Raw genomic sequence first — 226067 nt, forward strand, 5'->3', positions numbered from 1 at the left:
ACGGACGGTCCACTGCGCGTGCGGGCGGTGAACAACGGACATCGTGACAACCTCCACCGTGGAAACCGGATGTGTACTGCCCGGTCACACGGCGGCGGCCGCGGGCGTGTTCAGCGCTGCCCGCGACCCGACAGTCGGCTCAGACGGTGACGTCGACGTGGTGCCCGTCGTCGGCGGCGGAGACCGCCCGGGTGGCCTCCTCGGCCGGCTCCGCGGCGGTGCGGGAGGCGGCGAACGCCATGATGAACGACCACGGCGGCACGGCCCCGGTCGCGTTGGTCACCGCGCCGGTCGGTGACAGGTGGTAGCCGGTCGCGCCGGCGATGGCGGCGCGGTCGCCGGGGGTGAGCTTGCTCAGCACCTGCTGCGAGGCGGGCAGGCCGCCCTTCGGCGGCGGCGCGGTGGCCTCGATCGCCGGCGGCCGGGCCGGCTGCGGCGGGGGCGCCGGCGGCTGGGCGGCCGCGGTGCCGACCGACACTTGTCGAATCTCCATTTTCGAGCCTCCCGAAGCGTCCGTGCTCCAAGCTGATCCTCGCCTACATCACAGCATTCGCGCAGGTGAACCGGCAGCCAGGTGGTCGGCGCGGGAAAATCCGGCCGTTCGGAGGACCTTGATCACACCGGTCCCAGCCGCCCCGGGGCGCTCCGCCTAGACTCCACGGGTGGACGCACCCGACGTGGAGGAGACCGGGCGTGTGCTCGCGGCGCACCGGCCCGGCCTGGCCGCCGGTTTCGCCGCGGCGGTACCACGCGCCAAGGCCGCGGTCCTGACCCGCCTGTGGGGTGCGCTGTGGCGGGAGGGCATCGTCGCGCCGGCACGGCTGGGTGGCGGGCCGCCGCCGCTGTTCGGTCCCCCGCTCCCCCGGGTCGTCGCCGACGGCGTCGCCCACGACGACCCCGGCGCCCTCGCCGCCGCACTGGGGCTGCCCGGCGGGTTCCGGGTGGAGCTGGACAACAGCGTCGCCAACCTGGCCCTCGCCCTGGCCGCCCCGCCCGGCCCGGCGCAGCCGGGGCTGGTCGCCGCCGAGCAGGCGATCGCCGACGGCCATCCGCTGCACCCGTGCTGCCGCACCCGGCTCGGGATGAGCACCCTCGACGTGCTCGCCTACGCCCCGGAGCACCATCCGGTGGTGGCGCTGCGGCTGGTCGACGTCGACCCGGCCCGGTGGCGCACCGCGGGCCGGGCGGTGCCGCCGCGGCTGCCGGTGCACCCGTGGCAGCTGCCGAGGGCCCTGGCCACCGGCCTGGTCCGGGACACCGGCGTGGACGTGCCGGCCCGGCCGCTGATGTCGCTGCGGACCCTCGCCCCGGACGGCCCGGGGTGGGCGGGCCGGCACGTGAAGACGGCGGTGGAGGTGCAGATGACCAGCGCGGTGCGGACCCTCTCCCCCGCCGCCGTGCACAACGGGCCGCTCGCGTCGGCGCTGCTGGCCGGGCTTTCCCGCGGTACCCCCCAGATCAATGTGCTGGCCGAGGTCTCCTCCGGCACCGTGCTGGACGCGGCCGGCGAGCCGCAGCGGGCACTCGGCGCGGTGTGGCGGCAGGCCCCGCCCGGGGATGCGGACGTGCTGCCGGTGGCGCTGCTGCCGCACCGGCCGGACCTGCTCACCCCGGGGTTCTTCGCGGCCCTGGTGGAGCTGATGGTGCCGCCGCTGCTGCGGCTGCTCGAGCTGGGCGTGGCCCTGGAGGCGCACGGGCAGAACCTGCTGGTGGAGGTCGCCGGCGGGCGGCCGGTGCGGCTGCACTACCGGGACCTGGGCGGCATCCACGTGCACGCCGGGCGGCTGGCCCGGGCCGGGGTGGAGATGCCGCCGCTGGTGGGGGCGCTGCCTACCGGTGACGAGGACGCGCTGCGGGCGAAGCTGCTCGCGTCGGCGTTCGCGACGGTGCTGTCGGAGCTGGTCGCGGCGCTGGGCGGCGGGCCGCAGCTGTGGGACCGGGTCGCGGTGGTGGCCCGCGGGTCGGTGGCGGCGGGCGACGCGGCGGCGGTGCTGCGCGGGCCGTGGCCGCTGAAGGCGACCACGGCGATGCGGCTGGCCGCCGACCCGCTGGCCGACCGGTGGTGCCAGGTGCCGAACCCGCTCGGCTAGACCTTGCCGAAGATGGCGGTGAGCAGCACGTCGTTGATGTCGAAGGCGGTTTTCGAGGTGTACAGGGTGCCGCCGCTGACCCGGGAGATGTCCTGCAGGGCGGCGAGGTCGGCGTCGTCGCCGTAGCCGACGGTGACGATCGGGACCTTCCGGTCGCTGCCGGCGTTGCCGGCCAGTTTGGCGTGCAGCTGCTCGAGGCTGAGGCCGCCGGTGGTGTCGTCGTTCTTGCCGTCGGTCATGAGCACGACCAGGTTGGTGGCGCCGGGCTGGTAGGCGTCGGCGACGGCCTGCTGGGCGGCGGCCGCGGTGTCGTAGAGGCCGGTGTCGCCGGCCGGGGTGAGCTTGTCGATGGCGGCGAGCATCTGGTCGCGGCGGGTGCGGCCGGCGAGCTGGTCGCCGACCCGGCCGATCGGCACGAGCGGCTTGTAGTCCTGGGTGCCGGCCTGTTTCGTGGAGAAGACCCACAGGCCGGCGTCGACGCCGTCGTCGAAGAGGGCGACGGCGCCGTAGGCGGCGTCCTTGGCCAGTTGCATGCGGGTCTTGCCGGTGCCGGGGACCTGCTCGCCCATCGACCCGGACACGTCCAGGACGAGCAGCAGGTTGGTGGGGCGGGTCACGGCGGTCCAGGTGTCCATGGACTGCTTCACCGACTCGGGTATCAGCACGGCCCGCGGCACGGTCTTGATCCGGGCGGTGAAGGAGGTGCTGGCGGCCAGGGCGGTGCCGCCGACCCGGTTGGGGTCGCGGTAGCCGGCGTCGAGGAACACCTTGCGCCCGGCGGGGCCGCGGGCGTAGGCGAGGAACGCCTTGGCGACGGCCTGCTTGTCCTGCTGCGCCCAGGGCGCTTCGAGGATGAGGTAGGGGTTGTCGGCGTCGGCGCTGCCGTTGGACGGGTACACGGCGACGAGCGGGGTGTGCGGGTCGGCCTTGTTGTAGGCGAGGACGTCCTGCTCGAGCGCCGGGAACGCGGAGATGTACCGCAGGCCCTGCTCGGCGCCGGCCTGGTCGGCCTTGGCCAGGCCGGAGAGCAGTTCGGCGGTGGTGGGCGTATACACCGCCCGTTCCTGCTTGAGCTTGGCGAGGGTGGCCTGCTCGTCGGGGGTGACCTCGCCGTCGTCGTTGCCGTCGAGGATGGCCATGAGGGCGAGCAGCCCGGCGGTGGACTGCAGCGGGTCGCTCATGCCGAACCGGAACGGCCCCCACTCGGGTCTGTCGTACTTCGCCCAGCCCTGCGGGTCCGCCGCCACCTTGTTGATCATGTCTTGCCAGGAGATCTCTCCGTCGGGCCAGCCCAGCGCCTCGGCCATCGGCTGCGGCATGGCCAGCACCGAGGGGGTGCGGGCGAGGCTGGGCTGCAGGTCGGGCATCATCCGCTCGGCGATCGCGGCGGTGGAGGCGCGGCGCACCCAGGCGCTGGAGTCCGGCACCCACACGTCGGGCGGCGTGCCGGTCTTGGCGTCCCACTCGGTGCCCAGCGCCTGCGCCATGACCCCCGTGTCGCGGCTGGACACGGCCACGTGCGCACACTGCCCGGCGACCTCGGGATGGTCGCCGCCCCAGGTGACGGCCAGGCCCTCCAGCAGGGTGGCGGTGGCCGGCGACGCGACGACGCTCGCGGTGATCGAGCCGGTGCAGGTGTGCCGCAGCAGGTGCCCGGCCGCCCAGGTCCCACCGGCGACGGCCAGCGCGACGACGAGCCCGCCGATGATCCACGGGGTCAGCCGGATCCGGCGCCGGGCTGGGTCTCGGCGGTGTGACCGCACGTCGGCCCGTTCGGCCGGGTAGGCCATGGAGGTGCCTTTCGGGGTGGGCGAATCGGCACAGTGTAGGCCCTCGTCAAGACCGGTTCGCGTGGCCCTTGACGTACCCTGTGACGGGTGACGATCCGGCCGATCCGCATCCTGGGCGACCCGGTGCTGCGCACCCCCGCCGACCCGGTGACCTCGTTCGATGCCGAGCTGCGCGCGCTGGTGCGGGACCTGCTCGACACGCTGACCGGCGAGCCCGGCCGGGCCGGGGTGGCGGCGCCGCAGATCGGTGTGGGCCTGCGGGTGTTCTCCTACGGCGCGAACAACGTGCGGGGCTACCTGATCAACCCGCGGATCGTCGCCCGGTCCGGGCTGCAGGACGGCGACGAGGGCTGCCTGTCGATCCCCGGGCTGGCGTTCCCGACGCCCCGGGCGATGCAGGTCACCGCGGAGGGCGTCGACGAGCACGGCGAGCCGGTCACGGTGACCGGCAGCGGGCTGCTGGCCCGGGCACTGCAGCACGAGACCGACCACCTCGACGGGGTGCTCTACATCGACACCCTCAAGGGCGACGCCCGCCGCCAGGCGCTGCGGGCCGTGCGGGCCGGGTTCAACCCGTCGCCGCGATCCTGAACGCCGGGTGCGGCAGGCGCAGGAAGTCGTGGTGGGCGACCTCCCACCCGTAGGCGCCGGTCCGCGCGAACACGACCGTGTCCCCGGCCCGGATCCGCGGCGTCGGCTCGTCGCGGGCGAGCACGTCACGCGGGTTGCACTGCTCCCCCGCCACCGTCACCGCCGCGCCGCTGACCCCGGGCCGCTGGAACGGGTAGGGCCACCGCTCGGCCGGCAGGACCGTGAACGGGTGGCTGTACCCCCAGGACGCCGGCAGCCGGAAGTGGTGCGTGCCGCCGCGGATCACCGCGAACCAGGCGCCGTGGCTGCGTTTGACGTCGGCGACCTCGGCGGCGTACCAGCCGGCGGTCGCGGCCACGAACCGCCCGGGCTCGACGGCGAGCCGCGCCCCGTCGCCCAGCGCCACATCCCGCAGCCCGTCGCGCAGGGCGGACAGGTCGAACTCCGCCGCACCCGTGACGTCCACCCCCAGCCCACCACCGGCATTGATGATTGGGTTTGGTACCGCGTGTGCCCGGGCGGCGCGCACGCCCCACACGGCGCAGTCGCGGAGGTAGGCGGCGTGCGCGGCGGCGTCGAGGTTGTTCGACACGGCGTGCAGGTGGAAGCCGAGCAGCGTGTGCCCGTCCCGCGCGGCGACCCGCACCGCCTCGCCGAGGTCGTCCTCGCCCATCCCGAACGCCGACGGCACCCCGGTCATGCGGTGCGTGCCCGGCAGGGCGGCGTGCGCCCGGTTGACCCGCAGGCAGATCCGGGCCGGCCCGGCGACCGCGCCGAGCCGGCGCAGCTCGTGCAGGCTCTCCACGTTGAGCACCGCCCCGGCCGCGACCGCGGCCCGCAGGTCGGCGTCGCTCTTCGCCGGCCCGCTGTACAGGACGAGTCCCGCCCCGCCGTCGACCGCGGCCGCGAGCTCCCCGGCGGAGGCGACCTCAAGCCCGTCGCCGGCCTCCAGCGCGGCGGCGACGACGGCCGGGTGGCCGTTGGCCTTCATCGCGTACGCGATCAGCGACCCGGCCGGCAGCGCGGCGCGCAGCGCTCCGATCCGTTCGCGGACGGTCTCGGGGTCGTAGACGTACACCGGTTTCGGCCCGTCCTCGATCGCCCGGACGACCCGCTCGGGGATGGCTGTCACCGCACTCCGTTCTGCGCCGCCCCGGCACGCACAGTAAGCTACCGGCGATGCGCATCGTCGACGCCCGCGACCCGATCGCGTTGTGGCAGTACGCGGAACGGTATCTCGGCGTCGGGACCCGCACGTACAGCCCCTACGCCGCGGACCTGGACATCGCCGACGAGTACCACCCGCAGCGGGGTGCGGCGTCGTTCGAGCTGCCGACGTTCCGGGTCCCGCCCGGCCACGGCGTGTTCCGCACCGCCGCGGCCCGCTCCCCCCTGCCCGACGTCTACCGCGACGGCGACGGCTTCCTGCTCCCGGTGCACCCCAGCACCCTCGACGCCCCCGCCCTGCTCGGCCGGGACGAGCTGCGGTCCTGCCCGCCCGGCCCGCCGCTGACCGTGGTGCCGTCGGCGAACGCCCGCACGGTCTTCGTCACCGCCGTGGCCGGCGCCCCGGTCGAGCCGCACTTCGTGAAGCTGCACTACCCGCGCCGGCTGTCCCGGTTCACCCGCCGGCTGCGCCGCCCGGTGATCGAGCTGCAGCTGTGGGTCTCCGACGACCTGCTGCGCGCCGGCACCCCGGTCCTGCCGGAGGTCGCCGGCGGCTGGTTCGGCCCCGGCCTGGGCGACGAGGCGTGGGGCTTCCTGATCCGCGCCGCCCGCCCCCAGCTCGATGCGCCCCGGTACACGGTGCCGCTGTTCGCCCTCTACGGCCACGACCTGCACGCCCCCGCCGACCCGCCGCTGCTGCGGCAGCTGGTCGAGGCGTTCGGCGAGGACCCGCTGACGTTCGTCACGGACCGGGTCGTGGTGCCGATGGTCCGCCTGTGGTCGCACACCGTCCGGGCGACCGGCTGCCCCCTGGAGACCCACGGCCAGAACACGCTGTTCGCGTTCGACCCGGCCACCCGCCGCACCCGGATCCTGTACCGCGACTGCGCCATCTACGTCGACGCCGCACTCCGCCAGGCCGGGAACCTGCCCGGCGGCCTGCCCCCGGCCAACGTGATCCCCCGCGACGTGCCGATGCCCGCCGACGAGGTGTTCAGCCTGACGTACGACAGCTTCATGGGCCACCACGCCCTGTCCTACGTGGCCGCGCTGGCCCGCGACGCCTGGGGCGTGCCGGAACGGTCGCTGCACGAGGCCGCCCGCGCCGCCTTCACCGCGCCCGACCTGCTGCCCCCGACCGTCTTCTACTACGAGAACGCCCTGTACGACAACGGCGACTGGAAACTCGTCGACACCGGCAACCCCCCGCTCTGGCGCTGACCCGCTCCCCCGCCTCGCACCCGACAGACGGTGGCGGTGGCGGTGGCGGTGCACCTGATCACGGCGGCGGCGCAGTAGGGTCGGACCGGTGATCGTCGTGCACGGCCTGGTGACCCCGGACGGAAGACTCGCCGTCTGGGCGGAAACCACCGAAGCCCCGGCCTTCACCCCACCATCCCGTTCGGGCGCTTCGTCCCCGCTGTCCGCATCCCCACCCGCCGAGCCTCCGGCGGCGACCGCACCGAGGGCCGACCGCGCCGCGGACGCTTCCGCACCGGCCGAGCCCCCGGCGGCGACACCGCCGAACGGCCGTGCCGCGGACGCTTCCGCGGCGCCGGTTGCCCGGAAGGCCCCGGCCGCCGCCCTCAGCGGTCCCCGGCCCGGCATCGCTCCGGCCCCGCTGCCGCACCCGTTCGCCGTGCTCCCTCCGATCCCCGGCCCGATCGCGACCGCCGACCTGCTGCTCCCGTCGACGCCCACCGGCCCGGCCCCGTCACCGGAGCTGGCGGACTTCCTCCCGGCCGCTCACCGCCGCACGTCATCCCGCCGCCCCACGGCCTGGACCGTCCCGATCGTGCTCCTCCCTCCGGCCACCGACCCGGAGCCGCTCGTGGCGGCGAACCCGGACGCCCGCCCCGGCTCGTCGCTGGGCCACCTGGCCGACCTCGTCACCTTCGCCACGGCACTGGTGAACCGCGGCCGGGTCCTCCCCGCCATCACCCCCGCCTCGCCCCCGGCCCCAGTCCGCGGCCGGGTCCTCCCCGCGAGCACCGCAGGGAGTGCCAGCTCCGCCCCGGCCACGGCCCCAATCCGCCGGACCACGGCCCCAGTCCGCGGCGCCGCCCCAGCCGACCTGTCCGACCTGTCCGACCTGTCCGGCGTGGATGGCGTGGATGGCGCGGAGACCGGTGGCCCGCAGGCACGATGGCGCCCGGTGCTGTGGGGCTCCGACGCCGCGACCTTCGACTCCCTGGCCGAGGCGATGCCGGGCGTGACCGCCGCGGCCGCAGCGTGGCCGACGCGCGAAGCGACCCGTGCGGCCCTGGACGCTACGGTCGACGCCGTAGTCCGCGCCCGCCTGGCGGGCCGCCCGCTGCTCGCCGATACCCAGGTCCGCCACGACACCGTCGTCCGCGCCTGGCTCGCCGCCCTCACCACCCCCGACGCCCGCCTCCGGACCGCACCACCGCCGGCGCCCCCAGACCCGTCCAGCGGCGGCGGCTCAGCGACATCCCCAGACCCCGCCGCTAGCGGCGGCTCGGCGGCGGCGGGCGGCCCGGACGAGCTCGCGGGCCCACGGCAAGACCAGGCCACGACGCTGCGCGACGGCGGCAACCGCGGTCCGGACGGCGACGACACAGGCGGCGGTGAGCCGGACGGCGTTGGTCCGGCGTCCGGTCAGGCCCCCGGCAGCGCCGCCGCGATGGCCGTCGCCGAGCTCGATCCGCCCGGGCCGCCGGGTCCGCTCACGACCGCCGGCGGCGCGGTTGGCGCGGCACTAGCCGTGCCGCCGGCACCAGCCGGGCGGGTGGCACCAGCCGGGCCGGTGGTGCCCGAGGGGCCGGAGGTCGCCCGGCTGCGGGAGACGCTCGAGCGGTGGGCGGACAGCGGGCGGCCCGCGCCCGTGCGGACCTGCTTCCGCCTCTCCTACGTCGACGAACCGGACGACGACGGCAACGACGACCGGGACAACCGCACGGACGGCGGCGGGCGGGACAGCTCCGCGGACGGCGGCGAGCGCGGAGCCGGCGGCGGCGAGGAGGAGGGCGGCTTCTGGCTGGTCGAGTTCCTGCTGCAGCCGGCCGACGAGCCGGGACTGCTGGTGCCCGCCGAGGACGTGTGGCACGACGCGGCGTCGCCGCTGTTTCGGTGGGTGGACTATCCGCAGGAGGTGCTGCTGGGCGACCTGGGGCGGGCGAGCCGGCTGTGGCCGGACCTCGACGACGCGCTGCGCGTGCCGCGGCCGGCCGAGCTGCGGCTGGACACGGCCGGGGCCTACCGGTTCCTGACCTACGCGACGCTGCTGCACGACGCCGGTTTCGGGGTGCTGCTGCCGGCGCAGTGGCAGCGCCGGCAGGAGCTCGGGCTGACGCTGACGGTGCGGACCCGGCAGCCGGCGGCGCCGGTGCTGCGGGACACGACCGCGAACCGGGCCGCGATCGTCGCCTTCCGGTGGGGGCTGGCGATCGGCGACGAGTTTCTCAGCAAGGCCGATCTGGTGGCGCTGGCCCGGGCGAAGGTGCCGCTGGTGCGGCTGCGGGGCCGGTGGGTGCACCTGGACCCGGAGCGGCTGCGGGCGGGGCTGGCGTTTCTGCGCCGGGGCGGCACGGGCGAGATGACCGCGGGCGAGGCGATGCGCCTGACCCGGCTGATCCCGGACGGGGACCTGCCGCTGCCGGTGACCGGCGTCGACGGCACCGGGTGGCTCGCCGACCTGCTGACCGGGCGGGCCGTGGAACGCCTGGAGCTGCTCGACGAGCCGGCGTCGCTGACCGCCCGGCTGCGGCCCTACCAGCGGCGCGGCCTGTCGTGGCTGGCCTTCCTGGACTCGCTCGGCGTCGGGGCGCTGCTCGCCGACGACATGGGCCTGGGCAAGACGGTGCAGGTGCTGGCGCTGGAGGCCTACCTGCGTGAGCGCGGGCCGCGCCCGCCGACGCTGATCGTGTGCCCGCTGTCGGTGCTGGGCAACTGGCGCCGCGAGATCGAGCGGTTCACCCCGGGGCTGACCGTGCGGGTCCACCACGGCAGTGCCCGCCCGGCCGCGGGCGAGCTGGGCGGCGCGGACCTGGTGCTCACCACCTACCAGGTCGCGACCCGGGACGTGGAGACGCTCGCCGCCGTCGCCTGGGACCGGGTCGTGCTCGACGAGGCGCAGCACGTGAAGAACGCCGCCGGGGTGACCGCGCGGGCGGTGCGGCGGCTGCCGGCCCGGCACCGGGTGGCGCTGACCGGCACGCCGGTGGAGAACCGGCTCACCGAGCTGTGGTCGATCGCCGACTTCCTCAACCCGGGCCTGCTGGGCGAGGCGAGCCTCTTCCGGGCCCGCTACTCGGTGCCGGTCGAACGCTGGGGCGACGCGGACGCGGCCCGCCGGCTGCGCCGGGTGACCCGCCCGTTTCTGCTGCGGCGGGTCAAGACCGACCGGGCGGTGATCAGCGACCTGCCGGAGAAGCTCGAGCGCCGGCAGTGGTGCACGCTGACGCTCGAGCAGGCGACCCTCTACAAGGCGGTCGTCGACGAACTCTTCGTGAAGCTGCGGGAGGGGCGGGCCGGCCCGCAGCGCAAGGGCCTGGTGCTGTCGGCGATGACGAAGCTCAAGCAGGTGTGCAACCATCCGGCGCACCTGATGGGCGACGGCACGCCGCTGCCGGGCCGCTCCGGCAAGCTGACCCGGCTGGAGGAGATCCTGGCCGCGGCGCTGGCGGCCGGGGACCGGGCGCTGGTGTTCACGCAGTTCGCCCGGTTCGGCCACCTGCTCGCCCCGCACCTGTCCGGGCGGCTGGGCACGGGCGTGGAGTTTCTGCATGGGGGTACCCCCCAAGGGAACAGGGACCGGATGGTGGAGCGCTTCCAGTCGGGGGCGGGCCCGGGCGTGCTGCTGGTGTCGCTGAAGGCGGGCGGGACCGGCCTGAACCTCACCGCCGCCAGCCACGTCGTGCACGTCGACCGGTGGTGGAACCCCGCCGCGGAGGCGCAGGCCACCGACCGCGCGTTTCGCATCGGGCAGCGCCGCGACGTGCAGGTCCACACATTTGTGTGCATCGGCACGATCGAGGAGCGCATCGAGCACGTCATGGCCGGCAAGCGGGAGCTGGCCGGGGTCGCGGTCGGCTCCGGCGAGGGCTGGCTGACCGGGCTGTCCACCGACGACCTGCTCGACCTGGTCACGCTGTCGCCGGAGGCGGTGGAGGATGCCTGAACGCAGCTGGTCCCACCAGTTCATCGTCATGCTCGAATCCTTGCGGATGGGTACGACATTTTCGGCCGGGCGCCGCTACGCCCGCGCCGGACAGGTACGCTCCGTGACGATCTCGACGAGTATCGTGACGGCGCTGGTCGTGGACGACGACGGCGAGACGTATCGGGCTAGGATCGGCGTCAAGGCGTTCACCGCCGCCGACTGGGCCCGCATCGAGCGTGCCCTGGCCGGCGAGGCCATCCACGCCGCGAAGCTCCTCGCCGGGCACCTGCCCGACGACCTCGACACCATCCTGGCCGGATTCGGGCTGTCGCTGTTCCCGCAGAGCCTGTCCGAGATCGTCCTGGACTGCACCTGCCCCGGCTGGCACAAGCCCTGCCGGCACCTCACCGCCGCCTGCTACGCGCTGGCCGACGAGTTCGACGCCGACCCGTTCGCCATCCTGGCCTGGCGCGGCCGCGGCCGCGACGAGCTGCTGGAGTCGCTGCGCGACCACCGCGTCTCCGCCCTGGGGCACATCGCCCGGCACCAGTCCCCGGCAGCTTCCGCGGAAACCCCCAAAAGCCCCGGATTTGGTACGTTCTGGCAGTCCGGCCCCCGCCTCACCGCGCCCGCCCCGGCCGTCCCGGGCGCCGTGCACCGCGGCGACGCCATCCTCGAGCAGCTCGACCCGCTCCCCCTCACCGTCGGCCGGTTCGACGTCACCGACCTGCTCCGTGGCGCGTACCACACATTCACGGACGGCGACGCGGGGTTGCCAGACCGCCGCGGCCGCCGGTAACTTCGAGCACAGCGGCGCGACGACGCCGCGGTCAGGGCCGAGAGGCGCTGCGACGGACCCCGGCACGCGTGTGCATCACGCACTGCCGGCCGGATCCGCCACGCTCGGCCGTTTGCTGACCTCCCTTGACCTAAGGGCGCCTCCTGTCACCGGGAGGTGACCTCAGGTATGTCCGAAATCCGTTCCACCGACACCGCTGAGCAGCAGTCCGTTGCTGCCGTCGCAAGCGGCCACCCGTACCTGCAGCGGCGCAACGGGGTCGAGTTCGCCGTCGCGGACCTCTCCCTCGCCGCGGCCGGCCGCACCCAGATCCGCCTCGCCGAGCACGAGATGCCCGGCCTGATGGCGACCCGCCGCGAATACGCCGACGCGCAGCCGCTGCGCGGCGCCCGCGTCGCCGGCAGCCTGCACATGACCGTGCAGACCGCGGTGCTCATCGAGACCCTCGTCGCGCTCGGCGCGCAGGTCCGCTGGGTGTCGTGCAACATCTTCTCCACCCAGGACGAGGCCGCCGCCGCGGTCGTCGCCGGCCCGCACGGCACCGCCGAGGAGCCGTCCGGCACGCCGGTGTTCGCTTGGAAGGGCGAGACGCTGCACGAGTACTGGTGGTGCACCGACCAGCTGTTCCAGTTCCCCGGCCCGGACGGGCAGGTCCTCGGCCCGAACATGATCGTCGACGACGGCGGCGACGCGACCCTGCTGGTGCACAAGGGCGTCGAGTTCGAGACGCAGGGCCAGGTACCGGCCGCCGGCGAGGAGGCCGACGCGGAGTACCGCATCATCCTCGACACCCTCGCGGCGAGCCTGGCGCGGGATCCGCAGCGGTTCACCCGCATCGCCGCCGGCATCCGCGGTGTCACCGAGGAGACCACCAACGGCGTGAAGCGGCTGTACAAGCTCGCCGACGCCGAGGAACTGCTGTTCCCGGCCATCAACGTCAACGATTCCGTCACCAAGTCGAAGTTCGACAACACCTACGGCATCCGTCACTCGCTGCTCGACGGCATCAACCGCGCCACGGACGTGATGCTCGCCGGGAAGCTCGCCGTCGTCTGCGGCTACGGCGACGTGGGCAAGGGCGCCGCGGAGGCGCTGCGCGGCATGGGCGCCCGGGTCGTGGTCACCGAGATCGACCCGATCTGCGCGCTGCAGGCCTCGATGCACGGCATCCCCGTCGTCCGCCTCGACGACGTCATCGCCACCGGCGACGTGTTCGTCACGGCGACCGGCAACCGGGACATCATCAGCGCCGGCCAGCTGTCCCGCATGAAGCACAACGCGATCGTCGGCAACGTCGGCCACTTCGACAACGAGATCGACATGGCCGGCCTCGCCCGCCTGCCCGGCGTGACGAAGACGGAGATCAAGCCCCAGGTGCACGAGTGGACGTTCCCCGACGGCCATGCGGTGATCGTGCTGTCCGAAGGCCGCCTGCTCAACCTCGGCAACGCCACGGGTCACCCGAGCTTTGTCATGTCCAACTCGTTCACGAACCAGACGATCGCCCAGATCGAGCTGTTCACCAAGCCCGAGTCGTACACCCGGCAGGTCTACCGCCTGCCCAAGCACCTCGACGAGAAGGTCGCGGCGCTGCACCTGGACGCGCTCGGCGTGCGCCTGACGGAGCTGACCAAGGTCCAGGCCGAGTACATCGGCGTGGACGTCGCCGGCCCCTACAAGCCGGACCACTACCGCTACTGATCCTCGGCTCCTGCCCGCGGCCGGACCTCGTCTGCTGAACCTGGCGGGGTCCGGCCACGGCCCGGCGGCCGGCGCGGCCCAGCCCGGCCGTGATTACCGAATTACCGCAATTCCGCCCTCGGCCGCACCGTGCGTCACCTGGCGATTGAGGGCAGTGCGGCGCGGACCGACGAATTGCGCGCACCCGGCTCGTCACAATGCGGAACGATCCGCGTAGACGAAGGGTGCACGACCATGGCGACAATCCTGTATTCCGCGACGATGTCCCTGGACGGCTTCATCGCCGGCCCGGGCGGCGACATGGGCTGGCTGACCCCGCACCTCGGCCCGAATCAGTTCGTCGCCGACCTGATCCCCCGGATCGGCGCCCTGATCGTCGGCAACCGCACGTTCGGCGGCGACGACCCGCACAAGGGTACGGACAAGGCGGGCAAGCCGTTCGGCGGCGGCTGGGACGGCCCGCAGTTCGTCGTCACCCACCATCCCCGCCCGGCCGGCGACGGTATTACGTTCGTCCCCGACCTGCCGACCGCGCTGCGTGAGGCGAGGGCCGCGGCCGGTGACCGGTATGTCAACATCCTCGGCGCCGACATCGCCCGCCAATGCCTGGAGGTTGGCGAGCTCGACGAGGTCCTGGCGCTGGTCGCCCCGGTGCTGCTCGGCGCCGGCACCCGCCTGTTCGACCACCCCGGCGGCGCCGAAGTCCGCCTGGAACAACTCCACGTGAGCCACACACCGCAAGCCGTCAACATTTTGATGCGAGTTATCAAATAACCGCAATCCGATATTCGGCCGGCCACCGCAGCCCAGCCTTCGCAGCGGCCGCAGCGGCGGGCTCACCGGCCGTGCGTGCCACACGGGCGATCAAATAACCGCAATCCGATATTCGTTGCTGCGGGCCGCCGCCGGGCCGCCGCCGCGCCTTCGCGGCGGCCAAGCGGCGCGCTCACTGGCCGTGCCGTGATGCACAGGCGTATGCGGTGCAAATGGCGGGGGAATCCTGCGCTTCTCGTCGTAGTCCGATGCAGACGGGACCGGCCCCTCCCCGAGCACGCGGTGACCCTGGACGCGTTCTGGACGCGTTTCGCACGGCGACCCTCTGGACGCGGTGCGTGGGGTGCGGCGGCGCAAACCGGTGGCCTCGCGGTCGGCCGGCGCGTACAAACGGCGGAGTGTTCACGATCCTGCGCAGACCGTATGCGGTGGCGCTGGCCGCGACGAACCTCCTCGTGCGGCTCTCGGGCGGAGCGGTCGCCCTCGCGCTGGTGCTGTTCGTCGAGGCGGCGCGGGACTCGTTCGGCGCGGCGGGGCTCATCGCCGGATGTTTCGCCGCCGGTACCGGCAGTGGCGCCCCCGTCACCGGCCGGCTCGTCGACCGGCTCGGCGCAACCCGGGTCCTGCTCGGCGCCGCCACCGTCCACGCCGCGGCGCTGCTGGCGATCGCCGCCCTGCCGCACGCCCCGCTGTGGCTGGCCGCGGCGTTCGCCGTGCTCGCCGGGGCGGCCCGCCCGCCGGTCGCGGCCTGGATGCGCGGCATCTGGGCGGCGATCCTGGACACCGACGCGGAGCGGCGCGCCTCGTACCGCTTCGAGAGCGCCCTGCTCGAGCTCGGCTTCATCGCCGGGCCACTCGTCGCCGGCCTGGTCGCGGCCCTGGGGCGCCCGGGCCTCGGCCTGGTCCTGGCCGCCGCCGTCACTGCCGCCGCGACCGTCGTGTTCGCGCTGTTACCGCCCGCACGCGCCGGCGCAGCCGCCCGGCCTGCCGCAAAGCCATTACCGACGGCGGCCGCAAAGCCATTACCGACAAAGCTATTACCGACGGCGGCGGAGCTGACACCAAGCGGCGCCGCCGGAACCGAATTACCGGCAATACCGTTATCCAGGTTCGGAAATGGAGCGGGACACGCACCCAACGTGACGAAGCGGTGGCGGCTCAAGAATTCGCGCAGGCGACCACGAGACGCGACGGGCGCGACGGGCGCGACGGGCGCGACGGGCGCGACGGGCGCGACGGGCGCGACGGGCGCGACGGGCGCGACGGGCGCGACGGCACAGCGTGACGTGCTGGGTGCATTGCGAGCAAGGGAAATCCGCACACTCGTCGTGTCCAGGACGGCGCTCGGCGTCACGCTCGGCGCGCTGCAGGTCGCGGCCGCCGGGTTCGCGGCCGAGCACGGCCGGACCGGGTTCGCCGGGGTACTGCTCGGCGCGTCCGCGCTCGGCAGCCTCATCGGCAGCGGTGCGCTGCGCCTGCCGCCCATCCCCCTCGCCGCGATCATGTGCGCCGCCCTCGCACCCCTCACACTGTCGGTAGGGCTGTGGTGGCTGGCCGTACTGTTCGCGGTCGCGGGGACGCCGATCGCGCCGCTGAACACGGTGGCGTACGAGGTCACCGAGCGCGCCGCGCCGACCGGCACCGCCACCGAGGCGCGGATGTGGACGAGCACCGCGACGATGGCCGGTACCGCGCTCGGCACCGCCCTGGCCGGCACCGTCGTCGAGTGGGGATCGGCCCGCGCCGCCGTGCTGGTCGCCCTCGCCGGCGCGGCCATCGCGCTCGCCGGCGAGGGCGCCGGCCCGCGATCACGACGCCGCCGGCCCCGCGGCTCCGGACCACCGACCGGACCACGCCGCCGATCGTGGTGCAGGCGATCGCCGCGATCACCCGCGCCCGGTCCCGGGGGGCCCGGCCGGCGTGTCCCAGCCCTCCGGGGCGAGCGCGATCGGCGCTCAGGGCCGGCGGGTCGCGATGGCGCCGGCCGGGCGGCTGAAAGTCTCCGTGATCATGATGCCCGCGGTGACCGCATCACGGGTTTGCCATGATCCCGGAGACTTTCGGTACACGGGTGTACATCAGCGCTCCACGATCATGAAAAACCGCTGGTGTCGATACCCAGGTGTGCATGATCACGGAGACTTCCGGTCGCTGCGCCGTGCGCTCGCGGCGTGCGGCACCCGACGCGTGGGGCCGCACAGGTCGGAGGTTGCGCCCGGCGGGTGCGGCAGCGGAGACCGAGCGGCAGAGTCCAGAGGTCAGCGGCGGCGCCACAAGGCGGCGTCGGCGGTCCAGCGCAGCGTCGTCACCGCCTGCAGTACCAGACCGCCAGACAGTGACGGCGTCACGTACAGCTCGTCGGCCAGCGACCGAATGATGTGCAGCCCCCGCCCGTGCTCGTCCAGCACCGGATCGAACACCGCCTCCGCCCGCGGCTCGGGCACCGCCGCCGCACCGGACAGCGCCGGCAGGCCCGGCAGACCCGGCGCCACCCGGGGCGACGCCACCGAACCGGAGACCACCGAACCGGAGGTCACCGGGTCCGGCCGGGCCACCGGGACCAGCCGCGCCGGATCGACCACCCCGCCGGCGTTGATCACGTGGATCACGCACCGCTCGCCGGTCACGTCGACGCCGATCTCGTAGTCGTCGATCTGCTGCGCGTGCTCGATCACATTCGCGCACGCCTCCGTCAAAATCAGACCGACGTCGTCACAGCACGACGGGTCCACCCCCAGCGTATGCAGCGCCTGATCCAGCAACCGGCGCACCACCGGCACTGTCGCGGCGTCGCGCGGCAGGTGCAGCGCCAGCCGCACAGCGATCGACAAGACTCCAACCCCCTCACCGGCGAGCGTCCGAGCGGGCAACGCGGCCTCAACCGGACCGTACCCGCAACCGGCAATCCTCATCCCAGGTGGGTGAGGGTGGGCCGCAACCAACTGGGCAACCGACCCCCGTGCGCCGCACCGTCTGGATCCTCGCCCTCGCCGCCGGCTACGTCGACGGGCTCGCCCTGCTGTACCTCGGCGGGATCTTCGCCAGCGTCGTCACCGGCAACCTCGTCCTCGTCGGCGTCGCCGCCGCCACCGACCCCCACCACGTCACCGGCGCCGCCGTCCGGGCCGCCCTCGCCGTCGCCGCCTACACCGCCACCGTCCTGCTCGCCCGCCGCCTGCCACCCGGCCGCTGCCTGCTCGCCGAACTCCTCGCCCTGTGCACCCTCTGCGGCGGCTGGGCCGTCGCCGACCACGACCCCCACGGGCTCGTCCAGCTGCCCCTGCTCACCCTCGCCACCATCGCACTGGGGCTGCAGGCCGCCGCCGGCCGCGACAGCGACCAGCCCACCGCGTACCTCACCGGCAGCCTCACCCGCCTCGCCCAGGGCCGGGCCCGCCTCACCACCGACGGGCCCCCGCTCATCGCCGTCCCCGCCGGCGCCGCCACCGCCGCCCTCCTGCTCGACCGGGTCCCCTGGCTCGGCCCCCTGCCCGCCGTCGCGCTCGTCGCCGCCGCCAGCGTCATCCACGCCGTACCCCCGCGGCCACCCCGCCCGACCGCCCCGGCCCGGCCCAGGCAGGCCGCCTACACCCCATAACCCCGAAACCCCGTAGCATGGGACCAATGGGGATGGTGCACACCGTCGGGCTGGTCCTCCACCCGCGCCGCGACTCCAAACCGGCCATCGACGCCATCATCGACTGGGCCAAGGCCCGCGACGCCACCGTCCTCGGCCTGCCCGACGAGGTCGGCCGCATCGACTGCACCGCCGTCGCCGTCAACGCCGACGAGCTCGTCGGCCGCGCCTCCCTCGTGGTCAGCCTCGGCGGCGACGGCACCATGCTGCGCTCCATGCGCCTGCTCGCCGGCAAACCCACCCCCGTCCTCGGCGTCAACCTCGGCCGGCTCGGCTTCCTCGCCGAGGTCAGCGTCGAAGAACTCCCCGACGCCCTCACCGCCATCGACGCCCACCGGTTCACCGTCGAGCCCCGCATGGCCGTGCGCACCCAGCTGCCCGACGGCACCGCCGTCACCGCCTTCAACGACATCGCCCTCGTCCGCACGCCCGGCCGCGGCCTGGCCGCCGTCGCCATCTCGATGCAGGGCTACCCGTTCGTCCGCTACAGCGCCGACGCCCTCATCGTCGCCACCTCCACCGGCTCCACCGCCTACAGCTTCTCCGCCGGCGGACCCATCGTCTCCCCCACCGTCGAAGGCATCCTCGTCGTCCCCGCCGCCGCCCACTCCGCCTTCAACCGCGCCCTCGTGCTCTCCCCCAACGACGACCTCGACCTCGAACTGCTGCCCTCCAGCGGCCGCCTCGTCGTCGAAGTCGACGGCGAAGTCCTCGGCGAGCTCAACCCCGGCGACACCCTCACCGTCTCCGCCGCACCCTCCGCCGCGAAGGTGGTGCGCCTCGGCTACACCACCTTCTACGAACGAGCCCGCAGAAAACTCCAGGTCAACGGCAGCCTCGAGGCCGAACTGCCGTTCAGCTGAGCGCGGACGACCCTACGAGTGCGCCCGCTCCGGCAGGCCCGACACCCGCAGCAACGCCTCATCGGCGTAACACCACACCCAGTCCTCACCCGGCTCGAACGACTGCACCAGCGGATGCCCCGCACTGTGGAAATGCGCCGTCGCATGCTTCGCCGGCGACGAATCACAACACCCCACGTGCCCGCACGTCAGGCACAACCGCAAATGCACCCACCGGCCACCCACCGCCAGGCAGTCCTCACAACCATCCGCCGACGGCTCGACCTCACCGATCACATCCAGATGCGAACAAGCGCTCTGCTCCATCCGACCACCGTAGCCCCCGACACAGTCGTCGCCCGCGCAAACCCGTGGTTGGATTGACACCATGGCCAAGCCAGCGATCTTGACCGTCGACGACGACGCCGCCGTCTCCCGCGCCGTCGCCCGCGACCTGCGCCGCAACTACGGCGAGGACTACCGCATCGTCCGCGCCGACTCCGGCCAGGAAGCCCTCGACGCCCTCAAGGAACTCAAACTCCGCGGCGAACAGGTCGCCGTCCTGCTGGCCGACTACCGCATGCCCGGCATGAACGGCCTCGAATTCCTCGAGGCCGCCATGGACCTCTTCCCCCGCGCCCGCCGCGTCCTGCTCACCGCCTACGCCGACACCGACGCCGCCATCCAGGCCATCAACATCGTCGACCTCGACCACTACCTCCTCAAACCCTGGCACCCGCCGGAAGAGAAGCTCTACCCCGTCATCGACGCCATGCTCGAAGCCTGGAAAGCCGCCCCCGACCGGCCCATCGCCGACGTCAAGATCGTCGGCCACCGCTGGTCCGCGCCATCCTTCAAGATCCGCGACTTCCTCGCCCGCAACATGATCTCCTACCGCTGGTTCACCACCGACGACGCCGAAGGCCAACGCCTGCTCACCGCCGCCGGCCTCACCCCCCACGACGTCCCACTCGTCGTCACCACCGAAGGCAAAACCCTCGTCAACCCCACCGAAGCCGAACTCGCCGCCCAGGTCGGCCTCACCACCACCCCCACCACCGACTTCTACGACCTCGTCGTCGTCGGCGGCGGCCCCGCCGGCCTCGGCGCCGCCGTCTACGGCGCCTCCGAAGGCCTGCGCACCGTCCTGCTCGAACAACGCGCCACCGGCGGCCAAGCCGGCCAATCCAGCCGCATCGAGAACTACCTCGGCTTCCCCGACGGCGTCTCCGGCGCCCAGCTCACCGACCGCGCCCGCCGCCAAGCCGTCAAATTCGGCGCCGAACTGCTCACCGCCTGCCGCGTCACCAAACTCGACATCCACGGCAACACCCGCGTCCTGCACTTCGAAGACGGCACCACCATCGCCTCCCACGCCGTCATCCTCGCCACCGGCGTCTCCTACCGCCGCCTCACCGCACCCGGCCTCGCCGACCTCCACGGCCGCGGCGTCTACTACGGCTCCGCCGCCACCGAGGCCCCCAGCTGCACCGACCAGGACGTCTACATCGTCGGCGGCGCCAACTCCGCCGGCCAGGCCGCCATGTTCTTCTCCCGCTACGCCCGCAACGTCCACCTCCTCATCCGCGCCGCCACCCTCACCTCCTCCATGTCGCAATACCTCATCGACCAGATCGCCACCGTCCCCACCATCCAGATCCACCCCTGCACCGAAATCGCCGCCGCCCACGGCGACGAACACCTCGAACGCCTCGAACTGCGCCCCGTCGACGGCGGCCCCACCCGCACCGTCGACGCCTCCTGGCTGTTCATCTTCATCGGCGCCGAGCCCCGCACCGACTGGCTCGACGGCGTCGTCGCCCGCGACCCCCGCGGCTTCGTCCTCACCGGCCCCGACCTGGTCACCGGCGACGGACCACCCACCGGCTGGCTCCTCGGCCGCGACCCCTACCACCTCGAATCCTCCGTCCCCGGCGTCTTCGCCGCCGGCGACGTCCGCGCCGACTCCGTCAAACGCGTCGCCTCCGCCGTCGGCGAGGGCGCCATGGCCGTCTCACTCGTCCACCGGTACCTCCTGGAGGGCCAATGACCACCCCCGCCGCCGGACGCCGCCTGGCCCCCGCCGACCTCCGCAAGCTCTTCCTCTTCGAACAACTCGACGACACCCAGCTCGACTGGCTCGCCGAACGCGGCTGGGCCGTCACCCACCCCGCCGGCCACGCCGTCTACACCGAAGGCGAACCGGCCACCTGCTTCGTCGTCCTGCTCTCCGGCACCATCTCGCTCTCCCGCAACGTCCGCGGCGACGACGTCGAGTTCTCCCGCACCGACCAGGCCGGCGCCTACGGCGGCGCCACCCAGGCCTACCTCGGCGACCAGGTCCCCCAGCTCTACAACAACACCATGCACGCCATCACCGACGCCGAGGTCTACGAACTCCCCGCCGCCGAATTCGGCCCCACCATCCGCCAATGGTTCCCGATGGCCATGCACCTGCTCGAAGGCCTCTTCTTCGGCATGCGCAGCAGCAACGACGCCGTCGCCGAACGCGAACGCCTCCTCGCCCTCGGCTCCCTGTCCGCCGGCCTCACCCACGAGCTCAACAACCCCGCCGCCGCGGCCGTGCGCGCCACCGCCATCCTGCGCGACAAGGTCGCCGGCATGCGCCACAAGCTCGCCATGATCGCCGACGGGCGCATCGACGGGGAGAAACTCGCCGGCCTCGTCGAGCTGCAGGAACTCGCCGTCAAGAAGGCCGCCAACGCCCCCAAGCGCACCGCCCTGGAAACCAGCGACGCCGAGGACACCATCGGCGACTGGCTCGACGAGCACGACGTCGCCGGCGCCTGGGACCTCGCACCCACCCTCGTCGCCGGCGGCGTCGACGTGCCCTGGCTGCAGGACCTCGCCGACGCCACCGGCGAGGCCGACCTGGAAGCCGCCACCCGCTGGATGGCCTACACCATCGAGACCGAGCTACTCATGGGCGAGATCGACGACGCCGTCGCCCGCATCTCCGGCCTCGTCAACGCCGCCAAGCAGTACTCCCAGCTCGACCGCGGCCCGTTCCAGGTCATCGACGTCCACGACCTGCTCGACGCCACCCTCATCATGCTCAACGCCAAGATCCCGCGGGGCATCAGCGTCGTCACCAACTACGACCGCGACCTGCCGCCCATCCCCGCCTACGCCGCCGAGCTCAACCAGGTCTGGACCAACCTCATCGACAACGCCGTGTCCGCCATGCACGGCAAGGGCACCCTCACCATCACCACCGGCCTCGACAGCACCGGCGACTGCGTCAGCATCGAGATCGCCGACACCGGCCCCGGCATCCCGCCCGACGTGCGGCCCCGCATCTTCGAGCCGTTCTTCACCACCAAGCCGGTCGGCGAGGGCACCGGGCTCGGCCTGGACATCAGCTACCGCATCGTCGTCAAGAAGCACCACGGCGACATCCGGGTCAGCTCCGAGCCCGGCGACACCCGGTTCACCGTCCTGCTCCCCCTGCGCGAAGCCGCCTAGCTTTTCGGGGAAACAGGTCGGCGCGTAGCGCCGAACCATATTCGGGAAGTGTGCCGTCAGGCACACCCCGTAACGTGTCCTAGGAAGCTAGGAACTTAGGATCCGAAGTTCGGGACAGCGTGACCACGACCTTGCCGTGGACGTGGCGACCGGCCTGCAGGGTCACGGCGTCGCGGATCCGCTCGAGCGGGAACGTCGCGGCGACCGGCACGGTGAGCCGGCCGGCGAGGATCGCGCCGGTGATCCGCTCCATCTCGGCCGGATCGGCCTCGCTGCCCCCGGTCGCGCGCACGCCACCGGGCGGGTTCGGGCCCGCGGCGACCGTGGAGATCCGCTCCGCCGGCACGCCCAGCCCGAGCGCGGTCTCCGCCGTCTCGGTGCCGAACAGGTCCGTCGCGGCGGTCACGCCACCCGGGGCCAGCGCCCGCACCCGCTCCGCCAGGCCCGGGCCGTAGGCCACGGGCTCGGCGCCCAGCCCCCGCAGGAACGCGAACGTGCCCGGCGAGGCGGTCCCGAGCACCCGGGCCCCGGCCAGCCGCGCCAGCTGCACGGCGAACACGCCCACGCCGCCGGCCGCGCCGCCGACCAGGACCGTGTCGCCGGGCCCCGCGCCGATCGCGGCCAGCGCGGCGGCGGCGGTCAGGCCGCACACCGGCAGCGCGGCCGCCACCTCGTCGCCGATGCCGTCCGGCGTGCGGAACAGCGCGTCGGACGCCGCCGGCATCACCAGGAAATCGGCGGCGGCCCGCGCCATCGCGCCGCCGAAGACGCGGTCACCCACGGCGAAGCCGCCGGCGCCCTCGCCGGCCTCGTCGACGACGCCGGCGAAGTCGTAGCCGAAACCGGACGGCAACGCGACGCCGAACATCGCCGCCAGCTGGGGGTTCGCGCAGATGGCCCAGTCCATCGGGTTCAGCCCGGCGGCGGTCACCCGGACCCGCACCTCGCCCGGGCCGGCGTGCGGCTCCGGCACGTCTCGCAGCTGCAGTACCTCGGGGCCACCGAACTCGGTATAGACGACCGCTCGGCTCATAGCGGGACCTCCACATGTGATGGGACAAAGTACCGTCGCCCACCATACACCGGCGACGGGACCAAGTGCCGTAGACTGGTGCCGTGGCCCGCTGGCAACCCAACGCCCCGCAGCGGCTCGTCGCCGCCGCCCTCGAGCTGTTCGAGGAGCGCGGCTACGAACGCACGACGGTGATCGACATCGCCGAGCGCGCGGGGCTGACCAAGAGCACCTTCTTCCGGCATTTCCAGGACAAGCGGGAGGTGCTCTTCGGCGGCGACACGATGGCCGGGCTGCTCGTGCGGGCCATCGCGGCGGCGCCGGCGGACGCGACGCCGTTCGAGGCGGTGGCGCTCGCCCTGGACGCGGCCGGGCGGGAGGCCTTCACCGCCGAGCGCCGCGAGTTCGTCGCCCGCCGGCGGGCGGTCATCGACAGCAACCCGGAGCTGCGGGAACGCGAGGCGCTGAAGGGCCTCGGCCTCACCGCCTCGATGACCGACGCGCTCGGGCGGCGCGGCGTCGCCGACCTGACCGCGTGTCTCGCGGCGGAGCTGGGCGCGCTCGCCATGAAGATCGCCTACGAGCGCTGGACCGGCGCCGCCGGGGGCGACGACTTCAGTGTCGTAGCGCGCCGGACGCTCGACGACCTGCGGGCCGCCGGCGCGGGGTAAGCGTGCGGGGTCAGTCCGGCAGCAGCGGTACCGTCGGGCCCTGCCGCCGGCCCAGCAGCGACGCCCTGGTCAGCGCCGCCGACCCGAACCGGTCCCGGACCCGGTCCATCGCCGAGTCCAGCTCGTCGCCGCTGGTCACGCCGAACGGCAGCTCCAGCTGCCGGGACCCGTCGTCGTCGAGGTTCGCCACCGCGATGCCGACCAGGGTCAGGCCCCGGTTGGCGATGTCCGGCACGGAGGCGGCGTGCAGGCGCAGTACCGCATCCAGCATCGTCTGCGTGTGCGAGGTCGGCCGGGTCATCGTGTGCGACCGCGTCGCGCGGGTGAAGTCGGCGAACCGCAGCCGCAGCACCACCGTGCGGCCCGTGCGCCCGGCCGCCCGCAGCCGTCGGGACACCCGGTCGACGAGCTCGGCCAGGACCGCCTCCACGAACGGCCGCGGGTGCGGGCCCCGGCCCAGCGCCCGCTGCGCGCCCACCGACCGGCGCCGCCGGCCCACCACCACCGGCCGCGGATCCCGGTTGTGGGCCAGGGCGTGCAGGTGCCGGCCCTGCCCCTCGCCCAGCATCGACACCAGCGTCGCCTCGCCCAGCCGGGCCACCTGCCCGACCGTGGTCACCCGGTGGGCGTGCAGCTTCGCCGCGGTGACCGTGCCCACCCCCCACAGCCGCTCCACCGGCAGCCGGTGCAGGAACTGCAGCTCCTCGGCCGGCGGCACCAGCAGCAGCCCGTCCGGCTTGGCCACGCCGCTGGCCACCTTGGCCAGGAACTTCGTGCGGGCCACCCCGACCGTGATCGCCAGGCCGGCCTCGAGGCGGACCCGCTCCCGCAGCCGCGCCGCGATGCCCAGCGGTGGCCCCGCGATCCGGGCCAGGCCGCCGACGTCGAGGAACGCCTCGTCGATCGACAGGCCCTCCACCACCGGAGTGGTGTCCCGGAAGATCGCGAACACGGCCTTCGACGCCGCCGAATACGCCGACATCCGCGGCGGCACCACCACCGCCTCCGGGCACAGCGCCCGCGCCTGCCGGCCGCCCATCGCCGTGCGCACCCCGCGCCGCTTGGCCTCGTAGCTGCAGGCCAGCACGACGCCCCCGCCCACGATGACCGGCCGGCCGCGCAGGCGGGGGTCGTCCCGCTGCTCCACCGACGCGTAGAACGCGTCGAGGTCAGCGTGGAGGATGTCCGCCCGGCCCGACCCCACCGACACGAACACATGTTCGCATAGAGTCAGCCCCGCAGGGAACGGATCGTGTCCCGGTACCAGTACGCCGACCGCTTCGGGGTGCGCTCCTGCGTGTCGTAGTCGACCCGGACGATGCCGAACCGCTTGTCGTAGCCGTACGCCCACTCGAAGTTGTCCATCAGCGACCAGGCGAAGTAGCCGCGGATGTCCGCCCCCTGCTGCCGGGCCAGCGCCACCGCGCCGATGTGGCTGTCGAAGTACGCCACCCGGTCGACGTCCTCGACGTGGCCGGTCTCGTCCGGCACGTCGTCGAACGCGGCCCCGTTCTCCGTCACGTAGATCGGCAGGCCGTAGTCGGTGTGCAGGCGCACCAGCAGCTGGGTGAAGCCCTCCGGGACGATCTCCCAGCCCATCGCGGTGATCGGCCGGCCGGTCGGGATGACCCGGCTCACCGGCAGCCCGTCGGCGTCGGTGTCGTTGCCGTCCTCGTCGACCCCGGACACCGTCTCGGAGAAGTAGTAGTTCACCCCGAGCACGTCCAGCGGCGTGCGGATCACCTCGAGGTCGCCGTCCTCGACCGGCAGCGTGATCCCGCGCCGGGCCAGGTCGTCGACGAGGTCGGCCGGGTAGCGGCCGTGGACCAGCGGGTCCAGGTAGATGCGGGTGCCGAGGGCGTCGGCGCGGCGGGCCGCGTCGAGGTCGGCCGGGCTGTCCGTCTCCGGCGTCGACACCCCCATGTTGAGGGTGATGCCGAACTCGTGCCGGCCGTCGCCACCGGCCGCCGCCCGCATCCGCTCGGTGGCCAGGCCGTGACCCAGCAGCAGGTGGTGCACCGCTTGCATCGCCGCCGGGAAGTCGCGCCGGCCCGGCGCGTGCGCGCCGTAGGCGTAACCGAGCATCGCCGAGCACCACGGCTCGTTCAGCGTCGTCCAGGTCCGGATCCGGTCCTGCAGCGCGTCGAAGACCATCATGCTGTAGTCGGCGAAGCGGTAGGCGGTGTCCCGGTTCGGCCAGCCGCCGGCGTCCTCGAGCTCCTGCGGCAGGTCCCAGTGGTACAGCGTCACCCACGGCTCGATGCCGTTGGCGAGCAGCTCGTCGGTGAGCCGGTCGTAGAAGCCGATGCCCTCGGGGTTGACCGGGCCGCGGCCGCGCGGCTGCACCCGCGGCCAGGCCACCGAGAACCGGTACAGGTCGACGCCGAGGTCACGGATCAGCGCCACGTCCGCCGGCATCCGGTGGTAGTGGTCGCAGGCCACCTCGCCGGTGTCGCCCTTGTCGATCGCGTCGGGGACCTCGCAGAACGTGTCCCAGATGGACCGGGTGCGCCCGCCCTCGGCGACCGCCCCCTCGATCTGGTAGGCCGAGGTCGCCACGCCCCAGCGGAACGAGGGCGGGAGCGTGGCGATCGGGTTCGCGTGATCGAGGGGAGTGACGGTCGTGTCCATGGTTCTCCTGGGTCGGGCGAATCGGATGGTACGGCGGCTTCGGCTATCCGGCGGTGACCGGGTGCAGCCAGCAGGCCACCGTGCGGGCCGGGCCGGTGTGGTCGTCGGGCTTGCCCAGGATCGGCAGCTGGGTGTCGCACGGCTCGAACCGCTTCGGGCAGCGCGGATGGAACGAGCACCCGGACGGCATGGCCCGCAGGTCCGGCGGGGAGCCGGGGATGCCGGCCAGCTCCCGGCGGGCACCGCGCAGCGCCGGGAACGAGCGCAGCAGGCCCTCGCTGTAGGGGTGCAGCGGCTCGCGGTAGATGTCGGCGGACGGCGCCTCCTCGACGATCCGCCCCCCGTACATGATCGCGATCCGGTCGCTGAACTCGACCAGCAGCGACAGGTCGTGGGTGATGAACAGCACCGAGAAGCCGAGCCGCTCGCGCAGCTCGACGAGCTGGCCGAGGATCTGCCGCTGCATGACCACGTCGAGGGCGGTGGTCGGCTCGTCCATGATGACCAGCTGCGGCTCCAGCGCCAGGGCCATGGCGATCATGACCCGCTGGCGCATGCCGCCGGAGAGCTGGTGCGGGTACGCGTCGAGGCGGTCCTCGGCGATGCCGACCAGCCGCAGCAGCTCCTTGGCCCGCTCCACCCGCGCGTGGCGGCTGGTGCCGGGCTCGTGGGCCTTGATCGCGTCCATCATCTGCACGTCGACCTTGTGCACCGGGTTGAGCGAGTTCATCGCGCCCTGGAACACGATCGACGTCTCCGCCCAGCGGAACTTGCGCAGCTCGCCGTCGGACAGGCCGAGCACGTCGAACGGGTCGCCGGTCGGCGGGTGGTAGGTGACGGAACCGCCGGCGACGATGCCGGGCGGGGGCAGCAGCCGGGTCACGCCGTAGGCGAGGGTCGACTTGCCCGAGCCGGACTCCCCGGCCAGGCCGACGACCTCGCCGCGGTGGATGGTGAGGTTGACGTCGCGCACGGCGTGGACCGCGTCCTCGCCGAGACCGTAGTCGACGTCGAGGTTCTTGATCTCCAGCAGCGGCCGGGTGAGGACCTGCGTCATCGCGTGGCACCGTCCCTGATCTCGATGTTCGCCGGCGGCTCGGCGGGGCGCACGACGGGGGTGAAACCGACCTTCATCCGGATCCGGTCCCCGTTCGCGGTGCGGGTCCGCCGGTCGCTGCCGGAGGTGCGCAGCCGCGGGCTGACGAACTCGTCGATGCCGAAGTTCACCAGGCTCAGGGCCGTGCCGAGGATGGCGATGGCCAGGCCCGCCGGGACGAACCACCACCAGGCGCCCTGGGCGAGGGCCTGCTGGCCCTGGGCCCAGAACAGGATCGTGCCCCAGTTCCACGACGACACCGAGGAGATGCCGATGAACGCGAGCGTGATCTCCGACAGCACGGCGAAGATGACGGTACCGACGAACCCGGACGCGATGATCGCGGTCAGGTTGGGCATGACCTCGAAGAAGATGATCCGCCAGGTCTTCTCCCCGGTGGCCCGGGCCGCCTCGACGTAGTCGCGGCGTCGCAGCGACAGGGTCTGCGCCCGCAGCACCCGCGATCCCCACGCCCAGCTGGTGAGGCCGATCACCAGCGCCACGATGATGTCGTTCACGTGCGGCAGCGACGTGCAGATGATGATGATCAGCAGCAGGCCGGGGATGACCAGGAACACGTTGGACAGCACGGAGAGGATCTCGTCGGCGATCCCGCCGAGGTAGCCGGCGGTGACCCCGACGAGGATCGACAGGATCGTGGCGATGATCCCGGCGACCGCGCCGACGAGCACGACGCTGCGGCAGCCGGCCAGGATCTGGCTCAGGATGTCCTGGCCGAGGTGCGAGGTGCCGAACCAGTGCCTCGCGGACGGGGCCTGCAGCGCATCGGGGGTGATCTTGTCCGGGTCGTACGGCGCCACCCACGGCCCGATGATCGCGAACAGCACGTAGATGGCCAGGATGACCAGGCCGGTGGCGGCCTTGCCGTTGGCGATGAACCGGAACCGGCGGCGGCGGGCCCGCTTGCCGGCCGGGGCGGCGTCCGGCTGGGCCATCGCGCCCTGGCCGGGAATGACCTGTTCGATGCTGGAAGGCGTGACGGTCATGTCAGCCGGCCTTTCGGGTACGCGGGTCGAGCAGCAGGTAGGCGACGTCGGCCAGCAGGTTGGCCACCAGTACCGAGATGGTGATGACCAGGAAGATGCCCTGCATCAGCGGATAGTCGTGCGCGCCGACGGCCTGGAACAGCTGGAAGCCCACGCCCGGGTAGGAGAACACGATCTCGACCAGCAGGGTGCCGCCGACGATGAACCCCAGCGACAGCGCGAACGCGGAGATGTTGGGCAGCAGCGCGTTGCGGGCCGCGTAGGAGAACGCCACCCGCCGCTCGGACAGGCCCTTGGCGTGCGCGACGGTGATGTAGTCCTCCGCGGAGACGGTGACCATCATGTTGCGCATGCCGAGGATCCAGCCGCTCATCGACGAGATGAGGATCGTGGCGGCCGGCAGCACGCTGTGGTTGATCGCCGAGCCGATGAAGTACTGGTCCCAGGCCGGCACCAGGCCGGGGGTGAACCCGCCGGAGGACGGGAAGTAGCTGTCCGGTCCGGTGAACACGGCGATGAAGACCAGGCCCAGCCAGAAGTACGGCACCGAGGACAGGAACGTGGTGGCCGGCAGCAGGCTGTCGACCCAGGTGCCGCGCCGCCAGCCGGCGCCGATGCCCAGCCCGGTGCCGATCAGGAAGCTCAGCACGGTGGTGACGCCGACCAGCCCGATCGTCCACGGCAGGCTCTGCCCGATCACCTCCGACACGGTGGACGGGAAGAACGTGAACGACAGGCCCAGGTCGCCGTGGAACAGCTGTTTCCAGTAGTCCAGGTACTGCTCCCACAGGCTCTGGTGCTCGTCGAGCCCGAACAGCACCCGCAGCGACTGGATCGAGTCGGAGGAGACCTGGCCCTGGTTGCGGGCAAGGAACGCGCTGATCGGGTCGCCAGGGATCATCCGCGGGACGAAGAAGTTGATGGTGATCGCCGCCCACGCGGTGAACAGGTAGAAGGCGAGCCGTTGCAGCAGGAATTTCATCGTGCCTCCTCCGGCTGGTGCAGGGCCGGCGGCGTGGGGATCGACGGGTCGGCGGCGGAGCCGACGCCCTCCTTGGCGACGGTCGGCGCGTCGTAGAGCCAGCAGGCGGCCCAGTGCCCGGCCTCGCCGCCCACGTCGAGCCGCGGCGGCAGCTCGGTGGTGCAGCGGGGCATCGCGTGCGGGCAGCGGGGGTGGAACCGGCAGCCGGCCGGGGGCCGGATCAGGCTCGGCGGCTCGCCGTTGCCGCGGTCCTTCGCGGCCGCGTCGGCGATGCCGGCGATCCGGTCCGGGTCGGGGGCGGACTCGATGAGCAGCCGGGTGTAGGGGTGGGCCGGGTTCTGCGTGACCGACTCGCTGTCGCCGCCCTCGACCATCCGTCCCGCATACATCACCATCGTCTCGTCGGCGAAGTACCGCGCCGAGGCGATGTCGTGCGTGATGTAGAGGATGGCCAGGTTGAGCCGCTCCTTGAGGTCGCGCAGCAGGTTGAGGATGCCCAGCCGGATCGACACGTCGAGCATCGACACCGGCTCGTCGGCCAGCAGCGCCTCCGGGTCCGCGCCCAGCGCCCGGGCGATCGCGACCCGCTGCCGCTGCCCGCCGGACAGCTCGTGCGGGAACTTGTCGACGTAGCGCTCCGGCGGGGTGAGCGCCACCCGGGTCAGCAGGTTGGCCAGGGCCGCCTCGAGCTCCTCGGAGCTCTTCCCGGCGTTGCCGTGGATCTTCAGCGCCCGGGTCAGGTGGTAGCGGACCGTGTGCACCGGGTTGAGCGAGCCGAACGGGTCCTGGAAGATCAGCTGCACCCGGCTGACGTAGTCGCGGAACCGCCGCCCGCCGCCGACCTTCGTGGTCTCGCCGTGCAGCCGCAGGTCGCCGCCGGTGCGGGAATACAGCTGGGCGAGCAGCCGGGCGACGGTGGACTTGCCCGAGCCGGACTCGCCGACCAGGGCGGTGACCCGGCCGCGGCGCAGCGTGAAGGACACGTCGTCCACGGCGTGCACGACGGCCCGTTTGCCGGTGAAGATGTCGCTCAGCGTCCGCCGCACGGGGAAGTGCTTGGTCAGGCCCTCGGCCTCCAGCACCACCTCGCCGACCGGCACCGCCGGGCTGTCGCTCAACGTCATGGGGATGGTCCTGTCTCGGGGATGTCGTGACGGTACCGCTCCCCGGGCGACGGCGGGCCGCCCGGGGAGCGGGGTCGGATCGATCCGGTCGTCAGGCGGCCGGCTTGAGGTGCAGGATCACGTCCAGCGAGTTGGGCTGGGTCGGCTGGCCCGCGCTGTACGGGTTGGCGTCGTCCGGCCACCCGGTCCAGTGCTTGGTGCTGTAGGCGCCGCCGATGTTGTCCGCGCCGACCGGGATCATCGGGGCCTGCTCGACGAAGATCTTCTGCAGGGTCGCCAGCGCGGTCTTGCGGGTCGCGTCGTCGGTCGCGTTCTGGTACGCGCGCAGCGCCGCCGTGGCGTCCTTGTTGTCGAACCGGCCGAAGTTACCGGCGGGCGACGCGGTGCCGATCGGCTTGAGCAGGTCGCCGTCCATGATCGTGCGGTAGATGTCGTACGGCGTCGAGCCGCCGTCGGTCCAGCGGAACCCGGCGTCGAACTGACCGGCCTCGACGTTCTTGAACCACGCGTCCTGGTTGGCCTTGTCGACCGTGGCCGCGATGCCGATGGTGGCCAGGTTGGCCTTCACGATCTCCAGCGAGGTCTGGTAGTCCGACCAACCGGCGGGGTCGGTCAGGGTCAGCGTCACCGGCTTGCCCGACGGGTCCTTCAGCGTGGTGCCGTCCAGCTTGTACCCGGCCGAGGTGAGCAGCGACTTGGCGCCCTCGACGTCGACCTTGTAGTCCTTGCCCTTGTAGTCGTCGGAGATGAACGAGTCACCGGCCGGCGAGGGCAGGCCGGTCACGCTCTTGACCAGCGGGTGGAAGTAGCCGGCCTCGGCGGTGTTGAAGATGTCGTCGCGGTTGATGACCATGCCCATCGCGACGCGCAGCTTCGGGTCGTTGAACGGGGCCTTCGTGGTGTTGATGTACAGGCCGTGGATGCCCAGCACCGGCGGCGCCCAGATCTTGTGGTTGGCCGCATCCTTGTCGATGAAGACCGTCTTCACATTGGGGATGAAGACGAAGCTCCACTCGCTCTCGCCGTTGGACAGCGCCGTGGTCTGCGCGTTGTTGTCGTTGTAGGACGTGTACCGCAGCTCCTTGACCTGCGGCAGGTCCTGCCAGTAGCCCTTGTCGCGGACCGTCAGCGTCGTGGTCTGCGGGGTGAAGGACTTCAGGGTGTACGGCCCGGACCCGATCGGGTTCTTGTTGGCCTCGGTCTTCGGGTCGGAGATCTTCTCCCAGATGTGCTTGGGCACGATCGGGACCTTCGCGATCGCCTTCTGCTGGGCGACGAACTGCGAGCCCTTGAACGTGATGGTCACGTCCGAGCCGCTCACCGTGGCGTCGGTGATCGGCAGGCCCTGCTCGTTGAGCGCCTCGTTGTCACGGATGAGCTTGTAGGTGTACGCGACGTCGTCGGCGGTGACCTTCTCGCCGTCGGACCAGGTCGCGTTGTCGCGGATGGTGACCGTGACCGAGGTGTAGTCCGTGTTCCACTTCGCGGCGGTGGCCAGCCACGGCTTCATCGGGTCGGCCGGCTTGACCGGGTTCCACATCATCAGCGGCTCGTAGATCACCCACCGGTAGCCGTCCTTGGCACCGGCCGAGGTGGTGAGGAACGGGTTCTCGTTCTCGGTAAGCGGGCCGTTCGGCATACCGACGTTGAGCACGGTCGTCTGCTGGCTCTTGTTCGGGTCGTTCGGCGAGTCGCCGCACGCCGCCAGTGTGGTCGACGTGGCCAGCAATCCGGCCATGCCGAGCAGTACGGAGCGTCTGGTCAACACGGGGGTGTCTCCTTAGATACCTGGATCGACAGGTGGGGCGGACAATGGTTCGTTCGGTGCGGTATGGCGACGGGACCCTTGCGGCGCGGCCCCGCCCGATGGTGCGGCGTGGTATTCCCTCAGGTGGTGCGCCCGGGCTGCGCCGGCACGGTCGAGCCGCGCACGACGAGCGTGGTGGACAGGATGTTCGGCTCGGCCGTCAACGGCGTGCCGTCGAAATGTGCGATGAGCCGGCGGGCCGCCGTCTCGCCCATCTGTCGCATGGGCTGGCGGACGGTCGTCAGCGGCGGTTCGGTGTGCGCCGCGTGCAGGATGTCGTCGAAGCCGACCAGCGCGACGTCCGCCGGCACCGACCGGCCGGCCTGCCGCAGCGCCGCGAGGGCACCGGCGGCGGACAGGTCGTTGTGCGCGAACACCGCGTCGAACTGCAGGCCCTCGGCGAGGGCCCGGTGGATCGACCGCGCGCCGCAGTCGAAGGTGAAGTCACCCTCGAACACCAGGCGCGGGTCGACCGGCGCCCCGGCCGCGGCGAACACGTCGGCGAACCCGCCGAGCCGGTCCTGGGTGCAGCCGAACTTCTCCGACCCGGTGATCACCAGCGGCCGGCGCCGGCCGAGCTCGACCAGGTGCCGGGCGGCGAGGGCTCCGCCGGCCCGGTTGGTGGTCGCCACCGACGGCATCAGCGGCTTGTCGCCCCGATCGTCGATGAGCACCACCGGCAGGCCGCCGGCATACAGGTCGGCGAGGTAGTCCAGGGTGCCCTCCGGCTCGATCGCCAGGAGCCCGTCGAACGCCTTGCCGGAGACCTGCGCGGAGAACTGGCGCATGGACTCGGCGCCGCGGTTGCAGGTGAACAGCAGCAACCCGTATCCCTCCGACTCCACCACGTCGACCGCGCCCTGCACGACCTCACCCATCCACGGCCAGATCAGCGACGGGACGAGCATCCCGATGACCCGGGTGTGCCCCCGGGCCAGGTTGACCGCCCGCGCACTGGGCACGTAGCCCAGCTCGTCGATGACCCGGCGCACCCGTGCCGCGGTCGCGTCGTCGACCTCCCCTTTGCCGTTGAGCACCCGCGAGACGGTGGTCTTGCTGACCCCCGCCCGCGCCGCCACATCGGCGATGGTGATCGGCACGTCGCGATCCTTCCGGTGAGAGCGCTTTCTGGCAAGAGAGCGTGTTCTGGAACCGGTTCCGCAACCGGTTCCGGCACACTAAATCGGATCGCGGACAGTGGTGTCAATAACACGGATGTAACGAAACTTAACCGCGCCGCAAACCTTGCCAACCGGCTGCGCATGGTGTTTGCTCGGGATCACCGTCGATGCGTGTGCGGCCGCACCGGCGATTTCGCGCCGACCTTGACGGAAACGCTCCCATGGAGCGCTCTCACGGCCGGCCAGGGCCGCCTGCCACTTACGCCGCTGAATGACTCCGGTCCGCGCGACACACGACCGCGGCTCCCGTCAGCCACCGCTCAGGCCCGGCGATCCGATAAGTCGGGCGCTCCGCGCCACGACTTATCGGATTTTTCGCCTGACGGGGTATATGTCCAACTCGCCGACCGTAAGTCTCCGCGATCATGCACCCAACCACGGCGACACCCGCGGTTTCCCATGATCGCGGAGACAAACGGTACCCAGGCGTACATTTTGGCTCCACGATCCCGAAAAACCCGTGGTGCACGCACCCGGTTGAGCATGATCACGGAGACATAGCGCGGCGCGGGACAGTGGCGGCGGCACCGCCGGCCCTCCGCCGCGCTTCGCGCGAACCCGGACAGGCACGACCTGACGTTTGGATCGTCGACCGTGGACCGCAGGCACCGTCGGTCCGGGGCGAGCAGGGCCCCAGCGCCGCCGTGGCCGTGGCCCAGTCGCACGCCGCGGTGAGCCTGAGCGGGGCGCCAGCGCCACCGGGGCGCGCTCGGCGGCGGGGCGCTGCGGGGGGGCCGAGCCGGGTCAGCGGCGCCGTGGCCGTGTCCCGGTCGCACGGCGCCGCGGTGGGGCTGAGCGGCGGGGCGCGCTTGCCGGCGGGGCTTGCCGGCGGGGCGCTGCGGAGGCGAGCGCTGCGGAGGACGAGCTGGGTCAGCGGAGCCGGATCGTGCTGCCGTCCCCGCCGACGATCCCCGACTTCACGCGCAGCTCGGTGAAGGTCAGCCCGGTCGGCACGTCGAAGACGAGGGTCCCGGTCGCCGTCTCCCCCGGCCCGATGTCGTTGACCAGCGGCCGCGTCTTCGAGTAGTACAGCCAGGACCACTGGTCCGCCGCGTACTGCGTCCCGCCGCTGTCCCGCAGCTGCTGGTTGCCCGGCCACAGCCGGCCCGCGCTGCCCCCGGTGTTCTCCACCCGCAGGTCCGCCAGGCAGAACTGCCCGGCCGGGCGGCGGACCAGCGGCCAGTCCCCGACCTCCTTCACCCCGCACGAGAACCCCGCCAGGGTGAACTTCAGCTTCCCGTCCGTCGCCACCGGGCTCGGCTTCGGCGAAGGCGAGGGCGAACGCGAGGGCGACCGGGTCGGCGACGGCCCCGCCGCCGGCGCGCCCGCGTGTCCCCGGCCCGCCGACTCGGCCAGCTTCAACCCGCCCAGCAGGCATGCCAGCAGCGCCACCAGCGCCACCGCCGTCGCGATGCCCCGGCCGATCCGCCGCGGCCGCCGGCGGGGCGGCGGAGGCGGCACCAGCGGCACCGACCACCCGCCCCCGGCCGGATCGGCCCGCGTCCCACCCCGGGCGCCGCCGCCGTACCCCGCCGCGAAGCCGCCCGTCCCGGACCCGCCCGCCGTGGCCCGGCCGGTCCCAAAAGTCCCAGAAGTGGCGAACCGCTCCGTCGCCGGCGCGTGGGCCCGCACCGGTGCCGAACCGGGCGCGAACCCGGCCGGGCCGCCACGGCGGCGTACCCCCGGCACCGGATGCGACACCCGGGCCCGGCCCGAGTCCCGGACCGACGCGGCGACCTGAGCCGCCGCCGGATCCCGCTGCCCGACGAGGGCCAGCAGCACCTGCTCCGCGGTCGGGCGCGCCGCCGGGTCGGCCCGCAGCGCCCGGTGTACCACCGCGGCGAGAGACTCGTCGAGACCCGCCAGGTCCGCCGGGTCACCGGCCCGGGACGGCATCCGCCCCGTGCCCGCCCAGGCCACCAGCAGACCCCACCCGTAGACGTCGCTGGCCTGGCTCGGCGCGGCACCGGCCAGCTGCTCCGGCGCCAGCCAGCCCGGCGTGCCGAAGTTCGGCCCCGACGCCGCCGCGTGCCCGTGCCGGCGGGCCACCCCGAAGTCGATCACCTTCGGCCCGAACGGCGACAGCAGCACGTTGCGCGGGCTCAGGTCGGCGTGCACCAGCCCGACCGCGTGGATCGCGGCCAGCGCGGCCGCCACCCCCACCGCGACCGCCGCCACATGGCCGTCGAGCGGGCCGTGCACGGTCACGTAGTCGTGCAGCGACGGGCCGGGCACGTACTCGGTCACCAGGTGCGGCACCGGGCCGTCCAGGTCGACGTCGAGCACCCGCGCGGTGCAGAACCCGGCCACCCGCGACGCCGCGGCCGCCTCCGCGGCGAACCGCTCCCGGAACACCGGGTCGCCGCCCAGCTCCGGATTGATCACCTTCAGCGCGACCTCGCGCCCGTCCGGGCGCACCGCCAGGTAGACCGTGCCCATCCCGCCGACGCCGAGCACGCCGCGCAGCCGGTACGACCCGACCACCGCCGGGTCACCGGCGCGCAGCGGCGCGGGCGAGTCCCCCATGGAAGCCATGGTGCCTCACCCGCGCACACCGGACGACCGACATCGCCGCCCAGCCCCCGCCGGAGCTACGCGGCGCCGGCCCGGCGGGCGGCCAGCAGCGCCGCCCCGGCGATCCCCGCGTTGTTCTGCAACGCCGCCGGCACCACCTTCGTCGGCACGTCGACCAGGTGCAGGAAGCGGTCCGCCTTCTTGCTGACCCCGCCGCCGACAATGATCAGATCCGGCCACAGCAGGGCGTGCAGATGGCGCAGGTACGTCTGCACCCGCTCCGCCCACTCGGTCCACCCCAGATTCTCGCTCTCCCGCACCCGGTCCGACGCGTAGTCCTCCGCGTCGCCGCCATGCAGGTGCAGCCCGTGCAGGTGCAGATGCCCGAACTCGGTGTTGGGCACCAGCCGCCCGTCGATGAACAGCGCGCTGCCGATCCCGGTGCCGAACGTCACCATGACGACCAGCCCGCCGACGCCCTTGCCCGCGCCGTACTCCATTTCCGCGACCCCGGCCGCGTCGGCGTCGTTGAGCACCGTCACCGGCCGGCCCAGCGCCTCCGCGAACAGCCGCTCCGCCGGCGCGTCCACCCACGACGCGTCCACGTTCGCCGCCGTCTTCGTCACCCCGTGCTGCACCACCGCCGGGAACGTGATCCCCACGCTCGCCGCCGGGCCGAACGCCCCGGCCACCGACTCCACCGTCTTCACCACGCTGGCGACGTCGGCCGGCTGCGGCGTCTCGATCCGCACCCGCTCCGCGGTGAACATACCGGTGGCCGGATCGACCGGCGCCCCCTTGATCCCCGAACCGCCGATGTCGATTCCCAGGACGACCACAGCTGCTCCTCCACGCCCGTACCTTGGCTAAACCTGCTTGCCGTAGCACCCAATCATGGCCGGAACCCGCAATGATCACCGGGGAAGCCCCAGACGCTCAGCCCGGATAGGCGCCCACCGCGTCGCGGATCTCCGCCCCCGCCGCCGCGTCCGCCGAGCGGGCACAGTGCGCACAGCAGTAGAACCGGCCCGCCACCTCCGAACCGTGCCCCACGATCCGGGTACCGCAGTGCTCACAAACCGGCGCCAGCTTCTGGATCGCACACTCGAACGAGTCGAACGTGTACGTGCCACCGCCCACCGTGTGCACCTCGAACGCCAGGTAGTAGTCGTTGCCGCAGGTCTCACAGACCGCCATCACAGAACCCCCCGTGGTTGCCTGCGCGCCAGCCTCACCCGCCCACGCCCGCACCGCAACCGGTTCAGGCCGGCCTCCCCCGCCGGATCACCAACAGGGCGACGTCGTCGTCCTGGGTACCGTCACCCAGATCGTCCAGCAACGCGTCGCAGAACTCCTCCAGATCCCCCGTCCCACCGCCCACCAGCGCCGCGCACAGCCGGTCCAGCCCCTCGTTGAACGTGTGCCCCCGCCGCTCGATCAGCCCGTCCGTCACCAGCACCAGCAACTCCCCGGGCCCCAGCGTGAACACCGTCTCCGCGTCATGCGGCGTCGGCACCCCCAGCAGCGCCACCCGACCCTCCACCAGCGCCGCCCGCCCACCCGCCACCCGCAGCGGCGGCGGATGCCCGGCGTTGGCCAGCCGCACCTGCCCGCTGCCCAGCTCCAGCCGCAACAGGCACATCGTCGCGATCTCCTCCGGCAGGAACCGCAGCATCATCCGGTTCAGCCGCTCCAGCGTCAGACCCGGCGCGTGGTCCTCCGCCAGGTACGCCCGCAGCGCGTGCCGCACCTCCGCCATGATCGTCGCCGCCCGCAGCGAATGCCCCGCCACATCGCCGATCGCCGCAACCAGATGCCCCTCCACCGCCACGACCTCGTAGAAATCCCCGCCCACCGACGCGTGCTCGCTCGCCGGCCGGTACCGCACCGCGATCTCATAGCCCGGCACCGACGGCAGCGATGCCGGCAGCATGCTGCGCTGCAACGTCAGCGCCGTGCGCCGCTCCTCGTCATAGGAGCGCAACGCCTCCACCGCCAGCGCCATCGCCTGCCCCAGCTGCCGCAGCACATCCGCGTCGTCGTCACCGAACCCGGCCGCCGGCACCGCGATGTGCAGCGGCTCCCGGCCCGCCTTGGCCCGCGCCACCACCCGCCACACCGGCCCGCCCCACCACGGCCCGTCCTCCTGCCGGAACAACACCGTCCCCGCCCGCCCCGACAGCGGATCCCGCTCGTACTGCTCCCGCAACGCCGCCCGCACCCGCGGCGCCCCCTCCGGCCCCGCCACCTGCACCGCCAGCGCCCCCGTCTCCGGCGACGACGCCGCCACCGCGGCCGCCGACTCGAACACCGACGCCGCACCCACCGCCCCCAGCGCCAGCAGCTCCGGCAGCCGCGCCGCCGCGTTGATCGCCGCCGTCGTCTCCACCAGCCGGGTCAGCCGCCCGGCCAGCCGCTCCGCCCGCTGCCGCGCCCGCGAATACCGCAGCACCGCCCCCACCGTCGCCAGCAGCTCGTCCGGGTCGATCGGCTCGGCCAGATACGCATCCGCGCCCCGGGTCAGCCCCTGCGTGCGATCCACCGCGTGCACCGCCGACGCCGAAATGTGAATCACCGGTACCGCCGCCGTCCGCGGATCCTCCTTGATCCGCTCCGCCACCTCGAACCCGTCGATGTCCGGCAGCCGCACGTCCAGCACCACCAGCTCGGCGCCGCCCGCACCGCCCCGCAGCAGCTCGAGCGCCTCCGCCCCGGTCGCCGCCTCGATGACCCGATGCCCCGCCCGCCGCAGCCAGCTCGTGATCACATACCGCTTCGACGGGCTGTCGTCGACCACCAGGATGTCCGCCGGCGAGTTCACGGCCCCTCCAGCCCGGCCACCAGGTCCGCCACCACCCGCCGGGACAGCCCCTCCTTCGCCACCACGGCCCGCGCGTGCCCCAACACCCCGGCCGGGAACTCCGCCACGTCCGCCGCCGTCACCACGAACACCGGGATCGCCGCGAGCTCGCCGGAGCCCGCCAGGGACCGCAGCAGCTGCGTACCGTCCCCGCCCGGCATCCGCAGGTCCAGGAAGATCACCGACGGGCGCTCCCGCGCCGCGATCGCCAGCCCCGCCCGCACGTCCGCCGCCTCGCTCACCCGCTCCGCGATCCCGTCCAGCAGCTGCCGCAACAGGTGCCGCGCCGCCGGGTCGTCGTCCACCACCAGCGCCCGCTCCACCCGCGGCACCGGCCCCTCCACCGCCTCCGGCACTGCCGGGCGCAGCGGCAGCTCCAGCGTGAACGTGCTGCCCTCCCCCGGCTCGCTGACCATCGTCAACACCCCGCCCAGCAACGCCGCCAGCCGCCGCGCATACGGCAACCCCAGCCCCGTCCCGCCCGCCTGCCGCGCCCCCCGCACCTGATGGAACTCCTCGAACACCCGCCCCTGCTCCTCGTGCGGGATGCCGATCCCGGTGTCGGCCACCGCGATCGACAGCCGCCCGCCGTCCACCCACGCACCCATCCCGACCGTGCCCCGATCGGTGAACTTCAACGCATTGGTCAACAGGTTGCGCAGAATTTGCGTCAGCAGTACCTCATCCGAGACCAGCCCCACGACCGGCGGATCCGCCACCTCGAGCTCGACCCCCGCCCTCGCCAAGGGCCGCAGCGTGCCCCGCAACTGCCCGAACACCGCCGCCAGGTCCACCGGCGCGAGGCTCGGCTCGATCCGCCCCGACTCCGCCTTCGCCAGATCCAGCAGATCGTTCACCCGCGCCAGCAGGTCCGCCGCCGAACCCTGCACCAGATCCAGCTGATGCCGCTGCTCATTCGACAACGGCTCCGACCGCGGATCCAGCAGCAACCGGCTCAACCCGATGACCGCCGTCACCGGCGCCCGCAGCTCGTGCGACACGTTCGCCAGGAACCGGCTCTTCGCCTCGTTCGCCTCCCGCAGCTGCGCCGAACGCTCATCCAGCTCCGCATACAGCGCCACCACACCCTGGTTGGTCTGCTCCAGCTCCTCCGACAGCTGCGTGTACAACGCCATGACGCCCCGGTTCGTCTCCTCCAGCTCGGCGTTGAGCTGCAACAGCTCGTCCCGGTGCGCCTGCACCTGCTCCAGCGCCACCATCAGCTGCCGGTTCTGCACGCTCAGCTCGTCCAGCGCCGTCGTCGGCGCGCTGCGCTCCAGCTCCTCGCGCACCCGCTCCAACCGCTGCGGCCCCACCTGCGCCGGCAGCCGCCGCGCCAGCACGATCCGCTCGTCCTCCACGCGCACCTCATCCATCAGCCGGCCGGCCGCCGCGACCCCCTCCGCGCTGTGCATACCCAACGCCGCCGCCGCGGACACCACGATCACCAGCGCCGGCCGCGGCCCCGCCACCGCCGAGAACGTCACCTCCGCCCCCAGCACCTCCCGCCCGATCTCGCTCAGCGCCGTCGCCACCCGCACCTGGTCCTGATGCTCCATCCCCAGCGCCGCCGCCACCTCCCGCCCCCGCTGCCGCAGCACGAACACGTCGTGCTCCTCCCGCAGCACCATCCGCAGCACCGGCACCCCGGAGCCGGTCACGGCAGCTCACCGCCGCGCGCCACCGCCACGCACGCGTCGTCACGGCGCACCCCGGCGTCGCGCAGCAACACCGCCGCCGCCACCACCGGCTCCTGCCGCGCCAGCCCCGGCGCGTCCCGCAGGCTCCACCGGTCCGACACCCCGTCGGAGTGCAGCACCACGATCGCCTCCGCCGGCAGCTCGTAGCCGAACTCGCGCACCACGCGCGACTGATGCCCGACGATCCCGGGCATGCTCACCATGCCCCGCCGCTCCCCATCCGGAAACGCGATCGTCCCCGCCACGTTCCCCAGCCCCGCGAACACCACCGAACCCGCCGCCACCCGCGCCACCGACACCGCCGCCCCCCGCGTATGCGACACCGCCCGGTGCAGCTGCTCCAGCACCGCCCCCGGCGCCTCCAGCGACGAGCCCAGGAACGTGTCCACCACCGCCGCCGACGCCGCCGCCGCGAGCGACCCGTGCCCCAGCCCATCCGCGACCAGCACCAGCAGCGAACCGTCCCCGGCCAGCCGCGCCGCGAACCGGTCCCCGCACACCTTCTCCCCCGTGATCGGCCGCGACAGCCCACCCACCCGCCCCCGCTGCGCGGGAGCCCCGGCCGCCGGCCACAGCTGCGCCACGAACACCGTCCCCCGCCCCGGCTGCGACCAGCCCCACGCCCGATCCGACAGCCGCCGCACCGCACCCAGCCCGATACCCAGGGTCCCCGCCGTCGAATGCCCGTCCGCCACACTGAACGGCAGATCCGCCATCCCCGGCCCGCCGTCCACCGCCACCAGCTCGACCCCGCCCACCTCCCCCCGCCGAAGGCAGCGCACCGACAGCGCACCGGAATCCGCGTGCCGGTACAGGTTCGACGCCAGCTCCGCCGCCACGATCGCCACCTCACCGGCCCGCTGGTCCGAAAACCCCAGCCGACGCGCGCAATCCACCGCCACCCGCCGCGCGATCCCCGCCGCCCCCGCGTCGTCGACCGCCACCCAGCCCAGCTCCTCCACCGTCGGCGGCGCCGGCGCGGCGCTCACCGGGCCCACTTCGTCACCGCGACACGGGTACCGCTACCGGCCGCGGTGTCGATCTCGAACTCGTCCACCAGCCGCCGCGAACCGCTCAACCCCAGCCCCAACCCGCTCCCCGTGGTATAGCCGTCGGTGAACGCCAACGCCAGATCCGCGATCCCCGGCCCCGAGTCCACGAACTCGGCCCGCACCCCGGCCCGCCGCCCGTTGTGCACCCCCACCACCAGCGCAAACCCGCCCCCGCCGTGGATCAGCGTGTTCCGCGCCAGCTCGCTCGCCGCCGTGACCAGCTTCGTCTGATCCACCAGCGGCAGCCGCGCGGCCACCGCGGCGACCCGCACCGCCTGCCGGACCCGCACGACATCCTTGTCGTCGGCGATCTCCAGCCGCTGCGGCTCCCCCAACACGTCAGACAACGTCGTCCTCGGCCACCACGATCACCCCGACGCCGTGGATCTGCTTCGTCTCGGCCAGGATCTCCAGCGCCTTGTCCACGTTGAGCGCCGTGCGCACCCCGTTCAGCGACAACCCCAGCTCCACCAGCGTGATCGCCACCGCCGGCCGCATACCCACGACCACCGTCTCCGCGTCGAGCACCCGCGACACCGCCGCGATCGTCGAGAGCATCCGCCCGATGAACGAGTCCACGATCTCCAGCGCCGAGATGTCGATCACCACACCGTGCGCACCGGTCTCCACGATCCGCTCCGACAGGTCCTCCTGCAGCTGCAGCGCCGTCTGGTCGTCCAGATCGATCTGGATCGACACCAGCAGGATGTCGCCGATCTTCAGGACGGGCACCCGGTCCATCAGGCCGCCTTGCGCTTGACGAAGTCCACGCCGCTGGCCCGCAGCGCGTGCACCAGCGCATCGGCCAGCGTCGCCTTCGTCACGATGTCACCGAACTCGATGCCCAGCGCCACCACCGTCTGCGCGATCTGCGGCCGGATGCCGGAGATGATGCACTCGGCGCCCATCAGCCGCGCCGCCACCACCGTCTTGAGAATGTGCTGCGCCACCTGCGTGTCCACCGCCGGTACCCCGGTGATGTCCACGATCGCGAACCCCGACCCGGTGTCCACCAGCGTCTGCAGCAGCTTCTCCATCACCACCTGCGCCCGGGCCGAGTCCAGCGTGCCGACCAGCGGCACCGCCACCACCCCGTCCCACAGCTTCACCACCGGCGTCGACAGCTCGAGCAGCTGCTCGGTCTGGTCGGCGATGATCGCCTCGCGGGCCTTGGCATAGGTGTCGAAGGTGAACAGGCCCATCTCGTCGACCAGCAGCGACAGCACCAGGAAGTCGGCCGACACCTGCCCGGCGTCCTCGGCCCCGGCCAGGGCCAGCACCACCTGCTTGACCGCGAACACCAGGTTTGCCGTCTCGGTCGGCGTGAACCCCTGCCGCGCCCACGACCGGGACAGCTCGGCCAGCGTCGCCCGCGACTCGCCGCCGTGCGTGCCGGCCAGCTCCCCGTCGCCGCCGTCGCCGAGCATGCCCAGCAGCGCCGTATACACCTCGCGGACCTGGTAGGCCAGCTCGGCGTCGGTGAGCCGGCCCCGCAGCGTCCGCGCGGCGGTCTCGGCCCAGCGCTTCAGGATCTCGTCCTCGTGCGATCGCAGGAGCGCGCTGAGCCGCTGCCTTGCCTCGGCGTCCACCTTCACCCGTCCATTCCCCCTCCGAATTGCGCGGATTCGCAGTGGACGCTACCGCCCGCCGCCCGGACAGGCGAACGCAGACACCTATTTGTCGTCCAGCACACTTCACGTGCACTTCGCGTGTGCGCGATTACGTCGCGTAATGCATCCTAGGAACCTAGGTCCTCAAGTTTGCTCCGGTTATGGCTCAAACCTCGATCGGCAGCTCGTACACCTCGGTCGTGGGGTGGCCGGCCCGCTCGTGCACCCGCATCACGGCCTCCTTGCTCGGCCCCGTCGACAGGCAGAACACCTTGCCCGACTCCGGGTCCAGCCACGCCCGCTCGAAGTGCACACCTTCCTCGCCCTCGATGGCGAGGTCGGCCTCGTGCGCCTCCGCCAGCTGCTCCGCGGTCACGCCGACGAACCCGTCGTGCACGTCCATGAACCTGGCCATCGCGGCCCCCAATCGGTCCTCCGGAGTGCCCTGCGCGCCCCGGCCGGCCTCCAGGTTTCCGGCCACCCGGCCATCCGCGCATCGGTACGTCGACCTACCGAGCCCGCCGCAGCCGGTTTCCGGGGCTTTCCTCATACGATCCCTGACATGCGCGGTGCGTACCCGGCAGGCGGCCGGCAAGTGAGCCCGGCCCTGGTGGGCCGCGACGACCTGCTCGCCCTCGCCGCCCGCCGCCTGGCCGAGGCCACCGAGGGGCGCGGCCACCTGCTCCTGCTGGCCGGTGAGGCGGGCATCGGCAAGACCCGCCTGCTGCACGAGCTGCTGGCCCGCACCACCGCCGCGGCCTACGTGGCCGGCGCCTTCCCCGGCGACGGCGAGGTCGCCGGCGGCCTGCTCACCGACCTCGCCGTCGAACTCCGCGCCCACGCCGCTCGCTCAACGCCCGGAGCACGCTCCAACCACGCCGCTCGCTCAAGGCCCGAAGCGCCAGCGGAGCTCGCCGGCCACGCGGCGCCCGGAATGCTCTCGGATTCCGCCGCCCGCGCAGTATCCGACAAAATGATGATAAGTCCGATAAGTCCGGCGCCTCCGGCGCCGGACTTATCGGAAATTTCGGGTTTGCCCCACAGAGGAGCCCTTGCTCCGCCACCCGCCGAAGACCAGCCTCCGGGGGCCGGCCACCCGGGCGAGCCGGACACCGCGGCCAAGGCGGCCGGCGAACGGCTGCTCGAGCGGCTGCGCCACCGCGACGAGGACGGCGACGCGCACCGCCGCCGCCGTACCCTCGCCGCCGAGCTGGCCGAGGCCCTCCTCGCCATCGCCGGGCCGCCCGGCGGCGGGCCCGTGATCGTCGCGCTCGAAGACCTGCATTGGGCCGACGACCTCACCCTCGACGTGCTCGAACGCGCCGCCCGCCGCCTGCTGGCGGTGCCGATGCTGCTCGTGTGCACGTACCGCAGCGACGAACTCTTCCCCGGCGCGCCGCTGCGGCGGGTGCGCGCGCGCCTGCTCAACCAGCGCCTCGCCGAGGAGGCGCGGCTCGCCCGGCTCGACGCCGGCGGCACCGCCGCCATGCTCGCCGCGATCACCGGGGCGGCGCCGCGGCCCGCCGTGGTCGAGGCGGTGTTCGCGCGCAGCGACGGCATCCCGCTGCACGTGGAGGAGTTCGCGGCGGCGGTGGGAGCCATCGGCGCGGTACCACCGCCGCAACCACAGGCGCTCCCGGAAACCCTGGCGGACGCGGTGCGGGCCCGGGCCGAGACGCTGCCGCCCGGGGCCCGGCGGGTGGCGGGCGCGGCCGCGGTGATCGGGCGGCAGTTCGGCCTCAGCCTGCTCAACACGGTCGCCGGGGAGACCGCCGAGGACCTCGACGAGGCGCTGCGCGAGCTGCAGGACCGGTTCTTCGTGGAGCCCCGCGGCGACGGCGACACGTTCGACTTCCGCCACGCGCTGATCCGCGACGCGCTGTACGCCGACCTGCCCCCGCTGCACCGCCGCCGGCTGCACCGGCGGGCGGCCGAGGCGGGGCCGGCGCACGGGCTCGGCGACGCGCACGTCAGCGACCACTACGAGCGCGCGCACCTGCCCGGCGCGGCGTACCGGCATGCGCTGGCCGCGGCGCGCGACGCGACGGCGGTCTCCGCGCACCGGGAGGCGGTGGAGGCGTACCGGCGGGCCCAGCGCACCACCCCCGGCGACACGCCGCCGCCGGAGCGGGCCGCGCTGCTGGCCGGGCTCGCCGCCGCGCTCGCCGCGATCGACGACAACCGGGCCGCGGAGGCGGCGTACACGCAGGCGGTCGCGCTGCTGCGCCGCTCGGCCCGGCCCGGCGCGGCGGCGCGGCTGGTGCCCGCCCTGATCGCGGTCCGCCACCTGCTCGGCGCCGCGCTGCCGGAGCGCGCCGGGCAGCTGCGGGCCGCGCTGGGCGAGGCCGAGGACCGGGCCGGCCGGGAGGCGATCGAGGAGGCGCTCGCCGCCGCGTACATGCTGGACCGCCGCCTCGACGAGGCGATGCGACACCGGCCGGGCGGCGCCACCCTCGGCGTGGTGCTCGTCTTCTCCGGGCGGATGGCGGAGGGCTGGCAGGCCCTCGACGCGGCGATCCGGGCCGCCGACGGCGCGGGCGAGGAGGCGGCGGCCGCCCGCGGGTACCGGATGCTCGGCACCTCGGCGTCGGTCCTGGTGGAGTACGACCTGGCCGCCCGCCGGCTGCGGGAGGGCATCGCCTACGCGGAGCGGACCGAGCGGTACAACGACCGCAACTACATGACCGCCCACCTGGCCCACGTGCGCTGGGCGACCGGCGACCCGGACGGCGCCGAGGCGCTCGCCCGCGAGTCCCTGGCGCACGGCGAGGGCGGGGTGACGACGCTGATCACCGCCGAGTACGTGCTCGGGTACTGCGCACTGACCCGCGCCGACCTCCCAGCCGCCCGCGCGCACCTGACCGAGGCGCTGCGGCACGCCGAGCCGATGGCCGAGCTGCAGCGGGTCTCCCCCGCCCTGTGGGGCCTGGCCGAACTGGCGCTGCGCGAGCCGGGCGAGCCGCCGCGGACCGCCGTGGACCTGGTCGAGCGCGGGTACGCATTCTCCGCCGAGGTCCGCGACGCCGCCTACCTGTTCCCGCACGTGGTGACCGGGGTGCGGGCGTACCTGGCGGCGGGCGATCCGGCCGGCGCCCGGGACTGGGCGGCGCGCACGGAGCGGCTGCTGCGGGAGCGCGGCATCCCCGGCACCCTGCCGGCGATCGACCACGCCGCCGGATTGCTGCGGTTGTACTCCGGGCAGACCGGCCGGGCCCGCGAGTCCCTCGAACGGGCCCGGGCCGGCTGGCAGGAGCGGCGGCGCGCCTGGGAGGGCGGGCAGGTGCTGCTCGACCTGGCCCGCTGCGCGACCCGCTCGCGCCGCCCGGCCGACGCCGCGGCGCTGGCCCGGCAGGCCGCCGGCGCACCGGCGGCCGACCCAGCGGGCGGTCCCGGCCCGCTGTCGCCGCGGGAACTGGAGGTCGCCCGGCTCATCGCCGGCGGGCTCACCAACCGCGAGATCGGCGCCGCGCTGCACATCGCGCCGAAGACCGTGGCCGCGCACGTCGAGCACATCCTGACCAAGCTCGGCGTCAAGGGCCGCGCCCAGGTGGCGGCCTGGGTCGCGCGTTTGTAGCGTCGCGTTTATAGAGTTGCCAGTCGCGTCTCGCGCTGGGCAGACTCGATCGCCTCGCCCCGGGTGTCGGCCAGCCACACCGCCGGGCCGGCCGGGCCGCCGACCCGCTGCAGCAGGCCGGTCTCGTCGGTCCAGGCGACCAGCGGCACCGGCTGACCCTGTCCGGTCTGCCAGCCGATCACCCGGCCGGCGTGGATGTCGGTGCCGTCCGAGGTGGCCAGCCACAGCGGCGTGCCCTGCGAAACGATCGTCATGCCCCGGGTGATGCCCCGGCGACGGAGGGTACAACCATGGATGATGACCTCGAGGCGCTGCTGCGCGAGGGGGCGAGCGTGCCCGTGGCGGGCTGGGACTTCTCCTGGTTCGCCGGTCGGGCCACCGAGGAGCGGCCGCCCTGGGGGTACGCCCGCCTCCTGGGCGAACGCCTCGGAACCGCTCGGGCCGCCCTGGACGTGCAGACCGGCGGCGGCGAGGTGTTCCGCGAGGCCCTGTCGGCGGCGGCCGCGGCCGGCGGCGGGCCCGCCCGGGTGGCGGCCACCGAGTCCTGGCCGCCCAACGCGGCCCTGGCCCGCGCCGCCCTCACCCCGTTCGCCGCGGAGGTGGCGCAGGTCGCCGACGACGCCCCGCTGCCGTTCGGCGACGGCGCGTTCGACCTCGTCAGCTGCCGGCACCCGACGGTGGTCGGCTGGGCGGAGATCGGCCGGGTGCTCGCGCCCGGCGGCACCTACCTGGCCCAGCACGTCGGGGTCGGCACCGCCGCCGCGGTCACCGACTTCATGATGGGCCCGCAGCCGATCGGCGACGGCCGCAGCGTGGCCCGCGCGGTCGCCGGCGCCACCGCGGCCGGCCTCGAGGTCGCCGACGTGCGCACGGCGACGCTGCGGATGGAGTTCTTCGACGTCGCGGCGGTCGCGGTGTATCTGCGCAAGGTCATCTGGATCGTCCCGGAGTTCTCCATCGAGGGGTACCGCGACCGCCTGGCCGCCATGCACGCACTCATCCGCGAGGAGGGTTCGTTCGTCGCGACGACCGCGCGGTACCTGATCGAGTGCCGTAAGCCACACGGAGTGGACGGATGGTGAACGCTCGTTGGGCCGCCGGGGATAGTTTGTTGGCGAAGAGCACACCCGCCGCTGCTGCAGGAGAAGTCTCATGAGCGACTCGTCCGTCAACGTCACCGTGACCGGCGCGGCCGGCCAGATCGGCTACGCGCTGCTGTTCAGAATTGCTTCCGGGCAACTGCTCGGCGCGAATACCCGGGTCAAGCTGCGCCTGCTGGAGATCCCCCAGGCCGTCCGCGCCGCCGAGGGCACGGCCCTGGAGCTGGAGGACGGCGCGTTCCCGCTGCTGGCCGGCGTGGACGTGTTCGACGACCCGAAGCAGGCCTTCTCCGGCGCCAACGTGGCCCTGCTCGTCGGCGCCCGCCCCCGCACCAAGGGCATGGAGCGCGGCGACCTGCTCGAGGCCAACGGCGGCATCTTCAAGCCGCAGGGCGAGGCGATCAACTCCGGCGCCGCCGACGACATCAAGGTCCTCGTCGTGGGCAACCCGGCCAACACCAACGCCCTCATCGCCCAGCGCCACGCGCCGGACGTGCCGGCCGAGCGGTTCACCGCCATGACCCGCCTGGACCACAACCGGGCGATCGCCCAGCTGGCCAACAAGCTCGGCGTGCCGGTCTCCGAGATCACCAAGGTCACGATCTGGGGCAACCACTCCGCCACGCAGTACCCGGACCTCTTCCACGCCGAGGTCTCCGGCAAGAACGCCGCCGAGGTGGTCAACGACCAGCAGTGGCTCACCGACGAGTTCATCCCCCGCGTGGCCAAGCGCGGCGCCGAGATCATCGACGTCCGCGGCGCCTCCTCGGCCGCCTCGGCCGCGTCGGCCGCCATCGACCACGTCTACGACTGGGTGAACGGCACCCCGGAGGGCAACTGGACCTCGGCCGCCATCGTCTCCGACGGTTCGTACGGCGTCCCCACCGGCCTGATCTCGTCGTTCCCGGTCACCGCCCGCAACGGCCACTGGGAGATCGTCCAGGGCCTCGACATCGACGAGTTCTCCCGCGCCCGCATCGACGCCTCGGTCGCGGAACTGGAGGAGGAGCGGGCCGCCGTCGAGCGCCTCGGCCTGATCTGAGCTCCTCCACTGCTCTCACCCTCACCGGGCGGGCGGTCCTTCACCGGACCCCCGCCCGTTTGCTTCAGTAGCTCGCGCTCTCGTGGGGGGGGCGCTCTGCTGGGGGGGTGTCGTGGCTCAACTGCTGGCTGTGTGGCGCTCTCCTGGGGGCGCTCTAGTGGGCGCGCTCTGCTGGAGGCCGGCGGTGGCTCGGCTGCTGGCTGGCTTGGGGCTCTCTCGGGGCGGGCGCTCGGCCGGGGGCCGCGAGGCGGCGGCATTCCGACGTAGGCTCGTCGGGTGCCGTCGCGCCGCTCCACCACAGCCACCTCGCCAGCCGCCAGCTCCCCGGCCGCCGACGCGACCTCCGCGGCCCAGGCCGACACCGCGCCGCCCACGGGCGGCAACGAGCCGGGCATCGCCGAGGTCCGCCGCGCCCGCCGGATCCTGCGGCTGCTGACCGCCCGCTACCCGGACGTCCGCCTGGAGCTGGACTTCGCCTCCCCGCTGCAGCTGCTCGTCGCGGCGCAGCTGGCCGCACAGACCCTCGACGAACGCGTCAACGCGGTGACGCCGATCCTGTTCGAGCGCTACCCGACCGCCGCCGCCCTGTCCGAGGCCGACCCGGCCGACATGGAGCAGCTGCTGGTCCCCGTCGGCTGGTACCGCCAGAAGACCCGCAACCTGATCAAGCTCGCCGCCACCCTGGTCGAACGCCACGACGGCGAGGTCCCCGCCACCCTCGACGAGCTGGTCGCCCTGCCGTGGATCGGCCGCAAGACCGCCAACATGGTCCTCGGCAACGCCCTCGGCACCCCCGCCATCTCCGTCGACACGCATACGGCCCGCGTAGCCCACCGCCTGGGCTGGGCCCCGGCCAAGGACCCGGAGGCAACGGAGGCCGCCATCGCCGCCCGCTTCGACAAGAAGGACTGGGTGACGCTCAACCTCCTGCTCATCCTGCACGGCCGCCGCACCTGCCACTCCCAGAAACCGGCCTGCGGCGCATGCCCGCTCGCCGCGGAGTGCCCCTCCGCCGGCATCGGCGAAACCGACCCGGAAAAGGCCCGCGCCCTCCTGAAGTAGCCCGCAGCCGGCCGAGCCCGATCGCCACGACGCGTCAGCTGCGGAAGACCGCCCACGAGTCGCCACGCCCGTAACCGGCAGGACGCTCCGCGCCCGCCGCCAGCATCGCCGGCCGCCCGGTGACCGGCCACGGCGGCCGCGGCACCCGCCGGCCGACGCGGTCCGCGTCGACTCGCCCGGAGCCCCACCCGCCCCGGAGTTCGCTCATCACCGGCCCGATGGCGGCAGGCTGGCCGCCAAGTCACTCCAAGCCGTCGGCCGCCCGGTCGTAAGGTAACTATTCAGGTGGTTGGCGGCAGGGACTTGATCGTCTGGGTGGTTTAGGGCACGGTGTCCGTTGTGAGTGCCGGTCCGCGTCCCAGCTATGACGAGTTGGCGGCGTTGGTGGTGGTCCAGGCTGAGCAGATCGCGGTGTTGCGGGCGCGGGTGGCGGAGTTGGAGCGGCGGTTGGGGCTGGACTCGCACAACTCGTCGAAGCCGCCGTCCTCGGATGGGCTGGGGAAGCCGGCGCCGCGGTCGCAGCGGCGGGCGGCGGGCCGCCGGGCGGGCAAGCAGCCCGGCGCGCCGGGTGCGGCGTTGACACAGGTGGATGAGCCGGATGCGGTGGTGGATCACCGGCCGGTGGCGTGCGCCGGGTGCGGTGAGGTCCTGGCCGGTGTCGCGCCGGTCGGGTTCGAGGCGCGGCAGGTGTTCGACCTGCCGCCGATGCGCTTGGCGGTGACCGAGCACCGGCTGTGGCGGTGCGCCTGCGCGTGCGGGACGCACACCACAGCCGCGGCGCCGGTGGGGGTGGACGCGCCGGCGCAGTACGGGCCGTCGATCGCGGCCCTGACGGTCTATCTGCTGGTCGGCCATCACACGCCGGTGGACCGTACCGCGCAGATCCTGGCTGATCTGTTCGGTGCGGCGCCGTCGGCGGGGTGGATCGCCGGGCTGACCGGGCGCGCCGCGACCCGGCTGACCGGCTTCACGCAACGGCTGCGGCAGGTCCTGCGCACCGCGGCGGTGGTGCATTTCGACGAGACCGGGCTGCGGGTGGCCGGCCGGCTGCGGTGGCTGCACGTGGCCTGCACCCCGCTGGGCACCTTCTACCACCTGGACGACAAACGCGGCCGGGACGCCATCGACGTCATCGGTGTGCTCACCGCGCTGGGCGCGGGCCAGACCGCGGTCCACGACGGCTTCAAGTCGTACCTGCACCCCGCCTACGACACCGCCGGGCATGCCTTGTGCAACGCTCACCACCTGCGGGAACTGGACGGCTGGGCCGAACACGACCCGGCCCACACCTGGGCCGGGACCCTGGCCGGGCTGCTCCGCGAGGGCAAACACCAGGTCAACCAGGCCGTCGCCGCCGGCCGGGACCGTCTCGACCAGACCGTCCTGACCGATCTGCTGCACCGCTGGGACCAGGCCGTCCAGGCCGGCTACGCCGCCAACCCACCCCCACCAGCGGCGGCCGCGGCAAGATCCTCGCGCTGATCGACCGGATGCACGGATTCCGGCGCGAGATCTGGCGCTTCGCCCACACCTTCACCGTCCCGTTCGACAACAACCAAGCCGAACGCGACATCCGCATGGTCAAAATCCAGCAGAAGATCTCCGGCGGCTGGCGCACCCCCACGGCGCCCAGCACTGGCTGACCGTGCGCAGCTACGTCTCCACCGTGCGCAAAAACGGCCTGCACGTCCTCACCGCCCTGCGCGACGCCCTCACCGGCAACGCCTGGCTCCCACCCCAACCTGAATAGTTACGTCGTAAGTCTCCGTGATCATGCAGTCTCGCCGTCGACACCAAGGCTTTTTCATGATCGTGGAGACTTTTGGTACACATAGGTACGGTTTGTCTCCGCGATCATGAAAAAGTCGGCGAACGGCGGCGAGACGCGCATGATCACGGAGAGTTGTGGTCGGGGCCCGTCGGTGCGGCAGCGCTCGGCGGGGCTTGCGGTGCTGCGGGCGCAGTGGGTCTCGCGGGGTGCGAACGCAATGGGTCCGCGGGGTGCGGGCGCGGAGGTCTTGGCACCGCGGGCCTGGCAGGGAGGGCCGCCAGGCCCGACCGGTGTCTGGCGGGAGCAACGGTCTGGAAGTGACGCGGCCCGAGTCAGCCAAAAGCTACTAACTGCGACATATACGAAATGTCGAATAAGTCAGGACACGGAGTGTTCGGAGGTATTCGGAATCGCCGCTTCGATCGGCAACGAGGCGGCGGGCGTCGGCGGCGAGGCGGCCGGCCGCCGGCCGCCGGCCGAGGGTTGTCGGCCGATCGCAAGCGCACACCTGCGAACGGCGTCACATGCGCCGCCACCGCCACGCTCGAGGCTGCGGCCAAGCCGCGGCCCGAACGCGCCAGGCCGCTCCACTGGAGCGCGCAGGCCCGGGTGAACGCTCGCTACACCGGGCTGAACCCGGCCCTAAATGTGCTGGACCCCGCCACCATCGCTGGCCCGGTGACGGTAACCAGCCCGCACCGGGGCCGGGACCGGGACCGTCGCCGACCCGAACGGCCCGTGCCGGTGGCCAACGCCGGCCCGGGCCGGCGTTGGTCACCGGCACGGGCCGGGTGGCTTGCTAGAGGCCAGCCGGGATCAGGTCGGGCACGGCCGGGCCGTCGGCGGCGGGGCTGTCCGGGTCGGCCGGGTCCGCCGCCGGGCGGAGTGCCAGGGCCAGGACGTCGGCGACGTCGGACAGGGCGTGCACGGTCAGCTGGGCGCGGACCTCCTCGGGCAGGTCGTCCAGGTCGGGCTCGTTGCGCTTCGGGATGATCACCTCGGTGAGGCCGGCGCGGTGGGCGGCGAGCAGCTTCTGCTTGACGCCGCCGATCGGCAGGACGCGGCCGGCCAGGGTGACCTCGCCGGTCATGCCGAACTCCGGGCGGACCGGGCGGCCGGTGGCCAGCGACGCCAGGGCCGTGACCATGGTGATGCCGGCGCTCGGGCCGTCCTTCGGGACCGCGCCCGCCGGGACGTGCAGGTGGATGCGGCGGCCGGCCAGCTCGTTGGGGTCGATACCGAGGCGCCGGCCGTTGGAGCGCAGATACGACAGGGCGATGTGCGCCGACTCCTTCATGACGTCGCCGAGCTGGCCGGTCAGGGTCAGGCCCGGCTCGCCCTCCATCGAGGTCGCCTCGATGAACAGCACGTCGCCGCCGGCGCCGGTCACCGCCAGGCCGGTCGCCACGCCGGGAACGGCGGTGCGCTCGGCCGACTCGGGCGTGAACCGCGCCCGGCCCAGGTACTTCGCGACGTCGTCGACGCCCACGTGCACCGGCGCCGGGTCGCTCGCCAGCGCGACCGCGACCTTGCGCAGGATCTTCGCCAGGGCCCGCTCCAGCTGCCGGACGCCCGCCTCGCGGGTGTGCTCGCCGGCGATCTGGGCGAGTGCCTCGTCGGCGATCGAGAAGTCGGCCGGCTCCAGGCCGGCCCGCTGCAGCTGCCGGGGCAGCAGGTGATCGCGGGCGATGGCGACCTTCTCCTGCTCGGTGTATCCGTCCAGGGCGACCAGCTCCATGCGGTCCAGCAGCGGGCCGGGGATGGTCTCCACCACGTTGGCGGTGGCCAGGAACAGCACGTCGGACAGGTCGAGGTCGACCTCGAGGTAGTGGTCGCGGAAGGTGTGGTTCTGCGCCGGGTCGAGGACCTCCAGCAGGGCCGCGGCCGGGTCGCCGGCGTAGCCGGCGGCCAGCTTGTCGACCTCGTCGAGCAGCACGACCGGGTTCATCGAGCCGGCCTCGCGCAGGGCGCGCACGATGCGGCCGGGCAGGGCGCCGACATAGGTGCGCCGGTGCCCGCGGATCTCGGCCTCGTCGCGGATGCCGCCGAGCGAGACGCGGACGAACTTGCGGCCCAGCGCCCGGGCGACGGACTCGCCGAGGCTGGTCTTGCCGACCCCGGGAGGACCGGCCAGCGCGAGCACCGCGCCGGAGCCGCGGCCGCCGACGACCTGCAGGTTCTTCTCGGCGCGCCGGTTGCGCACGGCGAGATACTCCAGGATGCGGTCCTTCACGTCGGCCAGGCCCGCGTGGTCGGCGTCGAGCACGGCGCGGGCGGCGGCGAGGTCGGTGTTGTCCTCGGTGCGCACGCTCCACGGCATCTCGAGCACCGTGTCGAGCCAGGTGCGGATCCACCCGGCCTCGGGTGACTGGTCGCTGGCCCGCTCGAGCCGGCCGACCTCGCGCAGCGCCGCCTCCTTGACCTTGTCGGGCAGGTCGGCGGCCTCGACGCGGGCCCGGTAGTCGGCCGAGCCGTCGGGCTCGTCCTCGCCGAGCTCCTTGCGGATCGCGGCCAGCTGCTGGCGGAGCAGGAACTCGCGCTGGGTCTTCTCCAGGCCCTCGCGCACGTCGTGGTTGATCTTCTCGTTGACCTGCTGCTCAGCGGCGTGGGCGCGGGCCCACTCGACGAGCAGCTCCAGCCGGGCGGTGACGTCGGGCGCCTCGAGCAGCTTGATCTTCTGCGTCAGGGTCAGCCACGGTGCGTATCCGGCGGAGTCCGCCAGCTCGGACAGGTCGGTGATCTTCTCGACGGTGTCGATGACCTGCCACGCGCCGCGCTCCTGGAGCACGCCGATGACCAGCGCCTTGTACTCGCGGGCCAGCTCCCGGGCCCGGCCGGCCGGGACGGGCTCGTCGAGCGGGGTCGCCTCGACCCACAGCGCCGCGCCGGGGCCGGGCACGCCGGCGCCGATGCGGGCGCGGTCCAGGCCGCGGATGACCGCCGCCGGCTCGCCGCTGGGCAGCCGGCCGACCTTCTCGAGCACGGCGATGACGCCGAACGAGCCGTATTCGCCGTCGACCCGCGGGACCGCCAGGACCCGCTTGTCACCGGCGGCGCGTGCCGCGTCGACGGCCGCCTGCGTGGAGGCGTCGAGCGTCACGGGAATGACCATGCCAGGAAGCAGGACGTCGTCGTTGAGTGGGAGAACCGGGAGCGTTGCCATCAGGACACACCTGCCATCAGTAGGTTGAGCGTGTCAGGCTTAAGTTACAAACGGTGCCCCATGTTCCCGTCGGTGCCCGTCGTGTGACTCAGGCCACTCGGAGCACCGCGGGCGCCGGGTAGTCCGGCAGGTCGAACGCCGTCGCCGTCCGCGTCGCCAGGTGCCGGAACAGGTGGCGCGCCGGCGGAAGATACCGAATCGTCTTGAAGAAACGATTCCGCTGGGCGATCTTCTTCCGGGTCGACGGCACCAGGAAGTCGGGGCTGCCGTCCGCTTGTTGCTGGCAGGTCGCCACGTAGGGCCGCATCAGCTGCTCATAGCGGCGGAACGCCACCTCGTGATCACCGCGGGCGGCGTCCAGCTCGGCGGCCAGCACGTGCGCGCCGACGACCGCGAGCCCGGTGCCGTTGCCGCCGGGACCCCCCGCGTATCCGGCGTCGCCGAGCAGCACGACCCGCCCCCGCGACCAGCGGTCGAGGTGGATCTGCGTGGTGGAGTCGAACCAGAAGTCGGCGGCCTGCCCCATCGCCTCGAGCAGCTCCGGCGTGCGCCACCCGACGCCGGCGAACCGCTCGGCCACGATCCGCCGCTGCTGCTCGACGTCGCGGTAGTCGAACTCGAGGCCGGGCTCGGCGAACGTCATCGACACGATCTGGTCCCCGCCGTGCGGCGACATGACCGACACCGAGCGGTTGGGCTCGCTATACATGACCCCGCAGCGGTGCAGACCCAGCGTGCCCGGCATCGTGAACACACCGCCGTAGACCCCGAGCGGCCTCCGGTGCGCCGCGTGGTCGCCGAACATCAGCCGCCGCACCCCGGAGTGCACCCCGTCGGCGCCGACAACCAGGTCGAACCGGTGCGGTGGCGCGTGGGTGAAGGTCACGTCGACCCCGCCGCCGTCCTGCTCGATCGCCGCGATCGTGTCGCCGAATTGGTACTCCACGTGCTCCCCCGTCGCCGCGTAGAGCACCTCGGCGAGATCCCCCCGGAGGACCTCGAGGTCACCGCTGAAGATCGCCGCCGGAATCGCCGAGACCCGCTCGCCCGCGGCGTCGACGATCGCGATGTCGCCCATGTGGGTCGCCCGCGCCTCGAGCGCGTCGCGCAGGCCCATGCGGGCCAGCGTCTCGAGGTGCACGCGGCCGCGGAAATCCACGGCATAGCCGCCGCCCCGCAGGGCCGGCGCCTTCTCGACGACGGTGACCTGGTGCCCGTATCGCTGCAGCCACAACGCCAGCGAAGGCCCGGCGACGCTGGCTCCGGAGATGAGGATGTCCATGCCGAGGACCATACACGCGTTCTAAACGTTTGTATAGTACGGATGTATGGCACGGGTGTATAGTAAGATCATGCGCTATGGGACATCGCGAGGACCTGCTCGAAGGCGCGGTGCGCTGCCTCTACGAGAAGGGCTACGCCCGCACGACGGCACGCGACGTCGTCGAGGCGTCGGGCACGAATCTGGGCTCGATCGGCTACCACTACGGCGGCATGGCCAACCTGCTCAACGCCGCCCTGGAGCGGGCGCTGGAGGACTGGGGGCTGTCGCTGGCCGAAGCCCTGATGTCCACCGAGACCGAGGGGCTGACCGGCCAGGCGCGCTTCGAGGCCTACTGGCAGCACGTCCTGGACACCGTCGCCGCCCACCGCCCGGTGCTCATGGCGACCTTCGACGCGTTCGTGCAGATGGAGCACTCGCCCGACGTGCGCAAGATGCTGGTCAACGGCATGCGCGACGCGCGCAAGCTGTGGGCGGAGATGCTGCACGGCATCGACCCGGAGGCCGAGCCGACCCGGGCCGACCAGATCGGCTCCTTCTACCAGGCGCTGCTCAGCGGCGTGCTGGCCCAGGTGCTGATCGACCCGGACGACGCACCGACGGCCGAGGACCTCAGCGCCGCGCTGAGCGCGATCGCCGCCACCTTCTGACCCGACGGGCGCCCCGTTGCGTGACCTCGGCCTCGGCACCGTCGCCGCGCGTCCTGACCGGAGCGGGGCGAGATCGAGCCAGGCCGGACGGAGGCTGGGCCGGGTGGGTCAGGCGACCTTGACGATGACCGTTGTGGCGTTGTCGCGGCCGCCGGCCTCCAGGGAGGCGGCGGTCAAGGCGGCGGCGATCGTGGCAGCGGGGCCGCCGGAGGCCAGGGTGCGCTCCATGCGCTGATACGGGACCTGTTCGGCGATGCCGTCGGTGCACAGGCAATAGACGTCGCCGGGAAACATGGTCACGCTCAGGACGTCGGGCTCCGGGAGGGAGGGGTGGCCGATGAAGCGGTGCAGCTGGTAGCGAGCGGCGGCCGCCTGCGGAGAGTCGGCCGGATACCAGCCGTGAACGGCCCCCAGCCAGGCCGCGGTGTGGTCGACGGTGAGCAGCTCCAGCAGGCCGCCGCGGAGGCGGTAGACCCTTGAGTCGCCGATCTGGGTCACCCAGGCGCCGGTGGCGTCGGCGACCAGTGCCGTCAGCGTGCAGCCGGTGAGCTCGCGCAGCTCCTGGCCGGCGGCCCGGACCTGGCGCTGGGCTTCGGCGATCGCGGCGAACAGGGGTGTGGGCTCCAGCGGGCCGCGGTGTTGCTGGACGGCGGCGGTGAACACCTCCACGGCGAGCCGGCCCGCGGTGCGGCTGCCCTCGCCGGCGCCCATGCCGTCGGCCACCACGGCGCACAGGCCGGGGCGGCGCGCCAGCTCGGCGGCGCGCACCACGTCGAAGTTGGCCGGATAGCGGCGGCCGACCTCCGTGGCGGTCCCGACGCTGAGCTGCCGGCCGGCGCCAGAGACCTCGATCATCGTGGTCATCGCCGCACAGCGTAACGGGTCCCGCGCTGTCCGGGTGGCCCCGTGTTCATCCTCCGTTCAGCGCAAATCAGTGACGTTCGTCGCTTGGTTCCGGCTATTGGATGAGGTCGCGCCGTCCGGCGGCCGCGGATGACGTTCCGGTGGGCCGGCCACCCGAGCGGGGCCGACGGTCAGCAGTCGCGCAGCAGCCGGGTCAGGACCCGCTCGCCGAACTCCAGACCGTCGAGCGGGACCCGCTCGTCGACGCCGTGGAAGAGGGCGGTGAAGTCCAGGTCGGGGGGCAGGCGCAGCGGGGCGAAGCCGAAGTGGCGGATGCCCAGGCGCTGGAAGGACTTGGCGTCGGTGCCGGCCGAGAGCATGTACGGCAGGATGCGCGCGCCCGGGTCCTCCGCCTCGATCGCGGCGGCCATCGCGTCGACCAGCCGGCCGCTGAAGTCCGTCTGCACCGGCGGGAGCGAGTCCCACTCCAGGTCGACGCCGGGACCGAGCACCTCGGCCAGCTCCTTCTCGAACGCGGCCTCGCGGCCCGGCAGCATGCGGCCGTCGACGGTGGCCTCGGCGACGGACGGGACGACGTTCGCCTTGTAGCCGGCGGAGAGCATCGTCGTATTCGCCGTGTCGCGCAGGGTGGCGCCGATCATCCGGGCGAGCGAACCCAGCCGGGCGACCGCGGCCTGCGGGTCGTCCGGGTCGAACGGCACGCCGGTCAGCTCGGCGACGCCGGCGAGGAAGTCGCGGACCGGGGCGCTGAGCACGAGCGGGAACTCGTGCTCCTCCAGGCGGGTCAGCGCCGCGGCGAGCTTGGCGACCGCGTTGTCGGTGTGGACCATTGATCCGTGGCCGGCGGTACCGCGGACCTTCAGCCGCAGCCACATCACGCCCTTCTCCGCGGTCTCCACCAGGTAGGCGCGCACGCCGTCGCGGACCGTGTAGGAGAAGCCGCCGACCTCGCTGATCGCCTCGGTGACGCCCTCGAACAGCTCGGGCCGATGATCCACGAGCCAGCCCGCGCCCTGGTGGCCGCCGTTCTCCTCATCGGCGAGGAAGGCGAACACGACGTCGCGGGGCGGCACGATCCCCTCTCGCTTGAACCGGCGCGCGACGGCCAGGCTCATGGCGACCATGTGTTTCATGTCGATCGCGCCGCGCCCCCAGAGGTACCCCCCGGAAATCTCGCCCTCGAACGGCGGGAATGTCCACGGCGACGTGCCCTCCGGCACCACGTCGAGGTGGCCGTGCACGAGCAGGGCGCCGCGCGACGGGTCGGCCCCCGGCAGGCGGGCGATGACGTTGCCGCGGCCCGGGGCCGGCTCGGCATAGACCGTCTCGAACCCGGCGTCCTCCAGGCGCTCGGCGACGAACTCGGCGGCGGCGCGCTCACCGACGGTGGTCGACGGGTCGCCGGTGTTGGTGGTGTCGAACCGGATCAGCTCGCGCGCCAGGGAGACGACCTCGCTCATCGCTGTACCGTATCCGCGGCTCGTTGCGGTTCCGCGTCAGGAGATTTACCGGTACCGCGGCCAAACTCACAGTCACTTGGCAGCTCCACGGCATTGCCGGCCCAGCTGCGACGTGCACGGTCGATCCGGAAGGTCCGATTCTGGAGGAGTACGCGCGATGAGCCCTGCTCATGAGGACGCACCGAACGCCGAACCGTCCCCGCCCCCGGGCGGCGGCGCGCCCGACGCCCACCGTGGCGCCGCAGACACGCCGGGTGGCCACCCGGTCGGTTCGCCACCGGCACCGGCCGCGGCGGACTCGGCGGCCACACCGGTCGAGGCCGGCTCACCGTCGGCACCGGCCGGGGACGGTTTGGCAGCGGCCGACGGCGACCAGCTCGGGTCCGCCGGAGCATCGCCATGGGCGGGACCGCCGACGCCCGGGGCCGACCCTGTTCCGCCCGCGGCCGGACCCGCGCCGGCCGGCGCCGAGCCGGGGGTCCCCGCGGGCGGACCCGCACCGGACGGACCCGCACGGGGCAGACCCGCGGCACCCACGGCCCAGCCGGGCTTCCCCGCAGCGGGCGGACCCGCGCCGGCCGGGCTGCCCATGCCCGGCGCACCCGCGGGCGGACCCGCAGCGGGTGGAGGCGCGTGGGCCGGGCATGCGGTGCCCGGGGCCGAGCCGGCGCCGATCTGGGCCGCCGGCGCGCCCGCCGGACCGCCGCCCGGTGTGCCGGCCGGCGCCGGGCCGGCGCCCGCGCGCCGGTCGTCGCGGCTGAAGCTGGGCATCGTGGCCGGCGTGTCCGCGGTGATCGTCATCGCCGGCGGCGTGGCGGTCGCGCAGGCGGCGACCGGCAACAACACCAACGCCACGCAGGACGGCCGCGGCCCGGGCGGCGGCGGGCGCGGCGGGTATGGCTTCCCCGGCGGCGGGCCGGGCGGCACCGCCCAAGGCGGCCCGGGCGGTCAGGGCGGTCAGGGTAACGGGCAGGACAACCAGGGCGGCCGGGCCAACGGCTTCCCGGGCGGCGGCTTCGGCCGCGGTGGCACGGCGATCGGCATCGGCGGCGCGCTGCACGGCGACTTCGTGATCAAGGACGGCAACGGCCAGTACGTCACGGAGCGCCTCCAGACCGGCACCGTCACCGCAGTCAGCGCCACCTCGATCACGGCCAAGAGCGAGGACGGCCACGCCACCACGTTCACGGTCGGCGCCAGCACCAAGGTCAACAACGGGGAGGCGAACGTGTCGGACGTGAAGTCCGGCGACACGGTCACGATCGTCGGCACGGTCTCGGGCGACACGGCGACCGCCACCGAGATCACCGACATCGCCCTGCTCCGCCAGGGCACCGGCGGCAACCGCACCCGTCCCAGCGCCAGGCCGACCCGCACAACCTGACGCGGCACGGGCCGAGCCGAACATAAGCGAAATATCGGATATGTCCGTCACGAAGTGGCGGACATATCCGTTCCGACAGCCGACGTAGCGCTCCTTCACCGGCAAATACAGCCGCCGCAGGCGAACGGGACCTCGCAGGCCGGTTGGCGATGTCCGCCGACCAGCTCGACGCCGACCCGGCGCGTTGCCGCTTGGCGAGCGGGCCGGCGGGCCCGGCGGGACACTGGTGCCCGTGCCGCCGTCCAGGGACGGCGCGGAACGGAGCATGAGCGCGATGGCCCTGAAGTTCGGCCGGGAGTGGTCCGCGCGGCGGACCGTGGTGACGGCGATCGCGGCCGGCGTCGTGGCCGCGGTGGTGGCGATCTTCGTGGTACCGGCCGAATTCACTCCGCTGATCGCCTGGGACGTGGCCGCCGCCGTGTACCTCATCGTCACCTGGCACCGGATCCTCGGCCTCGACGCCGGGCAGACCGCGAAGGACGCCCGGCTCGAGGACCCCACCCGGGCCGGCGCGGACCTCATGGTGCTCGTCGCCGCGGTGGCGAGCCTGGTCGCGGTCGGCTACGTCATCGTCGGGGCCGGCGCGCACAGCCTGCTGCGGACGGCGATCGAGGCCGGGCTCGGGGTGGTCAGCGTGGTGGTGTCGTGGGCCGTGGTCCACACGGTCTTCACGCTGCGGTACGCCCGGCTGTACTACTCCGACACCCCGGGCGGCGTCGACTTCCACGACGAGCACCGGCCGCGCTTCTCCGACTTCGCCTACCTCGCCTTTACCGTCGGCATGACGTTCCAGGTCTCCGACACCGAGCTCAACTCCTCGGCGATCCGGCGGTCGGTGCTGCAGCACGCGCTGCTGTCGTACCTCTTCGGCACCGTCATCGTGGCCCTCACCATCAACCTCGTGGCAGGGCTGACCCACTGAGCCGGAGCCGGTACATCGTGATCGCGCGGGCGCCCAGGTCGCGGGTCGCGTTGCCGTTGGTGACGCCGCCGAGGATGATCGCCGCGCCCGGAATGACCTTGGCGGCCATCTTCTTCACCGCGCGGACGCCGGCCATCTGGGCGAGCTTCAAGGTCAGCCGCAGCACGACCTTGCGCACCTCCGGGCGCTCGGCCGGCAGCAGCGCGTCGACGCGTTCCCGGCCGCGGGCCACCGCCAGTGCCGTCCGCGCCGTCTGGGTGTACTTGTGGATGCCCTGCAGCACGAGCAGCTCCACGGCCCGGTCGGGATGGGCCGGGTCGGCGCCGTAGTTGGCGGCGAGCATCAGCACCATCCGGGCCTGGGTCCAGGCCAGCACACCGACGTCGAGCACGGCGCCGGCCAGCGGGACCGCACCGGAGACCGCGCCGGAGAGGCGGGACTGGTTGACGTACCGATAAATGATCATGTCGGCGAGGGCGTCGGGCGGGGCGCCCGGGTTCTGGCCCTGGAGTTTTACCAGCTCGGCGGCCATGCGCGGGCCGAGCCGGGTCACCGCCTCCAGCGCCAGGTGCTCCGGCGCGTACTCCGGGTCGGCCCGCATCCGCTCCCACAGCCCGGCGGGCGGCCCATCCTCGCGAAGGTCGGTGTCGGTCACCCGGCCCACGGTACAAAAACGACGCCAACCGGTGGTGGAGGGGCGACGGTACGCTGATCCGCGTGACTCTGCCGGACTGGGCGCCAATGGGCGTCGACGTGAGCAAGCCCAACGCTGCCCGCGTGTACGACTACGGCCTGGGTGGTTACCACAACTTCGCGGTCGACCGCGAGTTCGCCGAGCAGCTCATCGCCGCCTGGCCCGGCATTTTGCAGGTCGCCCACACCAACCGCAGCTACCTCGGCCGGGTCGTGCGCTGGCTGGCCGGGCAGGGCGTGCGCCAGTTCCTCGACATCGGCTCCGGGATTCCCACCCGCGGCAACGTCCACGAGGTGGCCCAGGCCGCCGACCCGGAGGCGACGGTGGTGTACGTCGACATCGACGACGTCGCCGTCAGCCACGGCCAGGCGATCCTGGCCGGCAATCAGCACGCCGCCGCGCTGCACGGCGACCTGCGCCACCCGGCCGACATCCTCGCCGACGAGCGGGTCCGCGCGCTCATCGACTTCGACCGGCCGGTCGCGGTGCTGCTGGTGGCCGTCCTGCACTTCCTGTCCGACGAGGACGACCCGGCCGGGATCGTGCGCGGCCTCGCCGGCGCCCTCGCCCCCGGCAGCTTCGTCGCGGTGTCACACTTCACGGCAGCCGAGGAGGTCGCCGGCGCGCAGGCCGAGGTGACGAAGCTCTACGACCGCACCCCGACCTCGGTCCGCACCCGCACCCGCGCCCAGGTGGAGGCGATCCTCGGCGACCTGCGCATCGTCGAGCCCGGCATCGTCCCGGTCACCGCCTGGCACCCCGACCCGGACGAGCCCGCCGAGCCCGAGCAGCTTTCCGTCCTGGGCGCGGTCGCCTCCAAACCCGCCTGACCCACGCAAATCCGACTCACCCCCACCGAACCGACACTTCCCGACCGGCCGACCGCCCAGCTCCAACCGGACCGGGCCTGGCGGCGGGCCGGTCGGCGCGCCACCGGGCTTGACCAATGTCGTGACATAGCGGGCCGAGCCGTGCGCCCACCAGCTAAATCGTGATATATCCGATATGTCGGGCGCGCCAGCGCCCGACATATCGCTTCAGCGAGCAAAAGCGTTCAGGAGCAAAAGCACGAGCATCAGATGCATGACTCGGGCCGCGTCACATACAGACCGTCGCTCCCGCCAGACACCGGTCGGCGCTGGCGCGCCTCCCTGCCAGGCCCGCGGCGCCAAGGGCAACCGATAAGTCGGGCGCTCCGCGCCACGACTGACCGGAAAATGACCTCAACCACTGCGGGCCTGGGCGTGTGGGATCGGCCCGGGATCCTCTCGGGGGTCCGGGCGGTGGGTGTTCGGTTTCGAGCTAGGCGGCGGGTTGCAGGGTGACGGTGTGGCCGAGGGCTTCGAGTTGGCGGATGAGGTTGCGGATCTTGCGGTCGGTGTTGACGCGGGTGGTGTGGTAGTCGGGGCCGAGGTCGTGGTAGCGGGCGGTGGGGTCGGCCAGGAGGTGCCAGACGATGACGAGGATGGAGCGGGCGACGGCGACGAGGGCTCGGCGTTTGCCGCGGCGTTTGACGATGCGGCGGTAGCGTTCGCCGAGGAAGGTGTGGGTTTTGGCGGCTGCGGCGGCGGCTTCGCCGAGGAGTCCTTTGAGGTAGGGGTTGCCTTTGCCGGTCCGGCCTGTGGTGTGGGTGGCCCCGGACTGGATGGTGCGGGGACACAGTTTGCTCCACGAGGCCAGGTGGCCGGGGGTGGGGAAGCGGGTCATGTCCAGGCCGATCTCGGCCAGGATGATCTGCGCCCCGCGGGGGCCGATGCCGGGGATCTCGACCAGCCGGTCCAGGGCACCCAGCCCGGCAGGGGCGGCCTGGCCGGGGCTGCCCGCGGGACTGTCGTGGCTGTCGTGGCTGTCGGGGCTGGCCGGGGTCGGGATCGCGGCGATCAGTTCCTCGATCCGGGTGGTGAGGGTTTCGATCTGCCGGTCGAGTGCGTCGATCTGGTCGAGCAGGATCCGGGCCAGCTCGCCGTGGTGGTCGTCGAACCGGCCGGTCAGCGCCTCGATCAGGGCGGCGTGCCGGGCCTTCATCTTGCCCCGGGCCAGCCCGGCCAAGGTCTGCGGGTCGCGTTCACCGGCGATCAGCGCCTCGAACATGTCCCGGGTCGACAGCGTGTCCAGTCTGCTGGCCACCGACGACACCTTGATCAGCGCGTCTTCGAGGAGCTTTTCCAGGCGCTGCCAGTGCCGGGTCCGTTCCTGGGTCAGGTCGATCCGCATCCGGGTGTAGTCCCGCAACACCCGGATCTCGCCGGGCGGCACGAACGAGGGCCGCAACAGCCCCTTCTCGGTCAGCTTGGCCAGCCACACCGCATCCAGCTTGTCGGTCTTGGGCCGGCCCGGCACGTTCTTCACGTCCCGGGCGTTGACCAGCTGCACGTCCAGCCCGGCCGCTTCCAGCAGATAGCACCAGATCCGCCAGTAGTCCGACGTCGACTCGACGGTCACCTTCTCAATCCCCGACCCCACCAGCTGGCCGGCGAGCTCGGCGACCGCCCGGGTGGTGGCCGGCACGTCCCACACCCGGCTGACCCGCCGGCCCGCTACGCCCGGGCCCGGCAGCCGGGTACACACCTTCCCGAACTCTTTGGCCACATCGATCGCGCAGACCCGCTCCACGAGCTGCTCGTACTCCTGATCGGCAATCTCTTCGGGCTCGTCGATCACCGCGGCCAGTCCTCCATCACCAGTACCGAGGGCAACAATGGCGGGCCGCCCGGGGGCCACGGTCGGGAACCGAAATGCTGACCGGCGTGCTCAAGGCAACAGTGCGTGACCCTTCAGGGTCGGGCCCCGACGTCAAACTTATCGACGGGCTCCTACGTCCCAGGTAACGGACCGACGTCAGCGGGCAACCCGGCACCATCCTCCCGCGGGCCGACCTACCAGACCGGCGACGGCGCGCAACCCGCCCCCGTTTTCACGCCTGCGCGGCGTCACCCGAAGGGACAGGAAAACTTATCGGATTTTTCGCCCGGCGCACCATATGTCGGATTCGTTGACCGAATGTCTCCGTGATCATGCCGTAGTCGCCGCCGCACCACGAGTTTTTCATGATCGCGGAAGAATTCTGTACACCTGAGTACATGGACCTTCCACGATCATGAGAAACGCCGCCGCACGCCGCGGGAGCCGCATGATCACGGAGAGATTCGTTCGCTGTCGCGGAGCGCAAGGCGGCTCAGGGGCGCCAGATCACGGCCTCCATCTCGCGGGTGCGCTCGTTGAACCGGCCGTCCGGCGCGGCGTCAGCGAGGAGCTTGCGCAGGTCGGCCTCGAACGCCGGGCGCCGCTCGCCGAACAGGTGCGGCGTCGCGTACGACAACGAGAACACCGAAGCGACCAGCTCATCCGTGCCACGCTCCACCACCGCGCCGGGCACGACGATCCGCTGCGGGCCGCGGTAGCCGACGGCCCGCATGACGTCCTCCTCCCCGCCCGGGGTCCCGGCGGGCAGCGTGCCGCGCCCGGCCCGGCGCACCGGCCCGAGGTAGGCCCGGACCAGATCCTCGACCTCGTCCCACGGCGGCCGGGGCAGCGGCAGCGGGTCATCGCCCGGCTCCCCGCGGTGCGTGGTAGCGCCCACGTGCACCCAGGCGCCGCCCGGCTCGATCATGTTGCGGACGTTCCGCGCCACCAGCGGCTGATCCATCCAGTGGAACGACTGGGCGAAGGCGACGACCCGGAACGTGCCCAGCCCGGCCGGCAGCTCCTCGGCCCGCAGCACCTGCCACTCGAGCTCCGGCGCCCGGCGGGCCGCCTCGGCGATCATGCCGCGGTCGGCGTCGACCCCCACGGCGGCGGCGAAGTGCGGGGCGAGCAGCCGGGTCAGCGACCCCGGGCCGCAGCCCACGTCGAGCAGCCGGCCGGTGCCGTCCAGGCCCAGCGCGTCGCGCAGCTGCGCACCGAGCCGCGCCGGGTACGGCAGCCGGCCGGCGTCGTAATGCTCGGCGCTGCCCAGGAACAGCGTCTCGTCCCACTCCCAGCCGAGCTTCTTGGTGAGCGTCTCGAACGCGAGGTCCGGCCGGAGGGGCAGGCCGAAGCGCTCGTCGCCGTAGGGGAACGCCGACAGCTCGCCGGTGCGCACGTAGCCGCGCCGCTCGTACCAGGCGATCAGCTCCGCGCGCTGCACGATGACGGTCATCCGCAGCTCCGCGGCGCCCCACTCGTCGCGGGCGTAGCGCTCGGCCTCGGCGAGCACGGCCCGGCCGGCGCCACCCGCCTGCCGGGCCGGGTCGACGGCGAACATGCCGAAGTAGGCGTACCCGTCGCGGCGCTCCAGCTGGCAGCAGGCGACCGGGACGCCGCCGTCCTCGGCCACCAGCACCACGCCGTCCGGGCCGGCGATCGCGGCGGCGACCATCCCGGGGTCGGTCCGCTGCCCGTCGAGCAGGTCGGCCTCGGTGGTCCAGCCGGCCCGGCTGCGCTCGCCGCGGTACGCCGACTGGACCAGGTCGACCAGCGCGTCGACGTCGCCGGCCCGGGCGGTGCGAAAACTCAGCTGCATCGCCCCATCATGCCGGGCGGGGCCGGCCCGGCGGCCGGGCCCCGCCGCCGGCCGGGCGACGACATCAGCGGACGTCAGCGGCCGAGGCGCGCGTACCGCCCGCCCGGCTCCACGGCCCGGATCTGCAGGTGCGGGCTCTTCGGCTTGTCCTCGCGCTCCCACCGGTCGAGACCGGCCCATAACACTCCGTAGCTCATGCCGAACCAGAGCGCTCCGGCGGCGGCGCTGATACGTCGGTCACCGCGTAGTGGGCGGCGACCTCGAGGGCCGCGGCCCGCAGCGCGGCGCGAACCGGGGCGGGCGCCAGCACCTCGATCCGGGTGCCGAGGCCGAGCAGGCTGCCGACCGCGTGCTCGACCCCGTTGAACGTCAACTCCAGGTCGGTGCCGGCCGGCGGCGCGGCGTCGGGCCGCGTCCGCGCCGCGTCCGGGCTCGGTCGTCGGGGGTCGGGCTCCCCGATCGGGCCCGGGCTGAAGGTGGGAGGCCAGGCCTGCGCGGCCGGGTCGCGCAGGTGGCGGGCCAGCACGCGGCGGGCCATGGGGGCCGTGTCCGGGCGGGCCCGCACCAGCACGGCCAGGCCGCGGGGGCGCCGCTCGACCCCGGCGCGCAGCCGCGACCAGGCGGCGGCGAGGTCGAACCCGGCCGGGCGGGCGGCCGGCTCCGGGCACACGGCGCAGGCCTCGACCCGGGCGACCCGCAGCAGGGCCGGCTCGGCGGTCACCAAATACCACACCCCCGCCTTGGCGACCAGGCCCGCCGGGTCCACCAGGCGGTCGTGCGGCTCGCCCTCGCTGTCGCGGTACCGCAGCCGCAACCGCCGGCCCCGCAGGAGCCCCTCGTGGATGGCCGGCAGGTGCGGGACCGGCTCGCCGGAACGCATCCACGGATCGACGTCGACGAGCACGTGGCTGCGCCCCTCGGCCAGCCCGCCGCGCAGCGCCCGGCCGCCCGCGCCGGTGAGCTTCTCCAGGGCCGTGTCCAGGGCGTCGCCGAGGCCGAGGTCCCCGGCCAGCCGGGACTGGCCGACCGCGAGGCCGGCGCCCTCGGCCCGGCTCAGGTGGGCCAGGCCCGCCCGGTAGCCGTCCAGCAGCCGGATCCCGCCGCCCCGGCCGCGCTCGGTGTAGACCGGGACGCCGGCCGCGCTGAGCGCCTCGACGTCGCGCAGCACCGTGCGGGTCGACACGCCGAGCCGCTCGGCGAGCTCGGGCGCGGCCGCCGCGGGCCGGGCCTGCAGGAGCAGCACGAGGGACAGGAGGCGGTCGCCGCGCATGATCCGACGGTACCGCCGAAAACACGACAACGGATGTCGTGTTCTGTCCGCGACGCTGTCCGGCATGCACACGACACCCATCGCGGGGCCTTACGACATGGCCCGGCAGAACGAGTACTTCGGCGGCTGGGTCCGGCCGTTCGGCGATCCGCGGGCGATCCTCATGGCGTTCCCGGTCGAGGGCTGGGCGCACTCGGCCGCGGTGCTGGTCCGCCAGGACGGCGCCACGGTGACCGGGCAGGTGCACGGCCCGGCCGGCGCGGCGGCGTAGCGGCAGGCGCTCGCGGTGCTGTCGCTGGACGAGGACGGCACCGGCTACCCGGCGGTCGGTGACCGCGACCCGGTCATCGGCGCGCTGCAGCGCGAGCACGCCTACCTGCGCCCGGTGCTGTTCCACTCGCCGTACGAGGCGGCCTGCGCCTTCGTCATCGGCCACCGGATCCGCATCGAGCAGGGCCGGGCCATCCGGGCCCGGATCGCCCGCGCGCACGGCGAGACGTTCGAGGTGGCCGGCACGACCGTGCACGCGTTCCCGGCCCCGCAGGTGCTGCGCCGGCTGGACGCGCTGCCCGGCGTCGACGCGGAGAAGACGGCCCGGCTGCACGGCATCGCCGACGCCGCCCTCGACGGCCGCCTCGACCGGGCCCGGCTGCGGGCCCTGCCGGCCGCCGAGGCTCGGGCCGAGGTGAAGCGGCTGCGCGGGGTCGGCGACTTCTTCGCCGCCGGGATCGTGCTGCGCGGCGCCGGGCGGGCCGACGCGCTGCCCGGCGACGAGGTCACCCGGGCCGGGATCCGGCGCGTCTACGGGCTGCCCCGCGACCCCACCGACGCCGAGGTGGCCCGGCTGGCCGAGCCGTGGGCGCCCTACCGGATGTGGTGCTCGGTGCTGGTCCACGCCACCGAGCGCCGGGCCCGGTGACGCCGCGGCGGGGAGCGGACCGCGCTGTCCGCTCCCCGCGCGCCCACCCGCCGGGTCAGCGCAGGAGCGACAGCACGTTCTGCGGCGCCTGGTTGGCCTGGGCCAGCATCGACGTGCCGGCCTGGGTGAGAATCTGTGAGCGGGTGTACTCCACCATCTCCTGCGCCATGTCCGTGTCCCGGATCCGCGACTCCGACGCGGACAGGTTCTCCACGGCGACGTTGAGGTTGTTGATGGTGTGCTCGAACCGGTTCTGGTAGGCACCGAGCGTCGCCCGGGCCGTCGACACGCCCTTGATGGCGGTGTCGATGGCATCGATCGCGGCGGTACCGGACGTGCTCAGGTCGATGCTGCCCAGGCCCAGCCCGGCCGCGTCGAAGCCGGAGACCGTCGAGCCGCTGCCGAACACGCCCGAGCCGAGGCTGATCGTGATCTGATCGGCCGCGGCGGTGTTCGCGCCCACCTGGAAGGTGCCCAGGTAGCTGTTGGAGGTGTCGAGCAGCTTCTGCCCGCCGAAGCTGGTCGTCGTGGCGATCCGGTCCAGCTCGGAGCTCAGCTGGGAGAACTCGGTCTGCGCCGCGGCCCGGGCGTCGGAGTCCTGCGAACCGGTCGAGGCCGCCTGCACCGACAGGTCGCGCATGCGCTGCAGGATCGAGTGGGTCTCGGTGAGCGCGCCTTCTGCCGTCTGTACCACCGAAATGCCGTCCTGGGCATTGCGCACGGCGACCTTCAGCCCACCGATCTGCGAGCGCAGCCCCTCGCTGATGGACAGCCCGGCCGCGTCGTCCGCGGCCCGGTTGATCCGGTAGCCCGACGACAGCTTCTCCAGCGACTTGCTCATCTGCGTGTCGGTGATCGACAGGTTCCGGTAGGCGTTCTGCGCGGCGATGTTGTTGTTGATGCGAAGACCCACGGTGTCCTCCTTGGAATCGGGCCGGACGACGGCCGTCCCTGGCCGCCGCGTGCCCCCGACATCGCCCCGCCGACCCGCCGCCTGAGCGGTTCGCCGGCGGGCCGCGGCTTTCTGACCGGTCGGTGTCCACCGGCCGGGCATCCGCCGGTGCGGTAAGGGAGCCGTAAGGATCGGGGCCGTTGCGGACCGGTCCGCGGACCGGAAGGCTGAGGGCCATGCGATGGGTTTACGTCATCGTCGGCGTCCTGCTGCTCCTGGCCGGCGCCGTCTGGACGCTGCAGGGCCTCAACGTGCTCGGCGGCAGCGCGATGAGCGGCGTGACGCTGTGGGCGATCGTCGGCCCGGTTGTCGTCGTGGTCGGGCTGATCCTGCTGATCAACGGCGTGCGCAAGTTCCGCACCTGACCGCGGTCGGCCGGGCTGGGCCGGCTACTCCGGGCGCTGCTCGACCAGGACGACGAGGTTGCCCTCGCTGTCCTCCACGGCCGCCTGCCACTCCGCCGTGCCGGCCGGGCCGAGGGTGTCGTCGGTGTGGCGGAAGATGACGTGCGGCTCGGAGCGCACCGGCAGCCCGGCCGCGCGCAGCCGCTCCAGCTCGGCGGCGACGTCGGCGACGGACAGGTAGAGCAGCGCGGGCGGCGCACCCCGCTCCAGCATCAGCCGGACCCCGTCGAGGTCGAAGAAGACCAGGCCGGGCGGGTCGTAGGTGGCCCGCGGCTCGGCGCCCAGCAGCAGGGCGTAACACCGGGTGGCGCGCTCGAGGTCCTCGGCCCGCTGCGCGATCTGCACCAGCCTCATCCGCGCAGTATGTCAGCCGCGCGCCGGTCCAGGGCGGCGATGATGTCGCGGCTGACCGCCTCGACCGGGCGCATCGCGTCGACGGTGAGCAGGATGCGCCGCCGGGCGTAGAACGTCAGCACCGGCTGGGTGACCTCCCGGTAGAGCTTCAGCCGCTGGCGGATCACCGACTCGGTGTCGTCGGCGCGGTGCTCGATCTCGGCCCGCTTGAGCAGCCGGTGGACCAATTCGTCGTCGTCGGCGCGCAGGTGCAGCGCCACGTCGGCGGTCATCGAGATCTCCCGGGCGATACGGTACGCGGCCAGGGCCTGCGCCATGGTGCGCGGGATACCGTCGAGCACGTAGCCGCCGCCGGCCGCCTTGGCCGCGAGCAGTCCCTGCCGCATCAGCTCCAGCACGATCCGGTCGGGGACCAGGTCGCCGCGGTCCAGCGCGGCCCGGACCTGCCGCCCGAGCTCCGTGCCCTCGGCGACGTTGCGGCGCAGCAGGTCGCCGATGGCCACGTGGGGCACGCGGAAGTGTTCGGCGATGACCGCACCCTGCGTCCCCTTGCCGGCGCCCGGTGGCGCAACCATCAGCACTCGCACGCGCCCCACGCTACATGTGGCCGCCTCCACCCACGGCGCCCGCATGTGGCAGCCCCGTATGGCAGCCGCGGCATCACGGCCGCCCTGGTTCGCCGGCGACGCAGGGGCGCCGACAGGCCGCCGGGCTGCGCGCGGCCCACGTGCTCGTGCCGCGCGGGCCGGGCAGCGAACCACCACGATCACGGGCCGGCAACGCGTCGGGCCAACATGGGCAGTGATGCCCATGCGGGGCGGCGGAGCGGCGGAATAGCGTCGGCGCATGTCGTATCTGGAGCCGCCGGACGAGTCCGACCCGGACGTCGCCCGCCTGTACGAAGCCGACCGCGACAAGCTCGGCTACGTCGCCAACTACACCCGCGCCCTGGCGCTGCGCCCGGCGGCGATCGACGCCTGGGCGGCGCTGAACGGGGCCGTGAAGTCGGCCATGGACCTGCGCCGCTACGAGCTGGCCACGCTCGCCGCCGCGCGCCGCCTGGAGTCGGAGTACTGCACGCTCGCCCACGCCGCGGTCCTGCGGGAGCGCTTCTACGACGCCGAGACCACCGCGCGCCTCGCCGCCGACCACCACGGCGCCGGGCTGAGCGCGGCCGACGCGGCGGTGATGGACTTCGCGGGCAAGGTCGCCGCGGCGCCCAACGCCGTCGCCGCCGCCGACGTGGCGGCGCTGCGCGGGCACGGGCTGAGCGACACCGAGATCCTCGACGTGGCGCTCACCGCCGCCGCCCGCTGCTTCTTCAGCACCCTCGTCGCGGCCGTCGGCGCCGAGCCGGACGGGGCGCTGCGGGCGGCTCGGACCTCGTCGTAATCGGGCGGGCGGCGCTACCAGGGCACCGGCGTGCCGTCCCAGGAGTGGAACCCGCCGGTCGGCCCGTCCTCGCCGAGCAGGGCCAGGCGCACCGCGCCGGCCGCGCCCTCGGCCGGGTCGCCGTCGCTGGCCGCGGCCCGCGGGTGCAGGCCGGTGTGGCGCAGGCCGGGCGCGAGGGCGTTGACCTTGAACCCGTCGGCGGCCAGCGTGGCGGCGTAGTACACCGTCAGGGCATTGAGGGCGGCCTTCGACGAGCGGTAGGCGGCGCCGCTGCCCGGGCGGCCCGCGGCCTGGGCCAGCGAGGCGGTACCGCTGGAGATGTTGACGATCCGCGGGTGCGCCGAGCGGCGCAGCGCGGGCAGGAACGCGTTGGTGACGGCGAGCACGGCGAACACGTTGGTCTCGTAGGTGGCGCGGAACGCCTCGACCGACGAATCGGGCGGCGCGGCGTCGTCGGGCATGATCCCGGCGTTGTTCACCAGCACGTCGAGCTCCGGCACGGCGGCCGCGGCGGCGGCGATGCCGGCCGGGTCGGTGACGTCGAGCACCAGCGGGCGGGCGCCGGCGCCGATCCGCCGCGCCGCTTCCGCGCCCCGGCCGGGATCGCGGGAGCCGACGTAGACGGTCAGGCCCGCGTCGGCGAGCTGCTTGGCGATGTGCCAGCCGATGCCCTTGTTGGCACCGGTCACCAAGGCCGTGGAAAGGTTCATGGGGACAGCCTCGCCGCGGCCGGCGGGGCGGATCCAGGCACAACGGATGCCTGGCTGAGCACGGACGGGGTGACGCGGATGGCCCGGGCGGAGCTGGGACGCTTCCTGCGCGACCGCCGGGAGGCGCTGCGCCCGGCCGACGTCGGCCTGCCGGCCGGGCCGCGGCGGCGCACCCCGGGGCTGCGCCGGGAGGAGGTGGCGGGGCTGGCGAGCATGTCGGTGGAGTACTACGCCCGCCTCGAGCAGGCCCGCGCCCCGCAGCCGTCCCGGCGCATCCTCGACGCGATCACCGCGGCGCTGCGGCTCGGCCCGGCCGAGCGCGACCACCTGTTCCGGCTGGCCGGCGCGGCCCCGGCGGCGCCGCCCGGCCCGCCCCGGCGGGTCCGGCCGCACGTGGCCGACCTGCTGGGCCGGCTGCCGGAGGCGGCGGCGGTCGTGACCGCGGCGACCTACGACGTGATCGCCTGGAACCCGCTCGCCGGGGCGCTGCTGGGCGACCTGCGCGCCGAGCCGAACCTGGCCCGCCGCCGTTTCCTGGGCGCCGGGCCGCACCTCGGCGCCGGTGCCGGGGAGTTCGCCGAGGTGGCGGTGGCCCGGCTGCGCGCCGCCGCCGACCGCTACCCGGACGACCCGCGGCTCTCCTCGCTGCTCGCCGAGCTGCACGCGGGCAGCGAGGAGTTCCGGGCGGTGTGGCGCGGCAACCCGATCCGCACGCCCGGCCGGCGCACCAAGACCATCGAGCACCCCCGGCTGGGCCCGCTGCGGGTGGAGTGCGACGTGCTCGCCGTGCCCGGCGACGACCAGCAGGTCGTGTTCGTCACCGCCGCGCCGGGCTCGGCGGCGGCCCGGGCCTTGCGGGAGCTGGCCCGGGAGGGCGCCGCGCGCCCGTAAGGTCGACCAGTGGACCCTGAGACGTTGCTGCTGCTGGGGCTGTCCGCCGTGTTCGCCGTGGCGGTGGCCCGGTGGTTCGGGGACCGCACCGGTCTGCCCACGGCCGCGGTCCTGCCCCTGATCGGCATCGGCTACGCGTTCGCCCCGGGGCCCAACATCGGGCTCGACCCGCACGTCGTGCTCACATTCGTGCTGCCCCCGCTGCTGTACAGCGCCGCCCTGGACTCCTCGCTGCTGGCCATCCGGGCCAACCTGCGCATCGTCATCGGCCTGTCGGTGCTGCTCGTGTTCGCCACCGCGCTGCTGGTCGGGCTGGGGTTCGGGCTGTTCGTGGCGGGCGCGACGTTCGCCGCCGGGGTGGCCGTCGGGGCCGCGGTGGCCCCGCCGGACCCGGTCGCGGCGCTGGCCGTGGGGCGCAAGGTGCGGCTGCCGCAGCGGCTGGTCACGATCATCCAGGGCGAGGGGCTGCTCAACGACGCCACCGCGCTGACCCTGCTCAACGTGGCCGTCGCCGCGGCCGTCGGCGGCAGCTTCTCGGCGCCGGTCGCGATCGGGCTGTTCCTGCTGGCCGCGGCGGGCGGCACCGCGGTCGGGGTCGCCGTGGCCTATGGGGTACGCCTGCTGCGCCCGCTCGGCCGCGACCCGCTGCTGGCCAACGCGCTCTCGCTGGCCACGCCGTTCGTCGCCTACCTGGCCGGCGAGCAGCTGCACGTCTCCGGGGTGCTCGCGGTGGTCGTGGCCGGGCTGATCATCGGGCACGACACGCCCCGCTCGGGCACCGGCGCCGGGCGGCTGCAGACCGGCGCCGTGTGGCGCCTGGTGGACTTCCTGCTCGAGGGCTTTGTCTTCCTGCTCATCGGCCAGCAGCTGCCGGCGGTGCTGCGCGGGCTCCGGCAGTACCACATCTCGACCCTCGTGATCGCCGTGGCCGTCTCGGTGGGCGTGACCCTGCTGCTGCGGCCGGTGTGGCTGGGCCTCACGCAGGCGGCGCACCTGCTGCTGCGGCGCGAGGACGAGGGCCTCGCCGCGCGCGAGATCGCGGCGCTGAGCTGGGCCGGGACGCGGGGCGTGATCAGCCTCGCGGCGGTGTTCACGCTGCCGCTGACCACGTCCGCCGGTGCGCCGTTCCCGGACCGCGACCTGCTGCTGTTCTGCACGTTCACGGTGGTGCTGGTCACCCTGGTCGGGCAGGGGCTGACGTTCGGGCCGCTGGTGCGGGCGCTCGGGCTGCGCGCCGACGAGGTCGACGAGGCGCGGCTGCGCAACGAGACCCGGGCGGCGGCCGTGCACGCCGCGCTGGACCGCCTCGACGACCTGGAGCAGGACGAGCCGGGCTCCGCCGCCCTCGTCGAGGCCGAGCGCGAGCGGCTGCAGGCCCGGCTGCGCCGCTACCGGGGCCGCCTGGAGGTGCTGCAGAGCTCGGACTCCGACGAGGTGCCGGTGTCCGAGCAGTACGAGGCCGCGGCCCGGATCCGGCGGGCGTCGATCGAGGCGCAGCGCGAGGAGCTGCTGCGCCGCCGCGACGCCGGGGCGCTGCCCGACGAGGGGCTGCGCCGGCTGGAGCGCGAGCTGGATCACGAGGAGCGGCTCCTGCCGGAGCGCCCGGCCTAACCCGCAAGGTGACGAATCCTACGCGCTGAATGGGATTGACTACTCACACCACTCTTCACTACATTACCTACTCACTAAGTAGGCAACCTAGACTTTGACACGAGGATGGCTCCGTGAAGCTGCGTACCCGCGTGTTCGCCGTCAGTGCGGCGTTACTCGTCACCGGGACCGCCCTGACCGCTTGCGCCGGCACCGCCGACAACTCATCCAACTCCGACGACAGCGGCGCGGTCACCCTCGCCCTCGTCGCATACTCCACGCCGCAGGCCGCATACGAGCAGCTCATCGCCGCGTTCCAGAAGACCGACGCGGGCAAGAAGGTCAAGTTCACCCAGTCCTACGGCGCCTCGGGCGACCAGAGCCGGTCGGTGGCCAACGGCCTCAAGGCCGACGTCGTCGCCTTCTCGCTGGAGCCGGACATCACCCGCCTGGTGACCGCCAAGCTGGTCGACCCGAGCTGGAACTCGGACCAGTACAAGGGCATGATCACCGACTCCGTCGCGGTCATCGGCACCCGTAAGGGCAACCCGAAGAACCTCAAGACGTGGGACGACCTGACCAAGCCGGGCGTGCAGGTGCTCACGCCGAACCCGTTCACCTCGGGCGGCGCGAAGTGGAACATCCTGGCCGGCTACGGCGCGAAGTCCAACAAGGGCGCCGACGCGGCGGCCGGCGCGGCCTACCTCGACGCCCTGTTCAAGAACGTGCCGGTGCAGGACAACAGCGGCCGCGCCTCGCTGCAGACCTTCACCAGCGGCAAGGGCGACGCGTTCATCTCCTACGAGAACGAGGCCCTCTTCGCGCAGAAGAACGGCCAGGCCGTCGACTACACCGTGCCCGACGACACGATCCTCATCGAGAACCCGATCGCGGTGACCACCAACAGCGCCCACCCGGCGGAGGCCAAGGCGTTCGTGGACTTCCTGCACACGCCGGAGGCGCAGAAGATCTGGGCCGAGAACGGCTACCGGCCGGTGGTCAAGGACGCCGGCGGCCGCACCTTCCCCACCCCGTCCGGCCTGTTCACCATCGGTGACCTGGGCGGCTGGTCGAAGGTGAACAAGGACCTGTTCGACCCGGGCAAGAGCGTGATGGCCACCATCGAGCAGAAGCTCGGCATCTCCACCTCGGCCGCCCCGAGCCCGGCGGCATCCAAGTAATGACCGCAACCGCCGTCAAGTCGACCGGGTCCGGCACCGCGCCGGGCCCGGTCCGGCCCGTCGCGCGCCGCCGGCCGCCGGTCGGCACGGCGCTCGGGCTGGGCACCGCCGTGCTCTACCTGAGCCTCATCGTGCTCATCCCGCTCGCCGCGGTGGTGTGGCGCTCCGCGGAGGGCGGCTGGGACACCTTCTGGGCGGCGGTGCGCACCCCGGACGCGTGGGCCGCGCTCGAGCTGACCGTCGGCGCGTCGCTGATCGTCGCGGTCGTCAACGTGGTGATGGGTACGGTCATCGCCTGGGTCCTGGTCCGGGACAACTTCCCGGGCAAGGGCATCGTCGACACGCTCATCGACCTGCCCTTCGCGCTGCCGACGATCGTGGCCGGCCTGGTGCTGCTGGCGCTCTACGGCACCAGCAGCCCGCTGCACATCAACTTCGCCTACACCCGGTTCAGCGTCGTCGTCGCCCTGCTGTTCGTGACCCTGCCGTTCGTGGTGCGCACGGTGCAGCCGGTGCTCAAGGAGCTCGACCGCGACATGGAGCAGGCCGCCTACTCGCTGGGCGCCTCGCCGTCGACCACATTCCGCCGGATCATCCTGCCCAACCTGGCCCCGGCCATGATCTCCGGCGCGGGGCTGGCGTTCACCCGGGCGATCGCCGAGTACGGCTCGATCAACCTGATCACCGGCAGCATCCCGTTCGAGACCCAGGTGTCGTCGGTGAACATCTTCGGCCGCATCGAGAGCGACGACACCACCTCGGCCGCGGCCATCTCGACCGCGCTGCTCGTCGTCGCCTTCGTCGTGCTCATCGTGCTCGACCTGTTCCAGCGCTGGAGCTCCCGCCGTGGCTAAGTACCCGCTGCGCATTCTCGCCCTGGTGTACCTGCTGTTCCTGCTCGTGCTGCCGGTGGGCCTGGTGGTCTGGCGCACCTTCGCCAAGGGCCTGCAGCCGGTCGTCGACGTGATCACGTCCGACAACTTCACCCACGCCTTCGCGGTGACCCTGTCCGTGACGGTGTGGGCGGTGCTGGCCAACACCCTGTTCGGCATCGGCGCCGCGCTGCTGCTGGTCCGCCACCGCTTCCCCGGCAAGCGCCTGCTCGGCGCGCTCATCGACCTGCCGGTGGCGGTCTCGCCGGTCGTCGTCGGCCTCGCCCTGATCCTGGTGTACGGCAAGTACGCCCCCCTCGGCGGCTGGCTCGAGCGCAACGGCCTGCAGGTCATCTTCTCGCTGCCCGGCATGGTGCTGGCCACCATCTTCGTGTCGCTGCCGCTGGTCGTGCGGGCCATCGTGCCGGTGCTGGAGGAGATGGGCGACGAGCAGGAGCAGGCCGCACACACCCTGGGCGCGAACCGCTGGCAGGCGTTCCTGCGCATCACCGTCCCCGGCATCCGCGCCGCGCTCGGCTACGGCCTGGTGCTGTGCCTGGCCCGGGCCCTGGGCGAGTACGGCGCCGTGGCCGTGGTCTCCGGCCGGTTCGTCGGGCAGACGCAGACGGCCACGCTGTTCGTCGAGGAGCGGTACCAGAACTACGACCAGACCGCGGCGTTCACCACCGCGTGCGCACTCGCCCTGATCGCGATCATCATCCTGCTCATCACCAAGCTGCTGCGGCCGAAGGAAGACGACTGATGGCCATCGAAGTCCGCGACGTCAACAAGGCTTTCGGCAAGACACCCGTCCTGCGCGACATCTCCATCGACATCGCCTCCGGCTCGCTGACCGCGCTGCTCGGCCCCAGCGGCGGCGGCAAGTCCACGCTGCTGCGGGTGATCGCCGGGCTCGAGCGGCCGGACACCGGCACCGTGCGGATCAACGAGGTCGACGCCACCCGGCTCACCCCGCAGCGGCGCAACGTGGGCTTCGTGTTCCAGCACTACGCCGCGTTCAAGCACATGACGGTGTACCGCAACGTCGCCTTCGGCCTCGAGGTCCGCCACCGCCCGAAGGCCGACATCCGCAAGCGGGTCACGGAGCTGCTCGAACTGGTCCACCTCGACCAGTTCGCCGACCGCTACCCGGCCCAGCTGTCCGGCGGCCAGCGCCAGCGCATGGCCCTGGCCCGCGCCCTCGCCCCGGAGCCGCAGGTGCTGCTGCTCGACGAGCCGTTCGGCGCCCTGGACGCCCAGGTCCGCAAGGAGCTGCGCACCTGGCTGCGCCGCCTGCACGACGAGGTCCACGTGACCACCGTCTTCGTCACCCACGACCAGGAGGAGGCGATGGACGTCGCCGACGAGATCGTGGTTCTCGCCGACAGCATCGTGCAGCAGGTCGGCAGCCCGCACACCATCTACGAGCACCCGGCCAACCCGTTCGTCATGAGCTTCCTGGGCCCGGTCACCCGGCTCGACGGCAAGCTGGTCCGCCCGCACGACGTGGCGCTGTCCCGCGACCCCGCCTCGGGCGGCACCCCGGCGACCGTCACCCGGGTGGTGCCGCTGGGCTTCGAGGTACGCATCGAGGCGAAGGCCGACGACATCGAGGTGTGGGCGCAGCTGACCCGCGCGGGCGCCAAGGCCATCGACGTCAAGCCGGGTGACGTCGTGTACTTCAGCCCGGAGACCGACGCCAGGACCCTCGCGGCCGCCTGAGCGCCACGTATGCTGCCCAAGCGCATCGAGTACTCGGTCCGGGCCCTGGTCGTGCTGGCCGGCGCCGCACCGCAGACCATCAAGGCCCAGGACGTCGCCGACGCCCAGGACATCCCGCCCGGCTACCTCTACGACCTGCTGGCCGACCTGCGCCGCGCCGAGCTGGTCCAGGTCCAGCGCGGCACCGGCGGTGGCTACCTGCTCGCCTACCCGCCCGCCGAGCTGACCCTGGGCGAGATCGTCCGCCGCCTCGACGGCCCGGGCACCGATCCCCCGCCGGGCGGCCGCACCGACGACCGCTCGATCGAGCGCCTCCGCCAGCTGTGGGAGCGCGCCAACCGGGTCCGCCTGGACTACCTCGACGCGGTGACCCTGGCCGACCTCATGAACCACGGCGCCGCCTAAGGCCTCACTCTAGGCCCTCGGCAGCGGCGGCGTGGCCGAACGCCCGACACAGCGGCGCAGCAGAAGCTTCAGCCCGGCCACCAGGCGGTCGTCGCCGCCCCGGGCGGCGCGGCTCTTGCGGATGTGGCACCCACGGGGCGGAATGTCTCCGTGATCATGGTCCCGCCGCGACCGCACCACGGGTTTGCCATGATCCCGGAGACTTCTGGTACACGGGTGTACCTGGACACTCCGTGATCATGAAAAACCGTTGGTGTCGCTGCCCCGGTGCGCATGATCACGGAGACTTCCGGTCGCCGCGCCGTGCCCAGTGGTATGCACGGAGTGTGCGATGTGATCGCCGATCACGCCCGCCCCGGGGGGCCGGGACGCGCAGGCCGGGCACCACGTGGTCGCCGGCGGACATGACCACCCTGAGCTCTACCCGATTGATGCCGTCAAATCGGATATTTCCGGTTCTGCACGAGGGGCAGGAAGAGCTCGTCGACGATCGAGGCGATCCGTTCGGGCTTCAGGGGCTTGAGATCCATGAGCATGTCGTGGCGCACCAGGTCGAACGGCATGGCGAGCACCGCGGCGGGGATGCGCTCCAGGTCGATCTCGCCGCGGTCGTGGGCGCGCTGGTAGACGATCCGGCCGAGCGGGAACGGCTGCTCGCCCAGGACCTTGTCGCGGGCCTGCCCGGGGGTCAGGCCGGCGTCGGCCAGCAGTCCCGAGAAGGCGGCGGCCGCGGCGACGGCGAAGAACGCGGCGCGGGTTTCGCTCATGCCGGTCAGCAGGGCGAGCAGGTCGCCGCGCAGGGTGCCGGTGTCCGGGAGGGCGACCGGGTGGGTGGTGCGGTGGTGCCCGATCGCGGCGAGCACGAGCTGGTCTTTGTTGGGCCAGCGGCGGTAGAGCACGGCGATCCCGGTGCGGGCGCGGGCGGCGACCGATTCCATCGTCAGCTTCGCGAAGCCGGCCTCGACCAGCTCGTCCCAGGCCGCGTCGAGCAGCGCGGACTCGAGCTCGGGACCGCGCCGGCGCTGGCGGGCAGGCTCGGGGCCGGATGCGGTCACCGCCCCAGCATAAGAGAGGCTTGCATTCCTTAGCAAGGCGACCTACCGTGCCTAAGAGAGGAATTCAACTCTTATTGGGGATGGACGATGACCGAGACGAGTGAGACGAAGCTGCCGCCGCAGGTGCGGAACGCGCTGCTCGCGCTGATCGTGGGCGGGATCGCGGCGATCCTCGACTCGACGCTGGTGACGCTGGCGATCCACACGCTGGTGGTCAAGCTGCACTCGACCGCCGGCACGCTCCAGTGGGTCACCACCGCCTACCTGCTGGCGATGGCGGTCGCGATCCCGGTCACCGGGTGGGCGGAGAGTCGCTGGGGCGGCAAACGGGTCTGGATGGCCGCGCTGGTGCTGTTCGTCGTCGGCTCGGTCCTGTGCGCGCTGTCGTGGAACGACGCCAGCCTGATCGCCTTCCGGGTGCTGCAGGGCCTCGGCGCCGGGCTGATCTTCCCGCTGATGCAGACGCTCGCGGTACGGGCCGCGGGCGGGCAGGTCAGCAGCCAGCTGATGGCGGCCGTCACCCTGCCGATCGCGCTCGGCCCGATCCTCGGCCCGGTGATCGGCGGCGTGATCCTCAACTGGCTGAGCTGGCGCTGGCTGTTCCTGGTCAACGTGCCGCTGATCGCCGTCGGGCTGCTGCTGGCGTGGCGGTTCCTGCCCGCCGACCGCCCCGGCCGCCCGGCCGGGCGCGCGCGCCTGGACTGGATCGGCCTGGTGCTGCTCGTGCCGGCGCTGGCGGGGATCCTGCTCGGCCTCTCGCAGCTGTCCGAGCAGGGCGGGATCGGCCACGCCGGGGTGCTGGTGCCGCTGCTGGCCGGGGTCGCGTTGCTGGCCGCGTTCATCGCGTGGGCCTCGCGGCCGGGCGAGAGCCGGGCGATCGTGGACATCCGGCTGCTGCGCCTGCGGTCCCTCGGCAGCGCCTCCGCGGTCCTGTTCGCGGCCGGCGCGGCGATGTACGCTGCCATGTTCCTGCTGCCGCTGTACTACCAGCAGCTGCGCGGCCAGAGCGTGCTGGACGCCGGCCTGCTGATGATCCCGCAGGGCATCGGCGCGCTCGCCTCCCGCTTCGTGGTCGGCAAGCTGGTCGAGCGGTTCGGAGCGCGTGCCGTGACCATCGCGAGCTTCCTGCTCGCCGCCGCCGCGACCATCCCGTTCGCGCTCGCCGGGCCGGGCACGAGCCTATGGTGGCTGGGCGCCGTGCTGCTGGTCCGCGGCCTGGGGATCGGGGCGGTCCTGATCCCGCCGATGTCAGTCGCCTATCAGGACATCCAGCCGGCCGGCATCCAGCACGCCAGCATGAACACCCGCATCGTGCAGCAGGTGGGCGCGTCGTTCGGCACCGCGATCGTCGCCGTCGTCCTGCAGTCGCTGCTCGACCACGGTGCCACCGGTGCTTTCCGGGGCGCGTTCTGGTGGGCGATCGGCATCACGGTCGTGGCCCTCGTCCCCGCCATCACGCTCCCGGGCCGGCCGGCCCACCAGGCACCGCCGGCCACCACCGGCCCCGCGGAGCGCACGGCGGACACCGTGCCGGCAGCGTCCTGACCTCATACACCCACACGCGTCGGCGCCGTCCCCCGGGGACGGCGCCGACGCTGAACCCGTCACTCCGTGGGCGGGTCGGCCAGGGGCCAGCCGCCGGCGGCCAGGTGCGCCGAGACCCGCACGACGTCCTCCGGGGAGGCGTCCTGCAGTACCGCACCGTTGATCATCCCTTCGATGTCCTCGGTGGTGATCGGGTCGGCGGTGCGCTGGGAGACCCCGGCCAGGTCCCGGGCGATCTTGCGCACCTCGTCCTCGGTCAGCTTGCGGCGCAGCAGGCCCAGCAGCGCGACGTAGTCCTGCCGCGGCACGCCGGCGGGGTAGCCGGCCCGCAGCCACTCCACGGCGCGGGTCAGGAAGTTGGAACGGGTTTCTCCCACGTGACCACCTACTTCTTGGTGACGATCGTCGGGTAGATGTGCTCGAAGCTCAGCGCCTTGCCGAAGCCGCTCGCAACGATGTACGTGATGCCCAGCGCCACGCCCAGCAACACGACGACGAAGCAGAGCCAGCCCAGCACGGTACCGATCGGCTGGGCCCTGGGGCCGGTCGCGCCGGCCTCGTGGACCTCGGCGTCGCCGCCCGCGCCCCAGGCGAGCGAGCGCACGCCGAGGGCGAACAGCGTCGGCAGGCCGGCGCCGAGCAGCAGGCCCACGAGCAGGACCCGCCACGCGGCCTGCAGAGAGAATTCCAGGTTGTGCAGCATCAGCGCACCGCCTCGGCCGGCTCGCGAGCGGGCTCCCACTCGTCGTTGACGTTGTGGTGGTCGACCGGCGTCTTGCGCGAGTGCCAGTACATGTAGGCGGCCAGGGCGAGCAGGATCACGAACACCACCAGCGCGCCGCCGAGGCCGCCGACGAGGTGGCCGATCCACCACATGATCGCCCCGACGATCGCGGCGGCGGGGAGCGTGGTGAGCCAGGCGACCACCATGCGGCCGGCGACCGCCCAGCGCACGATCGCGCCGGGCTTGCCGACGCCGGTGCCGAGGATCGAGCCGGTCGCCACGTGGGTCGTGGACAGCGCGAAGCCGAGATGGCTGGAGACGAGGATGACCGCGGCCGAGGCGGACTCGGCGGCCAGGCCCTGCGGGGGCGCGATCTCCACGAGGCCCTTGCCGAGGGTCCGGATGATCCGCCAGCCGCCGAGATAGGTGCCCAGCGCGATGGCGAGGGCGCAGGCCGCCTTGACCCAGAAGGGAATGTTCTTCGTGTCGGTCCAGTCGCCGGTGGCGATCAGGGCGAGGGTGATGACGCCCATCGTCTTCTGGGCGTCATTGGTACCGTGCGCCAGCGACACCAGCGACGCGGAGCCGATCTGCCCCCAGCGGAAGCCGTTGTCGGTGAACCGCTGCGCCACGCCCAGGGTCACCTTGTAGATCAGCCAGGTGCCCACCGCGGCGACGACGCCGGCGATGACCGGGGACATGACCGCGGGCAGCAGGACCTTGCCGACGAGCCCGTCGAGCTTGGTGCCGTTGCCGTTCCAGTTCACCCCGGACCAGCCCAGCCCGGCGATCGTCGCGCCGACCAGGCCGCCGAACAGCGCGTGCGAGGAGCTCGAGGGCAGGCCCAGCAGCCAGGTGAGCAGGTTCCACACGATCCCGCCGACCAGGCCGGCGAGCACGATGAGGAGCAGGGCGAAACCGCCGCCTTCGAGCAGTTCCGCCTTTGGTGCGCCGTTCGAGTTCTGAATCTTCACGACGGCGTTGGTCACCGTGAGCGCGACCTCGACGGAGAGGAACGCGCCGATCAGATTCAGTACGCCGGACAGCAACACGGCGACCTTCGGCCGCAGCGCGTTCGTCGCGATGGAGGTGGCCATCGCGTTGGCAGTGTCGTGGAACCCGTTGGTGAAGTCGAACCCGAGGGCGGTCACGATCACCAGGACGAGCACCACGGTGGTTTCTGTCACATCTTTGATCGTCGCGCGAGTTCCCAGCTCCCTCCACCGCTGCGGGGCGAACCCGGGAAGAGTTCGACCGCCGTCAACCTGCCGTCCGCCTGCGCGTCAGCGGCCGCGCGGGCCGCTCACATCCGCCGCCGTGACGGTGTTGGCGCCACGTAATGCGGGCGGCGGGTTCGGCGTGACGGGCGCGTAACTGCTCGTTTGTACGGTCGGCCGTGTGATGCGGACCCGCTCGGTCTGTTCCTACTGCGGGGTCGGCTGCGGCGTGATCCTGGACGTGGCGACGGACCCCGACGGCCGGCGCCGGGTGGTCAAGGTGCACGGCGACAAGGACCACCCGGCCAACCGCGGGCGGCTGTGCACCAAGGGCGCCACCAGCGCGGAGATGCTGGCCGCGCCGGGTCGGCTGGCCCGGGCCCGGGTGCGGGCGCGCCGCGGCGGCGAGGCGGTGGAGACCGGGCTGGACGCGGCGATCGCGCACGCCGGGGCCCGGCTGCGGGCGATCGTCGACGAGCACGGGCCGGACGCGGTCGCCTTCTACGTCTCCGGCCAGCTGACGCTCGAGGCGCAGTACCTGGCCAACAAGCTGGCCAAGGGCTTCGTGCGGACGAGCCAGATCGAGTCGAACTCGCGGCTGTGCATGGCCAGCGCCGGCAGCGGCTACAAGCTGTCCCTGGGCGCGGACGGGCCGCCGGGGTCGTACGACGACTTCGACCACGCCGACCTGTTCCTCGTCATCGGCTCGAACATGGCCGACTGCCACCCGATCCTGTTCCTGCGCCTGCTGGACCGCGTCCGCGCGGGCGCGAAGCTCATCGTCGTCGACCCGCGGCGCACCGCGACCGCGGCGAAGGCCGACCTGTTCCTGCAGGTCCGGCCGGGCACCGACCTGGCGCTGCTCAACGGGCTGCTGCACCTGCTGGTCGAGGGCGGGCACGTCGACGAGGCGTTCATCGCCGCGCACACCGAGGGCTGGGAGGCGATGCCCGCGTTCCTGGCCGACTACACCCCGGCCCGGGTGTCCCGGATCACCGGCATACCGGTACCCGACCTCGAAGCGGCGGCGGGGCTGATCGCCGCCGCCGGGGAGTGGATGAGCTGCTGGACGATGGGGCTCAACCAGAGCACCCACGGCACCTGGAACACCAACGCCCTGGTCAACCTCCACCTGGCCACCGGCGCGATCGGCCGGCCGGGCAGCGGCCCGTTCTCGCTGACCGGCCAGCCCAACGCGATGGGCGGCCGGGAGATGGGCTACATGGGCCCCGGCCTGCCCGGTCAGCGCTCGGCGCTCGACCCGGCCGACCGCGCCTTCGTCGAGCGGGCCTGGAGCCTGCCCGCGGGCGCGCTGCGCGCCGAGGCCGGCCACGGCACCATCGAGCTGTTCGAGCGCATGGCGGCCGGCGCGGTGAAGGCCTGCTGGATCATCTGCACCAACCCGGTCGCCTCCGTCGCCAACCGGCGCACGGTGATCGAGGGGCTGGAACGGGCCGAGCTCGTCATCACCCAGGACACGTACGCCGAGACCGAGACCAACGCCTACGCCGACGTCATGCTGCCGGCCGCCATGTGGACCGAGGCCGACGGCGTGATGATCAACTCGGAGCGGAACCTCACCCTCTCCCCCGCCGCCGCCGACCCGCCCGGCGAGGCCCTGCCCGACTGGCAGCTCATCGCCAGGGTCGCGGCCGCCATGGGCTACGGCGACGCGTTCCGCTACGACTCCGCCGAGGACGTCTACGCCGAGATCCGCGGCTTCCACAACCCGCACACCGGCTACGACCTGCGCGGGGCCGGCTACGACCGGCTGCGCGAGGGGCCGGTGCAGTGGCCCGCCCCGCCCGGGGCGCCGCGGCGCAACCCCATCCGGTACCGCACCGGCGGCAGCGGCCCGCGGCTGGCCTTCCCGACCCCGAGCGGCCGGGCGGTGTTCTTCGCCCGCCCGCACCTGGACCCGGCCGAGCTGCCCGACGACGACTACCCGTTCCTGCTCAACACCGGCCGGGTGGCGCACCAGTGGCACACGCTGACCAAGACCGGCAAGGTGGCCAAGCTGAACAAGCTCAACCCGGGCCCGTTCGTCGAGCTCCACCCGGCCGACGCGGCCCGGCTGGGGATCGCCGCCGGCGACCGGGTCGAGCTCGCCTCCCGGCGGGGCCGGGCGGTGCTGCCGGCCGCCGTCACCGACCGGGTGCGCCCCGGCGACTGCTTCGCGCCGTTCCACTGGAACGACCTGTTCGGCGAGCAGCTCAGCGTCAACGCGGTCACCTCCGGCGCGGTCGACCCGATCTCGCTGCAGCCGGAGCTCAAGGCGTGCGCGGTGCGCCTGACCCGGGTCGGCGGCCCGGCCGGCGGACGCCCCGCCGAGCGGCCCGGGGCCCGGGTGGCGGGCACCGCCGGTACCGTCGACGTCCTCTGGGCATCGCAGACCGGCAACGCCGAGGAACTCGCCGCGCACGCCGGCCGCCGGCTGGCCGAGGCGGGCCGGCTGGCGGGCGTGCGGGCCATGACGGCCGGCGCCGGGGAACTGCTCGCCGGCCGCACCGACCTGCTGGTCATCACCAGCACCTTCGGCGACGGTGACGCGCCCGACAACGGCACCGCCTTCTGGGAGTCGCTGCAGCGCGACGCGCCCCGGCTGGACGGGCGCCGCTACGCCGTGCTCGCCCTCGGCGACTCCTCCTACGCCGATTTCTGCGGCCACGGCCGCCGCCTCGACGCCCGGCTGGCCGAGCTCGGCGGGGTGCGGCTGGCCCCGCGGGTCGACTGCGAGCCGGACTTCGAGGCCGCCGCCCACGGCTGGCTGGACGGCGTCCTGGCAGCGCTCGGCGCCCCCGCCGCCGGAGTCACCGCGCCCGCGCCGCGCCGGGCGGCCCGGGCCGAGCCGGTGACCGCGACCCTGCGCGGCAACCGGCGGCTCACCGGGACCGGCTCGGCGAAGGAGGTCCGCCGGTTCACCCTGGCCGTCGGCGCGGACTTCGGCTACGCGGCCGGCGACTCGCTGGGCGTGTGGCCGCAGAACCGGCCGGAGCTGGTCGCGGAGTGGCTGGCGGCGACCGGCCTCGACCCGCACGCCACCGTCGACGCGGGCGGCGAGGTGGAGCTGGGCGAGGCGCTGCGGCACCGCCTCGACATCACCCGGATCACCCCGGCCCTGCTGCGCTTCCTCGCCGAGCGGCGGCCCGGATCGCCGCTGCGCGCGCTGCTGCGCGCGGACAACGAGGTGGAGCTGGCGAAGTACGCCTGGGGTCGGCAGGCCGTCGACGTCATCGCCGAGCACCCCGTCGCGGCCGGCGCCGGCGAGTGGGCCGCGCTCCTGCAGCGGCTGCGCCCCCGGCAGTACTCGATCTCGTCCACGCCGCTGCTGTCGCCGGGCGAGGTCGCGCTGACCGTGTCGGTGGTCCGGTTCGGCAACGACGCCGGCCGGGCCCGCGCGGGCGTCTGCTCGGCGTTCCTCGCCGACGCCGCCGACGGCGCGCCCGTCCCCGTGTTCCTGCAGCGCTCCCCGAACTTCCGCCCGCCCGCCGACGACGGCGCACCGATGATCATGGTTGGCCCGGGCACCGGCATCGCCCCGTTCCTGGCCTTCCTGCAGGAGCGTCACGCCCGGGCCGCCCGCGGCCGCAACTGGCTGTTCTTCGGCGAGCAACGCCGGGCCACCGACTTCTACTACGCGCAGGAGCTCGGGGCGCTGTCCCGCGCGGGCACGCTGACCCGCCTCGACCTCGCGTTCTCCCGGGACCAGCGGCAGAAGGTGTACGTCCAGGACCGCATGCGCGAGCACGGCGCCGAGCTGTGGGCGTGGCTGCGGGACGGCGCGCACCTCTACGTCTGCGGCGACGCGGCCCGGATGGCCAAGGACGTGGACCGGGCGCTGCGCGAGATCGTCGCCGCACACGGCCACCTCGACGCCGACGGCGCGGCCGCCTACGTCCGGCAGCTCACCGCCGACCGGCGCTACGTCCGCGACGTGTACTGACCCGCGGCTACCGCAGCGTGGCGAGGTCGAGCAGGTGCCAGGTCATCGTCTCGTTGTCGCCGGTGGCCCACCACAGCCAGGCGCCGGACAGCCCCTCGGCGGTGGACACGGCGAGCGGCACCCGCCGGCCGGCGGTCAGGTCGTAGAGGGTGAGGCGCTCGCTCGCGGTGGCGGCCTGGGTGGAGATCGGCGCGGCCAGGAACTCGAAGCGGTCCAGCGCGGCGACGTCGGCGAACAGCGCGACCTCGCCGTCGGCGTTGATCCGGCCGGTCTGGCCGGTGCCGTCGGTGCGGCGCAGCGTGATGACCGCGCTCTGCTGGGTGCTCACGACGGTGCGGCACCAGGCGGCGCCGCAGAAGACGTCCTGGCCGGGCGGGGCGGCGAAGGTGCGCCGCGCCCCGGTGGTGAGGTCGAGCTGGATGACGGGCTGCCCGGCGATGCCGTCGTCGCCGGCCCACGGCCAGCCGGTGAGGTGGTAGGTGCCGTCCAGGGGCCGGACGGTGGCGTGGCCGGCGCCGGTGACGGGCACGGAGCGCAGGTCGGTGGTCGGCACGGTGGTGCCGCGGGTGGCGGTCCACCAGACCCGGCCGCCGGCGATCTCGAGGTCGTGCATGCTGCCGGTGAACGTGGCGTGGCCGGTGTCGGTGGTGAGCACGGCGGTGTGCCCGGCCGGGTCGGCGCGGTGCAGGGTGGTGCTGGTCTCGCCCTGGTCGTCGGCGATGCTCGACATCCAGTACACGAAGCCGGCCGCCACGGTGACGGCGTCGAACGAGCCGCCGCCCCCGATCGGGATCCGCTCCAGCGGCCGCGGGTGGGCCGGGTCGGCGGGGTCGAGCAGGGCGATGGTCGCGGTATTGGGGTCGGCGTCGGCGATCTGCACCACGACGGTGTGCGCGTCCAGCGCCGCGGCCGGGGTGAACGTGGTCCCGTCCGGCAGGGTCGCGGGCAGGTCGATGGTGTGCGCGCCCGGCCAGATCCCGGCGAGGGTGGCCGGGGCGCTCGCGGACGGGACGGCGCCGGCCGCGCCGGGGCCCGGGTCCGGGGCGGGCAGGAGCAGCAGGCCGCCGGCGGCCGCGACGGCGGCCCCGCCGGCCACCCGGATCCGCCAGCGGCTCATGACTCGTAGGGCTGCTTCGGCGCCGGGATCCGGTGCGCGGCGGTGACGGACAGGAACGGGATGGGCTGATCGTCGACCGGGTCCTGGTCGGTCTGCGCGGTGTACACGCCGGTGACCTCCAGCCACGCGTCCGCACCGGCATCGGGCGGGACGGCGCCGGCCAGGCCGACCTTGACCGGGCGGGCGTCGGCGGCGCAGCAGGTGATGACCATCCGGGTGAGGTACTTCCGCTCGCCCGCGACCACGATGAACCCCGACAGCGTCACCGGCCGGTCCTTGAGCGTGCGGCCCTGGTCGAACACGGCCCGGCTCGCGTAGTCCAGCAGGGAGACGCGCACCGGGTCGCCGTCGGGCAGCGGCGGGAAGTCCGACGCGGCGGCCGGGTTGAGCGCGGTGCCGCCGTGCGCGGCGGCGTAGGAGCCCAGGGCCGGCGGGGCGACCAGCAGCAGCGCCAGCGCGGGCGCGACGAGCAGCCACGACGGCTCGAACCGGCCGTGGTCGTGGTGCTCGTCGTGGTCGTGGTCGTGACGGCCGCGCAGGACCCGGGCGAGGTTGACCGCGGCGACGGCGATCAGCACCGCGCCGGCCGCCACGAGGTACCACTGCAATCCGGGCTTGACGTAGCGCACGTAGGTGCCGCTCCAGGCGATACGCAGCAGCGTGCCGCCGATGAGCAGCAGCACCACCGACTGCACCGCGGCGCGGCTAGTCACAGCAGCACGCCCCCGACCGCGACGGCGAGCCCGACACCGACGACGAACGTGGCCGGGGCGAAGCGGACCGCGAACCGGCGCCCGAACGTCCCGGCCTGCATCGCGAACAGCTTCAGGTCGACCATCGGCCCGACGACGAGGAACGCGAGCCGGGCGGTGAGCGAGAACTGCGACAGCGACGCCGCGACGAACGCGTCGGCCTCCGAGCAGATCGACAGCAGCACCGCGAGCCCGGCCAGGGCCACCACCGCGACGACGTGGTGCGCGGCCACGACGTGCAGCCAGCGCTGCGGGACCAGGACGTTGAGGCAGGCGGCGGTGGCGGCGCCGATGACCAGGAACCCGGCGGCCTCGGCGGCGTCCTGGCGGACCGCCGCGAAATAGGCCATCGCCCGGCTACCGGCCTGCGGGGCGCGCCGCGGCACCCGCAGCCAGTCGTCGCGGCCCAGGCGCAGCCACAGCCAGCCCATCGCCACGCTGGTGGCCAGGCTCGCCACCAGCCGGCCCACCACCATCAGCGGCTGCCCGGGGAAGGCGACCGCGGTCGCCGCCAGCACCACCGGGTTGATCGCGGGCGCGGCCAGCAGGAACGCCAGGGCCGCGGCCGGCGTCACGCCACGGCGCACGAGCGCGCCCGCCACCGGCACCGACGCGCACTCGCAGCCGGGCAGCGCCAGCCCGGCCAGCCCCGCGACCGGCACGGCGAGGGCCGGGCGCGACGGCAGCGCCCGGGCGAAGAACCGCTCCGGCACCAGGGTCGCGATCGCCGCCGACAGCAGCGTGCCGAGCACCACGAACGGCATCGCCTGCACGACGATCGCGACGAAGACGGTGACCCACTCCTGCGCCCGCGGCGAGGCGAACGCGCGACCGATCGGGCCGCGGGCGAGGATCGCGGCCAGCAGCCCGACGGCGAGGATCTCCACCCCGAACGGCCGCCGCCGGGCCGGCGCGGGACGGGGTCGCGTGTCCAGCATCGGGCACAGGCTACGACACTGATGCTCACAGCAAAGCATTGCTATATCAGCATTTCTTCGACGGTACCCCCGAAATCCGGTGGACAGCCGGACCGCTCTCGGCCAATGTCAGGCCCATGCGACAGGACGAGATCTGGGACGCCGACACCGCCGCGCGCTACGACACCCCGGGCACCGGCATGTTCGCCCCCGAGGTCCTCGGCCCGACCGTCGACCGGCTCGCCGAGCTCGCCGCCGGGGGCCCGGCCCTGGAGTTCGCGATCGGCACCGGCCGGGTCGCGGTCCCCCTGGCCGGGCGGGGCGTGCCGGTGACCGGGATCGAGCTGTCCCGGCCGATGGTGGCCCGGCTGCGCGAGAAGAGCGACCTCCCGGTGGTGGTGGGCGACATGACGACCGCGGAGGCGCCGGGGAAGTACACCCTCGTCTATCTGGTCTACAACACGATCTCGAATCTGCTCACCCAGGCCGAGCAGGTCGCGTGCTTCCGCAATGCCGCCCGCCACCTCGTGCCGGGCGGCCGCTTCGTGGTCGAGCTGTGGGTGCCGGAGCTGCGCAAGCTGCCGCCCGGCCAGGACGCGGTGGTGTGGCAGAGCGAGCCCGGGTATATCGGCCTGGACACCTACGACGTGCTCAACCAGCACGTGGTGTCGCACCATGTCACCTTCGGCGAGGGCCGCGACGCCCGGGTCTCCCGCAGCCCGCACCGCTACGTCTGGCCCGCCGAGCTCGACCTGATGGCCCAGCTGGGCGGCTTCGCCCTCGAGTCGCGCCACGCCGGCTGGTCCGCGGAGCCGTTCACCGCCGACGACCGCAGCCACGTCTCGGTCTACCGCCTCGGCGCCGTGGCCTGACCCGGCTCAGCCGCCCGCGGTGGTGAGCGCGATCCGGCCGAACACCTCGCCCGCCGCCATCTTCCGGTGCGCCGCCACCGCCTCCCGCAGCGGCAGCACCTCCTGCACCACCGCCCGCAGTTCGCCCCGGCCCGCGCCCTCGAACATCTCGGCGGTCGCCGCGCTCCGGTCGGCCTGGGTCACCGTATTCGCGCTGAAGGTGGCGAACGACAGCGACCGCTGGAACGCCGCGAACAGCCGCATGCCGAAGTCCGCCGGCGGATCGCCCGCGACCGCGCCCACGGCGACCAGGCGGCCGTTGGGGTTGAGCCGGTCGAAGAACGACGGCAGGTGCGGGCCACCCACGATGTCGATGATGATGTCGTACCCCGCGGGCGCCTCCCCCGCCGCCGCACCGGCCCGGTCGAGCACGTGGGTCGCGCCGAGCCCGCGCAGCCGCTCGCCGCGCTCCCCCGACGACGCGGTGACCGCGACCGCGCCGGCGCCGCCCCGGGCGGCGAGCTGGACCGCCATCACCCCGATGCCGCCGGACGCGCCCCGCACCAGCACCGACTCGCCCAGGGCGAACCGGGCGTGGCGCAGGGCGAACCGGGCCACCATGCCGGAGCCGCCGAGCGTCACCGCGTCCACCGCCGACATGCCCGCCGGCAGCGGCACCAGCGTCGCGGCCGGGGCGACCGCCCGCTCGGCGTAGCCGCCGCCCACGCCGGTGAACGCCCACACCCGCCGCCCGGCCCAGGACGGGTCGACGCCCTCGCCGGTCGCCGCCACGGTCCCCGCGATCTCGCCGCCGAGGACATGCCCCTCGGTGAAACCGTAGGCGGCGAGCGCGCCGCTGCGGATCACCGCGTCGACCCCGCCGACCCCGATCGCCTCGGTCTCGACCAGCACCTGCCCCTCGGCCGGGCTCGGGTCGGGCAGGTCGATGACCGAAAGCCCCTCCGGGCCGCCGAACGCTTGAATCACAACTGCTTTCACACGCCCGACCGTATCGGAACGCCCCGTCCGTTTGGCTAAATTGAGAGCGGTGACGGCCCAAGTGGGAACGACCCTGCGCTCCGACGCCCGCGACAACCGCGACCGCATCCTGGCCGCCGCCCGGGCGGTGTTCGCCACCGAGGGCCTGGACGTGCCGATCCGGGAGATCGCCCGCCGCGCCCAGGTCGGCGTCGCGACCGTCTACCGGCGGTTCCCGACCAAGGAGGCCCTGTTCGCGGAGGCCTTCGCCGACCAGATGGCCACCTGCTCGGCGATCGTCGAGGAGGGCCTGGCCGCGCCCGACCCGTGGCAGGGGTTCCGCCGGGTGGTCGAGCGGATCATGGAGATGCACGCCCTCGATCGCGGCTTCTCCCGGGCGTTCACCTCGCGGCTGCCCGAGGTGGTCGCCTACTTCACCGCCGACCGTGACCGCACCCTGCGCCTGCTGCGCGAGCTCGTCCGGCGCGCGAAGGCGTCGGGCGAGCTCCGCCCCGACTTCGTCCTGGAGGACTTCATCCTGGCCCTCATGGCCAACGAGGGCATCCGCGCCGAGTCGCCCCGGCTGCGGGTCGCCGCGTCCCGCCGCTTCGCGGCCCTGATGCTCCAGTCCTTCCAGGCCAACCCGGTCCCGGCACCGCTGCCCCCGGCCGTCCGCCTCCCGATCTCCCGCCGTTAGCTCGCCGCCTTCATCGAGCGGCCGGGTCGCGCATCGCGGCCACGAGCGCGCAAGTCGCGGCGACCGCGATGCCTGACCAGCGCAGGTGGGCGGGCATCCACTCCCGGCCGGGACCGACCAGCATCGGGGCCTGTGGGATCGACGCGGCGAGCAGCAGCGACGCCAGCAGCACGGGCGTGGTGATGATGCCGGGCTGGTCGAATCCCTGGCGACGGGCCCACGCGGCCACGGCCCACAGCACGGTGACCGTGGCCGCCAGCTCGGCCGTGAGGCCGAGGCCGAGGCTCCACCGACCGCCCGCCGGAGCCGGGGGGAGATAGACCGCGAGCACCGCCGCCCACACCGGCACGACGACCGCCCCGGCACAAGCGATCCGCAGCCACAGCCGGCGCGCCAGGCTGTACGGGCTGGCCTGCAGCGTGATCGCGGCGCTGTCGTCGAGCGCGTAGCCGCTGCCCAGGGCCAGTAGCAGACCCAGGACGCGCAGGTCGCCGATGGCCTCGTGCGTGTCGCCGAGGCGGGCCACCAGGTACACGGCGACGGCGCCCGCGCTCGTCGCGAACGGGGCCAGGCGCAGGCTGCGTACCAGGTGGCCGCTGCGGACCAGTTCCCACGCCACGGAGGGTGTCATGGCAGCTGGAGCCCGCCGAGGACGAGGGTGGCGGCCAGCACCGGCCCGCCGACGAGGACCAGCCGGCGGCCCTGGGAGCGGTACACGGCGGCGATGGCGGCGCAGGCGCAGAGCCCGGTCAGGTACGCGACGTGCAGCCACGGCCGGCCCGGCGGCGGCGTCCAGCCCTCGAACGTCATCCCGGTCGTCCACCACATCCACCAGGTGCCGCCGTCGATGTGGCGGAACGCGACGAGACCGCCCAGCGTCGCGACCACGAAGATGATCAGCACGCCGCCGGCGAAGGGCAGCCAGCGGGCGGCGAGGACGCCGAGCAGCCCGGCGCCCGCGATGACGAGCGGAAGCTGGGCCAGTTCGCCGGCGTTCATCAGGTCCTTGGCCGGGATGTCGTTGAGGCTGCTGATGACGGCCATGGCTGCCGCCGCGACGGCGCCGATGCCGGCCAGCGGCAGCGCGATGCCCAGGCTCATCGCCCAGGTCCGGCGGGTGTCCGAGGTCGGGGTGACACTCAGCGTCTCCTCGGCCCGGCCGCGGCGGGCGCCGCTGGCGACCAGGTTCGCCGCGAAGAGGACGATGATCGGGCCGAAGAACGCGACGGCGATGAAGACGGTGCCGTACCAGTAGTCGGCGTTCCGGCCGTCGCTGGCCCCGTCGGCGGCGGCGGTCACGGCCACGACGACCGGTACCAGCCACAGCACGGGGTGCCGGACGAGGCGGCGGGCCTCCCGGCCGATCAGGATGGCGGTGCTCATGAGTGGGTGACCTCCAGCTCGGGTTCGCCCATGAGCAGCAGGTACGCGTCCTCCAGCGTGGGTGCGATCAGCTCGGCGCCGGCCGGCGGGTCGCCAACGTTGCGGAAGGTGCCGTCGCCGGTGCGCCACGCGGCGAGGGCGGCGGCCGAGCGCTGCGTGTCGGCCCACACGCGGCCCGCGGCCTGCGCGGTCAGCTCGTGAGGGGTACCGGTGAATCGGACCCGGCCCTGATGAAACACGGCGATCCGGGTGCACAGGGCGGCGATGTCCTCGGTCTGGTGGCTGGACAGGACCACCGTGCGCCCCTCACCGGCGTGCGAGATCATCTCCCGGAACCGCAGCCGCTGCTCGGGATCGAGGCCGACCGTCGGCTCGTCGAGGACGAGCAGCTCGGGATCGCCCAGCAGGGCCTGGGCCAACCCGACCCGCCGGCGCATGCCGCCGGAGAGGGCCCGGATCCGCTTGGCGCTGACCGACTCCAGCCCGGTCAGCGTGATGACCCGGCGGACCTCGTCGTGCCGGGACCGCCGGTCCGTCATCTGCTTCAGGATCGCCACGTAGTCGATGAACTCGAAGACCGTGAACCCCCGGTGGAAGCCGGCATCCTGCGGCAGGTAGCCCAGGCGTTCCCGGATCCGGGTCCGGTCGTCGGGGCGCGACGGATCACGGCCCAGCAGGGTCACCGTGCCCCGGTCCGGCGCCAGGACGGTGGCGATGATCCGCAGCAGGGTCGTCTTGCCGGCGCCGTTCGGTCCCAGCAGGCCGGTCACCCCTTGGCCGGCATCGAGGTCGACGCTGTCCAGCGCCGTCGTACGGCCGAAGGATTTCGTCGCGCTCCGCACGCGTACAGTCATGCGCTTCTCCCGAGTTTGATCGTGACGGTGTGACGGGTGACGGCGAGCCACACGCCGCCGCCGACGGCCACGGCGAGCCAGCAGACCTGGGCGCCGATACCGAACGCGAGGTCGAGGTGACCGGCGATGGCCGCCGGGACGGTCACCAGCACCCATGCCGTGGCCACGACGCCGACCGCGACGACGGGCGTCATCCGGGCGGTCAGCGCCAGCGCGGCGCAGGTGAGCCCGGCGGTGGGCAGGAGCCAGGCGACGGCCGGCCAATGGGAGCCGGGGAGCGCGAGCCCGGCCGCGGCCACGATCGGCGCGGTGACCGCCAAGACCGCGGCGGTACGGATCAGCAGCAAGCGCAGCCCCGAGTACGGCGCGGCGAGCCCGATCTCCCGGGTCGGGTCGAGACCGCCCGCGAAGGCCACCGCGACACCCGCCAGCGGCCCGAGCGGCGCGACCACGAGAAACATCCGCAGGAAGCGCTCATCGACCTGAGCCGCCCACACCGCGAACGCGAGCACACCCGCGACGGCCAGCAACCACGGCCCCCGCAGCGTGGGCGTCGCGGCCACGAGGCGCGCCGTCGCCTCGCCGACGCCGAGCCGGGCCAGCATCCGTTCGGGCCCGCTCCGCCGGGGTGCGTCGACCCGGTCGGCCACCTCATGCCAGATCGTCTCCGCCCGCCGGGCATCCACATACGACGAGATCACGCCCCGGCAGGCCGCGCATTTCATCAGGTGCGCCTCGGCGGACGCGGCCAGCTCCGGCGGGGCAACTCCCCGCGCGTACCGCCGGATCGCCTCCGGGTCCAGGTGCCAGACGTTCATCCCAGCCTCCCCGTCATGCCAATCGCTCCCGCAACGCGGCGCGGGCGCGCATCATCCGTGTCTTGACCGTGCCGGGCGGGATGCCCAGCAACCGGGCGGCCTCCCGCGTCGTCAGTCCATCCAGGACGGTCGCCTGCACCACGGCCCGCAGCTCCGGTGACAGGCTCGCCAGTGCCGCCCCCACGTCGCCGTACTGGACGGCGAGCAGCACGTGCTCCTCGGCCGACGTCTCGACGCCGGCGAACTCCGTCAGCTCATCGGCCGGGGGCCGGCTGCGCCGCAGCGCGTCGACCAGACGGCGGATGCCGATCCCCCAGATCCACGCGGCCACCTCGCCCCGGCGGTCCCACCGCCCGGCCGACCGCCAGACGGCCACGAACGTGTCCTGCACGACCTCATCGACGAGCTCCGGCGACGAGCACCGCCGCCCGAGGCGCACCAGCAGCCACGGCAGGTGCCGCCGATACAGCTCGGCGAACGCCTCCCGGTCACCGTCCGTGATCGCCGCGAGGAGCTGGGAGTCCTCCCGCGGATCCGGTGGTCGCGTCAGCATGCGTGACCGTTCCCATCCACGCCTTGTTCGTCGTACCGAGCGGGCCGAACGGTTCACCCAGCCGGCCAGTGTCCACCATCTGGGCCTAGGCCCGCAGGAACGTCAGGACGGCCAGCACGCGGCGGTGTTCCCGTTCGTGCTGGACCAGTCCGAGCTTTGTGAATATGGACGTGACGTGCGCCTCGACGGTCTTGATCGCCAGGTGCAGGTCGGCGGCCACGGCGGCGTTGGATAGGCCCTGGGCCATGAGGGCGAGCACGGCGCGCTCCCGGTCGGTGAGCTCGTCGAGGGGATCCTGCTCGCGTCGCCGGGCTACCAGCCGGGCAACGAGTTCGGGGTCGACGACGGTTTCGCCGCGCGCCACCTTCCGCACGTCGGTCCCGAATGCGGCGAGATCGGAGACGCGGTCCTTGAGCAGGTAGCCCACGCCGCCGTCGAACTCGGTCATCAGCCGCAGCGCGTGGTGCACCTCGACGTACTGCGACAGCAGCATCGAGCCCATGCCCGGCGCCGTCGCGCGGATCGCGGCCGCGGTGTCGATGCCCTCGGTCGAGAAGCCGGGTGGCATGCGCAGGTCGATCACGGCGACGTCGGGCGGGTCGGCGCGCACCAGGTCCAGCAGCGTCGCGCCGTCGCCGGTCTGCCCGGTCACGGTGAATCCGATGTCGGTGAGGATCCGGGCCATGCCTTCGCGGAACAGCACGGCGTCGTCGGCGAGCATCACGCGCACGGGATCACCGTCTTCAGCCGGGTGCCGGCCGGGCCGCTGTCGGCCGTCAGGCGGGCGTCGAGCGTCGCGAGCCGGTCGGCGAGCCCCTCCAGCCCGCCGCCCGCCCGCACCGCGGCGCCGCCGCAGCCGTCGTCGGACACCTCGACGACCAGGCCGGCCCCGACCAGGGCAATCCGGACCGTGACGACGTCCGCGCCGGAGTGCTTGGCGGCGTTCGTCAGCCCCTCGCTGACCACGAAGTACGCCGTGGACTCGACCTCGGCCGACAACCGCCGGGCCACCGACACGTTCAGCCGCACCGGCAGCGGCGACCGGTCGGCGAGAACACCGATCGCGGCAACGAGCCCGTCCTGGGTCAGCACGGCCGGGTGCAGCCCTCGCGCCATCTCGCGCAGCTCCGCGGTGGCATCGAGGAGCAGCCGGCGTACGTCGTCGGCCCGAGCCGCGACCTCGGCAGCGCCGGCCGTCGTGGCGAGCCGCACCACCCCGCCGAGTTCCATCGCGACGGTCACCAACCGCTGCTGTGCGCCGTCGTGCAGGTCGCGCTCCAGCCGCCGGCGTGCGGCGTCACCGGCCGCGACCAGGCGCTGGGCGGTCGCCCGCAGCTCCAGGACGAGCCCGGCCTGGGCGGCCAGGTCGCCGACCAGGCGCTGCTCGCCGATCGACAGGGTTTCGCCCGGCGCTTTCCGCACGGTGAGCGCGCCGCGGAACCGGCCGTCGTGCCGCACCGGCACGGCCGCCAGATCGGCCAGCGTGTGGGGGCCGGGCGGGATGGGGATCGTGGCCGGCCAGACGGACACCGCCCGCAGTTCGTCGGCCGGGCCGGTCCAGAGCATCACCTCATGCGCTCCGACGGCGTCCGCCACGGTGGTGCAGATGCCGTCCAGCAACCCGCCCGCAGGGTCGGTGAAGTGCGCGGACAGCCGGGCCAGCGCCTCGTAGGGAGTGGCCCGCCGTCCGTAGACGACCCGGTCGGCCAGCCGCTGCACGCGCCGGCGCAGCGGTTCGAAGGCGACCGCCACGAGACCGGTGGCCAGCACCGACAGCAGGGTGCCGTACCCGTCGACGAGGCGACCGACGCCGATCACGATGACGGCGTAGCCCGCGGTCACCAGCGCCGCCATCGCACCGAAGACCAGTGACTTGTTGATCACAGGGTCGATGTCATAGAGGTGGTACCGGAGGATCGCGGCGCCGGCCGCCACGGCGAGCAGCGGCGCCGTCAGCGTGCCGGGAACCGGCGACCCCCGCACCGCCAGGCCGGCCACCATCACCGCGGCGGACAGCGTCGCCGCGGAGAGGAACCAGCGCAGCTGACGGGCCTCGTCGCCGCGGGCCCGCCGCACCCGTGCCACCACGCATGCCACCCAGGTCAGCTGGAACAGCAGGTAGCCGACCGGGCGGGCGACGCCGTAGAAGGCGTCCGCGGCCGGCAACCCGGGCAGGTCGAGCGGATGACCGGCGACCAGCCCGGTGCGGGCGTACTCGACCGGCCACAGCGCCGAGACCACGGACAGGACCAGCCCCACCGCCGCGAGGACACCGACGATCGGCGCCCATCCCCGGCACCGGAGACGGCCGGTCGGGAAGCACATCACCGCGACGCCGACCAGTACCAGCACCAGCGGGAGCGGCCAGACCCCGAACCAGCCGATCCAGGAGGCACCCGGCAGCGGGCCCGCGTGCAGGCCGTACTGCCGCCCGGCGAACATCAGCGCGTGGCTGGCGCCGACCGCGACGAACAGCCAGCCCTCCCGGCTGCCGGGACGGCGGCCGACCACATACAGCCCGACCGCGGCGAACGACGCGGCGATGAGGCCGTTGTGCAGGTTGGCGAGGTGCAGGCCGAGCGCGAAGCCGCCGGCGACCAGCACGGCGGTCGCCGCGCCCGCCGCCCAGCCCACCACTCCCGCCCGGCTCATGCCCGTTATCGTGCCAGCGCCGAAGCGCGGTGTGACCAGGGTTAACCCGGCAAATGTCGAGGGCCGGCCCCGATGTCCGCCCGGGCCGGCGCGACGACGATGGCCGCCATGACTTCCACGCCTTTGCAGCGCCTGCTCACCGGGTCACTTGTCGTCGTGCCTGCCGTCTATCTGATCGCCGATCTCCTGTACGCGACCCGCGGCTGGGACGACCCCACCGCCGCCGTGGTCCACGTCCTCGCCGCGATCGGCTACACCATCGTCCTGGTCCGCCTCGTGACCCTGGGTACCGGCATTCTCGCTGCGCTGCTGCTCATGGTCGGCGCGATCGGCGCCGCCGGCGACGTTGCCTACGGGTTCAACACCATCCACGTCTCCCTGGGCGACACCGACCTGGTCGACGCCACCGGCGCGGCCGTGCTGATCAAGCCGCTCGGCCTGTGCTTCCCGCTCACGCTCCTGCTCGGCGCCGTTGTCCTGCGGAGGATCGCGCCGGCCTGGACCGTCGCGCTCCTCGCGGTGGGCGCGCTCGCCTGGCCGGTAGCCCACATCGCCAACATCGGCTGGCTCGCCGTGGTCGTCAACGCCGCCCTCGTCGCCGCGTTCGCCGGCGCCGCCACCGTCCTCTACCGCACCCCCGACCCGGCCCCGGCATCGGCCGGCTAGCGTCCGGCCCGCGAGGCTGCCGCGTGCCTCGCTAATCCGCCTCGCGGGAAGCGGCACAACCCACACGGCCAAGGGTGCGGCGATTACCCAGGAAAGCCGCCACCGATCCGTTCGCCGCTCGACGAGCGCCCAGACCGCGATCCCCCCGGCCACCGCGACGCCGACCACGACCATCGGTCCGTACCAGAGAAACACCACAATGCCGCCAAGCCCGTCCATGGCGGAAACATCCGCCGTGAACGCCCAGACCGCCCAAACGATCGGCAGTCCCGCACCGATGCCGAGCAAGCCCGACCGCCACCACCCGACCGCCACCACCCGACCGGCGCCGCCGCCCCGTCATCCACGGCGCCAGCCTGCCAGCCGACGCCCAACCGCGCGACAGCCAGCCCGGTACCTTCACAACATCACCACCGCCCCGACCCGGCCAGACCACGTATCCTCCGCTGGCCGGCCGAACATGAGCACCGGAGGTACGCAAGACGTGGGCACCAGCTATGAGAATCTGATGGTGGTCGGTGATCTCGCCGACGTGGTGTCCGCCTTGGGCGCCCTCGGAGCCGACGCGTGGGTGGTGCCCGCTGCGGCGGGTCGGGTGGCGGTGCTCCCGCGCGAGCATGAGTACAACACCGCCGACGTCGACCGGCTGGCCAGGTCGGTCAGCGCAACGCTGCGGACGTCCGTGTTGAGCAATATCGTCTTCGACTCGGACGTGGTGTTCATCAACGTCTACCGCAACGGCGACCGCATCCACGAATACGTTTCCGAGCGGGCAGCACTCGTCGACTGGTTCATCGACGACAACGGCGAGGCCAAGTTCCGCCTCGGTGACGTCGAGTATTCGGCCGACGCGGAGTATCCGAAAGGTCCCGGTGGTGCCGATCCTGACGTGTTCGCGCCGTTCGGCGTGGGCTCGGTGGACCTGGACAGGCTCGGCGTCACGCTGCGCGGCGAGTTCGGTGCCGATGAGCGGATATTCGCCGAGTTTCTGCATCGGCTGATCATGAAGGCGATGAACCTCGACCCGGCCGGGCTCACCACGTCCTTCCGGTGGGCCCGGCAGGACGACCTTCCAGGAGCGGTACGGGTCAAGCCCGCCGATCGTGCGCCGGGAGTCGCCGACGGCTGGACGTTGGTCAAGGTGGTACTGGTGACCGGACTACCGCTGGACGCGGACCTGGTCGCGGCCGGGCAGATCCTCGCCGACACGGTGGCCCGCGGTTCGTTGCCTCTGCGTGCGATTGTCGGCTGCGCCGGCGTGCTGCACGGTGCGGCCGGTGGCGCGGACATCTTCATGGCCCAGACGCGCATGCGGCCCCGCGGGGCGACGTACTACATCGAGCTTCAAGGCTCCGGCGACGACCGGCGGCAGATCCTGGACGCCGCCCGGCAGGTATGGACCCAGGCCTTGCGCGACCGGTACCGGCTGGCCGCCGGCCAGCAACCACAGCTGATCAACGTGACGGACGAGCAGTTCGACCTAGGCTTCGGACGCGCCACCGACTACTGCTCAACGACCTGACGACGAGGCTCCAGCGGAAATCACCCCGCACTGCGGTACCGGCCCGCACCGCCCGGGAGCCGGTGCCGCTGGTCGCGCGATGCCCGCCGACGACCCAGTGGTGCTCCGCCCGCCCCAACGCCACGGCGCGATCACGTCCCAGACGGCTGGGCGCTGCACCCCGCGCAGCGCGGTGCAGGGACCGGAAGTCTCCGTGATCATGCACAACCGGCGTCGACACCACCGGTTTTTCATGATCACGGAGCGCTGATGTACTCCCGTGTACCGAAAGTCTCCGGGATCATGGCAAACCCGGTGTGCGGTCACCGCGAGCATCATGATCACGGAGACATAGACCACCAGCGCGAACTGACGATCTTGGTTTCCCGATCTGCCGCGACGGATCCGTCACCGATAGCGACGTCGGTGCGAGTCGGCCACATTCGGGAGTGCCGGGGGCTCGACTTGGCACCAGTCTGGGCATCGGCCGACGGCGAGCAACTCGGCAAGGAGTTAGTCCAGTGACAGCATCACCTTGCGTAGCAGTCCGTTGAGCTGCACCAAGTCGTCGTGCGAGAGTGCACCGAGCAGTTGCTGGTCGCGCGCCATGGCCTCGAAGATGTATTTGCTCCAGGCCGCGCGGCCGTCTGTGGTCGGCCGGATGATCACTCGCCGCCGGTCGGTCGCGTCCACCTCGCGATGCACGAGCCCAGCGGCCACCAGTCTGTCGAGTCGGCTGGTCATCGCGGCCCGGGTCACGTGGGTCGCCTCGGCCAGTTGCGCCGGGCTCGCCTCGGTCGGGTACGGCTGGACCATCAGCGCGTGCAGCGTCCTGTAGTCCTCCATCGTGAAGTCCTCAGCATCGGCGAACGCTGCTGCGTCCGCCTGCCGCAGGTACCGCAAAATCTGACTCATCCGGACCAACACGCCCTCGACCTCCGGCACGAACGCGGGGTCGTCCTTCCAGAACGCCGCCCAGCGTGCCACATGGTGGTCGACGTCGTCCCTTGCCTCCGTCATACCGCCATTCTGCCACCGTCTGATTATTAGATTGTGAATAGTTAGACAGTGAACTACCGTACCGATCCATGACACGGATCTCCGACTTCCGCCTGCTCGCCACCGGCCAGACGCTCTCCTGGGTCGGCAACGGCTTCCAGACCGTGGCGCTCGCCGTCGCCGTCGTCCAGGCGGGAGGCGGCGCCCGCGATCTCGGCCTGGTCATGGCCTGCTCAGTCACCGCCATGCTGGCCTGCACGCTGTTCGGCGGCGTCTGGGCCGACCGGTTGCAACCCCAGCGCGTCATGATCGTGTCCGACCTGGTCCGCCTGCTCGGCGCGGCGGCGATGGCAGTCATGTTCGCCGTGGGTGACTACCACCTGCTCCTGCTCTGCGCGCTCGCCACGATCTCGGCGGGCGCCGGCAGCTTCTTCAGCCCGGCGATGATCGCACTCAAGCCGCTCCTCGTCCCGGCCGGCAAGCGGCAAGCGGCGAACGCGACGCTCAGCATGCTCCAGACCGGCAGTTCGGTGGCGGGCCCCGCACTCGGCGGTCTTACCGTCGCCGCCCTCGGCGCACCGGCCGGCTTCGCCGTCAACGCCCTCAGCTTCCTCGCCTCGATGGCCGCGGCGCTGCTGCTCCGCGTGCGCACCGAGCGCGGCCCGCGCGCGTCGATGCTCCGCGAGCTCGCCGACGGATGGCGCGAGGTCAGCAGCCGCGACTGGCTGGTCGGCGGCCTGTTCGGCGCCACGGTGTACCACATCGCCAACGGGGTCATCCTCGTCCTGGTCCAGGTGGTCGCCATCGAACGCCTCGGCGGCGCCGCGGCCGCCGGCTTCATCGCCTCGGCCGAAGGTCTCGGCGGGGTGATCGGCGCGGCCGTCGCGATGCGCCTCAGACCCAAGCGCCTGCTGCGCGCCGGCTGGCTCACCCTGATGCTCATGCCGCTGTGGGCGCTGGCGTATGTCTGGCCCGCCCAGCTCACCGCCGTGCTGGCCGGCGCGATCATCGGCTACGCCGGCCTGATCTACTTCGATGTCGCCTGGGAGACCGCCATCCAGGACAACGTGCCGCACCGCGCCCTCGGACGCGTGGGCTCGTGGGACACCCTCACCTCGTTCATCGCCATGCCTGTCGGCAACGTGCTGGCGGGGCCGCTTTCACAAGCGTATGGCATTGACCGGGTTCTCACGGTATGCGCGGGAGTCCTCTTCACCGCGGCCTTGTCCCAGCTATGCGTCCCCGGCTCCCGCCGGCTCACCCGGGCGACACCCGAGCAGGCCGAACCGCCGACTCCCCTACCGGCCGGAATAGCCGCACCAGCAGAAGCCTGACGGAACAAGGCGACCCGCCCGCCGAGCAGCAGTCCTCCGGCTGACGCAGAAGATTTTGTCGTACCCCGGGTGCATGATGCTGGCATGGTGAAGGGCGACGAGATCGTGGAGCTGGGGCGCACCGGGCTGCGGGTGAGCCGACTGGGCCTCGGGCTGGCGTCGCTGGGCGGGCTGTTCGAACCGGTGAGCGACGAGCAGGCAGCGGCCACCGTCGACCGAGCGTGGCAACTCGGCGTCCGGCTGTTCGACACGGCGCCCGTCTACGGCTACGGCCGCTCGGAGACCCGCGCCGGCCGGGCGCTGCGTCCGCGGCCCCGCGACGACTACGTGCTGTGCACGAAGATCGGCCGGCTGATCGAGCCGGGTGGGCCCGCCACCCAGCCGATCTGGGCCGATCCACCGCCGGGTGTCGGCCCGCGCCTCGACTTCTCCCGCGCGGCGGTGCTGCGCTCGGTCGAGGACAGCCTGGCCCGGCTCGGCCTGGACCGGATCGACGTGCTGCACGTCCACGACCCCGACGAGGACTACCCGGCGGCCCTCGGGGAGGCGTACCGGGCACTGGACGACCTGCGGCGGGCCGGAGTCGTCCGGGCGGTGTCGCTCGGTGTCAACCACGCCGACGCGGCCGCCCGGTTCCTGCGCGAGGCGCCACCGCCGGGTCCCGACTGCGTGCTGCTCGCCGGACGATACACGCTGCTGGACCAGTCCGGACTCGCCGACTTCCTGCCGCTGTGCGTGACGAGGGGCGTCGCGGTGATCGCCGCGGGCGTGTTCCAGGGCGGGCTCCTCACGCAGCCCCGCACCCGAAACGCGCCGCCCGCGATGCGCGAGCGGATCGCGGCGCTCCGCGCGATCTGCGCCGAGGCCGACGTGCCGCCGCTCGCGGCCGCGATCCAATTCCCGTTCGGGCACCCCGCCGTCGCCACCGTGCTGGCCGGTGCGCGATCGCCGGCCGAGATCGAGACGAGCGCCGCCCTGCTCGCGCACCCGATACCAGCCCGGCTGTGGGAGCGGCTACACGCCAGCGGCCTGCTGCCCGCCGACACACCGCTGCCAGCGACGTGTGGTTAGGACCCTGACCGGGTCTCGCCAGTGAGGCAGGCCCTCAGCGTCGAGTGGATCGGGTCAAGCGCCAGCTCGTCGATCTCGACGCCGCCCAGATAAGGAAGTAGCTGTCCGACGGCATCGCGCACTCGGGCCACGTTGCATCGTCCGACATCCATCACGCAGTTCGCGCCAGAGCCTCGAACTCGCTTCCAAACTCAGTCCGTCGGCATACTGCAGCGGTCTGCGGATCACCACGTCGCGTACCCGATCGACGGTGCCCGCGGCGGTGCTCGTTCACCGATCGAAGGTGTGGAGGTTTATGCGGTATCCGCCGGCGGCGCCGTCCTCTGGGTTGATCAGCAGGGTGAAGTCGGGCAGTGCGGTCGGCGCCGGCGCTCCGGCGTCGTCCCGCTGCCCGGGTTCGGCCTCCCACTCGATCAGCGAGATCGTCACGCTCCAGCGACCCGCCGGTAGCGGAACCGCCAGTCCGACGTCGGCCTCGGCGCGGACGTGCTCGATCCCGCTGAGCATCGCGTCACCGGTCGTCATGAGCAGGTAGGGCTCCGACGCCACGAGAACGTAGCGGCGTTCCCGCTCGGTCAGGCGGGCCGGACCCGAGGCGGATCCGACCCGCACGCCAAATCCGAACGCACCGTCACCCTCGATATTCACTGGAACGAAGGCGCCGCCGACGATGTGCCGGACGATGTCTTCGTTCTCCAGCAGCTCCGCCTCCCAGGTCGAGTAGTCCACGACGTTGTCGAACGAGGCAGGTACCCACAATCCGAACATGCCGGCGTCGGTGGCAACGACCCCAGTGACGTCCACCGGCCACACTCCCATCGACGAGCACTCCGGACCGCGGCAGTGCGGCCGCAACCGGTGGCAGTGGAGCGGCGCGGGGCGTTTCATCCGGATCTTACCTATCCGCCCGGAGGCTCCGACGGACAATTGGCTACACCAACTCGAAGTCCCTGCACCCGGCTGGACCGCCACGCACACAAACAGGCGCGAAGACACCCGGTCACGTTGATCATGGCGTACGCACCTGCGACCGTCGGTGCGCGGTGAACCGCCGAAAGCGGCGGGTGGAGCGGGCTGGCAAGTTGGCTGGTAGCCCGACCCGTTGTTCGGCTCGAAGCTCAGCCGAGCCGACGCACTTGCCCAGCACCACTACGGTCACCGGCCGGCGCCGGACCGCGGCTGACGCCTGCCGTGCCCAGCCGGACTCGCCCCGCCACGTCGAAGGCGTGAGGGCCAGCGCCCGGCCCGGCCCCGCGCCGCGTCCGCGGCACCCGAGAGTCCTCGACGGCAGATCGGTGCACCTTTGTACCGGCACTCGCAGCAGTCGCGACTGTCAGCGCGCGGCAGGATCTGTGCGCGGACCGGTTCGCGCCCTACCTGGGAAGCCGGGCGAGTTGGGCGGCCGCTGCCTGTCGCACGGTTGCCTCGGGGTCGTCGGCAAGGCGATGCAGGATGTCGCTGAGGTCTTCGGGTGCGAGGTGCCGGGCCACGAGCGCGACCCGTTGGCGGACCGTCGGGTCGGGGTCGTTCGTGAGTGCGGTGACCAGGCGGGCCCAGCGTGACGAGTTGTCGCCGACGGTGGCGAGCCCGCTGAGGGTCGCGGCGCGTACCGCAGGGCCGGGGTCTCGGGCCAGCAGCATGAGTTGCGGTGCGGCTCGTGGATCGGCAGCCCGGCGATCTCGGCCTGCAAGCCGTCCTGGTCGTCACCGAGATCACGGTCCGCGGCCAGCAGCAGCGCGGGCAGCGCCGCCACACCGGCGATACCGGCCAGCACCCCGGCAATGAGGTCCCGGCCGTAGAAGTTCTCTTCGTCGAGGAAGCGTTCGAGTGCCTCCCGCAGCCGCGGTACCAGGCTGATATCCCCAGAACCCGCGAGTGCGTTCACGGTCGGCGCGATCGCCTCATAGTCGGCCGCGCCCTCCTGCAACCCATGCGCGACCACGGACTCAAGCGCTGCACCGTTGTCGACCACCACGCCACCCTGCCACACCGTCCGAGCCGACAGGTGCGCGAAGGCAAACGGTACAACCCCTCCAGAGCGAGGCCGGCTGCGTCGCGTGTTGTCAGTCTGCGGGTGCCGGCTCGGTGGGCCGCGGCGTGAAGAAGCGGATGATGTCGTCGGCGGCGGTTGGGGACAGCATCATGGCCTGGACTCGTGCGGACATCTCGGCGATCGGGTCGATTCTGATGTACATCGCCTCCTCGTACCTCCGGATCGCCGAGTCCGGGTCGGCGGGGTTGGTGACGAGTTCGCCGGCGAGTTCGGCGGCGTCGAGCATGGCTTGGTTGGCGCCCTCGCCGACCGGCGGCATGAGGTGCGCGGCGTCGCCGATGAGCGTGATGCCCGGCTGGTGGGACCAGCGTGTACCGGTGGGCATCGCCTCGATCCTGCGTGGGGTCGGCGGGCCGTCGCCGGCTTCGATGAGCGCGGTGAGGCTGGGGTTCCAGCCGTCGAACATGTCCAGCAGAGCGCGCTTGCTGCGGTAGGTGTCCAGGTGGCCACCGTCCGCGGGTAGGGAGATCCCGACTCGGATGCTGCCGTCGCCTTGGCGCTGTGCTGCCAGGATCTGGTTCACGCCGATGCACCAGAGGTTTCCGGGGCCGACCAGCTCGGCGAGATCCGGGTGGCGCCGGTTGGCATCGCTGATGCTCAGCTCTACCAAGGTGGCCACGGAGTACAGTCGGGCGTCGGTCAGCAGCGACCGGACGACCGAGCGTGCGCCGTCAGCGCCGATGAGGACGTCGCAGTCGGCGCTGCGGCCGCCATCGAACGTCAGCCCGAAGCCTCCGCCGGGTCGTGGCGCCGCCGCGACGAGCCGGTGCTGCCAGGCCACCGCGTCGGCGGGGAGCGAATCGAGCAGCAGATCACGCAGCGCGCTGCGGTCGATCTCGGGGCGTCCGGAGAACGAGCCGGGTTGTGGCTTGTGGTGCACGAGGGTACGTCCGGCCGGGTCGAGGATGCGATGCTCCTCCCCCTCCGGCCGGGCCTCGGACCGGAATCGGCCGGTGAGGCCCGCATCGGCCAGGGCCTGTTGCCCGGACTCCGGGTGCAGGTCGAGCATTCCGCCCTGCGCTCGGGCGGATCGGCTTGCCTCGCGTTCGTACACCACCGCGCCGATGCCGTGCCGGTGCAGGATTCGGGCCAGCGTCAGGCCGCCGAGACCACCGCCGGCGATCGCGATTCGCATCATCATCTCCGCTACCGTACGCTGTATCTTATGGATACGACGTACGGTAGCGCACCGCTGCCCGTCTGGGAACGGCCCGAGCCTCAGCCGCGGGCGGCGCCGGTGCCGCTGAGCCGCGCGAAGATCGCCACCACGGCGATCCGGCTCGCCGACGCACACGGCCTCGACGGGCTATCGGTCCGCAAGATCGCCAAAGAGCTGGGCGTCGGCCCCATGCGGCTCTACGACTACGTGATCAACAGATCCGAGCTGCTCGATCTGATGGTCGACGCCGTCTATGCCCAGATCGCCGAGGCCGGCCAGCAGGCCGAGTGGCGCGCCACGGTACTGGCCATCGTTCACCGGACCCGCGTTGCCGCCCTTGATCATGAGTGGTTCGCCGACCTGCTCGGCGCAAGGCCACACTTAGGACCTCACGCGCTCGCCGTGGGCGAATCGACCGCGGCGGCGCTCAGCCAGGCCCCCGGCGTGCGCGGTATCGACGACCTCCAGCGGGCCTTGGGCGCCCTCAACGCGTTCATCGTCGGAGCGCTCCGCAGGGAGATCACCGAGCGCCGCACCGCCCGTTCCACCGGCACCGACGTGTCCGCCTGGCAGGCCGCCCTCGGACCCTACCTGACACGCATGCTCGAAACCGGCCGCTACCCCACCGTCGCCCGGCTCGTCATCGACGGCGCTCACCTCAACGCCGAGGAAACCTTCCACCACAACCTGATCACCATCCTGGACGGCATCAGCCGATGATGACTGCGGTGTCCCGGACTCGGCCCACGCCGGGACACCAACGGCGGCGGGTGGATCCGCATTGCAGTTGGAGCGTTCCGTTAGCGCAGCGTCGCCAGAATGTGGTCGGCCGCTTGTGTGACGGCCTGCCGCGAGGCGTCGGTGTCATCGAGGGTGTCGAAGGCGTGCCGCCCGGCTGGTACGTCGACGATGGTCAGATTCGCCTCGGCGATCCGCGCCGCGGCCACGAACTCCGCGACGGTGGCGGCGATGTCCGGACGCTCCAGCCCCACCCGGGTGAGCACGATCGGCAGCTCGTTGGCCCGCATAGCGCCGGCCACCCCGGCCGCGGCCGCCGCACCGACGGCCCCGACCGCGTCGATCGGCCGGAAGCTCGGCTCGACGGAGCCGCCCAGCCGCGGGTAGGTCAGGGCGACGCAGCGCAGCCACGACGGCGGACTACGGAGCCAGCCGGCGCACAGTGGCCCGCCACCGGAGAAGAACCACAGTGCGATGCGGTCGCCGTCGACGCGCGGGTCCTCGCGAACCCGGTCGACCACTTCGCGAACCCGCGCGGCGGACCGCGAGTAGGCGTCGAGACTGTGCAGCGGATGGTCGAAGGCCACGGCGACGACGCCGCGGCCGGCCAGCAGCGAGCCGTAACCGCGATAGACCGGCCAGTCCCGCGGCGTGGGTGTACGGTCCGCCGGCACCGGACCACCGTGGACAAGCACCACTGCGGGCCGGGAGCGTCCGGCGCTCACATCGGGCAGGTAGAGGTCCGCCGTATCGCGACGCTCCGGCTCAACCGGGTCGACCGGAACCACGAACGGTTCCAGGTAATCGGGACGCTGCACACCGGCCAGCGTATGCAATCGCGCCGTCGACACCTATGGCGACGAGCGCCGGCCGGCTCGATGCCCGCTAACGCGCTCGGACATGCGCAGGTCCTCGACGATGACGACTTTGTCGAGTACGGCATGAGCGGCCCAGAAGACGTCCAGCCGTGCCGGGACCGCGCGAACTCAGCCGCCAGCTCGGACCACGCGCCAGAGCCCATGCCCCGCACCGCGGAAACGACTTCCACCCAACAGTCGACGACGCTGCCCGGTCGGCGCTGGCGTTCCGGCGACCCCGTCGATGTACTCAACCGGCCGACGCGGATGGGCGCAACCGGCAGTGGGGTGAGGGGCCTTGGCAATCTGGATTGTGACCGTCGGTCTGATGGCCGAGTTCGTGGTCTTCGGCATGGTGTTCGCCGCCGTCGGCGCCATCGCGGCCGCGGTGCTCGGCCTCGTCATCGTCGTCGTGTACGTGTGGCAGGCCGGCAAGGTACTCAAGCAGCGCGAACTGACTCACTTCGCCCACATCGTGCTCGCCCCGCTGATCGGCCTGCCCGTCGGGTACTTCTTCGCGCACACCGACCCCGGCACGTTCACGAGGATCGACGAGCCGGGCACCCCGACGCCGGTCAAGGTCGCGGTCATCCTTGCCGGCCTCTACGGCATCTGGGTAGCGCCGCTGCACGCCCCGTCCATGCTGCTGGACCACTCCGCCGAGGACGGTGCGTCAGCGCGGTTCTACTGGGCGCTGTCCTACCTCGCGTTCGCCGTCGCCGGATGGGCGTACGGGACGCTCAACATCGCCTTCCAACACGGCTAACGCCGACCCACGGAACCACCAATCATGCCGCCGTTTGTGCGCGGCTCCGGGAGACCCGCCCCGGACCGAGACCTGCGCACTTCGTCTCGGCAAGGCCTCTGAGCTGCTGATTTGCCTCTGCCCCACGGTGCGCTTGGGGGCGCGTTTCGGGTGCAGAAGATGGATCGCACCTGCGCCAAGCAGAGTGCCGTCCAGCCGCGATCGCCGGCGTGTCAGCTCGTTGCCCTTGAAGCAACGACGATCACCCGCACCCCAATCAGCCCAAACCCTCGCACAGCAGCCGGAACCACAACCGGCACCACGTATAACGCCAGAACTTCCCCGAACCCGGCCACCGTCGGGACAACCGAGGCAGAACCGTAAGCACCGAACTGGCATGGCGCCTGCGGATCTCGCGCACCCGGCTGCCGCTGCGAAGCCGGCACGCCCCTTGATCAGGTGTGCGGATTTGCCGATGAGCGTGCGTGCAGCGTCGTTGTGAAAACGTTCGCAAGAATGGCGCCGGCGGCTCGTTCGGATAATGGCTGGAGCGTTTCGCGCCTGACATTTCGCAGCGACGGCGTTGACGCGTCGGCGGGTGCGATGTGCCGCTGCCTACAGGTCCGCTCGTTGCCGCGGTGGCGGGCCAGCGCGGCGGGCCGGGTGTGCACCGGGGCTGGCGGACCGGGCTGGGTCGATCGGCGCCAGGCGTCTGGTCCGGCACGGTGGTGTGGTGGTCCGGACTGGTGTCACGCGCGCGAGGTCCGGCCTGTTCAGTAGTTGTTTCCGGGGTCGGAACGGGCGCCGTCTCGGGCGCCGTGTCGTCCCGCCGATCCTCGACGGTGGTCGCCGGTGGGGTGGTGCCGTGGATGCGGCGGAGCTTGTCGGCGTGACGTCTGGCCAGCCCCCAGGCCCGGTGTCGTTCGTGTTCCCGGCGGAATTGTTCTTTTGCCGGGCAATAACGGCGCGACCTGGTCCGGTCGCGCATGGCAGCCAATTCGCTCCTGGTAAAAAGGCTGTAGCTGCGCCATTCATTGATTCTCCCAGAACCCCGCCGCAACCACCGCCCCGACCATCGACGAAGAATGTCAAATGGCGCACGCTCATGCCGCGGTCTGTGCGCGGGGAGGTGGCTGATTCGGGGGGTGGCCCTGGCGCGGGCTTGACGACCTGGAGATGGCCACCGTCGAGTACATCGACTGGTACAACAACCGGCGCCTGCACGGCGAGCTCGGGCACGTCCCGCCCGCCGAACACGAAGCGCTACACGCGATGACCCACCCACTCACCGCAACCCTGGAAACCAAATAACTTCGTCTCCATCAAACCCGGGGCTTGACACTGGTGCCTCCGTCGGCTTCCGGATAGGACGTTACCGATGCTGGTGCCACACTGTGCGCCGTCTCGCAATCGACCCGGGAGGTCGGATTGAAAGTCAGCGTGCGGGAAGTCCTGAGCCTGGTGATCGGCCTCGGCGGCGTCGCCCTGCTGGCGAACGGCATCTACCACCTTCTCGACGTCGGCACCTGCGGGACGGGCGGTCCCCATGCGATCGCGCACGAGTGCCCGCAGGGCTCCGGGATCTGGGGCTCGCTCCTCCCCGTCGGCCTGATCCTGTGGTTCATCGGCCTGTTCGTGAGCAAGGAGGGTCTGGTCAAGCCGGGCGCCGGGCAGATCGTGTGGAGCGCCCTGTTCGCCGGCGGCGGCTTTATCCTGCTGTGCCTGGTCCTCACGCAGCCCGCCCTCGGCCCCGGCTCGCAGCTCGCCGCCTACATCATGGCCGCGGTCTTCCTCCCGCTCGGCCTCGGCATCTGGATCCCCACCCTACTCAAGCTCCGGCGCAAGCAGCACGACAGCGCGGAACCGCAGACGACCACCGCCGCGATGGCCGACGACCGCACAGCCCGGACGAAGCAACTGCACCAACTGCGCAGCGACAAGGCGCTGACGCGGGCTGAGTTCGATCAGCTCAAGCGCGACCCCGCCGGGTTCGGCGACCGGCTCGATCTGATCCAGCAGCTGGCCGGCCTGAAGGCAGCGGGCCTGCTGTCCGTGGAGGAGTTCGCCGCCAAGAAGCACACCGTCATGCTCGGCGGCTCGTAGGACAGCTGTCGGACGCCGAGTTTCCGCAGGCTCCGCCGGGTGAACAGCGCCCGCAGTCCGGTGGCGGTCGCGACGATGAACCCTTCGTCGCCGTTACTGATCCGGCCGGGATGCTTTACGCACGTGCCGCGATACGCTCGCCGCCTTGCGGTATTGCCGCAGCGAGGCGACGACGTTGCCGTGCCGGACCTTGTCATAGGACATCATCGGCAGCGCGAGCTCGCGTCGGTCACCGGCGACGGGCAGCACGGGCGCGGCACCACGACCGCACGGCTTCCGGCGCGACGAAGTCGCCATCCAGATGCTCGACGGTAGCGTCGCTGCTTCCGGCCAAGCCTAAAAAAATCGTTGTACCGCAACAGCTTCGGCGGCGATCATTGATTCGTGCGCACTCCACGGCAGTTCCCGCTGCGGCTCGGCGCCCCGGGTACCGCGCCGGAGGCGCTGCTGCCCATCGTCGTCACGGTCGACGACGCGCACTGGCCGTTCCGGCGTCATGATGTGAGCGCGGCGACCTCCGCTCCGGCCATGAGGAATGCGCCCACCCCGAAGTCGGCGGTCCGGCCAGGGTCGACCGCGGCCGGCGCGGCCCCGACGTCCTGGCAGTAGCCCAGAAAGCCGTCGGCCCGCACCGCCGTCGCGACCATGCCGTTCCAGGCCCGGGCCAGGACCGGTAGGTAGGTCGCCCGGTCGAGGAGGCCCGCGCCGATGCCGTAGGCGATGCCGAAGGCGAAGAACGCGGTGCCGCTCGTCTCCGGGCCGCCGAAGTGGTCGGGGTCGGCGAGGTTCACGTTCCAGAAGCCGTCGGAGCGCTGCAGCGGGGCCAGCGTCGCGGCCATGGAGCGCAGGGTGTTCGCGTACTCCGGGCCGCGCTTGTTGCTCAGCGGGACCACCTTCAGGACCTTCGCGTGCGCGGCGATGGCCCAGCCGTTGCCGCGCGACCAGAGGACCGGCTTGCCCGACGGGCTCGCCTGGGCGGAGCCGTCGATGGTGTAGGCGCTGTCGCGGTACCACAGCGCCGTCGATTCGGCCGCCAGGCCGGTGACCCGGCCCTGCTGGTCGGGCTGGAGCCGCTTGGTGGAGTGGTACAGCTGGTACATCGTCAGCCAGAAGCTGGTGTCGTTGCGCAGTGCGCCGAGGCGGGCGAACGGCGGCATGGCCATGTGCAGGGCGTCGACCCACCACCAGTCGTCGCGGGCGGTCGAGTTCACCATCCGGCGCAGGCTGTCCTCGATCGCGGCGATCTTGTTCGCGCCGCCGAGGAGCTCGTACAGGTCGAGGTAGGTCTGGCCGGCGCAGTGGTTGTCGGCGATCCGGGTCGTGTTGCCACCGTTGAGGCCGTACGCGCTCTGCTCGGCCCAGGCCACCGCATAGTCGAGGTATTTGCGCGTCCCGGAGGCCCGGTAGTGGGCCATGTTGCCGCAGAAGTACGTGGCCCGGGCCCACTGGTTGTTGCCGGGGTTGGCGTTGGCGGCGATCCAGTAGTCGTTCACCCGCTGCATGACCGCGAGCACCTGGGCCCGGGTCGGCAGCTGGCTGGACGGGGCGGCGAGTGCCACGCCCGGGACGGCCGCGAGCCCGAGCGCGGACCCGGCCGCCAGCAGTGCCCTGCGGTTCATCCCAGCCTCCAGGTGACGGTGTCGGTCTGTACGGTGCCATTGACGGTGGCGGTGACGGTGACGGTGTTGTCGCCCGCGCGCAGGGTCACGCCGGTCCACTTGAAGATCCGGTCGGTGCTGGACCGGCTGCCCAGGGAGGTGCCGTTCAGCGTGGCGGTGACCGTCGGCGCGTTGGAGTACACCTTGATCTCGGTTGATGCATCGGTGCGCTGCGTCCACCGCCGGCTCGTGATGTAGAGCGTCGGGGTGCTCGCCCAGTTGGCCTTATACCAGTAGTAGGAGTCCTTGCGGACCAGGCGGTCGCGGGTGACCAGTCCCTTGTCGTTGATCCCGGGCTGGGCACCTTCGGCGCGCCCGTCGGAGGCGAAGTCGAACATGTTCCATACGAATGTGCCCCAGATGTACTGTCGCGTCGCGAGCTGCTTCCAGGAGGCCTCGTGCAGCAGTGACTGGTACTCCTCCGGATGCCACTGGCCGTCGGTCTGCGGCTTGGCCGGGTTGAGCGCGTGCTGGGTGACGTTGGCCCCGGCGCCGTATTCCGACAGTGCGATCTTCTGGGCCGGGTTCGCGGTGTGGCGGGCGTCGGCCCAGCCGCCGAGGTCGTTCGTCGTGCCGTCGTACCACCCGTAGTACTTGTTGTAGCCGGTGGTCTCGGTGTGCGCGGCGACCGCGCTGCCGTCCGCGACGCAGCAGCTCGCGTAGGTGGAGATCCGGTCGGGGTCCTCGGTGTCGGCCAGGGCGGCGAGCCCGTCGAGCAGCGAGTTGGTCGCGGCGTTGTCGGTGCGCTGCTCGTTGCCGATGCCCCAGAACACGATCGACGGGTGGTTGTAGTTCTGCCGGATCAGCTCGCGCAGCTGCTGCTCGGCGTTGGCGACGAACGCGGCCGAGGCGGTGTTGAGGTCCACGACCGGGATCTCGGCCCAGACCACGAGGCCCATCTGGTCGGCGAGGTCGTAGTCCTTCTGGTCGTGCTGGTAGTGCGCCATGCGTACCGCGTTGGCGCCCATGTCCCGGATCAGGGTCAGGTCCTCGGTGTGGTCGGCGTCGTTGATCGCCCAGCCCTTGCCGGCCCGGTCCTGGTGCAGGTTGACGCCGTGCAGCGCGAGGTGCTGGCCGTTGAGCGAGAACCCGGTCGCGGCGTCGACGGCGTACGTGCGCAGGCCGAGCGGCTCGGTCACCACGTCGGCGACCCGGCCCGTGGCGGCGTCGATGAGCTCGACGTTCACCCGGTACAGATAGGGATCGGCGGTGCCGTTCCACCGGTGCGGAGAGGGGATCGTGACGCCTTGCACGGTGCTGCCGCCCGTGGCCGCCGCGAAGTTCTGGGCCGCGGCGCTCTGGTCGGCGACCACGACACCACCCGCGTCGGTGATGACGGTGCGGACCCTGATCGAGCGGGACGCGGTGAAGTTGTTCCAGAACTTCACCGTCACTTCAACAGCCGCAGTTGTACCGCTGATGCTCCTTTGGCGCACGTAGACGCCCGGGCCCGCGTTGTCGAGCATCCGGATGTTCAGCGGATCGACGGCCCACAGGCTCACGTTGCGGTAGATGCCGCCGTCGAAGCTGTAGTCCGCCTGCAGCGGGGGGATGTCGGGGTTCGCGGCATTGCTGACCCGCACGGCGATGACGCTGTCGCGACCGACGCCGAGCGCGGCGGTGGCGTCGAACCGGAAGCGGGAGTAGCCGCCCCGGTGCACGCCGAGGTACGTGCCGTTGACCCACACGTCGGCGACCTGGTCGGCCCCGGCGAACTGCAGGAAGAGCATCTTGCCGGCGAGCGCGGCGGGCACCGTGTAGTGACGGCGGTACCACCCGGTGCCGCGGTAGTAGTCGCCGCCCCCGTCACCGGCGTCGCCGGCGTTCCAGGTGTGCGGGACGGTGATCGACGACCAGGCGGAGTCGTCGAAGCCGGGCGCCTCGGCCCCGGCGACGTCGCGTTTGACGAACTTCCAGCCCGCGTTGAGGTCGACGCGCTGGCGGGCCGCCGGCGGGGTGTAGGAGGCGACCAAGGCCGGCGCGGCCGCGGCCAGCACTCCGCCGGCCAGGGCGGTGATGACGAGGGTCGTGGCGGCGACCCACCGTCTGACGGCGATTCGCATGAGGTGCGCTCCCGATGCTCCGTATCGAAGGTCTCCGATGGTGGCGTGGATGCAAGGGTGGGCGAAGGACTGGCAGGTTAGCTATCTGTTGCCATAAGTTGCCGCGGCGGTCGAGCCGCGGACCACCAGCCGGCACGGCAGGCTGACCGGATCGAAGACCGGCGGGTGGGCGCCCCGCACGATCGCCAGGATGTGCTGCACGGCCGTGGCCCCCATCGCCCGCAGCGGCGCCGCCACGGTGGTCAGGCCCGGGGCGACCAGGTCGGCGGCGAAGATGTTGTCGAAGCCCACGATGCTGAGCTCGGCCGGGAGGCGGGCACCGGCGCCGGTGAGAGCCCGGATGATCCCGATCGCGATGAGGTCGTTGTACGCCACGACGGCACCGGCCGGGCGGCGACCCAGCTCGACCGCCGCGGCGGCGCCACCGGCGACGGTCGGCGGGAACGGCCCGATCCGCCGGGTGTGCACGCCGAGCCCGGCGGCCACCTCGCGCAGGGACCGCCAGCGGATGCCGTCGACCCACGACGCCTCGGGCCCGGCCACGTACGTGACGCGCCGGTGTCCCAGCCCGGCCAGGTGCTCCACCGCCTGCCGGATCCCGTGCCGGTTGTCCGTGATCACGGACGGCACGTCGGCGACGGCGCGGTTCAGCACGACAACGGGCCGCTGCTTGGCCATCACCCGGATCGCCGGATCCGGCATGCGGGTCGTGGCCAGCACGATTCCCGCGAGGCTCGGCAGTGCCCGCTCCAGCGCCTGCCGTTCCACAGCGCCGGACTCCTGGGCATCGGCGATCAGCACCGTGTAGCCCGCGTCCGCCGCCGCTGCCTGCGCGCCCAGGATGATCTCGTTGTAGAACGGGTTGCTGATGTCGGAGACCATCACGGCGATCATCAGCGACGGCCCGATCGGCGCGACGCCGGCCAGCGAGCTGCTGCGGTAGCCGAGCGCGGCCGCGGCCCGCCGGACACGTTCGGCCGTCGCCGCGTTGACCCGGCCCGGACGGGAAAACGTCCGGGACACGGTCGAGGAGGCGACACCGGCCGCCTTCGCCACGTCGTAGATCGTCGGCGGCCGCATGGGCCGACTCTATGCCCGGGCCGCCGAGCCGAAGTACTCGCGCAGCTCGTCGAGTTCCTGGACTGCGCTACACGCTCGGCCGGGACGTCATCTTTCCGGGCCGAGGAATACCGCACCGGCATGGACGATGGGGCCTGCTCCGTAGCCCGTCAGGCACCGACCGATGCTCCGACCGACCGTGATCGGGTGCCCGCATCTGCCGCTGGTCGGGTTGCCCCGACCGCAGCGCGTTGTCGGGGTGGTCAGGCCGGGATTCGCTCGGCGAACCCTGCGCGGGACTGCGGCGCCGGGAAGGGAGCCGCGAAGTACTGGGTCTCGTGCGCGACCCGGCCGTCGGTGAACTCCATGATGCTCACCGAGTAGGTGGGCGCGCCGTCGTAGGTGATGACGCATTCGCTCACCCACAGGTCGCCACTGCCGCTGATACGCAGCACGGTGAAGTGACGGTCAGCGGGATGGGCGGCGATCGTGGTGCGGCTGCGGAACCGTTCGTCCGACTGGGGGTAGTCCAGGATCGCGTCCTCGGCGTACAGGGCGTGCTCCGCCGCGAGGTCGCCCGCCTCTGACGCCCGCCAGTGCTCCTCGATCGCAGCGCGGGTCCGCTGGTCGGCAATCACGGTTTCGGCCCTCCTCCTGGTGCTGTTCGCCGCGGCACTCTTCCCACAGCCGCGACGCTCAAGCCGTTTCTGCTGATCACGTTTCCGCTCATGCCGCAGATCTCGCGCGGTGGCCAGTCAGTTGGCAGTGAGCGTGACCAGTTCCTTGAGGATGGTCCAACTCTCGTTGTCGTCTGCGGTGGTGCCGTGGGGTCTGCGGAAGCGGGCCAGGCAGGCGGCGATTTCGGTGAGGTCCCAGCGGAGCCGGTATAGGTCGAGGAGGTTGGGGCGCAGGGCGGTGCGGTGGTTGCGGTGTAGGCGGCATGCAGGGTGCCGTCGCCCGGGTCGAGGTCTCACAGGTCGCGTTCCGGCGCGGCCAGCAGCGCGGTGTCCCAGTCGATGAGGAGCCAGCCGCCGCCGGTGCGCATGGTGTTGCCGGGGTGGGGCTCGCCGTGGGTGAGTACCAGGCCGGGCGGGTCGGCCGGGACCGACCGCGGGCCTGCACCGGATACGGTCTCTGCCGATGACGGTTCCGATCTCAGCGGCGGGGTCGAGCCCGGCGCTACGACTGAGCGACCCTCGAAGCATGCCCATGCTGGGTGGCGGCGAAGGCCCGCACGGCCTGCGCCGTTTGCGGGCCGGTCATCGGGATGCCGTGCCCGCCAGCCAGGACTGCGGGGTCCAGGTCCGCCACAGTGCGGATCGACGCTGCGGCCATGTGACGATCCCAGCTCGTGTACCAGGGCGGGCCGCTGAGACCCGGTCGCTGCAGGAGGAGACCGGTTGGGGAGTTCAGCCGCAGCGTCACAAGAGCGTCTCCGGTGATCAGGACACGATCGTCGGAACGGAAGAATGACACGTGTCCGGGGGTATGGCCGGGGGTGGGCACGCATCGCCATCCGGGCAGTCCGGGAACCTCGCCCTCGGGGTCCAGCGCACGGACGACGTCGCCGAGCGTGGATCGAGCCAGGACTGCCTCACGCCGGGCCCGGCTCATCGCGCGGAGCAGTGGCAGCACGACCCAACGGTCGAGTGGGCCCGCAAGCGCCGTCATGGCCGCGAAGTCGCCGCGGGCGATGGGAACTTCCCGCGGATGCAGATATGCCGGACACTGCCAGGCCAACGCCAGTTCGCGGGCGGCTCCCGCATGGTCGGGATGGCAATGCGTCAACAGGATCGCGGACGGGCGCTCGGCGCACCCGGTCAGCGACGCCGCGGCATCCTTGATGCGGGCCGCGTCGCTGGCCCATCCGGTGTCGACCAGAACCCACGACGAACCGGACCTGACGAAATAGACGACAGTCTGGGTGCGTCCCCACGGTCCGAGGCAGAAGACATCCGCCGCGATCTCATAGGCCCGACCGGCCGCCGACCGATCCTCGGTGCCTGTCACCTGATGCCCCCTCCGACCAGTGGAACGCCGACCGGGCCACCGGTATCGGTCGGTGATCACAAGGATCGCCGTCAGCCTATCCAGGTCACTTCCGGTACAGCCAGGGCAAACGGCCCGACCCGGTGGTACCTCTTGGCCAAGCCGTGGAGCACGCTCAGAAGTCTCCGGACCTTGGTTTCCCTCGTTCACCGCAATGCTGCAGGAGCAGGGCCAACTGATAGCGACGACATTGCCGCTTCACAACGCGCGAACCGCCGCGTGCGAACTCCAGCGCGGGACCTTGGGATTCTGCCCTCGGGTGCACGACGCCGGCTGCGGACCGGGAGCCTGGCCGTTCTTCGGGCCGGCACCGGCCGCACGGTCGTGGGTCGTGCTCGTCGTCTGCCGTACTCGATTCTGCTGCTCGCCCGGTGATGGCAGAATCGTGGTGTGCCGCAGATTGTCGTGGTGGATGACTTCCTGGCTGACCCGGACGCGATTCGGGCTCTCGCGCTGAGCCAGCCGTTCGTCAAGATGCACTCAGCCGGGATACGGACGCCGGCCGCCTTCCTGCACGTCGCCGCCTACCGGGACGAATTCGAGCGGCTGCTGGGCTGTCAGCTGTCGAACTGGGACGACAATGATGCCAATGGGCGTTTCCAGTGCTGCTTCGAATCGGACGCCGTGCCGTATCACACGGACAGCCAGAGCTGGGCAGGAGTGCTGTTCCTCACGCCAGACGCGCCCGTCGACGCGGGGTTGTCGTTCTTCCGCGGCCGCTTGAGCGGTCTGCGCAGGCGGTCGCCCGACCCGGCCCTGATGGAGGCGACGTACGGCGGCGGTGCCGAGTTCGACCGGAGCCGCTGGGAAGAGATCGACCGGGTGGGCAACCTCTACAACCGGCTCGTGTTGTTCGACGCCCAGCTCGCCCACGGCGCCAGCCGGTACTTCGGGTCAAGCCTGGAAACCGGGCGGCTGTTCCAGAACTTCTTCTTCGACCGGGCCTAGCCCCAGGACACGTCGGCGGCCCGCTCGAACTCCCAGGCCAGCAACCAGGATGCGAGCGCGTAGGCGCCGAGTACTTCGCGGTCGGATACGTCCTTCCAGGCTGCGAGCTGCTCGACCCGGCGGATGAGCCAGCCGGGTGACATGCCGGCCTGGCTGAGCAGCCCCGCGGTCCGCTCGATGGTGGCGCCGATGTGGTCCGCGTGCCGCGCGTAGGCTCGCAGCCAGACGCCGTCATAGGCGACCTTGCCTCGGCGCCCGGTTACCTCGACGGGCAGCCAGCCACGGAGGGCGGCGGCGAGGATCGTCTTGTCTGGTGCGCCGCCGCGGGCGGTGTTCCATGCGGTCCACCGTAGGGCGGCGCGCCACACGGCCAGGTCGGTAAACGGGGTGCGGATGGCGAGCCCCCAGTGCTCCTTCATCACAATGTCCTGGCGGGCGTCGTACACGAAGCACGCGGTCGTTCTGCGTCGCCATGCATCGCTGTGGCCGCGTTCCACCGCTCGCCGGACCTGCGGCCAGGCGTGCCGCGAGTACGCGCTCCGGGAGGGCGGCGTGGTGGTGGCCTCCAGCTCGGCCAGGTTCGTGCTGAACAGCTGGTCGCCTCCGTGGCCCATGTAGATCCGGGAGGCGTGCAGCCCCACCGCGACCGAGGCGACCGTCTCCGCGTGGCGCATCCCGGTAACAAACACCGTGGGCTCGTCGAAGCGGGCCGGGTGCGCCAGCGGCGAGTAGGGGAACATGGTGGTGCCGTCCAGTACGGTCCGGCCGATGCCAAGGTGGCTGGCGGTGGCCTGTTGCACGCCGGGTTCGAACCGGAACTCGTAGTACGGGAACTCTACGGATACTCCATGTAGGCTGCTCCCGGCGCGGGCCGCGGCGGCTCCGGCCAGCGTGCTGTCGAATCCACCGGAAAGCTCGAGCACCGCCGTTGTGGCCGGCTGGACCCGGCTGAAGGCCTCGAACGCACCCTGGACGGCCTCGCTCACCGCCTGGCGGTCGGCCTCGGTGCCCGGCGATGCGGGGAGCGGGAACTCGACCGGGTCCTGGTGAACCGACCCGTCGGCGAACGTGGTCCGCATCCCTCGCCGCAGCCGCATCCAGCCGACCAGCGGCGTGCCCAGCCACGCGTTCGGCTCATAGGAGCCAGACCCGCAGGTCACTGTGGCGGTCACCAGGCCCGCCCGGGACAGGGCCGCGCCGTCCCGGACGGGAAGCGCCGTCGTTATGTGCAGGACGTCGGCGTTCCTGGACCAGTAGCAGGGCACGGTGCAAGCGCCGCCGCGGATGACGGTCAGCCGACCTGACCGGCAGCTGATGATGACAGCATCGGTCAGCTCCACGCAGGTCGGGTCCAGTTCGTCCGGCGGCGCGCCGCCAAGCCCGGCGATCAGACGCGCGGCCCGCTGATCGATCTCGTCATCGAGCAAGGACAGGTAGAACAGCACCGCCGACCCCACGGGGAACTCGCGGACGCTCACACCGGGGCGGACTGACAACCGAAGCCGGCCGCAGACCAACCTCTGCAGCTGCGGATCTGTGCCGGCCTGCGTCATTGGGGCAACAGCGACAGCGCGAACAGCGGTGTGTAGAGATAGTGCTCAGCTTTGGGCTCGTACGGAAGGACCGCATCGACCGTGCACCACAGGTGCATCTTCCGCGTGGGCGACAGGACCCCGAGCGTGAGCTGGCACGGCAACCGGGCCTGTGCCGCTAGCCAGGCGCTGACCAGGGCGCGGGGATAGCAATCGGACAGGCTGACGGCTCGCTCAATCGCGCAGAGCATCTCGCCGATGGACTGCGGCCCAGTCACCTGCCCGCTGCCGGGACGACCAAGGCCACCGCCGAGTACCCGGGCCATACGGGCCAACGGGATAAAGCCTCGGGACCAGTGCAGGAACCGATAGGCGCGCACCGCAGCCGATGCGGGCGGCGGGAGAGAGCGCCCGTGGAGGGATACTTCGGTACAGCTGATCTCCCGGACCGGATCGGCCACACAGTCCGAACGCTCGTATCGGCCCAGGCCCAGCGCAGACTGCAGGCCCCGCTCCTCGATCCGTTCCAGCGGAAGCAGGTACAGCCGGCCCAGTCGCGGCCCGTAGACCAGGCCGCGACCGTCCCCGACGGGAACCGCCACCCAGGAACCCACCGTGTTCAGTCCGTCAGCTCAGTTGTAGGTCTGCGGATGGCACTGCTCGTTGTAATGCCCGCTGCCGCCGCGCACCGATCCGGCATGGCCATAATGCCCGAATACAATGACGAACAAAGTCCGTAGGAAACGCATTGGTCCCACCTCCCGGGTCGGACGCTACGGATCAACGAACCCCGTGTCAACAGGCCAAACAGATTCTCGCCCGGGCATGCTGGGCGAGTCCCCGCTACGAGAGCCACGGCCCAAATAGCACGCCCGGAATCATTCGGCCAGCAATAGCACAGACATCCATAACCGCAGCAGAACGACCCGTTCTGTACGCCGGCCTAAATACATGCCAATACACTCAGAGCCATACATAGGCGCAACGCCGCGTAGCTCTACGTATCCTCCGGAAACCCCGCAGCGATCTCGTGCGCCCGGCTGCCGCTGCGAAGCCAGCACACCCCTTGATCAGGTGCACGGATTTGTTTCACATGTAGGTGATCATGGGTGGGGTCCGTGCTGCAGGCCGCCGCGATCTGCATGACGGTCTGCTCGCTGGTCCTCCAGCCGTGCGAGGTCACCGCCGGGGCCGTTCAGCTGACCATGAAGACCCATCCCGTGGCCGGCGGCGAATCGAAGACCCGCCGGTCGCACGCAGCGGCACACGCCCTCGTCCAGTCGACCAATCGGCTGCCCGTCAGGCCGACGGCGCCGTTTCCCATGCTCCGGGAGACTCGCCCCGCACTGCATCTCCGGCGACACCTCTGACCTAGTGATTTGCCTCCGCCACAACGTGCACTCAGGGGAGCGTTTCGGCTACCGAACATGGATCGCACCTGCGTCAAGCAGAGTGCCGTCCACCGGCGATCGCCGGTGGGACAGCTCGTTGCCCTTGCAGCGACGACGATCACCGCACCCCCCTCAGCCCAAGCCCTCGCACAGCACCCGGAACCACCACCGGCACGAGGTATGACGCCAGAACTTTCCGGAACCCCGGCCAGCATCGGGACAACCGACGTAGAACGGCAAACACCGAACTGACGTGCCGCCCGCAGATCTCGTACGCCCGGCCGCCGTTGCGAGCCGGCGCACCCCTTGATCAGGTGCGCGGATTTGCCGATGAGCGCGCGTGCAGCGTCGTTGTGAAAACGTTCGCAAGAATGGCGCCGGCGGCTCGTTCGGATAATGGCTGGAGCGTTTCGCGCCTGACATTTCGCAGCGACGGCGTTGACGCGTCGGCGGGTGCGATGTGCCACTGCCTACAGGTCCGCTCGTTGCCGCCGTGGCGGGCCAGCGCGGCGGGCCGGGTGTGCACCGGGGCTGGCGGACCGGGCTGGGTCGATCGGCGCCAGGCGTCTGGTCCGGCACGGTGGTGTGGCGGTCCGGACTGGTGTCACGCGCGCGAGGTCCGGCCTGTTCAGTAGTTGTTTCCGGGGCCGGAACGGGCGCCGTCTCGGGCGCCGTGTCGTCCCGCCGATCCTCGACGGTGGTCGCCGGTGGAGTGGTGCCGTGGATGCGGCGGAGCTTGTCGGCGTGACGTCTGGCCAGCCCCCAGGCCCGGTGTCGTTCGTGTTCCCGGCGGAATTGTTCTTTTGCCGGGCAATAACGGCGCGACCTGGTCCGGTCGCGCATGGCAGCCAATTCGCTCCTGGTAAAAAGGCTGTAGCTGCGCCATTCATTGATTCTCCCAGAACCCCGCCGCAACCACCGCCCCGACCATCGACGAAGAATGTCAAATGGCGCACGCTCATGCCGCGATCGGCGCACCGAGTACCCGTAGGTGCCTCGACGATGTTTGACGCGTCCCGGGACTCGCAAACAGTTAGATGATCTTGCCTGCAGCGGCGCTTCACGATCACAATGTTCGGCGTGCACACCGATGCCGCCTGGCGGTTGATCGACGAGGCGCGAGCCGGGCTGCCCGAGCATGCAGGGGCGAACGACGTCGCCGCACGGATGGGGGCCTTGCTCACGCCACGCTGGCCGGCCGACATCCTCGGGTTCGCCCAGCCGCTGCGGGACCTGTTCGTCAACTCGTGCCAGGTCGATCTGTGGGTCGCCGCATACCTCATCAACCGCGGTGCCTCCGACGACGGCTTCGACGCCTTCCGCGGCTGGCTGATCGCCCAAGGGCGTACCACATACGAGCGGGCACTCGCATCACCGGACAGCCTCGCCGGCCATCCCGCGGTGATTGAGGTCGCGACCACCGGCGAAGACCTCTGGGGCGAAGACATGATCAACGTCGTATGGCGCGCCTACGAGACGGTCACCGGTAACCCACTACCCGACAATGCCACGACCGGCGCCTATCCGGACCTCGACCCGCTCTGGAAATTCGATTTCGACGACGACACCGAGATCCGCCGCCGCCTGCCCAGACTCGCCGATCTCTTCCTCCCCGACGGAGCCTGAACGGCCGCTGGTAACGCACCGCCGGTCCCGGCGATCCCGGTTTCCGGACATGCCGCAATCCGCGCTTGCGATGTTCGGGTGGGCCACTCTCGGTCGCGTGGTGCGCCGACCGGGCCACAGGCGGACCGGCATCCTCAACACGCCGAGATCCTCGAGGACCTCCACGGCCTGGCTGATCGCCACCGCGATGGCCGATAGGGTACGCCGGTGGGTAGCAGGGTCAACTACGTCGTCGTCCGCGACGGCGGGTCCACCGTGTATGCGCAAGGTGGCGGCGCGGGCGAGTCGATCGACTACAGCTTCGCGGCCGGTCCGGAAGTGGTGCTGCGCTGGCTGGCCCACCTGGGCGACTTCGCGGGCGGTCGCTGGTTCAACGACGTCATGTGCGAGGGCGGTGTGCTGATCGACGCCGACCGCCGGGTGCTGCTGCTGTTCAACACGCTGTACAACTCGGTGCCCTATCGGGCGGCGATGCTGCAGGCCTACGCGGCGACGTGGCCGGGCTGGGCGATCCGGTGGGCCTACGACGGCATCGCCGACCTGATGGCGTACGTCGGGATCGACCCGGCCGGCGCTCGCGACGATCGCCGGCCGGAGCGGACCGGGCGCAACGAGTTCGGGCCGGATGACCGGGTCGCGGCCGTCGTCAGCATCCGGGGCGCCGGCGGCCGGGTGCGCCTGTACGGCTTGAACCCCGACGCAGCGTGGCAGCGTTGGTGTATGGGCCCCGACCTCGTCGAGTGGGTCGCCGCCGGGCCCGAGCTTCCCGCGTCCACTGCTACCGTGCCGACTGCCGGCATGGACCTCGACCCGGCCACCCGGCGGGCCGGGCTGTGGACCGTGGAGCCGTTGCACGGGCTGCGGCAGCGGTGGGCCGAGCTGTGGCCCGGGTGGACGCTCGAGTTCTGGGGCGCCGACATGTCCCGTCAAGCGGTCCACGACCCGGACCGGCTCTACGACTCGGTCGCGCCCCACGTCATCGCCCACTGCCGCGGGATGCTCGCCGAGCGGCTGCAAACCAACTGGCCCGTCCGCTCGACGATCCTGGCGAACGGGACCACCGCCGAGGAGTTGCAGAAGATGTACGACTCGAACTTCGGCGGGATCCGCAACCACCTGGGCGCGAACGTTACCGTGGAGGAGATCGAGCGAATCGCGACGCTGCTCCGCGGACCGCAGACGACCCCTTAGCGCCGTCGGAACGGGGCCAGGGTGGCACGGATCTGGTCGCCCGCGCCCCAGTCGTCGTCGAACTGGGCCAGCACGGCGAGGTGTTGTCGCAGCTGGATGATCGGCATCCGGGCTCGCCAGTCGCCGTCAGGTGCGGTCAGCTCCGCATAGACATCGAAGAACCGTTGCGCCTCGGGCGGGGGCGAGGTGGACCACACATGGGCGAGGTCGACCTCGGCCCACATGTAGGAGGTGCTGAGCGAAGGCGAACCGGATGGCAGCGTTCCGCCGCCGATCGACACGCTCGCGCGTCAGGCGCCGCGAATCCGGCTGGTCGGGCAGGTCACATTCACCGCAGCCGGCGACGCGACCGCCATCCGGGAAACGCTGGCCATCCACGCGCCGTGGCCGCTGCGGCGGTTCGTGGCCGCCGAAGCCGAACGCGCACACACCCGGATGTTCGCCGCCATGGCGACGCTGTTCACCACCGGAGCGGAACTCTAGACCCTGGATGCGTCACCGCCGATCACCGCGCCTCCGGCAACCGCGGTCACCCCGATCGCTGCTGGGCGGGGGTCGTGGTGCTGAGCAGGCGGCGCGGCGGCTCCGGCGCGCCGGCCAGCCGTTGTTGCTCCTGCGCCACGATCATTCGGGCCAGTTGTACCTCGGAGATGTCCACGGCGCCGGGCGCGGCCTGCGCGATGGTGCTGTGCCGGAGGTACGCGTCGAAGAGCTGCGCTTTCGAGCCGAGGATCTCGATCATGCGCTCGTCGACCGAGTCGGCGATGAGCAGGCGGTGCACCTGGACGGTGCGGACCTGGCCCATCCGGTGGGCCCGGGCGATCGCCTGGGCCTCGATCGACGGCTTGACCTGCGGCTCGCACAGGATGACCACCGAGGCCGCCTGGATGTTCACGCCGACCCCGGCGGCTTCGATCTGGCACACCAGCACGGCCGGCTTCGGTGCGGCGGTGAACTCGTCCACGATGCGCTGGCGGTCGGCGACCGGCGTCGAGCCGGTGATCGGCCCGCGGGCGTCGGTGCCGAGCGCGGCGCCCACCACGGCCAGCACGTCGCGGAAGTACGAGAAGACCACGACGTTGCGATCGTTGGCCATCGCCTCCCGGGCCAGCTCGAGCAGGCGGGTCAGCTTCGCCGAGTCGTGCGGCCGGCGCACGGCGAACGCGGCCCGGCGCATGGCCATGAAGTTGCCCTCGCGCACCGCGGCCCGGTAGGCGGACCCGTCCTCGGCGCCGAACTCCTCCCACTCGTCGACCTGGACCAGTTCCGGCAGTTCGGTGAGCACGTCGGGCTGGTTGCGGCGCAGGTAGACCGGCGCCGCCGCGCGACGGAACGCCTCGACGCTGATCGCCGCGTGCTCGGGGCCCATGCCGGCGGCGACCTCCGGGCGCAGGTGTTCGATCAGGGCCCGGAACTCGTCGATCCGGTTCTCCATCGGGGTACCGGTGAGAAACAGCACCCGGTCGGACTCCGCCGCGACCCGGTTGACCGCCTGCGACCGCTTCGCGCCGGGGTTCTTCACGTAGTGCGCCTCGTCGACGACCAGCAGCGCGGGCCTGGGCGGCGGGAGCCCGAGCGCGCCCAGCGAGCCGAACGTGACCACGGCGGCGCCGCCCTCGGCCCGCCACCGGGCCGCCGCCCGCGCCCGGCCGTGGCCGTGCAGGCTGATGACCGGGATCGTGGAGTGCCGGGCGATCTCGCGAGTCCAGTTGATCAGTACGCTGGCCGGGCAGACGACGAGGAAGTGGGTGGCGCCGCGGGCGGCCAGATGCGCCATCGTGGCGATGGCCTGGACCGTCTTGCCCAGCCCCATCTCGTCGCCCAGCACGACCCGCCGCTGGACCAGGGCGAACCGGGCACCGAACGACTGGTAGCCGCGCAGCCGGAGGCCGTCGTTGAGCCGGGAGGTGTCCAGCTGCTGCGCCCCGACCCGCTCGACGATGTCGGCGGGCAGGTAGCCCTCGCTTGCGGCGACGTCGCCGCCGAGGCCGACGACCTGGCTGAGCAGGCCGTAGTAGTCCGCCGAGCGCTGCTCGAAGTCGCGCCAGACGTGCTGGTCGTCCGGCGTGCGGACCGCGCGCACGTCCCGGGCGGCCCGGGGCAGGCCGCTGGACTCGGCGGTGTCCACCAGCGCCCGCACCCGCCGCGCCGCGTCCTCGGCGACGGCCTTGTCCCCGGCCCGCATGAACAGCCGGCGGATGCGTCCCGTCGCGGCCGGTTCGGCGACCGGCCGCTGCGTGGCCAGCTCCGCGGCGAGCCGCCCGGCGTCGGCCTCGTGTGCCCCGGCCGCGTGCCACACCGCGCCCCACCTGGCCAGCGCCCGCAGCAAGCGGGTCATGTCCGGGTTCTTCGGGTCGAACTCGATCCGGAACTGCAGCGAGTCCCGCGCCGCCCGCTTGAGCTGCTCGGCGGCGTGAATGGTCTTGCGGGCCGTGCCTTCGCCGATGCCGGGTACGGCGATCAGCCGCTCCGGACCGGCCCGCAGCACGTCGGCGACCGAGTAGATGCCGTGCGCCGGCAGCTCGTCCAGCCGGGCCCGGCCGTCCACGGTGTCCTTGACCGTCTCGATCGACATCTTCCCGATCGCGGTCCACACCTGGGGCTCGCTGGCGATCGCATACGCCTCGACGACCTCCGCCCGGGCCGCGGCGACAATCCCGGCGATCGCCTCGGCTTCGGCCTGCGCCTCGGCCGCCCGGGCCAGCAGCGCACGCGTCTCCCGCCGGCCCGGGGAGTACCGCAGCGACATGCCTCAAACTTAGCGGCAGACCGGCCGCGGTGCCCGGCACGCCGCCCGGGCACCGCGGCGATCCACGCGTCGTCAGGCGCAGGCGGCGTCCGCGCCGGCGACGTTCACCGCGGTCCAGGCCCGCTGGACGGCCTTGTACTCGGTGCCGCACCGGCCGTACAGATCGGCGGCGGCCGACAGGGTGTAGGCGCGGGCGGTGTTGCCCGGGTTGTCGGGGTTCACGTAGGACGTGCTCGAGGTGAAGTACACGTCGAGGGCGCGGTACCAGATCTGCTGCGCCTTATCCCGGCCGATGCCGGTGACGGCGGAGGCGTTGCCGCAGACCGGGGAGGTGCCGTACGGGGTCTTGCCGGTGCCCTCGGCGAGGTCGAAGTAGAAGTGGTTGGCCACGCCGGACGAGTAGTGCACGTCGACGTCCTTCGTGGCCGGCGACCAGCAGCCGTGCGAGACGCCGTCGCGGGCCGGGTCGTACATGTACCGCAGCGGGGTGCCGTTGCCGTTGAGGTCGAGCCGCTCGCCGATGACGTAGTCGCCCGGGTCGGCCGGGTTGTTCACCCAGAACTCGACCATGGTGCCGAAGATGTCGCTGGTGGCCTCGTTGAGCCCGCCGGACTCGCCGGCGTAGGTGAGGTCGTTCGGCACGCTGTACTGGGTGATCCCGTGCGTCATCTCGTGCGCGGCCACGTCGAGCTCGACGAGCGGGTGCGCGTTGTCGCGGCCGTCGCCGTAGTTCATCTGCCGGCCGTCCCAGAAGGCGTTCTCCAGGCCGTCGCCGACGTGCACCCGGGACACCACGCCCCGGCCGTTGCCGGCCACACCCTTGCGCTTGAAGAACTGCAGGTAGTAGTCGTAGGTCGCCTGCGCGCCGTAGGCGGCGTCGACCGCGGCCGTCTGCGGGTCGGCGGCGCTGCCCGTGCCCCACGTGTTGTCCGGGTCGGTGAGCTGGGCGCAGTTGCCGTCGTCGCGGTGGCCCAGGTCGCAGACCGAGGCGCGCCCGCGGGTGGTGTCGATCAGGCGGTACTGGTTGCCGAACCGCTGCGTCTCGACGGTGACCTTGCCGCTGTAGAGGCTGTTGCCGGTGCCGGCCACGGTCTCGATCTCGTCCCACTGCCGGATGACGGCGCCGGAGTGCGCGTCGGTGAGCACGTGCAGCCGGGAGGGCGTCCGGCCGTCCCTGGCCACGCCGACGATGACGTCCTCCCAGGCCAGCCGGCCGGTGCCGGTGGAGGCCTCGACGAGGAGCCGCTGCCCCTGTACCGCGGTGATCCGCCCGCCGAAGCGCTCCTTGGCCTTCGCGGCGGCGTCCTGCGCGGAGACGCTCGGCACCGTGTCCACGGTCAGCGGCTGGACCAGGCCGTTGGAGCTGCCCCGGTAGTCGCCGGACGGTCCGACGTGGACGATCACGTCCCCGCCGTACACCGGCAGGCCGTGATAGGTGCGGGTGTACCGCACGTGCCGCGACCCGTCGGCGTCGGGCCGCAACGCCCAGTAGGCGAACGTGTCGCCGGGCGCGGCCTTGACGTCGCCCGGGTGCGCGCCGAGCGCCGTGCGCGCCGGCGCCGCGGCCGGCGGCTCCGCCTCGGGGCTGGCCGACGCGGCCGGCTCGACGGTGTCCGGCTCGGCGCTGCCGCTCGCCGCCGCGGCCGGCGCGGAGGCGGGCACGGCGGTCTTCGGGGCGTTGTCACAGCCCGCCACGGCGAGGGCCGTGACCGAGATCGCGATGAGGAAACGTCGAACCGATGACATGGCCCATGCCTACGCGCCACCTGCCCGCCCCGGTTCGGGCCGCCCGCATCGTGGCACGAAGCCGGTAGATGGCCGGGCCCGGCGGGGACCTGACATCATGAGCGCATGACCTGGGGGGCGTTGCTCAGTGCCATGGTGGGCGCGATCATCGCACTGGGCGGCACGCTGCTGGCCGACACCCGCCGCGACTCCCAGCAGCGCGGCCGCGACCTGCGGCAGGACCGCCGCAAGCAGTGCGTCGACTTCGTGATCGCGTTGGGCGAGGCCCTGGGCGGCCTGCGCGGCGCGGCCCTCGTCCGCGACGACGGCGAGCGCCGGGCGGCCGCGGCCGAGGCCATGACCCCGGTCTACCCGGCCCGTGAGCAGCTGCTCGTGACCGCCACCGCCGCCGAGCTGCTCGCCGGCGAGACGGCGTTCCACCGCCTGGTCGCCGTGCGCGACGCGGTCCGGGCCGGCGCGACGCTTGCCTCAGCGGAGTACCACGACGCCTATCACCCGCTGGCCGAGGCGCTCTGGGGCTTCCGGCTGACCATCCGCGCCGACCTCGGCCAGCCGAAGCTCGCCCCGGACCTGCTCGGCCGCCCCGACTGGACCGACCGCGACCGCTGCGACGTGTGCCAGGCCCGCGCGGCGTGAGCCGAACGGGCGAAGGCCGGCCACCGTGATGGTGGCCGGCCTGTGCCAGGGGCTGATGGGCAACCCGCGTGCGACCGCGTCAGCTGGACGCGACACCCAGCTCGGCGGGGCCGCCGTGGAACTCGGTGCCCTCGGCGAACGCGGCGTCGAAGCGGTGCTGCAGAGCGTCGAGCTCCGAGAAGTCCGACTGGTGCGCGTGCTCGCTGCCCTCGGCGGCGAAGACGTGGTCGTCGACCTCCGCGTTGTGGCTGTAGTTGGTGTAGTCGTCGGCCTCGTAGTGCACCGACGCCGGGGCGTCGTACTCCACGTGGTGGCCCTGCGAGAAGTCGGTGCTCTCGGCCGCGTGGTGGTCGGCCTCGTACACGCCGTACTGGTTGTCGTAGTCGGCCTCGTGACCCTGGGCCTGGTGCAGCTGGTCGAGAGCGTCGTGCTCCTGACCCTGCTCGTAGTGGCCGTAGTCCACGTCGTGGCCGGTGTCGCCGTAGCCGCCGGTGTCGATGTCGCTCATTTTGGTGTATCTCCCCTGGTGAGGTCGCTGTTGAGGACTACGTTACGGTCCCTCGCGCGGGGTTGAATCCCAAGAACGTGCCACGCGTCAGTCGAACGACGGGACCGCCTCGCGTGACGTCGCCTCGTGAAAACCCTCCACAGGTACGTCCAACACGAACCGGCGATTTCGACACGCGACCCGAAAAAATCTTCGCCGCGGCGTACAACGGGTGGATGACCGATCGCCCGCGCCGCGACACCGCGACGTATCACCTGCTGCACGCCGGGTATGTCGGCGGTACCGTCGCCTCGACCGTGGCCCTGGTCCGCGACGGCGACGTCGTGCTGGTCACCGACCCCGGCATGGTCCGCGACCGCGAACTCATCCTCGGGCCGTTGCGCGAGCTCGGGGTGGCACCGGAGGCGGTGACCGACGTGGTGTTCAGCCACCACCATCCCGACCACACGCTGAACGCGGCGCTGTTCCCGGCCGCGCGCTTTCACGACCACTGGGCGATCTACCACGGCGACGTGTGGGAGGACCGCGACGCCGAAGGCTGGGAGCTGTCGGAGTCCATCCGGCTCATCCGTACCCCGGGCCACACCCCCGAGGACATCACCACCCTGGTCGGCACGGCCGAGGGCGTGGTCGCGTTCACCCACCTCTGGTGGACCTCGACGTCGGCGGAGGACCCGTTCGCGACCGACGTCGACGCCCTGCGCCGGGGGCGGGAGCGGGTCCTCGCCGTCGCCGACGTCGTGGTGCCCGGCCACGGGCCGGCGTTCCGGCCGGACGCCGGCACGCCGCGGTAGCCGCCGGCCGCGGGCGCGGCTACGCGGCGGGGACGCCGGTCGGGGCGTCCGGGTCGAGGGCGGCCTCGACGGCCACCGCCTCCAGGCCGCGCAGCAGGGCCTCGGCGTCGCCGGGGGCGATGACGTGGGTGTCCATGAACACGATCGCCTGGGTGGCGCCGGGCACCTCGTCGACGTGCACGATCAGCGGCTCGAACGGCACGTCCTGGCGGGTCGTCCAGCGGAACTCCCCCGTGCCGGCGGCCGCGGTGAGCTCGGCCGCGGACGGGACCGGGGTGCCGGCCGTCGCGCCCTCGTCGCGGCGGTCGTTGAAGTAGCACGGCAGCTGCAGGCCGGGGCGGTCGGCGGCGGCGCGGGCCAGCAGGTCGTCGAGGGCGGCCGGGTCGTAGTAGGCGTGCTTGTAGGTGGTCAGCGCCGAGCGGCGGGCCCGGTCGAACGCCTCGGCGAAGGAGACGCCGGCGACGTCGAGGCGGCACAGGCCGTACTGCGCGAGCATGCACACCACCCGGTCGAGGCCGGGGCGGAAGCGGTTGTTCACCATCGGGCGGACGACGACCGGGTTCAGGCCGGTGACCCGGGCCTGCGCGATGGCGAACACCGCGAGGAGCACCGGCGCGGACGGGATCGCGGTGCGGCTGGTGATCGAGTGCAGCGCCAGGCTCAGCGCCGGGGAGCGGAACTCGCCGCGCCAGTGCCGGGGCACGCGTTTGCCGGTCGATTCGGGGTACCGCCGCAGCGGCATCTCGCGCAGGATGGTCTCCCAGTGCCGCATCGCCATGCCGTGCTGCCGCGCGCCGGCCGCCGAGGTCTGCCAGCGGGCCTGCTCCAGCGGCTGCGGCTCGGGCAGCGGGGTGTCCGGGCGCTTGTCCAGCTCCTCCAGCAGCACCTGGCTGCCGAAGGCGTCGGTGACCAGGTGGCACATGACGACGACGGAGTGGGTGAGCTCGCCGCCGCTGCGCACCGCGGCCATCCGGAAGGGCCAGTCCTGTTCGAAGTCGTAGGGCGCGTTCTGGTACTGCAGCCGCAGTTCCTCGGCGACCTCCGCCGGGTCCGCCGAGCCGGCGTCGACGATCTCGAGGACGGTCTCGCCCGCGGCGGAGACCACCTGTGCGGGCCGCCGGCGCTCGTCGAAGCGCAGCCGGGTGCGGGCGGTCGGGAAGCGGCTCATGACGTACCGCAGCTGATCGGCGACATCGTCGACCGTCGTGCCCGGCGGCAGCGGGCCCCAGGCCCCGTTGGGCAGCCACGACTCCTGCCGCACCATGGCCCGCCAGATGTCCTGCTGTCCCCACGACAGCGGCCCCTCGCCGGCGCCCTCCCCGGCGAACGACACCACGACCCGATCGGAGATCTCGATCATTCCGGCCCGCCCCCAGCTTCGGCTCCATCGGAAAGCCTGAATGCTACCGGTTTGCCGATCTTGGCCCAATCGGGCCGCCGACCGATGTGCAACCTGTGCATGCGCCGGGGTGTGCGCCCGGCGCATGCACAGCGGGTTGGGACAATCAGGTACCGGAGGCGTACAGCTGACGGATCTCGTCGGCGCTCAGCGCCCGGTCGTAGAGGTGGACCTGGTCGACGGTGCCGTCCAGGTAGTCCACCGGGTTGCCGCCGAACTTGCCGCGCCCGATGACGGTGTGGCCGGTCGGAGCGGACTGGGGCAGGCAGGCGCTCGCCGTGCCGGCCAGTTCGCCGTCGACGTAGAGCCGCAGCTCGCCCTTGACCGTGTCCCGCACGCCGACCAGGTGGTACCACTGGCCCGGGTTCGGCTTGGTCGGGCCGAGCGCCCGCACCCCGGCGAAGCTCATCGCGAAGCGCTGGTCCGCGCCGGAGTACTGCAGGTAGAAGTCGCTGTTCGTCGGCCCGTCCTGGCTCACGATCGTCTGGAAGGCGCCGTCGGCGCGGTCCAGCTTCACCCAGGCCGCGGCCGTGTAGTCCGAGGCGGTGTTCAGCAGCGGTTTGCCCGCGTCGAGGTACTGCGTCGAGCCGTCCAGCGACACGCCGTTGCCGTTGTGCGCGGGGACGAACGCGGCGCCGCCGACCAGCGTGGCGTCGTTGCCGCCCGCCGTGTCGTGCGCCACCGTGCCGGAGGTCTCGTCGAGCGGGTAGAAGTCGACGCCGGTCAGCCCGGGCGTGCCCGGCGGCGGCTGCGGCAGGTTGGCCGCCGAGCCGTCGGCCTGCGCGATGATCTTCTGGTTGATCGCCTTGACCTGCTTGAGGTCCATCTTGGCGACCTGCCGGTCGTAGGTGTAGAAGCCGTTGAGCTCGGCCTCGACGTCGGTGATCTGGGTGTACACCGATGCGCTGATGCCGCACGTCTTCGCCGACGTGATGACCGCTTCCTGGTTCTCCACGTACTTGCGGGTCAGCGTCGCCGAGTCCGGCTCCATCTCGTAGGCCTGGCCGTCGCCGAACCACATGTGGTTGGAGGTGCGCAGGCCGTAGCCGCCGTGCTCGCCGTCGATCGCCACCCGGTTGCCGCTGGGCGCGGGTGAGGCCGGCCCGAGGTACTGGTGGAAGTCGATGACGTCGCCGCGGCCGGAGTCGCCGTGGCTGTTGCAGCAGTTCACCCCGCTGTGCGCGTTGACCAGGCGGGTCGGGTCCTGCGCCTTGACGTCGTCGGCGATGCGGCCGGTCGCCGCCCGGTCCCACTCGCCCCAGCCCTCGTTGAACGGGATCCAGGCCACGATCGAGGTGAAGCTCTGGTGCTCGCGCACCATCTCGTGCAGCTCGGACTCGAACTCGCCGCGCCACTGGTCCGGGATCGGCCCGGTGTTGGCGGCGGGCATGTCCTGCCAGACCATCAGGCCGAGCTTGTCCGCCCAGTAGTACCAGCGGTCCGGCTCCACCTTGATGTGCTTGCGCACCGCGTTGAAGCCCATCGCCTTGTCCTGCTCGAGGTCGAAGCGCAGGGCGTCGTCGGTCGGCGCGGTGTAGAGCCCGTCGGGCCAGAAGCCCTGGTCGAGGTTGGCCAGGTTGAACAGGATCTGCCCGTTGAGGGCGATGCGCAGCTTGCCGTCGGCGCCGGGCACGGTGCTGATCTGGCGCATCCCGAAATACGACCCGACGTCGTCGACGTCCTTGCGGTCGGCGTTGAGCAGGGTGACCTTGAGGTCGTACAGGAACGGCTTGTCGGGCGTCCACAGCTTGGCCCGCGGCACCGGCACGCTCAGCTCGGCGCCGACCGGGCCGGTCGCCTGGCCGATCACCCGGCCGTCGTCCTTGACGACGGCCTTGACCTGCAGCCCGGCGGTGGCGCCGCTGACGGACGCGGTCACCTTGACCACGCCGCCCGGCACGTCGGGGGTGGTCAGCAGCCCGGAGATGGAGGCGGTGGGGACCGGTTCCATCCACACGGTACGCCAGATGCCGGAGCTGCCCTGGTAGAAGATCCCGTGGTCGGAGGTGCGCCGCTGCTTGCCGATCGGCTGGCCGGTCGCGTCGGTGAGGTCCTCCGCCCACACGATCAGTTCCTGCGGGCCGGTGCCGGACAGCGCGTCGGTCACGTCGGCGTCGAAGCCGTCGTACCCGCCGCGGTGCGTAGCCACGAGGGTGCCGTTGACGTACACCTTCGCGTCGTAGTCGACCGCCCCGAAGTGCAGCTGCAGCCGCTGCCCGGCGCCGACGTTCCAGTCCTTGGGGACGGTGAAGGTGCGCCGGTACCACATCCGGTCCTCGTGCCGCTGGATGCCCGAGAGCGCGGACTCGATCGGATACGGCACGAGCACCCGCTCGCCCAGGCTCTGCCCGGTGGGCACGGCCTGGCCGGTGTTGGCGCGGGAGAACTCCCACACGCCGTTGAGGTTCTGCCACTTGCCGCGGGTCAGCTGCGGGCGGGGGTACTCCGGCAGCGCGTTGGTGGGGCCAACCTGATCGGTCCACTTGGTGGCCAGCGACGGGATGCCCACGTGCCAGCCGGTGTCGCTCCCGGTCGTCCCGGGCGGCGGGGGCGCCCCGGTGGCCGCGGAGGGCACGGCGGCGAGCAGTGCCGCCGCCCCGACGATCAGTAATTGGCCAAGTCGTCTGTCCAGTCTTCGCATACGAAAATGTCCCTTTCGGCAACGGCGGACCGTGAAGAGTGCACTCATCTCAACAAATGCGCTCAGCAAGCGTCAAGAGATGGCGGCAAGTCGCTCGATGCCGAACACATTCGAACACCGCCGGGAAACCCGTTATCCGCCCCCGCGGTCCGCGTCTCCATGGCATGCGACTTCCCCGGCGCGCCCTCGTCGGCGCCGCTGCGCTGCTCGTCCTGGTGGCGGCGGCCCTGGTAACGGCCGTAGTGACCCGCTCGGACGGCGCGGCACCGCCCGCCGCCCCGCCCTCCCCCGGCCCGATCGCGGCCACGGGATCCTCCGCGCCGCCGGCCGCGTCCGGGGCGGCGGCCGGCACCGGGCACCTCGGCGCCGCGTCCCCCGCGGCATCGGCCTCGGCCGGCAAGCCGCCGAGCGTGCCGGCCGGGGCACGGGCCGTGACCCTGGTCAACGCGCTCGACCAGCGGGTGTGGGCGGCGGCGACGCCGGACCGGGCGCACCCCCTGCCCGCCACCGGCTGGCTGCTGGAGCCGGGCCAGAGCGTGACGGTGGCGGTGCCGAGCGGCTGGGGCGGGCGGTTCTGGGGCCGCACCGGCTGCTCGTTCGACGGCTCCGGCGCCGGGCGCTGCCAGACCGGCGACTGCGGCGGGAAGTACCAGTGCACCGGCAGCGGCGCCACGCCGGCCACCCTCGCCGAGTTCGCCCTCGCCGCCTGGGGCGGCATGGACTTCTACGACGTGAGCATGGTCGACGGGTCCAACCTGCCGATGTGGATCAACGTCAGCCACAACACCGGCAAGGACCCGGTGTCGGCGACCGGCTGTGCGGCCGCCGGCTGCACCAGGCCGGTCGACTGCCCCGAGCCGATGCGCGCCGCCGGCGGCGCGTGCAAGAACCCGTGCGCCGCGTTCGGCGGCGACACGTACTGCTGCCGCGGCGCCTGGTCGGGCCGCGAGCACTGCCTCCCGGCGAAGTGGCCGGTCGACTACACGCAGGTGTTCAAGCGCGCCGAGCCGTACGCCTACTCGTACGCCTTCGACGACGCCGCCACCATGGCCTGCAAGGGCAACTGCGACTACCGCGTCACCTTCGGCCTGACCCCGTGAGCGCCGCCGGTCAGGCCGGCCGGGCGAGGGACTGCCGCTGCTCCTTCGCCCAGGCGGTGGCCGTCGCCGCCGCCGGAAGGTCGGGAGTGATCAGCCACGCGAGCTCGAGCCCGCTGACGAAGGCGAGGATCTCGATGGCCTTGCGCCGCGGATCCACGTCGGCGCGCATGTCGCCGCGGGCCTGCGCGGCCTCGAGGGTGGCGCCGATCCGGTCGACGGTCAGCTGGTAGTTGCCCTGGAGCCGGGACCGCAGCGGCCCGTCGCCGCCGACGTTCTCGGCGAGGAGTACCGCGAGCAGCCCCACGATCTCCGGGTGGGAATTCCAGCTGCGCACGATGCCGGCGATGATGTCGAAGATCTCCAGCCCCGGGTCGGGGCCGGCTCGCCACAGCTGCGCGTCCTCGAACCGGTCGCGGTTGTCCAGGACCGCGTTGAGCAGCTCGTCCTTGGTCCCGAAATGGTAGACCACCGCGGCCTGTGAGACGCCCGCCTCGGCGGCGATGTCGGACAGGGTGGTGCCCCGGGCCCCGTTGCGGGCGAGCATCCGCGTGGCGACCTCGATGATCTGCCGCTTGCGCGTCTGTCCCTTCGACTCGCGCTTGTCCGGATTCAACGCCTCGGCCGGCACCTCTGTCAGGTTCATGAACCGAGATTCTAGACAACTACCTGGTTAACCAGTAGGTTCTCAAAAAACTGACTGGTCGACCAGACTGTTAACGCGGCCGGGCGGGTGACGGAGGTGCAGATTGGAAGGGCACGCGGGACTGGCGCTGCACGACGAGGTCCGCCGGTACTTCGAGGACGCCGGCTCGGACTCGGCGTGGCCCACCGCGGACATCGCGGCGCTGCGGGCGTGGACGCGCGCGGAGGCGCTCTCGGTTCGCGGCCCGCTCGAGCCGGTGGCCGCGGTGGACGCGTTCGTCGTGGCCGGGGCGCACTGCCGCCTGTACCGGCCCGTCCCGCAGGGGCCGCATCCGCCCGGCGTGGTCGTGTGGGTCCACGGCGGCGGCTGGATCCACGGGGACCTGGACTGCTACGAGGGCGTGACCCGGGCGATGGCGGCGTCGTCCGGGGCCGCGGTGCTGGCGGTGGAGTACCGCCTCGCACCGGAGCTGCCGTTTCCCGCCGCCCTCGACGACGTGTGGGCCGCCCTGCGATGGGCGACGAGCCGGTTCGACCGCGTCGCGATGGCGGGCGACAGCTCCGGCGGCAACCTGGTCGCCGCCGCCGCGATCCGGGCGCGCGACGCCGGCGTCCCGCTGGACCTGCAGGTGCTCGTCTATCCGGTGCTGGACAGCGTGGCCGAGACGCCCTACAAGCTGCGCTTCCGCGATCGGTACGCCGGCTTCGCCGGCCAGCCGGACTTCGGGTCCACCGCGTTCGACCGGATCAAGTACATCTGGGAGCAGTACGTCCCCGACCCCGTCATGCGCACCCACCCCTACACCTCGCCGATGCGCGCCGCTTCGCTGCGCGGCGTCGCCCCCGCGGTCGTGGTCACGGCCGAGCACGACATCCTGCGCGGCGAGGCCGAGCACTACGTCCAGCGCCTGCAGGCCGACGGCGTACCGGCCTCACTCCACGGGTTTCCCGGCCAGATCCACGGCTTCTTTCAGATGCGCGGCCCGCTGACCGATGCGCACCGCGCCATGGAACTCGTCGCCGCCGCGATCCGCGACGCGTTGCGACACCCCCGCACCCCGGCCCACACTGACGCAAAGGAGTGATCATGTCAGCCCGCTTGGCACGACCCGCCACGGTCAGGCGATCCGTAGCCGTGCTCGCCGCCGCGCTGGCCCTGTCCGCCTGCGCACCCGGCTCGACCACCACGACGGCCGATCCGGCGGCGAGCGCGGCCACCGGCGTCGGCACCGACCCCGTCACGCTGACGATCCTGGTGTCCACGCCGGACGTCACCCTGTTCGACGCCCTCGGTTCGGCGTTCCACGGCAAGTACCCCAACGTGACCGTCAAGATCACCAGCCAGGACTACAACTCGCTGGTCACCAACACACCCCGCATCCTGGCCGGCACCGGCGCGCCCGACCTCGTGCGGATCGCCTCGTTCGGCAACCTGGTCACCGACCACCTGCTCACCAACCTCGACGGATACGCGGCGGCCTACGGATGGACGTCGTGGCCGCAGTCCCAGTTCGCGTCCACGCGCGTCGCCGCCAACGGGACCGAGCGCGGCTCCGGTTCCCTCTACGGCGTCGGCCCGGGCTTCGGCCTCACCGGCGTCTACTACAACACCGAGCTGGCCGCCCGCATCGGCATGACGAAGCCGCCGGCGACGCTGGCCGAGTTCGAGCAGCTCCTGGCCAAGGCGAAGGACGCGGGCCTGCTGCCCATCCTGATCAACGGCAAGGACGGCGGCACCGTCTTCCCGCTGCAGAACCTGCAGATGGACTACGCGGGCGGCCCGCAGCAGGTCCAGGCCTGGAACTACGACAGCCCCGGCGCCGACATCAACACCCCGGCCACCGTGCGGGCCGCGGCGACGCTGCAGCAGTGGGCCGCCAGCGGCCACTTCGCGCCCGACGTCGACAGCGTCGACCAGACCGAGGCGCCGGCGAGGTTCGCCGCCGGTACCGGCGTGTTCTTCCCCAGCGGCAACTGGCAGGCGCCCGGCCTCGACAAGGCCGGCCCGGGCAAGTTCGGGTTCTTCCTGTTCCCGCCGCTGAAGGAGGGCGACCACTACACCGCGATGACCGCGGCCGACACCCTGGCGATCCCCACCAGGGCGGCGCACGCGACGGTCGCCGCCGCGTTCCTGAACTTCATCCAGACCGACCCCGGCGCCCGCACGGACACCGTCACCCTCGGCGGCGTGGTACCGGCCGGCCCCGCGAACGCGCCGGCCCCGTCCGCCCCGGACGGCTCGGTCGTCGCCGCCACCGTCACGGCCTTCCGGCAACTGCTGGACAGCGACGGCCTGGTGGACTTCATGGCCAACGCCACCGCCTCGATCCAGGTCAACACGTTGCTGCCGCAGACCCAGCTGCTGATGGCCGGCAAAACCACGCCGGAGGCGTTCGCCGGCAAGGTCCAGTCCGACTACGACAACGCCCTTGAGCACTGACGGCTCGCGCGTGCGCGACGACGCCGGCCGCGTCGTCGCGGCGCGCCGCGCCGCGGGCCCGCCCGGACCGCGCCCGCGGCCACGCCGGTCCGCCACCGCACTGGTCTGGATCGCCCCCGCGTTCGCGTTCTACGCGGCGTTCGTGCTCTACCCGCTCGGTCAGTCGGTCCAGTACTCGTTCTACGACTGGGACGGCATCGGCGCGGCGACACCGGCCGGGCTCGGCAACTGGCGGTCGATCTTCACCCGGCCCGAGCTGCTGGACTCGATCGGTCACGCACTCGTGCTGATCGTCTTCTACTCGGTGATCCCGGTCGGGTTCGGGCTGCTCGCCGCGAGCCTGATCCGGGAGCTGCGGCCCGGCCCGTTCACCACCGTCGCCCGCACGCTGCTGTTCATCCCCCAGGTGCTGCCCCTGGTCGCGGCCGGCGTCGCCTGGGGGTGGATGTACTCGGCCGACGGCGTGGTCAACCAGGTCCTGCGGCTGCTCGGCCTGGGCCGCTGGACCCGGGCGTGGCTGGGCGACTTCACCTTCGCGCTGCCCGCCGTCGGCGTCGTCGGGATCTGGGTGATGCTGGGATTCTGCACGGTGCTCCTGCTCGCCGGCATCGGCCGGATCGACCCGGCGCTGTTCGAGGCCGCCCGCCTGGACGGCGCCGGGCGCTGGCACCAGTTCCGCGCGGTCACCCTGCCGGGGCTGCGGCAGGAGCTCGTCGTCTGCACCACGTTCACCACCATCGCGGCGCTCGCCAGCTTCGACGTCATCCAGGTGTCGACCAACGGCGGCCCCGGCTACCAGACCATGGTCCCGGGAGTCGCGATCTACCGGCTCACCTTCCTCGACCAGCACGTCGGCCAGGCCTCCGCGCTCGCCGTGTTCCTCACCGTGCTGATCGTCGCGGTGATCGCGCCGATCCAGCGCCTCGGGCGGTCCCGATGAGCACCGCACAGGCCGGCTCGGGCGAGCGGCTCACCCGGACCGCGCTGCTCGCGGCGATGGCGGCGTTCGCGGTCCTGCCGCTGCTGAGCATGCTCACCGCGGCGCTGGCGCCCCAGGGCACCCGGCCGCCGGGCCTCGCCTGGCCGCACGACCCGCAGTGGCACAACTTCATCGACGCCTGGAACACCGCCAACCTGGCCGCACTGTTCGGATCCAGCACCCTGATCGTCGTCGGCGTCGTGCCGGCCGCCGTCGCGTTCTCCGCCCTGGCCGGATACAGCCTGGCCCAGCTGCGCCCGGTCGCCGGGCGGCCCGTCGCCGCGCTGTTCCTGCTCGGGCTCACCCTCCCGTTCGAGGCTCTCATCACACCGCTGTACTACGACATCCAGCGGCTCGGGCTGTCCGGGTCGAGGCTCGCGGTCGTCCTCCCGCTGATCGGCCTGCTCATGCCCTTCGGCATCTTCTGGATGCGTGCCCACTTCCTGCTGGCCGAGGCCGCGCTCACCGAGGCGGCCCGGGTCGACGGCGCCGGCACCTGGCAGATCTTCCGGGTCATCCACCTACCGCTGGCCCGGCCCGCCCTGTCGGCCCTCACCATCCTGTTCTTCCTCGCCACCTGGAACCAGTACCTCCTGCCCCTGGTCCTGGTCGACGACCCGGCGAAGCGGACGGTCGCGGGCGGCCTCGGTGCGTTCCAGGGCCAGTACGGCACGAACACCGCGCTGCTGTGCGCCGGCTCGCTGATCATCATCGTGCCGTCGCTGGTCGTCTACGTCGTCTTCCAGCGCAGCTTCGTCACCGCCCTGCTCCACGGCGCGGTGAAGTGAACCGCGCCGATGTGCGGCAGGTGACGGCCGCGCGGCGGACCGGGGACGTCCCCGGTCCGCCGCGCGGCGCGCGGCGCAGCTCTAGGCGTAGGCCTCCAGTTCGTAGATGCGGGCGGCCGTGTCGCCGTTCTGGGTCGGGGTGATGACGTTGAGCCGCACGTAGCGGCCGGTCACGTTGACCGCGTGGGTGGTCACGTCGGCGGTGTTGCCGCGCGGCGAGGCCACCGTGGTCCAGGTCGAGCCGTCCGAGGACACCTGCAGGTCGAAGTCGCGGGTGTCCCAGGACGCGGACTCGCCGCCAGCGCCGGCGTGCTTGACCACGATCGAGCTCAGGTGCAGCGACGAGCCCATGTCGACCTGCATCCACCGGCTGGTGCCCTTCGAGCACCACTTGTCGCTGTTGCCGCCGGAGACGCTGCCGTTGACCGCCTTCTCCGGGCCCTCGCTGGCCGCGCAGGTCGAGTCGGCGGTCGCCGGCTTGTTCAGCAGCAGGTTGCTGGCCGGGCCGGCCGAGTACACCTCCAGCTCGTAGATCCGGGCGGCCGTGTTGCCGTCGTTGGCCGGCGTGGAGATGTCCAGCCGCACGTAGCGGGCGGTGCGCGGGGTGAACTGGTGCAGCGTCCGGCTGGCCCGGTTGCCCGACACCGCGGCCGCCTGGGTCCAGGTGCTGCCGTCGGTGCTGGTGGAGATGGTGAACGCGCCGGTGTTCCAGCCCGTGTTCTCCGCGCCGAGGCCGGCGTGCTTGATCACGACCGAGCCGACGGTCTGGTTCGAGCCGAGGTCGACCTGCAGGAACACCGGCGCCGTGCCCGAGCAGAACTTGCTGTTGTTGGCGAGGGCGCCGTCCACGGCCTTCGGCGCCGACTCGGCGGTGGCGCAGACGGCCGAGCCGGTCGCGGTCTTGCCCAGGGCCAGGTTGGTGCCCAGGGCCGGCGGGGCCGCGGGCTGGGACGCGCCGTCGGTGAACGACGGCGGGACGTCACCGGCGCCGGTGCCCCACGACGAAGGGCTGGTGCCCATCGTGTACTGCAGGGTGCCGCCGGCGGCGAGGTCCGGGTAGCGCAGGTAGTTGTGCGAGACGGCGGTGCCGTTGAGCGTCAGGCTCTGCACGTACTGCGACGCGGAGCTGCCGCCGTTGATCTGCACGTTGCCGCCGGCCCGCTGGACGAGGATCGACGGGAACGACGGGCCGTGGATGGCCAGGGTGTCCGCGCCCGGCGTGGCCGGATACATGCCCATCGCCGACCAGACGTACCACGCCGACGTGGCGCCGAGGTCGTCGTTGCCGGGCAGGCCGCCGGCGCCGGTGGTGAACTGCTCGGTCATCACGCGCCGCACCGCCGAGGAGGCGCCGGCCGGGTACTGCGCGAAGTTGTACGCCCACGGCACGCCGTGCTCGGGCTCGTTGCCGAGGTAGAAGTACGGGCGGGACAGGCCGGCGTTGAGCTCGGTGAAGTGGTGGTCGAGCCGCTGCCGGGCGGTCTGCGGGCCGCCCATCAGGTTGATGAGCCCGTCGAAGTTATAGTTGACCATCCACGTGTACTGCGCGGCGTTGCCCTCGGTGTAGGGGCTCTCCTGGGCCGGGTTGAGCGGCCAGGGCCACGTGCCGTCGCTGTTGCGCGGGTGGATGTAGCCCGAGTCGGTGTTGAACGTGTTGCGCCAGTACTGGGCGCGGGTCATGGCCGAGTTGTACGTCGCCGTGTCGCCGAGGGCCTTGGCGAACTGGGCCACGGCGAAGTCCGACGCCGAGTACTCCAGCGAGTCCGACGGCGCACCGGGGATGTACCGCAGCGACTCGTACTCCGACTCGCGCCCGCGGATCGGCGAGCCCTGCGCGCCCTGGCCGGCGATCGCGTTCTTCATCAGCTGCAGCGCCGCCGCCGTGTCGAAGTTGCGGGCGCCGAACTGGTAGGCGCTGTCGACGATGATCGGCCCGGGGTCGCCGGTCATGACGAAGTCCTCGTTGGTCTGCTGCGACCACTTGGGCAGCAGGCCGCCCTGCTGGCCGTCCAGCACCATCGACTTCATGATGTCGCTGGTCACGTCCGGGGCGATGAACGCGATCAGCGCCGCCCACGAGCGGTAGATGTCCCAGCCCGAGTAGTTCTGGTAGACGGTGTGGGTGGCCGTGTGGATGGCGTTGTCGAAGCCGCGGTACTGCCCGTTGACGTCGCTGGACACGTTCGGGTTCTGCATGACGTGGTACAGCGCCGTGTAGAACTTCTGCTGCTCGGTGGCGCTGCCGCCGGTGGCCTGGATCCGGTTGAGCGCGCTGTTCCAGGCGTTGTTCGCGTTGGTCCGGGCGGTGTCGAAGCCGGCCGTCTCCGATGTCAGGTTGGCGGTGGCGTTGGCGACACTGACGAACGAGACGCCGATCTGGGCGTTGACGACCGCGCTGGAGGTCGTGTCCCAGGTGACGAAGCCGCCGGTGTTGGTGCCGCTGGTGCTCGCCGAGCCGTTGCTGATCGTCGAGCCGCTCCAGGTGCCGAACGAGGCCGGGGCGCGGTCGAAGTGGATCGAGAAGTAGATCGGGTACGTCTTGGAGGAGCCGCAGAACCCGCCGGCCGTCACGTTGCCGGTGACGTTGCTGCCGGAGATGCTGATCGACCCGCTGCGGTTGCCGGTGGCGCTCTTGCTGGTGTTGATCAGCAGCCGGGCCTGGTTGGTCGACGGGAACGTCAGGCGCAGCACGCCGGTGCGGGTGGTCGAGCTGACCTCGACGTCCGTCGAGTACTTGTCCAGCCGGTTCTTGTAGTAGCCGGCCTGGGCCACCTCGTTGGACTTGGTGTACGCCGAGGAGTAGCTGCCCCAGTTGCTGCCCGGCGACGAGCCGAGCGCCCCGGTCACCGGCAGGATGCCGATGTCCTCGTTGTTCGGGCAGCCCGCGCCGTTGAAGTGGGTGAGGCTGAACTCCTCGATGGTGCGGTCGCTGTCGCGGTAGCCCGACGGGGAGGCGGTCGGCGTGTCCGGGCTGAACTGGAGCATGCCGAAGGGCACGGTCGCGCCGGGGAACGTGGAGCCGCCGGCGCCACCGCCGACCGGGTTGGGCGAGTTGCTGTCGTCCGTGCCGATGAGGGGGTTCACGTATTGGGTCAGGTTGAGGTCGGCGGCCTGGGCGGGGGCCGCGAACTGCACGACGGCGAGCGTGCCGCCCAGGAGGGCGGCCCCCGCGCCGGCGAGCAGCCGGTCGACCCGTCGGGATCGGGACATGGTGTCTCCCGTTCGGTGGCGGTGAGGACGGGAGAGCGCTCTCGTTGCATATTCATAGCCGCAGATCCACGTTTGGTCAACATTTATCAATACGGCCGCAGGTCAGGCCCTTCACCTGGCGCACCGCCACAGCACCGGCCGCACGCAGATGCGAGGCGTCCGGGGGTCCGCCGGGTTGAGGCGTTCGCAAATCTGTCAATGGTTGACAGAAGCACCGCGTGGGATTCGCGGATCAAACAACTTCGCACAGGTACCGATGAAAATCCATGGGTATCATTGACAGTTCTCGTCGGAAAATGTTTGCTACGTCACGTGAACCCGCCGCTGCACCCCAGCCGCCGGGACCTGCTCCGCCTGGCCGCCCTGGGCGGGCTCGCGGGTTCCGTGCTCGGCCTCGAAGCCGCCGCCAGCTCTCCGGCCCAGGCGCTCGCCGCCTCGACGTTCACCCCGATCCGGCCGCCGGCCACGCCGCTGGCGGTGCGCTCGCCCTACCTGTCGACCTGGCTGCGGGCGGACAACCTGCCCGGCAACTGGCCGACGTTCTGGGCCGGCGCGGTCACCGCGATCACCGGGATCGTGCGCGTCGACGGCCAGCCCTACGTGTTCATGGGCGCGCCGTCCGGCGGCTGGCCCCTGGCCACGCAGACCGCGCTGGTGGTCACCGCGACCCGCTCGACGTTCACCATCACCGCCGGCCCGGTGCGCCTCGAGGTGGAGTTCCTCTCCCCCGTCGACCCGGCCAGCCTGCGGCGGCAGTCGGTGCCGATGTCGTACCTCGCCGTCACCGTCTTCTCCGCGGACGCGAACACGCACCAGGTGAGCCTGTATGCCGACGTGTCCGGCGAGTGGGCGCACGGCGACCGCACGAAGCAGATCGGCTGGTCCACGCAGGTGACCGGCACCCAGCGGGCGCACACGTTCCAGCCCACCGCGCCGTCGGTGCTGGCCGAGGTCAATGACCAGGCGTCCTGGGGTACCGTCGTCTTCGCGACCGACGAGGTCGCGGGCCTGACCTGGCAGACCGGCGCCGACACCACCGTGCGCGCCCAGGCGGCGAACTCCGGATCGCTGCCGAACACCGCCGACGGCAACCAGCCGCGGGCGATCAACGCCAGCTGGCCGGTGTTCGCGTTCAACCGGGCGCTGGGCGCGGTCGGGCCGGCCGGCAGCGGGCCGGTCGTCTTCGTCATCGGCCACGTCCGCACCCCGGCCGTGTCGTATCTGGGCGCCAACCTCGACCCGTGGTGGCGCACCCAGTGGGCGACCTGGCAGGACATGCTCGCCTGGTTCCGCGCCGACCGGGACCCGGCCCGGGCCGTCTCGGCCGCCCTGGACGCCCAGGTCGACGCGTGGGCGCGGCAGGCGGTGGGCGGCGCCGCGTCCGCCGGCCAGCTGGCCGCGCTCTGCGCGCTCGTGGTGCGCCAGGCGTTCGGCGGCACCGAGCTGGTCAACCGCGGCGGCGCGCCGTGGGTGATGCTCAAGGAGATCTCCTCCAACGGCGACTTCAGCACCGTCGACGTCATCTACCCGGCCTTCCCCGCGTATCTGCAGCTCGCCCCGCGCTGGCTGGAGCTGCTGCTGGCGCCGCTGTTCGACTACACCGAGGTGCAGGGCTTCAACAAGCCGTTCGCGCCGCACGACCTGGGCGTCTACCCCAACGCGTTCGGCCGCATCGGCCAGGACGAGGAGGACATGCCGGTCGAGGAGTCGGCGAACATGCTCGTCATGGTCGCGGCGCTGCTGCGGCGCATGCCGGCCGACCGGGCGAGCGCCTACGCGTCGGCGCACTACGCCAAGCTCAAGCAGTGGGCCGACTACCTGGTCGCCAACCTGCCCGACCCGGGCAACCAGAACCAGACCGACGACTTCACCGGGTTCATCGCGCACAGCGTGAACCTCGCGCTGAAGGGCATCGTCGGCATCGGGGCGATGGACGCGATCGCCCGGCGGGCCGGGCAGGGCACGAGCTACGCGGCGACCGCCCGCTCGTACATCGCGCAGTGGGCCTCGATGGCGCAGAACAGCGGCAACGGGCACCTGAAGCTCACCTACGACGGCGCGGACAGCACGTGGAGCCTCAAGTACAACGGCTTCGCGGACCGCCTCACCGCGACCAACCTCGTGCCGGCCGCGATCGCCGCCGAGGAGGCGGCGTGGTACCTGCAGAACGTGCACGCCTACGGCGTCCCGCTCGACCCGCGGCACACCTACACCAAGGTCGACTGGGAGCTGTGGACGGCCGCGTTCCTCACCGGCCAGGCCGCGGCCCGCGACACGCTCATCGGCAAGGCGTACACCTATGCCAACACGACGGCCTCGCGGGTGCCGTTCAGCGACTGGCACGACACCGACAGCGGCAACCAGACCGGCTTCGCCGCCCGCCCGGTGATGGGCGGGGCCCTCGCGCTGCTCACCCTGCGCCATACGCCGAACGGGCTGACCGGCTCCTGGCCGCTGCGCGGCAACCAGCTCGACGCCAGCGGCAACGGCGCCGACGCCGCCGGCACCCCGGCGACGACCGCGCGGCCGGTGGTGCGCACCGACGGCTCGTTCACGGTCATGGCCCGGGTCAACCCGGCCGACCTCGGCGGCTTCCGCACCGCGCTCAGCCAGGACGGCGCCCGGCTCAGCGGGTTCTACCTGCAGTACAGCGCCGCCGACGGCCGCTGGGCGTTCGCCATGACCGCCGCCGACGCCGACAACGCCGCCTCGACCCGGGCGCTGTCCACCGCGGCGCCGGCGCTCAACACGTGGGTCCACCTGGCCGGGGTGTACGACGCCGACGCCGGGCAGATCCGCCTCTACGTCGGCGGCGCCCTGCAGGGCCAGGTCGCCTACGCGGCCGGCTGGCCGGCCGGCGGTCCCCTGGCGATCGGCCGGGCCCGGTGGAACGGCGCCGACGCCGACGCGTTCGCGGGCGCCATCGAGGACGTGCGCACCTACGACCACGCCCTGCCGGCCGCCGCCATCGCCGCCGCCGCAGGCCTGGCCACCGGCCAGGTCGCCGCGTTCCACTTCGACGCGGCCGACCCGGCGCTCACCCTCACCGCCGGCGCGGCGCTCGGCGCCGGCTACAGCGGCGGCGGCCTCGAGCTCAACGGCAGCACCGGCCACGCCACCGCGGCCCGGCTCGTCGACACGTCGGCGAGCTTCACCGTCGCGGCCTGGGCGTACCTCGGCGCGACCGGGAACTTCGCCACCGTGGCCGGGCAGGACGGCGCGCAGGCGAGCGGCTTCTACCTGCAGTACTCGGCGGCGGACCACGCGTGGGCGTTCGCGATGGTCGCCGCCGATCAGGCGAACGCGGCGGCGACCCGGGCGGTGTCGCCGTTCCCGCCGCGGGTCGACGGCTGGACGCACCTGGTGGGGGTTCGGGATGCGGCGGCCGGTCGGCTTCGGCTCTACGTCGACGGCGTGCTCGTGGCCGATGTGGCCGCGGGAACGGCGTGGGCCGCGGGCGGGGCGTTCACGATCGGCCGGGGCAAGTGGAACGGCGGCGACGCCGACCACTTCCCCGGCCGAATCGATCAGCTGAAGGTGTGGACCAGAGCACTCTCCGACGCCGACGTGCGCGCGATGGGCTGACCGGCACATCTGGCAAGGACACTGCCTGTTGACCGAGGCCTGGCATCGACGTACAACGTTGTGAGAGCGCTTTCTGTAAAGGAAGTTTCCCGTGGCCGCCATCCACCGCATGCTCCCCGCCCTCCTCCTACTGGCGGGTTCCGCCGTCGCGGCGGTCCCGGCCGCGGCGGCGAACCCGCCGGTGTGCGCCCAGTACTGCGACACCCGCGACCCCTCGCTCGCCCGCCAGGAGACGTTCCCGGTCGGCACGCTGCTGGTGAACAACCGCCGCCTGGTGCTGCACCTGTCCGACGTGGACGGCATGGCCTGGGGCAGCATCGACGCCGGCACCGAGAACGAGTCCGTCTGGCTGGACCGCTCCTTCGACGGCGGCGCCACCTGGGAGGGGCTGCTGGGCAAGGCCTCGATCCCGGCCACCTGGACCGGCACCCGCACCCTGATGTACAACCTCTCCGACCCCTCCCACCATCGGCGCGGCATGATCCGGGCGTGCGCCGACGCGCACGCCGTGGCCTGCACCGGCTGGGTCCACGCCGCCGTGTGCAACGCCACCTGCGACAACGCCAGCGGCGGGACCGACGCCCAGCCGGTGAGCACGGTGACGCTGAGCGGCCGGCAGATCTCGCTGCACTTCGACGCCGCCGGCATGGCCTGGGGCACCATCACCAACAACCGGGCCGGCGACGAGGTGTGGCTGGACCGCTCCTTCGACGGCGGCGCCTCCTGGCCCGGCGGGTCCTCACTGGGCCGCACGACCAGCGGCCGCACCACCCGGTTCAACGCCGCCGACCCCACCTCGCTGCTCTACGGCGGGGCGGTGCGCGCCTGCGGCCGGGCCGTCGAGGGGCAGAACGGCGCCTGCACCCCGTGGAGCCGCCCGGCCGCCGACCGGCTGCGCGCCGCCGCCGACGCGCTCATGTACTCCTACGACCCCTACCCGGCGTGGTGGCCGTCGAGCTGGTGGAACTCCGCCGTCGCACTCTCCGCGGTCGTCTCCTGGACGCGGCGCACCGGCGACCAGACGTACACCCCCCTGATCCGGCGGACCTTCGACGTCAACCGGGTCGCCTTCCCGGCCGGCGGCCGCTCCTCCGACCCGGTCGAGGGCCACTTCATCAGCCGCTCCATCGACGACACCGCCTGGTGGGGCCTCACCTGGATCGACGCCTACGACCTCACCCACGACCGGGTGTACCTCGACGAGGCGGTCACCATCGCCAACTACGTCGCCGGCTACTGGGACCCGTCCACGTGCGGCGGCGGCGTGTGGTGGGACCGCGAGCGCACCTACAAGAACGCCGTCACGATCGGGCTGTACCTGCGGCTCACCGCCGCCCTGCACAACCGCATCGCCGGCGACACGGCGTGGCTCAACCGGGCCGTCACCGGCTGGACCTGGTTCGCGAACAGCGGCCTGATCAGCGGCGCCGGCCTGGTCAACGACGGGCTCACCAGCGGCTGCCAGAACAACGGCCAGACCGTCTGGACCTACAACCAGGGCCTCGCCATCGGCGCCGCGATGGAGCTCTACCGGGCCACCGGCTCGGCCACCTACCAGGACGCGGCCCGCCGGCTCGGCACCGCCGCGCTCGCCTCGCCCCTGGTCCAGGGCGGCGTGCTCACCGAGTCGTGCGACCCGGCCGGGACCTGCGACGACAACCAGAAACAGTTCAAGGGCATATTCATGCGGTACCTCGCGGAGGCCGGCCCGCAGTTCCAGTCCTTCGCCGACACGCAGGCCGCGACGCTGTGGAACGGCCGCGATTCGCTGAACCGGGTCAGCTCCCGGTGGGCGCAGTCCGCCTCGGCCCCGCCGGACTGGCGCACCCAGGCCGCCGCCCTGCAGGCCCTGCTGGTGGCGTCGTGAGCGCCCGGCACGCCCGGCACGTCGGGATCCTGCTGCAGCTGCGGTCCCGGCCGTGGGTCTCCGCCGCCGACCTGTCCTGCCGCTTCGGCGTCGACGTGCGGACCATCTACCTCGACATGGACCTGCTGACCTCGGCCGGCCTGCCGATCGAGGCGGTGCCCGGCCGGGCCGGCGCCTACCGCCTCGCCGCGCTCCCCCCGTTCGACGAGGCGGCCTCGCTGGGAGAGCCGGGCGAGTCGCTGGAGCACTACCTGCGCGGCGCCCGCAGCCGGGAGCAGCTGCGGGCCCTGGGCCAGCGCGCCTACGCCCGCCAGCAGCGGCTCGTGCTGCACCGCCTCGACCGTTCCCGGGCCGTCTCGCCGCCCGGCTGAGGCCCGGGTCCGCCTTCCGGCCGACCCGGCACGGGTGGTCCCCACCGCATTCCGCCGCGCCGGATGCGGCCGATCGGGCAGCATCGCGGCATGTCGAGCGAGCAGTGGGAGTACGGCTTCGTCTATTTCGTCTCCACGCAGTCGGAGGAGCAGCGCCGGCTGCGCAACCACCCGGACCACGCGCAGCGGGCGATCGAGTACGGCCTGGCCGCGGTCGTCGTCGACGGCAGCAGCGTGCGTTCCCAGCCCGTCCCGGGCAAGGTCGACCTCCTCAACACCCTGGGCCAGGACGGCTGGCAGGTCGACAACGGCATGAACCTGCCCGGCTCGCTGCCGAACTGGCTGCGCGAGGCGGTCGAGTCGGCGGTCGACGACGCGCACCCGGGCGGCGCCGTCGAGCACTACATGCGCCGCCGCGTGACCGTCTCCTGACCGGGCTCCGCGGCGCGGCCGCCGCCGGACCGGGTTCCGCTCGGGTGCCGCGGCCTCCGGTAGGGTGTGCCGGGTGGAGTCGACCGCCGTTGAGCCGCTGTCCTGGGGCGTGCAGATCGCCCTTCGGCTGCCACTGCTGATCATCGGCCTCGCCGGGGTGCTCATCGCCCTGCTCTCCATCCGCCGCCTCGGCGTCGCCGCCGGCCTGCTGACCGCCGCCGGCAGCCTGATGGTGGCCGCGGACATGGCGGTCAACGTGCTGTGGGTGCTGCACCTGCGCACGATGTCGTCCGACGGCGACTTCGACCTCGACTCGCTCAACGCGGTCAACAACGCGTACCTCCTCGGCGACGCGGTGCTCATCACCGTCGGCGTCGCGCTGCTCGTCGCCGGGCTGCTGGCCCGCAAGCGGCCCGAGGCCGACGCGCCCGTGCCCGCGCCCGGCGCCGTGCCCTGGCCCGCCCCGCCGATGCCACCGATGCCACCGGTGCCGCCCGGCCTGCCGCCCTCCGCCCCCTAGGTCGTCGCGGTTAGCACCGCCCTCCCGCCGGCGCCGTCCTCCCTCCCGCCAGCCCCGCTCCCGCCAGCGCCGCTCCCGCCAGCGCCGCTCCCGCCGGCGCCGGCGCCGGGCCAGGCGACATTTCGGAAATGTCCGGATTAATTGCCGCCACGCGGCCGGGGCGGACGCAATGTTTCCGTGATCATGATGCTCGCGGCAGCCGCGGCATGGGTTTTTCATGATCCCGGAGACTTGTGGTACACGGGGGTACATCGACACTCCATGATCATGAAAAACCGTTGGTGTCTACGCCGGACGCGCATGATCACGGAGACTTCCTGCCGCTGCGGCGTGCAGTGTTCAACATCCGGGACGTCGTGCCCGCCCCCGGGGCGTGAAGACGCGCAGGCCGGGCATCGCGGCCGGCGGCGGGCATGGCGGCCGGCGGTGCTGGTGCCCGGGTGGTGCCCGGCCGGCACGGGTGCGGGCGTAGCACGGTGGCGGCGACGCTAATGGGTCCGCCGCGCGGGGGATCGCGGGGGTCGATCGCGGGCCGGATTCGCGGGAGCTGCCGGCCGCCTGGCGCGACCGCGAGCTGCGCCGCGTGTGAACCGGGGCGCCGGCCCGGCGGACCGATAGAGTCGCGACCGTGACGGACCTGGTGTTCACCGGCGGACCGATCTGGACCGGCCGGCCGGGGCCGCGGCCCGAGGCCCTGGCCGTGCGCGCCGGCCGGATCCTCGCGACCGGCCGGCGCGGCGACGTGCTCGACGCGCTCGGCGGCGGCCGGTTCGACGTCGTCGACCTCGACGGCCGGCTGCTCGTGCCGGGCCTGCACGACGCGCACGTGCACCCGGTCAGCGGCGCGCTGGAACGGCTGCGCTGCGACCTGTCCGACGTGTACGACCGCCCCGGGTACCTGCGGGTCATCGGCGCCTACGCGGCGGCGAACCCGGCCGCGGCCTGGATCACCGGCGGCGGCTGGTCGATGTCGGCCTTCCCCGGCGGCCTGCCGCGCCGCGAGGACCTCGACGCCGTCGCCGGGGACCGGCCGGTGTTCCTGCCCAACCGCGACCACCACTCGGCGTGGGTGAGCTCGGCCGCGCTGCGCCGCGCCGGGATCGACGCGGCCAGCGCCGACCCGCCCGGCGGCCGGATCGAGCGCGACCCGGACGGCACCCCGACCGGCGTCCTGCACGAGGCGGCGATGGACCTGGTCACGCCGCTGCTCCCGGCCGACACCGACGAGGACTACGACCGCGCCCTCATGGAGGCCCAGCGGTACCTCTGCTCGCTCGGCATCACCGGCTGGCAGGACGCCATCGTCGGCGCCTACGCCGGCTCCCGCGACCAGTTCGGCGTCTACCTGCGGGCCGACCGGGAGCGACGGCTGCGGGCCCGGGTCGCCGGCGCGCTGTGGTGGGAGCGCGACCGCGGCCCCGAGCAGATCGCCGGGCTGCTGCGACGGCGGGCGGACGCGGCGGCCGACCCCGGGGGACGGTTCCGCGCCGGCATCGTGAAGATCATGCAGGACGGCGTGGCGGAGAACTTCACCGCCGCGATGCTCGAACCATATGCCGGTCTTGATGCCAGGGGTACCTCCAATGTGCACCCGGAACGGTTGCGCGCCTGCGTCGCCGAGCTGGACCGGGCGGGCTTCGCCGTGCATTTCCACGCCATCGGCGACCGGGCGGTCCGCGAATGCCTCGACGCGGTGGCCGGCAGCGGCAACACGCGGCGCCATCACGTCGCGCACCTGCACGTGGTACACCCGGATGACGTGCCGCGCTTCGCCGCCCTCGGCGTCACGGCGAACATCCAGGCCCTGTGGGCCACCCACCACGAGCAGAACGACACCCTGTGTGTGCCGTACTTCGGCCCGGCCCGCGCCGCGCACCAGTACCCGTTCGGCGCCATCGCCCGCGCCGGCGGCCGGCTCGCCGCGGGCAGCGACTGGCCGGTGACCACCCCCGATCCGTGGCGGGCGATCCATGTGGCGGTCAACCGCACCGAGCCGCCCGACTCGCCCGAGGCGACGTGGCCGGCGGCGCGGACCCCGATGCTGCCCGAGCAGGCCCTGACGCTGGAGCAGGCGCTGACCGCGTACACGGCCGGTTCGGCGTACGTCAGCGGCCTGGACGCCGAGATCGGCGACCTCGCGGCGGGAAAGGCCGCCGACCTGGTCGTGCTGGACCGCGATCCGTTCGAACCGGGCACGCCCCTCTACGACGTCCATGCCGAAATGGTCTTCATCGACGGCGAACCGGTAGGGTGAGCGATGAGCATCGATTCGTTTCTCGACGCGGCGGAGCGGACCATTGACGCGCTGCACGGCCTGGTCCTCGTGCGGGGCGGCGCGGTGGTCGCCGAGGGATACTGGCACCCGTATCGGGCCGACGTCCCGCACCGCCTGTTCTCGCTCAGCAAGAGCTTCACGTCCACGGCCGTCGGCTTCGCGGTCGCCGAGGGCCTGGTCGACCTCGACGCGCCGGTAGCGGAGTATTTCGGCGGCCGCGGCGATCCGCGCATGCTGGTCCGGCACCTGCTCACCATGACCACCGGCCACACGGAGGACACCGCCCCGGCCATCGTCACCGGCGAAGACTGGGCGGACGCCTTCCTGCGTCTGCCGGTCGGCCGCGAGCCGGGCAGCTACTTCGTCTACAACACCGGCGCCACCTACCTGGCCGGCGCCATCGTGCAGCGCCGCACCGGCCAGCGCCTGGTCGACTACCTGCGGCCGCGGCTGTTCGACCCGCTCGCCTTCGAGTCCGTGACGTGGGAACGGTGCCCGCTCGGCCTCGACACCGCCGGCTGGGGCATGACCGCCCGGACCGCGGAGATCGCCCGCTTCGGCCAGCTGTACCTGCGCGACGACCGCGGCATCCTCCCCGCCGGCTGGGCCGGCGAGGCGACCCGCCGCCAGGTGGAGAACCCCCACTGGGGCGACCTCAGCACCGTGGACTGGCGGCAGGGCTACGGCTTCCAGTTCTGGCGCTGCCGGCACGACGCCTTCCGCGGTGACGGCGCGTTCGGCCAGCTCTGCGTGGTGATGCCGGCCCAGGATTCGGTGCTGGCCGTCAACTCCGGCACCGAGAACATGCAGGCGATCCTCGATCTGGTCTGGGAGCATCTCCTGGACGACCGCACACCCCCGGCCCCGGCCACCGCGGCCCGCCTGGCCACCCTGGCGCTGCCCGCACTCCACGGTGGACAGTCCACAGCAGACGGAACCTTCACCGTCGCGAACCCCAGGCGCGTGCGCCCGGAGGACTGGCGCCCGAGCCACGAGCAGCCTCCGACGATCCGGTCGATCACCTTCTCCCCCGGCCTGGTGACGCTCGAGGACGCGACCGGCACCCACGCGTACCCCTGCCGCCCCGGCGAGTGGCACACCAACGGCACCCAGGCGAGCACCGGCGCCTGGACCACCCCGACCGAATGCACGCTGCGCGTCGCATACATCGACGGCCCGTTCGTGCGCACCTACCGCTGCGCCTTCGCCGGCGACACGGTGACGATCACGGCCAGTGACAACGTGTCGTTCGGCCCGACCGGCTACGCGCCGATCCACGCCGTCCGGACACCCCTCACCGACGGTAACGGTGCTTAACGCCGGGCGGGAAGTAGTCAGGATCGCCCGGGTCGCGGACCTCGACGAGCGGGGTCTGGTAGGCCGCCGGCACGTAGTTGGTGTACTCGCTGTTGAGCCGCAGCAGAGCGGCCCGCACGGCCACGGCGACGGCCACCCGGTCGGGGGCGGGACGGTCCGGGGCGCGCTCGACGACGACGCAGAACCGGCGCTCCTCGTCGGCCTCCGTGCGCACCTCCATCACGAACTTGCCGGTGACGTCGTCCGCGATGGCCGGATCTTCCAGGGCGACGGTGACGTTCTCCGGGTAGACGTTGGCGCCGAAGTACGACACCGTGAACAGCGACCGGCCGAAGACGTAGGCGAACGGGCGCTCGTCGCCCTCGCCCGGGTCGAAGCCGTGGCGCCGGCAGAAGGCGGTCAGCTCGGCGTGGGTGAGCAGGCCGCCCTCGTCCGCGATGTGGTAGCGGACCAGCGGCACACCGCCGTCGCCGGTGAACAGCAGCGTGCCGTCGACGGTTTCGAAGTAGCGGACCATCGGGTCGTACTGCACGAGCGTCGGCAGGCGGGGGTCGCCGAACAGTTCGCGGGCGACGGCCGGGTCGGCGGCCAGGAAGCGGCGGATCCGCACGCTCAGCGGCGTCTCGTTGCCCAGCACGCCGGCGTCGGCGGTGCCGTAGAGCGATACCGAGTCGCGGTCGGGCCGGGTCATGCCCGCGCGGCGGCCCATCAGGTCGCGCCACGCCTCGCTGAACACCTCGCCGGCGAGCAGCATCCGGATTCGGTACGCCGGCCAGTCCACTCCCCGCCGCACGCCCTCGTCGACGACATTCTTGACGAACGGCGGGTATCCGGCGAGCACCGTTTGGCGGTACTGCGGCGCGAGCTGCCCGACCACCCGCAGGATCTCGTCCACGCTGTTGCCCGGCGTCGCGACCGTGACCGGGTAGCCCTTGGCGGCCAGGTGCCGGCAGGCGTCGGCGGTGTACATGCCGCCGACCCAGCTGCCGAGCGCGAAGCACACGACCACGAGCGTGCTGTCCACATCGGTCAGACCGAAACCGTTGACGAGCGCGTCCTCGAACCGCCGCGCGACCGCCAGTTCGTCGGCGACGGACCGCGGCCAGACCGTTGGCTGCCCCGACGAACCGGACGACACGGCCACGGTGTCGTTCGCGTCCAGACGTCCGCCGCGGCACCGCTGCGGCAGCGGGTATCGCCGCAGGTACGACTCCTTGGTGACCAGCGGCAGCTTCGCGAAGTCGGCGGGGGTGCCGACGGCCGCCGGGTCCACGCCGTGTTCGCTCAGGAAGGTTCGGTACGCCGGGACGGCCGCCGCCACCTCGTGGAACAGCTCGAGGGCTCGTTCCGCCGGGTCGCCGGGAATCGGTACGGCCGGCGCCGCGTAGAAGTCGGCCAGCCGCTCCAGGGTCCGCTCGGCGCGCGCATGCATGCGGCGAACGTAACATCCTCCGCGTGGACATTCGGTATGCGATCGGCCTGCCCGTGGTCGGCCAGTTCGGTGACGTCCGGGCGCTGCTCGACTTGGCGGTCGCCGCGGAGCGGCACGGCTGGGACGGCGTGCACCTGTGGGACCACCTGCTGTTCGACGAGCCCGGCTGGCCGGTGACCAGCCCGGTCGCGGCGGCGTCGGCGATCGCGGCGGCGACCGCCCGGGTGCGGATCATCCTGACCGTCGCGGTGCCGCGCCGCCAGGTGCAGGAGGTGGCCCAGGACGCGGCCGCGATCGCGGCGCTGTCCGGCGGCCGGCTGACGCTGGTCGCCACGCTCGGTTCGCTCGACCGGGAGTACACCGAGTTCGGTCTGGACCCGGACCTGCGCGCCCGCGGCCGGGCGCTGGACGAGCGGCTGGACCGTTTGGGCGCGCTGTGGCGGGAGTGGGGCGTGCCGCCGGTGCCGATCTGGTGCGCGGCACGCTGGCCGCGCAAGGTCGGCCTGCGCCGGGCGGCCCGGTTCGCCGGCGCGATGCCCATCTTCGACGACCAGCGGGTCGCCCCCGTGCCACCGGCCGACTTCGCCGCGGCCGCGGCCTACGTCCCCGGGCTCGACATCGCCCTGGAGGGCTTCACCGCCGGCCCGGCCGGCGCACCGGCCCTGGAGCCCTACGCCGCAGCCGGCATGACCTGGTGGATCGAGGCGCTCGGCTGGTGGCGCGGCGACCTGGCCGCGGCCGCCGCCCGGGTCGCCGCCGGACCGCCCCGGCCGGGCTTATAGCATCTCGGACTTATGGCGAGGGTACTGGTCACCGGCTCGACCGACGGCATCGGCCTGGCGACGGCGCGGACGTTGGCGGAGCTCGGCCACGAGGTCGTGTATCACGCGCGCAGCAAGGAGCGGGCCGCCGCCCTGGCCGACGCCGGCGTGAGCGCCGGTGAGGTCGTCGTGGGTGACCTGGCGTCGCTGGAACAGACCCGGCAGCTGGCCGCCGACGCCGGCCGGTGCGACGTGGTCATCCACAACGCCGGCATCGGCGGGCAGGACGAGCGCCGCGAGACCGCCGACGGCATCGAGCGGACCTTTCAGGTGAACGTCCTCGCGCCGTACGTGCTGACCGCCCTCATGCCGCGCCCGCACCGGCTGATCTACCTGACCTCGGGCCTGGAGTCGGTGGGCATCGCGGACCTCGACGATCTGCAGTACCGCGCCAAGCCCTGGCACGGCATGCAGGCGTACAGCGACTCGAAGCTGCACGACGTGGCGCTCGCCCTCGCGGTGGCCCGGCTGTGGCCGGAGGTCGTGAGCAACGCGGTGGATCCGGGTTGGATCCGCACGAAGCTCGGCGGCCCGAACGCGACCGACGACCTGCCGATCGGCTCCGCGACGCAGGTGTGGCTCGCCTCCGGCGACGGCGACGCGCTGGTCACCGGGCGGTACTTCAAGTGGCGCCAGGTCCTGCGCCCGAACCGGGCCGCCGTCGACATGCGCTACCAGGAGGGCCTGCTGTCCGCCTGCGCGGCGCTGTCCGGCGTCACCCTGCCGCGCTGACCGCCCCGGTGCTCGGCACCCGGCATTTCCGGAAATTTCCCCTGATCGGCGGCTGAAACCGAAATTCCGGACACAGCGCCGCCCATCGCTCCGTAGCGTCGGCACCGAGACCACGCTGCGGAGAGGGGACGTGCGGTGATGCGCAGGAACGGGACGGTACTGCTGCTCCTCGGCGCCCTGGCCCTGACGGGCTGTTCGGCCCGGGCCGGCACCGCCTCGGTGCCGGCCCGGGCCGGCACCGAGGCGGTCGCACGCTGGCACCCGGTGGCCGACCTGGCGTTCACCACCCCCGACGCCGTGCCCGTGACGCCCGGTTCGCCCGTCACCGCCGGTCCGAGCCCGGCCGGCGCGGGTAGCGGCACGCCGAGCCGGTCCGCCGCGGGCCGGTCCCCGGCGCCGTCCGGCGGGACCGGCGAGGACCTCCGCGACGGGCTGCTCGGCGACGCGGACGTGCCGGCGGGCTTCGTCCCGGTGGCGATCGCGACCAGCCACAACGGCAAGGTGAGCATCGGCGGCGGCAGCTTCCCCGGCTGCCCGGCCCTCGAACCGATGACCACCAACGAGACCACGTCGGCCGCGGTCACCTACGCGCAGGGCGCCATCGGACCGTACTTCACCGACGCCATCGTCCGCTTCCCCGCCGGCAAGGCGCCCGAGGCGATGGCCCGGCTGCGCAGCACCGCCGGCTCGTGCCAGACCTTCGACCAGCAACTCGCCGGTATTTCGGTACGGTTCCGGCTGGCCGCGATCCAGCCCCCGGCCGGCCTCGGCGACGACACGATCGGGCTGCGGATGACCGGCTCGACCGACGTGGGCCTGTCGGTGGCCGCGGACATCATCGCGATCCGCCGCGGCGACTACGTGCTCTGGCTCAACGACACCACCGTGGGCAGCACCCCGCCCGGCCTGGCCGCCGGTCTCGCCCCGGCCGCCGCCGGCCGCTGCGCCAGGACCCTCACGTCCTGCTGACCGCCCCGCCCGGGCGGCGGCCGTCACGAGGCCGAGCGGCGGGCGCGGTATGAGGCCGCCTTCACCCGGTTGCCGCACTCCTCCATCCCGCACCAGGTCCGGTTGCCCGCCCGGGAGCGGTCCACGAAGAGCCGCGTGCAGGCGTCGCCGGCGCACTCGCGGACCGTTGGACGGCTCTCCAGCAGACCGATTGCCGCCGTCGCCACGGCCGTGGCCAGCGCCGCGGCGTCGCCCGTGCGCCGGACGCCGTCGGCGGTGAGCTGGACGCGCGGGCCGGGCCGGGCCGCGGCCCGATTGACCAGCCGGACGTCGGCCGGGCGCCGCGCGGATGCCGTCGCCGAACCGATGAAGTCGCCGCGCAGCAGGCGGTAGACGGCCTCGCGCAGGGCGAGCAGGTCGCGCAGCTCGGTCTCGCCGACCCGCGGGGGGCGCGAGAGCACGCCGGCCTCCACCGCCCAGCGGGCCACGTCGTCCGATGTGGACAGCAGCTCCTCCGGCGTCCCGCTGCGCCGCCACTTCAGCGTGGCGGCGAAGTCCAGCGCCAGGTCGCCGCTCACGAACACGAACGTCACGTCACCACCTTGACAGGTGACGGGGTGTTGACGCAAGGTGGCCGCGTCACCCCCTGAACCGGTGACGACGGAGGCGACTGTGATCACTGCCGAGGAGTACCTGGACGCGACCGGGCGGGCGCTGGCCGGCATGGCCGGCATCGTCGGCGGGCTGGGCGACGAGCTGGCCAACCGGCGGCCGCCGCTGCAAAGGGCCAATTCGCCGTATGCGCTGCTGACGCACTGTCTGGGCGTGGTCGACTACTGGGTGGGCGGGCTCGTGGCCGGGCGGACGGTCGAGCGCGACCGGGACGCGGAGTTCACCAGCTCCGGGCCGGTCGCGCCGCTGCTCGAGCGGGTCGCCGCGGCCCGGCGGCGGCTCGCGGCCGACGTGCGCGGGGCCGACTTCGCCGGGCCGCTGCGGGCCACGCCGAACCCGGACTTCCAGGGCCCGCCGGGCGTGGCGACGCAGGGCGCGGCGCTGCTGCACGTGTACGAGGAGCTCGCCCAGCACCACGGCCAGATGGAGATCCTGCGCGACCTGCTCCGCCCGAAGTCCACGGTGGACACCGCGCGGCTGCGGGCCGGCAACGGGGTGAAGTGGGGAGCGCTCGGGCCGGGCACGCTCGGGGCGTGGGTGGCCGACATGGACCTCGGCGTCGCGCCCGCGATCCGCCACGCGCTGCTCGACAGCGTCGACCGGGAGGACTTCGGCTATCCGCACTGGCCGGGCGGCGACCCGGTCCCGGCGGCGTTCGAGTCGTGGATGGCGCGCCGCCACGGCTGGACGCCGAGCGCCGGTCACACCCGGGTCTTCACCGACGTCCTGCAGATCCTGCAGCTGGTCGTCGAGCACACCACCCGCCCCGGCGACGGCGTGGCGATCCACGTGCCGGCCTATCCCCCGTTCCTGGCCAGCATCCTGCGTGCCGGGCGCCGCATCGTGCCGCTGCCGATCCCCGCCGGGTCCGCCCCCGGCGGACCCGAGGAGACCGCCGGGCCGGACCTGACCGGCGTGCGGCTCATGGTCCTGGTCAACCCGCAGAACCCGACCGGGCGCGTGTTCCGGCGGGCCGAGCTGGAGGCGTTGCTGGAGCTCGCCGAGCGGTACGACCTGACGGTCCTCGCCGACGAGATCCACGCCGACCTCACCTATGCGCCCCACCGGCACCTGCCGTTCGCGGCGCTGGGCGAGCGGGCGGCGCGCCGTACCATCACGGCGACCTCGGCGACGAAGGCCTTCAACCTCGCCGGGCTGCGCTGCGCGGTGGCCCACGTCGGCCCGCCCGCCCTCCGCGCGTCGTTCGACGCGGCACCGCTGGACGCATTCGGCACGCCCAGCACCCTGAGCCGGCTGGCCACGGTCGCCGCGTGGCGGGACAGCGACACATGGCTCGCCGAGCTGCGGGCGACCCTTTCGGCGAATCGGTCGGCCATTGGCGCGTGGGCGGCCGGCCTGCCGCTGTCCTACATGCCGCCGGAGGCGACCTACCTCGCCTGGCTCGGCGGCCTGCGGCACCCGCGGCCGGCCGAGTGGCTGGAGCGGACGGCCGGCGTGCGGCTGAGCGAGGGAGCGGACTTCTCCGCCGGTACCCCCGTCGAAACCACCGCATTTGTGCGGCTCAACTTCGCCACCAGCCCGGCCGTCCTGGCCGCCGTGCTCGACCGGCTGACGCCCGCGGTGCGCGGATGAGGCGGGAGCGCCCCGGCCGGTGCCGTGGCGAGGGCGCTCCCTTACGCGCCACTGTACGATCCGCCGGGCTCCGCGTGGAGCCCCGCTCCGGCGGCTGTCGGCCGGCTCATCCAGACCGAATCCTCCGCCTCGAAGCCGTGACGGGCATAAAAGGTCCGCACCCGGTCGTTGTGCGCCTCGGTCTCGAGGAACATCGCCGCCGCGCCGGCCTCCGTCGCGGCGGAAATGGTACGGCGCAGCAGCGCGCCGCCCAGACCGTTGCCCCGGTCGCGGACGTAGATCTCATCGAGCAGCGCCTCCCGGCCGCCGGACTCCAGGCTCCAGCCCCAGGTGACGACCGCGTAGCCGACCGGCCCGGAGGCCGCGCCGCCGACCAGCCAGACCTGGCCGTGGGCGTCACCGGCCAGCAGCGGGCGCAGGGCGCGGGTCACCCGCTCCTCGTCGAACTCGTGCCGGTCCACCGCGCAGAACTCGCGCACCAGCGGCAGCAACGCGGCGAGGTCGCCGGCCGTGGCACGGTACACCCGGGTCTGGTCCACGGCGGACCAATTTACCGGTGCGACAGACGGTCAGGCCGCGGCGAGGGTGTGCTGCACCCAGCCGCGCAACGTGGCGGCCGGGGCGGCGCCGGCCTGGCGGGCCACCACCTTGCCGTCCTTGAGGATCATCAGCGTCGGCACGGCCCGGACGTCGAAGCGCCGCTGCAGGCCGGGCGCGTCGTCCACGTTGACCTTGACGAGCTTGATCGTACCCGCCAAATCACCAGCCACCTGCTCCAGAGCCGGACCGACCGTGCGGCACGGTCCGCACCACGGCGCCCAAAGGTCGACCAGAACCGGCGTCGAGGACCGCTCGGCCACGTCCCCGAACGTCGTGTCGTCGGCGTCGACGATCCACGGCACCGCCTCCCGGCACTTGCCGCACACCGGCTTTCCGGTGGCGGAGGCGGGCACCCGGTTGCGCTGGCCGCACCGGACACAGGACACGATCCGCGAAGTCATGCCCGATATGACGCTTCCGGCGCGCGCCGCATTCCCGCCGGACCCAGGGAGCGGCCCTCCCACGATCGACGCTCCGCTCCCGCTCGCCGGTCCGCGGGCGCAGGGTCGAACCCATGCAGACACGAACATTGGGACGCACCGGGCCGACCGTTTCCGCGCTGGGCCTGGGGGCGATGGGCATGTCGGGCGACGTCTACGGGCCCTCGGACCGCGCCGAAAGCATCGCCACCGTGCACGCCGCGCTCGAGGCCGGCGTCACGCTGATCGACACCGGCGACTTCTACGGCATGGGGCACAACGAGCTGCTGCTCGCCGAGGCGCTGCGTGGCCGGGCGCGGGACGGCTACCTGCTCAGCGTCAAGTTCGGCCAGCTGCGGGGCCCGGGCCCGACATTGGGCGGGCAGGACAACCGGCCCGCGGCGGTGAAGAACTTCCTGGCCCACTCGCTGACCCGGCTGGGTACCGATCACGTCGACATCTACCGGCCGGCCCGGCTCGACCCGGCCGTGCCGATCGAGGACACCGTCGGCGCGATCAAGGAGATGATCGACGCCGGGTACGTCCGCCACATCGGACTCTCGGAGGTCGACGCCGAGACCATCCGGCGGGCGCACGCCGTGCATCCGATCGCCGACCTGCAGATCGAATACTCGCTGGTGTCGCGGGCCGTCGAGGCGGAGGTACTACCCACGCTGCGCGAACTGGGCATCGGACTGACCGCCTACGGGGTCCTCAGCCGCGGCCTCATCTCCGGGCACTGGAACGCCGGGCCGGCCGCACCCGGCGACTTCCTCCGCGGTTTCAGCCCGCGGTTCGCGAGCGGCAACGTGGAGCACAACCTCGCGCTGGTGGAGGCGCTGCGCCGGGTCGCCGGGGCGAAGGGCTGCACGGTCGCCCAACTGGCCATCGCGTGGGTGGCCGCGCAGGGAGCGGACATCGTGCCACTGATCGGTGCCCGCACCCGCGCCCGGCTGTCCGAGGCGCTGCCGGCGACGGACATCACGCTGAGCACGGACGACATTGCCGGGATCGAGGCGGCGGTACCGAAGGGTGCGGCCCGCGGCGACCGCTACCCGGCCGCCTTCATGGCCGACCTCGGCGTCGGCAGCTGACCCCGTCACCTTGCGCAACCCCTCAGGTGACAGATCGTAAAATCCTCCAAAGATTCGTACACCTGATCGAACTCCTCCAGTATCGTGATCCCATGACAAGCCCACGCCAGCAGAGCATCCTGACGGTCATCCGCGAGTCGATCGAGCGGCGGGGATATCCGCCGACGGTCCGGGAGATCGGGGCGGCGGTCGGGCTCGGTTCGCCGTCGTCGGTGGCACACCACCTCAAGGCGATGGAGCGGCAGGGGCTGCTGCGCCGCGACCGGCACGGCCCGCGGGCGGTCGACATCCGCGGGCCCAACGACGCGATGGCACAGGGGGCCGACCCGGGCGTGCCGGTGCCACTGCTGGGCACGATCGCCGCCGGTGGGCCGATCCTGGCCGAGCAGCTGCCCGACGACGAGCTGACCCTGCCGACCACGCTCGTCGGGCACGGCACCCTGTTCGCGCTGCACGTCAAGGGCGACTCGATGATCGAGGCGGCAATCTGCGACGGCGACATCGTCGTGGTGCGCCAGCAGGCCGTGGCCGACAACGGCGACATCGTCGCGGCGATGCTCGACGGCGAGGCGACCGTGAAGGCCTACCGCGTCCGCGACGGCCACGTCGAGCTGGTCCCCCGCAACCCGCATTATCAGGTGATCCCCGGCGACGACGCGGTGATCCTGGGAAAGATGGTCTGCGTGCTGCGGCGCATGTAGACCGTCGCCTAGCCGACGTAAACCGCCGGGCGTGATCCCGCGTCAGCTGTGCACCTCTTCGACTTCGACGAGAAGGAGCACAGCGATGTATCGATTGCTGCTTGCCGCGGCCGCCCGCGCCGGCCAGGCGCTGGGGGCGCCCGGCCCGGCCCGGACCACGGCCGTCCATCGATCGGCACCCGCCACGGCCGCCAGCGGCGGCCGGGCATTGGGGACACTCGACACGGCCCGGACCACGGCCGTGCGTCGATCGCTGCTCTACGCGACGGTCTGTGGCGGGCTGGTGCTAGGGCTGTCCGGTGTGGCGCTGGCCGCGGACCAGCCGGGGGTGGCGGCGCAGGCTGCGGATCTGCCCGCCCCGACGGGCACCGCGCCGGTGACCGGCGAGGCGTCCGGCGCCGGCCGGCCGGTGCTGACCGGGATACGCACCGGGCGGCACGACGCATACGACCGCACCGTGTTCGACTTCACCGGTGGCACGCCGGGCTACCGGGTCGAGTACGGCCCGCTGGTCGAGCAGGGACGCGGCGACACCGTGCCGGTCGCCGGCCAGGCCACCCTCGTGGTGGTGTTCACCGGCCTGGACAACCCGGCGCTCGACCTGAGCCGGGTGTACGACCCGGCGTTGCCGACCCTGCGCCAGATCAGGTCGGGTGGCTACTTCGAGGGCCACGCGAACTTCGGGCTGGGCCTCAACGACCGGGTCGGGTTCCGGGTCCTGGTCCTGCACGGGCCGGACCGGATCGCGGTCGACGTCGCGCACCAGCCCGACCAGGCCTTCCAGTCCGGGGCGTACCAGCACACCGGCACCGCACCGGACGCGCTGGTGACCGCGGTCCGGTCGGGCCGCCACCCCGGCTACGACCGGCTCGTGTTCGACATGGCCGGCGACCAGGCGCCGTCGCTCGACGTGCGCTACCCCGACGGCGGGCCACACCTGCGGGTCACCTTCACCGGCGCGGGCTCGCCGACCACGGCGCCGCACGCGTCGCACAGCGGCCCAGGCGAGTACACCTTCGGCCTGCCCACGCTGCGCGGACTGCGGTTCACCGTGGTCGGCGCGGGCATCATGACGGCCGACGTGACCACGGCCGCGCGGCACGGCTTCCGGGTCATGCTCCTGCCCAACCCCAACCGCGTCGTCGTGGACATCGCCACCTGATCCACCCACGGCCGCCGACAGACCGCCGGGCGGCGCCGACCAGAAGGTCGTCGTGAACACGGCTTCCGGGTGCGGAGCCCGGCCCGGCCCAACGCCTGGCGCGCCGACCGGAAGTCTCCGCGATCATGCGGATCCGACGTTGGCACCAACGGTTTTTCATGATCGCGGAGTGTTGATGTACCCCCGTGTACCACAAGTCTCCGTGATCATGAGAAACCCGGGTGCAGTCACCGCGAACTTCATGATCACGGAGACATCCGTCCGCCCGAGCCACGCGGAACGGATGCCGCGACCAAATGGTGAGACATCCGCATCGCCCACCAAACCGCAGTGTCCACGGAGCGGGCGGCGAGGACCGCCGCGGCCCCCGTCGGTGGGCGTCGGCGTCCAGCCCGCGGCGGCCGAGACCGTCCGGGCGCCGGCAATCACGAGCGATTAGGCGCCGGCCTCGTCCATCGCGCCGGCCGAGGTGGGCGGGGTGGCTCGGGGCTACGGGCGTTCGGCGAGCCAGGCTACGCGTTCGGCGTGGACGGTCAGGTCGGGGCGGCGCAGCACCGAGTGCGGGCCGTGCGGGTCGAGCAAGGCGTCCAGCGTGGCCAGGTCCTCGGCGGGCAGGAGGTCGGCCAGGCCGTCGCGGGAGCGGCGCAGGGACAGGTAGGCGTAGCGGGCGGTTGCCTCGGACGGCGGGGCCGGCCGGTCGGCCGTGAAGCGGCGTTCGGCGCGCAGCTTGAAACCGGCGCCGGTCAGGGTCGTGGACCAGTCGGAGCCCAGGTGGGGCATGTCCTCGGCGCGGCGGTGGGACATCGCGGTGGCGAGGCGGGCCTCCAGGCCGGGGCGGCCGACGCCGATGTCGTCGGGGAGGAAGGTCGGGAACGACTCCAGCTCCACCACCGCCAGCCGGGCGCCGGGGCGGAGGGCGGCGTGGATCTCGCGCAGCGTGCGGAGCGGGTCGGTCAGGTGGTGCATCGAGTTGGCCGCCCACACCAGGTCGGGGCTGCCCAGGTCGGCGGGCCAGCCGGCGTCGAGGTCGGCGGCCAGCGGGCGGACCCGAGCCGCCAGGCCGCGCTCGGCGGCCTTGGTGGTCAGGCGGTCCAGCATCTCCGGGGAGGCGTCGACGGCGACGACCGTCGCCGCGGGGAGCTGGGCGAGCAGCTCGAACGTGCCGGCGCCGGTGCCCGCGCCCAGGTCGGCGACGGTGGCCGGGGAGCCCGCGTGGTCGCGGACCCAGGCGACGATGCCCGCGTGGTACTCGTGCAGCACCTCGGCATCGAGGTCGAGCATGGCCGCCAGGTCGCCGTCGCCATGGTGATGGTCGTGGTCGTGCGTGTGCATGCGGCCACTCTAGCCACGCCTTGCTCAGGCAGCATAGGATCTTGCCAATAACGCAAGACCAAACGACGCAAGACCAAACGACGCAAGACCAAACGACGCAAGACCAAACGACGCAAGACCAAACGACGCAAGACCATGTCGACGCCGCGGCCGAACGGACGCAGGACCAAACCGACGCACGACCAACGACGCGAGGCCAAACCGACGCGAGGCCAAACCGGCGCTAGACCGGACAGCGCAAGGCCAAACCGGCGTAAGACCAAACGGCGCCAGACCGGACAGCGCAAGACCAACCAGCGCGAGGCCGGACAAGGCGAGGCAAAGGAGGAGGGAAGCATGACGCAGGACGGGGAGCTTGATGCGCTCGTGCGCAAGCGGATCCGGGGGCTGCGGGCGGCGCTCGGCATGTCGCTGGACGACCTCGCGGCCGCCTGCTACCTCAGTCCGTCCACGCTCAGCCGGATCGAGACCGGGCACCGGCGGATCAGCCTCGACCAGCTCACCGCCATCGCCCGGGCGCTGGGCACCACGCTCGACCAGCTGGTCGAGGCCAACGACGCCGACGTGGTCATCCGGCCGCAGCACGACGCCGAGCGTGGGGTGACCCGGTGGATGCTGCGCCACGCCGACGGGCCCGGCGGGTCGACCGTGGTGAAGATGCGGGTGACCAAGCCGGTGCCGGGGCCGGACGAGCTGCGGGCGCACCCCGGCAACGACTGGCTGACCGTGCTGTCCGGCACCCTCGCGCTGCGGCTGGGCGAGCGCACGATCCTGGTCCAGGCCGGCGAGGCCGCGGAGTTCTCCACGATGGTGCCGCACGCGTTCGGCGCGCACGGCGGGGCGGCGGAGATCCTGTGCATCCTCGACCACGACGGGCGGCGGACGCACCTGCACCGGCTGGCCTAGATGGTCGATTCCAAGGGGTCAGTGATCGTAGGCGACCAAGGACCGCATGATCGGTTGACCGGTGTGCCAGTTGTGCCAGATCGCGGCGGTCAGGGCGAGGATGCGTTGCAGGACCCGGACGGCGACGCCGGTGATGGTCCGGCCGCCGTGGTGTTCGAGGTCGAGTTGGCCTTTGAGGGTCTGGTTGACCGATTCGATGCTCTGTCGTACGGCGCGGAGCAGGCCCTGGCCGGGCCGGGCCGGTTCGTTGCGGTACGCGGGTCGTACGACGGTGATACCGCTGTCGTTGAGCCAGGTTTCGGTGGCGCGGTCGCGGTAGCCCTTGTCCACGATCAGGATCAGCCCGTCCGGGTGATGAAACATGTTGGGCTGCATGCTGACCAGGTCGATGAGGACCTCGCGTTCGTCGGTCTTGGCGTTGGTCAGGGCGAACGCGACCGGGAGGCCGTGCACGGTGGTGACCAGGTGCAGGCGCAGGCCCCAGAACAGCCGGGAGTGCGAGGCGCAGTAGCCGTAGCCGGCCCAGCCGTTCAGGTCGGAGCGCAGGGCGGTCTCGCGGGACATGCCGCACGGCACCGGGGTGGAGTCGGCGATGCGGATCGGGTGCTGCCACAGGTCGGTGTCGGTGGCCAGCACCGCGATGCAGTGGGCCAGTTGGGTGGTCAGGCCTCGCAGCCGTTTGTTGTAGCCCGGTTGTTTGGGCAGGCGGGGAAACAGATGAATGATCGATTTCCGGGCATAGCGGATCCAGTGGCTCTCGTTGTGGTAGCGCAGCAGGACCTGCATGACCGATACGGTGATCAGTTCGGCGTCGGTGATCTTCGGGGCGATCCCGACCTTCGGTCGCCAGCGGTTGAGCTGCGGGGATGCTTTCAGCTCGTCGTCGATCCTGCAGTACAGTGCGGTCGCGAGGGTGTCCAGATCGACGTGCACGGGGCCTCCATGGTCTCGTTGCCTAGGCAACGTCGATCATGGATGCCCTCGCGTCTGCTCACTACCCCGCACCCCTTGGAATCGACCATCTAGGCGGCGATCGGGTCCCAGGGTACGGCCGCCTCGGCGGCGGCGACCAGTCGCATGAGTGCCGGGTCGACGCCGTAGGTGACGTCATCGATCCGGCTGACCGGGGCGGTGCCGATGGAGTTGGTGAGGAACGCGCCGCGGTACGACGGCAGGTCGGCCAAGGTGACCAGCGCGGTGCGCGACGGCAGGCGCGGGGCGAGCAGCTGCATCGCGATGCCCGCCAGGTGCGGGGCGGAGGGCCAGCTCACCTCGGTACCGTCGAAAAACGCGACATTGGCGACCGTCGACTCCTCGATCGCGCCGGTGTGATCCACCAGGAGGGCGTCGTCGAAGCCCTCGGCGCGGGCGCGCGCGCCGTGGTAGGCCTGGCCGAAGCCGCCCACGTGCTTGAGGTGCGCGGCGGGGCGTTCGTAGCGGACCGACCGCAGCGCGACGGGTGCGGCCGGCGGCGGGGTCGGCGGGCGGACCGCGACGACGACCATCAGCTCCGCCGGGCGGTAGACGTTGATCCGCACCGCCGCGTCCGGGATGTCGCGCACGGCGTGGGCGAGGCGGGCGCGAACCAGGTCCCGGTCGAGCTCGGTGCCGAACAGCTCGCGGGTGGCGGCGGCCAGGCGGTCCAGGTGCAGTCCCAGACCACGGACCCGGCCGCCGCGCACCTGCATGGCGGTGAAGTGGCCGTAGTTGACCAGGATCGGGTGGTACAGCTCCTCGATCGTGGGCTCGCGCCCGTCAATCTCCACCCGGATCGGTGACGTGCTCACAGGAGCACACCATAGATCACACCGTGGCGACGATGTTGTTGAAGGTGGCGGTACCGCTGAAGCCGTTCAGGCCCAGGTAGCCGCTGCTGTAGGTGCTGTCGGTCGCATCGATGACCTTTGTGCCGTTGAGGTAGACCGAGATGCTCGCGCCCTGGGCGACCACCTTGAGGTGGTACCAGCGGCCCTCCAGGATGGTGGTCGGGTAGACGGCGATGTCCCGGCCCGGCCGCCACAGCTTCACCAGGCCGCCGGTGTCGACGTTGGCCGTGTAGTGCTGCGTGCCGTCCGCGCTGGCCCGGAACGTCAGGGCCGCGGCCACGCCGTTGACCACCCGGACGTCGCCCTCGTAGGTGAGGTTGGCGGCGGTCGTACCGCTGAGGTAGAACGCGTCGCCGGGGGTGTGCACGGCCAGGCCGGTGCACGGCGCGACCCAGGTGCCGCCGACCGGCTTCCACGGGCCGGGCAGGCTGGTCGAGAAGCCGGCGGTGTTGACGTTGACGTTGCCGAAGACCGCGGTGCCGTTGAAGACGTTCACCCCGAACCGGCCCGACGCATACGCGGTGTCGGTCGCGTCGATGACCGGGGTGGCGCCCTGATCGAGATAGACCCGGATGCGCGAGCCGTTGGTCACGACCTTCAAATGGTACGTCCGGCCGACCGTGATCGGCGTGTTGTAGACGGCGATGTCCCGGCCCGGCCGCCACAGCTTGACCAGACCGTTCGCGTCGACGTTGGCCGTGTAGTGCTGGGTGCCGTCGGCGCTGGCCCGGAACGTCAGCGCCGCGGCCACGCCGCTGGTGATGCGCACGTCGCCCTGGTAGGTGAAGTCGCCGCCGGTGCTGCTGCTGAGGTAGAACGCGTCGCCGGGCGCCTGGCCCTGCTTGCCGCCGGAGACGTCGGTCCAGGTGCCGCCCGCGGCGGTCCACGGGCCGGACAGGTTGCTGTCCAATGTGGACTCGCCGGTGCCCCAGGCCTTGCCGAGGCGGTAGAACTGCAGCGAGACCAGGTTGACCGAGCCACCGGTGGCGAACACCTGGATGCCCTGGCTGCCGGCCGCGGAGTTGAAGTTCACGTTGTCGCTGACCGACAGGCGGCCGTCGTTGCCGAAGACCTCGAGCTGGCCGCGGTCGACCAGCACGCGCACCTTGACCCGGCCGTTGACCGGGGACAGCGGCTTGCCGTAGAGGGTCTGCGCGGCGCGGTCGTACGTCACCGCCCGGTCGTAACTGCCGTCCGCGCGGGTGTGCAGCTTCAGGCCGAACGAGCTCGCCGAGGCGCCGGCCGCGTCGAACTCGGCGGTGATCTCGTAGGTGTCGGCGTTGGTGCCCGCGAGCGGGTTGCTCGAGGCGCTGGTGGTGATGGTCCGGTTGGTCGCCGACACGCCGCCGCTGCGCAACGAGGAGATCTCCCGGACCGGGTTGCGGGTGATCCGCACGCCGTCGGGGAAGGTCTTCAGCTGCAGCTCCGCCGGGAAGGTCTGGTCGCCGGTCCAGGTGCTGCCGTGGTTGCCGGGCTGCCAGGCCATCTGGACCACCCGGCCGTCGGGCACGCCGGTGAACGTCTGCCCGGCGTAGAAGGTGCCGTCGGCGGCGTTGGCGCCCTGGTCCATGCGCTGCGGCGAGGACCAGTCGGGGTGGAACGTCATGCCGTCGAAGGAGCCGATGACGTACTCCCCGCTGGCGTCGGTCAGCACCCACTTCACATTGCCCGAGTTGCCGTCCACGGGCAGGGCGAACATGTCCGGGCACTCGAAGAACCAGTCGGCGGCGAACCGGCTGGCGTAGGTCCAGCTGAGCAGGTTGGTGGAGGTGTAGAAGGTGGCGCCGTTGCCGCCGCCGTCGTTCCACACCACCATCACCCAGCGGCCGGAGGCGGCGTGCCAGAACACGTGCGGGTCGCGGCTGGTGCCGCTGGGCACGGCGACCTTGCGGCCGCGGTCGTAGGTCTGGAAGGTCTTCGCGCCGTCGGTGCTGTAGTGGATGGTCACCCCGTTGGTGCCGGAGAAGACCAGGATCGGGTCGTCGCTGCCGGTCTTGAGGCCGGTGACGTTGGCGGTGTCGACGACGCCGTTGCCCGACCAGAGGTCGCCGGGGTGGACGCCGGGCTCCAGCGCGATCGGCCGCTGCACCCAGTGCACCATGTCGGTGCTCGTGGCGTGGCCCCAGTGCATGGTGTCCCAGGCCAGGCCGTGCGGGTTGTGCTGGAAGAACAGGTGGTACGTGCCGCGGTAGTACACCATGCCGTTGGGGTCGTTCATCCAGCCGGCGCGCGGGCTGAAGTGGTACTGGCCGCGGAACGCCTCGTCGTAGGCGGTGGCCGGGTAGGGGAACTCCGGATAGTCGGCGACCGTGCCGGCCGCGGCCGGTGCCGGCGGCGGCACGGCCACGGCCGCGGCGGTGAGCAGCAGCGCGGCGGCCAGGACGGTGAGCAGGCGTCTCATGATGCCCTCCCGATGGCGGACGGGAACGGGAAAACCCGCCTGACAACGATGTCGCAAGCCACAGAAGATCGCAGGTCGCAGCTATGTCAACGTTGTCAGAATCGTGCCCACCAGTGTTGTCCAGACCATCAGTGGGGTCAATATGTACTTCCTCAGATGTCGAGCGGCTCGACCACGTTGGCCCGGGAGTGCTGGTACACCACCGAGCTGCGGAAGCCGACGATCTCCCGGCGCTGGCTGAACTTGTCCATGAGGAACGCGTGCAGCCCGTCGACGCTGGGCACCGCGACGTGCACGAGGAAGTCGTCGCCGCCGGCCAGCACGAAGAACGACAGCACCTCGGGCAGCGTCGCGAGGTACCCCTTGAACGCCTCGATGACCGGCCGGCTCAACGGCCGGATCTGCACGTGCAGCAGCGCCTGGACGTGCCGGTTGAGCGCCGGGAGGCTGATCTCGGCGTGGTAGCCGGTGATCACGCCCCGCTCGCGCAGCGACCGCACGCGCTCCAGGCACGTCGAGGGTGCGATGCCGACCGCGGCGGCCAGGTCGCGATTGGTCTGCCGGGCATCGCGCTGCAGTTGCTCGACGATCGCCGCATCAAGTTCGTCCACGGCCGTGACTTTACGGATTTCTCCGAACGAAGTTCGGTTCCAAGCGAGACGGGCCGGGCAACGCAATAGCGTTCGGGCATGAATCACGAACATGTGGTGGTACGCCGGGGAGCCCGCAGCGGCCTGCCGGTGATCGTCGCCGTGCACTCGACCACGCTCGGCCCGGCGCTGGGCGGCCTGCGGCTGAAGCCCTACGCCGGCTGGCGCGACGGCCTGGACGATGCGCTGCGGCTCTCCGCCGCGATGACCGCCAAGTGCGCGGTCGCCGGCCTGGCCCACGGCGGCGGCAAGACGGTCGTCCCCCTGCCCCGCGGGGCGGATCCGGGTGCCGAGGTCCGTTCGGCGGTACTGCGGGACGCCGGCGACGTCATCGAGTCCCTCGGCGGGGCGTACGCGACCGGCCCGGACGTCGGCACCGGCCCGGACGACATGGCGGTGGTCGGCGAGCGGACCCGGCAGGTGTTCTGCCGCCCGGAGCGGGCCGGCGGCAGCGGCGACTCCTCCCCGGCCACCGCGACCGGCGTGATGGCCGCCCTGCGCGTGCTCGGCGGCGAGAGCTTCGCCGTCGTGGGCCTGGGCCACGTCGGCGCCGACGTCGCCGGCCGGCTGCTCGCCGCCGGCCACCGGGTGCTCGTCTCGGACGTGGACGACGGCAAGCGCGCGCTGTTCCCGGCCGCGGAGTGGGTGGCGCCGGAGGCGATCCTCGGCGCCGAGGTCGACGTGCTCGTCCCGGCCGCCCTGGGCGGCCTGCTGACCCCGGACACGGTGCCGCGGCTGCGCTGCCGCGCGGTCGCCGGGCCGGCCAACAACCAGCTCGACGCGCCCGCCACGGCCCGCCTCCTGCACGCCCGCGGCATCGTGTGGGCGCCCGACCACGTGGTGAGCGCGGGCGGCGTGGTCTACGCGACCGAGGTGGAGCTGCACGGCGCCACCCCGGCCGCGGCCACCGCCCGGGTCGAGACGATCGGCGACACGCTGCGGCGGCTCCTGGCCGCGGCCCAGGCGAACGGCACCACCCCGGCCGCCGAGGCCGACGCCCTCGCCCGCGCGCGCCTCGGCGCCCCCCGGTAGCCGGCCCGGCCACGGCGGCCGGGCGGTGCGCGCGGGCCGGTGCGGGCGGGGCTCAGCGCACGCGGGTGAGAACCAGGGCGGCGGTCGTGGGGCTGGTCAGGATCTCGGTGCCGGCGAAGCCCGCCGCGCCGAGCCACGACTCGCGGACCTCGTCGCGGGGCAGGCCGGCCCGCTCGGGCGGCGGTGCATGGCTACAGTGGTACCACGATGAAGGCCAATGCCGCGTATTGGACCCGATACAACAACCCGCCGCGCGCACGCCTGCGCGGCCTCGCCCGCAACCCCACCCTCACCGGTCCGGCGCTGCTGCGGATGTACACACACCCCGAGCGAATGCATCACACCGTGCTGTCCCGGCGCGAGTGGACCCGGGAGGCGTTCGACACCCTCGCCGGGCATCCCGACGCCGAGGTGCGCGCCGCGCTCGCCCAGTCCGAGCACCTGACGCCGGAGCTGCGCGCCCGGCTCGTCGACGATCCCTCGCGCAAGGTCCGGGCGGCGCTGGCCGAGGGGCCGCAGTGGCGCGCCTACTGGGAGCGGCGGGAGCCGTTGCTGCCGCACTGGGCCTACGCCCGGCTCGCCGCCGACGAGCACCCGGCCGTGCGGGATACGGTCCGCTCCGCCTACCACGCGCCGGCCGAGTTCCGGGAGCCGGACCGCCCGGCCGGCCCGGCGGACCCAGCGGACCCGGACGTCCTGGCCCGGTCCGCCGACCAGTACGAGCGGGCGAACGCGGCCCGCGACCCGGCGCTGCCCGCCGAGCTCGTCGCCGCGCTGGCCGCCGACCCGGAGCCCGATGTACGGCTGGCCGTGTCGATGCGGCGGGAGCTGACCGAGGCCGAGCGGGCCGCGATCGACTACCGGGTCGCGCCGGGCGACCGGATCCGGCCGGCCGGCTGGGCGACGACCACGACCGACCCCGACGAGATCGAGCGCTGCGTCCGCTCCGCGCACCTCGGGCTGCGGCGCAGTGTGGCGTACAACCCCCGGTTGCAACCGGAGCAGATCGCGGTGCTGGCCGCCGACGGCGACTTCGCGGTGCGGCTGCTGCTGTGCGAGAACCACCGGGTAGTGCCCGGCGAGACGGTGCTGGCCACCTACCTGGAGTCCCGGGTGATCACGGCCGCGGCGATGCTGCACCACCCGAGCTTCCCGCGCCGCGGCCTGGCGGCCGGGGCGGACTCGCCGGACCCGCGGCTGCGGGCCCTGGCCCACCTCGACCCGGACGCGCCGGCGGGGCTCGTCGACCGGCTCAGCCGCGACGAGGACCCGCGGGTGCGCGGATGGACCGCGCAGGACCGCCGGCTGACCGCGGCGCGCGTGCTGGAGCTGCTCGAAGACCCGGCCACGGCCGAACCCGCCGCAGCCAACCCCAACCTGCCCGTGAACGCCTGGGACCGCATCTTCGCCGAGGCCGAGCACATCGTCGACCCCGACGTCGGCGAGCAGATCATCTATCTCGGCCGGTCGGACGACTGAAGCGAAGGCCGGGGGCGCGGGGACGATCGAGGCGGCGCGAGACCGTCCGGCAGATCAGCGGGCGGCGAGCCAGTCGGTGTAGCGGACCTGGCCCACGTGCGCGTCCGGGCCGGTGACCAGCATGGTGTCGTCGATCCTGGCGCCGAAGTAGGGCGCGGACGGGTCGGTGACCACGATGCGGGCGTCGCCGGTCGCCGACAGGTAGCGGCGCACGAACTCGTCCAGCGGGATCCGCTCCGGGCCGCCCAGCTCGACGATGCCCTTGGCGGCCTGGTCCGGCGCCAGCAGCGCCAGGGTCGCGGCGACGTCGTCCGCGGCCACCGGCTGGATCAGGGCCGAGGGCAGGCGGATCGCGTCGCCGTCGGCCGAGGAGGCCGCGATGCCCGGGGCGAACTCGAAGAACTGGGTGGCGCGCAGCACCGTCCACGGCAGGGGGCCGGCGGCGATGAGCTGCTCCTGGGCCACCTTCGCGCGCAGGTAGCCGCTGCCGGGGGCCCGGTCCGAGCCGACCACCGACAGGGCCACGTAGTGCCCGACGCCGGCCCGGGAGGCGGCGGCCAGCAGGTTGGTGGTCGAGGTCCGGAAGAACGCCAGCACGTCGTCGTCGGCGAACGACGGCGAGTTGGACACGTCGACCACGACGTCGGCGCCGGACAGGGCGGCGTCGAGGCCGGCCCCGGTCAGCGTGTCGACGCCCGAGCTGGGTGAGGCCGGCACCGCCTCGTGGCCGGCCTCCGCGAGCAGCGTGACGAGCCGGCGGCCGATCAGGCCGGTGCCGCCGATGACAACGATCTTCATGGTGTACCTCCAAACTCGGACAACTTCTATCCGGGATGCTACTCGGACATCACGTGTCCGAGTCAAGTAGGATGTGCGCATGAAGATGTCCGGCGGGGTGGAGTGGGCGCTGCACTGCTGCGTCGTGCTGACCGCGGCCCGGCAGCCGGTGCCCGCCGCGCGCCTCGCCGAGCTGCACGACGTCTCCGGCAGCTACCTCGCCAAGCAGCTGCAAAACCTGGCCCGGGCCGGAATCATCCACGCGGTGCAGGGCCACGCCGGCGGCTACGCGCTCACCCGCGACCCGGCCGAGATCACCGTGCTCGACGTGGTGGAGGCGGTCGACGGGCCCCGGCCGGCGTTCCAGTGCACCGAGATCCGCCAGCGGGGGCCCCTGGCGACGCCGCCCGAGCAGTGCATCCGGCCGTGCGCGATCCACCGGGCGATGACCGCCGCGGACGAGGCGTGGCGGGCGTCGCTGCGCGCGGTGACGATCGCCGGCCTGGCCCAGACGGTCACCGACGACAACGGGCCCCAGGTCTTCGCCGGCATGCGGGAGTGGCTGCTACCCCTCCGCGAGGCCGAGCCCGGCGAGGGCGATGTCGGCCAGCCGGCGTGACCGGGCCAGCCGCTGCGCGGCCGGGCCGGCCATGAGCCCGCCGTGCGCGGCGAGGACGAGCAGCAGGTCCGACGCCGTCACGCCGGGCCCCACCGCGCCCGCGTCCCGGGCCCGGGCGACGAGCCCGGCCAGCTCGCCGGCGAAGCGCTCCCGGCCCTCGGCCCGGTCCGGCGCCGCGGCCGAGAACCGGTGGAAGGCGGCCACGAACCCGGGCTCGGCGGCCTGCACCGCGAACGCGTGCCGCACGAAACCGCGGATGCCGCGCGCCGGGTCGGGGTCGGTGACCGCCCGCGCCAGCGCGTCCCCGCAGGCGGCGGCCTGCTCGGCGTACACCTCGGAAAACAGCTGCCGCAGCGTCGGGAAGTGCCGGTAGAGGGTCGCCGCGGACACCCCGGCCTCGCGGGCCACCTCCCGCGCGCCGGCGGCGGGCCCCAGGCGGCGCGCGGAGGCCAGCATCCGGGCCCGGTTGTGCGCGGCGTCGCGGCGCACGTTCCGGGACACCTGCGGCCCCGCCGGTCTCACTTCGCCGCGATCCGTGGCCATGCCGCCCCCTGCGTCCCTACGCTGCCGAAACTGTGCGAGCTTTGATGTTTCACGAGTACGGTGACCCGAACGTCCTGAAGGTGGAGGATGTTCCGGAACCACATCCCGGCCCCGGCCAGATCCGCATCGCGGTCCGCGCGGCCGGCGTCTCCCCCGGCGACGCCGCCCTGCGCTCCGGCGTCTGGCGCGACCGCGTGCCGCTGCGGCTGCCCTACATCGTCGGCCTCGACGCGGCCGGCGTCGTGGACGAGGTCGGCCCTGGCGTCACCGGCGTGCACCCCGGCGACGAGGTGTTCGGCCTGCGCCCGGTGGGCGCCACCACGGCCGGGCACGCGCTGCTGGACGCCTGGGCGCCCAAGCCGGCCGGCATGAGCTGGGCCGAGGCCGGCGGCGCGGCCGGCAGCATCGAGACCGCGGTACGGACCCTCGACGCCCTCGCCGTCGGGCCCGGCACCACCCTGCTGCTCGACGGCGCGGCCGGCGGCGTCGGCGCGATCGCCGTGCAGCTCGCCGTCGCCCGCGGCGCCCGGGTCATCGGCACCGCGAGCCCCGCCAACCACGAGTTCCTCGCCTCGCTCGGCGCCGAGCCGGTGACCTACGGCCCAGGCCTGGCCGAGCGGATCGGCGGTGGCGTCGACGCGGCGGTGGACGTGGCCGGGCGCGGCGGCGCGCTCGAGCTCGTGCGGGCCACCGGCCACGCGGACCGGGTCGTGACGCTGGTGGACGCGGCGGCGGAGCGGCAGGGGATCCGGCTGCTGCGCTTCGACCCGGCCGGCGACCACGCCGCCGCCCTGCGCCAGGGCGCGGCGGTCGTCACCGTCCACGTGGCCGCCGTCTTCGGCATGGACGAGGGCGCCGCCGCCCACGCCAGGGTCGAGGCCGGCCACGCCCGCGGCAAGACCGTGATCGCCGTGGCCTGACCGGGTCGGTCAGGCCCGGCCCGGCGCGCGCGGCAACCATCGCGCTCGCCGGGCCCGGTCAGCCGCCGACCCGGGGAAGATCCAGCCGGGCGCTCACGCCGAGCCGGTGGGCGACGGCGTCGCGGACGGCCGCCTCGCTCGGGGTCGGCCGGCCGGCGGCGTCGGCGAGGCGGCGCAGGGACGTCATCGTCACGCCGGGCATGCGGCAGGCGACGAACCGGTCGTACACCCCCAGATCCGGATCGATGTTGAGGGCGAAACCGTGGCTGGTCACGCCGCGGCGGATGCGCATGCCGATCGAGACCAGCTTGTGGTGCTCCGGCGTCCACACCCCGACCAGGCTGTCGGCGCCCTTCGGGGTGTCCCGGCGGACCGCGGGGAAGCCCAGGTCGGCGAGGGCGTCGATCAGGGCGAGCTCCAGCCAGCGGACCACGTCGCCGGGGCCCCGTTCGCGCAGGTTCACCACCAGGTAGCCGACCAGCTGGCCGGGGCCGTGGTAGGTGGCGTGGCCGCCGCGGTCGACCGGGACCGTCGGGATCGAGCCGTCCCGGGGCAGGTCGGCGGGCGGGGTGTGCGCCCCGTAGGTGATCACCGGCGGATGGCTGAGCAGGAACAGCCGGTCGGGGGCGGTGCCGGCCTGGCGCTCGGCGACCCACCCGCGCATCGCCTCGATCGCGTCCGCATAGCCGACCTCGCCGAGATCGACCCGATGCATGTCTGCCACAACAACCGAACCTACTCTTACCGATCTCCCAGCTGACACGGTTATCTTTGGCCCATGCGCCCAGCCGGGAAGCCCGTGCCGTCGCCCGCCCAGTGGGCCGGTCCCAAGGTGACCGTGATCGCGGAGACCCCGGCCGGCGAGCCGGAGCCCGAGCCCGCCGGGGCCCGCCCGGCCGTCGCGGTCGGCCGCCGGGAGCTCGGCGTCGGCGTCGCCGTGGTGGTGCTGGCCATCATCGTGACCGCAGTGCTCGCGTTCCGGGCCGGCGGCGGGAGCGCGGCGCCGGCGGCGGCCCGGCCGGCCGCGTCGCCGTCGCCGAGCGCGTCCGCGCCGACCCTCGCGCAGGTCTACCAGGCCGTGGCGCCGTCCATCGTGTCGATCGAGTCGACAGAGCCGGACGGGGTGGCCACCGGCACCGGGGTGATCGCCAACGCCGCCGGGAACATCATCACCGCGTTCCACGTGGTCAAGGGCGCCACGGCGGTCAAGGTCCGGTTCGCCGACGGTACCGAATCCACGGCCGAGGTCGCCGCGTCCGCCCCCGCGACCGACATCGCCGTGCTGACCCCGGCGACCCTGCCCGACCTCGTCGTGCCGGCGGTCATGGGCAACTCCGGGCGGCTCGCGGTCGGCAACACCGTCGTGGCCGTCGGCAACCAGCTCGGCCTGACCAGCAGCGCGACCGCCGGCGTCGTGTCCGGGCTGGACCGCAGCGCGGTCAACCCGGACGGCACCCGGCTCACCGGGCTCATCCAGTTCGACGCGGCCGTCAACCCGGGTAGCTCCGGCGGGCCGCTGGTCAACGCCAGGGGCGAGACGATCGGCATCGTCGTGGCCCTGGCCAACCCGACGCCGGCCGGCACGTTCGTCGGCATCGGCTTCGCCGTGCCGATCGGCGCCGCCCTGGGCGCCGGCGGCCCCGGAGAACCCGCGCCTGAGCAGTAGACGAAAGGGTTACAGCATGGACGTACCAGACAACCGGCCCGCCGCGACCGCCGTCGAGCAGGTGCTCTACGAGGTCCGCAAGACCATCGTCGGCCAGGACGCGCTGCTGGAGCGGCTGATGGTCGCCCTGCTCTCCCGCGGGCACATCCTGGTCGAGGGCGTGCCGGGGCTGGCCAAGACCCTCGCGGTGAAGGCGCTCGCGGCGGCCATCGGCGGGCAGTTCCACCGGGTCCAGTTCACTCCCGACCTGGTGCCGGCCGACATCGTCGGCACCCGGGTGTACCACCAACCGAGCGGCGAGTTCCAGGTCTCGCTCGGCCCGGTGTTCACCAACCTCCTGCTCGCCGACGAGATCAACCGCGCCCCCGCCAAGGTGCAGAGCGCGCTGCTGGAGGTCATGCAGGAGCGCCAGGTGACGATCGGGCGCGAGACGCACCGGATCCCGCGGCCGTTCCTGGTGATGGCCACCCAGAACCCGATCGAGTCCGAGGGCGTCTACGCGCTGCCCGAGGCCCAGGTCGACCGGTTCATGATGAAGGTCCTGGTCGGCTACCCCAGCCCGACCGAGGAGTTCGTCATCGTCGAGCGGGCCATCGCGCCCGAGCCGGTCACCCAGGCGGTCGTCGACCCGGAGCGCCTGGTCGCGATGCAGGCCCAGGTCGACGAGGTGTACGTCGACCCGTCGCTGATCGAGTACTCGGTCCGCCTGGCCGCCGCCACCCGCAACCCGGCCGACGTCGGGCTGGGCGACCTCACGCGGTACCTCACCTTCGGCGCCAGCCCCCGCGCCTCGATCAACCTGGTGCTCGCCGCCCGGGCGCTCGCGTTCATCCGCGGCCGCGACTACGTGGTGCCGGAGGACCTCGAGGAGCTCGCCGCCGACGTGCTGCGCCATCGGCTGGTGCTGTCGTACGAGGCACTGTCCGACGACGTCACCCCGGACATGATCGTCGCGCGGGTGCTGGCCGCGGTGGCCGTGCCCGCCCCGACGCCGTCGCGCAGCGGAAGCCGCTGAGGCGATGGCCAGCGCACCCGACCGGCTGCTGCGGCGCCTGGAGTGGCAGGTCGTCCGCCGCCTCGACGGGCAGTTGCAGGGGTCGTACCGCACCGTGTTCCGCGGCACCGGCATCGACTTCGCCGACCTGCGCGAGTACACGCCCGAGGACGACGTCCGGCACATCGACTGGAACGTCACCGCCCGGCTGGACGAGCCGTACGTGCGCCAGTACACCGAGGACCGCGAGCTCACCGCCTGGCTGGTGCTGGACCTGTCCGCGTCGATGCGCTTCGGCGGCACCGGCGAAGGCGGCGCTGGCCGGGGCAAGGACACCACCCTCACCGAGCTGGCGGTGAGCCTGGCCCGGCTGCTCACCCACGGCGGGAACCGGGTCGGCGCGATCCTCTACGACAACCGGCAGCAGCGGATCCTGCCGCCGCGCACCGGCCGGCTGCACGTGCTGCGCATCGCCCACGAGATCGAGCGGGCCGTCGCCCGCACCGCCGAGGCCGGCGCCACCGACCTCGCCGGCATGCTGCACCTCGCGGCGGCCACCGCCCGCCGGCGCGGCCTGGTCTTCGTCGTGTCCGACTTCATCGGCGAGGGCTGGGAGGAGCCGCTGACCCGGCTCACCTTCCGCAACGAGGTGGTCGCCATCCGGGTCGTCGACCCGATCGAGCTGGACCTGCCCGACCTGGGGCTGGTCGTGGTGGAGGACGCCGAGACCGGCGAGCAGATGCTCGTCGACACCGGCGACCCGCAGTTCCAGCAGCGGCTGCGGGCCGAGGTCGACGCGCGGGAGGCCGCCGTCGACGCCGCGCTGCGCCGCTCCCACGCCACCGCCCACCTCGTCGGCACCGACGAGGATCCGCTCGAGGCGCTGGTCGCGATGGTCCGGGCCGCGAAGCGCAGGCGCCGATGAGCGTCCAGCACCCGGGGATCCTCGCCGTCGCTGTCGTCGCCATCCTGGCCTTGATCGGGGGGTACGTCTGGTTGCAGCGCCGGCGCGCCCGCACCCTCGCCGGCACCGGCCTGACCACGGGCCGGCCCCGCCGCGACGCGCTGCGCCGGCACCTGCCCCAGGCGATGTTCCTGACCGCGGCCGGGCTGCTGCTGATCTCCGTCGCCCAGCCGCAGGCGACCCTGCCGGTGGCTCACGCGGCCGGCACCGTCGTGCTCGCCTTCGACGTGTCGAACAGCATGAAGGCCACCGACGTCGCGCCGAGCCGGCTGGCCGCCGCGAAGGCCGCCGCCACCGAGTTCGTCGCGTCCCAGCCCGGCAGCGTGAGCTTCGGCGTGGTCGCCTTCGACCAGGGGGCGCTCACCACCCAGCAGGTCTCCGAGGACCACGACGCGACCACCGCCGCGATCAAGCGGCTGCAGGTCAACGGCGGTACCTCGCTCGGCCAGGCGATCCTGGCCTCGCTCACGGTCATCGCCGGCAAGCCGGTCACCCTGCCCAACCAGGACTCCGGGCAGCCCGAGCCCGACCTGGGGTACTTCGGCAACGCCACGATCGTGCTGCTCAGCGACGGCGAGGACACCGGCGGCCCGGACGCGGTCGCCGCCGCCGGGCTGGCCGCGAAGGCGGGCGTGCGGATCGAGACGGTCGGCGTCGGCACCGTGGAGGGCGCCACCGTCGAGGTCGGCGGCTACCAGGTCGCGACGTCGCTCAACGAGGACCTGCTCACCCAGATCGCGCAGGCGACCGCCGGGTCGTACCACCGGGCCGACAACGCCCAGACGCTGCACGACGTGTATCAGTCGCTGGACCTGCGGCTGACCACCGAGCGCAAGCCGGTCGAGCTGACCGGGGCCGCGGCCGGCATCGCGGTGCTGCTGCTCACGATCGGGGGCATACTGATGACGACCTGGTTCGGACGGATCCTCTGATGTCGCTGACCTGGCCCTGGGCCCTGTGCGCGCTGCTGGCGTTCCCGCTGCTGCTGGCCTACCGGTGGTGGAGCCGCCGGCGGCGCCGGCGGGTCGCGGTGCGCTTGTCCAGCGTCGCTCTCGTGCGGGCCGCGCTGCCCGGCCGCAGCTCCTGGAAGCGGCGGGTGCCGCTGGCCCTGCTCGCCGCCGGCCTGGTGCTGGCCGCGACCGCGGCGGCCCGGCCGCAGGCGTCGGTGGTGGTGCCCGACGACGCGGCCACGATCCTGCTCGCCGTCGACGTGTCCGGCTCGATGTGCTCCACCGACGTCGACCCGAACCGGCTCACCGCCGCCCAGAAGGCGGCCAAGGACTTCATCGACGACCACGACGGCGGGTCGAAGATCGGGCTGGTCGCGTTCTCCGGCACGGCGGGCCTGCTGGTGCCGCCGACCACCGAGAAGGACAAGCTGCTCAAGGCCATCGACGGGCTGCGCACGTCCCGGGGTACGGCCATCGGCCTGGCGATCCTCGCGTCGATCGACGCGATCGCCGAGATCAACCCGGACGTGCCGCCGACCGGCGTCGAGGTCCCCGACAACGGCGGCGCGAGCGGCGCGAACGTCGACTACGAGCCGGACACCATTGTGGTGCTCACCGATGGGCGCAACACTGACGGCGTCGACCCGGTGACCGCCGCCGAGCAGGCCGCGGCCCGGCGGCTGCGGGTCTACACCATCGGCTTCGGCACCGACCAGCCGTCCCCGATGGTCTGCAGCAGCAGCCAGATCAGCGGCGACACGTTCCGCGGCGGGGGCGGCTACGGCGGGTTCCGCGGCTTCGACGGCGCCCGCGGCCGGTTCCAGGACATGGACGAGGAGACGCTGACCAAGATCGCGGAGATGACCGGCGCCAAGTACTTCAAGGCCGAGAACGCCAAGGCCCTCGGCGACGTGCTGCGCGACCTGCCCACCGAGATCACCCTGCAGCACAAGAAGATGGAGATCAGCGTCTACTTCGCCCTCGGCGGCGCGCTGCTCGTGCTGCTGGCGGTGGCCCTGGCCCAGTGGTGGACCCGGGCCCGGCCGCCCGCCCCGCGTCAGTCGTCGTAGTTGTCCGACCGGAAGGCCCTGGCCAGCAGCGACACGATCGCCACGCCGACGACGGCGATGCCGACCTGCACGCCGACGACGAGCCAGTCGTACTGGTTGCCGGCGACGACGAAGTGCCTGTCGCTGTGCAGGTCCCAGCGGTCGGCCGCCCACGTGCCGGCCACCGCCGCGCCCATGCCGATGAGGATCGTGAGAATGATGCCGATCGGCTGCCGGCCCGGCAGCACGATCCGCGCGATGATCCCGATGATCGCGCCGAACACGATCGCCGCAACGTAGTCGTGGAGTTGCACCGGGCTGCCTCCTGCAGACGGGGGTCGACACCTGCATTGTTCCGCTCCCGCGCAACCGGCGCACGCTCACGCGTACGGTGAGGCAATGCAGATGCGGGAACACAGCTTCGACGTGGTGGTGGTCGGCGCCGGGCCCGGCGGCGAGGTCGCGGCGGGCCGGCTCGCCGAGGCCGGCCTGCGGGTGGCGATCGTGGAGGACCGCAAGGTGGGGGGCGAGTGTTCCTACTGGGCGTGCATCCCGTCGAAGGCGCTGCTGCGCCCCGGTGAGCTGCTGGCCGAGGCGCGCCGGGTGCCCGGGGCGGCCGAGGCGGTGACCGGGCCGCTGGACACCGCCGCGGTGCTGCGCCGCCGCGACGAGCTCATCGGCCACCTCGACGACGCCGGGCAGCTGCCGTGGCTGCAGGAGCGCGGGATCGCGCTGTTCCGCGGCCGGGGCCGGCTGGACGGGGAGCGGCGGGTCGTGGTCGGCGACGACGTCCTCGAGGCGCGCCGGGCGGTGATCCTGGCCGGCGGCACCGCCCCGGCGATGCCGCCGATCGAGGGCCTCGCCGACGCGAAGCCGTGGACGAACCGGGAGGCGACCACCTCCGACACGCTGCCGGAGCGGCTGGTCGTGCTCGGCGGCGGCGCGGTCGGGGTGGAGCTCACCCAGGCATACAGCTCGCTGGGCAGCCGGGTCACGCTCATCGAGGGCGAGCGGCGGCTGCTGCCGCGCGAGGAGGAGTTCGCCTGCGTGCAGGTGACGGAGGCGCTCACCGGGCGGGGCGTGGAAATCCGGACGGCGCAGACGGCGGCTTCGGTACGCCGGGACGGCGACGCGGTCGCGGTGACCTTGAGCGACGGCAGCGTGGCTACCGGCGACCAGCTGCTGGTGGCCACCGGCCGGGTGCCGGAGACCGGCGGACTGGGGCTGGACACGGTCGGGCTGCACTCCGGCGGGTACATCACCGTCGACGAGCACACGCGCGTCCCCGGCCACGACTGGCTGTACGTGATCGGCGACCTCAACGGCCGGGCGCTGTTCACGCACATGGCGAAGTACCAGGCGGCGCTGGCCTCGGGGCACATCCTGGGCCGGCCGATGGCGGCGTCGCACCTGGCCGACGGCACCGGCGCCCCGCGGGTGATCTTCACCGATCCGCAGGTGGCGGCGGTCGGGCACACCACGGCGACGGCCGCGGCGGCCGGGCTGGCGGTGCGCGTGGTCGACCTGCCGACGTCGGGCAACGCGGGCGGGTCGTACTACGGCAGCGGCGCGCCGGGCACGAGCCGGTTCCTCGTCGACGAGGAGCGGCAGGTGCTGGTCGGTGCGACGATCACCGGTTCGGAGGTGGCCGACTTCCTGCAGGCGGCGACGATCGCGGTGGTCGGCGAGGTGCCGCTGGGCCGGCTGCGCCACGCCGTGCCGCCGTTCCCGACCCGCAGCGAGATCTGGCTGTACCTGTTCAACGCGCTCGGTCTCTGACGCACGCATCGGTGTCTGTGACAATCGTCGGGTGACCGTTGTCGTGGTGGGTGCCGTGAACGTCGACCTGGTGGTGCGGGTCCCGCGCATCGCGGCGCCGGGCGAGACGGTGATCGCGGCCGGCTCGGGCACCGGGGCCGGCGGCAAGGGCGGCAACCAGGCGGCGGCCGTGGCCCGGCTGGGCGGCGACTGCGCGCTGGTCGCCCGGGTCGGCCCGGACTTCGACCCGGGGTCGCTGGCCGGCGTGGACCTGTCCCGGGTCCGCCGCGACGCCGAGCCGACCGGCCTGGCCGTGGTCCTCGTCGACGACGGCGGCGAGAACGCGATCACGGTGGTGCCGGGCGCCAACGCCCGGCTCTCCCCCGCGGACGTCGACCTGCCCGCCGGCCGCGGGGTGGTGCTGGCCAGCCTGGAGGTGCCGCTGCCGGCGGTGCTGGAGGCGGCCCGCCGGGCGCGCGCGGCCGGCTGGGTGTTCGTGCTGAATCCGGCGCCGGCCCGGCCGCTACCGGCGGAGCTGCTCGCCCTCACCGACGTGCTGGTGCCGAATGAGCACGAGCTGGCCGCGCTGGGCTCCCCGGCCGCGCTGCTGGCGGCGGGGGCGGGCGCGGTGGTGGTGACGCTGGGCGCGGCCGGTTGCCGCGTGCACCGGGCCGGGGAGGTCGTGGACGTGCCGGCCGTGCGGGTAGCGGCGGTGGACACGACGGGCGCGGGCGACGCCTTCTGCGGCACCCTGGCCTGGGCCCTGGATGCGGACCGCCCCCTCGCGGAGGCGGTCCGGCTGGCGTGCGTGGCGGGCGCCCTGGCGACCCGGGCGGTCGGCGCCCGGGCGGCGCTGCCGACCGCGGCGGAGCTGCTGGCCCGGGCCGGGGTGGCCGCGTAGGGCGGTCAGGTGGCGATGTCGGGGTAGGGCAGGCTGTAGCCGGCCAGGCGTTCGGCGTAAAGCTTCTGGAAGGCGAGGGGCTCGGTGTAGTCGCGTTCGAACATGGCGATGAACAGCGTCAAGGTCAGGAACGGGTGCGCGCCGAGTTCGAACAGTTTCGGGTAGTCGTGCGAGGCCAGGGCCTGCCGCTCGGTGTCGTCCAGCCGCAGCCAGGTGGTCGCCTCACCGGTGTGGCAGTTGAGCACCGCCCCACCCAGGTTGGCCTCCCACCACGCCACCGTCCCTACCGGGTCCTCCCGATACCGCTCCACCAACGCCGGATCCCGGTCCACCGTATACAGGAACTTGTCCAACAAATATTTGCTCATGCCGGCGCTCCGTTGGGATACCAGGTGAAGTACGCCTCCATCGTGTGGAACAGGTCGTAGGTGTCGACGTAGTCCGCCTTCGCCCCCGCCCCGGCCACCCCCATCATCAGCATGAAATCCATGAACCCGTGCGTGGCATTCCCCGGCGCGTGCAAACTGTCCAGGGTCACCTCGGCCAGACACCCATCCAGATCCCCACCCGCGATCCACTCCACCGCCCTGGCATCGAACTGCGGGTCCGGGCCGTGCGGCCCGAACTGCCGCGGCCCACCCAACTCCAGGGACAGATGCCCCGTCCCGATCACCGCCACCCGCAGATCACTCGGCCACGACTCGATCATCGACCGCAGCGCCTGACCCAACTGGACGAACCGTTTCGGCTGCGGCAACGGCGGCGCGAAAATATTCGTATACACCGGCACGATCGGCAGATCCGCCTCCGGCCGCAACGTGATGATCGGACACGTCACCGAATGATCAATCCGCAACTCGTTGCTAAACGCCAGATCAAACCCGGCGTCCAACCCGGCCCGCAACAGATACCCCGACAGATCCTCCTGACCCGCCAGGAGCATCCGCGGCAGCCCGAACTCCCGCTCCTCGTTGTACCAGTTCGCGTCATACATCGGCGCCTTACCGATCAGAAACTGCGGCATATTGTCCAGCCACAACTGGTGAAAATGATCCGACCCCACCATGACCAGCACATCCGGGTTCGCCCGCGTCAACGTCTCCCGGAACCGCACAATCTTGCGCACCCACTCATCAGCAAACGGCGGACGATCCTCCCCCACCGCCGTACTCGCCTTGTAATAGAACGGATGATGCGTCGAGGCGATCACCGCGACCAGCTCAGCCACGATGCCCTCCTTCCTCAGCTGGGGTGTACACCGCGTTGCGATCCACCGTGCGGTAAATCTCCAAACCCAACCCGGTCCGCTGCTCCTCCGCCAAATGCCCCAACAACCCCGCCGCCCGCGCCAGCAACGCAAACCCCCGCAACATCCCCACCGGCAACCCCAGATCCGCCAGCGCCGCACCACACACCCCGGCGCCGTTGAGCGGCAACGCCCGGCCCAGAATCGCCGGGTGGACCCGCCCGACCGCCTCGAACAACCGCAGATGCGGCCCCCGCAACCCCTCCTCCTCCGCAATCCCGATCAGCACCGGGGTCCGCGGGTCCCGCACCTTGTGCACCGGATGCCCCAACCCCGGCACGAACCGCCTCGCCGCGCGGGCCTCGGTCACCGCAGTCGTCGCGAGGGCGTCCCAGCCCGCGTCGTCGGCGGGCAGCGCGTCGACCCCGGCGAGGACGTCGGCGAGGAACCGGCCGCAGTCCTCCGTGACACCGAGGAACCGGGAGCCGCCGCCGAGCAGGCCCGCGGCGAGGGCGCCCTGCAACGCTTCGGGGGCTGAGGCGTAGGTGACCCGGGCGGCGATCGCGGTCGGGGTGAACCCGTGATCCGCCAACGCCACCAGCACCGTCTCGAACACCCGGCACTGCCCCCGGGTCGGACGCCGCCCGGCCACCAGCCAGAACGCCAGCTCACCGAACCCGACCTTCCCCATCAGATCGGCGGCCAGATCCTGCCCCAGCACCCGGATCTCATCCGCCTCCGACGTGCCGATCCCGGTCGGGAACCTCAACCCTTCAACCACTGCCGGATCTCCTCCCCATGCTCATCCAACCCCGGCGGCGGCAACTCATACCGCGCCGCACTCCCCGAAAACCGGATCGGATGCCGAATCCCCGGCACCCCACCCGTCACCACCACCGGCGCCAACCCCAACTCCTCCGCCAACGCCACCCCACCATCAATCGTGTTGATCGGCGCACACGCCACCCCCGCCGCCGTCAACACCCGAAACCACTCCTCCTTCGACCGCGTGGCGAGGCGCTCCACCAGGATCGGGCGCAGCGCCTCCCGGTTCGCGGTCCGGTCCTGATTCCGGCCGAACCGCGGATCCGACAGCAGTTCCTCCAGGCCCAGGACCTGGCACAGTTTCGCGAACTGCCCGTCATTCCCGGCGATCACGATCAGCTCCCCGTCCGCGGTGGGGAGCGGTTCGTAGGGGAACAGGCTCGGGTGGGCGTTACCCATCCGGAACGGCACCGTCCCACCCGCCACATACCCACTGGCATGATTCACCAGGCCGGACAGGGCTGAGGACAACAGATTCACCTCGACATGCTGCCCCACACCCGCCGACTCCCGATGCCGCAACGCCGCCAAAATCCCGATCGTCGCATGCAACCCCGCCATCACATCGAACACCGAAATCCCCGCCCGGAACGGCGGCCCATCCGCATCCCCGGTCAAACTCATCAACCCCGAGACCGCCTGCACCATCAGGTCATAACCCGGCAGCGACGCCCCCGCACCCGACCCGAAACCACTGATCGACGCGTACACCAGGCCGGGGTTCGTCTCCGCGAGCGTGTCGAAGTCCAAACCGAAGCGACGCAGACCGCCCGGCTTGAAATTCTCGATCAACACATCCGCGCGGGCCGCCAACTCACGCGCCGCGGCCAGATCCTCCGCCACCCGAAAATCCAACACGATCGACCGCTTGTTCCGATTGATCCCCAGGTAGTACGTCGACACCCCATCCCGCACCGGCGGCATCCACGTCCGCGTGTCATCACCACCCGGACCCTCCACCTTGATCACATCGGCGCCCAGGTCGGCCAGCAGCATCGTGGCGTAGGGGCCCGCGAGGATCCGCGAGAAGTCGGCCACCAGCAGCCCGTCGAGAGGACCCACGTAACCTCCTGACCGCCCAGCGGACGAGTGTCCGCAAGTCGTTGACACCATACAACACCGGGATGAGAATGCCAGCACCCGACCAATCTGACCGCCAGGCGGACCAACGTCCGAGATTGGAGCCTCTCGATGACTGCCGTGCTCTTCCGCAACGGCCTGGTCCTCACCATGGACGACGCGCATACCATCCTCACCGGCGCCGACGTGCTGATCGTCGACGACCGCATCGCCGAGATCGGGGTCGGCCTCACCGCACCCGAGGGCGCCCAGGAGATCGACGCCACCGGCGGGATCATCATGCCCGGGATGGTGGACACCCACCGGCACATGTGGCAGACCGCCATGCGTGGCTACGGCGCCGACTGGACCCTCACCCAATATTTCGTCTGGTACTACCTCGAGTCCGGCAAGCACTTCCGGCCCGAGGACATCCACGCCGGCAACGTGCTGGCCGCCTGGGAGGCGCTCGACGCCGGCGTGACCACGACCGTCGACTGGTCGCACGGCCTGCAGACCACGCAGCACGCCGACGCCGCCGTCGACGCGCTGCAGTCGGTGCCCGGCCGGTTCGTCCTGGCCTACGGCAACATCCAGCAGGGGCCGTGGCAGTGGTCGGCCGCGCCCGAGTTCCGCGACTTCGTCAACCGCCGCATCACCGGCAGCGACATGCTGGGCTTCCAGATGGCCTTCGACGTCACCGGCGACCCGACGTTCCCGGAGAAGGCGGCCTTCGAGGTGGCGCGCGACCTGGGCGTGCCGGTGACCACGCACGCCGGCGTCTGGGGCGCCACCAACGACGACGGCATCCGGCTCATGCACGAGCACGGCTTCATGACCCCGCAGACCATCTACGTGCACGCGGCGACGCTCACGCACGACTCGTACCACCGCATCGCCGCCACCGGCGGCTCGGTCTCGGTGTCGACCGAGAGCGAGCAGAGCGCCGGCCAGGGGTACCCGCCCACCTGGACGCTGCGCGACCACGAGATCCCGGTGTCGCTGTCGATGGACACCAGCGTGTGGTGGAGCGGCGACCTGTTCTCCGCCATGCGGACCACGCTCGGCGCCGACCGGTCCCGCGAGCACCTGCAGGCGCACGAGCGCGCGGAGACCGTCACCCACGTGCACCTGCGGGCCGAGCAGGTGGTGGACTGGGCGACCCGCGGCGGCGGCCGGGCGCTCGGCCTCGACGACAAGATCGGCAGCCTGGAGCCGGGCAAGAAGGCCGATGTCGTACTGCTGAAGAACGACGCCTCGCCGGTGATGTTCCCGATTCTCAATCCCTACGGCCACGTCGCCTTCCAGGCGCAGCGCGGCGACGTGCACACCGTCGTCGTCGACGGCCGGGTGGTCAAGCACGAGCACCGGCTGGTCGGCGCCGACCTGGCGAAGGTCCGCGCCGACGTGGAGCAGACCGTCGAGTACCTCGTCGACACCATGGGCCGGGAGGCCTGGGCGAAGGGCATGAACCCCGACGTCCCGGAAACCAAGGTCATGGACAATCCCTACACCTACACCGAATGGGACGCCGGCTCCGCGCAGTGGAAGCATGGGACGGCGGACTGAGAGGAGCTTCATGGCGCGCGACGCGGGACCGGACTTCATCGAGGCCCTCGCCCGCGGGCTCGACGTGCTGCGATGCTTCCGGGCGGGCCGCCCATTGATGACGCTGAGCGAGATCGCGGCCGAAACCGGGCTGGCCCGCCCCACCGTCCGGCGCATCCTCATCACGCTGGAGCAGCTCGGCTACGTCCGCTCGGCCGAGCGGGACTTCGCGCTCACCCCGCGGGTGCTCGAGCTGGGCATGGCCTACGTCAACGCGCTGAGCATCTGGGAGGTCGCCCGCCCGCACATGCTGCGGCTCGTCGAGCAGACCGGCGAGTCGACCTCCATGGCCCAGCTCGACGGCAGCGACATCGTCTACGTCGCCCGGGTGGCGGTACCGAAGATCGTCACCCTGGCCGTCACCATCGGCACCCGCTTCCCGGCGCCCGCCACGTCGATGGGCAAGGTCCTGCTCGCCGCGCTCACGCCCGACGAGCTGACCGCGGTCCTCGCCGAGCCGGGCCGCTCCGGCATCGACCCGCGCTGGCATCCGGACCGGGCCGAGCTCGACGCGGCCCTGCGCGAGGTGCGGGCCAAGGGCTGGGCGATGGCCGACCAGGCCCTGGCCCCCGGCATCCGGTCGGTGGCCACCGGGGTCCGCGACGGGGACGGCCGCGCGGTGGCCGCGCTGAACGTCACCGTGCACGCCGCCGAGACGTCGACGGAGCGGCTGACCGAGCACCACCTGCCGCTGCTGCTGCGCGCCGCCGCGGACATCAGCCACGACTGGGCCCGCCGGGGCTCGGTCCCGCTGACCGTGGGCGGGGTCACTCCGGGTGGCGGGCCGCCTCGACCGTGAGGGTCACCGGGCCGACGCCGATGGTGTCGCCCGGTGACAGCGGGACGGCGCCGCGCAGCGGGCGGTCGTTCACCGTCGTGCCGTTGGTGGAGCCGAGGTCGCGCACGGTCAGCGCCGTGCCGTCGTACTGCAGGCAGGCGTGCCGGCGGGACACGCCCTCGTCGCGCAGCCGCAGGTCGGCCTGGCGGCCCCGGCCGATGACCGTGGCGCCGGACTGCACCGTGTAGCGCCGGCCGTCGTTCATGCGCAGGCCCACGCCGCGGCCGGCCTCGTCGGCGGGGCTGGTGCGGCCCTTGCGGACCTCGGCCTCGACCCGGACCGAGCCGGGCTCGACCGTGTCGTCGGCGAAGACCTCGACGACGACCTCGTCGCAGACGCTCCAGCCCTGCTCGGCGAGGTAGGCCGCCTGCGCGCCGGCCAGCGCCGCGGCCCGGTCGCGCACGTCGGCGTGGTCGGCCGGGGCGACGAGGAGCAGGTAGCGGTTCGGGGCCAGGGTCTGCTCACCGACGTCGGCCTCGCGCCGCATCGCCTGCCGGATCGCCTCCTCGCTCATCACCCCGCGAGTCTAGAACCCTCGTAGGCGGCCCTGGTCAGCCCGACCAGGTCGGCCAGGTGCGCGGGCGGGTCGTCGCGCCACCAGGCCAGCCAGACGTCGATCGGCGGGGCGTCGCGGACCCGGCGGTAGGCCACGCCGGGGCGCGGGTTCTGGTTCGCGGTCGCCTCGGACGTGATGCCGACCGCCTGCCCGGCCGCGATGAGGGTGAGCCACTCGTCGACGCCGTGCGTGCGGCGCACGGCGGCCGGCCCCGCGCCGGGGCCCCACAGATCGGGCGTGGTGGTGCCGGTGCGATCGTCGATGGCGACGGTGTACCGCACGAGGTCGTCCAGCCGCACCGTGCGCCGCCGGGCCAGGGCGCTGTCGGTGGAGACCGCCGCGTAGCGGGTCTCGGTGCCGACGAGGGCCGTGTCGAAGCGCCCGTCGGCGAGGGCCCGGCGGATCACGGCCACGTCGGCGCCGCCGTCGCTGAGCCCGGCGGTGGGCGTGTTGGAGTAGGCGAACACGAGCGGTACCGACGGATGCCGCTGCGCCCAGGCCCGCTGCAGGCGCCGGGTGTGCTTGCCCATCGCCGCCCAGGCGTAGCCGACCCGCAGCTCGGTGCGCGAGCGCTCCACCACCCGGCGCAGGTGCGCCACCTCGTCGAGCACGGCCCGGGCCCGGGCCAGCACCTGCGTGCCGGCGGCGGTGAGGCGCACCTGGCGGGTGGTGCGGGCGAGCAGCCGGGCGCCGAGGGTCGCCTCGAGCGCCGCGACCGCGCGCGACACCGCCGCCTGCGACACGCCCAGCGCGCCCGCCGCGTCGGTGAACGTGCCGGCGTCGACCACCGCCACGAAGGCGCGCAGCTGCCGCAGCTCGAGATCCATGCGCCCAGCGTATAGACGGCGCGCCGGGCGCATTTCTCCCCGGCCGGGTACGGGGCCCAGACTGGCCCTCGTGAGCAGGCTGAACCTCGACACCCGCGGCGCCCTGGCGACCATGGCGGCCAGCGCCGCCAGCAACCAGGCGGGCGCCGCCCTCGGCGCGCGCGCCTTCGGCACCCTCGGCCCGGCCGGGGTGGTCGCCGTGCGCCAGTTCGTCGCCGCCGCCGTGCTGCTGCCGGTGGCCCGGCCGAACCTGCGCCGCTTCACCTGGGCCCAGTGGTGGCCGACGCTGCTGCTCGGCGTCGTCTTCGCGATCATGAACCTGAGCCTGTACACCGCCATCGACCGGGTCGGCCTCGGCCTCGCGGTGACCCTGGAGTTCCTCGGCCCGCTCGCCGTGGCGCTGGCCGGCTCGCGCACCGGCCCCGACCTGGCCTGCGCCCTCGTCGCCGGCGCCGGCGTCTACGTGCTGGTGCTGCCCGGGCCGAGCAGCGACTACCTCGGCGTGGGCATGGGCCTGCTCGCCGCGGCGTGCTGGGCCGGGTACATCCTCCTCAACCGCCTGCTCGGCGCCCGCCTCCCGGGCCTGCAGGCGCCCGCCGCGGCCACGGCCGTGTCCGCCACGCTCTACCTGCCGGTGGCGGTCGTGCTGTTCCTGCAGGGCCGCTTCGGCCTGGCCGGGCTCGGCTTCGCGATCGGCACCGGCGTGCTGTGCTCCGTCGTCCCATACGCCGCCGATCTGGTCGCCCTGCGCCGCGTGCCGCCGCGCTTCTTCGGCCTGCTGCAGAGCATCCACCCGGTCTTCGCGGCGGCGGCCGGCGCGGTGATCCTCGGCCAGGTCCCGGCGCCGCACGTGTGGGTCGGCATCGCCGTCGTCGTGGCCACCAACGCCACCGCGGCCGGCCTCGCGGCCGCCCGCGCCGCCCGGCTCCCGGCCCCCGTCCCGGCGACGTGACCGCCGAGGCGGGCGCTGCGACACGCCATGTGTATGTTTGCCTACGCGGGGTAAGGCACCTCTGCCCGCCTCGGCTCTGCCGGGGTTTCACGGCGGGTGAGGGTGGGCAGGCGGCGCGAGGTTCGTCGCCGCCGACCACGCCCGACGCGCCTGGGTCCGCCCCGGGCCCGCCGGGGTTTCGCGGCGGGTGAGGGTGGGTAGGCGGCGCGCCGTGAAGGACGAGCGGACCCCGGGCGGGGCGGTGAGCGGGATCGACCTGGGGGCCATCGCCGCGTTCCGGGCCGGGCGCCTCGACCGCGCCGCCCAGGCCACGCTCGCCGACCAGGTCGCGATACTCATCGGGCAGCCGGAGCCGCCGGCCACGCCGATCGCCTCCGCGCTGCGTCGCATCCTCGAGGGGATCGGCGGCGACGAGGCGCTGCTGGCCTGGCTGGACGGGTTTCCCGGGCGGCCGCGGCTCGTCGCGCGCATCCTCGGGCTGGTCGCGCTGCTCGACCGGTTCGGCGACCGGTGGCCGGTCGTCGAGGCGCTGCGGGAGCTGCGGGAGCGCACGCCGTACCCGCCCGGGCTCGCCGGCCACCTGCCGGCGCTGACCGACGCGGACAACCTGCCCGGGCTCGGCGGGGAGATCAAGATGCTGCTCGGCGAGGAGGAGACGGCCGCCGCCGGCCGGGTGGCGCGCGCCGCCGCCGGGCTGCTGTGCGACCTGGCGCCGCGGGTCGCGCGGGCACCGGGGCTCGAGGACCTCGGTTCGCTCGCCGAGCGAGCCGAGCGAGGGATCTCCGAGGCGCTGCGCGCCTACCGATAGCGCGGTGCGGCGGTGGTGGGATGCTGTAAGGAGCGGCGCGGAGAACGTACCGAGGGGAGTACGGCCATGAGCGCGACCAAGCACTGGACCGTGGACATCGCCATCGGCGAGCACGACGGGCGGACCCACGCGGAGGCCCGCCTGAACGGCGAAGACGACACGCTACTCACCGGCACCGGGGACGCCCGGTGCAACCCGGCCGACGACGACATCCCGGAGATCGGCGACGAGCTCGCCGTGGCCCGGGCGCTGTCGGATCTGGGGCATCAGCTGCTGCTGACCGCGGCGGCGGACATTCAGGCCATCACCGACGAACCGGTGCGCATCGCCGGTTGAGCTGGAGGTTATGCCATGACCAATGCCACGAACGACGCCAGGATCACCGACCTCGGTCCCGTGGGGGTGTGGCTCGGCCCGTTGCGCGCCGCGCCGGTCGACACCCAGCGCCAGGCCGTCACCCGGTTCGAGGAGCTGGGCTACGGGTCGGTGTGGGAGGGCGAGGGCGTGGGCAGCAACGACGTCTTCGTGCAGGAGGCGGTGTGGCTGTCCGCGACCCGGCGGATCGTGGCCGGGTCCGGCATCGCGAATATCTGGGCGCGGCACCCGGGGACGGCCCGGGCCGCCGCGGCCACGCTCGGCGAGGCGTGGCCGGGCCGGTTCATCCTCGGCCTGGGCGTGAGCCACGCGCCGATGGTCAACCGGTCGGGGCAGAAGTACGAGCGGCCGCTGGACCGGATGCGGGAGTACCTCGACGGCTTCGGCGACCGCCCGTTTCCGGTGCCGGTGGTCCTCGCCGCGCTGCGCCCGCGGATGCTGGAGCTGGCCGCGGAGCGCACCGACGGCGCGCACACCTATTTCGTGCCGCCGGAGCACACCGCCCAGGCCCGCGAGGTGCTCGGCCCGGACCGGCTGCTCCTGCCCGAGCAGGCCGTCGTCCTGGAGACCGACCCGGCCACGGCCCGCGCGACCGCCCGCCGCCACACGGCGTTCTACCTGCAGATGCCGAACTACGTGAACAACCTCAAGCGGCTCGGCTTCACCGACGACGACCTGGCCGACAACGGCAGCGACCGGCTCGTCGACACGATCGTCGCCTGGGGCGACCCGGAGACGGTCGCGGCCCGGATCCGCGCCCACCTCGAGGCCGGCGCGGACCACGTGCTGATCCAGCCCCTCGCCGCCGACATCAAGGATGCGGTACACCAGCTGGAGGAGCTCAAGCCCGTCCTCGACCGCTAGGCGCCGGCCGGGCGGCCGTATGTCTCCGTGATCATGATGCCCGTGGTGACCACATCACGGGTTTGTCATGATCCCGGAGACTTGCGGTACACGGGTGTACATCACCGCTCCGTGATCATCAAAAACCGTTGGTGTCGCAGCCGGTGCGGCATGATCGCGGAGACTTCCGGTCGCTACGGCGTGCAGCGCCCGGAATGTGGGACCTGATCGCGGACCGCGCTCGCGTGGGCGCCTGGACGCGCAGGCCGGGCAACGAGGCCGCCGACGGGCATGGCGGCACCGGTGGTGCGGGTTCGCGAGTGGCGTGGGGTTGCGGGAGGGGTGCCGAGGTAGCACGGTGGCCGCAGGCGGAGCACCACGGCCGTGGCGGCGCTGGTGGTGCCGGTTCGCGGGTGGCGCGGGGTTCCGGGGGCGGAGCACCACGGCCGTAGCGGCACCGGTGGTGCCGGTTCGCGAGTGGCGCGGGGTTCCGGGGCGGAGCACCGCGGCCGGGCCGCTACTCGTAGTCCTGGCCGCAGCGCGCCAGGTCGGCCAGGTCGCCCCACTCGACGACGTCGACCGGCCAGCCGCCCGGCTCCGGCGCGAGCCGGACGAGGTCCACCACCGGGGCGGGCACCGGCACCCGGATGCCGTCCTCCTCGGACCAGCCGCCGAGCGTCCCGGCCATCCCGCACTCCAGGTACGACATCGGATCGAAGTTGTACCACCGGCCGCCGGTCGCCCGGCGGCACCCGTCCGCCCGCGGCGCGTCGACGCCGAACACGGCCTGGTCGTCCACCGGCGCCCGCTCGGCGAAGTCGGCCAGGTCGGCGATCTGCGACAGCACCACGGCCTCCCAGTCCCGAAACGTCTCCGGCTCGTCGGCGTCGGCCTCGGCGGGCCGCAGGTCCGCGGTGCGCCAGGCCGGGTCCGGCGGTGGGGCCTCGATCGCCGCGGCCGCCGCGACCATCGCCGCGATGTCGTCCAGGTCGAGCCGCTCCCGGCCGGCCAGCTCCCGCCCGACCCGCCACCACGCGCGCAGGAACTCCTCCAGGCCGCGCCCCGCGGCCCGCATCCGCTCACCGTCGCCGACGAGCCGGTTGTACAGGTCGCGGTTGGTGCGGCACGCCGGCTCGCCGGGCCCGTCGACCCGCACCTCGCCGGCGCCGGCCACCCGCAGCGTCAACGCGTGCGCCAGCGCGGCGACCCGGTCGTCGAACGCCCCGGCCGACGCCCCGTCGCGCCACACCTGCCACACCGCCACGCCGGTCACGCTACCGCTCCGCGGCGCGGACGCCAGGCAGGATCGGGCCATGATCTCCGACCCGGATCTCGCGAAGATCGGCACGCTGAAGACCGTGGTGTTCGACGCACCGGACATCGGCCGCCTGGCCGCGTTCTACCAGGAGTTCGCCGGCTGGCACCCGCGGGCCGGTGACGAGGACGACTGGATCACGCTGACCACCGGCGACGGCTGGCGGATCGGGTTGCAGCGGGCCACCGACCACGTCCCGCCGCGCTGGCCGGACCCCGCCGCGCCGCAGCAGGCCCACCTCGATCTGCGGGTGCCCGACCTGGCCGCGGCCACGGCCCGGGCCGAGGGGCTCGGCGCCACCGTGCTGCGCCGCACCGAACGGTGGCACACCCTGGCCGATCCGGCCGGTCACCCATTCGACCTGTGCCTGAACCCGGACGACCCGCGGACCATCCTGGCGGGCGTGATGCTCGACTGCCCGGACGCCAAGGCGCTGAGCCACTTCTACGCCCGGCTGCTCGGCAAACCGGTCACCTACGAGGCCGGCGGGATGGCGATGATCGGCGAGGACAGCGCTCAGCCGGTGATGTTCCAGCAGGTCGACGGCTACATCGCGCCGCGCTGGGGCGACCCGGCCTACCCGCAGCAGGTGCACCTCGACGTGACCGTCACCGACGTCGGCGCCGCCGAGCGGGCCGCGCTGGGGCTCGGCGCGGTGCGGCTGGACGGTGCCGGGCCGACCTGGCGGGTCTACGCGGATCCCGCCGGAAAGCCGTTCTGCCTGGTGTGGAGCGTCTAGGCAGGTCGGAGCCGATCCCGGACCGCGGCCACCGCGGCGACCACCCGGTCCAGCTCGCCGCGCAGCTCCGCGAGGGCGGCCGGGGCGTCGTCGGGCAGGCCGGTGCGGGCGCGGGTCTCCAGGGTGCCGCTGAGCCGGGCCAGCGCCGACGCGCCGACGTTGCCGGCGGCGCCGGTCAGGGTGTGCGCGGCGCCGACGATGGCGGGCGCGTCGCCCCGGTCGACGGCGTCGGTGAGGCGGGCCATGGTGTCCGGGGCCTTCTCGCAGAAGCCGCCGAGCACCCGGTCGACCAGCGCCCGCTCCTGCGGCGACGGCGGATCGTCGACCAGGTCCCGCACCCGGGCCAGGATCGCGTCCTCGATGGCACCCGCCGAGACAGCCAAAGAAACCGACGCAGCCGAGACAGCCGAAGAAACCGACGCAGCGGAGGCAGCCGAAGAAACCGACGCAGCGGAGGCAGCCGAAGCAGCCGAGACAGCCGGTGGAACCGGTGGTGCCGGCGGGGAAACCGGGACCAGCGTAAGGGAGCGCAGGGCCTGCGCCAGGTCGGCGGGGCGGACCGGCTTGGTCAGGTAGTCGTCCATGCCGGCCGCGTGCCCGGCGGCGCGGTCCTCGACCAGCGCGTTCGCGCTCAGGGCGACGATGTACGGCTGCCGGTCCGCGGGCAGCTCCGCCCGGATGCGGCGGGTCGCGTCGAGGCCGTCGAGGACCGGCATCTGCACGTCCATGAGCACCGCGTCGTACCGCACCCGCCACACCGCCTCGAGCGCCTCCGCGCCGTTGGCCACCACGTCGGCCCGGTGCCCCAGCCGGGCCAGCATCATGGTGGCGACGGTCTGGTTCACCTGGTTGTCCTCGGCCACCAGGATCCGCAGCGGGCGCGCCGGCGGTACCCCCGCGGCGGCATCGGCGGCGGCCGGCGCCTTCGCCCCCGGGCGCCCGTTCAGCACCCGGCCCAGGGCGGCGTGCAGGGCGGTGGCCCGGGCCGGCTTGGTCAGCACCGCCGCGAAGTGCTCCAGGCGCTCGCGGTCGCCGTGCCAGTTGACGGAGCTGAGCAGGATGAGCGGTAGGTCGGCCGTCCGGGGCACCGCATGCAGCCGCTCCGCCAGCGTCGCCCCGTCGACGTCCGGCATGTGCATGTCCAGCAACGCCACGTCGTAGTGCTCGCCCGACGCGACCAGGTCCAGCGCCGCCGCCGCGGACCCGACGGCGGTGCACGTCATGCCCCACCCGGCCAGCTGCGCGCGCAGGACCCGCCGGTTGGCGGCGTTGTCGTCGACGACGAGCGCGTTGCGCCTGGACAGGCCGGGCGGCGCGGCGGACGCGGCCGGCGGCTCCGGGGAGACCCGCAGGACGGCGGTGACGGTGAAGGTCGAGCCGGTGCCGGGCCGGCTGGTGACGGTGACGTCGCCGCCCATCGCGCGGGCGAGCCGCCGGCTGATCGCCAGGCCCAGGCCGGTGCCGCCGTGCGTGCGGGTGGTCGACGCGTCGACCTGGCTGAACGAGCGGAACAGCCGGTCCATCCGCTCGGCCGGAATGCCGATGCCGGTGTCGGTGACGTCGAGGCGCACGCCGATCCGCCCGGGCCCGCCCGAGCCCGGGGCGTCCGCGGCGGGGGCGAAGGTGTGGCCGGACACGACGACCTCGCCGGTGCTGGTGAACTTCACCGCGTTGGACAGCAGGTTGACCAGGACCTGCCGCAGCCGGGTGATGTCGCCGCGCAGCGGCGGGCACTCCCCGACGTCGGCGACGAGCTCCAGGCCCTTGGCTGCGGCGGGCACCGCGACCAGGGCGAGGGCGCTGTCGACGCACTCGCGCAGGTCGAACACGGCGTCCTCGAGCTCCAGCTGGCCCGCCTCGATCTTGGAGAAGTCCAGGATGTCGTTGATGATGGTGAGCAGCGCCTCGCCGCTGTCGCGCACGGTGTTGGCCAGCTCCCGCTGCTCGTCGCTGAGCTCGGTGTCCAGCAGCAGCCCGCTCATGCCGATGACGGCGTTCATCGGGGTACGGATCTCGTGGCTCATGGTGGCCAGGAACGCCGACTTGGCCTGGGCCGCCGCCATCGCCTCGTCGCGGGCCCCCAGCACCACCCGGGTGGCCCGCCCGACCGCGTCGGCCATCTCGGCGACCTCGGCCGGGCCGCGCACGACCGGCACGCCGACCGGTTCGCCGGTGGCCACCCGCCGGGCGGCCGCGGTCACCGCGGCGAGCGGCCGGGACACCTTGCGGGTCGCCCACCACGCGCCGGCGGCGGTGACCAGCGCGGTGCCGAGCGTGAGACCGATGATCCACTGCCGGGTGGCGGCCGCCGCCGCCTCGGTGTGGCGCTGGTCGGCGGCCAGCTCGGTCGCCTGGTCCTCGCTCATGTCGTCGAGGACGTCCTCGATCAGGGCCATGTCGGTGGCGCCGCGGTCGGTGTCCACCAGCTGCTGGGCGGCGGCGAACCCCTGGCTGCGGCGCAGCTCGACGGTCTCGGCCAGCTCGGCGAGCTTGTCGTCCAGCGGCCCGCGCAGGCGCCGCAGCGTCTCCTGCTGGGCGGCGTCGCCGCGGGTGCCGCTCTCCAGCCGGCCCAGCGTGTCGTCGATGCCGGTCACGGCGGTGGTGTACGGCGCGAGGTACTGCTCGTCGCCGGTGATGACATAGCCGCGCTGGCCGCGCTCGGCGTCCTGCAACTGCCCGCGCAGCAGCTCGACGTCGGCGGCCACCGCGTGGTTGGCCTCGACCTGGGTGCGCGCGTCGAGCAGGATGCCGATGCGCGCGTACGCCGTGGCGCCGACGAGCAGCAGCCCGGTGATGGCCAGCAGGTATCCGGCGGCGAGCAGTCGCGCCACCGTCCACCCGCGCCGCGCGGGCCTGTCCACGTCCGAAGTACCTCCGCCCCCCGTAGCGTCACCGGTCCTATCGCCCGGCGGCGGGCACAGTTGAGTACCGTTGGAGCGTGACCGAGCGGCGGCCGTGGGGTTCCCTGGAATCCGGCACGATGGCCGTGCTGTGGGCCGCGCCCGGTCCGCTCACGCCCGCGCAGGTGCAGGAGGCGCTCGGCGGCGAGCCGGCGTACAACACCGTGCAGACGATCCTGACCCGGCTGCTGGAAAAGGGCCTGGTGCGGCGCGGCCCCAGCCCGGAGGCCGGGCGCGGCCGCCGCGGCTTCGTCTACTGGCCCACGCACGACGCCGCCATCGCCGCGGCCCGGCGGATGCGCGCGGTGCTCGACGGCCCCGGCGACCGCCGCGCGGTGCTGCGCCAGTTCACCGCCGGCCTCGACCCGGCCGACGCCGAGCTGCTGCGCGCGCTGCTGCGCGACGGCGACCCGGACCCGTCGTGACCTGGCTCGTCTACGTCCCGCTGCTGATCCCGGCCCTGCTGGCCCCGCTGGCCCGGCGGGCCGCCCGCGCCCTGGCCGCCGGCGCCGGCCTCGCCGCCGCCTCCGCCACCGGGTGCCTGATCCTGCTGACCGCCACGCTGCTCGACGACCTGCCGGCGCTGGAGCGCTACAACGAGCACCTGTCGGCGCCCGGCCGGGCCCTGCCGGAGCCGGTCCCCGACGGTGTCGGGGCGGCCGCGGCGGCGCTGCTGGCCTGGGTGGCCTGGCGCGTGGCCGCCGAGGTCGCCGCACCATGGCCGCCCTGCACGCCGCCGGTGACCCGCACGACGGCCTGCTGGTCGCGGACTGGGCGGACCCGCACGCGGTGGCCGTGCCGCCGGCCCGCGGCCGGGCCGGCCACGTGCTGGTGACCAGCGGGCTGCTCCGGCTGCTCGACCCGGCCGAGCGCGGTGCCGTGCTCGCCCACGAGCGGGCCCACCTGGCCCACGGCCACCACCGCACGGCCGCGGCCGGCACCGTGGCCGCCGCCGCCCATCCCCTGCTGCGCGGCGTGGCCGCGACCATCGACCTGCTGGTGGAGCGCAGCGCCGACGAGACGGCGGCGGCCGCGGTGGGCTCCCGCCCGCTGGTGGCCCGGACCATCGCCCGGGTGGCCCTGGCCGCCCACGCCGCGCCGGGCCCGGCCTTCGGCGGCTCCGACGTGCGCCACCGGGTCGAGGCGCTGACCGCGCCCGCCGGCCGCCGCGGCGCGCCGACGCTCGCCGCCACGGTCACCCTCGCCCTGCTGTCGATGGCCGCGACGACGGGCGCGGCGGCGGCCTTCGTGCGCGTGGCCCAGGTCTGGATCGCCGGCCGGTAACCCGCCGGCCGCCGCTATGTCCATCCGGCGCCCTGGACCCGGTCGCCGCCGACCCGCCGGTATCGTCTGCGGCCATGACGTTCGCCGGGACGCCCAGGCCGCCGCTGCGGTGGTACCACGCCGAGACCGAGCTCGACGATTTCGCCATCGTCACGTTCCGGGCCGGGACCGCGGCGGTCGCGGCGCACCTGCCGGACGGGTTCGCGCCGCGGGAGCTCACGTTCGACGACGGGAGCACCGGCACGCTGGTGTCGGCCGTGGCGTTCGCCGACCGGGACTTCCACTTCCGGTTCTGCCCGCCGGTGGCGATCTCCTGCGGGCAGATCAACTACCGGGCGTATGTCACCGCGCACGGCCGGCCCGGCGTCTGGTTCTTCCACACCAGCCTCGACCATCCCGTCGTGGCCGTGCCGCGGGTGCTGTGGGGCATGCCGTGGCGGCGCAGCGCGATCCGGATCGACGCCGGCTGGGGCGAGCGCGCCGGGCGCTGGCGGCTCACCGCGACCGACCCCGCGGGCACCGCCGCCTGCGAGGCGACCGAGACCGGTGAGGTACCCGAGCGCCTGGACGGATTCGCGGGGCGCGATGAGTGGCTGGAGTTCCTGACCCACCCCACCTCCGGCTGGTACGCCCGCCGCGACGGGCGGATCGGCGAGTACAGCATCTGGCACCCGCCGATGGCGCCGCGCCTGCTGCTCGCCGGCGGGGCCCGCTTCCCCCGCTTCGAGGCGCTCGGCCTGACCGGGCCGGGCGGCGCGCCGCATTCCGTGCTCGCCCAGGCCGGCCTGCACTTCGACATCCACACGCCGCCGCGGCGGTACCGGACGCGCCACCCCTGACGGCGCGGGCGTGCCCAGGGCGCCCGGGCACCCTGGGCACGGCTCGGGGCCGGCGCCGCGTCAGGCGTTGATCGCGTCGAGCGCCTTCTTGAGCGCCGCCGGCTCGCTGGGCTTGCGCGGCGCGCCGGGGCGCAGCTCCAGCATCCGGGCGCCGATCTCCTGCAGCTGGTGACGCCCGAGGCCCTCGCGGACCTTCGGGAACCACTCCTGCTCCTCCTCGTCGATGTGGTGCGTGACGTTCTCGATGAGGACGGTGACCTTGGCGTTGTAGTGCTCGTCCCCGGGCTCCATCGTGGACAGCTCCAGGCACAGCACGTCGGCGACGTGGTGCTCCTCGTAGGACTCGAGCACGTCCTCGTCGAGGTCGGGCAGCAGCCGGCGCACCTCCGGGTACATGACCTCGTTCTCGAGGTACGTGTGCACGGTCAGCTCGGCGAGGATCTGCTCGACGATCTTGGCCTTCTTGGCGGCCGGGCCGTCCTCGTTCGCCTGGAACTCCTTGAAGAGACGCTTGACGGTCTTGTGATCGTCCTTGAGCATCACGATCGCATCGGTGGACATCGGCTCTCCTTCAGTGCCTCGCGCAGCCTTGGCTCCCGCAATACCCTCCGCCGGAGCAGCACAAACGGCGCCGGCGAGGCGGAACACGCCGAGCCGCTGAGTGGCCCGGGTCAGCGCCACGTAGAGGTCGCTCGCCCCGCGCGGCGACTCCGCCACGATCCCGTCCGGGTCCACGACCACCACCCCGTCGAACTCCAGCCCCTTGGCCTCGGCGACGGTCAGCAGCACCACGGGCCGCTCCAGGTCGAGGCGGTCCGCGGCCAGGCCGGGCACGGCCGCGGCGAGCTGCGGGAGGCGGCCGGCCGGGGCGATGACCGCGAGCCGCCCGGCGCCGGCCGCATCCGCCTCGGCCGCGACCAGCTCGGCCAGGCGGGCGGCGTCCCCGGTCTCGTCCCACGGCTCGACGCCGCTGTGCCGCACCGGCCGGGGCGGCACGATCGCCGGGTCGATCCCGGCCAGGACCCGCGCCGCCACCGCCATGACCTCGGCCGGGGTGCGGTAGCTGACGGTCAGCTCCGCCCGCGTCCACCGGTCGCCCACGTACGGCGCGAGCACCTCGTCCCACGACGACGGCCCGGCCAGCGCCCCGGTCTGCGCGAGGTCCCCGGCGAGCGTCATCGACCGGCTCGGGCAGCGGCGCATCAGCAGCCGCCACGCCATCGGCGACAGCTCCTGTGCCTCGTCGACGATGACGTGCCCGAACGCCCAGCGGCGGTCGGCGGCGGCCCGCTCCGCCGCGCCGAGCCGCTCGCCGGTCGAGTGCCGGGCGGCCAGCGCCGCCGCGTCCAGCACGTCGGCGACGTTGGGGATCTCCGCCTCCGGGTCGTCCTCGAGCTCGAGGGACATCGAGCCGGCGGTGATGTCGAGGACCCCCTGGGCGTACTCCAGGGCGGCCCGGTGCAGCGCCGCCGCCCGGGCCCGCGCCGCCCCGTCGTCGTCGCCGAGCAGCTCGGCGGCCTCGTCCAGCAGCGGCACGTCCGACGGCGCCCAGCCGCCCTCCGGGTCGCGGCACAGCAGCGCGCGCTCGGCCGCGGACAGCCCCGGCGCGGCCGAGGCGAGAGCGTCGGGCGCGCCGAACAGGTCGGCCAGCAGCCGCTGCGGGGTCAGCACCGGCCACAGCTCGCGCAGCACGGCCCGCACCGCCGGCTCGGCGGCCAGGTCGCGGCGGATTTCGGCCCGGTCGGCGCCGTCGAGCAGGTCCGGGCTGTCCAGCGCGTCGTCCTCGCCGAGCGGGTCGGCCCAGAACGGGTCGATGCCGACCCGCTCGGCCACCTGCTCGGTCAGCGCGTCGAGCACGGCGTCGACGAAGATCGGCCGGGCCAGGTTGTGCGGCCGGCCGGAGCGGCGGGCCCGCAGCCGGGCCGCCGCGCAGGCCGGCCCGTCCAGCCACAGCGCCTCCCGGTCCACCTCGATCCGGATCGGCTCGGCGGGCACGCGCTGGCGGTCCCGCACCGCCGCGGCCAGGATCTCGGCCATCTCCGGCCGGCCCTTGACCTCGGCCGCCGCGGCCGGCTCGGCGCGGCGCGCGGTGACGCCCGGATACAGCTCGCCGAGCGTGGCCAGCAGCACGCCGGACTCCGCCAGCGAGGGCAGCACCTGGGAGATGTACCGCAGGAACGCCGCATTCGGCCCGACGATCAGCACGCCCCGCGCGCTCAACTGCTCGCGGTACGTGTAGAGCAGGTACGCGGCGCGGTGCAGCGCGACCGCCGTCTTGCCCGTGCCCGGGCCGCCCTGCACGACCAGGACCCCGCCGAGGCCGGCCCGGATCACCCGGTCCTGCTCGGCCTGGATCGTCTCCACGATGTCGCGCATCCGGCCGGTACGCCGCGCGGTCAGCGCCGCCAGCAGCGCCGCCTCCCCGGTCAGCGCCCCGGTCCCGGCGCCCTCCCGGGCCGCCCGGTCGAGGTCGAGCACCTCGTCGTCCAGCCCGACCACGCTCCGCCCGCGGGTGCGGATGTGCCGCCGGAGGGCGACGCCCTCCGGTGCGGCCGCGGTGGCCACGTAGAAGGGCCGGGCCGCCGGCGCCCGCCAGTCGACCAGCAGCGGCGCGAAGTCGCCGCCCTCGTCGAAGATGCCGATCCGGCCGATGTGCCGGTGCCCGCCGTCGCGCAGGTCCAGCCGGCCGAAGCACAGGCCCGCCTCGACCGCGTCGTAGCCGGCGACCCGGTCCGCATACAGGTCGGACGCCGCGTCCCGGTGCGACCGGGCCTCCGGCGTGCCGCCGGACAGGCGCAGCAGGCCGGCCAGCCGGTCGGCGGCCTGCGCCCGCAGCCCGTCCAGGCGGCCGTACAGCATCGACACGTACTGCTGCTCCGCGGCGAGATCTCTTGACAGATTTGACAACGTGCCTCCCGCTGATATGATGGGACGTGAGGGGTTGGCGTTAGCCTGCGCGTTTTACGCAGACGGGGAGCGCCACGGTACCACATTCAGGGCGTCTGACATCACCCTGGGAACGGCCCGATCCGCGCCCCACGGCGGGTAGACAGGGTGCATGGACTTCGGAGTCGGATACTTCCCCACCCACAACGCGATGGCGCCCGGGCCGCTCGCCCGCCTGATCGAGGAGCGGGGACAGTCCGCCTTGTTCTTCGCCGAGCACACCCACATCCCGGCCAGCCGCGACACGCCCTACGACCACGGCGGGGAGCTCCCCCAGCGGTACTGGCACACCTACGACCTCTTCGTCGCCCTGACCGCGGCCGCCGCGGCCACCTCCCGGCTGCGCGTCGGCAGCGGCATCTGCCTGCTCATCGAGCGCGACCCGATCATCACCGCCAAGGAGGTCGCCTCCATCGACCAGCTCTCCGGCGGCCGGTTCGAGTTCGGCGTCGGCGCCGGGTGGAACCGCGAGGAGATGCGCAACCACGGCACCGATCCGCGGGTGCGCATGGCGGTCCTGCGCGAACGGGTCGAGGCCATGAAGGCCATCTGGGCCGACCACGAGGCCACGTACCACGGCAAGTACGTCAACTTCGACCGGATCTGGTCCTACCCCAAGCCCGCCCAGCAGCCGCACCCGCCGGTCCTGATCGGCGGCACCGGCCCCGGCGTGCTCGACCGGGTGCTCGCCTTCGGCGACGCCTGGTTCCCCAACTACGAGGAGGCCATCTTCGACCGCATCCGCGAGCTGCGCGCCCGCGCCGACCGGCCGATCGGCGTGCAGGTGCTCAGCGCCCCCGCCGACCCGGCGGTCCTGCAGCGCCTCCACGAGGCCGGCGTGCAACGCGCCAGCCGGTGGCTGCCGTCCGGGCCGCGCTGGGCGGTCGAGCAGGGCCTGGAGCGCTGGGAGCGGGCCATCACCGAGTTCGCCGGCGAGCGGGCGTGACCGAGGCCGAGGCGCGCCGCCGGTTCGCCGCGTCGCCGGTGGCGCGCCTGGCCACGGCCACCCCCGAGGGGGTGCCCCACGTGGTCCCGATCGTGTTCGGCATCGAGGGCGACACGGTGTACCACGGCGTCGACGCGAAGCCGAAGCGCGACACCGCCCTGCGGCGGCTGGCCAACCTCGCCGCCAACCCGCGCGCCGCCCTGCTCGTCGACCACTACGAGGACGACTGGGCGGCGCTGTGGTGGGTCCGCGCCGACGGTCTCGCCCGCGAGGTCGACCCCGCCGGGGCCGAGGGACGCCGGGCGCTGGAGCTGCTCGCGGCGCGATACCCGCGGTACAGCCTCCGGGGCAGCCTGATCGGCATCGACGTGACCCGGTGGACCGGGTGGGCCGCCGCGGATGGCGTAGGGTTCGCCGCATGACGAACTTGTCAGACAATCACCAGCGGCTGCTCGACGGCGTGCCGCTGCCCGCCGGGGCCGACATCGCCGAGGCGACGGTGGCGTACGAGCACGACGGCCAGCCCCTGGAGGGCTACGCCGCGCACGACGCCGCCGTCGGCGGGCCCAAGCCGGCCGTCGTGGTCGTCCACGACTGGACCGGGCTGCGGGAATACCCGAAGGCCCGCGCCCAGATGCTCGCCCGCCTCGGCTACTACGCCTTCGCCGCCGATCTCTACGGCACCGGCCGGCGCTTCGACAACCCCGGCGACGCCGCGGCCGAGGCCGGTAAGTACTACGGCGACCTCCCGCTGCTGCGCGCCCGGGTGCGGGCCGCCTACGACCAGGTCGCCCAGAACCCGGCCGTCGACCCGGACCGGATCGCCGTCATCGGCTACTGCTTCGGCGGCGCCGCCGCGCTCGAGTTCGCCCGCACCGGCGCCCCGCTGGCCGGCACCGCCACCTTCCACGGCGGCCTCATCCCGCACGACCCGCCGGAGGTCGGCGCCATCACCGGCTCCGTGCTCGTGCTGCACGGCGGCGCGGACCCCTACGTCACCGACGAGACCGTCGTGGCCGTCGAGAACGAGCTGCGCACCCGGCCCGAGCTGGACTGGCAGGTCACCGTCTACTCCGGCGCGGTGCACGGCTTCACCCTGCCCGGCGAGGCCTACCACCCGGCCGCGGACCGGCGCAGCTGGCGGGAGCTGGTCGCCTTCCTCGGCGAGGCGTTCAGCCGCTGACCGCGACCCCCAGGATCCGCTCCAGGTGCTCCAGCGGATCCTGCGGGGCGTCACGGAAATAGTCCTCGTACCACACCCGGAACCCGGCCACGGCGCAGCCGACGAGCAGCCGCAGGCGCCAGCCGCGGCCCTCGTCGGGGGCACCCCGGCGGGCGGCCAGCCGCACCGCCAGGTGCGCCTCGTGGTCGGGGCGCACGCCCGGATACGACGAGCGCAGCTGATGCGACTGCAGCGCCACCGCGCGCAGCCCGGTGAGCAGCTCCCGGTGCTCCACCACGAACCGCCCGACCGCCAGCAGCGCCTCCCGCAGCGCCTCCGCGTCGCTCACGCTCGCCGGGGCCGCGGCGACCCGCTCCTCGGCGATGCTCGTCATCCGGCGCACCGGCTCGGCGACCACGTCCTCCTTGCCGGCGAAGTACCGGTGGAACGTCCGCGGCGCGATCTCCGCCGCCACGCAGATGTCCTGGACCGTCACCTGGTCGTAGCCGCGGTCGATGAACAGCCGCCACGCCGCCTCGACGGTGGCCGCGCGGCTCCGCTCCCGCTTGCGCTCCCGCAGGCTGCCCGGGGTTTCCTGTGACCGCTGTCTCATCTCCCCGCCAGGCTACGGCACCGCAACATTGCCATGGCAGGCTCCGTCTCGTGGCAGATTGTGCCACATTCGCTCTCGCCGATGGAGTCCGCGCATGTCCCAGACGGCCGCCGACCTGGCCGCGTCCGTGCAGTCACCGCCGGCCGCGCCCCACGCCGCCCGGTGGACCGGCCGCCAGCTCGTCGTCGTGCTGGTCATCGGCACGGCCGCGCTCATGGTGTCGCTCACCCAGTCGCTGCTCGTCCCGGTCCTGTCGGAGCTCGCCGTCGACCTGCACGCCGGCGGCGACGGCATCGCCTGGGTGCTGACCTCCACGCTGCTCGTCGGCGCGGTGGCGGTGCCCACCTTCGGCCGGCTCGGCGACCTCTACGGCACCCGGCGGATGCTGCTGGTCACGCTCGGCGCCCTGGTCGCCGGGTCGCTCATCTGCGCCCTGGCCGACAACCTGACCACGATGATCGTCGGGCGGGCCGTGGTGGGATTGTCCGTGGCGGCGGTACCGCTCAGCATCAGCCTCATCGGCGTCACCCTGCCCAGGGAGCACGCGCCCGCGGGCATCGCGCTGATCAGCGCCATGCTCGGCGTCGGCGGCGCGCTGGGCCTGCCGCTGGCCGGCCTCATCGCGCAGTATGCGGACTACCACTGGCTGTTCTGGATCTGCGTCGCCGGCGGCATCCTGGCCGTCCCCGGCATCGTGCTGCTGGTGCGCGAGCCGGTCCGGATCGCGAAGGGCCGCCTGGACCTGCTCGGCGCCGCGCTGCTCGGCGGGGCGATGCTCGCCCTGCTGCTGCCCCTGGCCCAGGGCGAGTCCTGGGGCTGGACCGACCCGCTGACGATCGGGCTGTTGATTGCCGCGGTGGTACTCCTCGTGGTCTTCGTCCTGGTCGAGCTCCGGCTGGCCTCGCCGCTGGTGGACGTGCGCACCACCGCCCGCCCCGCCCTGCTGCTGACCAACGCGGCGTCGCTGTGCGTCGGCTTCGCGCTGTTCGCGACCCTGATCGGCACGGCGTCCTACGTGCAGGCGCCGGCCGCGACGGGCTACGGTTTCGGCCAGTCCATCCTGGCCGGCGGCCTGTGCATGCTGCCGGGCGGCGTCGCGATGCTGCTGCTGTCGCCGGTCTCGGCCCGCCTGCGCCCGCGCACCGCGCTGATGGTCGGTTCGCTCATCATCGCCGGCGGCTTCGCCGTGCGCATCGCGCTCACCGACAGCCTGTGGGAGGTCGTCCTCGGCGCCACCATCGCCGGGGCCGGCACCGGCATCGCCTACGCGGCCATGCCGGGCCTGATCATCCACGCCGCGCCCCGCGGGGAGCTGGCCGCCGCCAACGGCCTCAACGCCCTGTTCCGCAGCGTCGGCAGCTCCCTGGCCAGCGCCATCGGCGGCGCCATCCTGGCCGCCCAGACGATCACCCTGGCCGGCCACGCCCTGCCCTCCCTGGCCGGCTACCGCACCCTGTTCGTTATCTGCGCCGCCGCCGCGGTGGCGGCCGCCGCCCTCGCCCTGTTCATCCCCCGCCACGCCGCCACCTCGGACGCCGCCCTGCCCGAATAGCCTGCCACCGACGCCCTGGCACTCCAGCCGCTGGCCACTACCGGTGCCCGGCACGCGCTTGCCGACGACCCTGGGTGTCCACGATCCGCGATGCAGTTCCCACACGGCCGGCGCTGCCCGCCGCAGCACACTGCGCAGCGACCGGAAGTCTCCGCGATCATGCCGCACCCGCCGCCGACACCAGCGGTTTTTCATGATCACGGAGTGCTGATGTACGCCCGTGTACCACAAGTCTCCGGGATCATGGCAAACCCGGTGTGCGGTCACCGCGGGCATCATGATCACGGAGATTTTCAGCCCCCGCGCGGGCGGTGGTCCGGCCTCAGGCGGTGCGGCGGCGGGCGCGGTAGGCGGCCACGTTGGCGCGGTTGCCGCAGCCGCCCTCGCAGAAGCGGCGGGAGCGGTTCTTCGACAGGTCGACCAGGACGTCGTCGCAGTCGTCGGCGGCGCAGACGCGCAGGCGGTCCAGCTCCTTCATACGGATCACGTCGACCATCGCCATCGCCATCTCCACCTGGATGCGCACCGCCAGGGCCGCGTCGCGCGGGGTGGCGTGCAGGTGGTAGTCCCAGTCGTCGTGCTTGGCCAGCTGCGGCAGCGCGGCGGACTCGCGCAGCATCGCGTTGGTCAGCTCCACCGCCTCGTCCTCGCCGATCTCCCAGAAGCGGCGCAGCTGCGGGCGGAGGGCCCGGACGCCGACCAGCTCCGGCCCGTCGTGGGTGCGCACGCCGGTCCACGTCCAGCGGGACAGGAACGCGTCCAGGGTCACCGGGTCGGTGAGCTGCTCGGGCGGGCCCTGAGTGTTGATCAGCGCGGCCGCGAACGTCAGGGCGACCTCGGTATCATGAGCAAAAGTCATCTTGACTCCTTACCGGTGGTACCCGTAGCGTCGCGTCATGAGCATAACGCGGTTTACTCGTGACGGTAGGGCGCGGGGTGCGGCCGGGCTGGCGCTGGCCGTGCTGTCGGCGGCGATGTTCGGCACGTCCGGGCCGTTCGCCGGTTCGCTGATGGCGGCCGGCTGGTCGCCCGGTGCGGTGGTCACGCTGCGGATCGGGGTCGCGGCGCTGCTGCTCACCGGGCCGGGGCTGGTCGCGCTGCGGGGGCGGTTCGGGCTGCTGCGCGCCGCGGCTGGCGAGATCCTCGCGTTCGGGCTGGTCGCCGTCGCCGGCTGCCAGCTGTTCTTCTTCAACGCCGTGCAGCGGCTGGACGTGGGCGTGGCGCTGCTGCTGGAGTACGGCGGCATCCTCCTCGTCGTCGTGTGGGTCTGGGTGCGCCACGGCCAGCGGCCCCGGCGGCTCACCGTGGCCGGCGGCGTCGCCGCGCTCGTGGGGCTGGTCCTGGTGCTCGACCCGGCCGGCGGCGGGCTGGACCCGGCCGGCGTGTTCTGGGGGCTGCTCGCCGGGACGGGCCTGGCCGTGTACTTCGTGATCGCCGCCCGCGGCGACAGCGTCCTGCCGCCGATCGCGCTCGCCTGGGCCGCGATGGTGCTCGGGGCGGTGACCCTGGCCGTGTTCGACGCGACCGGACTGCTGCCGTTCCGCACCAGCGCCGCGCCCGTCGGGCTGCTCGGGCGGCAGGTGAGCTGGATCGTGCCGATCATCGGGCTGGCGCTGGTCGCCGCGGCGCTCGCCTACGCGGCCGGGATCGCCGCGTCGCGGCTGCTCGGGGCGAAGGTGGCCTCGTTCGTCGGGCTGACCGAGGTGCTGTTCGCCGTCCTGTTCGCCTGGGCCCTGCTGGGCCAGGCCCCCGGCGCGTGGCAGCTCGCGGGCGGCCTGGTCGTGCTGGCCGGCATCGCCCTGGTGCGCCTGGACTCCGCCGCCGACACGGCAGGGAACGGCTCACGAGGTCTGGATGCGGACCACGACCTCGGCGTCGGTGACCTTCTGGACGCTGATGTCGAAGCCCTGGGCCTGGGTGCTGCCGTCGACGGGCACGCTGACCGTGGTGCCGCCGACGTCGAGCCGGACGACGCCGTTGTCAACGCCGAGGAGCTTCACGTCGACACCCAGCACCGACGACTCCGCCTCGACGCCGCGGTCGAAGGTGACCGTGCAGGCGTCGGTCGTGCAGTCGACGTTCTCTGAACTGCAGGCGGACAGGCCGCCCACGGCGAGGACGAGCGCGGCGGCGGCCGTGGCGAGACGGCGGGTCAGGGTCGTCATGCGGACCGAGTTTAACCATTACGCGCAACTGTACGGTCGGCGCCGCCTACCAGGCCGCCTCCAGCAGCGCGGTCAGCTCGGCGGGGTCGAGGGGCCGCGGGTTCGGATACGGCGCGGCGACCACCCGCTCGGCGATCCCCGGCAGCCCGTCCCGGGGGACGCCGAGCGCGCCGAGCGTCGTCGGCCCCTCGTAGCCCCGGGCCAGCGCCGCGACCGCCGCGACCGGGTCGCCGCCGGTCACCTTGGAGAGCCGGTCGGCGGCGGCCGGGGCGAAGGGCAGGTTGAACGCCATCACGTGCGCCAGCAGCATCGCGTGCAGCTCGGCGTGCGGCAGCCCGTAGGCGCCGCCGAGCACGTGGGTCAGCTGGTGGTGCAGCCCGGTGCGGGTCTGGGCCAGGCACAGCCCGGCCAGCCAGGCCGCCTGCTGCAGCCGCGACCGGGCGGGCAGGCCGGCCGGGTCGGCGAGCACGTGCGGCAGCGCGTCGAGCACGACCGTGGCCGCCTCGGTCGCGAGGGCGTCGGTGGCGGCCGTCGCGTCCGGGGCCCACAGCGCCTCGACCGCGTGGGCCAGGGCGTTGAGCGCGCTGGTGCGGGTCAGGCCGGGCGGCATCGACAGGGTCAGCTCCGGGTCGTAGACCACGGTGCCGGGCGCGAGCGCCGGATCGCGGCGGGTGGTCTTGACGCCGTTGTCGGTCTCGCCGAGCACCGGCGTCACCTCGGAGCCCGCGTAGGTCGTCGGCACCACCACCTGCGGCATCCCGGTGCGCGCGGCGAGGGCCTTGGACAGCCCGACCGCGGAGCCGCCGCCGATGGCCACGACCACGTCGGCACCCGCCCCGCGGGCCACCTCGAGCGCCTCCGCCGTGACGTGCACCGGCGTGTGGACCGCGGGCCGGTCGAACCGCGCCGCCAGCCGCCCGCCGAGCGCGCCGGCGAGCTCGTCCGCGGCGGCCCGGGCCGAGCCGGTGGCGACCACCAGCACCCGCCGCGCGCCGAGCCGCTCGAGCTCGCCGGGCACATCGTGGCGGGCGCCGGGGCCGGACAGCACCCGGCAGGGCAGCGTCTCGTGAACGGTGGCCATGCCGTCACCCGGCCGCGGCGGGCTGCACGACGATGGGGAAGTCGACCGCCCGGAACGGGTTGGGCAGGCCCAGCCCGGCCGCCCGCGCCGGGTCGTCCACCGGCGCGAACTCGCGGATCAGGCTCTCCTTGACGCCGAACACGGCGTCGGAGTCCAGATATGGCGAGCCGTCGACGAACAGGTGCGTGGTCAGCGTGCGGATGCCGGGCGCGGAGACCTCGAGGTGGATGTGGGCGGCCCGGTTGGGGTGGCGGCGGGTCGCGCCGAGCAGCCGGCCGACCGGGCCGTCGGTCGGGATCGGGTAGAAGCGCGGCACGACGGTGCGGAAGTGGAAGCGCCCGTCGGCGTCGGCGGTGAACCGGCCGCGGAGGTTCTGCCGGGGTACCTCGTCCGGCCGTTGCACGTCGTAGAACCCGTCGGCGTCGGCCTGCCACACGTCGACGCTCGCCCCGCCGACCGGCCGCCCGGCGGTGTCCACCACCCGCCCGGTGACCAGGCACGGCTCGCCGTTGCCGACCAGGTCGATGCTGTCGCCGAGGGCCCGCGGCGGCGAGGCGACCATGTGGAAGGGCCCCTCGACGGTCGACTCGGTGCCGCCGTCCTCGGCCCGGTTATTGATGGTCTCGACCAGCATCGACACCCCGAGCACGTCGGAGAGCAGGATGAACTCCTGCCGGGTGGCGTCGCACTTCTGCCCGGTTTCGGTCAGGAACCGGATGCCCGCGGTCCACTCCTCGGTGGTCAGCCCCACGTCCTTGACGAAGGCGTGGGCGTGGCGGACCAGCGACGTGAGGATCTCCTTGAGCCGCTCGTCCGGGGTGGCACCGAAACTGGCGGCGACGACGTCGGCCGAATGTTCCTCATCGAACATCAGCGCAGCGTACATCGCCGGGCGCGGGCGTCAGGGCCGCCGGAGGAACAGCGTGGTCGCGTCGGCGATGAGGCGGTCGATCTCGCCGGCCGGGAAGCGGCCCGTGGCCACCAGCGTGGCGATGCCGTGCAGGGTCGACACCAGGAGCATCTGCAGGCGCTCCGGGTCGTCCAGCGTCAGGCGGCCCTCGCGGGCGCCCTGGCCGATCAGCTCGGTGACCGCGGTGAAGAAGCTCTCGGCGGCCTCGGTCACGCCGGGCGACGCGGCGGAGCTCTTCGTCGCGAACATCAGGTCCATGAGGGCGGCGTCGTGCAGCGCGAACTCGACGTACGCCCGGGCGAGGGCCTGGAACCGCTCCTCGTAGCCGCCGGCGCCCTCGGCGCCGGCCTTGAGCACGGCGTCGGCCAGCCGCCGGAAGCCCTGCTCGGCGAGCGCGTTCAGCAACGCCTGGCGATCGGCGAAGTGCCGGCGCGGCGCGGCATGGCTGACCCCGGCCTCGCGGGCCAGCTGACGCAGCGACAACGCCTCGACGCCCTCGGCGCGCAGGGTCTTCTCCGCCGCGTACAGCAGCGTCGCCCGCAGGTTGCCGTGGTGGAAGGGCCGCTGGGTCATAAGGGCAGGTTAGCGCGCAGTAGTCGTTGACAACATTGTTGCTGACGCCTACTTTGTTGTCACCGACTACTTCAGCGCTCGTGAAGGAAGACCGATGAACCGTGCCGCCTGGATCGACCGGCCCCGCGCCCAGCTGTCCGTGCGGGACGCACCCCGCACCGAGCCGGGCGCCGGCCAGGTCGAGGTGCGCGTCCGCGCCATTGCGATCAACCCCGTCGACTGGATCGTTCAGCTGGCCGGCAGCCTGGCGTACCGCTGGCTGAAATACCCGGCCGTCATCGGCTGCGACATCGCCGGCGAGGTCGTCACGGCCGGCCCCGGCGTGACCCGATTCCGGCCCGGGGACCGGGTGCTGGCCCACGTCGTCGGTACCGACCGGGACAGCAACACCCCGGCCGAGGGCGCGTTCCAGCTCTACAGCGTCGCCCTCGAACGGATGACCGCGCCGATACCCGACGACCTGCCGTTCGAGGACGCGGCGGTGCTGCCGCTGGCGGTCTCGACCGCCTCGTGCGGCCTGTTCCAGACCGACTACCTCGGCCTGCGTCACCCCGCCGCTCACCCCGCGCCGACCGGCGAGACGCTGCTGGTGTGGGGCGGCGCGACCAGCGTCGGCAGCCAGGCGATCCAGCTCGCCGTCGCCGCCGGCTACGAGGTCGTCACCACCGCCTCGCCGCACAACCACGGCTACGTCAGGGGTCTCGGCGCCAAGGAGGTGTTCGACTACACCAGCGCCACGGTCGTCGACGACATCGTCGCCGCCTTCGCCGGCCGCCGGTTCGCCGGTGCCATCGCCTTCGGCCAGAGCTCCGGCGACGCGTGCGTGCGCATCGCCGCGCGGTGCGAGGGCCGCAGATTCGTCGCGCTGGGCAGCCCCGCCGTCTCGTTCGCGCCGCTCGGCGAGCCCGGCCACGGCCGCTTCGCCGTCTACGGCATCGCGCGGCGGCTCGTCGCCGCCGGCATCGGCCTGCGCCGGCGGGCGCGCCGGCTCGGCGTCCGGGTCAAGGACATCTACGGCACCACGCTCAAGAGCAACGAGGTCAGCACCGCCGTCTACCGCGACTTCCTGCCCGCGGCGCTGGCCGCCGGCAGCTACAGCGCCGTCCCCGCGCCGCGGGTGGCCGGCACCGGCCTGGAGCACATCCAGGAGGCGATGGAGCTGCAGCGCCGGGGCGTCTCGGCCGCCAAGATCGTGGTGCGGCTCTGACCGCCGGCTCAGGCGCAGCCGACGCAGGTGCGGGCGGCCGGCCGGGCGGCGAGGCGCTCGGCCGGGATCGGGCGGCCGCAGCGCTCGCACCCGCCGTAGGTGCCGGCCGCCAGCCGGGCGAGGGCGTCGTCGAGGTCGGCCAGGCGCCGCCGGGCCGCGTCGAGCACCGCGGTGAGCTGGGCCCGCTCGTAGGCGATGGTGCTGCCCTCGGGGTCGTGCTCGTCGTCGGCGTTGGAGTCCACCGAGGCCGCGAACACCCCGCGCAGGTCGGCCGCCAGCGCCGCCACCTCCGCGGCCGCGGCCTCCCGCCGCCGCAGCAGGCCGGCGCGCGTGGCGGAGCCGTCGCCGGTCATGACAGCGCCAGCCCCGACGCCACCGGCCTCATCGCCGGCTCGGTGCTGCGCCGGGCCCTGAATGCGCCGGCAGCCGGATGGTGACCACCGTGCCGCGCGGCTCGTTCGGGGCGGCGGCGACCGCGCCGCCGTGCTGGGCCGCGGTCTGCGCGACGATGGCCAGGCCCAGGCCGGAGCCGGGCATCGAGCGGGCCGCCGGGGCCCGGTAGAAGCGGTCGAAGACGTGCGGCCGGTCGGCCTCGTCGATCCCGGGCCCGGTGTCGGCGACGGTCAGCTCGGCGGCGCCGCCGGCGGTGCGCAGCCCGGTGCGGACCGTGCCGCCGGGCGGGCTCCACTTGGCCGCGTTGTCCAGCACGTTGACGACCATCCGCTCCAGCTCGCCCGGCCGCCCGTGCACGGTGACCGGGGTCAGGTCGGCGGCGAACGTCAGCCCCGGCGCGCGCTTGCGCACCCGCTCGATCGCCGCGGTCACCACGTCGGCGAGCTCGACCGGCTCGGGCTCCTCCCGGGCGGTCTCCTCGCGGGCCAGCTCGACCAGCTCGGTGGTCAGCGTGGCCAGCTCGCCCACCTGCGCCTCCAGGTCGGCCAGCAGCTTCGCGCGCTCCTCGGGCGGCAGCCGGTGGGCCAGCTCCGGGCGCCGCTCGACCGCCAGCAGCAGCTCCACGTTGGTGCGGATGCTGGTCAGCGGCGTTCGCAGCTCGTGCCCGGCGTCCTCGACCAGGGTCCGCTGGGCGCGGCGGGAGGCGTCGATCGCGCCGAGCATCGTGTTCACCGACCGGCCCAGCCGGGCGATCTCGTCGGCGCCGTGCACCGGCACCGGATGGGTCAGGTCCATCGTGACCGCCACGCCCTCGACCGCCTCGGCGAGCCGCTGCACCGGCACCAGCCCGGCCCGCGCCACCGCCCGCCCGAGCACGGCCGCCCCGGCGATGCCGATCGCGCACCCGGCCAGCAGCAGCCCGCCCAGCGCGGTGAGCGTGTGCCGGGCCGGCGCCTGGTCGATCGCGACCTGCACGGCGCCGCCGCCGTCGGCCGGCACGGTCAGCATCAGGTACTGCCCGCCGCCGATACTGACCTGCTCCTGCACCGAACCGCGCCCCGTGGCGGCCACCTGCCGCGCGCCCTTCGTCACCGGCAGCGGCGGCGGATCGCCCGTCGGGTTGCCGCCCGCGTCGACGAGCTGCCACCGGGTGCCGAGGTCGCGCTTCCCGCGGTGCGGGCCCGGCCCGGGCGGCCCGCCGGGCCCGCGATCGGGCCCGAAGTCGACGGTCGGCAGCTGCGCGGCGCCGGCCCGCCACCGCTCGGGCTGGGCGGCGATGGCCTGCGCGTCGGCTTCCAGCTGGACCTGCAGCTGCCGGCGCTGGATCGCCGCCACGGCACCGAACGCGACCGCCGCGACCGCCAGCACGGCGACCGCGACCGCGCCGGTGACCAGCAGCGACAGCCGGGCGTGCAGGGTGCGCCGGTGCCACCAGTCGCTCACAGCGGCTCCTCCCGCAGCACGAACCCGACCCCGCGCACCGTGTGCAGGAGCCGGTCCTCGCCGCCGGCCTCCAGCTTGCGGCGCAGATAGCCGAGATAGACGTGGATGCTGTTCGAGGTCTCGCCGAAGTCGTACCCCCACACGTGCTCGAACAGCACCTCGCGGGTGAGCACCTGGCGGGGGTGGCGCAGGAACACCTCGAGGATCGCGAACTCGGTCCGGGTCAGCCGCAGCGCCCGCCGCCCGCGCCACACCTCGCGCGTCTGCGGGTCCAGCCGCAGGTCGCCGAAGCGCAGCTCGCCGCCCGCCTCGCCCCGGGCCGCGCCGGCCCCGCCCGCGGCCCCGGCGGTGAGCATCGACCGGCGCAGCAGCGCCCGGAGCCGGGCCATGAGCTCCTGCAGCGCGAACGGCTTGACGAGGTAGTCGTCGGCGCCCGCGTCCAGCCCCGCGACCCGGTCCCCGACGCTGTCCCGGGCGGTGAGCATGAGCACCGGCACCAGCCGCCCTTCCGCGCGCAGCTCCCGGCACGCCTCCAGCCCGTCGAGCACGGGCATGCTGACGTCGAGGATCACCGCGTCGGGCTCCCCGTCCTCGATGACGCCGAGCGCCTGCCGCCCGTCGGCCGCGGTCTGCACCTGGTAGCCCTCGAACCGCAGCGTACGGGCGAGCGAGTCGCGCACCGCCGCGTCGTCGTCGACCACCAGAATCCGCACCTTCGCCTCCCTGTCACGCCACCCTCGCGGGCCGGTGTGAGAACAGCGGCGGCCGGCTCCTAAGAGTTCACTAAGAGCCCGGCCGGCTCTCACGCAATTCTTAGGCTCGCTTGCCAACTCCGCTTAACCGAGGCTTCCATCATGGACATCGTTGCGGCGACGCCCCCTGCTCGCCGCCTCCTGCCACCTTGGAGCCCACGATGAGCGATCCCGTCGCCCCCGACGAACCTTCGCACAACCCGCCTTCCACCCCACCCCCCGCACCCGCGGCCCCGGCCTCGGCACCCGCGGCCCCGGCCGCCTCGGCCGCGGAGGCTCCACCGGCCGCGCCGCCGCCCCCGCCTCCGGCCGCCTTCGCCGCACCGGCACCCGCGGGCACCCCGGGCGCCCCCGGCGGCCCGCCCGGCCCCGGCTGGCGGCGTCCACTGCGCGGCCCCGGCGGCCCGCTGCTGCTCGTCCTGGCCCTGCTGCTGGGCTGCCTGCTCGGCGCGGGCGTGACCGCCGTCGGCGCCGCCGTGGTCGGCGGCTTCCACCACCGCGGCGCCCCCGCCAAGTTCGACGACCGCGGCCGCTACGGCCCCGGCCCTTACGGCCCCGGCGGCTACGGGCGGGACGGCTACGGCCCCGGCCGCGACGGCTACGGGCGTGACGGCTACGGCCGCGGTGACCGTCCGCCGCGGATCCAGCCCCCGGCCCCGGGCGCGACGCAGCCACCGCCGGCCACGCCGTCCGCATCCGCCTCCTGACCGGGCCGCGCGGGCTGCCGGAACCGTCGCCGCTCAGCCCGCGTCGAGGCTCAGCAGGACGGCGCCGATGTTGCGGCGCTGCTCCAAGTCCTCGTGGGCGGCGGCGGCCGCTTCCAGCGGGTGGACGGCGTGCACCCGCGGCACGAGCCCGGCGGTGAGCGCCCGCCGCACGGCGGCGCGCTGCCGCGCCACCGGGCGGCGGACCGCCAGCCCCATCGCGCCGACGACCGTCAGCCCGCGGCGGTTCACGTCGCGGGCGTCGAGGGCGACGTACTCGCCGGAGGTGAACCCGTAGATGCCGAAGCGCCCGCCGGCGCGGGTGGCGCGCAGGGCCTCGGCCCCCACCGCGCCGCCGACCGCGTCGAGGGCGACGTCGACCGGCGGCAGGGCGCCGGCCCAGCCCGGCGCCAGGTAGTCCACGTCCGCGCCGGTCGCCGCGCGCTTGGCCGGCCCGCCCACCGCGGCGACGACCCGGGCGCCGGCGGCGGCCGCGAGCTGGGCCAGCACCGAGCCGATCCGCCCCGCGGCGGCGGTGACGAGGACGGTCTCGCCGGGCCGCACCCCGGTCGCGATGTTCACCGAGACGGTCGCCTGGTGGCTCGCCCACGACCGCCCGGGCACCCCGGAGGAGATCGCCGGCCGCTCCGCCCGCATGGCCGCCGCCATCATCACCGAGGCCACCGGCTGGCCGGCCGCCCCGGAGACGGTCAACCGCCGGTAGCCGGCGACCCGGTCGCGGCCGGGGCCGGCGTCGTCGAGCCTTTCACCGACGAGCAGGGCGCGCTCCAGCAGGGCAAGTGCCTCGTCGGCGGGGCTGGCCGCCCTGGGCCGGCTCGCCTTGGCCGGCTGACAGGGCGGCGCAGCCCGCGGGTCAGGGCAGGGTCCAGTTCTGGTTGGTCTGGCCGTTGCAGGTCCAGATCTGGATCTGGGTACCGTCGGTGCTGTTCTGCCCGGTGACGTCGAGGCATTTGCCGGTCTCGGGATTGACCAGGGTCTGCCCGGAGCGGGACCACTGCTGGTGGCCGTTGCCGTTGCAGTCCCACAGCTGCACCTTGGTGCCGTTGGCGTTGACGCCGCCGGTCACGTCGAGGCATTTGCCCAGCGCGCGGAGGGTACCGTCGGTGCCGGCCGTCCACGACTGCGCGCCGGTGCCGTTGCAGGTGTACAGCTGGATCTTCGTGCCGTTGGCGGTGCCGGAAGCGGCCACGTCCAGGCACTTGCCGGCCAGGCCGGTGACCGGTCCGACGCCGGTCGAGGCGCCGAAGTGGATCTCGCCCCGGTTGAGCACGCGGGAGTCGTAGTAGGTGCGCTTGATCTCGTTGTTGCTGTTCCAGGCCGGGTCGGTGAGCCAGCTGATCCAGACGCTGAAGAACGTCCACCGGGGCTGGGCGCTGATGGTCTCCGGGGTCGGCACGGTGCCGACCTCGGACAGGCCGATCGGCTTGCCGCCGGCGATGCCGAGCATGGCGTTGTACCAGGCCTGCGTCGGCTGCCGGTTCACCCACGCGTCCATCGTGGCCAGGTCCACATAGGACGCACCCGGCCAGTAGTCGCCGACGTGGCTCTCGCCGCCGGCGATGTCCTTGAGGTTCCAGACCCAGACGAGGTTGCTCAGGCCCTTGGTGCCCGCCAGATAGTCATGGGTGATCTGGTACAGCTTGCGGCTGCCGTTCGGCCCCGGCCGCCCGCCCCACCAGGACCAGCCCTCGTTCATCTCGTGCTGCGGCCGGAACAGCACCGGGATCCCGCTGTTCTTGAGATCCTGCAGGTACGGCACGGCCTCGTCGAGCCGGCGCTTGAAGGCGGTGTTGAGCGCGGACCCGTCGGTGACCAGCTCGTTCCACTGGGGATCGGACAGCTTGCTCTCGATGGCGCCGTCGCCGTAGTCCCAGTGGCAGGACGAGCCGACGGTCGGCGGGCACATGTGCCACACCAGCGCCGGGATGGAGCCGGCCGCCCACACGCTCTTGGCCTGGGCGATGACCGTCGGGCGGGCGTTGATGTCGGCCTGCTCGAAGGCGAAGTCGCCGGCCCACTCCCCCGGGTACTCGCCGGTGATGTCGTGCACCTTCTGCTGCCAGGTGTTGGGCGCGGAGCTGGGCCCGTCCTGCTGGCCGGAGATGATGCTGTGCCCGGAGATGCTCTGCAGGTAGCTGACGACGTCGGCGGCGGTGGCGGTACCGCCGGGCGTGGGCGCCGCGGCGGCCGGGCGGCCCGCCGTCAGCGCCACCGTCACCGCGACGGCGGCCAGGGCTATGGCTGCTCGCATTGGCTGCCTCCTTCCGGTTGCGGGGATTACTGAACCGAGTAAGGCAGCTAAACGCAGTTAAGTCAACCGATGTCCGGCCGACCGCCGCGGCCGACGACCCCGATAAATGGTGCAAAACGCTCCTTCACCACGGCGAGGCAAAGTTGTGACCTGAACCGAGTAAGCGCTCCTCCGCCGGCCGGCGCGCGTGGTCGCGACAGATCGACGGCGGAGGGCTAGCATCAGCTGAACCGAGAAACCGAGCAGCAAGGCGGAGGCGAAGCGTGAAGCGCCCGACCATCGCCGACATCGCCCGCGAGGCCGGGGTGTCCAAGGGTGCGGTGTCGTATGCGCTGAACGGCCGCCCCGGCGTCTCCCCCGCCACGCGGGAGCGGATCCTCGAGGTGGCCGGCCGGCTCAACTTCCACGCCGACAGCAACGCCCGCGCCCTGGCCGGCGCGCAGGCCCGGGTCGTGGGGCTCACGCTGCGCCGCCCGCCGAGCACGCTGGGCGTGGAGCCGTTCTTCATGGAGCTGATCAGCGGCCTGGAGCTGGAGCTGTCCCGCCAGTCGTATGCGCTGCTGCTGCAGATGGCCGCCGGGCCCGACGAGGAGCTCGCGTTCTACCGCCGCTGGTTCAGCGAGGCCCGCGTCGACGGCGTGCTCGTGTGCGACGTGCGCGACGACGACCCGCGGGTCGCGCAGCTGCAGGAGCTCGGCGTGCCGGCGATCGTGATCGGGCCGCCCGACGCCGGCGGGACGCTGCCCACCGTGTGGTCCGACGACGCGCGGTCGATGCGCGAAGCGGTCGAATACCTCGCGGCGCTGGGGCACCGGCGCATCGCCCGGGTCGGCGGCATCGCCGAGTTCGCGCACACCGCGATCCGCACCGCCGCGTTCACCGAGGCCTGCGCCCGGCTCGGGCTGGGCGAGGCGGTGACCGTGCCGGCCGACTACAGCGGCGAGTCCGGCGCCCGGGCCACCCGCGGCCTGCTCACCGCCGCCGACCGGCCGACCGCGATCGTCTACGACAACGACATCATGGCCGTGGCCGGGCTGACGGTCGCGCACGAGCTGGGCATCGCCGTGCCGGCCGAGCTGTCGATCATCGCCTGGGACGACTCCCCCGTCTGCCGCCTCCTCCATCCGCCGCTGACCGCCCTGACCCGCGACATCGGCGAATACGGCGTCGTCGCGGCCCGGCTGCTGCTGGCGGCCGTCGGCGGCGAGCCGGTCGTCAGCACCCACGTCGCGCCGGCCCACCTGAGCCCTCGCGGCAGCACCGCCCGCCCGGCCACGTAGCGCAACCCCGGCCCGCCCGCCCTGAGGTTCGGGCGTGTCGAGATCCGCAATGAGCGAGGTCGTTGGTCAACGGCCAAGGAAGATAAGGCCCCCCGGCGGCGCTTTCTTTCCGTGATCATGCCGAGGAGCGTCCCGAATGGCGGGATCCCCATGATCGTGGAGCGATGATGTACCAGGAGCGGCACTATCACTCCGCGATCATGAGGATCCCAGCAAATGGACGCCTCCGGCGCAGATCACGGAAGCGAAACGCCGCACCGATCTGGCGGCGCGGGAGGGCACACGCCGGGGCCCCTTGACGGCGAAGGCCGGAGGTCGGCGGCGCCGGGATCGACGGACGTAACGGATCGGTAAAGACGAATACACCGGGCTTTACCAGGGCCCGGGGCGGTGGGACAGTACGGTCGCTTCACTAAAGCGCTTTAGCAAACCCGAAGCGACACCCCCGAATGGAGCACTCCCATGTTCAGACGAGCGTTCGTCGCCGTGCTGGCCGCCACCGCCCTCGCGGCGGCCGGCTGCGGCGGCTCCGGCACGTCGGGTTCGTCGGACGAGGCCCTGTCCCCCACCGACGCCGGCGCCGTCTCCGGCGACATCACCGTGCTGACCAACCGCACCGACCTGGTCACCGACGGCACGATGAAGCGGTACGCGGCGCAGTTCAACCAGCTGTACCCCAAGGTGAACGTCAAGTTCGAGGGCGTCACCGACTACGAGGGCGAAGTCCGGATCCGGATGAACACCGCGAACTACGGCGACGTCCTGCTCATCCCCAACACGGTCCCGACCGACGACTACCCGAAGTACTTCGCCTCGCTGGGCAGCGCCCAGGACCTCGCCGCGAAGTACAGCTTCACCGACAAGGCGAAGGTCGGCGACAAGGTGTACGGCGTCGCGGGCTTCGCCTACGTCAACGGCTTCGTCTACAACAAGGACGTCTGGGCCCAGGCCGGCGTCACGCAGTGGCCGACCACGCCGGATGAGTTCATCGCCGACCTCCAGGCGATCAAGGCCAAGACCGCCGCCACGCCGTACTACACCAACTATCACGACGGCTGGCCGCTGAGCTCCTGGTCCTCGGTGGTCGGCTCGGTCAGCTGCGACCCGCTGGCCAACGACAAGCTGGCCACCACCGACCCGTGGGCCGCCGGCGCCGACCTCGGCACCGGCGACACGCTGCTCTACGACATCGTGAAGAACAAGCTGTCCGAGGCCGACCCGACCACGACCAACTGGGAGGACTCGAAGGGCGCGATCGCCACCGGCAAGATCGCCACGATGTGGCTCGGGTCGTGGGCCATCGTGCAGATGCAGGACGCCGCGAAGCAGGCCGGCAAGGACCCGGGCGTCATCGGGTACATGCCGTTCCCGAAGCAGGTCGGCGGCAAGTTCTGCTCGGTGGTGGCGCCCGACTACCAGTACGCGATCAACGCCCACTCGAAGAACAAGGCGGCCGCCCGCGCCTGGTTCGACTGGTTCATCGACAAGTCCGACTCGGCCGCGGTCAACCAGGCCGTCTCCGCGGTCAAGGGCGCGCCGATGCCGCCCGCGCTGCAGCCGTTCACCGCGGCCGGCGTGACGTTCATCGAGCTGTCCCAGGCCGGGTCGGCGAAGCTCACGAAGATCGACAACGCCTCCGAGGTCGGCATCAGCAAGCCCGACTACCGGCAGAAGCTCGTCGACACCGCCCGTGGCGCCGCGCCGGGCGATCTCAAGAGCGTCTTCGCCGACCTGTCGAAGCGCTGGACCGAGGCCGCGAAGAGCGCCGGCTGACCTGACGACACCCGGCGGGCCGGCGGCCGCGGCCCCGGCCCGCCCCAACGGAGGGTTGGCTCACTTGAGACGACTGATGCCGTGGCTGTACCTGCTGCCCGCGCTCGCGCTGCTGGTCGCCTTCACCTACATCCCGGTGGCGGGCATGGTGGGGTACAGCTTCAC

At 72.9% G+C, this 226067-nt stretch carries 214 protein-coding genes and 3 pseudogenes (2 of these 217 only partly in view); 107 read left to right on the forward strand and 110 right to left on the reverse strand.

The window, feature by feature from the left end; all coding sequences use genetic code 11:
• A protein-coding gene (locus ACQPXD_RS28355) for a hypothetical protein (RefSeq protein ID WP_432824353.1) crosses the window boundary here: on the reverse strand, nt 1-42 show its 5' portion. It extends 99 nt beyond the left edge of the window; 42 of the gene's 141 nt are visible here — the first part of the coding sequence; its start codon is at nt 40-42; the stop codon falls past the left edge of the window.
• Nucleotides 43-139: 97 nt separating this feature from the next.
• Entirely contained in the window at nt 140-493 is a 354-nt protein-coding gene (locus ACQPXD_RS28360) for a hypothetical protein (RefSeq protein ID WP_432824354.1), read from the reverse strand.
• Between the two features lie 169 nt (nt 494-662).
• Here ACQPXD_RS28360 and ACQPXD_RS28365 point away from each other — a divergent pair, with 169 nt between their 5' ends.
• Entirely contained in the window at nt 663-2090 is a 1428-nt protein-coding gene (locus tag ACQPXD_RS28365) for an IucA/IucC family protein (RefSeq protein ID WP_432824355.1), read from the forward strand.
• Here the strand turns inward: ACQPXD_RS28365 and ACQPXD_RS28370 are convergent.
• The gene (locus tag ACQPXD_RS28370; protein WP_432824356.1) at nt 2087-3880 is read right to left on the reverse strand and encodes a substrate-binding and VWA domain-containing protein; all 1794 of its coding nucleotides are present in this window, start codon (nt 3878-3880) and stop codon (nt 2087-2089) included. The genes ACQPXD_RS28365 and ACQPXD_RS28370 overlap by 4 nt on opposite strands.
• A gap of 87 nt (nt 3881-3967) precedes the next feature.
• Here ACQPXD_RS28370 and def point away from each other — a divergent pair, with 87 nt between their 5' ends.
• Nucleotides 3968-4471 (forward strand): peptide deformylase, encoded by a 504-nt coding sequence (gene def / locus ACQPXD_RS28375; RefSeq protein ID WP_432824357.1) that lies wholly within the window; start codon nt 3968-3970, stop codon nt 4469-4471.
• On the opposite strand, the gene ACQPXD_RS28380 is transcribed toward def, so the two are convergent.
• Nucleotides 4449-5603: a type III PLP-dependent enzyme gene (locus tag ACQPXD_RS28380; protein ID WP_432824358.1), complete on the reverse strand. Its 1155-nt coding sequence runs from the start codon at nt 5601-5603 to the stop codon at nt 4449-4451. The genes def and ACQPXD_RS28380 overlap by 23 nt on opposite strands.
• 47 nt (nt 5604-5650) lie before the next feature.
• Between ACQPXD_RS28380 and ACQPXD_RS28385 the strand changes: the two genes are divergently transcribed.
• The 6 genes from ACQPXD_RS28385 to ACQPXD_RS28410 all read left to right on the forward strand — a co-directional run bounded on the left by ACQPXD_RS28385 (nt 5651) and on the right by ACQPXD_RS28410 (nt 16082).
• The gene (locus ACQPXD_RS28385) at nt 5651-6859 is read left to right on the forward strand and encodes a ferric iron reductase (RefSeq protein ID WP_432824359.1); all 1209 of its coding nucleotides are present in this window, start codon (nt 5651-5653) and stop codon (nt 6857-6859) included.
• Between the two features lie 88 nt (nt 6860-6947).
• Complete coding sequence (locus ACQPXD_RS28390) at nt 6948-10778, forward strand: SNF2-related protein (protein WP_432824360.1); 3831 nt, start codon at nt 6948-6950, stop codon at nt 10776-10778.
• Nucleotides 10771-11559, forward strand: coding sequence for a hypothetical protein (locus ACQPXD_RS28395; RefSeq protein WP_432824361.1), 789 nt, complete (start codon nt 10771-10773; stop codon nt 11557-11559). Before ACQPXD_RS28390 ends, ACQPXD_RS28395 begins: the two co-directional genes overlap by 8 nt.
• Nucleotides 11560-11727: 168 nt before the next feature.
• Complete coding sequence (gene ahcY / locus ACQPXD_RS28400; RefSeq protein ID WP_432824362.1) at nt 11728-13260, forward strand: adenosylhomocysteinase; 1533 nt, start codon at nt 11728-11730, stop codon at nt 13258-13260.
• A 234-nt stretch (nt 13261-13494) separates the two neighbouring features.
• Complete coding sequence (locus ACQPXD_RS28405) at nt 13495-14034, forward strand: dihydrofolate reductase family protein (protein ID WP_432824363.1); 540 nt, start codon at nt 13495-13497, stop codon at nt 14032-14034.
• 398 nt (nt 14035-14432) lie between these two features.
• Entirely contained in the window at nt 14433-16082 is a 1650-nt protein-coding gene (locus tag ACQPXD_RS28410; protein WP_432824364.1) for an MFS transporter, read from the forward strand.
• 210 nt (nt 16083-16292) lie between these two features.
• On the opposite strand, the gene ACQPXD_RS28415 is transcribed toward ACQPXD_RS28410, so the two are convergent.
• Nucleotides 16293-16865, reverse strand: a complete 573-nt coding sequence (locus tag ACQPXD_RS28415; RefSeq protein WP_432824365.1) for an ATP-binding protein — start codon at nt 16863-16865, stop codon at nt 16293-16295.
• Between the two features lie 128 nt (nt 16866-16993).
• On the opposite strand from ACQPXD_RS28415, the gene ACQPXD_RS28420 reads away from it, so the two are divergent.
• Nucleotides 16994-17632 carry a DUF1275 family protein gene (locus ACQPXD_RS28420; protein ID WP_432824366.1) on the forward strand — a complete coding sequence of 213 codons (639 nt, stop codon included), beginning with the start codon at nt 16994-16996 and terminating at the stop codon, nt 17630-17632.
• Nucleotides 17633-17658: 26 nt separating this feature from the next.
• Nucleotides 17659-18534: an NAD(+)/NADH kinase gene (locus ACQPXD_RS28425; protein ID WP_432824367.1), complete on the forward strand. Its 876-nt coding sequence runs from the start codon at nt 17659-17661 to the stop codon at nt 18532-18534.
• 12 nt (nt 18535-18546) lie between these two features.
• Here ACQPXD_RS28425 and ACQPXD_RS28430 read toward each other — a convergent pair whose 3' ends face one another.
• Nucleotides 18547-18840 carry a UBP-type zinc finger domain-containing protein gene (locus tag ACQPXD_RS28430; RefSeq protein WP_432824368.1) on the reverse strand — a complete coding sequence of 98 codons (294 nt, stop codon included), beginning with the start codon at nt 18838-18840 and terminating at the stop codon, nt 18547-18549.
• Between the two features lie 61 nt (nt 18841-18901).
• Here ACQPXD_RS28430 and ACQPXD_RS28435 point away from each other — a divergent pair, with 61 nt between their 5' ends.
• Both ACQPXD_RS28435 and ACQPXD_RS28440 read left to right on the forward strand, forming a co-directional pair.
• On the forward strand, nt 18902-20563 hold the full coding sequence (locus tag ACQPXD_RS28435) for an FAD-dependent oxidoreductase (RefSeq protein ID WP_432824369.1): 1662 nt from the start codon (nt 18902-18904) through the stop codon (nt 20561-20563).
• Nucleotides 20560-21999 (forward strand): ATP-binding protein, encoded by a 1440-nt coding sequence (locus ACQPXD_RS28440; protein WP_432824370.1) that lies wholly within the window; start codon nt 20560-20562, stop codon nt 21997-21999. The genes ACQPXD_RS28435 and ACQPXD_RS28440 overlap by 4 nt, the downstream gene beginning before the upstream one ends.
• A 79-nt stretch (nt 22000-22078) precedes the next feature.
• Here the strand turns inward: ACQPXD_RS28440 and ACQPXD_RS28445 are convergent, their stop codons facing one another.
• Nucleotides 22079-23032 carry an NADP-dependent oxidoreductase gene (locus ACQPXD_RS28445; protein WP_432824371.1) on the reverse strand — a complete coding sequence of 318 codons (954 nt, stop codon included), beginning with the start codon at nt 23030-23032 and terminating at the stop codon, nt 22079-22081.
• 83 nt (nt 23033-23115) lie between these two features.
• Between ACQPXD_RS28445 and ACQPXD_RS28450 the strand changes: the two genes are divergently transcribed.
• Complete coding sequence (locus ACQPXD_RS28450; protein ID WP_432824372.1) at nt 23116-23682, forward strand: helix-turn-helix domain-containing protein; 567 nt, start codon at nt 23116-23118, stop codon at nt 23680-23682.
• A gap of 10 nt (nt 23683-23692) precedes the next feature.
• Here the strand turns inward: ACQPXD_RS28450 and dinB are convergent, their stop codons facing one another.
• The 18 genes from dinB to ACQPXD_RS28540 form a co-directional block, all read right to left on the reverse strand.
• Nucleotides 23693-24898, reverse strand: a complete 1206-nt coding sequence (gene dinB / locus ACQPXD_RS28455) for a DNA polymerase IV (protein ID WP_432824373.1) — start codon at nt 24896-24898, stop codon at nt 23693-23695.
• Nucleotides 24899-24912: 14 nt separating this feature from the next.
• The gene (locus ACQPXD_RS28460; RefSeq protein WP_432824374.1) at nt 24913-26313 is read right to left on the reverse strand and encodes a GH1 family beta-glucosidase; all 1401 of its coding nucleotides are present in this window, start codon (nt 26311-26313) and stop codon (nt 24913-24915) included.
• A 43-nt stretch (nt 26314-26356) separates the two neighbouring features.
• Nucleotides 26357-27370: an ABC transporter ATP-binding protein gene (locus ACQPXD_RS28465; protein ID WP_432824375.1), complete on the reverse strand. Its 1014-nt coding sequence runs from the start codon at nt 27368-27370 to the stop codon at nt 26357-26359.
• A complete protein-coding gene (locus ACQPXD_RS28470; protein ID WP_432824376.1) occupies nt 27367-28416 on the reverse strand; it encodes an ABC transporter permease in 1050 nt (349 codons plus the stop codon). The genes ACQPXD_RS28465 and ACQPXD_RS28470 overlap by 4 nt, the downstream gene beginning before the upstream one ends.
• Nucleotide 28417: 1 nt before the next feature.
• On the reverse strand, nt 28418-29398 hold the full coding sequence (locus ACQPXD_RS28475) for an ABC transporter permease (RefSeq protein WP_432824377.1): 981 nt from the start codon (nt 29396-29398) through the stop codon (nt 28418-28420).
• Nucleotides 29395-30522, reverse strand: a complete 1128-nt coding sequence (locus tag ACQPXD_RS28480; RefSeq protein WP_432824378.1) for an ABC transporter ATP-binding protein — start codon at nt 30520-30522, stop codon at nt 29395-29397. Before ACQPXD_RS28480 ends, ACQPXD_RS28475 begins: the two co-directional genes overlap by 4 nt.
• Nucleotides 30523-30613: 91 nt before the next feature.
• Nucleotides 30614-32260, reverse strand: coding sequence for an ABC transporter substrate-binding protein (locus ACQPXD_RS28485; RefSeq protein WP_432843990.1), 1647 nt, complete (start codon nt 32258-32260; stop codon nt 30614-30616).
• 149 nt (nt 32261-32409) lie between these two features.
• Nucleotides 32410-33429, reverse strand: coding sequence for a LacI family DNA-binding transcriptional regulator (locus ACQPXD_RS28490; protein ID WP_432824379.1), 1020 nt, complete (start codon nt 33427-33429; stop codon nt 32410-32412).
• A 951-nt stretch (nt 33430-34380) separates the two neighbouring features.
• Nucleotides 34381-36036: a serine/threonine-protein kinase gene (locus ACQPXD_RS28495; RefSeq protein WP_432824380.1), complete on the reverse strand. Its 1656-nt coding sequence runs from the start codon at nt 36034-36036 to the stop codon at nt 34381-34383.
• Between the two features lie 65 nt (nt 36037-36101).
• A complete protein-coding gene (ppgK, locus tag ACQPXD_RS28500) occupies nt 36102-36863 on the reverse strand; it encodes a polyphosphate--glucose phosphotransferase (protein WP_432824381.1) in 762 nt (253 codons plus the stop codon).
• Nucleotides 36864-36960: 97 nt separating this feature from the next.
• A complete protein-coding gene (locus ACQPXD_RS28505) occupies nt 36961-37221 on the reverse strand; it encodes a Prokaryotic metallothionein (RefSeq protein ID WP_432824382.1) in 261 nt (86 codons plus the stop codon).
• A 64-nt stretch (nt 37222-37285) separates the two neighbouring features.
• Nucleotides 37286-38845: a SpoIIE family protein phosphatase gene (locus ACQPXD_RS28510; protein ID WP_432824383.1), complete on the reverse strand. Its 1560-nt coding sequence runs from the start codon at nt 38843-38845 to the stop codon at nt 37286-37288.
• Entirely contained in the window at nt 38842-40545 is a 1704-nt protein-coding gene (locus ACQPXD_RS28515) for an ATP-binding response regulator (protein WP_432824384.1), read from the reverse strand. The genes ACQPXD_RS28510 and ACQPXD_RS28515 overlap by 4 nt, the downstream gene beginning before the upstream one ends.
• Nucleotides 40542-41573 (reverse strand): ATP-binding protein, encoded by a 1032-nt coding sequence (locus ACQPXD_RS28520; RefSeq protein ID WP_432824385.1) that lies wholly within the window; start codon nt 41571-41573, stop codon nt 40542-40544. Before ACQPXD_RS28520 ends, ACQPXD_RS28515 begins: the two co-directional genes overlap by 4 nt.
• Nucleotides 41570-41974, reverse strand: coding sequence for an ATP-binding protein (locus ACQPXD_RS28525; protein ID WP_432843992.1), 405 nt, complete (start codon nt 41972-41974; stop codon nt 41570-41572). Before ACQPXD_RS28525 ends, ACQPXD_RS28520 begins: the two co-directional genes overlap by 4 nt.
• 1 nt (nt 41975) lies before the next feature.
• Nucleotides 41976-42377, reverse strand: a complete 402-nt coding sequence (locus ACQPXD_RS28530) for an STAS domain-containing protein (RefSeq protein ID WP_432824386.1) — start codon at nt 42375-42377, stop codon at nt 41976-41978.
• Nucleotides 42377-43231, reverse strand: coding sequence for an STAS domain-containing protein (locus ACQPXD_RS28535; protein WP_432824387.1), 855 nt, complete (start codon nt 43229-43231; stop codon nt 42377-42379). The genes ACQPXD_RS28530 and ACQPXD_RS28535 overlap by 1 nt, the downstream gene beginning before the upstream one ends.
• Nucleotides 43232-43412: 181 nt before the next feature.
• Nucleotides 43413-43727: an SCO4226 family nickel-binding protein gene (locus ACQPXD_RS28540; protein WP_432824388.1), complete on the reverse strand. Its 315-nt coding sequence runs from the start codon at nt 43725-43727 to the stop codon at nt 43413-43415.
• A gap of 81 nt (nt 43728-43808) precedes the next feature.
• Here ACQPXD_RS28540 and ACQPXD_RS28545 point away from each other — a divergent pair, with 81 nt between their 5' ends.
• Nucleotides 43809-46820 (forward strand): ATP-binding protein, encoded by a 3012-nt coding sequence (locus ACQPXD_RS28545; protein ID WP_432824389.1) that lies wholly within the window; start codon nt 43809-43811, stop codon nt 46818-46820.
• Between the two features lie 8 nt (nt 46821-46828).
• Here ACQPXD_RS28545 and ACQPXD_RS28550 read toward each other — a convergent pair whose 3' ends face one another.
• Nucleotides 46829-47074: a hypothetical protein gene (locus ACQPXD_RS28550; protein WP_432824390.1), complete on the reverse strand. Its 246-nt coding sequence runs from the start codon at nt 47072-47074 to the stop codon at nt 46829-46831.
• Nucleotides 47075-47110: 36 nt separating this feature from the next.
• Here ACQPXD_RS28550 and ACQPXD_RS28555 point away from each other — a divergent pair, with 36 nt between their 5' ends.
• From ACQPXD_RS28555 to ACQPXD_RS28575, 5 genes are all read left to right on the forward strand, one after another.
• Entirely contained in the window at nt 47111-47902 is a 792-nt protein-coding gene (locus ACQPXD_RS28555; RefSeq protein ID WP_432824391.1) for a methyltransferase domain-containing protein, read from the forward strand.
• Between the two features lie 70 nt (nt 47903-47972).
• Nucleotides 47973-48962: a malate dehydrogenase gene (locus ACQPXD_RS28560; RefSeq protein WP_432824392.1), complete on the forward strand. Its 990-nt coding sequence runs from the start codon at nt 47973-47975 to the stop codon at nt 48960-48962.
• A 276-nt stretch (nt 48963-49238) separates the two neighbouring features.
• On the forward strand, nt 49239-50024 hold the full coding sequence (gene nth, locus ACQPXD_RS28565; RefSeq protein ID WP_432824393.1) for an endonuclease III: 786 nt from the start codon (nt 49239-49241) through the stop codon (nt 50022-50024).
• A 339-nt stretch (nt 50025-50363) separates the two neighbouring features.
• Nucleotides 50364-51506 carry an IS66 family transposase gene (gene tnpC / locus ACQPXD_RS28570; RefSeq protein WP_432824394.1) on the forward strand — a complete coding sequence of 381 codons (1143 nt, stop codon included), beginning with the start codon at nt 50364-50366 and terminating at the stop codon, nt 51504-51506.
• 8 nt (nt 51507-51514) lie between these two features.
• Nucleotides 51515-51667 carry an IS66 family transposase gene (locus ACQPXD_RS28575; RefSeq protein WP_432824395.1) on the forward strand — a complete coding sequence of 51 codons (153 nt, stop codon included), beginning with the start codon at nt 51515-51517 and terminating at the stop codon, nt 51665-51667.
• Nucleotides 51668-52594: 927 nt separating this feature from the next.
• On the opposite strand, the gene lon is transcribed toward ACQPXD_RS28575, so the two are convergent.
• The gene (lon, locus tag ACQPXD_RS28580; protein WP_432824396.1) at nt 52595-54958 is read right to left on the reverse strand and encodes an endopeptidase La; all 2364 of its coding nucleotides are present in this window, start codon (nt 54956-54958) and stop codon (nt 52595-52597) included.
• Between the two features lie 88 nt (nt 54959-55046).
• Complete coding sequence (locus ACQPXD_RS28585; protein ID WP_432824397.1) at nt 55047-56240, reverse strand: FAD-dependent monooxygenase; 1194 nt, start codon at nt 56238-56240, stop codon at nt 55047-55049.
• Between the two features lie 77 nt (nt 56241-56317).
• On the opposite strand from ACQPXD_RS28585, the gene ACQPXD_RS28590 reads away from it, so the two are divergent.
• Nucleotides 56318-56890 (forward strand): TetR/AcrR family transcriptional regulator, encoded by a 573-nt coding sequence (locus tag ACQPXD_RS28590; protein WP_432824398.1) that lies wholly within the window; start codon nt 56318-56320, stop codon nt 56888-56890.
• Nucleotides 56891-56998: 108 nt separating this feature from the next.
• Here ACQPXD_RS28590 and ACQPXD_RS28595 read toward each other — a convergent pair whose 3' ends face one another.
• Together ACQPXD_RS28595 and ACQPXD_RS28600 are read right to left on the reverse strand one after the other, a co-directional pair.
• Nucleotides 56999-57754 (reverse strand): PP2C family protein-serine/threonine phosphatase, encoded by a 756-nt coding sequence (locus ACQPXD_RS28595; protein ID WP_432824399.1) that lies wholly within the window; start codon nt 57752-57754, stop codon nt 56999-57001.
• A gap of 170 nt (nt 57755-57924) precedes the next feature.
• Nucleotides 57925-59214 (reverse strand): M20/M25/M40 family metallo-hydrolase, encoded by a 1290-nt coding sequence (locus ACQPXD_RS28600; protein ID WP_432824400.1) that lies wholly within the window; start codon nt 59212-59214, stop codon nt 57925-57927.
• A 649-nt stretch (nt 59215-59863) separates the two neighbouring features.
• On the opposite strand from ACQPXD_RS28600, the gene ACQPXD_RS28605 reads away from it, so the two are divergent.
• Nucleotides 59864-60598 carry a hypothetical protein gene (locus ACQPXD_RS28605; protein WP_432824401.1) on the forward strand — a complete coding sequence of 245 codons (735 nt, stop codon included), beginning with the start codon at nt 59864-59866 and terminating at the stop codon, nt 60596-60598.
• A 265-nt stretch (nt 60599-60863) separates the two neighbouring features.
• On the forward strand, nt 60864-61520 hold the full coding sequence (locus ACQPXD_RS28610) for a DUF1345 domain-containing protein (RefSeq protein ID WP_432824402.1): 657 nt from the start codon (nt 60864-60866) through the stop codon (nt 61518-61520).
• Here the strand turns inward: ACQPXD_RS28610 and ACQPXD_RS28615 are convergent.
• The gene (locus ACQPXD_RS28615; RefSeq protein ID WP_432824403.1) at nt 61492-62175 is read right to left on the reverse strand and encodes an EcsC family protein; all 684 of its coding nucleotides are present in this window, start codon (nt 62173-62175) and stop codon (nt 61492-61494) included. The genes ACQPXD_RS28610 and ACQPXD_RS28615 overlap by 29 nt on opposite strands.
• A 62-nt stretch (nt 62176-62237) precedes the next feature.
• On the opposite strand from ACQPXD_RS28615, the gene ACQPXD_RS28620 reads away from it, so the two are divergent.
• Complete coding sequence (locus ACQPXD_RS28620) at nt 62238-63044, forward strand: SAM-dependent methyltransferase (RefSeq protein WP_432824404.1); 807 nt, start codon at nt 62238-62240, stop codon at nt 63042-63044.
• A gap of 472 nt (nt 63045-63516) precedes the next feature.
• On the opposite strand, the gene ACQPXD_RS28625 is transcribed toward ACQPXD_RS28620, so the two are convergent.
• The 4 genes from ACQPXD_RS28625 to ACQPXD_RS28640 all read right to left on the reverse strand — a co-directional run bounded on the left by ACQPXD_RS28625 (nt 63517) and on the right by ACQPXD_RS28640 (nt 67985).
• Entirely contained in the window at nt 63517-64875 is a 1359-nt protein-coding gene (locus ACQPXD_RS28625) for an IS110 family transposase (RefSeq protein WP_432824405.1), read from the reverse strand.
• 514 nt (nt 64876-65389) lie between these two features.
• The gene (locus ACQPXD_RS28630; RefSeq protein WP_432824406.1) at nt 65390-66715 is read right to left on the reverse strand and encodes a GNAT family N-acetyltransferase; all 1326 of its coding nucleotides are present in this window, start codon (nt 66713-66715) and stop codon (nt 65390-65392) included.
• Between the two features lie 74 nt (nt 66716-66789).
• Entirely contained in the window at nt 66790-66912 is a 123-nt protein-coding gene (locus ACQPXD_RS28635) for a hypothetical protein (protein WP_432824407.1), read from the reverse strand.
• Nucleotides 66909-67985: a helix-turn-helix transcriptional regulator gene (locus ACQPXD_RS28640; RefSeq protein WP_432824408.1), complete on the reverse strand. Its 1077-nt coding sequence runs from the start codon at nt 67983-67985 to the stop codon at nt 66909-66911. The genes ACQPXD_RS28635 and ACQPXD_RS28640 overlap by 4 nt, the downstream gene beginning before the upstream one ends.
• 64 nt (nt 67986-68049) lie before the next feature.
• Here ACQPXD_RS28640 and ACQPXD_RS28645 point away from each other — a divergent pair, with 64 nt between their 5' ends.
• Nucleotides 68050-68256 (forward strand): hypothetical protein, encoded by a 207-nt coding sequence (locus tag ACQPXD_RS28645; protein ID WP_432824409.1) that lies wholly within the window; start codon nt 68050-68052, stop codon nt 68254-68256.
• A 15-nt stretch (nt 68257-68271) separates the two neighbouring features.
• On the forward strand, nt 68272-68904 hold the full coding sequence (locus ACQPXD_RS28650; protein WP_432824410.1) for a DNA-3-methyladenine glycosylase family protein: 633 nt from the start codon (nt 68272-68274) through the stop codon (nt 68902-68904).
• 55 nt (nt 68905-68959) lie between these two features.
• On the opposite strand, the gene ACQPXD_RS28655 is transcribed toward ACQPXD_RS28650, so the two are convergent.
• Nucleotides 68960-69817, reverse strand: a complete 858-nt coding sequence (locus tag ACQPXD_RS28655) for a flagellin (protein ID WP_432824411.1) — start codon at nt 69815-69817, stop codon at nt 68960-68962.
• A 215-nt stretch (nt 69818-70032) separates the two neighbouring features.
• Between ACQPXD_RS28655 and ACQPXD_RS28660 the strand changes: the two genes are divergently transcribed.
• Complete coding sequence (locus ACQPXD_RS28660; protein WP_432824412.1) at nt 70033-70221, forward strand: hypothetical protein; 189 nt, start codon at nt 70033-70035, stop codon at nt 70219-70221.
• A 24-nt stretch (nt 70222-70245) separates the two neighbouring features.
• Here ACQPXD_RS28660 and ACQPXD_RS28665 read toward each other — a convergent pair whose 3' ends face one another.
• Both ACQPXD_RS28665 and ACQPXD_RS28670 read right to left on the reverse strand, forming a co-directional pair.
• The gene (locus ACQPXD_RS28665; protein ID WP_432824413.1) at nt 70246-70614 is read right to left on the reverse strand and encodes a VOC family protein; all 369 of its coding nucleotides are present in this window, start codon (nt 70612-70614) and stop codon (nt 70246-70248) included.
• Nucleotides 70611-71201 (reverse strand): adenylate kinase, encoded by a 591-nt coding sequence (locus ACQPXD_RS28670; RefSeq protein WP_432824414.1) that lies wholly within the window; start codon nt 71199-71201, stop codon nt 70611-70613. The genes ACQPXD_RS28665 and ACQPXD_RS28670 overlap by 4 nt, the downstream gene beginning before the upstream one ends.
• A gap of 259 nt (nt 71202-71460) precedes the next feature.
• On the opposite strand from ACQPXD_RS28670, the gene ACQPXD_RS28675 reads away from it, so the two are divergent.
• Nucleotides 71461-72006, forward strand: coding sequence for a peroxidase-related enzyme (locus ACQPXD_RS28675; protein ID WP_432824415.1), 546 nt, complete (start codon nt 71461-71463; stop codon nt 72004-72006).
• Nucleotides 72007-72020: 14 nt separating this feature from the next.
• On the opposite strand, the gene ACQPXD_RS28680 is transcribed toward ACQPXD_RS28675, so the two are convergent.
• Nucleotides 72021-72716 carry an SDR family NAD(P)-dependent oxidoreductase gene (locus ACQPXD_RS28680; RefSeq protein ID WP_432824416.1) on the reverse strand — a complete coding sequence of 232 codons (696 nt, stop codon included), beginning with the start codon at nt 72714-72716 and terminating at the stop codon, nt 72021-72023.
• Nucleotides 72717-72794: 78 nt separating this feature from the next.
• On the opposite strand from ACQPXD_RS28680, the gene ACQPXD_RS28685 reads away from it, so the two are divergent.
• From ACQPXD_RS28685 to ACQPXD_RS28715, 7 genes are all read left to right on the forward strand, one after another.
• Entirely contained in the window at nt 72795-73607 is an 813-nt protein-coding gene (locus ACQPXD_RS28685; protein WP_432824417.1) for a helix-turn-helix transcriptional regulator, read from the forward strand.
• 9 nt (nt 73608-73616) lie between these two features.
• Entirely contained in the window at nt 73617-75218 is a 1602-nt protein-coding gene (locus ACQPXD_RS28690) for a Na+/H+ antiporter (protein WP_432824418.1), read from the forward strand.
• 113 nt (nt 75219-75331) lie between these two features.
• The gene (locus ACQPXD_RS28695; RefSeq protein WP_432824419.1) at nt 75332-76378 is read left to right on the forward strand and encodes a sulfate ABC transporter substrate-binding protein; all 1047 of its coding nucleotides are present in this window, start codon (nt 75332-75334) and stop codon (nt 76376-76378) included.
• Nucleotides 76378-77232 (forward strand): sulfate ABC transporter permease subunit CysT, encoded by an 855-nt coding sequence (gene cysT, locus ACQPXD_RS28700; protein WP_432824420.1) that lies wholly within the window; start codon nt 76378-76380, stop codon nt 77230-77232. The genes ACQPXD_RS28695 and cysT overlap by 1 nt, the downstream gene beginning before the upstream one ends.
• Nucleotides 77225-78013: a sulfate ABC transporter permease subunit gene (locus ACQPXD_RS28705; protein WP_432824421.1), complete on the forward strand. Its 789-nt coding sequence runs from the start codon at nt 77225-77227 to the stop codon at nt 78011-78013. Before cysT ends, ACQPXD_RS28705 begins: the two co-directional genes overlap by 8 nt.
• Nucleotides 78013-78972 carry a sulfate/molybdate ABC transporter ATP-binding protein gene (locus ACQPXD_RS28710; protein ID WP_432824422.1) on the forward strand — a complete coding sequence of 320 codons (960 nt, stop codon included), beginning with the start codon at nt 78013-78015 and terminating at the stop codon, nt 78970-78972. Before ACQPXD_RS28705 ends, ACQPXD_RS28710 begins: the two co-directional genes overlap by 1 nt.
• 9 nt (nt 78973-78981) lie before the next feature.
• Nucleotides 78982-79377: an RrF2 family transcriptional regulator gene (locus ACQPXD_RS28715; protein ID WP_432824423.1), complete on the forward strand. Its 396-nt coding sequence runs from the start codon at nt 78982-78984 to the stop codon at nt 79375-79377.
• 437 nt (nt 79378-79814) lie between these two features.
• Here ACQPXD_RS28715 and ACQPXD_RS28720 read toward each other — a convergent pair whose 3' ends face one another.
• The gene (locus tag ACQPXD_RS28720; protein WP_432824424.1) at nt 79815-80432 is read right to left on the reverse strand and encodes a TetR/AcrR family transcriptional regulator; all 618 of its coding nucleotides are present in this window, start codon (nt 80430-80432) and stop codon (nt 79815-79817) included.
• An 87-nt stretch (nt 80433-80519) separates the two neighbouring features.
• Here ACQPXD_RS28720 and ACQPXD_RS28725 point away from each other — a divergent pair, with 87 nt between their 5' ends.
• The gene (locus ACQPXD_RS28725) at nt 80520-81977 is read left to right on the forward strand and encodes an MDR family MFS transporter (RefSeq protein WP_432824425.1); all 1458 of its coding nucleotides are present in this window, start codon (nt 80520-80522) and stop codon (nt 81975-81977) included.
• A 59-nt stretch (nt 81978-82036) separates the two neighbouring features.
• On the opposite strand, the gene ACQPXD_RS28730 is transcribed toward ACQPXD_RS28725, so the two are convergent.
• Genes ACQPXD_RS28730 through ACQPXD_RS28740 form a run of 3 tightly spaced genes read right to left on the reverse strand, consistent with a single transcriptional unit; the run spans nt 82037 to nt 83888 of the window.
• A complete protein-coding gene (locus ACQPXD_RS28730) occupies nt 82037-82354 on the reverse strand; it encodes a DUF3349 domain-containing protein (protein WP_432824426.1) in 318 nt (105 codons plus the stop codon).
• Between the two features lie 8 nt (nt 82355-82362).
• The gene (locus ACQPXD_RS28735) at nt 82363-82677 is read right to left on the reverse strand and encodes a hypothetical protein (protein WP_432843994.1); all 315 of its coding nucleotides are present in this window, start codon (nt 82675-82677) and stop codon (nt 82363-82365) included.
• A 2-nt stretch (nt 82678-82679) separates the two neighbouring features.
• The gene (locus ACQPXD_RS28740; protein ID WP_432824427.1) at nt 82680-83888 is read right to left on the reverse strand and encodes an inorganic phosphate transporter; all 1209 of its coding nucleotides are present in this window, start codon (nt 83886-83888) and stop codon (nt 82680-82682) included.
• A gap of 214 nt (nt 83889-84102) precedes the next feature.
• Here ACQPXD_RS28740 and ACQPXD_RS28745 point away from each other — a divergent pair, with 214 nt between their 5' ends.
• Nucleotides 84103-87861, forward strand: coding sequence for a molybdopterin-dependent oxidoreductase (locus ACQPXD_RS28745; protein WP_432843996.1), 3759 nt, complete (start codon nt 84103-84105; stop codon nt 87859-87861).
• 7 nt (nt 87862-87868) lie between these two features.
• Here ACQPXD_RS28745 and ACQPXD_RS28750 read toward each other — a convergent pair whose 3' ends face one another.
• The 3 genes from ACQPXD_RS28750 to ACQPXD_RS28760 are packed head-to-tail and all read right to left on the reverse strand — an operon-like array spanning nt 87869 to nt 90668.
• Nucleotides 87869-88978, reverse strand: coding sequence for a hypothetical protein (locus tag ACQPXD_RS28750; RefSeq protein ID WP_432824428.1), 1110 nt, complete (start codon nt 88976-88978; stop codon nt 87869-87871).
• Complete coding sequence (locus ACQPXD_RS28755; protein WP_432824429.1) at nt 88975-89691, reverse strand: TIGR03943 family putative permease subunit; 717 nt, start codon at nt 89689-89691, stop codon at nt 88975-88977. Before ACQPXD_RS28755 ends, ACQPXD_RS28750 begins: the two co-directional genes overlap by 4 nt.
• Nucleotides 89688-90668: a permease gene (locus ACQPXD_RS28760; protein WP_432824430.1), complete on the reverse strand. Its 981-nt coding sequence runs from the start codon at nt 90666-90668 to the stop codon at nt 89688-89690. The genes ACQPXD_RS28755 and ACQPXD_RS28760 overlap by 4 nt, the downstream gene beginning before the upstream one ends.
• 116 nt (nt 90669-90784) lie before the next feature.
• Here ACQPXD_RS28760 and ACQPXD_RS28765 point away from each other — a divergent pair, with 116 nt between their 5' ends.
• Nucleotides 90785-91519 (forward strand): class I SAM-dependent DNA methyltransferase, encoded by a 735-nt coding sequence (locus ACQPXD_RS28765; protein ID WP_432824431.1) that lies wholly within the window; start codon nt 90785-90787, stop codon nt 91517-91519.
• Nucleotides 91520-91525: 6 nt separating this feature from the next.
• Here ACQPXD_RS28765 and ACQPXD_RS28770 read toward each other — a convergent pair whose 3' ends face one another.
• Nucleotides 91526-92497 (reverse strand): zinc-binding dehydrogenase, encoded by a 972-nt coding sequence (locus ACQPXD_RS28770; protein WP_432824432.1) that lies wholly within the window; start codon nt 92495-92497, stop codon nt 91526-91528.
• Nucleotides 92498-92546: 49 nt separating this feature from the next.
• On the opposite strand from ACQPXD_RS28770, the gene ACQPXD_RS28775 reads away from it, so the two are divergent.
• Entirely contained in the window at nt 92547-93173 is a 627-nt protein-coding gene (locus tag ACQPXD_RS28775; protein WP_432824433.1) for a TetR/AcrR family transcriptional regulator, read from the forward strand.
• A 10-nt stretch (nt 93174-93183) separates the two neighbouring features.
• On the opposite strand, the gene ACQPXD_RS28780 is transcribed toward ACQPXD_RS28775, so the two are convergent.
• From ACQPXD_RS28780 to ACQPXD_RS28810, 7 genes are all read right to left on the reverse strand, one after another.
• Nucleotides 93184-93792 carry a hypothetical protein gene (locus ACQPXD_RS28780; RefSeq protein ID WP_432824434.1) on the reverse strand — a complete coding sequence of 203 codons (609 nt, stop codon included), beginning with the start codon at nt 93790-93792 and terminating at the stop codon, nt 93184-93186.
• Nucleotides 93793-93800: 8 nt separating this feature from the next.
• Entirely contained in the window at nt 93801-94556 is a 756-nt protein-coding gene (locus ACQPXD_RS28785; RefSeq protein ID WP_432824435.1) for a hypothetical protein, read from the reverse strand.
• Nucleotides 94553-95410, reverse strand: a complete 858-nt coding sequence (locus tag ACQPXD_RS28790) for an ATP-binding cassette domain-containing protein (RefSeq protein ID WP_432824436.1) — start codon at nt 95408-95410, stop codon at nt 94553-94555. The genes ACQPXD_RS28785 and ACQPXD_RS28790 overlap by 4 nt, the downstream gene beginning before the upstream one ends.
• Nucleotides 95407-96228, reverse strand: coding sequence for a hypothetical protein (locus ACQPXD_RS28795; RefSeq protein ID WP_432824437.1), 822 nt, complete (start codon nt 96226-96228; stop codon nt 95407-95409). The genes ACQPXD_RS28790 and ACQPXD_RS28795 overlap by 4 nt, the downstream gene beginning before the upstream one ends.
• Nucleotides 96229-96241: 13 nt before the next feature.
• The gene (locus ACQPXD_RS28800) at nt 96242-96781 is read right to left on the reverse strand and encodes an RNA polymerase sigma factor (protein ID WP_432824438.1); all 540 of its coding nucleotides are present in this window, start codon (nt 96779-96781) and stop codon (nt 96242-96244) included.
• A gap of 85 nt (nt 96782-96866) precedes the next feature.
• A complete protein-coding gene (locus ACQPXD_RS28805) occupies nt 96867-97511 on the reverse strand; it encodes a response regulator transcription factor (RefSeq protein WP_432824439.1) in 645 nt (214 codons plus the stop codon).
• Nucleotides 97502-99433: a sensor histidine kinase gene (locus tag ACQPXD_RS28810; protein ID WP_432824440.1), complete on the reverse strand. Its 1932-nt coding sequence runs from the start codon at nt 99431-99433 to the stop codon at nt 97502-97504. Before ACQPXD_RS28810 ends, ACQPXD_RS28805 begins: the two co-directional genes overlap by 10 nt.
• A 108-nt stretch (nt 99434-99541) precedes the next feature.
• Here ACQPXD_RS28810 and ACQPXD_RS28815 point away from each other — a divergent pair, with 108 nt between their 5' ends.
• Nucleotides 99542-100099, forward strand: coding sequence for a hypothetical protein (locus tag ACQPXD_RS28815; RefSeq protein ID WP_432824441.1), 558 nt, complete (start codon nt 99542-99544; stop codon nt 100097-100099).
• 235 nt (nt 100100-100334) lie between these two features.
• Nucleotides 100335-101621: a hypothetical protein gene (locus ACQPXD_RS28820; RefSeq protein ID WP_432824442.1), complete on the forward strand. Its 1287-nt coding sequence runs from the start codon at nt 100335-100337 to the stop codon at nt 101619-101621.
• A gap of 492 nt (nt 101622-102113) precedes the next feature.
• On the opposite strand, the gene ACQPXD_RS28825 is transcribed toward ACQPXD_RS28820, so the two are convergent.
• Complete coding sequence (locus tag ACQPXD_RS28825; RefSeq protein WP_432824443.1) at nt 102114-102620, reverse strand: MarR family winged helix-turn-helix transcriptional regulator; 507 nt, start codon at nt 102618-102620, stop codon at nt 102114-102116.
• Between the two features lie 68 nt (nt 102621-102688).
• Between ACQPXD_RS28825 and ACQPXD_RS28830 the strand changes: the two genes are divergently transcribed.
• On the forward strand, nt 102689-103933 hold the full coding sequence (locus ACQPXD_RS28830) for an MFS transporter (protein ID WP_432824444.1): 1245 nt from the start codon (nt 102689-102691) through the stop codon (nt 103931-103933).
• Nucleotides 103934-104017: 84 nt separating this feature from the next.
• Nucleotides 104018-105004 carry an aldo/keto reductase gene (locus tag ACQPXD_RS28835; protein ID WP_432824445.1) on the forward strand — a complete coding sequence of 329 codons (987 nt, stop codon included), beginning with the start codon at nt 104018-104020 and terminating at the stop codon, nt 105002-105004.
• A gap of 270 nt (nt 105005-105274) precedes the next feature.
• On the opposite strand, the gene ACQPXD_RS28840 is transcribed toward ACQPXD_RS28835, so the two are convergent.
• Nucleotides 105275-105817, reverse strand: a complete 543-nt coding sequence (locus ACQPXD_RS28840; protein ID WP_432824446.1) for a hypothetical protein — start codon at nt 105815-105817, stop codon at nt 105275-105277.
• Between the two features lie 560 nt (nt 105818-106377).
• On the reverse strand, nt 106378-106644 hold the full coding sequence (locus ACQPXD_RS28845) for a HEAT repeat domain-containing protein (protein ID WP_432824447.1): 267 nt from the start codon (nt 106642-106644) through the stop codon (nt 106378-106380).
• 8 nt (nt 106645-106652) lie between these two features.
• On the opposite strand from ACQPXD_RS28845, the gene ACQPXD_RS28850 reads away from it, so the two are divergent.
• Nucleotides 106653-107105, forward strand: coding sequence for a hypothetical protein (locus tag ACQPXD_RS28850; RefSeq protein ID WP_432824448.1), 453 nt, complete (start codon nt 106653-106655; stop codon nt 107103-107105).
• Here the strand turns inward: ACQPXD_RS28850 and ACQPXD_RS28855 are convergent.
• Nucleotides 107068-108198 (reverse strand): FAD-dependent oxidoreductase, encoded by a 1131-nt coding sequence (locus ACQPXD_RS28855; RefSeq protein WP_432824449.1) that lies wholly within the window; start codon nt 108196-108198, stop codon nt 107068-107070. The genes ACQPXD_RS28850 and ACQPXD_RS28855 overlap by 38 nt on opposite strands.
• 24 nt (nt 108199-108222) lie before the next feature.
• Here ACQPXD_RS28855 and ACQPXD_RS28860 point away from each other — a divergent pair, with 24 nt between their 5' ends.
• A complete protein-coding gene (locus tag ACQPXD_RS28860; protein WP_432824450.1) occupies nt 108223-108936 on the forward strand; it encodes a TetR/AcrR family transcriptional regulator in 714 nt (237 codons plus the stop codon).
• Between the two features lie 80 nt (nt 108937-109016).
• On the opposite strand, the gene ACQPXD_RS28865 is transcribed toward ACQPXD_RS28860, so the two are convergent.
• Complete coding sequence (locus ACQPXD_RS28865) at nt 109017-109772, reverse strand: alpha/beta hydrolase family protein (protein ID WP_432824451.1); 756 nt, start codon at nt 109770-109772, stop codon at nt 109017-109019.
• 367 nt (nt 109773-110139) lie between these two features.
• On the opposite strand from ACQPXD_RS28865, the gene ACQPXD_RS28870 reads away from it, so the two are divergent.
• The 3 genes and pseudogenes from ACQPXD_RS28870 to ACQPXD_RS28880 all read left to right on the forward strand — a co-directional run bounded on the left by ACQPXD_RS28870 (nt 110140) and on the right by ACQPXD_RS28880 (nt 112659).
• On the forward strand, nt 110140-110577 hold the full coding sequence (locus tag ACQPXD_RS28870) for a hypothetical protein (RefSeq protein ID WP_432824452.1): 438 nt from the start codon (nt 110140-110142) through the stop codon (nt 110575-110577).
• A 1128-nt stretch (nt 110578-111705) separates the two neighbouring features.
• Nucleotides 111706-111867 (forward strand): annotated as a pseudogene (locus ACQPXD_RS28875) (IS3 family transposase); the annotation flags it as partial.
• A gap of 129 nt (nt 111868-111996) precedes the next feature.
• Nucleotides 111997-112659: an SHOCT domain-containing protein gene (locus ACQPXD_RS28880; RefSeq protein ID WP_432824453.1), complete on the forward strand. Its 663-nt coding sequence runs from the start codon at nt 111997-111999 to the stop codon at nt 112657-112659.
• Between the two features lie 93 nt (nt 112660-112752).
• Here ACQPXD_RS28880 and ACQPXD_RS28885 read toward each other — a convergent pair whose 3' ends face one another.
• The 8 genes from ACQPXD_RS28885 to ACQPXD_RS28920 form a co-directional block, all read right to left on the reverse strand.
• Complete coding sequence (locus ACQPXD_RS28885; RefSeq protein ID WP_432824454.1) at nt 112753-112908, reverse strand: hypothetical protein; 156 nt, start codon at nt 112906-112908, stop codon at nt 112753-112755.
• A gap of 245 nt (nt 112909-113153) precedes the next feature.
• On the reverse strand, nt 113154-114278 hold the full coding sequence (locus ACQPXD_RS28890; RefSeq protein ID WP_432824455.1) for a glycoside hydrolase family 88 protein: 1125 nt from the start codon (nt 114276-114278) through the stop codon (nt 113154-113156).
• Nucleotides 114275-116380 carry a glycoside hydrolase family 2 TIM barrel-domain containing protein gene (locus ACQPXD_RS28895; RefSeq protein ID WP_432824456.1) on the reverse strand — a complete coding sequence of 702 codons (2106 nt, stop codon included), beginning with the start codon at nt 116378-116380 and terminating at the stop codon, nt 114275-114277. Before ACQPXD_RS28895 ends, ACQPXD_RS28890 begins: the two co-directional genes overlap by 4 nt.
• A gap of 81 nt (nt 116381-116461) precedes the next feature.
• On the reverse strand, nt 116462-117460 hold the full coding sequence (locus ACQPXD_RS28900) for a LacI family DNA-binding transcriptional regulator (RefSeq protein ID WP_432824457.1): 999 nt from the start codon (nt 117458-117460) through the stop codon (nt 116462-116464).
• Nucleotides 117461-117702: 242 nt separating this feature from the next.
• Nucleotides 117703-118077 (reverse strand): nuclear transport factor 2 family protein, encoded by a 375-nt coding sequence (locus ACQPXD_RS28905; RefSeq protein ID WP_432824458.1) that lies wholly within the window; start codon nt 118075-118077, stop codon nt 117703-117705.
• Between the two features lie 117 nt (nt 118078-118194).
• Nucleotides 118195-118413 (reverse strand): hypothetical protein, encoded by a 219-nt coding sequence (locus ACQPXD_RS28910; protein WP_432824459.1) that lies wholly within the window; start codon nt 118411-118413, stop codon nt 118195-118197.
• Nucleotides 118410-118598, reverse strand: coding sequence for a phosphotransferase family protein (locus ACQPXD_RS28915; RefSeq protein WP_432843998.1), 189 nt, complete (start codon nt 118596-118598; stop codon nt 118410-118412). The genes ACQPXD_RS28910 and ACQPXD_RS28915 overlap by 4 nt, the downstream gene beginning before the upstream one ends.
• Before the next feature lie 20 nt (nt 118599-118618).
• A complete protein-coding gene (locus tag ACQPXD_RS28920) occupies nt 118619-119449 on the reverse strand; it encodes an MBL fold metallo-hydrolase (protein WP_432824460.1) in 831 nt (276 codons plus the stop codon).
• Nucleotides 119450-119878: 429 nt separating this feature from the next.
• On the opposite strand from ACQPXD_RS28920, the gene ACQPXD_RS28925 reads away from it, so the two are divergent.
• Nucleotides 119879-120436, forward strand: a complete 558-nt coding sequence (locus ACQPXD_RS28925; RefSeq protein WP_432824461.1) for a hypothetical protein — start codon at nt 119879-119881, stop codon at nt 120434-120436.
• Here ACQPXD_RS28925 and ACQPXD_RS28930 read toward each other — a convergent pair.
• Both ACQPXD_RS28930 and ACQPXD_RS28935 read right to left on the reverse strand, forming a co-directional pair.
• Nucleotides 120433-121914, reverse strand: a complete 1482-nt coding sequence (locus ACQPXD_RS28930; protein ID WP_432824462.1) for an asparagine synthase-related protein — start codon at nt 121912-121914, stop codon at nt 120433-120435. The two genes, ACQPXD_RS28925 and ACQPXD_RS28930, sit on opposite strands and share 4 nt — an antisense overlap.
• A gap of 71 nt (nt 121915-121985) precedes the next feature.
• Nucleotides 121986-122570 (reverse strand): lasso peptide biosynthesis protein, encoded by a 585-nt coding sequence (locus ACQPXD_RS28935; protein ID WP_432824463.1) that lies wholly within the window; start codon nt 122568-122570, stop codon nt 121986-121988.
• Between the two features lie 516 nt (nt 122571-123086).
• Between ACQPXD_RS28935 and ACQPXD_RS28940 the strand changes: the two genes are divergently transcribed.
• From ACQPXD_RS28940 to ACQPXD_RS28950, 3 genes are all read left to right on the forward strand, one after another.
• Entirely contained in the window at nt 123087-123338 is a 252-nt protein-coding gene (locus ACQPXD_RS28940; RefSeq protein WP_432824464.1) for a hypothetical protein, read from the forward strand.
• A gap of 1101 nt (nt 123339-124439) precedes the next feature.
• Nucleotides 124440-124985, forward strand: a complete 546-nt coding sequence (locus ACQPXD_RS28945) for a DUF4240 domain-containing protein (RefSeq protein WP_432824465.1) — start codon at nt 124440-124442, stop codon at nt 124983-124985.
• A gap of 207 nt (nt 124986-125192) precedes the next feature.
• Nucleotides 125193-126176, forward strand: coding sequence for a hypothetical protein (locus ACQPXD_RS28950; RefSeq protein ID WP_432824466.1), 984 nt, complete (start codon nt 125193-125195; stop codon nt 126174-126176).
• On the opposite strand, the gene ACQPXD_RS28955 is transcribed toward ACQPXD_RS28950, so the two are convergent.
• Nucleotides 126173-126400, reverse strand: coding sequence for a hypothetical protein (locus ACQPXD_RS28955; RefSeq protein WP_432824467.1), 228 nt, complete (start codon nt 126398-126400; stop codon nt 126173-126175). The two genes, ACQPXD_RS28950 and ACQPXD_RS28955, sit on opposite strands and share 4 nt — an antisense overlap.
• Before the next feature lie 7 nt (nt 126401-126407).
• Between ACQPXD_RS28955 and ACQPXD_RS28960 the strand changes: the two genes are divergently transcribed.
• Nucleotides 126408-126659, forward strand: a complete 252-nt coding sequence (locus ACQPXD_RS28960; protein WP_432824468.1) for a hypothetical protein — start codon at nt 126408-126410, stop codon at nt 126657-126659.
• A 46-nt stretch (nt 126660-126705) separates the two neighbouring features.
• Here ACQPXD_RS28960 and ACQPXD_RS28965 read toward each other — a convergent pair whose 3' ends face one another.
• Together ACQPXD_RS28965 and ACQPXD_RS28970 are read right to left on the reverse strand one after the other, a co-directional pair.
• Complete coding sequence (locus ACQPXD_RS28965; RefSeq protein ID WP_432824469.1) at nt 126706-128925, reverse strand: DEAD/DEAH box helicase; 2220 nt, start codon at nt 128923-128925, stop codon at nt 126706-126708.
• A gap of 72 nt (nt 128926-128997) precedes the next feature.
• On the reverse strand, nt 128998-130671 hold the full coding sequence (locus ACQPXD_RS28970) for a M4 family metallopeptidase (protein ID WP_432824470.1): 1674 nt from the start codon (nt 130669-130671) through the stop codon (nt 128998-129000).
• Between the two features lie 105 nt (nt 130672-130776).
• On the opposite strand from ACQPXD_RS28970, the gene ACQPXD_RS28975 reads away from it, so the two are divergent.
• The gene (locus tag ACQPXD_RS28975; protein ID WP_432824471.1) at nt 130777-131307 is read left to right on the forward strand and encodes a hypothetical protein; all 531 of its coding nucleotides are present in this window, start codon (nt 130777-130779) and stop codon (nt 131305-131307) included.
• A 79-nt stretch (nt 131308-131386) separates the two neighbouring features.
• On the opposite strand, the gene ACQPXD_RS28980 is transcribed toward ACQPXD_RS28975, so the two are convergent.
• Nucleotides 131387-131815, reverse strand: a complete 429-nt coding sequence (locus tag ACQPXD_RS28980) for a hypothetical protein (protein ID WP_432824472.1) — start codon at nt 131813-131815, stop codon at nt 131387-131389.
• Between the two features lie 215 nt (nt 131816-132030).
• Between ACQPXD_RS28980 and ACQPXD_RS28985 the strand changes: the two genes are divergently transcribed.
• Nucleotides 132031-132609: an MBL fold metallo-hydrolase gene (locus ACQPXD_RS28985; protein WP_432824473.1), complete on the forward strand. Its 579-nt coding sequence runs from the start codon at nt 132031-132033 to the stop codon at nt 132607-132609.
• A gap of 19 nt (nt 132610-132628) precedes the next feature.
• On the opposite strand, the gene ACQPXD_RS28990 is transcribed toward ACQPXD_RS28985, so the two are convergent.
• Nucleotides 132629-133969, reverse strand: a complete 1341-nt coding sequence (locus tag ACQPXD_RS28990; protein WP_432824474.1) for a condensation domain-containing protein — start codon at nt 133967-133969, stop codon at nt 132629-132631.
• 145 nt (nt 133970-134114) lie between these two features.
• Nucleotides 134115-136649: a LamG-like jellyroll fold domain-containing protein gene (locus ACQPXD_RS28995; protein ID WP_432824475.1), complete on the reverse strand. Its 2535-nt coding sequence runs from the start codon at nt 136647-136649 to the stop codon at nt 134115-134117.
• A gap of 164 nt (nt 136650-136813) precedes the next feature.
• Here ACQPXD_RS28995 and ACQPXD_RS29000 point away from each other — a divergent pair, with 164 nt between their 5' ends.
• Nucleotides 136814-137749: a thaumatin family protein gene (locus ACQPXD_RS29000; protein ID WP_432824476.1), complete on the forward strand. Its 936-nt coding sequence runs from the start codon at nt 136814-136816 to the stop codon at nt 137747-137749.
• Between the two features lie 10 nt (nt 137750-137759).
• On the opposite strand, the gene ACQPXD_RS29005 is transcribed toward ACQPXD_RS29000, so the two are convergent.
• A complete protein-coding gene (locus tag ACQPXD_RS29005) occupies nt 137760-138392 on the reverse strand; it encodes a TetR/AcrR family transcriptional regulator (protein ID WP_432824477.1) in 633 nt (210 codons plus the stop codon).
• A 103-nt stretch (nt 138393-138495) separates the two neighbouring features.
• On the opposite strand from ACQPXD_RS29005, the gene ACQPXD_RS29010 reads away from it, so the two are divergent.
• From ACQPXD_RS29010 to ACQPXD_RS29025, 4 genes are read left to right on the forward strand one after another with little or no spacing between them, the layout of a single operon-like run.
• Nucleotides 138496-139476 carry an alpha/beta hydrolase gene (locus ACQPXD_RS29010; protein WP_432824478.1) on the forward strand — a complete coding sequence of 327 codons (981 nt, stop codon included), beginning with the start codon at nt 138496-138498 and terminating at the stop codon, nt 139474-139476.
• 2 nt (nt 139477-139478) lie between these two features.
• Entirely contained in the window at nt 139479-140831 is a 1353-nt protein-coding gene (locus ACQPXD_RS29015; RefSeq protein WP_432824479.1) for an ABC transporter substrate-binding protein, read from the forward strand.
• Nucleotides 140821-141771 carry a carbohydrate ABC transporter permease gene (locus ACQPXD_RS29020; RefSeq protein ID WP_432824480.1) on the forward strand — a complete coding sequence of 317 codons (951 nt, stop codon included), beginning with the start codon at nt 140821-140823 and terminating at the stop codon, nt 141769-141771. The genes ACQPXD_RS29015 and ACQPXD_RS29020 overlap by 11 nt, the downstream gene beginning before the upstream one ends.
• A complete protein-coding gene (locus ACQPXD_RS29025) occupies nt 141768-142598 on the forward strand; it encodes a carbohydrate ABC transporter permease (protein WP_432824481.1) in 831 nt (276 codons plus the stop codon). Before ACQPXD_RS29020 ends, ACQPXD_RS29025 begins: the two co-directional genes overlap by 4 nt.
• A gap of 81 nt (nt 142599-142679) precedes the next feature.
• Here the strand turns inward: ACQPXD_RS29025 and ACQPXD_RS29030 are convergent, their stop codons facing one another.
• The gene (locus ACQPXD_RS29030; protein WP_432824482.1) at nt 142680-145808 is read right to left on the reverse strand and encodes a GH92 family glycosyl hydrolase; all 3129 of its coding nucleotides are present in this window, start codon (nt 145806-145808) and stop codon (nt 142680-142682) included.
• 312 nt (nt 145809-146120) lie between these two features.
• Here ACQPXD_RS29030 and ACQPXD_RS29035 point away from each other — a divergent pair, with 312 nt between their 5' ends.
• The 7 genes from ACQPXD_RS29035 (at nt 146121) to ACQPXD_RS29065 (ending at nt 156175) form a co-directional block, all read left to right on the forward strand.
• A complete protein-coding gene (locus tag ACQPXD_RS29035; protein ID WP_432824483.1) occupies nt 146121-149393 on the forward strand; it encodes a glutaminase domain-containing protein in 3273 nt (1090 codons plus the stop codon).
• 91 nt (nt 149394-149484) lie between these two features.
• The gene (locus ACQPXD_RS29040; protein ID WP_432824484.1) at nt 149485-151260 is read left to right on the forward strand and encodes a glycoside hydrolase family 76 protein; all 1776 of its coding nucleotides are present in this window, start codon (nt 149485-149487) and stop codon (nt 151258-151260) included.
• Entirely contained in the window at nt 151257-151631 is a 375-nt protein-coding gene (locus ACQPXD_RS29045) for a helix-turn-helix transcriptional regulator (RefSeq protein ID WP_432824485.1), read from the forward strand. Before ACQPXD_RS29040 ends, ACQPXD_RS29045 begins: the two co-directional genes overlap by 4 nt.
• Nucleotides 151632-151721: 90 nt before the next feature.
• Entirely contained in the window at nt 151722-152063 is a 342-nt protein-coding gene (locus tag ACQPXD_RS29050) for a hypothetical protein (RefSeq protein WP_432824486.1), read from the forward strand.
• 73 nt (nt 152064-152136) lie between these two features.
• Nucleotides 152137-152583: a hypothetical protein gene (locus ACQPXD_RS29055; protein WP_432824487.1), complete on the forward strand. Its 447-nt coding sequence runs from the start codon at nt 152137-152139 to the stop codon at nt 152581-152583.
• 628 nt (nt 152584-153211) lie between these two features.
• On the forward strand, nt 153212-154837 hold the full coding sequence (locus ACQPXD_RS29060; RefSeq protein ID WP_432824488.1) for an amidohydrolase: 1626 nt from the start codon (nt 153212-153214) through the stop codon (nt 154835-154837).
• A 3-nt stretch (nt 154838-154840) separates the two neighbouring features.
• Nucleotides 154841-156175, forward strand: a complete 1335-nt coding sequence (locus ACQPXD_RS29065) for a serine hydrolase domain-containing protein (protein WP_432824489.1) — start codon at nt 154841-154843, stop codon at nt 156173-156175.
• Here ACQPXD_RS29065 and ACQPXD_RS29070 read toward each other — a convergent pair.
• Nucleotides 156153-157607, reverse strand: a complete 1455-nt coding sequence (locus ACQPXD_RS29070) for a phenylacetate--CoA ligase family protein (protein ID WP_432824490.1) — start codon at nt 157605-157607, stop codon at nt 156153-156155. The two genes, ACQPXD_RS29065 and ACQPXD_RS29070, sit on opposite strands and share 23 nt — an antisense overlap.
• A gap of 23 nt (nt 157608-157630) precedes the next feature.
• On the opposite strand from ACQPXD_RS29070, the gene ACQPXD_RS29075 reads away from it, so the two are divergent.
• From ACQPXD_RS29075 to ACQPXD_RS29085, 3 genes are all read left to right on the forward strand, one after another.
• Nucleotides 157631-158389: an LLM class flavin-dependent oxidoreductase gene (locus tag ACQPXD_RS29075; RefSeq protein WP_432824491.1), complete on the forward strand. Its 759-nt coding sequence runs from the start codon at nt 157631-157633 to the stop codon at nt 158387-158389.
• A gap of 12 nt (nt 158390-158401) precedes the next feature.
• A complete protein-coding gene (locus ACQPXD_RS29080) occupies nt 158402-159160 on the forward strand; it encodes an SDR family NAD(P)-dependent oxidoreductase (RefSeq protein WP_432824492.1) in 759 nt (252 codons plus the stop codon).
• Nucleotides 159161-159298: 138 nt separating this feature from the next.
• Nucleotides 159299-160129 (forward strand): hypothetical protein, encoded by an 831-nt coding sequence (locus ACQPXD_RS29085; protein ID WP_432824493.1) that lies wholly within the window; start codon nt 159299-159301, stop codon nt 160127-160129.
• 23 nt (nt 160130-160152) lie between these two features.
• Here ACQPXD_RS29085 and ACQPXD_RS29090 read toward each other — a convergent pair whose 3' ends face one another.
• The gene (locus ACQPXD_RS29090; RefSeq protein ID WP_432824494.1) at nt 160153-160701 is read right to left on the reverse strand and encodes a CGNR zinc finger domain-containing protein; all 549 of its coding nucleotides are present in this window, start codon (nt 160699-160701) and stop codon (nt 160153-160155) included.
• A 79-nt stretch (nt 160702-160780) separates the two neighbouring features.
• Between ACQPXD_RS29090 and ACQPXD_RS29095 the strand changes: the two genes are divergently transcribed.
• On the forward strand, nt 160781-162373 hold the full coding sequence (locus tag ACQPXD_RS29095) for an aminotransferase class I/II-fold pyridoxal phosphate-dependent enzyme (protein WP_432824495.1): 1593 nt from the start codon (nt 160781-160783) through the stop codon (nt 162371-162373).
• A 41-nt stretch (nt 162374-162414) separates the two neighbouring features.
• On the opposite strand, the gene ACQPXD_RS29100 is transcribed toward ACQPXD_RS29095, so the two are convergent.
• Together ACQPXD_RS29100 and trxA are read right to left on the reverse strand one after the other, a co-directional pair.
• Nucleotides 162415-162912, reverse strand: coding sequence for an N-acetyltransferase family protein (locus tag ACQPXD_RS29100; protein ID WP_432824496.1), 498 nt, complete (start codon nt 162910-162912; stop codon nt 162415-162417).
• A 30-nt stretch (nt 162913-162942) separates the two neighbouring features.
• On the reverse strand, nt 162943-163374 hold the full coding sequence (trxA, locus tag ACQPXD_RS29105) for a thioredoxin (protein WP_432824497.1): 432 nt from the start codon (nt 163372-163374) through the stop codon (nt 162943-162945).
• A gap of 113 nt (nt 163375-163487) precedes the next feature.
• On the opposite strand from trxA, the gene ACQPXD_RS29110 reads away from it, so the two are divergent.
• From ACQPXD_RS29110 to ACQPXD_RS29120, 3 genes are all read left to right on the forward strand, one after another.
• Nucleotides 163488-164486, forward strand: coding sequence for an aldo/keto reductase (locus ACQPXD_RS29110; RefSeq protein WP_432824498.1), 999 nt, complete (start codon nt 163488-163490; stop codon nt 164484-164486).
• A gap of 92 nt (nt 164487-164578) precedes the next feature.
• Nucleotides 164579-165187, forward strand: coding sequence for a transcriptional repressor LexA (gene lexA / locus ACQPXD_RS29115; RefSeq protein ID WP_432824499.1), 609 nt, complete (start codon nt 164579-164581; stop codon nt 165185-165187).
• Nucleotides 165188-165272: 85 nt separating this feature from the next.
• A complete protein-coding gene (locus ACQPXD_RS29120; RefSeq protein ID WP_432824500.1) occupies nt 165273-166349 on the forward strand; it encodes an AMIN-like domain-containing (lipo)protein in 1077 nt (358 codons plus the stop codon).
• A 489-nt stretch (nt 166350-166838) separates the two neighbouring features.
• On the opposite strand, the gene ACQPXD_RS29125 is transcribed toward ACQPXD_RS29120, so the two are convergent.
• Nucleotides 166839-167681, reverse strand: coding sequence for a class I SAM-dependent methyltransferase (locus ACQPXD_RS29125; protein WP_432824501.1), 843 nt, complete (start codon nt 167679-167681; stop codon nt 166839-166841).
• Nucleotides 167682-168017: 336 nt separating this feature from the next.
• On the opposite strand from ACQPXD_RS29125, the gene ACQPXD_RS29130 reads away from it, so the two are divergent.
• Nucleotides 168018-168587, forward strand: coding sequence for a helix-turn-helix domain-containing protein (locus tag ACQPXD_RS29130; RefSeq protein ID WP_432824502.1), 570 nt, complete (start codon nt 168018-168020; stop codon nt 168585-168587).
• 18 nt (nt 168588-168605) lie between these two features.
• Here ACQPXD_RS29130 and ACQPXD_RS29135 read toward each other — a convergent pair whose 3' ends face one another.
• The 4 genes from ACQPXD_RS29135 to ACQPXD_RS29150 all read right to left on the reverse strand — a co-directional run bounded on the left by ACQPXD_RS29135 (nt 168606) and on the right by ACQPXD_RS29150 (nt 173425).
• Nucleotides 168606-169520, reverse strand: a complete 915-nt coding sequence (locus ACQPXD_RS29135; RefSeq protein ID WP_432824503.1) for an IS982 family transposase — start codon at nt 169518-169520, stop codon at nt 168606-168608.
• A gap of 89 nt (nt 169521-169609) precedes the next feature.
• Nucleotides 169610-170374 carry an aminotransferase class IV gene (locus tag ACQPXD_RS29140; RefSeq protein ID WP_432824504.1) on the reverse strand — a complete coding sequence of 255 codons (765 nt, stop codon included), beginning with the start codon at nt 170372-170374 and terminating at the stop codon, nt 169610-169612.
• A gap of 16 nt (nt 170375-170390) precedes the next feature.
• Nucleotides 170391-172814, reverse strand: coding sequence for a GH32 C-terminal domain-containing protein (locus tag ACQPXD_RS29145; protein WP_432824505.1), 2424 nt, complete (start codon nt 172812-172814; stop codon nt 170391-170393).
• Nucleotides 172815-172966: 152 nt separating this feature from the next.
• Nucleotides 172967-173425 carry an Lrp/AsnC family transcriptional regulator gene (locus ACQPXD_RS29150; protein WP_432824506.1) on the reverse strand — a complete coding sequence of 153 codons (459 nt, stop codon included), beginning with the start codon at nt 173423-173425 and terminating at the stop codon, nt 172967-172969.
• A gap of 78 nt (nt 173426-173503) precedes the next feature.
• Here ACQPXD_RS29150 and ACQPXD_RS29155 point away from each other — a divergent pair, with 78 nt between their 5' ends.
• Entirely contained in the window at nt 173504-174496 is a 993-nt protein-coding gene (locus tag ACQPXD_RS29155) for a Glu/Leu/Phe/Val dehydrogenase dimerization domain-containing protein (RefSeq protein WP_432824507.1), read from the forward strand.
• A gap of 207 nt (nt 174497-174703) precedes the next feature.
• Nucleotides 174704-175975 (forward strand): hypothetical protein, encoded by a 1272-nt coding sequence (locus ACQPXD_RS29160; RefSeq protein WP_432824508.1) that lies wholly within the window; start codon nt 174704-174706, stop codon nt 175973-175975.
• A gap of 54 nt (nt 175976-176029) precedes the next feature.
• Here the strand turns inward: ACQPXD_RS29160 and ACQPXD_RS29165 are convergent, their stop codons facing one another.
• Complete coding sequence (locus ACQPXD_RS29165) at nt 176030-176773, reverse strand: SDR family oxidoreductase (RefSeq protein ID WP_432824509.1); 744 nt, start codon at nt 176771-176773, stop codon at nt 176030-176032.
• A 79-nt stretch (nt 176774-176852) separates the two neighbouring features.
• Between ACQPXD_RS29165 and ACQPXD_RS29170 the strand changes: the two genes are divergently transcribed.
• Complete coding sequence (locus tag ACQPXD_RS29170; protein WP_432824510.1) at nt 176853-177371, forward strand: RrF2 family transcriptional regulator; 519 nt, start codon at nt 176853-176855, stop codon at nt 177369-177371.
• Here ACQPXD_RS29170 and ACQPXD_RS29175 read toward each other — a convergent pair.
• Nucleotides 177318-177872: a TetR/AcrR family transcriptional regulator gene (locus ACQPXD_RS29175; RefSeq protein ID WP_432824511.1), complete on the reverse strand. Its 555-nt coding sequence runs from the start codon at nt 177870-177872 to the stop codon at nt 177318-177320. The genes ACQPXD_RS29170 and ACQPXD_RS29175 overlap by 54 nt on opposite strands.
• A gap of 74 nt (nt 177873-177946) precedes the next feature.
• Between ACQPXD_RS29175 and ACQPXD_RS29180 the strand changes: the two genes are divergently transcribed.
• Entirely contained in the window at nt 177947-178834 is an 888-nt protein-coding gene (locus ACQPXD_RS29180) for an NADP-dependent oxidoreductase (protein ID WP_432824512.1), read from the forward strand.
• A 58-nt stretch (nt 178835-178892) separates the two neighbouring features.
• Here ACQPXD_RS29180 and lipB read toward each other — a convergent pair whose 3' ends face one another.
• Nucleotides 178893-179549 (reverse strand): lipoyl(octanoyl) transferase LipB, encoded by a 657-nt coding sequence (gene lipB / locus ACQPXD_RS29185; protein WP_432844000.1) that lies wholly within the window; start codon nt 179547-179549, stop codon nt 178893-178895.
• A 63-nt stretch (nt 179550-179612) separates the two neighbouring features.
• Here lipB and ACQPXD_RS29190 point away from each other — a divergent pair, with 63 nt between their 5' ends.
• Genes ACQPXD_RS29190 through ACQPXD_RS29210 form a run of 5 tightly spaced genes read left to right on the forward strand, consistent with a single transcriptional unit; the run spans nt 179613 to nt 184478 of the window.
• Nucleotides 179613-180500, forward strand: a complete 888-nt coding sequence (locus ACQPXD_RS29190; protein ID WP_432824513.1) for a S1C family serine protease — start codon at nt 179613-179615, stop codon at nt 180498-180500.
• A gap of 16 nt (nt 180501-180516) precedes the next feature.
• Nucleotides 180517-181515 (forward strand): AAA family ATPase, encoded by a 999-nt coding sequence (locus ACQPXD_RS29195; protein WP_432824514.1) that lies wholly within the window; start codon nt 180517-180519, stop codon nt 181513-181515.
• Between the two features lie 4 nt (nt 181516-181519).
• Nucleotides 181520-182419 (forward strand): DUF58 domain-containing protein, encoded by a 900-nt coding sequence (locus ACQPXD_RS29200; protein ID WP_432824515.1) that lies wholly within the window; start codon nt 181520-181522, stop codon nt 182417-182419.
• Complete coding sequence (locus ACQPXD_RS29205) at nt 182416-183390, forward strand: VWA domain-containing protein (protein ID WP_432824516.1); 975 nt, start codon at nt 182416-182418, stop codon at nt 183388-183390. Before ACQPXD_RS29200 ends, ACQPXD_RS29205 begins: the two co-directional genes overlap by 4 nt.
• Nucleotides 183390-184478, forward strand: a complete 1089-nt coding sequence (locus tag ACQPXD_RS29210) for a vWA domain-containing protein (RefSeq protein WP_432824517.1) — start codon at nt 183390-183392, stop codon at nt 184476-184478. The genes ACQPXD_RS29205 and ACQPXD_RS29210 overlap by 1 nt, the downstream gene beginning before the upstream one ends.
• Here ACQPXD_RS29210 and ACQPXD_RS29215 read toward each other — a convergent pair.
• Nucleotides 184466-184771, reverse strand: coding sequence for a GlsB/YeaQ/YmgE family stress response membrane protein (locus ACQPXD_RS29215; RefSeq protein ID WP_432824518.1), 306 nt, complete (start codon nt 184769-184771; stop codon nt 184466-184468). The two genes, ACQPXD_RS29210 and ACQPXD_RS29215, sit on opposite strands and share 13 nt — an antisense overlap.
• An 85-nt stretch (nt 184772-184856) precedes the next feature.
• Between ACQPXD_RS29215 and ACQPXD_RS29220 the strand changes: the two genes are divergently transcribed.
• Nucleotides 184857-186236, forward strand: a complete 1380-nt coding sequence (locus ACQPXD_RS29220; RefSeq protein ID WP_432824519.1) for a dihydrolipoyl dehydrogenase family protein — start codon at nt 184857-184859, stop codon at nt 186234-186236.
• A 31-nt stretch (nt 186237-186267) separates the two neighbouring features.
• Nucleotides 186268-187116, forward strand: a complete 849-nt coding sequence (locus ACQPXD_RS29225; protein WP_432824520.1) for a ribokinase — start codon at nt 186268-186270, stop codon at nt 187114-187116.
• A 5-nt stretch (nt 187117-187121) separates the two neighbouring features.
• Here the strand turns inward: ACQPXD_RS29225 and ACQPXD_RS29230 are convergent, their stop codons facing one another.
• From ACQPXD_RS29230 to ACQPXD_RS29245, 4 genes are read right to left on the reverse strand one after another with little or no spacing between them, the layout of a single operon-like run.
• Nucleotides 187122-187484 (reverse strand): hypothetical protein, encoded by a 363-nt coding sequence (locus ACQPXD_RS29230; RefSeq protein WP_432824521.1) that lies wholly within the window; start codon nt 187482-187484, stop codon nt 187122-187124.
• The gene (locus ACQPXD_RS29235) at nt 187481-188344 is read right to left on the reverse strand and encodes an extradiol ring-cleavage dioxygenase (protein ID WP_432824522.1); all 864 of its coding nucleotides are present in this window, start codon (nt 188342-188344) and stop codon (nt 187481-187483) included. Before ACQPXD_RS29235 ends, ACQPXD_RS29230 begins: the two co-directional genes overlap by 4 nt.
• Nucleotides 188337-189143 (reverse strand): citryl-CoA lyase, encoded by an 807-nt coding sequence (locus ACQPXD_RS29240; protein WP_432824523.1) that lies wholly within the window; start codon nt 189141-189143, stop codon nt 188337-188339. The genes ACQPXD_RS29235 and ACQPXD_RS29240 overlap by 8 nt, the downstream gene beginning before the upstream one ends.
• On the reverse strand, nt 189128-190249 hold the full coding sequence (locus tag ACQPXD_RS29245) for a CaiB/BaiF CoA transferase family protein (RefSeq protein WP_432824524.1): 1122 nt from the start codon (nt 190247-190249) through the stop codon (nt 189128-189130). Before ACQPXD_RS29245 ends, ACQPXD_RS29240 begins: the two co-directional genes overlap by 16 nt.
• A 129-nt stretch (nt 190250-190378) precedes the next feature.
• Here ACQPXD_RS29245 and ACQPXD_RS29250 point away from each other — a divergent pair, with 129 nt between their 5' ends.
• Both ACQPXD_RS29250 and ACQPXD_RS29255 read left to right on the forward strand, forming a co-directional pair.
• Nucleotides 190379-191815, forward strand: a complete 1437-nt coding sequence (locus ACQPXD_RS29250) for an amidohydrolase family protein (protein WP_432824525.1) — start codon at nt 190379-190381, stop codon at nt 191813-191815.
• 10 nt (nt 191816-191825) lie between these two features.
• Nucleotides 191826-192653, forward strand: coding sequence for an IclR family transcriptional regulator domain-containing protein (locus ACQPXD_RS29255; protein WP_432824526.1), 828 nt, complete (start codon nt 191826-191828; stop codon nt 192651-192653).
• On the opposite strand, the gene ACQPXD_RS29260 is transcribed toward ACQPXD_RS29255, so the two are convergent.
• Both ACQPXD_RS29260 and ACQPXD_RS29265 read right to left on the reverse strand, forming a co-directional pair.
• Entirely contained in the window at nt 192622-193206 is a 585-nt protein-coding gene (locus ACQPXD_RS29260) for an FhaA domain-containing protein (protein WP_432844002.1), read from the reverse strand. The genes ACQPXD_RS29255 and ACQPXD_RS29260 overlap by 32 nt on opposite strands.
• On the reverse strand, nt 193206-194075 hold the full coding sequence (locus tag ACQPXD_RS29265; protein ID WP_432824527.1) for a LysR family transcriptional regulator: 870 nt from the start codon (nt 194073-194075) through the stop codon (nt 193206-193208). Before ACQPXD_RS29265 ends, ACQPXD_RS29260 begins: the two co-directional genes overlap by 1 nt.
• A gap of 70 nt (nt 194076-194145) precedes the next feature.
• Here ACQPXD_RS29265 and ACQPXD_RS29270 point away from each other — a divergent pair, with 70 nt between their 5' ends.
• The 4 genes from ACQPXD_RS29270 to ACQPXD_RS29285 all read left to right on the forward strand — a co-directional run bounded on the left by ACQPXD_RS29270 (nt 194146) and on the right by ACQPXD_RS29285 (nt 197074).
• Complete coding sequence (locus tag ACQPXD_RS29270; RefSeq protein WP_432824528.1) at nt 194146-195027, forward strand: EamA family transporter; 882 nt, start codon at nt 194146-194148, stop codon at nt 195025-195027.
• Between the two features lie 211 nt (nt 195028-195238).
• Nucleotides 195239-195835, forward strand: coding sequence for a hypothetical protein (locus ACQPXD_RS29275; protein WP_432824529.1), 597 nt, complete (start codon nt 195239-195241; stop codon nt 195833-195835).
• A gap of 66 nt (nt 195836-195901) precedes the next feature.
• The gene (locus ACQPXD_RS29280) at nt 195902-196171 is read left to right on the forward strand and encodes a DUF1876 domain-containing protein (RefSeq protein ID WP_432824530.1); all 270 of its coding nucleotides are present in this window, start codon (nt 195902-195904) and stop codon (nt 196169-196171) included.
• Between the two features lie 15 nt (nt 196172-196186).
• Nucleotides 196187-197074, forward strand: coding sequence for an LLM class F420-dependent oxidoreductase (locus ACQPXD_RS29285; protein ID WP_432824531.1), 888 nt, complete (start codon nt 196187-196189; stop codon nt 197072-197074).
• A gap of 496 nt (nt 197075-197570) precedes the next feature.
• Here the strand turns inward: ACQPXD_RS29285 and ACQPXD_RS29290 are convergent, their stop codons facing one another.
• Nucleotides 197571-198326 (reverse strand): hypothetical protein, encoded by a 756-nt coding sequence (locus tag ACQPXD_RS29290; RefSeq protein ID WP_432824532.1) that lies wholly within the window; start codon nt 198324-198326, stop codon nt 197571-197573.
• Between the two features lie 40 nt (nt 198327-198366).
• On the opposite strand from ACQPXD_RS29290, the gene ACQPXD_RS29295 reads away from it, so the two are divergent.
• Complete coding sequence (locus tag ACQPXD_RS29295) at nt 198367-199107, forward strand: VOC family protein (RefSeq protein ID WP_432824533.1); 741 nt, start codon at nt 198367-198369, stop codon at nt 199105-199107.
• Here the strand turns inward: ACQPXD_RS29295 and ACQPXD_RS29300 are convergent.
• The gene (locus ACQPXD_RS29300; protein ID WP_432824534.1) at nt 199104-201968 is read right to left on the reverse strand and encodes a response regulator; all 2865 of its coding nucleotides are present in this window, start codon (nt 201966-201968) and stop codon (nt 199104-199106) included. The genes ACQPXD_RS29295 and ACQPXD_RS29300 overlap by 4 nt on opposite strands.
• Nucleotides 201969-202045: 77 nt before the next feature.
• On the opposite strand from ACQPXD_RS29300, the gene ACQPXD_RS29305 reads away from it, so the two are divergent.
• The 4 genes from ACQPXD_RS29305 to ACQPXD_RS29320 all read left to right on the forward strand — a co-directional run bounded on the left by ACQPXD_RS29305 (nt 202046) and on the right by ACQPXD_RS29320 (nt 204130).
• Entirely contained in the window at nt 202046-202432 is a 387-nt protein-coding gene (locus ACQPXD_RS29305) for a BlaI/MecI/CopY family transcriptional regulator (protein ID WP_432824535.1), read from the forward strand.
• Nucleotides 202429-202842 (forward strand): hypothetical protein, encoded by a 414-nt coding sequence (locus tag ACQPXD_RS29310; RefSeq protein WP_432824536.1) that lies wholly within the window; start codon nt 202429-202431, stop codon nt 202840-202842. The genes ACQPXD_RS29305 and ACQPXD_RS29310 overlap by 4 nt, the downstream gene beginning before the upstream one ends.
• Entirely contained in the window at nt 202725-203291 is a 567-nt protein-coding gene (locus ACQPXD_RS29315) for a M48 family metalloprotease (RefSeq protein ID WP_432824537.1), read from the forward strand. Before ACQPXD_RS29310 ends, ACQPXD_RS29315 begins: the two co-directional genes overlap by 118 nt.
• A 74-nt stretch (nt 203292-203365) precedes the next feature.
• Complete coding sequence (locus ACQPXD_RS29320) at nt 203366-204130, forward strand: DUF2071 domain-containing protein (protein WP_432824538.1); 765 nt, start codon at nt 203366-203368, stop codon at nt 204128-204130.
• A gap of 60 nt (nt 204131-204190) precedes the next feature.
• On the opposite strand, the gene ACQPXD_RS29325 is transcribed toward ACQPXD_RS29320, so the two are convergent.
• The gene (locus ACQPXD_RS29325; RefSeq protein ID WP_432844004.1) at nt 204191-204691 is read right to left on the reverse strand and encodes a hemerythrin domain-containing protein; all 501 of its coding nucleotides are present in this window, start codon (nt 204689-204691) and stop codon (nt 204191-204193) included.
• A gap of 78 nt (nt 204692-204769) precedes the next feature.
• A pseudogene (locus tag ACQPXD_RS29330) lies at nt 204770-206989 on the reverse strand (HelD family protein); the annotation flags it as partial.
• Nucleotides 206990-207188: 199 nt separating this feature from the next.
• On the opposite strand from ACQPXD_RS29330, the gene ACQPXD_RS29335 reads away from it, so the two are divergent.
• Genes ACQPXD_RS29335 through ACQPXD_RS29345 form a run of 3 tightly spaced genes read left to right on the forward strand, consistent with a single transcriptional unit; the run spans nt 207189 to nt 209205 of the window.
• Entirely contained in the window at nt 207189-208022 is an 834-nt protein-coding gene (locus tag ACQPXD_RS29335; RefSeq protein WP_432824539.1) for an LLM class F420-dependent oxidoreductase, read from the forward strand.
• Nucleotides 208019-208444, forward strand: coding sequence for a TIGR03668 family PPOX class F420-dependent oxidoreductase (locus ACQPXD_RS29340; RefSeq protein WP_432824540.1), 426 nt, complete (start codon nt 208019-208021; stop codon nt 208442-208444). The genes ACQPXD_RS29335 and ACQPXD_RS29340 overlap by 4 nt, the downstream gene beginning before the upstream one ends.
• Nucleotides 208441-209205 carry a dienelactone hydrolase family protein gene (locus ACQPXD_RS29345; RefSeq protein WP_432824541.1) on the forward strand — a complete coding sequence of 255 codons (765 nt, stop codon included), beginning with the start codon at nt 208441-208443 and terminating at the stop codon, nt 209203-209205. The genes ACQPXD_RS29340 and ACQPXD_RS29345 overlap by 4 nt, the downstream gene beginning before the upstream one ends.
• Here the strand turns inward: ACQPXD_RS29345 and ACQPXD_RS29350 are convergent.
• A complete protein-coding gene (locus ACQPXD_RS29350; RefSeq protein WP_432824542.1) occupies nt 209195-209797 on the reverse strand; it encodes a TetR/AcrR family transcriptional regulator in 603 nt (200 codons plus the stop codon). The genes ACQPXD_RS29345 and ACQPXD_RS29350 overlap by 11 nt on opposite strands.
• A gap of 94 nt (nt 209798-209891) precedes the next feature.
• Here ACQPXD_RS29350 and ACQPXD_RS29355 point away from each other — a divergent pair, with 94 nt between their 5' ends.
• Nucleotides 209892-211349: an MFS transporter gene (locus ACQPXD_RS29355; protein WP_432824543.1), complete on the forward strand. Its 1458-nt coding sequence runs from the start codon at nt 209892-209894 to the stop codon at nt 211347-211349.
• Nucleotides 211350-211671: 322 nt separating this feature from the next.
• On the opposite strand, the gene ACQPXD_RS29360 is transcribed toward ACQPXD_RS29355, so the two are convergent.
• The gene (locus tag ACQPXD_RS29360) at nt 211672-212208 is read right to left on the reverse strand and encodes a CGNR zinc finger domain-containing protein (RefSeq protein ID WP_432824544.1); all 537 of its coding nucleotides are present in this window, start codon (nt 212206-212208) and stop codon (nt 211672-211674) included.
• Between the two features lie 37 nt (nt 212209-212245).
• Here ACQPXD_RS29360 and ACQPXD_RS29365 point away from each other — a divergent pair.
• Nucleotides 212246-213178 (forward strand): annotated as a pseudogene (locus ACQPXD_RS29365) (EamA family transporter); the annotation flags it as partial.
• Between the two features lie 382 nt (nt 213179-213560).
• Here the strand turns inward: ACQPXD_RS29365 and ACQPXD_RS29370 are convergent.
• Genes ACQPXD_RS29370 through ACQPXD_RS29380 form a run of 3 tightly spaced genes read right to left on the reverse strand, consistent with a single transcriptional unit; the run spans nt 213561 to nt 216078 of the window.
• Entirely contained in the window at nt 213561-214595 is a 1035-nt protein-coding gene (locus tag ACQPXD_RS29370; RefSeq protein ID WP_432824545.1) for a maleylacetate reductase, read from the reverse strand.
• Nucleotides 214596-214599: 4 nt separating this feature from the next.
• A complete protein-coding gene (locus tag ACQPXD_RS29375) occupies nt 214600-215466 on the reverse strand; it encodes a dioxygenase (RefSeq protein ID WP_432824546.1) in 867 nt (288 codons plus the stop codon).
• 30 nt (nt 215467-215496) lie between these two features.
• Nucleotides 215497-216078: a TetR/AcrR family transcriptional regulator gene (locus ACQPXD_RS29380; RefSeq protein WP_432824547.1), complete on the reverse strand. Its 582-nt coding sequence runs from the start codon at nt 216076-216078 to the stop codon at nt 215497-215499.
• A 94-nt stretch (nt 216079-216172) separates the two neighbouring features.
• Between ACQPXD_RS29380 and ACQPXD_RS29385 the strand changes: the two genes are divergently transcribed.
• On the forward strand, nt 216173-217285 hold the full coding sequence (locus ACQPXD_RS29385) for a zinc-binding alcohol dehydrogenase family protein (protein ID WP_432824548.1): 1113 nt from the start codon (nt 216173-216175) through the stop codon (nt 217283-217285).
• A gap of 8 nt (nt 217286-217293) precedes the next feature.
• Here the strand turns inward: ACQPXD_RS29385 and ACQPXD_RS29390 are convergent, their stop codons facing one another.
• Genes ACQPXD_RS29390 through ACQPXD_RS29400 form a run of 3 tightly spaced genes read right to left on the reverse strand, consistent with a single transcriptional unit; the run spans nt 217294 to nt 219834 of the window.
• A complete protein-coding gene (locus ACQPXD_RS29390) occupies nt 217294-217638 on the reverse strand; it encodes a TraR/DksA family transcriptional regulator (protein ID WP_432824549.1) in 345 nt (114 codons plus the stop codon).
• A gap of 28 nt (nt 217639-217666) precedes the next feature.
• On the reverse strand, nt 217667-219121 hold the full coding sequence (locus ACQPXD_RS29395; protein WP_432824550.1) for an ATP-binding protein: 1455 nt from the start codon (nt 219119-219121) through the stop codon (nt 217667-217669).
• A complete protein-coding gene (locus ACQPXD_RS29400) occupies nt 219118-219834 on the reverse strand; it encodes a response regulator transcription factor (protein ID WP_432824551.1) in 717 nt (238 codons plus the stop codon). The genes ACQPXD_RS29395 and ACQPXD_RS29400 overlap by 4 nt, the downstream gene beginning before the upstream one ends.
• A 200-nt stretch (nt 219835-220034) precedes the next feature.
• Here ACQPXD_RS29400 and ACQPXD_RS29405 point away from each other — a divergent pair, with 200 nt between their 5' ends.
• Complete coding sequence (locus ACQPXD_RS29405; protein ID WP_432824552.1) at nt 220035-220580, forward strand: hypothetical protein; 546 nt, start codon at nt 220035-220037, stop codon at nt 220578-220580.
• A 33-nt stretch (nt 220581-220613) separates the two neighbouring features.
• On the opposite strand, the gene ACQPXD_RS29410 is transcribed toward ACQPXD_RS29405, so the two are convergent.
• Nucleotides 220614-221159, reverse strand: a complete 546-nt coding sequence (locus ACQPXD_RS29410) for a zinc-binding dehydrogenase (RefSeq protein ID WP_432824553.1) — start codon at nt 221157-221159, stop codon at nt 220614-220616.
• Here ACQPXD_RS29410 and ACQPXD_RS29415 point away from each other — a divergent pair.
• On the forward strand, nt 221152-221301 hold the full coding sequence (locus tag ACQPXD_RS29415; RefSeq protein WP_432824554.1) for a hypothetical protein: 150 nt from the start codon (nt 221152-221154) through the stop codon (nt 221299-221301). The genes ACQPXD_RS29410 and ACQPXD_RS29415 overlap by 8 nt on opposite strands.
• 150 nt (nt 221302-221451) lie before the next feature.
• Here ACQPXD_RS29415 and ACQPXD_RS29420 read toward each other — a convergent pair whose 3' ends face one another.
• The gene (locus tag ACQPXD_RS29420; protein WP_432824555.1) at nt 221452-222849 is read right to left on the reverse strand and encodes a glycosyl hydrolase; all 1398 of its coding nucleotides are present in this window, start codon (nt 222847-222849) and stop codon (nt 221452-221454) included.
• 263 nt (nt 222850-223112) lie between these two features.
• Here ACQPXD_RS29420 and ACQPXD_RS29425 point away from each other — a divergent pair, with 263 nt between their 5' ends.
• From ACQPXD_RS29425 to ACQPXD_RS29435, 3 genes are all read left to right on the forward strand, one after another.
• Nucleotides 223113-224129, forward strand: a complete 1017-nt coding sequence (locus tag ACQPXD_RS29425; protein WP_432824556.1) for a LacI family DNA-binding transcriptional regulator — start codon at nt 223113-223115, stop codon at nt 224127-224129.
• A 462-nt stretch (nt 224130-224591) separates the two neighbouring features.
• Nucleotides 224592-225902: an ABC transporter substrate-binding protein gene (locus ACQPXD_RS29430; RefSeq protein ID WP_432824557.1), complete on the forward strand. Its 1311-nt coding sequence runs from the start codon at nt 224592-224594 to the stop codon at nt 225900-225902.
• A 64-nt stretch (nt 225903-225966) separates the two neighbouring features.
• Nucleotides 225967-226067: the start of a carbohydrate ABC transporter permease gene (locus tag ACQPXD_RS29435; protein ID WP_432824558.1), read on the forward strand. It continues 757 nt past the right edge of the window; the window shows 101 of its 858 coding nt (coding positions 1-101); its start codon is at nt 225967-225969; its stop codon lies off the right edge, out of view.

The organism is Dactylosporangium sp. CA-092794 (assembly GCF_050948465.1).
Classification (GTDB): domain Bacteria; phylum Actinomycetota; class Actinomycetes; order Mycobacteriales; family Micromonosporaceae; genus Dactylosporangium.

Excerpts from the sequence above, each read along its gene's own strand:
- ACQPXD_RS28725 (WP_432824425.1), top strand. The coding sequence starts at position 80,520 with ATGACCGAGACGAGTGAGACGAAGCTGCCGCCGCAGGTGCGGAACGCG.
- cysT (WP_432824420.1), top strand. The coding sequence starts at position 76,378 with ATGACCGCAACCGCCGTCAAGTCGACCGGGTCCGGCACCGCGCCGGGC.
- ACQPXD_RS29380 (WP_432824547.1), bottom strand. The coding sequence starts at position 216,078 with ATGACCCAGCGGCCCTTCCACCACGGCAACCTGCGGGCGACGCTGCTG.
- ACQPXD_RS28895 (WP_432824456.1), bottom strand. The coding sequence starts at position 116,380 with ATGCGAATCGCCGTCAGACGGTGGGTCGCCGCCACGACCCTCGTCATC.
- ACQPXD_RS29085 (WP_432824493.1), top strand. The coding sequence starts at position 159,299 with ATGCGCAGGAACGGGACGGTACTGCTGCTCCTCGGCGCCCTGGCCCTG.
- ACQPXD_RS29375 (WP_432824546.1), bottom strand. The coding sequence starts at position 215,466 with ATGTTCGATGAGGAACATTCGGCCGACGTCGTCGCCGCCAGTTTCGGT.
- ACQPXD_RS28470 (WP_432824376.1), bottom strand. The coding sequence starts at position 28,416 with ATGACCGTCACGCCTTCCAGCATCGAACAGGTCATTCCCGGCCAGGGC.
- ACQPXD_RS28985 (WP_432824473.1), top strand. The coding sequence starts at position 132,031 with ATGACCGATCGCCCGCGCCGCGACACCGCGACGTATCACCTGCTGCAC.
- ACQPXD_RS29200 (WP_432824515.1), top strand. The coding sequence starts at position 181,520 with ATGGCCAGCGCACCCGACCGGCTGCTGCGGCGCCTGGAGTGGCAGGTC.
- ACQPXD_RS28745 (WP_432843996.1), top strand. The coding sequence starts at position 84,103 with ATGCGGACCCGCTCGGTCTGTTCCTACTGCGGGGTCGGCTGCGGCGTG.
- ACQPXD_RS28630 (WP_432824406.1), bottom strand. The coding sequence starts at position 66,715 with ATGCAGCTGAGTTTTCGCACCGCCCGGGCCGGCGACGTCGACGCGCTG.
- ACQPXD_RS29120 (WP_432824500.1), top strand. The coding sequence starts at position 165,273 with ATGTATCGATTGCTGCTTGCCGCGGCCGCCCGCGCCGGCCAGGCGCTG.
- ACQPXD_RS28800 (WP_432824438.1), bottom strand. The coding sequence starts at position 96,781 with ATGCTGACGCGACCACCGGATCCGCGGGAGGACTCCCAGCTCCTCGCG.
- ACQPXD_RS28370 (WP_432824356.1), bottom strand. The coding sequence starts at position 3,880 with ATGGCCTACCCGGCCGAACGGGCCGACGTGCGGTCACACCGCCGAGAC.
- ACQPXD_RS28645 (WP_432824409.1), top strand. The coding sequence starts at position 68,050 with ATGCACACGACACCCATCGCGGGGCCTTACGACATGGCCCGGCAGAAC.
- ACQPXD_RS29070 (WP_432824490.1), bottom strand. The coding sequence starts at position 157,607 with ATGCATGCGCGCGCCGAGCGGACCCTGGAGCGGCTGGCCGACTTCTAC.
- ACQPXD_RS28715 (WP_432824423.1), top strand. The coding sequence starts at position 78,982 with ATGCTGCCCAAGCGCATCGAGTACTCGGTCCGGGCCCTGGTCGTGCTG.
- ACQPXD_RS28845 (WP_432824447.1), bottom strand. The coding sequence starts at position 106,644 with ATGCTGCTGGCCCGAGACCCCGGCCCTGCGGTACGCGCCGCGACCCTC.
- ACQPXD_RS29130 (WP_432824502.1), top strand. The coding sequence starts at position 168,018 with ATGACGCAGGACGGGGAGCTTGATGCGCTCGTGCGCAAGCGGATCCGG.
- ACQPXD_RS29250 (WP_432824525.1), top strand. The coding sequence starts at position 190,379 with ATGACTGCCGTGCTCTTCCGCAACGGCCTGGTCCTCACCATGGACGAC.
- ACQPXD_RS28425 (WP_432824367.1), top strand. The coding sequence starts at position 17,659 with ATGGGGATGGTGCACACCGTCGGGCTGGTCCTCCACCCGCGCCGCGAC.
- ACQPXD_RS28610 (WP_432824402.1), top strand. The coding sequence starts at position 60,864 with ATGAGCGCGATGGCCCTGAAGTTCGGCCGGGAGTGGTCCGCGCGGCGG.
- ACQPXD_RS29125 (WP_432824501.1), bottom strand. The coding sequence starts at position 167,681 with ATGCACACGCACGACCACGACCATCACCATGGCGACGGCGACCTGGCG.
- ACQPXD_RS29255 (WP_432824526.1), top strand. The coding sequence starts at position 191,826 with ATGGCGCGCGACGCGGGACCGGACTTCATCGAGGCCCTCGCCCGCGGG.
- ACQPXD_RS29360 (WP_432824544.1), bottom strand. The coding sequence starts at position 212,208 with ATGACTTTTGCTCATGATACCGAGGTCGCCCTGACGTTCGCGGCCGCG.
- ACQPXD_RS28475 (WP_432824377.1), bottom strand. The coding sequence starts at position 29,398 with ATGAAATTCCTGCTGCAACGGCTCGCCTTCTACCTGTTCACCGCGTGG.
- ACQPXD_RS28385 (WP_432824359.1), top strand. The coding sequence starts at position 5,651 with ATGCGCATCGTCGACGCCCGCGACCCGATCGCGTTGTGGCAGTACGCG.
- ACQPXD_RS29195 (WP_432824514.1), top strand. The coding sequence starts at position 180,517 with ATGGACGTACCAGACAACCGGCCCGCCGCGACCGCCGTCGAGCAGGTG.
- ACQPXD_RS28405 (WP_432824363.1), top strand. The coding sequence starts at position 13,495 with ATGGCGACAATCCTGTATTCCGCGACGATGTCCCTGGACGGCTTCATC.
- ACQPXD_RS28835 (WP_432824445.1), top strand. The coding sequence starts at position 104,018 with ATGGTGAAGGGCGACGAGATCGTGGAGCTGGGGCGCACCGGGCTGCGG.
- ACQPXD_RS29295 (WP_432824533.1), top strand. The coding sequence starts at position 198,367 with ATGATCTCCGACCCGGATCTCGCGAAGATCGGCACGCTGAAGACCGTG.
- ACQPXD_RS28545 (WP_432824389.1), top strand. The coding sequence starts at position 43,809 with ATGCGCGGTGCGTACCCGGCAGGCGGCCGGCAAGTGAGCCCGGCCCTG.
- ACQPXD_RS28460 (WP_432824374.1), bottom strand. The coding sequence starts at position 26,313 with ATGGACACGACCGTCACTCCCCTCGATCACGCGAACCCGATCGCCACG.
- ACQPXD_RS28530 (WP_432824386.1), bottom strand. The coding sequence starts at position 42,377 with ATGGACCGGGTGCCCGTCCTGAAGATCGGCGACATCCTGCTGGTGTCG.
- ACQPXD_RS29405 (WP_432824552.1), top strand. The coding sequence starts at position 220,035 with ATGAGCGATCCCGTCGCCCCCGACGAACCTTCGCACAACCCGCCTTCC.
- ACQPXD_RS29000 (WP_432824476.1), top strand. The coding sequence starts at position 136,814 with ATGCGACTTCCCCGGCGCGCCCTCGTCGGCGCCGCTGCGCTGCTCGTC.
- ACQPXD_RS28990 (WP_432824474.1), bottom strand. The coding sequence starts at position 133,969 with ATGATCGAGATCTCCGATCGGGTCGTGGTGTCGTTCGCCGGGGAGGGC.
- ACQPXD_RS29030 (WP_432824482.1), bottom strand. The coding sequence starts at position 145,808 with ATGTCCCGATCCCGACGGGTCGACCGGCTGCTCGCCGGCGCGGGGGCC.
- trxA (WP_432824497.1), bottom strand. The coding sequence starts at position 163,374 with ATGACTTCGCGGATCGTGTCCTGTGTCCGGTGCGGCCAGCGCAACCGG.
- ACQPXD_RS29420 (WP_432824555.1), bottom strand. The coding sequence starts at position 222,849 with ATGCGAGCAGCCATAGCCCTGGCCGCCGTCGCGGTGACGGTGGCGCTG.
- ACQPXD_RS28975 (WP_432824471.1), top strand. The coding sequence starts at position 130,777 with ATGACCTGGGGGGCGTTGCTCAGTGCCATGGTGGGCGCGATCATCGCA.
- ACQPXD_RS28760 (WP_432824430.1), bottom strand. The coding sequence starts at position 90,668 with ATGCTGGACACGCGACCCCGTCCCGCGCCGGCCCGGCGGCGGCCGTTC.
- ACQPXD_RS28675 (WP_432824415.1), top strand. The coding sequence starts at position 71,461 with ATGTCGTATCTGGAGCCGCCGGACGAGTCCGACCCGGACGTCGCCCGC.
- ACQPXD_RS28970 (WP_432824470.1), bottom strand. The coding sequence starts at position 130,671 with ATGTCATCGGTTCGACGTTTCCTCATCGCGATCTCGGTCACGGCCCTC.
- ACQPXD_RS29430 (WP_432824557.1), top strand. The coding sequence starts at position 224,592 with ATGTTCAGACGAGCGTTCGTCGCCGTGCTGGCCGCCACCGCCCTCGCG.
- ACQPXD_RS29355 (WP_432824543.1), top strand. The coding sequence starts at position 209,892 with ATGTCCCAGACGGCCGCCGACCTGGCCGCGTCCGTGCAGTCACCGCCG.
- ACQPXD_RS29280 (WP_432824530.1), top strand. The coding sequence starts at position 195,902 with ATGAGCGCGACCAAGCACTGGACCGTGGACATCGCCATCGGCGAGCAC.
- ACQPXD_RS28595 (WP_432824399.1), bottom strand. The coding sequence starts at position 57,754 with ATGACCACGATGATCGAGGTCTCTGGCGCCGGCCGGCAGCTCAGCGTC.
- ACQPXD_RS29015 (WP_432824479.1), top strand. The coding sequence starts at position 139,479 with ATGTCAGCCCGCTTGGCACGACCCGCCACGGTCAGGCGATCCGTAGCC.
- ACQPXD_RS28855 (WP_432824449.1), bottom strand. The coding sequence starts at position 108,198 with ATGATGATGCGAATCGCGATCGCCGGCGGTGGTCTCGGCGGCCTGACG.
- lon (WP_432824396.1), bottom strand. The coding sequence starts at position 54,958 with ATGGCAACGCTCCCGGTTCTCCCACTCAACGACGACGTCCTGCTTCCT.
- ACQPXD_RS28665 (WP_432824413.1), bottom strand. The coding sequence starts at position 70,614 with ATGAGGCTGGTGCAGATCGCGCAGCGGGCCGAGGACCTCGAGCGCGCC.
- ACQPXD_RS28680 (WP_432824416.1), bottom strand. The coding sequence starts at position 72,716 with ATGAACCTTTCCACGGCCTTGGTGACCGGTGCCAACAAGGGCATCGGC.
- ACQPXD_RS28550 (WP_432824390.1), bottom strand. The coding sequence starts at position 47,074 with ATGACGATCGTTTCGCAGGGCACGCCGCTGTGGCTGGCCACCTCGGAC.
- ACQPXD_RS28445 (WP_432824371.1), bottom strand. The coding sequence starts at position 23,032 with ATGAGCCGAGCGGTCGTCTATACCGAGTTCGGTGGCCCCGAGGTACTG.
- ACQPXD_RS28395 (WP_432824361.1), top strand. The coding sequence starts at position 10,771 with ATGCCTGAACGCAGCTGGTCCCACCAGTTCATCGTCATGCTCGAATCC.
- ACQPXD_RS29320 (WP_432824538.1), top strand. The coding sequence starts at position 203,366 with ATGACGTTCGCCGGGACGCCCAGGCCGCCGCTGCGGTGGTACCACGCC.
- ACQPXD_RS28710 (WP_432824422.1), top strand. The coding sequence starts at position 78,013 with ATGGCCATCGAAGTCCGCGACGTCAACAAGGCTTTCGGCAAGACACCC.
- ACQPXD_RS29025 (WP_432824481.1), top strand. The coding sequence starts at position 141,768 with ATGAGCACCGCACAGGCCGGCTCGGGCGAGCGGCTCACCCGGACCGCG.
- ACQPXD_RS28900 (WP_432824457.1), bottom strand. The coding sequence starts at position 117,460 with ATGCGGCCGCCGACGATCTACGACGTGGCGAAGGCGGCCGGTGTCGCC.
- ACQPXD_RS29205 (WP_432824516.1), top strand. The coding sequence starts at position 182,416 with ATGAGCGTCCAGCACCCGGGGATCCTCGCCGTCGCTGTCGTCGCCATC.
- ACQPXD_RS28810 (WP_432824440.1), bottom strand. The coding sequence starts at position 99,433 with ATGAGCCGGGCGGGAGTGGTGGGCTGGGCGGCGGGCGCGGCGACCGCC.
- ACQPXD_RS28640 (WP_432824408.1), bottom strand. The coding sequence starts at position 67,985 with ATGCGCGGCGACCGCCTCCTGTCCCTCGTGCTGCTCCTGCAGGCCCGG.
- ACQPXD_RS29265 (WP_432824527.1), bottom strand. The coding sequence starts at position 194,075 with ATGGATCTCGAGCTGCGGCAGCTGCGCGCCTTCGTGGCGGTGGTCGAC.
- ACQPXD_RS29165 (WP_432824509.1), bottom strand. The coding sequence starts at position 176,773 with ATGAAGATCGTTGTCATCGGCGGCACCGGCCTGATCGGCCGCCGGCTC.
- ACQPXD_RS28485 (WP_432843990.1), bottom strand. The coding sequence starts at position 32,260 with ATGGCCGGATTGCTGGCCACGTCGACCACACTGGCGGCGTGCGGCGAC.
- ACQPXD_RS28815 (WP_432824441.1), top strand. The coding sequence starts at position 99,542 with ATGACTTCCACGCCTTTGCAGCGCCTGCTCACCGGGTCACTTGTCGTC.
- ACQPXD_RS28790 (WP_432824436.1), bottom strand. The coding sequence starts at position 95,410 with ATGACTGTACGCGTGCGGAGCGCGACGAAATCCTTCGGCCGTACGACG.
- ACQPXD_RS28965 (WP_432824469.1), bottom strand. The coding sequence starts at position 128,925 with ATGTCGCTGCGGTACTCCCCGGGCCGGCGGGAGACGCGTGCGCTGCTG.
- ACQPXD_RS29345 (WP_432824541.1), top strand. The coding sequence starts at position 208,441 with ATGACGAACTTGTCAGACAATCACCAGCGGCTGCTCGACGGCGTGCCG.
- ACQPXD_RS29065 (WP_432824489.1), top strand. The coding sequence starts at position 154,841 with ATGAGCATCGATTCGTTTCTCGACGCGGCGGAGCGGACCATTGACGCG.
- ACQPXD_RS28685 (WP_432824417.1), top strand. The coding sequence starts at position 72,795 with ATGGCCCGGGCGGAGCTGGGACGCTTCCTGCGCGACCGCCGGGAGGCG.
- lexA (WP_432824499.1), top strand. The coding sequence starts at position 164,579 with ATGACAAGCCCACGCCAGCAGAGCATCCTGACGGTCATCCGCGAGTCG.
- ACQPXD_RS28560 (WP_432824392.1), top strand. The coding sequence starts at position 47,973 with ATGAGCGACTCGTCCGTCAACGTCACCGTGACCGGCGCGGCCGGCCAG.
- ACQPXD_RS28890 (WP_432824455.1), bottom strand. The coding sequence starts at position 114,278 with ATGAACCGCAGGGCACTGCTGGCGGCCGGGTCCGCGCTCGGGCTCGCG.
- ACQPXD_RS28980 (WP_432824472.1), bottom strand. The coding sequence starts at position 131,815 with ATGAGCGACATCGACACCGGCGGCTACGGCGACACCGGCCACGACGTG.
- ACQPXD_RS29170 (WP_432824510.1), top strand. The coding sequence starts at position 176,853 with ATGAAGATGTCCGGCGGGGTGGAGTGGGCGCTGCACTGCTGCGTCGTG.
- ACQPXD_RS28590 (WP_432824398.1), top strand. The coding sequence starts at position 56,318 with ATGGGACATCGCGAGGACCTGCTCGAAGGCGCGGTGCGCTGCCTCTAC.
- ACQPXD_RS28505 (WP_432824382.1), bottom strand. The coding sequence starts at position 37,221 with ATGGCGGTCTGTGAGACCTGCGGCAACGACTACTACCTGGCGTTCGAG.
- ACQPXD_RS29160 (WP_432824508.1), top strand. The coding sequence starts at position 174,704 with ATGAAGGCCAATGCCGCGTATTGGACCCGATACAACAACCCGCCGCGC.
- ACQPXD_RS28585 (WP_432824397.1), bottom strand. The coding sequence starts at position 56,240 with ATGGACATCCTCATCTCCGGAGCCAGCGTCGCCGGGCCTTCGCTGGCG.
- ACQPXD_RS29080 (WP_432824492.1), top strand. The coding sequence starts at position 158,402 with ATGGCGAGGGTACTGGTCACCGGCTCGACCGACGGCATCGGCCTGGCG.
- ACQPXD_RS29005 (WP_432824477.1), bottom strand. The coding sequence starts at position 138,392 with ATGAACCTGACAGAGGTGCCGGCCGAGGCGTTGAATCCGGACAAGCGC.
- ACQPXD_RS28465 (WP_432824375.1), bottom strand. The coding sequence starts at position 27,370 with ATGACGCAGGTCCTCACCCGGCCGCTGCTGGAGATCAAGAACCTCGAC.
- ACQPXD_RS28435 (WP_432824369.1), top strand. The coding sequence starts at position 18,902 with ATGGCCAAGCCAGCGATCTTGACCGTCGACGACGACGCCGCCGTCTCC.
- ACQPXD_RS28430 (WP_432824368.1), bottom strand. The coding sequence starts at position 18,840 with ATGGAGCAGAGCGCTTGTTCGCATCTGGATGTGATCGGTGAGGTCGAG.
- ACQPXD_RS28495 (WP_432824380.1), bottom strand. The coding sequence starts at position 36,036 with ATGGGGGACTCGCCCGCGCCGCTGCGCGCCGGTGACCCGGCGGTGGTC.
- ACQPXD_RS29220 (WP_432824519.1), top strand. The coding sequence starts at position 184,857 with ATGCAGATGCGGGAACACAGCTTCGACGTGGTGGTGGTCGGCGCCGGG.
- ACQPXD_RS29145 (WP_432824505.1), bottom strand. The coding sequence starts at position 172,814 with ATGAGACGCCTGCTCACCGTCCTGGCCGCCGCGCTGCTGCTCACCGCC.
- ACQPXD_RS28555 (WP_432824391.1), top strand. The coding sequence starts at position 47,111 with ATGGATGATGACCTCGAGGCGCTGCTGCGCGAGGGGGCGAGCGTGCCC.
- ACQPXD_RS29315 (WP_432824537.1), top strand. The coding sequence starts at position 202,725 with ATGGCCGCCCTGCACGCCGCCGGTGACCCGCACGACGGCCTGCTGGTC.
- ACQPXD_RS28575 (WP_432824395.1), top strand. The coding sequence starts at position 51,515 with ATGCACGGATTCCGGCGCGAGATCTGGCGCTTCGCCCACACCTTCACC.
- ACQPXD_RS28440 (WP_432824370.1), top strand. The coding sequence starts at position 20,560 with ATGACCACCCCCGCCGCCGGACGCCGCCTGGCCCCCGCCGACCTCCGC.
- ACQPXD_RS28795 (WP_432824437.1), bottom strand. The coding sequence starts at position 96,228 with ATGAACGTCTGGCACCTGGACCCGGAGGCGATCCGGCGGTACGCGCGG.
- ACQPXD_RS28765 (WP_432824431.1), top strand. The coding sequence starts at position 90,785 with ATGCGACAGGACGAGATCTGGGACGCCGACACCGCCGCGCGCTACGAC.
- ACQPXD_RS28830 (WP_432824444.1), top strand. The coding sequence starts at position 102,689 with ATGACACGGATCTCCGACTTCCGCCTGCTCGCCACCGGCCAGACGCTC.
- ACQPXD_RS28995 (WP_432824475.1), bottom strand. The coding sequence starts at position 136,649 with ATGCGAAGACTGGACAGACGACTTGGCCAATTACTGATCGTCGGGGCG.
- lipB (WP_432844000.1), bottom strand. The coding sequence starts at position 179,549 with ATGCATCGGGTCGATCTCGGCGAGGTCGGCTATGCGGACGCGATCGAG.
- ACQPXD_RS29260 (WP_432844002.1), bottom strand. The coding sequence starts at position 193,206 with ATGAGCGAGGAGGCGATCCGGCAGGCGATGCGGCGCGAGGCCGACGTC.
- ACQPXD_RS28660 (WP_432824412.1), top strand. The coding sequence starts at position 70,033 with ATGCGATGGGTTTACGTCATCGTCGGCGTCCTGCTGCTCCTGGCCGGC.
- ACQPXD_RS29335 (WP_432824539.1), top strand. The coding sequence starts at position 207,189 with ATGGACTTCGGAGTCGGATACTTCCCCACCCACAACGCGATGGCGCCC.
- ACQPXD_RS28860 (WP_432824450.1), top strand. The coding sequence starts at position 108,223 with ATGGATACGACGTACGGTAGCGCACCGCTGCCCGTCTGGGAACGGCCC.
- ACQPXD_RS28955 (WP_432824467.1), bottom strand. The coding sequence starts at position 126,400 with ATGTGGGCCGAGGTCGACCTCGCCCATGTGTGGTCCACCTCGCCCCCG.
- ACQPXD_RS28870 (WP_432824452.1), top strand. The coding sequence starts at position 110,140 with ATGGCCGAGTTCGTGGTCTTCGGCATGGTGTTCGCCGCCGTCGGCGCC.
- ACQPXD_RS29110 (WP_432824498.1), top strand. The coding sequence starts at position 163,488 with ATGCAGACACGAACATTGGGACGCACCGGGCCGACCGTTTCCGCGCTG.
- ACQPXD_RS28750 (WP_432824428.1), bottom strand. The coding sequence starts at position 88,978 with ATGAGCCGCTGGCGGATCCGGGTGGCCGGCGGGGCCGCCGTCGCGGCC.
- ACQPXD_RS29190 (WP_432824513.1), top strand. The coding sequence starts at position 179,613 with ATGCGCCCAGCCGGGAAGCCCGTGCCGTCGCCCGCCCAGTGGGCCGGT.
- ACQPXD_RS29210 (WP_432824517.1), top strand. The coding sequence starts at position 183,390 with ATGTCGCTGACCTGGCCCTGGGCCCTGTGCGCGCTGCTGGCGTTCCCG.
- ACQPXD_RS29350 (WP_432824542.1), bottom strand. The coding sequence starts at position 209,797 with ATGAGACAGCGGTCACAGGAAACCCCGGGCAGCCTGCGGGAGCGCAAG.
- ACQPXD_RS29385 (WP_432824548.1), top strand. The coding sequence starts at position 216,173 with ATGAACCGTGCCGCCTGGATCGACCGGCCCCGCGCCCAGCTGTCCGTG.
- ACQPXD_RS29415 (WP_432824554.1), top strand. The coding sequence starts at position 221,152 with ATGTTCACCGAGACGGTCGCCTGGTGGCTCGCCCACGACCGCCCGGGC.
- ACQPXD_RS28480 (WP_432824378.1), bottom strand. The coding sequence starts at position 30,522 with ATGACGTTGAGCGACAGCCCGGCGGTGCCGGTCGGCGAGGTGGTGCTG.
- ACQPXD_RS28825 (WP_432824443.1), bottom strand. The coding sequence starts at position 102,620 with ATGACGGAGGCAAGGGACGACGTCGACCACCATGTGGCACGCTGGGCG.
- ACQPXD_RS28785 (WP_432824435.1), bottom strand. The coding sequence starts at position 94,556 with ATGAGCACCGCCATCCTGATCGGCCGGGAGGCCCGCCGCCTCGTCCGG.
- ACQPXD_RS29390 (WP_432824549.1), bottom strand. The coding sequence starts at position 217,638 with ATGACCGGCGACGGCTCCGCCACGCGCGCCGGCCTGCTGCGGCGGCGG.
- ACQPXD_RS29325 (WP_432844004.1), bottom strand. The coding sequence starts at position 204,691 with ATGTCCACCGATGCGATCGTGATGCTCAAGGACGATCACAAGACCGTC.
- ACQPXD_RS28360 (WP_432824354.1), bottom strand. The coding sequence starts at position 493 with ATGGAGATTCGACAAGTGTCGGTCGGCACCGCGGCCGCCCAGCCGCCG.
- ACQPXD_RS28600 (WP_432824400.1), bottom strand. The coding sequence starts at position 59,214 with ATGAGCGAGGTCGTCTCCCTGGCGCGCGAGCTGATCCGGTTCGACACC.
- ACQPXD_RS29050 (WP_432824486.1), top strand. The coding sequence starts at position 151,722 with ATGTCGAGCGAGCAGTGGGAGTACGGCTTCGTCTATTTCGTCTCCACG.
- ahcY (WP_432824362.1), top strand. The coding sequence starts at position 11,728 with ATGTCCGAAATCCGTTCCACCGACACCGCTGAGCAGCAGTCCGTTGCT.
- ACQPXD_RS29285 (WP_432824531.1), top strand. The coding sequence starts at position 196,187 with ATGACCAATGCCACGAACGACGCCAGGATCACCGACCTCGGTCCCGTG.
- ACQPXD_RS29230 (WP_432824521.1), bottom strand. The coding sequence starts at position 187,484 with ATGAGCAAATATTTGTTGGACAAGTTCCTGTATACGGTGGACCGGGAT.
- ACQPXD_RS28635 (WP_432824407.1), bottom strand. The coding sequence starts at position 66,912 with ATGAGCTACGGAGTGTTATGGGCCGGTCTCGACCGGTGGGAGCGCGAG.
- ACQPXD_RS29370 (WP_432824545.1), bottom strand. The coding sequence starts at position 214,595 with ATGGCCACCGTTCACGAGACGCTGCCCTGCCGGGTGCTGTCCGGCCCC.
- ACQPXD_RS29155 (WP_432824507.1), top strand. The coding sequence starts at position 173,504 with ATGAATCACGAACATGTGGTGGTACGCCGGGGAGCCCGCAGCGGCCTG.